Annotated in this window: 205 protein-coding genes, 2 tRNA genes and 3 pseudogenes (2 of these 210 running past the window's edge); 96 read left to right on the forward strand and 114 right to left on the reverse strand. The window is 60.6% G+C overall.

Going from position 1 to position 230686, the window contains the following annotated elements; translation table 11 throughout:
* From gntT to BS626_RS07780, 4 genes are all read right to left on the reverse strand, one after another.
* Nucleotides 1-357, reverse strand: partial view of a gluconate transporter gene (gene gntT / locus BS626_RS07765; protein ID WP_075181805.1) — the 5' end (the start) only. Its footprint begins 960 nt before the window's first position; only the first 357 of its 1317 coding nucleotides appear in the window; it begins with the start codon at nucleotides 355-357; its stop codon lies off the left edge, out of view.
* A 234-nt stretch (nucleotides 358-591) separates the two neighbouring features.
* Nucleotides 592-1587 (reverse strand): gluconate operon transcriptional repressor GntR, encoded by a 996-nt coding sequence (gene gntR, locus BS626_RS07770; RefSeq protein WP_075181806.1) that lies wholly within the window; start codon nucleotides 1585-1587, stop codon nucleotides 592-594.
* A gap of 57 nt (nucleotides 1588-1644) precedes the next feature.
* On the reverse strand, nucleotides 1645-2181 hold the full coding sequence (gene gntK, locus BS626_RS07775; protein WP_075181807.1) for a gluconokinase: 537 nt from the start codon (nucleotides 2179-2181) through the stop codon (nucleotides 1645-1647).
* Nucleotides 2182-2336: 155 nt separating this feature from the next.
* Nucleotides 2337-4445, reverse strand: a complete 2109-nt coding sequence (locus BS626_RS07780) for a TonB-dependent receptor (protein WP_075181808.1) — start codon at nucleotides 4443-4445, stop codon at nucleotides 2337-2339.
* Nucleotides 4446-4675: 230 nt separating this feature from the next.
* On the opposite strand from BS626_RS07780, the gene BS626_RS07785 reads away from it, so the two are divergent.
* Genes BS626_RS07785 through BS626_RS07795 form a run of 3 tightly spaced genes read left to right on the forward strand, consistent with a single transcriptional unit; the run spans nucleotide 4676 to nucleotide 11015 of the window.
* Nucleotides 4676-5863, forward strand: coding sequence for an SrfA family protein (locus BS626_RS07785; protein ID WP_075181809.1), 1188 nt, complete (start codon nucleotides 4676-4678; stop codon nucleotides 5861-5863).
* Nucleotides 5863-8763, forward strand: a complete 2901-nt coding sequence (locus BS626_RS07790; protein ID WP_075181810.1) for a virulence factor SrfB — start codon at nucleotides 5863-5865, stop codon at nucleotides 8761-8763. The genes BS626_RS07785 and BS626_RS07790 overlap by 1 nt, the downstream gene beginning before the upstream one ends.
* Nucleotides 8760-11015 (forward strand): virulence factor SrfC family protein, encoded by a 2256-nt coding sequence (locus tag BS626_RS07795; protein ID WP_075181811.1) that lies wholly within the window; start codon nucleotides 8760-8762, stop codon nucleotides 11013-11015. Before BS626_RS07790 ends, BS626_RS07795 begins: the two co-directional genes overlap by 4 nt.
* Here BS626_RS07795 and BS626_RS07800 read toward each other — a convergent pair.
* Together BS626_RS07800 and BS626_RS07805 are read right to left on the reverse strand one after the other, a co-directional pair.
* Entirely contained in the window at nucleotides 11012-11284 is a 273-nt protein-coding gene (locus BS626_RS07800; RefSeq protein ID WP_075181812.1) for a barstar family protein, read from the reverse strand. The two genes, BS626_RS07795 and BS626_RS07800, sit on opposite strands and share 4 nt — an antisense overlap.
* Nucleotides 11285-11287: 3 nt before the next feature.
* On the reverse strand, nucleotides 11288-11737 hold the full coding sequence (locus tag BS626_RS07805) for a ribonuclease domain-containing protein (protein ID WP_075181813.1): 450 nt from the start codon (nucleotides 11735-11737) through the stop codon (nucleotides 11288-11290).
* A 135-nt stretch (nucleotides 11738-11872) separates the two neighbouring features.
* Between BS626_RS07805 and BS626_RS07810 the strand changes: the two genes are divergently transcribed.
* Nucleotides 11873-13057 (forward strand): sugar transporter, encoded by a 1185-nt coding sequence (locus BS626_RS07810; protein ID WP_075181814.1) that lies wholly within the window; start codon nucleotides 11873-11875, stop codon nucleotides 13055-13057.
* Here the strand turns inward: BS626_RS07810 and BS626_RS18115 are convergent.
* The 3 genes from BS626_RS18115 to BS626_RS07820 form a co-directional block, all read right to left on the reverse strand.
* Nucleotides 12939-14243: an MFS transporter gene (locus BS626_RS18115; RefSeq protein ID WP_240494283.1), complete on the reverse strand. Its 1305-nt coding sequence runs from the start codon at nucleotides 14241-14243 to the stop codon at nucleotides 12939-12941. The two genes, BS626_RS07810 and BS626_RS18115, sit on opposite strands and share 119 nt — an antisense overlap.
* A 1081-nt stretch (nucleotides 14244-15324) precedes the next feature.
* Complete coding sequence (locus BS626_RS07815) at nucleotides 15325-15582, reverse strand: hypothetical protein (protein WP_075181815.1); 258 nt, start codon at nucleotides 15580-15582, stop codon at nucleotides 15325-15327.
* 22 nt (nucleotides 15583-15604) lie between these two features.
* Entirely contained in the window at nucleotides 15605-15865 is a 261-nt protein-coding gene (locus tag BS626_RS07820) for a YdgH/BhsA/McbA-like domain containing protein (RefSeq protein ID WP_075181816.1), read from the reverse strand.
* 280 nt (nucleotides 15866-16145) lie between these two features.
* On the opposite strand from BS626_RS07820, the gene BS626_RS07825 reads away from it, so the two are divergent.
* Complete coding sequence (locus BS626_RS07825; protein ID WP_075181817.1) at nucleotides 16146-16778, forward strand: TetR/AcrR family transcriptional regulator; 633 nt, start codon at nucleotides 16146-16148, stop codon at nucleotides 16776-16778.
* Here the strand turns inward: BS626_RS07825 and BS626_RS07830 are convergent.
* Together BS626_RS07830 and BS626_RS07840 are read right to left on the reverse strand one after the other, a co-directional pair.
* On the reverse strand, nucleotides 16769-17338 hold the full coding sequence (locus BS626_RS07830; protein ID WP_075182094.1) for a GNAT family N-acetyltransferase: 570 nt from the start codon (nucleotides 17336-17338) through the stop codon (nucleotides 16769-16771). The two genes, BS626_RS07825 and BS626_RS07830, sit on opposite strands and share 10 nt — an antisense overlap.
* Before the next feature lie 452 nt (nucleotides 17339-17790).
* Nucleotides 17791-19386 (reverse strand): ABC transporter substrate-binding protein, encoded by a 1596-nt coding sequence (locus BS626_RS07840; RefSeq protein WP_075181819.1) that lies wholly within the window; start codon nucleotides 19384-19386, stop codon nucleotides 17791-17793.
* Between the two features lie 125 nt (nucleotides 19387-19511).
* Here BS626_RS07840 and pepT point away from each other — a divergent pair, with 125 nt between their 5' ends.
* Nucleotides 19512-20750 (forward strand): peptidase T, encoded by a 1239-nt coding sequence (gene pepT, locus BS626_RS07845; RefSeq protein ID WP_075181820.1) that lies wholly within the window; start codon nucleotides 19512-19514, stop codon nucleotides 20748-20750.
* A gap of 22 nt (nucleotides 20751-20772) precedes the next feature.
* Here pepT and BS626_RS07850 read toward each other — a convergent pair whose 3' ends face one another.
* Nucleotides 20773-21552, reverse strand: coding sequence for a transporter substrate-binding domain-containing protein (locus BS626_RS07850; protein WP_075181821.1), 780 nt, complete (start codon nucleotides 21550-21552; stop codon nucleotides 20773-20775).
* Between the two features lie 14 nt (nucleotides 21553-21566).
* The gene (locus BS626_RS07855; protein ID WP_075181822.1) at nucleotides 21567-22742 is read right to left on the reverse strand and encodes a methionine aminotransferase; all 1176 of its coding nucleotides are present in this window, start codon (nucleotides 22740-22742) and stop codon (nucleotides 21567-21569) included.
* An 89-nt stretch (nucleotides 22743-22831) separates the two neighbouring features.
* On the opposite strand from BS626_RS07855, the gene BS626_RS07860 reads away from it, so the two are divergent.
* Nucleotides 22832-23698 carry a LysR substrate-binding domain-containing protein gene (locus BS626_RS07860; RefSeq protein WP_240494284.1) on the forward strand — a complete coding sequence of 289 codons (867 nt, stop codon included), beginning with the start codon at nucleotides 22832-22834 and terminating at the stop codon, nucleotides 23696-23698.
* Here BS626_RS07860 and BS626_RS07865 read toward each other — a convergent pair.
* The 4 genes from BS626_RS07865 to BS626_RS07880 form a co-directional block, all read right to left on the reverse strand.
* Complete coding sequence (locus BS626_RS07865; RefSeq protein ID WP_075181824.1) at nucleotides 23695-25320, reverse strand: methyl-accepting chemotaxis protein; 1626 nt, start codon at nucleotides 25318-25320, stop codon at nucleotides 23695-23697. The genes BS626_RS07860 and BS626_RS07865 overlap by 4 nt on opposite strands.
* A 69-nt stretch (nucleotides 25321-25389) precedes the next feature.
* Nucleotides 25390-26919: a carboxylesterase/lipase family protein gene (locus tag BS626_RS07870; RefSeq protein ID WP_075181825.1), complete on the reverse strand. Its 1530-nt coding sequence runs from the start codon at nucleotides 26917-26919 to the stop codon at nucleotides 25390-25392.
* Between the two features lie 85 nt (nucleotides 26920-27004).
* Nucleotides 27005-28354 (reverse strand): VOC family protein, encoded by a 1350-nt coding sequence (locus tag BS626_RS07875; RefSeq protein WP_075181826.1) that lies wholly within the window; start codon nucleotides 28352-28354, stop codon nucleotides 27005-27007.
* A 123-nt stretch (nucleotides 28355-28477) separates the two neighbouring features.
* Entirely contained in the window at nucleotides 28478-29797 is a 1320-nt protein-coding gene (locus BS626_RS07880) for an aromatic acid/H+ symport family MFS transporter (RefSeq protein WP_075181827.1), read from the reverse strand.
* 273 nt (nucleotides 29798-30070) lie between these two features.
* Here BS626_RS07880 and BS626_RS07885 point away from each other — a divergent pair, with 273 nt between their 5' ends.
* Nucleotides 30071-30994 carry a LysR substrate-binding domain-containing protein gene (locus tag BS626_RS07885; RefSeq protein WP_075181828.1) on the forward strand — a complete coding sequence of 308 codons (924 nt, stop codon included), beginning with the start codon at nucleotides 30071-30073 and terminating at the stop codon, nucleotides 30992-30994.
* On the opposite strand, the gene smrA is transcribed toward BS626_RS07885, so the two are convergent.
* On the reverse strand, nucleotides 30991-31554 hold the full coding sequence (smrA, locus tag BS626_RS07890; protein WP_075182095.1) for a DNA endonuclease SmrA: 564 nt from the start codon (nucleotides 31552-31554) through the stop codon (nucleotides 30991-30993). The two genes, BS626_RS07885 and smrA, sit on opposite strands and share 4 nt — an antisense overlap.
* 269 nt (nucleotides 31555-31823) lie before the next feature.
* Here smrA and BS626_RS07895 point away from each other — a divergent pair, with 269 nt between their 5' ends.
* The 3 genes from BS626_RS07895 (at nucleotide 31824) to BS626_RS07905 (ending at nucleotide 34662) form a co-directional block, all read left to right on the forward strand.
* Nucleotides 31824-32576, forward strand: coding sequence for an FNR family transcription factor (locus BS626_RS07895; protein ID WP_083615918.1), 753 nt, complete (start codon nucleotides 31824-31826; stop codon nucleotides 32574-32576).
* Between the two features lie 111 nt (nucleotides 32577-32687).
* On the forward strand, nucleotides 32688-33638 hold the full coding sequence (uspE, locus tag BS626_RS07900; protein WP_075181830.1) for a universal stress protein UspE: 951 nt from the start codon (nucleotides 32688-32690) through the stop codon (nucleotides 33636-33638).
* 13 nt (nucleotides 33639-33651) lie between these two features.
* The gene (locus BS626_RS07905) at nucleotides 33652-34662 is read left to right on the forward strand and encodes an NAD(P)H-quinone oxidoreductase (protein ID WP_075181831.1); all 1011 of its coding nucleotides are present in this window, start codon (nucleotides 33652-33654) and stop codon (nucleotides 34660-34662) included.
* 37 nt (nucleotides 34663-34699) lie between these two features.
* On the opposite strand, the gene pntB is transcribed toward BS626_RS07905, so the two are convergent.
* Both pntB and pntA read right to left on the reverse strand, forming a co-directional pair.
* Nucleotides 34700-36094 (reverse strand): Re/Si-specific NAD(P)(+) transhydrogenase subunit beta, encoded by a 1395-nt coding sequence (pntB, locus tag BS626_RS07910; RefSeq protein ID WP_075181832.1) that lies wholly within the window; start codon nucleotides 36092-36094, stop codon nucleotides 34700-34702.
* 10 nt (nucleotides 36095-36104) lie between these two features.
* Entirely contained in the window at nucleotides 36105-37637 is a 1533-nt protein-coding gene (pntA, locus tag BS626_RS07915) for a Re/Si-specific NAD(P)(+) transhydrogenase subunit alpha (protein WP_075181833.1), read from the reverse strand.
* Nucleotides 37638-38124: 487 nt separating this feature from the next.
* Between pntA and ydgH the strand changes: the two genes are divergently transcribed.
* The 6 genes from ydgH to BS626_RS07945 all read left to right on the forward strand — a co-directional run bounded on the left by ydgH (nucleotide 38125) and on the right by BS626_RS07945 (nucleotide 47660).
* Entirely contained in the window at nucleotides 38125-39081 is a 957-nt protein-coding gene (ydgH, locus tag BS626_RS07920) for a DUF1471 family protein YdgH (protein ID WP_075181834.1), read from the forward strand.
* Between the two features lie 196 nt (nucleotides 39082-39277).
* Nucleotides 39278-40672, forward strand: coding sequence for an amino acid permease (locus BS626_RS07925; protein WP_075181835.1), 1395 nt, complete (start codon nucleotides 39278-39280; stop codon nucleotides 40670-40672).
* A gap of 1159 nt (nucleotides 40673-41831) precedes the next feature.
* Nucleotides 41832-43178: a histidine-histamine antiporter gene (hdcC, locus tag BS626_RS07930; RefSeq protein ID WP_075181836.1), complete on the forward strand. Its 1347-nt coding sequence runs from the start codon at nucleotides 41832-41834 to the stop codon at nucleotides 43176-43178.
* A 37-nt stretch (nucleotides 43179-43215) separates the two neighbouring features.
* Nucleotides 43216-44352 (forward strand): histidine decarboxylase, encoded by a 1137-nt coding sequence (locus tag BS626_RS07935; RefSeq protein WP_075181837.1) that lies wholly within the window; start codon nucleotides 43216-43218, stop codon nucleotides 44350-44352.
* 135 nt (nucleotides 44353-44487) lie between these two features.
* Nucleotides 44488-45756, forward strand: a complete 1269-nt coding sequence (gene hisS, locus BS626_RS07940; RefSeq protein ID WP_075181838.1) for a histidine--tRNA ligase — start codon at nucleotides 44488-44490, stop codon at nucleotides 45754-45756.
* An 83-nt stretch (nucleotides 45757-45839) separates the two neighbouring features.
* On the forward strand, nucleotides 45840-47660 hold the full coding sequence (locus tag BS626_RS07945; RefSeq protein ID WP_075181839.1) for an ATP phosphoribosyltransferase regulatory subunit: 1821 nt from the start codon (nucleotides 45840-45842) through the stop codon (nucleotides 47658-47660).
* A 28-nt stretch (nucleotides 47661-47688) separates the two neighbouring features.
* Here BS626_RS07945 and BS626_RS07950 read toward each other — a convergent pair whose 3' ends face one another.
* Nucleotides 47689-48036, reverse strand: a complete 348-nt coding sequence (locus BS626_RS07950) for a hypothetical protein (RefSeq protein ID WP_139308802.1) — start codon at nucleotides 48034-48036, stop codon at nucleotides 47689-47691.
* 214 nt (nucleotides 48037-48250) lie between these two features.
* Between BS626_RS07950 and rstA the strand changes: the two genes are divergently transcribed.
* The 5 genes from rstA to BS626_RS07975 all read left to right on the forward strand — a co-directional run bounded on the left by rstA (nucleotide 48251) and on the right by BS626_RS07975 (nucleotide 53529).
* Nucleotides 48251-48982 (forward strand): two-component system response regulator RstA, encoded by a 732-nt coding sequence (rstA, locus tag BS626_RS07955; protein ID WP_075181841.1) that lies wholly within the window; start codon nucleotides 48251-48253, stop codon nucleotides 48980-48982.
* Nucleotides 48979-50277: a two-component system sensor histidine kinase RstB gene (gene rstB, locus BS626_RS07960; RefSeq protein ID WP_075181842.1), complete on the forward strand. Its 1299-nt coding sequence runs from the start codon at nucleotides 48979-48981 to the stop codon at nucleotides 50275-50277. The genes rstA and rstB overlap by 4 nt, the downstream gene beginning before the upstream one ends.
* A 22-nt stretch (nucleotides 50278-50299) precedes the next feature.
* On the forward strand, nucleotides 50300-51784 hold the full coding sequence (locus BS626_RS07965; RefSeq protein WP_075181843.1) for a carboxypeptidase M32: 1485 nt from the start codon (nucleotides 50300-50302) through the stop codon (nucleotides 51782-51784).
* A 160-nt stretch (nucleotides 51785-51944) separates the two neighbouring features.
* The gene (asr, locus tag BS626_RS07970) at nucleotides 51945-52457 is read left to right on the forward strand and encodes an acid resistance repetitive basic protein Asr (RefSeq protein ID WP_075181844.1); all 513 of its coding nucleotides are present in this window, start codon (nucleotides 51945-51947) and stop codon (nucleotides 52455-52457) included.
* A 268-nt stretch (nucleotides 52458-52725) separates the two neighbouring features.
* On the forward strand, nucleotides 52726-53529 hold the full coding sequence (locus tag BS626_RS07975) for a serine protease (protein WP_075181845.1): 804 nt from the start codon (nucleotides 52726-52728) through the stop codon (nucleotides 53527-53529).
* A gap of 51 nt (nucleotides 53530-53580) precedes the next feature.
* On the opposite strand, the gene hrpA is transcribed toward BS626_RS07975, so the two are convergent.
* Nucleotides 53581-57474 carry an ATP-dependent RNA helicase HrpA gene (hrpA, locus tag BS626_RS07980; RefSeq protein WP_075181846.1) on the reverse strand — a complete coding sequence of 1298 codons (3894 nt, stop codon included), beginning with the start codon at nucleotides 57472-57474 and terminating at the stop codon, nucleotides 53581-53583.
* A 222-nt stretch (nucleotides 57475-57696) separates the two neighbouring features.
* Here hrpA and BS626_RS07985 point away from each other — a divergent pair, with 222 nt between their 5' ends.
* Nucleotides 57697-58296 carry an FMN-dependent NADH-azoreductase gene (locus BS626_RS07985; RefSeq protein ID WP_075181847.1) on the forward strand — a complete coding sequence of 200 codons (600 nt, stop codon included), beginning with the start codon at nucleotides 57697-57699 and terminating at the stop codon, nucleotides 58294-58296.
* 15 nt (nucleotides 58297-58311) lie between these two features.
* On the opposite strand, the gene BS626_RS07990 is transcribed toward BS626_RS07985, so the two are convergent.
* The 3 genes from BS626_RS07990 to BS626_RS08000 are packed head-to-tail and all read right to left on the reverse strand — an operon-like array spanning nucleotide 58312 to nucleotide 61482.
* On the reverse strand, nucleotides 58312-58671 hold the full coding sequence (locus BS626_RS07990; protein ID WP_075181848.1) for a YdbL family protein: 360 nt from the start codon (nucleotides 58669-58671) through the stop codon (nucleotides 58312-58314).
* Nucleotides 58671-58868: a YnbE family lipoprotein gene (locus BS626_RS07995; protein WP_075181849.1), complete on the reverse strand. Its 198-nt coding sequence runs from the start codon at nucleotides 58866-58868 to the stop codon at nucleotides 58671-58673. The genes BS626_RS07990 and BS626_RS07995 overlap by 1 nt, the downstream gene beginning before the upstream one ends.
* Nucleotides 58852-61482 carry a YdbH family protein gene (locus BS626_RS08000; RefSeq protein ID WP_075181850.1) on the reverse strand — a complete coding sequence of 877 codons (2631 nt, stop codon included), beginning with the start codon at nucleotides 61480-61482 and terminating at the stop codon, nucleotides 58852-58854. The genes BS626_RS07995 and BS626_RS08000 overlap by 17 nt, the downstream gene beginning before the upstream one ends.
* A gap of 165 nt (nucleotides 61483-61647) precedes the next feature.
* Here BS626_RS08000 and BS626_RS08005 point away from each other — a divergent pair, with 165 nt between their 5' ends.
* Complete coding sequence (locus BS626_RS08005; RefSeq protein ID WP_075181851.1) at nucleotides 61648-62640, forward strand: 2-hydroxyacid dehydrogenase; 993 nt, start codon at nucleotides 61648-61650, stop codon at nucleotides 62638-62640.
* Between the two features lie 20 nt (nucleotides 62641-62660).
* Here BS626_RS08005 and BS626_RS08010 read toward each other — a convergent pair whose 3' ends face one another.
* Nucleotides 62661-62921: a DUF333 domain-containing protein gene (locus tag BS626_RS08010; RefSeq protein WP_075181852.1), complete on the reverse strand. Its 261-nt coding sequence runs from the start codon at nucleotides 62919-62921 to the stop codon at nucleotides 62661-62663.
* A 225-nt stretch (nucleotides 62922-63146) separates the two neighbouring features.
* On the opposite strand from BS626_RS08010, the gene BS626_RS08015 reads away from it, so the two are divergent.
* On the forward strand, nucleotides 63147-63434 hold the full coding sequence (locus BS626_RS08015; RefSeq protein WP_075181853.1) for a putative quinol monooxygenase: 288 nt from the start codon (nucleotides 63147-63149) through the stop codon (nucleotides 63432-63434).
* Here BS626_RS08015 and dbpA read toward each other — a convergent pair.
* A complete protein-coding gene (gene dbpA / locus BS626_RS08020) occupies nucleotides 63431-64813 on the reverse strand; it encodes an ATP-dependent RNA helicase DbpA (RefSeq protein ID WP_075181854.1) in 1383 nt (460 codons plus the stop codon). The two genes, BS626_RS08015 and dbpA, sit on opposite strands and share 4 nt — an antisense overlap.
* A gap of 288 nt (nucleotides 64814-65101) precedes the next feature.
* Nucleotides 65102-65452, reverse strand: a complete 351-nt coding sequence (locus BS626_RS18340; protein WP_139308791.1) for a hypothetical protein — start codon at nucleotides 65450-65452, stop codon at nucleotides 65102-65104.
* Nucleotides 65453-65535: 83 nt separating this feature from the next.
* Between BS626_RS18340 and ttcA the strand changes: the two genes are divergently transcribed.
* A complete protein-coding gene (gene ttcA / locus BS626_RS08030; protein WP_075181855.1) occupies nucleotides 65536-66465 on the forward strand; it encodes a tRNA 2-thiocytidine(32) synthetase TtcA in 930 nt (309 codons plus the stop codon).
* On the opposite strand, the gene BS626_RS18595 is transcribed toward ttcA, so the two are convergent.
* From BS626_RS18595 to BS626_RS08040, 3 genes are all read right to left on the reverse strand, one after another.
* Nucleotides 66462-66602, reverse strand: a complete 141-nt coding sequence (locus BS626_RS18595; RefSeq protein WP_170870445.1) for a hypothetical protein — start codon at nucleotides 66600-66602, stop codon at nucleotides 66462-66464. The two genes, ttcA and BS626_RS18595, sit on opposite strands and share 4 nt — an antisense overlap.
* Before the next feature lie 253 nt (nucleotides 66603-66855).
* Entirely contained in the window at nucleotides 66856-67839 is a 984-nt protein-coding gene (gene zntB / locus BS626_RS08035; protein WP_075181856.1) for a zinc transporter ZntB, read from the reverse strand.
* 157 nt (nucleotides 67840-67996) lie between these two features.
* Complete coding sequence (locus BS626_RS08040) at nucleotides 67997-69610, reverse strand: ABC transporter substrate-binding protein (RefSeq protein ID WP_371328493.1); 1614 nt, start codon at nucleotides 69608-69610, stop codon at nucleotides 67997-67999.
* A gap of 262 nt (nucleotides 69611-69872) precedes the next feature.
* Here BS626_RS08040 and mpaA point away from each other — a divergent pair, with 262 nt between their 5' ends.
* Nucleotides 69873-70574 (forward strand): murein tripeptide amidase MpaA, encoded by a 702-nt coding sequence (mpaA, locus tag BS626_RS08045; RefSeq protein WP_075181858.1) that lies wholly within the window; start codon nucleotides 69873-69875, stop codon nucleotides 70572-70574.
* Here mpaA and ycjG read toward each other — a convergent pair.
* A complete protein-coding gene (gene ycjG, locus BS626_RS08050) occupies nucleotides 70552-71535 on the reverse strand; it encodes an L-Ala-D/L-Glu epimerase (RefSeq protein WP_075181859.1) in 984 nt (327 codons plus the stop codon). The two genes, mpaA and ycjG, sit on opposite strands and share 23 nt — an antisense overlap.
* A 177-nt stretch (nucleotides 71536-71712) precedes the next feature.
* On the opposite strand from ycjG, the gene tpx reads away from it, so the two are divergent.
* Nucleotides 71713-72216, forward strand: a complete 504-nt coding sequence (gene tpx / locus BS626_RS08055) for a thiol peroxidase (RefSeq protein ID WP_075181860.1) — start codon at nucleotides 71713-71715, stop codon at nucleotides 72214-72216.
* 69 nt (nucleotides 72217-72285) lie between these two features.
* Here tpx and tyrR read toward each other — a convergent pair whose 3' ends face one another.
* The 7 genes from tyrR to pspA all read right to left on the reverse strand — a co-directional run bounded on the left by tyrR (nucleotide 72286) and on the right by pspA (nucleotide 78193).
* The gene (tyrR, locus tag BS626_RS08060; protein WP_075181861.1) at nucleotides 72286-73872 is read right to left on the reverse strand and encodes a transcriptional regulator TyrR; all 1587 of its coding nucleotides are present in this window, start codon (nucleotides 73870-73872) and stop codon (nucleotides 72286-72288) included.
* Between the two features lie 230 nt (nucleotides 73873-74102).
* Nucleotides 74103-75161 carry a YcjF family protein gene (locus BS626_RS08065; protein ID WP_075181862.1) on the reverse strand — a complete coding sequence of 353 codons (1059 nt, stop codon included), beginning with the start codon at nucleotides 75159-75161 and terminating at the stop codon, nucleotides 74103-74105.
* Nucleotides 75158-76561, reverse strand: coding sequence for a YcjX family protein (locus BS626_RS08070; protein ID WP_075181863.1), 1404 nt, complete (start codon nucleotides 76559-76561; stop codon nucleotides 75158-75160). The genes BS626_RS08065 and BS626_RS08070 overlap by 4 nt, the downstream gene beginning before the upstream one ends.
* Before the next feature lie 90 nt (nucleotides 76562-76651).
* Complete coding sequence (pspD, locus tag BS626_RS08075) at nucleotides 76652-76876, reverse strand: phage shock protein PspD (RefSeq protein WP_075181864.1); 225 nt, start codon at nucleotides 76874-76876, stop codon at nucleotides 76652-76654.
* A 20-nt stretch (nucleotides 76877-76896) separates the two neighbouring features.
* The gene (pspC, locus tag BS626_RS08080) at nucleotides 76897-77241 is read right to left on the reverse strand and encodes an envelope stress response membrane protein PspC (protein WP_075181865.1); all 345 of its coding nucleotides are present in this window, start codon (nucleotides 77239-77241) and stop codon (nucleotides 76897-76899) included.
* Nucleotides 77238-77462 carry an envelope stress response membrane protein PspB gene (gene pspB, locus BS626_RS08085; RefSeq protein WP_075181866.1) on the reverse strand — a complete coding sequence of 75 codons (225 nt, stop codon included), beginning with the start codon at nucleotides 77460-77462 and terminating at the stop codon, nucleotides 77238-77240. Before pspB ends, pspC begins: the two co-directional genes overlap by 4 nt.
* Nucleotides 77463-77521: 59 nt before the next feature.
* Nucleotides 77522-78193 carry a phage shock protein PspA gene (gene pspA / locus BS626_RS08090; protein WP_075181867.1) on the reverse strand — a complete coding sequence of 224 codons (672 nt, stop codon included), beginning with the start codon at nucleotides 78191-78193 and terminating at the stop codon, nucleotides 77522-77524.
* A gap of 172 nt (nucleotides 78194-78365) precedes the next feature.
* Here pspA and pspF point away from each other — a divergent pair, with 172 nt between their 5' ends.
* From pspF to BS626_RS08130, 8 genes are all read left to right on the forward strand, one after another.
* A complete protein-coding gene (gene pspF, locus BS626_RS08095; RefSeq protein WP_075181868.1) occupies nucleotides 78366-79373 on the forward strand; it encodes a phage shock protein operon transcriptional activator in 1008 nt (335 codons plus the stop codon).
* Between the two features lie 77 nt (nucleotides 79374-79450).
* Nucleotides 79451-81079: an ABC transporter substrate-binding protein SapA gene (gene sapA, locus BS626_RS08100; protein WP_075181869.1), complete on the forward strand. Its 1629-nt coding sequence runs from the start codon at nucleotides 79451-79453 to the stop codon at nucleotides 81077-81079.
* Nucleotides 81076-82041: a putrescine export ABC transporter permease SapB gene (gene sapB, locus BS626_RS08105; protein ID WP_075181870.1), complete on the forward strand. Its 966-nt coding sequence runs from the start codon at nucleotides 81076-81078 to the stop codon at nucleotides 82039-82041. Before sapA ends, sapB begins: the two co-directional genes overlap by 4 nt.
* Entirely contained in the window at nucleotides 82028-82918 is an 891-nt protein-coding gene (gene sapC / locus BS626_RS08110) for a putrescine export ABC transporter permease SapC (RefSeq protein WP_075181871.1), read from the forward strand. The genes sapB and sapC overlap by 14 nt, the downstream gene beginning before the upstream one ends.
* Complete coding sequence (gene sapD, locus BS626_RS08115) at nucleotides 82918-83910, forward strand: putrescine export ABC transporter ATP-binding protein SapD (protein ID WP_075181872.1); 993 nt, start codon at nucleotides 82918-82920, stop codon at nucleotides 83908-83910. The genes sapC and sapD overlap by 1 nt, the downstream gene beginning before the upstream one ends.
* On the forward strand, nucleotides 83910-84719 hold the full coding sequence (sapF, locus tag BS626_RS08120; RefSeq protein WP_075182096.1) for a putrescine export ABC transporter ATP-binding protein SapF: 810 nt from the start codon (nucleotides 83910-83912) through the stop codon (nucleotides 84717-84719). Before sapD ends, sapF begins: the two co-directional genes overlap by 1 nt.
* Before the next feature lie 128 nt (nucleotides 84720-84847).
* Nucleotides 84848-85636 (forward strand): enoyl-ACP reductase FabI, encoded by a 789-nt coding sequence (gene fabI, locus BS626_RS08125; protein ID WP_075181873.1) that lies wholly within the window; start codon nucleotides 84848-84850, stop codon nucleotides 85634-85636.
* Nucleotides 85637-85802: 166 nt separating this feature from the next.
* Nucleotides 85803-86915 carry a hypothetical protein gene (locus BS626_RS08130; RefSeq protein WP_075181874.1) on the forward strand — a complete coding sequence of 371 codons (1113 nt, stop codon included), beginning with the start codon at nucleotides 85803-85805 and terminating at the stop codon, nucleotides 86913-86915.
* On the opposite strand, the gene BS626_RS08135 is transcribed toward BS626_RS08130, so the two are convergent.
* Nucleotides 86912-87808, reverse strand: coding sequence for a LysR family transcriptional regulator (locus tag BS626_RS08135; RefSeq protein WP_075181875.1), 897 nt, complete (start codon nucleotides 87806-87808; stop codon nucleotides 86912-86914). The two genes, BS626_RS08130 and BS626_RS08135, sit on opposite strands and share 4 nt — an antisense overlap.
* 159 nt (nucleotides 87809-87967) lie before the next feature.
* Between BS626_RS08135 and BS626_RS08140 the strand changes: the two genes are divergently transcribed.
* The 5 genes from BS626_RS08140 to pdeR all read left to right on the forward strand — a co-directional run bounded on the left by BS626_RS08140 (nucleotide 87968) and on the right by pdeR (nucleotide 97084).
* Nucleotides 87968-90280 carry an FdhF/YdeP family oxidoreductase gene (locus BS626_RS08140; RefSeq protein WP_075181876.1) on the forward strand — a complete coding sequence of 771 codons (2313 nt, stop codon included), beginning with the start codon at nucleotides 87968-87970 and terminating at the stop codon, nucleotides 90278-90280.
* Between the two features lie 125 nt (nucleotides 90281-90405).
* Nucleotides 90406-92340 (forward strand): exoribonuclease II, encoded by a 1935-nt coding sequence (locus tag BS626_RS08145; protein ID WP_075181877.1) that lies wholly within the window; start codon nucleotides 90406-90408, stop codon nucleotides 92338-92340.
* A 270-nt stretch (nucleotides 92341-92610) separates the two neighbouring features.
* A complete protein-coding gene (locus BS626_RS08150; protein WP_075181878.1) occupies nucleotides 92611-94677 on the forward strand; it encodes a carbon starvation CstA family protein in 2067 nt (688 codons plus the stop codon).
* Entirely contained in the window at nucleotides 94670-94954 is a 285-nt protein-coding gene (locus tag BS626_RS08155; protein ID WP_075181879.1) for a YbdD/YjiX family protein, read from the forward strand. Before BS626_RS08150 ends, BS626_RS08155 begins: the two co-directional genes overlap by 8 nt.
* 147 nt (nucleotides 94955-95101) lie before the next feature.
* Nucleotides 95102-97084, forward strand: a complete 1983-nt coding sequence (gene pdeR / locus BS626_RS08160) for a cyclic di-GMP phosphodiesterase (protein ID WP_075181880.1) — start codon at nucleotides 95102-95104, stop codon at nucleotides 97082-97084.
* Here pdeR and BS626_RS08165 read toward each other — a convergent pair whose 3' ends face one another.
* Nucleotides 97085-97954 carry a crotonase/enoyl-CoA hydratase family protein gene (locus BS626_RS08165; protein ID WP_075181881.1) on the reverse strand — a complete coding sequence of 290 codons (870 nt, stop codon included), beginning with the start codon at nucleotides 97952-97954 and terminating at the stop codon, nucleotides 97085-97087.
* Nucleotides 97955-98411: 457 nt separating this feature from the next.
* Between BS626_RS08165 and osmB the strand changes: the two genes are divergently transcribed.
* A complete protein-coding gene (osmB, locus tag BS626_RS08170; RefSeq protein ID WP_075181882.1) occupies nucleotides 98412-98630 on the forward strand; it encodes an osmotically-inducible lipoprotein OsmB in 219 nt (72 codons plus the stop codon).
* Between the two features lie 102 nt (nucleotides 98631-98732).
* Here osmB and yciH read toward each other — a convergent pair whose 3' ends face one another.
* The 5 genes from yciH to pgpB form a co-directional block, all read right to left on the reverse strand.
* The gene (yciH, locus tag BS626_RS08175; protein WP_075181883.1) at nucleotides 98733-99056 is read right to left on the reverse strand and encodes a stress response translation initiation inhibitor YciH; all 324 of its coding nucleotides are present in this window, start codon (nucleotides 99054-99056) and stop codon (nucleotides 98733-98735) included.
* The gene (pyrF, locus tag BS626_RS08180) at nucleotides 99056-99775 is read right to left on the reverse strand and encodes an orotidine-5'-phosphate decarboxylase (protein ID WP_083615927.1); all 720 of its coding nucleotides are present in this window, start codon (nucleotides 99773-99775) and stop codon (nucleotides 99056-99058) included. Before pyrF ends, yciH begins: the two co-directional genes overlap by 1 nt.
* A gap of 208 nt (nucleotides 99776-99983) precedes the next feature.
* Nucleotides 99984-101153, reverse strand: a complete 1170-nt coding sequence (gene lapB, locus BS626_RS08185) for a lipopolysaccharide assembly protein LapB (RefSeq protein WP_075181884.1) — start codon at nucleotides 101151-101153, stop codon at nucleotides 99984-99986.
* 6 nt (nucleotides 101154-101159) lie between these two features.
* On the reverse strand, nucleotides 101160-101468 hold the full coding sequence (locus BS626_RS08190; protein WP_075181885.1) for a LapA family protein: 309 nt from the start codon (nucleotides 101466-101468) through the stop codon (nucleotides 101160-101162).
* Nucleotides 101469-101608: 140 nt separating this feature from the next.
* Nucleotides 101609-102370 carry a phosphatidylglycerophosphatase B gene (gene pgpB, locus BS626_RS08195; protein ID WP_075181886.1) on the reverse strand — a complete coding sequence of 254 codons (762 nt, stop codon included), beginning with the start codon at nucleotides 102368-102370 and terminating at the stop codon, nucleotides 101609-101611.
* Nucleotides 102371-102568: 198 nt separating this feature from the next.
* On the opposite strand from pgpB, the gene ribA reads away from it, so the two are divergent.
* On the forward strand, nucleotides 102569-103159 hold the full coding sequence (ribA, locus tag BS626_RS08200) for a GTP cyclohydrolase II (RefSeq protein ID WP_075181887.1): 591 nt from the start codon (nucleotides 102569-102571) through the stop codon (nucleotides 103157-103159).
* A gap of 56 nt (nucleotides 103160-103215) precedes the next feature.
* Here ribA and acnA read toward each other — a convergent pair whose 3' ends face one another.
* The 6 genes from acnA to sohB form a co-directional block, all read right to left on the reverse strand.
* The gene (gene acnA, locus BS626_RS08205) at nucleotides 103216-105894 is read right to left on the reverse strand and encodes an aconitate hydratase AcnA (RefSeq protein WP_075181888.1); all 2679 of its coding nucleotides are present in this window, start codon (nucleotides 105892-105894) and stop codon (nucleotides 103216-103218) included.
* 430 nt (nucleotides 105895-106324) lie between these two features.
* The gene (locus tag BS626_RS18600) at nucleotides 106325-106492 is read right to left on the reverse strand and encodes a hypothetical protein (RefSeq protein WP_170870446.1); all 168 of its coding nucleotides are present in this window, start codon (nucleotides 106490-106492) and stop codon (nucleotides 106325-106327) included.
* 2 nt (nucleotides 106493-106494) lie between these two features.
* Nucleotides 106495-106653, reverse strand: coding sequence for a YmiA family putative membrane protein (locus BS626_RS08210; protein ID WP_075181889.1), 159 nt, complete (start codon nucleotides 106651-106653; stop codon nucleotides 106495-106497).
* 488 nt (nucleotides 106654-107141) lie between these two features.
* Nucleotides 107142-108116, reverse strand: coding sequence for an HTH-type transcriptional regulator CysB (cysB, locus tag BS626_RS08215; RefSeq protein ID WP_075181890.1), 975 nt, complete (start codon nucleotides 108114-108116; stop codon nucleotides 107142-107144).
* A 176-nt stretch (nucleotides 108117-108292) separates the two neighbouring features.
* Nucleotides 108293-110890 (reverse strand): type I DNA topoisomerase, encoded by a 2598-nt coding sequence (topA, locus tag BS626_RS08220; protein ID WP_075181891.1) that lies wholly within the window; start codon nucleotides 110888-110890, stop codon nucleotides 108293-108295.
* 436 nt (nucleotides 110891-111326) lie between these two features.
* Nucleotides 111327-112373 (reverse strand): protease SohB, encoded by a 1047-nt coding sequence (gene sohB / locus BS626_RS08225; protein ID WP_075181892.1) that lies wholly within the window; start codon nucleotides 112371-112373, stop codon nucleotides 111327-111329.
* A gap of 198 nt (nucleotides 112374-112571) precedes the next feature.
* On the opposite strand from sohB, the gene BS626_RS08230 reads away from it, so the two are divergent.
* Together BS626_RS08230 and cobO are read left to right on the forward strand one after the other, a co-directional pair.
* Nucleotides 112572-113333: a YciK family oxidoreductase gene (locus BS626_RS08230; RefSeq protein ID WP_075181893.1), complete on the forward strand. Its 762-nt coding sequence runs from the start codon at nucleotides 112572-112574 to the stop codon at nucleotides 113331-113333.
* Nucleotides 113333-113926 carry a cob(I)yrinic acid a,c-diamide adenosyltransferase gene (gene cobO, locus BS626_RS08235; RefSeq protein ID WP_075181894.1) on the forward strand — a complete coding sequence of 198 codons (594 nt, stop codon included), beginning with the start codon at nucleotides 113333-113335 and terminating at the stop codon, nucleotides 113924-113926. Before BS626_RS08230 ends, cobO begins: the two co-directional genes overlap by 1 nt.
* A gap of 31 nt (nucleotides 113927-113957) precedes the next feature.
* Here cobO and rluB read toward each other — a convergent pair whose 3' ends face one another.
* Together rluB and BS626_RS08245 are read right to left on the reverse strand one after the other, a co-directional pair.
* Nucleotides 113958-114827, reverse strand: coding sequence for a 23S rRNA pseudouridine(2605) synthase RluB (gene rluB, locus BS626_RS08240; protein WP_075181895.1), 870 nt, complete (start codon nucleotides 114825-114827; stop codon nucleotides 113958-113960).
* A 231-nt stretch (nucleotides 114828-115058) separates the two neighbouring features.
* Nucleotides 115059-116681: an ABC transporter substrate-binding protein gene (locus tag BS626_RS08245; protein WP_371328487.1), complete on the reverse strand. Its 1623-nt coding sequence runs from the start codon at nucleotides 116679-116681 to the stop codon at nucleotides 115059-115061.
* A gap of 596 nt (nucleotides 116682-117277) precedes the next feature.
* On the opposite strand from BS626_RS08245, the gene BS626_RS08250 reads away from it, so the two are divergent.
* A complete protein-coding gene (locus tag BS626_RS08250; protein WP_075181897.1) occupies nucleotides 117278-117904 on the forward strand; it encodes a trypsin-like peptidase domain-containing protein in 627 nt (208 codons plus the stop codon).
* A gap of 8 nt (nucleotides 117905-117912) precedes the next feature.
* Here the strand turns inward: BS626_RS08250 and BS626_RS08255 are convergent, their stop codons facing one another.
* Nucleotides 117913-118533 carry an L-threonylcarbamoyladenylate synthase gene (locus BS626_RS08255; protein WP_075181898.1) on the reverse strand — a complete coding sequence of 207 codons (621 nt, stop codon included), beginning with the start codon at nucleotides 118531-118533 and terminating at the stop codon, nucleotides 117913-117915.
* On the reverse strand, nucleotides 118530-119438 hold the full coding sequence (locus tag BS626_RS08260; protein ID WP_075181899.1) for a PHP domain-containing protein: 909 nt from the start codon (nucleotides 119436-119438) through the stop codon (nucleotides 118530-118532). The genes BS626_RS08255 and BS626_RS08260 overlap by 4 nt, the downstream gene beginning before the upstream one ends.
* 270 nt (nucleotides 119439-119708) lie before the next feature.
* On the opposite strand from BS626_RS08260, the gene BS626_RS08265 reads away from it, so the two are divergent.
* The 6 genes and pseudogenes from BS626_RS08265 to BS626_RS08295 all read left to right on the forward strand — a co-directional run bounded on the left by BS626_RS08265 (nucleotide 119709) and on the right by BS626_RS08295 (nucleotide 126722).
* Complete coding sequence (locus BS626_RS08265; RefSeq protein WP_075181900.1) at nucleotides 119709-121271, forward strand: anthranilate synthase component 1; 1563 nt, start codon at nucleotides 119709-119711, stop codon at nucleotides 121269-121271.
* Nucleotides 121271-122865 (forward strand): annotated as a pseudogene (trpD, locus tag BS626_RS18800) (bifunctional anthranilate synthase glutamate amidotransferase component TrpG/anthranilate phosphoribosyltransferase TrpD). The gene BS626_RS08265 and the pseudogene trpD overlap by 1 nt, the downstream one beginning before the upstream one ends.
* 2 nt (nucleotides 122866-122867) lie before the next feature.
* On the forward strand, nucleotides 122868-124232 hold the full coding sequence (gene trpCF, locus BS626_RS08280; RefSeq protein WP_075181903.1) for a bifunctional indole-3-glycerol-phosphate synthase TrpC/phosphoribosylanthranilate isomerase TrpF: 1365 nt from the start codon (nucleotides 122868-122870) through the stop codon (nucleotides 124230-124232).
* A gap of 53 nt (nucleotides 124233-124285) precedes the next feature.
* Nucleotides 124286-125476 carry a tryptophan synthase subunit beta gene (gene trpB / locus BS626_RS08285; protein WP_371328488.1) on the forward strand — a complete coding sequence of 397 codons (1191 nt, stop codon included), beginning with the start codon at nucleotides 124286-124288 and terminating at the stop codon, nucleotides 125474-125476.
* Nucleotides 125476-126285, forward strand: a complete 810-nt coding sequence (trpA, locus tag BS626_RS08290) for a tryptophan synthase subunit alpha (protein ID WP_075181905.1) — start codon at nucleotides 125476-125478, stop codon at nucleotides 126283-126285. The genes trpB and trpA overlap by 1 nt, the downstream gene beginning before the upstream one ends.
* A 122-nt stretch (nucleotides 126286-126407) precedes the next feature.
* Nucleotides 126408-126722: a BON domain-containing protein gene (locus tag BS626_RS08295; protein WP_075181906.1), complete on the forward strand. Its 315-nt coding sequence runs from the start codon at nucleotides 126408-126410 to the stop codon at nucleotides 126720-126722.
* Nucleotides 126723-126774: 52 nt separating this feature from the next.
* On the opposite strand, the gene ompW is transcribed toward BS626_RS08295, so the two are convergent.
* Nucleotides 126775-127401 carry an outer membrane protein OmpW gene (gene ompW / locus BS626_RS08300; RefSeq protein ID WP_075181907.1) on the reverse strand — a complete coding sequence of 209 codons (627 nt, stop codon included), beginning with the start codon at nucleotides 127399-127401 and terminating at the stop codon, nucleotides 126775-126777.
* A 264-nt stretch (nucleotides 127402-127665) separates the two neighbouring features.
* Here ompW and BS626_RS08310 point away from each other — a divergent pair, with 264 nt between their 5' ends.
* The 4 genes from BS626_RS08310 (at nucleotide 127666) to yciA (ending at nucleotide 129931) form a co-directional block, all read left to right on the forward strand.
* Nucleotides 127666-128085, forward strand: a complete 420-nt coding sequence (locus BS626_RS08310; RefSeq protein ID WP_075182098.1) for a YkgJ family cysteine cluster protein — start codon at nucleotides 127666-127668, stop codon at nucleotides 128083-128085.
* Nucleotides 128086-128110: 25 nt separating this feature from the next.
* Nucleotides 128111-128854 carry a YciC family protein gene (locus BS626_RS08315; RefSeq protein WP_075181909.1) on the forward strand — a complete coding sequence of 248 codons (744 nt, stop codon included), beginning with the start codon at nucleotides 128111-128113 and terminating at the stop codon, nucleotides 128852-128854.
* Nucleotides 128855-128911: 57 nt separating this feature from the next.
* Nucleotides 128912-129448: a septation protein A gene (locus BS626_RS08320; RefSeq protein WP_075181910.1), complete on the forward strand. Its 537-nt coding sequence runs from the start codon at nucleotides 128912-128914 to the stop codon at nucleotides 129446-129448.
* Nucleotides 129449-129511: 63 nt separating this feature from the next.
* Nucleotides 129512-129931, forward strand: coding sequence for an acyl-CoA thioester hydrolase YciA (gene yciA / locus BS626_RS08325; RefSeq protein WP_075182099.1), 420 nt, complete (start codon nucleotides 129512-129514; stop codon nucleotides 129929-129931).
* A 57-nt stretch (nucleotides 129932-129988) separates the two neighbouring features.
* Here yciA and BS626_RS08330 read toward each other — a convergent pair whose 3' ends face one another.
* On the reverse strand, nucleotides 129989-130747 hold the full coding sequence (locus BS626_RS08330; protein WP_075181911.1) for a TonB family protein: 759 nt from the start codon (nucleotides 130745-130747) through the stop codon (nucleotides 129989-129991).
* 155 nt (nucleotides 130748-130902) lie between these two features.
* Between BS626_RS08330 and BS626_RS08335 the strand changes: the two genes are divergently transcribed.
* Complete coding sequence (locus BS626_RS08335; RefSeq protein ID WP_075181912.1) at nucleotides 130903-131199, forward strand: YciI family protein; 297 nt, start codon at nucleotides 130903-130905, stop codon at nucleotides 131197-131199.
* Nucleotides 131200-131238: 39 nt separating this feature from the next.
* On the opposite strand, the gene BS626_RS18345 is transcribed toward BS626_RS08335, so the two are convergent.
* Nucleotides 131239-131406, reverse strand: a complete 168-nt coding sequence (locus tag BS626_RS18345) for a YciY family protein (RefSeq protein ID WP_139308792.1) — start codon at nucleotides 131404-131406, stop codon at nucleotides 131239-131241.
* A gap of 123 nt (nucleotides 131407-131529) precedes the next feature.
* Between BS626_RS18345 and cls the strand changes: the two genes are divergently transcribed.
* Together cls and BS626_RS08345 are read left to right on the forward strand one after the other, a co-directional pair.
* A complete protein-coding gene (cls, locus tag BS626_RS08340; protein ID WP_075181913.1) occupies nucleotides 131530-132990 on the forward strand; it encodes a cardiolipin synthase in 1461 nt (486 codons plus the stop codon).
* 47 nt (nucleotides 132991-133037) lie between these two features.
* Nucleotides 133038-133361: an HI1450 family dsDNA-mimic protein gene (locus BS626_RS08345; RefSeq protein WP_075181914.1), complete on the forward strand. Its 324-nt coding sequence runs from the start codon at nucleotides 133038-133040 to the stop codon at nucleotides 133359-133361.
* A gap of 37 nt (nucleotides 133362-133398) precedes the next feature.
* On the opposite strand, the gene oppF is transcribed toward BS626_RS08345, so the two are convergent.
* The 7 genes from oppF to BS626_RS08375 all read right to left on the reverse strand — a co-directional run bounded on the left by oppF (nucleotide 133399) and on the right by BS626_RS08375 (nucleotide 140314).
* Nucleotides 133399-134400 (reverse strand): murein tripeptide/oligopeptide ABC transporter ATP binding protein OppF, encoded by a 1002-nt coding sequence (gene oppF, locus BS626_RS08350; RefSeq protein ID WP_075181915.1) that lies wholly within the window; start codon nucleotides 134398-134400, stop codon nucleotides 133399-133401.
* On the reverse strand, nucleotides 134397-135446 hold the full coding sequence (locus BS626_RS08355) for an ABC transporter ATP-binding protein (protein WP_371328489.1): 1050 nt from the start codon (nucleotides 135444-135446) through the stop codon (nucleotides 134397-134399). The genes oppF and BS626_RS08355 overlap by 4 nt, the downstream gene beginning before the upstream one ends.
* On the reverse strand, nucleotides 135409-136317 hold the full coding sequence (gene oppC / locus BS626_RS08360; protein ID WP_075181917.1) for an oligopeptide ABC transporter permease OppC: 909 nt from the start codon (nucleotides 136315-136317) through the stop codon (nucleotides 135409-135411). Before oppC ends, BS626_RS08355 begins: the two co-directional genes overlap by 38 nt.
* Before the next feature lie 12 nt (nucleotides 136318-136329).
* Nucleotides 136330-137250 (reverse strand): oligopeptide ABC transporter permease OppB, encoded by a 921-nt coding sequence (gene oppB / locus BS626_RS08365; RefSeq protein WP_075181918.1) that lies wholly within the window; start codon nucleotides 137248-137250, stop codon nucleotides 136330-136332.
* A gap of 81 nt (nucleotides 137251-137331) precedes the next feature.
* Entirely contained in the window at nucleotides 137332-138969 is a 1638-nt protein-coding gene (oppA, locus tag BS626_RS08370; protein WP_075181919.1) for an oligopeptide ABC transporter substrate-binding protein OppA, read from the reverse strand.
* A gap of 98 nt (nucleotides 138970-139067) precedes the next feature.
* The gene (locus BS626_RS18350; RefSeq protein ID WP_139308793.1) at nucleotides 139068-139298 is read right to left on the reverse strand and encodes a hypothetical protein; all 231 of its coding nucleotides are present in this window, start codon (nucleotides 139296-139298) and stop codon (nucleotides 139068-139070) included.
* A gap of 368 nt (nucleotides 139299-139666) precedes the next feature.
* On the reverse strand, nucleotides 139667-140314 hold the full coding sequence (locus BS626_RS08375) for a YchE family NAAT transporter (RefSeq protein WP_075181920.1): 648 nt from the start codon (nucleotides 140312-140314) through the stop codon (nucleotides 139667-139669).
* Between the two features lie 410 nt (nucleotides 140315-140724).
* On the opposite strand from BS626_RS08375, the gene adhE reads away from it, so the two are divergent.
* Nucleotides 140725-143394, forward strand: coding sequence for a bifunctional acetaldehyde-CoA/alcohol dehydrogenase (gene adhE / locus BS626_RS08380; protein ID WP_075181921.1), 2670 nt, complete (start codon nucleotides 140725-140727; stop codon nucleotides 143392-143394).
* 44 nt (nucleotides 143395-143438) lie between these two features.
* Here adhE and tdk read toward each other — a convergent pair whose 3' ends face one another.
* A complete protein-coding gene (gene tdk, locus BS626_RS08385) occupies nucleotides 143439-144056 on the reverse strand; it encodes a thymidine kinase (RefSeq protein WP_075181922.1) in 618 nt (205 codons plus the stop codon).
* Between the two features lie 475 nt (nucleotides 144057-144531).
* On the opposite strand from tdk, the gene hns reads away from it, so the two are divergent.
* A complete protein-coding gene (hns, locus tag BS626_RS08390) occupies nucleotides 144532-144939 on the forward strand; it encodes a histone-like nucleoid-structuring protein H-NS (RefSeq protein WP_075181923.1) in 408 nt (135 codons plus the stop codon).
* A gap of 125 nt (nucleotides 144940-145064) precedes the next feature.
* Here hns and BS626_RS08395 read toward each other — a convergent pair whose 3' ends face one another.
* The 5 genes from BS626_RS08395 to rssA all read right to left on the reverse strand — a co-directional run bounded on the left by BS626_RS08395 (nucleotide 145065) and on the right by rssA (nucleotide 150561).
* Nucleotides 145065-146075, reverse strand: coding sequence for an NAD-dependent epimerase (locus BS626_RS08395; RefSeq protein ID WP_075181924.1), 1011 nt, complete (start codon nucleotides 146073-146075; stop codon nucleotides 145065-145067).
* 14 nt (nucleotides 146076-146089) lie between these two features.
* Nucleotides 146090-147430 (reverse strand): UDP-glucose/GDP-mannose dehydrogenase family protein, encoded by a 1341-nt coding sequence (locus BS626_RS08400; protein WP_075181925.1) that lies wholly within the window; start codon nucleotides 147428-147430, stop codon nucleotides 146090-146092.
* 22 nt (nucleotides 147431-147452) lie between these two features.
* A complete protein-coding gene (galU, locus tag BS626_RS08405) occupies nucleotides 147453-148361 on the reverse strand; it encodes a UTP--glucose-1-phosphate uridylyltransferase GalU (protein WP_075181926.1) in 909 nt (302 codons plus the stop codon).
* 193 nt (nucleotides 148362-148554) lie between these two features.
* On the reverse strand, nucleotides 148555-149568 hold the full coding sequence (rssB, locus tag BS626_RS08410; RefSeq protein WP_075181927.1) for a two-component system response regulator RssB: 1014 nt from the start codon (nucleotides 149566-149568) through the stop codon (nucleotides 148555-148557).
* Between the two features lie 96 nt (nucleotides 149569-149664).
* On the reverse strand, nucleotides 149665-150561 hold the full coding sequence (rssA, locus tag BS626_RS08415; protein ID WP_075181928.1) for a patatin-like phospholipase RssA: 897 nt from the start codon (nucleotides 150559-150561) through the stop codon (nucleotides 149665-149667).
* A 95-nt stretch (nucleotides 150562-150656) separates the two neighbouring features.
* Between rssA and BS626_RS08420 the strand changes: the two genes are divergently transcribed.
* The 6 genes from BS626_RS08420 (at nucleotide 150657) to BS626_RS08445 (ending at nucleotide 154114) form a co-directional block, all read left to right on the forward strand.
* On the forward strand, nucleotides 150657-151115 hold the full coding sequence (locus BS626_RS08420; RefSeq protein ID WP_075181929.1) for a YchJ family protein: 459 nt from the start codon (nucleotides 150657-150659) through the stop codon (nucleotides 151113-151115).
* 52 nt (nucleotides 151116-151167) lie between these two features.
* A complete protein-coding gene (gene purU, locus BS626_RS08425; RefSeq protein WP_075181930.1) occupies nucleotides 151168-152016 on the forward strand; it encodes a formyltetrahydrofolate deformylase in 849 nt (282 codons plus the stop codon).
* A gap of 133 nt (nucleotides 152017-152149) precedes the next feature.
* Nucleotides 152150-152234, forward strand: a tRNA-Tyr gene (locus BS626_RS08430).
* Between the two features lie 92 nt (nucleotides 152235-152326).
* Nucleotides 152327-152411: transfer RNA gene (locus tag BS626_RS08435), tRNA-Tyr, on the forward strand.
* 495 nt (nucleotides 152412-152906) lie between these two features.
* Entirely contained in the window at nucleotides 152907-153716 is an 810-nt protein-coding gene (xthA, locus tag BS626_RS08440) for an exodeoxyribonuclease III (RefSeq protein ID WP_075181931.1), read from the forward strand.
* Complete coding sequence (locus tag BS626_RS08445) at nucleotides 153713-154114, forward strand: pyrimidine (deoxy)nucleoside triphosphate diphosphatase (protein WP_075181932.1); 402 nt, start codon at nucleotides 153713-153715, stop codon at nucleotides 154112-154114. The genes xthA and BS626_RS08445 overlap by 4 nt, the downstream gene beginning before the upstream one ends.
* Here BS626_RS08445 and BS626_RS08450 read toward each other — a convergent pair.
* The 4 genes from BS626_RS08450 to BS626_RS08465 all read right to left on the reverse strand — a co-directional run bounded on the left by BS626_RS08450 (nucleotide 154092) and on the right by BS626_RS08465 (nucleotide 158044).
* The gene (locus BS626_RS08450; protein WP_083615919.1) at nucleotides 154092-154382 is read right to left on the reverse strand and encodes a DUF1496 domain-containing protein; all 291 of its coding nucleotides are present in this window, start codon (nucleotides 154380-154382) and stop codon (nucleotides 154092-154094) included. The genes BS626_RS08445 and BS626_RS08450 overlap by 23 nt on opposite strands.
* Entirely contained in the window at nucleotides 154379-156307 is a 1929-nt protein-coding gene (locus BS626_RS08455) for a DNA topoisomerase III (protein WP_075181933.1), read from the reverse strand. Before BS626_RS08455 ends, BS626_RS08450 begins: the two co-directional genes overlap by 4 nt.
* Nucleotides 156308-156327: 20 nt before the next feature.
* Nucleotides 156328-157368: a selenide, water dikinase SelD gene (gene selD, locus BS626_RS08460; RefSeq protein ID WP_075181934.1), complete on the reverse strand. Its 1041-nt coding sequence runs from the start codon at nucleotides 157366-157368 to the stop codon at nucleotides 156328-156330.
* Between the two features lie 121 nt (nucleotides 157369-157489).
* A complete protein-coding gene (locus BS626_RS08465; protein WP_075181935.1) occupies nucleotides 157490-158044 on the reverse strand; it encodes an NAD(P)H nitroreductase in 555 nt (184 codons plus the stop codon).
* A 166-nt stretch (nucleotides 158045-158210) separates the two neighbouring features.
* Between BS626_RS08465 and sppA the strand changes: the two genes are divergently transcribed.
* The 3 genes from sppA (at nucleotide 158211) to pncA (ending at nucleotide 161826) form a co-directional block, all read left to right on the forward strand.
* Entirely contained in the window at nucleotides 158211-160079 is a 1869-nt protein-coding gene (sppA, locus tag BS626_RS08470) for a signal peptide peptidase SppA (protein ID WP_075181936.1), read from the forward strand.
* Nucleotides 160080-160171: 92 nt separating this feature from the next.
* Nucleotides 160172-161200 (forward strand): asparaginase, encoded by a 1029-nt coding sequence (gene ansA, locus BS626_RS08475; protein ID WP_075181937.1) that lies wholly within the window; start codon nucleotides 160172-160174, stop codon nucleotides 161198-161200.
* A gap of 11 nt (nucleotides 161201-161211) precedes the next feature.
* Nucleotides 161212-161826: a bifunctional nicotinamidase/pyrazinamidase gene (pncA, locus tag BS626_RS08480; protein ID WP_075181938.1), complete on the forward strand. Its 615-nt coding sequence runs from the start codon at nucleotides 161212-161214 to the stop codon at nucleotides 161824-161826.
* A 31-nt stretch (nucleotides 161827-161857) separates the two neighbouring features.
* Here the strand turns inward: pncA and BS626_RS08485 are convergent, their stop codons facing one another.
* Both BS626_RS08485 and msrB read right to left on the reverse strand, forming a co-directional pair.
* Complete coding sequence (locus BS626_RS08485; RefSeq protein WP_075181939.1) at nucleotides 161858-162133, reverse strand: YeaC family protein; 276 nt, start codon at nucleotides 162131-162133, stop codon at nucleotides 161858-161860.
* A 3-nt stretch (nucleotides 162134-162136) separates the two neighbouring features.
* Nucleotides 162137-162547, reverse strand: coding sequence for a peptide-methionine (R)-S-oxide reductase MsrB (gene msrB / locus BS626_RS08490; RefSeq protein WP_075181940.1), 411 nt, complete (start codon nucleotides 162545-162547; stop codon nucleotides 162137-162139).
* A gap of 339 nt (nucleotides 162548-162886) precedes the next feature.
* Between msrB and gapA the strand changes: the two genes are divergently transcribed.
* The gene (gene gapA / locus BS626_RS08500; RefSeq protein WP_075181941.1) at nucleotides 162887-163882 is read left to right on the forward strand and encodes a glyceraldehyde-3-phosphate dehydrogenase; all 996 of its coding nucleotides are present in this window, start codon (nucleotides 162887-162889) and stop codon (nucleotides 163880-163882) included.
* A 71-nt stretch (nucleotides 163883-163953) separates the two neighbouring features.
* Nucleotides 163954-164838 (forward strand): D-hexose-6-phosphate mutarotase, encoded by an 885-nt coding sequence (locus BS626_RS08505; protein ID WP_075181942.1) that lies wholly within the window; start codon nucleotides 163954-163956, stop codon nucleotides 164836-164838.
* A 523-nt stretch (nucleotides 164839-165361) separates the two neighbouring features.
* Here the strand turns inward: BS626_RS08505 and BS626_RS08515 are convergent.
* Nucleotides 165362-166108 carry a MipA/OmpV family protein gene (locus BS626_RS08515; RefSeq protein WP_083615920.1) on the reverse strand — a complete coding sequence of 249 codons (747 nt, stop codon included), beginning with the start codon at nucleotides 166106-166108 and terminating at the stop codon, nucleotides 165362-165364.
* Between the two features lie 425 nt (nucleotides 166109-166533).
* On the opposite strand from BS626_RS08515, the gene yeaG reads away from it, so the two are divergent.
* From yeaG to BS626_RS08540, 5 genes are all read left to right on the forward strand, one after another.
* Entirely contained in the window at nucleotides 166534-168468 is a 1935-nt protein-coding gene (gene yeaG / locus BS626_RS08520; protein WP_075181943.1) for a protein kinase YeaG, read from the forward strand.
* 69 nt (nucleotides 168469-168537) lie between these two features.
* Complete coding sequence (locus tag BS626_RS08525; RefSeq protein WP_075181944.1) at nucleotides 168538-169818, forward strand: YeaH/YhbH family protein; 1281 nt, start codon at nucleotides 168538-168540, stop codon at nucleotides 169816-169818.
* 199 nt (nucleotides 169819-170017) lie between these two features.
* The gene (locus BS626_RS08530; RefSeq protein WP_075181945.1) at nucleotides 170018-171745 is read left to right on the forward strand and encodes a potassium/proton antiporter; all 1728 of its coding nucleotides are present in this window, start codon (nucleotides 170018-170020) and stop codon (nucleotides 171743-171745) included.
* Between the two features lie 83 nt (nucleotides 171746-171828).
* Nucleotides 171829-172053 (forward strand): DUF1480 family protein, encoded by a 225-nt coding sequence (locus tag BS626_RS08535; RefSeq protein WP_075181946.1) that lies wholly within the window; start codon nucleotides 171829-171831, stop codon nucleotides 172051-172053.
* A 131-nt stretch (nucleotides 172054-172184) separates the two neighbouring features.
* Nucleotides 172185-173387, forward strand: a complete 1203-nt coding sequence (locus tag BS626_RS08540; protein WP_075181947.1) for a multidrug effflux MFS transporter — start codon at nucleotides 172185-172187, stop codon at nucleotides 173385-173387.
* A 35-nt stretch (nucleotides 173388-173422) separates the two neighbouring features.
* Here BS626_RS08540 and dadX read toward each other — a convergent pair whose 3' ends face one another.
* Together dadX and BS626_RS08550 are read right to left on the reverse strand one after the other, a co-directional pair.
* Entirely contained in the window at nucleotides 173423-174493 is a 1071-nt protein-coding gene (dadX, locus tag BS626_RS08545) for a catabolic alanine racemase DadX (RefSeq protein WP_075181948.1), read from the reverse strand.
* A 12-nt stretch (nucleotides 174494-174505) separates the two neighbouring features.
* A complete protein-coding gene (locus BS626_RS08550) occupies nucleotides 174506-175810 on the reverse strand; it encodes a D-amino acid dehydrogenase (RefSeq protein WP_075181949.1) in 1305 nt (434 codons plus the stop codon).
* 502 nt (nucleotides 175811-176312) lie between these two features.
* Here BS626_RS08550 and BS626_RS08555 point away from each other — a divergent pair.
* A complete protein-coding gene (locus BS626_RS08555; RefSeq protein ID WP_075181950.1) occupies nucleotides 176313-177848 on the forward strand; it encodes a SpoVR family protein in 1536 nt (511 codons plus the stop codon).
* A gap of 50 nt (nucleotides 177849-177898) precedes the next feature.
* Here the strand turns inward: BS626_RS08555 and fadR are convergent, their stop codons facing one another.
* Complete coding sequence (gene fadR / locus BS626_RS08560) at nucleotides 177899-178615, reverse strand: fatty acid metabolism transcriptional regulator FadR (RefSeq protein ID WP_075181951.1); 717 nt, start codon at nucleotides 178613-178615, stop codon at nucleotides 177899-177901.
* Nucleotides 178616-178835: 220 nt separating this feature from the next.
* On the opposite strand from fadR, the gene nhaB reads away from it, so the two are divergent.
* Both nhaB and dsbB read left to right on the forward strand, forming a co-directional pair.
* Nucleotides 178836-180389 carry a sodium/proton antiporter NhaB gene (gene nhaB, locus BS626_RS08565; protein ID WP_075181952.1) on the forward strand — a complete coding sequence of 518 codons (1554 nt, stop codon included), beginning with the start codon at nucleotides 178836-178838 and terminating at the stop codon, nucleotides 180387-180389.
* An 86-nt stretch (nucleotides 180390-180475) separates the two neighbouring features.
* A complete protein-coding gene (gene dsbB, locus BS626_RS08570; RefSeq protein ID WP_075181953.1) occupies nucleotides 180476-181009 on the forward strand; it encodes a disulfide bond formation protein DsbB in 534 nt (177 codons plus the stop codon).
* A 33-nt stretch (nucleotides 181010-181042) separates the two neighbouring features.
* Here the strand turns inward: dsbB and BS626_RS08575 are convergent, their stop codons facing one another.
* The 3 genes from BS626_RS08575 to BS626_RS08585 form a co-directional block, all read right to left on the reverse strand.
* Nucleotides 181043-181495 carry a YcgN family cysteine cluster protein gene (locus tag BS626_RS08575; RefSeq protein ID WP_075181954.1) on the reverse strand — a complete coding sequence of 151 codons (453 nt, stop codon included), beginning with the start codon at nucleotides 181493-181495 and terminating at the stop codon, nucleotides 181043-181045.
* 75 nt (nucleotides 181496-181570) lie between these two features.
* Nucleotides 181571-182230 carry a fumarylacetoacetate hydrolase family protein gene (locus BS626_RS08580; RefSeq protein ID WP_075181955.1) on the reverse strand — a complete coding sequence of 220 codons (660 nt, stop codon included), beginning with the start codon at nucleotides 182228-182230 and terminating at the stop codon, nucleotides 181571-181573.
* A gap of 188 nt (nucleotides 182231-182418) precedes the next feature.
* A complete protein-coding gene (locus tag BS626_RS08585) occupies nucleotides 182419-182694 on the reverse strand; it encodes a YcgL domain-containing protein (RefSeq protein ID WP_075181956.1) in 276 nt (91 codons plus the stop codon).
* Nucleotides 182695-182848: 154 nt separating this feature from the next.
* Here BS626_RS08585 and minC point away from each other — a divergent pair, with 154 nt between their 5' ends.
* From minC to minE, 3 genes are read left to right on the forward strand one after another with little or no spacing between them, the layout of a single operon-like run.
* On the forward strand, nucleotides 182849-183541 hold the full coding sequence (gene minC, locus BS626_RS08590) for a septum site-determining protein MinC (protein ID WP_075181957.1): 693 nt from the start codon (nucleotides 182849-182851) through the stop codon (nucleotides 183539-183541).
* A gap of 26 nt (nucleotides 183542-183567) precedes the next feature.
* On the forward strand, nucleotides 183568-184380 hold the full coding sequence (gene minD, locus BS626_RS08595) for a septum site-determining protein MinD (RefSeq protein WP_075181958.1): 813 nt from the start codon (nucleotides 183568-183570) through the stop codon (nucleotides 184378-184380).
* 3 nt (nucleotides 184381-184383) lie between these two features.
* Nucleotides 184384-184653 carry a cell division topological specificity factor MinE gene (gene minE, locus BS626_RS08600; protein WP_075181959.1) on the forward strand — a complete coding sequence of 90 codons (270 nt, stop codon included), beginning with the start codon at nucleotides 184384-184386 and terminating at the stop codon, nucleotides 184651-184653.
* Between the two features lie 47 nt (nucleotides 184654-184700).
* Here the strand turns inward: minE and rnd are convergent, their stop codons facing one another.
* From rnd to BS626_RS08625, 5 genes are all read right to left on the reverse strand, one after another.
* Nucleotides 184701-185831, reverse strand: coding sequence for a ribonuclease D (gene rnd / locus BS626_RS08605; protein ID WP_075181960.1), 1131 nt, complete (start codon nucleotides 185829-185831; stop codon nucleotides 184701-184703).
* Between the two features lie 86 nt (nucleotides 185832-185917).
* Nucleotides 185918-187609, reverse strand: coding sequence for a long-chain-fatty-acid--CoA ligase FadD (gene fadD, locus BS626_RS08610; protein ID WP_139308794.1), 1692 nt, complete (start codon nucleotides 187607-187609; stop codon nucleotides 185918-185920).
* A gap of 228 nt (nucleotides 187610-187837) precedes the next feature.
* Nucleotides 187838-188431, reverse strand: coding sequence for a Slp family lipoprotein (locus BS626_RS08615; protein WP_075181962.1), 594 nt, complete (start codon nucleotides 188429-188431; stop codon nucleotides 187838-187840).
* Between the two features lie 76 nt (nucleotides 188432-188507).
* Nucleotides 188508-189209, reverse strand: a complete 702-nt coding sequence (gene tsaB / locus BS626_RS08620; protein ID WP_075181963.1) for a tRNA (adenosine(37)-N6)-threonylcarbamoyltransferase complex dimerization subunit type 1 TsaB — start codon at nucleotides 189207-189209, stop codon at nucleotides 188508-188510.
* Nucleotides 189210-189273: 64 nt separating this feature from the next.
* Nucleotides 189274-191175 carry an ATP-dependent DNA helicase gene (locus BS626_RS08625; protein WP_075181964.1) on the reverse strand — a complete coding sequence of 634 codons (1902 nt, stop codon included), beginning with the start codon at nucleotides 191173-191175 and terminating at the stop codon, nucleotides 189274-189276.
* 123 nt (nucleotides 191176-191298) lie between these two features.
* On the opposite strand from BS626_RS08625, the gene BS626_RS08630 reads away from it, so the two are divergent.
* Nucleotides 191299-191643, forward strand: a complete 345-nt coding sequence (locus BS626_RS08630) for a RidA family protein (protein WP_075181965.1) — start codon at nucleotides 191299-191301, stop codon at nucleotides 191641-191643.
* A gap of 10 nt (nucleotides 191644-191653) precedes the next feature.
* On the opposite strand, the gene BS626_RS08635 is transcribed toward BS626_RS08630, so the two are convergent.
* Nucleotides 191654-191842, reverse strand: coding sequence for a YoaH family protein (locus BS626_RS08635; protein WP_075181966.1), 189 nt, complete (start codon nucleotides 191840-191842; stop codon nucleotides 191654-191656).
* Between the two features lie 103 nt (nucleotides 191843-191945).
* Between BS626_RS08635 and pabB the strand changes: the two genes are divergently transcribed.
* From pabB to BS626_RS08655, 4 genes are all read left to right on the forward strand, one after another.
* Complete coding sequence (gene pabB, locus BS626_RS08640; protein WP_075181967.1) at nucleotides 191946-193313, forward strand: aminodeoxychorismate synthase component 1; 1368 nt, start codon at nucleotides 191946-191948, stop codon at nucleotides 193311-193313.
* Nucleotides 193306-193914 carry a CoA pyrophosphatase gene (locus BS626_RS08645; RefSeq protein WP_075181968.1) on the forward strand — a complete coding sequence of 203 codons (609 nt, stop codon included), beginning with the start codon at nucleotides 193306-193308 and terminating at the stop codon, nucleotides 193912-193914. Before pabB ends, BS626_RS08645 begins: the two co-directional genes overlap by 8 nt.
* A gap of 126 nt (nucleotides 193915-194040) precedes the next feature.
* Nucleotides 194041-195402 (forward strand): L-serine ammonia-lyase, encoded by a 1362-nt coding sequence (locus BS626_RS08650; RefSeq protein WP_075181969.1) that lies wholly within the window; start codon nucleotides 194041-194043, stop codon nucleotides 195400-195402.
* 205 nt (nucleotides 195403-195607) lie between these two features.
* Nucleotides 195608-197194: an EAL domain-containing protein gene (locus BS626_RS08655; protein WP_075181970.1), complete on the forward strand. Its 1587-nt coding sequence runs from the start codon at nucleotides 195608-195610 to the stop codon at nucleotides 197192-197194.
* Nucleotides 197195-197250: 56 nt separating this feature from the next.
* Here the strand turns inward: BS626_RS08655 and BS626_RS08660 are convergent, their stop codons facing one another.
* The 7 genes and pseudogenes from BS626_RS08660 to BS626_RS08685 all read right to left on the reverse strand — a co-directional run bounded on the left by BS626_RS08660 (nucleotide 197251) and on the right by BS626_RS08685 (nucleotide 204042).
* Nucleotides 197251-198825 carry a TerC family protein gene (locus tag BS626_RS08660; protein ID WP_075181971.1) on the reverse strand — a complete coding sequence of 525 codons (1575 nt, stop codon included), beginning with the start codon at nucleotides 198823-198825 and terminating at the stop codon, nucleotides 197251-197253.
* A 275-nt stretch (nucleotides 198826-199100) separates the two neighbouring features.
* The gene (gene rlmA, locus BS626_RS08665; RefSeq protein ID WP_075181972.1) at nucleotides 199101-199916 is read right to left on the reverse strand and encodes a 23S rRNA (guanine(745)-N(1))-methyltransferase; all 816 of its coding nucleotides are present in this window, start codon (nucleotides 199914-199916) and stop codon (nucleotides 199101-199103) included.
* A 63-nt stretch (nucleotides 199917-199979) separates the two neighbouring features.
* Nucleotides 199980-201701 carry a peptidoglycan glycosyltransferase FtsI gene (gene ftsI, locus BS626_RS08670; protein ID WP_075181973.1) on the reverse strand — a complete coding sequence of 574 codons (1722 nt, stop codon included), beginning with the start codon at nucleotides 201699-201701 and terminating at the stop codon, nucleotides 199980-199982.
* 219 nt (nucleotides 201702-201920) lie between these two features.
* Nucleotides 201921-202130, reverse strand: coding sequence for a transcription antiterminator/RNA stability regulator CspE (gene cspE, locus BS626_RS08675; protein ID WP_001062678.1), 210 nt, complete (start codon nucleotides 202128-202130; stop codon nucleotides 201921-201923).
* Nucleotides 202131-202154: 24 nt separating this feature from the next.
* Nucleotides 202155-202253 (reverse strand): annotated as a pseudogene (locus BS626_RS18980) (DUF2627 domain-containing protein); the annotation flags it as partial.
* Between the two features lie 516 nt (nucleotides 202254-202769).
* A complete protein-coding gene (locus BS626_RS08680; RefSeq protein WP_075181974.1) occupies nucleotides 202770-203756 on the reverse strand; it encodes an MBL fold metallo-hydrolase in 987 nt (328 codons plus the stop codon).
* 10 nt (nucleotides 203757-203766) lie between these two features.
* Complete coding sequence (locus BS626_RS08685) at nucleotides 203767-204042, reverse strand: YebO family protein (RefSeq protein WP_075181975.1); 276 nt, start codon at nucleotides 204040-204042, stop codon at nucleotides 203767-203769.
* 218 nt (nucleotides 204043-204260) lie between these two features.
* On the opposite strand from BS626_RS08685, the gene BS626_RS08690 reads away from it, so the two are divergent.
* Both BS626_RS08690 and BS626_RS08695 read left to right on the forward strand, forming a co-directional pair.
* Entirely contained in the window at nucleotides 204261-204503 is a 243-nt protein-coding gene (locus BS626_RS08690; protein WP_075181976.1) for a YobH family protein, read from the forward strand.
* 106 nt (nucleotides 204504-204609) lie between these two features.
* Nucleotides 204610-205993, forward strand: a pseudogene (locus BS626_RS08695) (MFS transporter).
* A 44-nt stretch (nucleotides 205994-206037) separates the two neighbouring features.
* On the opposite strand, the gene htpX reads toward BS626_RS08695, so the two are convergent.
* From htpX to BS626_RS08715, 4 genes are all read right to left on the reverse strand, one after another.
* Nucleotides 206038-206919 (reverse strand): protease HtpX, encoded by an 882-nt coding sequence (htpX, locus tag BS626_RS08700; RefSeq protein ID WP_075181977.1) that lies wholly within the window; start codon nucleotides 206917-206919, stop codon nucleotides 206038-206040.
* Nucleotides 206920-207135: 216 nt separating this feature from the next.
* Nucleotides 207136-209178 (reverse strand): carboxy terminal-processing peptidase, encoded by a 2043-nt coding sequence (prc, locus tag BS626_RS08705; protein WP_075181978.1) that lies wholly within the window; start codon nucleotides 209176-209178, stop codon nucleotides 207136-207138.
* 19 nt (nucleotides 209179-209197) lie between these two features.
* Nucleotides 209198-209884, reverse strand: coding sequence for an RNA chaperone ProQ (gene proQ, locus BS626_RS08710; RefSeq protein ID WP_075181979.1), 687 nt, complete (start codon nucleotides 209882-209884; stop codon nucleotides 209198-209200).
* Between the two features lie 95 nt (nucleotides 209885-209979).
* Nucleotides 209980-210480 carry a GAF domain-containing protein gene (locus BS626_RS08715; RefSeq protein ID WP_075181980.1) on the reverse strand — a complete coding sequence of 167 codons (501 nt, stop codon included), beginning with the start codon at nucleotides 210478-210480 and terminating at the stop codon, nucleotides 209980-209982.
* A gap of 292 nt (nucleotides 210481-210772) precedes the next feature.
* On the opposite strand from BS626_RS08715, the gene yebS reads away from it, so the two are divergent.
* The 3 genes from yebS to rsmF all read left to right on the forward strand — a co-directional run bounded on the left by yebS (nucleotide 210773) and on the right by rsmF (nucleotide 216123).
* Nucleotides 210773-212014 (forward strand): membrane integrity lipid transport subunit YebS, encoded by a 1242-nt coding sequence (yebS, locus tag BS626_RS08720; RefSeq protein WP_075181981.1) that lies wholly within the window; start codon nucleotides 210773-210775, stop codon nucleotides 212012-212014.
* Nucleotides 211980-214616, forward strand: coding sequence for a PqiB family protein (locus tag BS626_RS08725; protein ID WP_139308795.1), 2637 nt, complete (start codon nucleotides 211980-211982; stop codon nucleotides 214614-214616). The genes yebS and BS626_RS08725 overlap by 35 nt, the downstream gene beginning before the upstream one ends.
* 67 nt (nucleotides 214617-214683) lie before the next feature.
* Nucleotides 214684-216123 carry a 16S rRNA (cytosine(1407)-C(5))-methyltransferase RsmF gene (gene rsmF, locus BS626_RS08730; RefSeq protein ID WP_256374842.1) on the forward strand — a complete coding sequence of 480 codons (1440 nt, stop codon included), beginning with the start codon at nucleotides 214684-214686 and terminating at the stop codon, nucleotides 216121-216123.
* A 155-nt stretch (nucleotides 216124-216278) separates the two neighbouring features.
* Here rsmF and BS626_RS08735 read toward each other — a convergent pair whose 3' ends face one another.
* The 5 genes from BS626_RS08735 to BS626_RS08755 all read right to left on the reverse strand — a co-directional run bounded on the left by BS626_RS08735 (nucleotide 216279) and on the right by BS626_RS08755 (nucleotide 221204).
* Entirely contained in the window at nucleotides 216279-217652 is a 1374-nt protein-coding gene (locus BS626_RS08735; protein ID WP_075181983.1) for an MFS transporter, read from the reverse strand.
* Nucleotides 217653-217906: 254 nt separating this feature from the next.
* On the reverse strand, nucleotides 217907-218575 hold the full coding sequence (locus BS626_RS08740; protein ID WP_075181984.1) for a methionine ABC transporter permease: 669 nt from the start codon (nucleotides 218573-218575) through the stop codon (nucleotides 217907-217909).
* Nucleotides 218563-219348, reverse strand: a complete 786-nt coding sequence (locus BS626_RS08745) for a methionine ABC transporter ATP-binding protein (RefSeq protein WP_075181985.1) — start codon at nucleotides 219346-219348, stop codon at nucleotides 218563-218565. Before BS626_RS08745 ends, BS626_RS08740 begins: the two co-directional genes overlap by 13 nt.
* Entirely contained in the window at nucleotides 219341-220153 is an 813-nt protein-coding gene (locus tag BS626_RS08750) for a MetQ/NlpA family ABC transporter substrate-binding protein (RefSeq protein ID WP_371328490.1), read from the reverse strand. Before BS626_RS08750 ends, BS626_RS08745 begins: the two co-directional genes overlap by 8 nt.
* Before the next feature lie 13 nt (nucleotides 220154-220166).
* Nucleotides 220167-221204: an isopenicillin N synthase family oxygenase gene (locus BS626_RS08755; protein ID WP_075181986.1), complete on the reverse strand. Its 1038-nt coding sequence runs from the start codon at nucleotides 221202-221204 to the stop codon at nucleotides 220167-220169.
* Between the two features lie 269 nt (nucleotides 221205-221473).
* On the opposite strand from BS626_RS08755, the gene BS626_RS08760 reads away from it, so the two are divergent.
* Entirely contained in the window at nucleotides 221474-222592 is a 1119-nt protein-coding gene (locus BS626_RS08760) for an AI-2E family transporter (protein ID WP_075181987.1), read from the forward strand.
* Between the two features lie 28 nt (nucleotides 222593-222620).
* Here BS626_RS08760 and BS626_RS08765 read toward each other — a convergent pair whose 3' ends face one another.
* The 6 genes from BS626_RS08765 to yobA form a co-directional block, all read right to left on the reverse strand.
* Nucleotides 222621-222959 carry a hypothetical protein gene (locus tag BS626_RS08765; protein WP_075181988.1) on the reverse strand — a complete coding sequence of 113 codons (339 nt, stop codon included), beginning with the start codon at nucleotides 222957-222959 and terminating at the stop codon, nucleotides 222621-222623.
* A gap of 187 nt (nucleotides 222960-223146) precedes the next feature.
* Entirely contained in the window at nucleotides 223147-224187 is a 1041-nt protein-coding gene (locus BS626_RS08770; RefSeq protein ID WP_075181989.1) for a CAP-Gly protein, read from the reverse strand.
* 922 nt (nucleotides 224188-225109) lie between these two features.
* A complete protein-coding gene (locus BS626_RS08775) occupies nucleotides 225110-225334 on the reverse strand; it encodes a hypothetical protein (protein WP_075181990.1) in 225 nt (74 codons plus the stop codon).
* A gap of 764 nt (nucleotides 225335-226098) precedes the next feature.
* On the reverse strand, nucleotides 226099-226437 hold the full coding sequence (locus BS626_RS08780) for a YebY family protein (RefSeq protein ID WP_075181991.1): 339 nt from the start codon (nucleotides 226435-226437) through the stop codon (nucleotides 226099-226101).
* Between the two features lie 42 nt (nucleotides 226438-226479).
* Complete coding sequence (gene copD, locus BS626_RS08785; protein ID WP_075181992.1) at nucleotides 226480-227352, reverse strand: copper homeostasis membrane protein CopD; 873 nt, start codon at nucleotides 227350-227352, stop codon at nucleotides 226480-226482.
* Nucleotide 227353: 1 nt separating this feature from the next.
* Nucleotides 227354-227725, reverse strand: a complete 372-nt coding sequence (gene yobA / locus BS626_RS08790; protein WP_075181993.1) for a CopC domain-containing protein YobA — start codon at nucleotides 227723-227725, stop codon at nucleotides 227354-227356.
* Between the two features lie 162 nt (nucleotides 227726-227887).
* Here yobA and BS626_RS08795 point away from each other — a divergent pair, with 162 nt between their 5' ends.
* Both BS626_RS08795 and exoX read left to right on the forward strand, forming a co-directional pair.
* The gene (locus tag BS626_RS08795; RefSeq protein ID WP_075181994.1) at nucleotides 227888-228118 is read left to right on the forward strand and encodes a DNA polymerase III subunit theta; all 231 of its coding nucleotides are present in this window, start codon (nucleotides 227888-227890) and stop codon (nucleotides 228116-228118) included.
* Between the two features lie 4 nt (nucleotides 228119-228122).
* On the forward strand, nucleotides 228123-228845 hold the full coding sequence (gene exoX, locus BS626_RS08800; RefSeq protein ID WP_075181995.1) for an exodeoxyribonuclease X: 723 nt from the start codon (nucleotides 228123-228125) through the stop codon (nucleotides 228843-228845).
* Between the two features lie 5 nt (nucleotides 228846-228850).
* On the opposite strand, the gene BS626_RS08805 is transcribed toward exoX, so the two are convergent.
* Nucleotides 228851-230686 carry the 3' portion of a S9 family peptidase gene (locus BS626_RS08805; RefSeq protein ID WP_075182104.1) on the reverse strand. The gene runs 225 nt beyond the window's last position, so the window shows 1836 of its 2061 coding nt (coding positions 226-2061); the start codon falls outside the window, past its right edge — the gene reads right to left on this strand; its stop codon occupies nucleotides 228851-228853.

A 230686-nucleotide genomic window follows, 5' to 3' on the forward strand; every position in this document is an offset into this window, starting at 1 on the left:
CACAAACCCGACCTCATAGAAGAGCGCAAAGCCGACGGTGAAACCGGTCAGCACCACCGCCCACTGAATGTGCTTCACGCCAAATTTATCGATAAGCGTTGTGGCGATGCGCTGGGCACCGCCGCAGTCGCTAAGCAGCTTGCCGAGCATCGCGCCAAAGCCCATGATCAGCGCCAGGCTACCGAGGGTTGAGCCTACCCCTTTTTTGATGGCGGCGATCACCTCATCCACCGGCATTCCCTGCATAATTCCCACGGCCAGCGCCACCAGAATCAGCGCAATAAAGCCGTTCAGCTTCAGGCGAACCATCAGCAGCAGAAGCAGCAAAACGCCGACGGCAACAATAACTAATGGCATCTCTTTTCTCCCCGATCGGCTCACGCATGCGCGCAGCGACCCGTTGTTATCTTTGTCTGTGGCGGGGGGCGTCTGCGGCGATGTCAGCGTCAGAGGTGCAGACGCGGGTTCCCCAGCCGCGCAGTGTTACCGGTATCATGATACGGGTAACATTCACCGCAGGGGAATGGTGACAGCGGGGGAATTTCGGTTTTTGCGATGACGATCACGCGTAACGCGGCTGCAGGCTCGCGGTTATACGCTGGCGCCCGGCAGCAGCGTAAAACCGAGATCGATGGCGGATGAAGTGACAGCGTCACCCTTCAGGCGGGCCAGCAGCAGTTCGGCGGCGACGCGCCCCATCGCTTCGCGCGGCGTGAGCACGCTGGCGAGCTGCGGATCCATCGCCTGGCCGGGATCGAGGCCGTGAAAGCCGGCCACCGCGATATCCTGTGGTACCCGCAGGCCGCGACGCTGACAGGCATAAATGGCGCCGATCGCCAGGTCATCATTGGTGCAAAATATTGCATCGGTATCGGGATACGCCTGCAGGGTTTGCGCCAGTAGTTCCGCGCCCAGCGAATAGGAGGAGGCGCGTTCGGTCAGGGTACTGCGCGGGGTGAGTCCCGCTTCAGTCATCGCCTCGGCGTAGCCCTGCTGTTTCAGGCGCGTGCGCTCGTCCAGCCGCGCACCGTGATACACCACGCACCGTCGCCCTTTGGCCAGCAAATAACGCGTCATTTGGCGTGCGGCCTCCACGTTGTTAAAGCCAACCGCCATATCCAGCGCCGGCGAGGCGCTGTCCATCACCTCCACCACCGGGATCCCGGCTACGTCAATCATCTTCAGGGTGCGCGCCGTATGCTGCCGCTCGGCAAGGATCAGGCCGTCGATGTTCCACGACAGTAGCGAGGTCAGACGCTCCTCCTCACGCTCCGGGCTGTAGCCATAGTGCGCCAGCATGGTTTGATAGCCGTGGGAGTCCGTGACTCCCTCGACGCCGCGCAGCAGTTCAGCGAATACCTGGTTGGTGAGGGAGGGCAACAGCACGCCAATGCAGCGGCTGGTGGCGTTAGAGAGAATATCCGGCGCCCGATTGGGAATATACCCCAGCGTCTCCAGCGCCGCGGCGATGTTGTCGCGCAGCGCGGCGGACACCAGGTTTGGGTCGCGCAAATAGCGACTGACGGTCATTTTAGTGACCCCTACCAGGTCGGCCACATCCTGTAACACCGGTCTTTTTTTCTTCATCGGGGTTCACGCTTCAGTTACATGCCGCGAGTGTAGCACACTGGCACGCGGCGGCGATCAGTCAGCGCAGGTACCGGTAACGCGCGCGATGGCCGCCTGCGCCTGGGCAATCACTTCCTCCACCGGCACCGAGATATCCAGGGCGATGACGTCAGGCTCATCGGCGCCCGGCGCTTCCAGCGTGGCGAACTGCGTTTGCAACATTTGCGGTTTAAAAAAGTGGTTTTTACGCGCCTTCATGCGCGATTCGATCACCGCGTAATCCCCTTTCAGCCAGAGGAACGTCAGGTTGCGGCTATCCTGACGCAGGCGATCGCGGTACTGACGCTTCAGCGCCGAGCAGACCACCAGCGACACCGGCTGGGTGCGCTGCATGGCGTAAATCGCGTCGTTGATTTTTGCCAGCCAGGGAGCACGGTCGTCGTCATTCAGCGGTTCCCCGCGCGCCATCTTATCGATATTCGCTCGCGGATGCAGAAAATCGCCGTCGAGAAACGCGGCGGAGAGGCGGCGGGCCAGCTCGCTGGCGATCACGGTTTTACCGCTGCCGGAAACGCCCATCAGTACAAAGGCGTGGTGAGAGGATGCAGACATGGGGAACTCCTGTCAAAACCACAACCCGACCATCAGGTTGTTACCGGTAACATTATCGGATTTCCCGCGGTCAGCAAGCACGATACGCCGCCGTCGCTTCATTTTGTGATGAACTTCAAAAAAAGGGCGCCCGCCCGGGCGCCCATCAGCCGAGCTTATTCGAACCGCCAGGCCACGTTCAACCCGACGCCCCAACTGCGGCCGGGCGAGGGTTCAAAATAGCGACCGTTACTTTCGTTAACGATAACCGAACCAATAAACTGCCGATCAAACAGGTTATCCACCCGAGAGTAGAGATCGACCTCCAGCTGCTTCACCAGCCAGCGGTAGCCCGCGCTGGCGCCGGCAACGGTATAAGAGGGCGTTTTGACGCTGTTGGCATCGTTGGCCGCGATGCTGCTCATATAGCGCGCGTCAATACCGGCGTGGAATCCGGCGGCCGGCGCATAGCCCAGCGTGGCATAGCCCATATTGCGCGCGACCCCGGGGATGCGGTTGCCAACCGGCACCTCTCCTTCGCGGTAGGTCGCATCCAGCCAGGTCCAGGCCGCCTGCAGGCGCCAGTCGGCGGGCAGCGGCTGATCCAGCGACAGCTCCAACCCGCGCCGACGGGTTTCACCGGCGTTTTTGTAACTGGTGCGGCCATTATCACTGCCGTCGACGACAATTTCGTTACGGGTATCGGTCTGGAACAGCGCGGCCGTATACAGGCCGCCGGCGAGGCGGGCTTTACTGCCCACTTCCAGCGTATCGCTGCTCGCCGGCTGCAGGCCGCTGTTCAAGCCGGTGCGATCATCGCTGCGGTAGGAGAGCTCGTTAATGGTCGGCGTTTCAAAGCCGCGGCCGGCAGACACGTACGCATTCCAGTCCGGCGTCAGCGCGTACTTCAGCGCCGCCACCGGCAGCCAGCGATGGTAACTGGCCTCGCCGCTGTCGTCGCCGTTATTCGCGGTGATATAGCGATCGTTGGAATCAAACCTGACCGTGCTGTAGCGCAGCCCCAGGTCGAGGGACAGCGCGGAGGTCAGCGCCCAGTGCGTTTGCAGATAGGGATCGAGGTTCCACATCCGGTTACGCTCATCGCGACGCAGATTGCCCTGCTGTCCCAGCTGCTGCTGACCGTTGACGGTGACAAAGTTCTCGTAGCCCTTACGCTGTTCGGTCATCGTTTCAAAATCCAGACCGCTGGTGACGCTGACCGGGATGCTCAACAGCGTATCGCGGTGGGTCCAGCGAGTGTCGACCCCCTGATAGTGGCGCGTTAAATCAATCACACCGCCCGCATGGCCGGGCCTTTGCTGCACCACCGCCGGAATCGACTGAAACTGGGTGGTTTCGCGCTCCCCGGCCCAGCCCATCACGCTCACCTCGTCCTGCTCGCTGAGTTGCCGCTGCCAGCGCAGGCCGGCCTGGGTTTGGGTCAGCTTTTTGCGCGCGTTATACAGGGTGACGTTGCTGGCGACCTGGCGCGGATCGTCACGCCACTGCGCTTCGGTCAGGCCGCCGGGATCGTTGGCGTTAATATCGACGCGGTTAAACAGCAGGGTCAGGCTACTGACGTCATCAATTTGCACCCCGAGTTTAGCGTTGCTGAGGTTTTTGCGCGCCCCGCTGTGGTCGCGCCAGCCGTGGGTCGTCATGCGGGTAGACGAAACCAGATAGTGCATATCGCCGGGACGATCGCCCTCACCCAGCGCGCCGCTCGCTTTTGCGCCGTAGCGCCAGGTTCCGCTACTGCCGCCGTAACCGCCAACCGACAGCGTTGCCGGCGCGCGGCCGGTTTCGCTCTCCACGTCGATCACCCCGCCGGAAGCGTTGCCGTACAGCGCTGAAAACGGCCCGCGCAAGACCGTTATCCTGTCCGCAGACTGAAGATCGATATTGGAAGTCTGCCCCTGCCCGTCCGGCATGGTTGCCGGGATACCGTCCACGTAGATGCGCACGCCGCGCACGCCAAAGGTGGAGCGCGATCCAAAGCCGCGCACCGACAGTTGCAGATCCTGGGCAAAGTTTTGCCGGTTCATCACCTGCAGCCCTGGCACTACGCCCAGCGTTTCAGAAAGGTTAATTTGCGGCTGAGACGTGCGCAGGGTTTCGCCGTACACCACGCTGACCGCGGCCGGGGTGTTCAGTTCAGACAGGCCGCTGGCGGCGGGACTGGCGCTGACCACCAGCGTATCGTCGGCCGCCGCGTGAGCGTATGCCAGCGGCGCCAGCAGGGGCAACAGCAGCAGTGGAGTGCAAGAGTCAGGTTTTTTCACGATGTGTCATTCTGTGTTAATCAAGGTGCGAATAGTAATGATGTTAGTGTCTTTTGCAATGCTTTCCAGCGAATAATGAACCAAACGGTTCGCCTGACGCCACGGGCGATCGCGCGACCAGTCGGAGAATAGTTACTCATTTCAGCCCTTATTCCACCGTTTGCCCGGTCGCAGGCTGCCCTACAGTAGTCACATTTGGCTTAAGTCTCACGTTGAACGGAAAAGGCAGGCTTGTGGCAACAACATTCTTACGCAGCGGGCCGCTGGCCCCGCTCCAGGCCCTGGGCGAAAAGGGTCGTCCGGTGTGGCACTACGCGCTGCAAATCCGTGAAGCATTGCGGCTGCGTCATGCCGAAGCGTTAGCCAACGTGCTGGCCATCCCGCAGTCGCACGACGCCGGCGATCGGCTGGACTGGTACGCACCGGTGGCCGGCAGCGCCATAAGCTGGCAGGCCGCCAGCGCCGCCGAGCGACAGCAAATGCTCCGCCAGCTGGAGGCCTTTCAGGAGGGCGTGGCGCAGATAATTAGCCGCGCCCGCCAGGCCGACAATCCCACGCTGTGCCTGTTTGCCGCCCTGTTGCAGAAAGCCCGCCACTTTCCCGATCCGCAACATGTCTGGCTGGTGAATGGCCAGGCGGTGATCACCTGTTGGGGATTCCTGCGCCAGCAGGCCAAACCGCACGGCGATCCGCTGGCCTGTTTACGCCTGGCTCCGCCGGCGGCGTGTTCGCATTCCGCAGGGGCGATTCCGCTGTCGGTACTCGATGAACCGCTGCCGCCACCGGCGTCTGCGGCCACCGCGTTCCCCGCGGCGCGGCGCCGCCGCGCCGCGATACTGGCCGGCGTGGCCGCCGCGGCGCTGCTGTCCGGCAGCGCCGGCTGGTGGCTGACGCGTCCTGCGCCTGCACCTGTACCGCCAGCCTTCGCCATCGCCCCCTTTAGCTTGCCGCCGCTGACGCTCATCCTGCCGCTCGGTACGGCGACCGTGGTCGCTCCGGCAGCGGCGATACAGCCCGCGCCGCCGCGCACGCTGCCGGCGCACGCCCTGCTGATGCCCGAAGCGTCGGTTCGCGCCGGCTCCGTCAGTTTTCTTAATGGGCAGTGGCGCGTGAGGGTAGAAATGACTCCGACGCAGATCGGTCGTCAGCCGGTGCTGCGCTATGCCTTTACCCGCGGCACCGGCACCGCACGCATCACCCTCGCCGATGGCGTCAGCTGTCGCGGCGCGGTGCAGAGCGGGCTGATGCCCTCCGGTGCGCTGGCGATCAATACCCGCGCCCCGGCCCGCTGCAGCGATGGCAGCCGCTACCGCCTGCCCACCATCAGCTGTAAGGCCGGCGCGGGCGACGTTGCCGACTGCAGCGGTGATTTTGGCCAGCAAACCGTACTGCCGTTAACCATTACCCGAGAGACGCGCTAATGCTATCCCCGCTTTCCCCCCCGCCGGCGTCGCTGACGCTGATTGCCGACAGCGGCATCCAGTTTGTCGATTTCACCCTGATGCTGCCGGCGGATGATGAGCGCCAGTTTGTCCGTCAGAGTGCCAACGGTCCGCTGCTGCGGCTGCAGCGCGAGGGCGAGCCGCCGCGCTGGGTGCTGTCATCAACACCCCAGGCGCCAGCGGAGGTGGTCAGGCCCGAGCTGGGCCTGTCGCTGCGGCAGTCGTTGGAACGCTATCAGGGCTGCTGGCTGCCGCTGCCGCTGCTGCGCGTTGATCCATCGCGCGCGCTGAGCGGCGGTCCGGATAACTGGGCGCGCGTGCAGGTGACCGCGCAGGACGCGACGGCATCCGGCGGTGCCACCCACCGCGTCTGTATCGCCCTGGATACCGCGCTGCTCAGCAGCGAGCACCATGGCCCCTGCGCCGACGACGTCACCAACGGCACGCTGTTTTCTCTGGCCTGGCGTAACGAGGAGCTGACCCAGTTTCTTGACCACACCTGGGTGGACGGCTGGCTGCGCGAGGCGTTCAGCGCCGGCGACAATGGGCTGCGCAGCGAAGCGCAGCTGACCCGTGCGCTGAAGCTGTTTGAATATCAGGGCCACTATCTCAATCTGCTGCAGTTACTGGCCGAACAGCTGCCGCTGCCGTCGGTGCGCCTGACCGCCCGCAGCGAACTTGCCCCCAGCATCGCCGTGGATCTGGTGCTTGACGTCGGCAATTCGCATACCTGCGGCATTCTGGTAGAGGAGCACGCCGGCGACAGCGACGGGCTGCGCCACGTCAGCGAACTGCAGCTGCGCGATCTCAGCGCGCCCCATCAGCACTGGAGTGGACTGTTTGATAGCCGAACCGAGTTTGCCGAGGCGCGCTTCGGTAAGGCGCATTTCTCGCGCGAGAGCGGCCGCGAATCGGCGTTTGTCTGGCCCTCGCTGGTAAGAACCGGGCACGAAGCCAGCCGGCTGGCGCGCCAGCGTGAAGGCCGCGCCGGCGCTACCGGGCTCTCCAGCCCGCGCCGCTACCTGTGGGATGACGCGCACTTTACGCCCGGCTGGCGCTTTAACCAGCGCGGCGAGGAGCCGGAGGCCATCGCCGCGCCGCTGATGATGCTTATCAACGATCAAGGCACGCCGCTCGACGCGCTGCCGCCGGAAGCGCGCCTGCCGGTATTCTCCGCTCACTACAGCCGCAGTTCGGTGATGACCCTGATGCTCAATGAGCTGCTGTGTCAGGCGCTGATGCAAATTAACAGCGTCGGCCACCGGCTGCGGATGCGGCAGAGCGAACAGCCCCGCCGCCTGCGTCACATTATTCTTACCCTGCCTTCGGCGATGCCGAAACCGGAACGCGAATGTTTCCGGCGCCGCATGCAGCAGGCGATTGCGCTGCACTGGCAGTGCATGGGCTGGTCCGCGGATCGCATCCCCTGTCCCGAGGTGCAGATGGAGTGGGATGAGGCGACCTGCGGACAGATGGTCTGGTTATACAATGAAATTCAGGTCAACTTTGCCGGCCGCACCAACGCTTTCTTTCACCATCAGGCGCGCCCGGATAAGCCGCCAGAGGAGGCTGGCAGCCTGACCGTTGCCTCGATTGATATTGGTGGCGGCACCACCGATCTGGCGATCACGCACTACCAGCTGGCGGAGGGTGACGGTCAGACCCGGCGCGTCCACCCGCGGCTGCTGTTTCGCGAGGGGTTTAAACACGCCGGCGACGATATTCTGCTGGACGTGATTCGCCTGTGCGTACTGCCGGCGCTGGAGAGCCATCTGCAGCAGTGCGGCGCGGCGGATGCGGCCGGTCTGCTGCGCCGCCTGTTCGGCGATGGGCAGCAGGCGAACGGCCTGGCGGCAATGCGCCAGCAGCTGACGCTGCAGCTGTTCATCCCGCTGGGGCAGCAGCTGCTCAGCGCCTACGAGCGCTGGGATCCGCTGGATGCGCTGGCGGAGGTAGAGGCCACGTTTGGCGCGCTGCTGCCGCAGCCGATCGCCGCGGCGCTAAATCAACAGATTAATGCAGAGATAGCCCGCAATCTGCCCGCCGGCGACGCCCCCTTTGCGCTGCTGTCCACCCCGCTGGTGGTGCGGTTAGCTGACCTGCACGCCCTGTTTCTGTCGCCGGAGCTGCGCATTACCCAGAGCCTGCGCGCGCTCTGCGAGGTGGTGGCGCTGTATACCTGCGACGTGCTGTTGCTGACCGGTCGTCCGGCCTGCTTTCCCGGCATTCAGGCCCTGTTTCGCCTGATGCAGCCGCTGCCGGTGAACCGCATTCTGTCGCTGGAGGGCTACCACACCAGCAGCTGGTATCCGTTTCAACACCGGGGGCGGATCGCCAATCCGAAATCGACCGCGGCGGTGGGTGCGATGCTGTGTCTGCTGGCGCAGGATCTGCGGCTCGGCCATTTCTGGTTCAACGCCGGTGATTTTCAACCCTATTCCACGCTGCGCTACCTCGGTCCGCTCGGCGCCGACGGCTTGCTCAGCGATGAAGCGATTGGTCTGGCAGAAATCGACCTGGACAGCACCGACTACCGTACCGACAATCAGCGGGAAATCGTGATGCACGGCAACCTGTGCCTCGGCTTTCGTCAGCTGGATAATGCCCGCTGGCCGGCCACGCCGCTCTATCAGTTAACCCTTGCCGATCCGCGCCTCGCGCGGCGGGTCGCCAGCGACAGTGCGCTCTATGTGCGCCTGCAGTCCGACTGCCCCGCCGGCGAGCGCACACCGGAGGGGTTCCGCCTCGCCAGCGCGCGGTTTGGCGATGGCACGCCGGTGGCGACCAGCCAGCTGCGCTTGACGATGAACACCCTGGCGGGCAGCCTGCAGGGTGAAAACCACTACTGGATCGACAGCGGGAGCCTCTACGCGTCATGAAACTGACCGTCTATCAACGCCAGGCGCAGGCCGTGGCACACTGCCTTGATCGGGCGCAGCAGTGGCTGACCACGCCTGAGGTACAGCCGGTGCTGGCGCAGGACGCCGCGTTTCTTGCCACGCAGCTGCAGCTGGCGAGTGGCCGCGCTGCCGCCCTGCAGGAGGCGGCAGCATCGCCCTGCACCCTCGGCATCGTGGGCCAGAGCGCGCGCGGGAAAGCGGCACTGCAGCAACAGCTGGTGAACGTTGAGGCCCACTGCCAGCCCGCCCTGCAGCCGCTGTCGCGCAGCCGCGCGGCGTCGGTGCGCATCGGTGGTCGCGACCAGCAGCGGGATGACGAAGTGGCGCTGACGCTGCTCTCCGCCGCCGAACTGTTCGCGACCCTGGCCGCGCTGGCAACGCCAGGCCCGCTCGGCGAGCAGGTGGCGGCCTGCGAAGCGCGCCTTGAGCGCGCGCGGGCGCGCGCGCAGCCGCAGCGGGTTGACGGCATGACTGCCGCTGACGTGGCGCATCTGTGGCAGCTGCTGCGGCTGATGGGCCTCAGCGCCCCACAGCTCGATACCGTTTTCTGGCCGGAGGCGCTGCGGCTGGCGCCGCGGCTCCCTCCGGACGATCGGCTGCGGCTGTTTGCTCCGCTGTGGCGCGAGGAGGGTGAATGCCAGCGGCTGGCGCGGCTGGGCCTGGCGGCGCTCGATTTACTGAGCCAGGCGCCGCGCGTATGGCTGCCGCTGTCGCTGTTCGCCGACGGGGACCCGCTCGCCCTGCCGTCGCGTCAGGATGACGCGACGATCGTCCTGACGCCGGTGATCCGCGACCAGCGGGCGCAGGCGCAAACCCTCAGTCGCGAGGAGCTTAGCCTGCTGGCGGCGGAGCTGCAGCTACCGCCGGCCACCCCCCATCCCGCCTGGCACGACGATCCGGTCGATGTGCTGCTGTTTCCCGCGCTGGGCGCCCCCTTTGACCTGCCCGGCGAGGCGGGGCTGCCCACCCGGCTGGCGCAGGCAAAAAGCCGGATGCTGCTGGCCCGCGCCACCGCGCTGCAGCAGTGCGATCTGCTGCTGATCGCCACCGCCGCCAGCCAGCGGGAGCAGGCGATGATCGCCGCGCAGGCGCTGTGGCAGTGGCTGGAAGAAACCTGGCCTGCGGCCGCGCCGGCGGCGGGTAAACCGGCGCTGCTGTGGTGTTTGAGCCGCTGGGATCAGCGCGCGATCGACCGGGTCAACTTTGATGGTGCAGTACAGCGGGCCGCCGGACAGCCGGGCGAGAGCTGGGGCACGATGCTGACCAGCTCGGCGCGCGACCGGGAGCGAATGCTCAGCTGGCTGCAGAGCCTGCTCTGCCCGGCGCTGCGTCTGACGCGACTGGCCACCCGGCTGGATGCACTGCGCGACGACGTGCGCGAGCGGCTGCTGCGGCCCTGGCTGGATGATGAGACCGCCCTGTCGCTGCCGCACAAGCAGCAGCTGGCGCGCGCGCTGGTGAGCGGTCTGCAACGTCAAGCCAGCCAGCACGGCGCCCTGCTTGAGAGTCTGCAGCCCGGGCGGGACACCCTGCGTCAGTGGTGGCTGCAGCGTCTGACCCGCCATTCCTACGGCGATCAGACGGCCACTTCGGCGCGCGACTGGGGGCTGGATCTCGATCTGTTTGCCGCTTCGCCGGCGGCGGAAACGCCGCGGCAGGCGATCGCCTGTCCGCAGGAGGCCGCGCCGGCGCTGGTGCAGCTGTGGACCCACCACCTGCGCCTGCTGCCGGATAATCGTCCGCTGCTGCTGCAGCTGGGATTAAGCCGTCGTGAGATGGCGCAGCTGACTCAGGAGTGCCTGACGGCGATTCAGCGCCTTGACCTCAGCGGCCAGCTGGCTCAGGCGCTGGCGCCCATTCCGTCACGGCAGGATAAACAGCACCTGGCCGAGCAATCCGCGCAGAGTGCGGCGGCGGTGATGGGCGACTTTGTCGCCTGGCTGGGTTTCCAGCAGCGGCCGGGTTACGCGCGGCCGACCAGCCGGGTGAATACCGGGCAGCCCATTTTTAGTCGGCCACCGGCGCAGGCGCAGCGATGGCAGCCCGGCAAGCGCCTGACGCGGCTGGATGCGCGTCCGGTGAACACCACTGCACACTATATTTATGACTGGCTGGTGGCGCTCAACGCGCTGATTGAAGAGAATGCGGGCTTCCGCGCCGCGCCGCTCAGTCCGGAGGCGCGCCAGCCCCTTTGCCAGCTGATAGCCGCGCTGGAACCGCCGCGAACTTAACTGACCATCACCGTCAGCTCGCCGGGCAGCGCCAGCTCCGCGTCAAACCACAGCGCCACCAGATCATCGAACGTGCCATCATCGGCGCGTTCGTGGAGGTGGCACAACCGCACTTCGGCCGGAAGCGGCAGCATGCCGCTGGTTACGGCATCCCACAGCGCGTCCAGGTTGTCGCCAAACGTGTCCGGCAGCGACCAGTCGCGGCGACACTGCTGGTAAACGTCGGCCATCGTGTCCAGATGGCGAAAATCGAAGGTGTATGTTTGCATCGGTTACTTTACCGCCTCCACGTGTCGATAGTGATCGCGGGTGAGATAGATCAGTCCGTCGGTCGAGTACAGCAGCCGCTCAGCACCGCGACGACCACAGCGGTAGTTAATGTCCGCTTCAAACCACTGCCGGCCCGCCTTCATCGGCAGCTGCTGCTCGCGGTTACCAAAGCGATCGCCGCCGATAGCTTTGCCCGGTAGCACTTCGCACAGATTACCGGCGCGCGCATCCCAGCCGGCGGCGCGCGCTTCGCGCTTGGTGACATAATAGTCCGGCAGACGCCGGTGCTGACGAAGGTAATTCACCACCTGTACTTCAGCCGTTAATGCATCCGCCAGCTGGGCGCCGCGGGCGTTCTCAGTCGCCGGAGGGAGCGGATCCTGGCGCAGCCAGATGCCTGCCAGAATGGCCGCCACTACGGCCAGCGCGATGATCAGTTTACTGTGTTTCATGCCTTTCCTCATTCAGCACGGAAATACCGCGTTTTTTTTCCGCAAGGGTTTTCATCCCTGCGCATATCACCGACAATAGTGTGACTTAGCGCACGATTATATCGTGGCACGACATTCAACCAGAAGCGCCTGCCGATGTTATCAAATACTGTCTCCCGAAAAACCGCCTGGCTGCGGGTTGTGATGCTGGCGCTGGCCGCCTTCATCTTTAATACCACCGAGTTTGTTCCGGTTGGTCTGCTGTCGGATATCGCCGCCAGCTTTTCGATGCGGACCGCCGATGTGGGTATTATGCTCACCATTTACGCCTGGATCGTCGCGCTGATGTCGCTGCCGCTGATGCTGCTGACACGCCATATCGAGCGGCGGCGGCTGCTGATTGGCCTGTTTATCCTGTTTATCCTCAGCCATATGCTGTCGGTGGTGGCGTGGAACTTCTGGGTGCTGGTAACGGCGCGCGCCGGGATCGCATTTGCCCACGCGGTCTTCTGGTCAATCACCGCTTCTCTGGCAATTCGCGTTGCGCCGGCGGGGAAAAAGACCCAGGCGCTGAGTATGCTGGCCACCGGGACCGCGCTGGCGATGGTGCTTGGCGTACCGATTGGCCGGGTGATTGGCCAACTGCTGGACTGGCGGACCACGTTCGGCGTAATTGGTTTCGTGGCGCTGCTGACCCTGCTGGCGCTGGCGCGGCTGCTGCCCACGCTACCGAGTGAACACACCGGCTCACTGCGCAGCGTACCGCAGCTGTTTTCCCGCCCGCCGCTGGTTGGCATGTATCTGCTGACCGCGCTGGTGGTTACCGCACACTATACCGCCTACAGCTACATCGAACCCTTTATGCAAGGCGTGGCCGGCATGAGTCACAACTTCACCACCCTGCTGCTGCTGATTTTTGGTTCAGCGGGGATCCTTGGCAGCCTGCTGTTCAGCGCGCTCGGCCAGCGGCGCCCGGTGGCGCTGCTGCTGGGCGCCATTGCTACCGTTGCGGCCTGTATGCTGCTGCTGTACGCGGCTGCCCCCCGGATGCCCGCGATCGTCACCCTGTGCGTGCTGTGGGGCATGGCAATGATGACTATTGGCCTGACTCTGCAGGTGCGGGTTCTGGGACTGGCCTCGGATGCTACCGACGTGGCGATGTCGCTGTTTTCCGGGATCTATAATATCGGTATTGGCGCCGGCGCGCTGCTCGGCAACCAGGTCAGTCTTCATCTGCAGATGGCGCAGGTCGGCTACGTTGGCGGGGTGCTGGGGCTGGTGGCGCTGCTGTGGTGCGCCTGGCTATGCCAGCGCTATCCGGTGCTGCGTCACATCCAGTAGGGCATTCGTCGGCGCGCGGCCGCCGCGCCAGATAGCGCTGGAGCCTCCATACCAGTAGCAAATTCACAACGCTCAGTACAGTAAGCAGCACCAGCAGCAGGCTGGCGCTGCCGTACGTCAGCAGCGCGCCCACCGCCAGCGGCGTTAGCGCTTGCCCCAGCAGCGCCGGGCGCGCAATCCGCCCCATTACCCGCGCATACTGCGGCTGGCTGACCAACGCCAGCGGCAGCGTGCCGCGCACGATCGCCCGCAGGCCGTTACCGGCCCCGTACAGCAGCATACTCAGCGCCGCAGCGCCCGGAAACAGCGCCAGCACGGCTAAACCACTCGCCACCAGACCAACGGAAAACCCGGTGGCCCACAGCGGGTGATGCTGGTGAAACAGCCTGTCCAGCACCCGCGCCGCAACCTGACAGGGACCGGGTATGGCCGCCAGCGCCAGCGCAGCACTGAGGCCATAGCCGCCCGCCTGCAGCAGTGCGATCAGCTGCAGCGAGACGGCGGTCATCACCACGGAAGCGAGGGTAAAAATGGCGCTCAGCAGCCAGAACAACGCCGGGGCAATATCCGCGGGCGGCGGCGCGCGCAGCGGCGGGACACGCTGACGCGGCGCAGCGGGCGGCAGCGCCCAGAGGGTGGCCGGCAGTACGCACAGCAGCAGGATCGCCGCCCAGATCAGGCACCCGCCCCGCCAGCCGCCCCAGTGTAAAAAGAGCGCGGTGGCCGGCCACACCAGCGAAGTACAGAAGCCGGAAATCAGCGTAATCCCGCTGATGGCCCGCCGCGCCGCCGCGCCGTACAGCGTGCCCATAGTGGCGAACAGCGGATCGTAGAGGCCCATCGCCATGCCGATCCCCAGCAAACACCAGGCCAGCAAATAGAGCGGCAGCGCGTGGCTGAGCGCCAGCAGCAGCAGCCCGCAGGCCATCAGAGGGCCACTGGCGGCCAGCACGCGACGGCCGTGGCCGGCGGCAATGGCCAGGCCGATCCGCGGAGACAGCAGCCCGGAGAGGGCAATCGCCAGCGACAGGCCGCCGTATACCCACTGCGCCGACCAGCCGGTATCGGTCACGATTGGCGTCGCCAGCACGCTTAGCAGGTAAAACGATCCGCCCCAGCTCAGGATCTGTATCAGGCCGAGCACGGCTGTGTGGCGCGCTGCGGGAAGGTGAACGGATGCGGTCATGGTAACAACGTGAAAAGGTGTGTGCTGGCGAGCATAGCAACTGTCAACGAAAATGTCAGGCGGACGGCGCCGCGCAGGCCGCCAACCCGAGCGACAGGTGACCACGATGCCAAGGCGAGATAGACGCTGAAAAGCGTAACCACACGCAAGGCGTGCATGTTGCTGCCCCTTCCATACGGACAGCGCGTCTCACTGATAACATGGCGCATACGGGGAGCATAGCCGTTAGCCTTGATGCTACCGATATCTACCCGGTTAGGGTTGAGAAAGCGGGCCAGCTTTACGCCGATTGGGGTCAGCCCCATCGGTCTTCGTCCCCGCGTCGAACCGCCGGATAAGGCTGCTGCCCGGCACCTTCACCGGCACAGAGCCGCTCCTCTGCGTCTGCCGCCCGATGCTGCTGACGCAGGCTTTCACCTGCGCCTCTGTCTCACTGTCGTTGAGTGGATAGCCCGGCTAATAAAGGTCAAACGGCCGGGAAAGATGAGTGTGACCACCCTGCCGGCGGGCGTTGTCCGGCCAGGCGCACTTTTCATCCTTCCTTTGCGCACGCTGTTGCCAGTGCCTCGCCGACCAGGCCGGCGCAGCGGGCCGGCGCCAGCCGCAGACAGTCTGTGTTCGCCCGCCAGTACCCCGTGTTATCAAAGAGCTGCCCCACCGCCAGCGATATCTCCCCGATCGGCACCGGAGGATTTTTTGCGCGGCGGTGAATGCCGGCCTGGTGAGTGCGTCGCCGATAATGTCATCGCGGTCGTAGCCGGTGTCGTCCGGCATACCATTTCATCGTCAGCCATGAAAAATCCCTTAAATATGCACGATAAGATTTGCGCATTACCCATCCTCCGTGATGTTTAAACCTGCTCGCAGGAAAAGCATCCTGACGATACAGCTGTATCCGGACAGGAAGCCTGCACGTTCGTTGGCACGGGCGTCGTCGACAAATACGCATACCTACGGCGCAGAGAGCCGTAGCCGCCGCGTTTGTCTGCCAATGGAGGCGGCCAGCGGCACAAAAAAGCCGCCGCGCATGGGTAAGTGCGCGGCGGCGAGCAGAGGGTCGATCTTTATCATTATCAGATCGCTACATTAGATTACTACGCGATTGCGCGTCTGCCGATCGCGGAGGCTGTCCAACGGGCACGGTACGTTGACGCACCGTGTCGGTCAGCGATGCCGGAATCGCCGTCAAAAATTGCCCGGCCGGTAACAGGGGAGCGCTGCCGGAGACCATCGGCGCGGCGGGCTCAGGATCACGGATGCTGGCGATATCCTGCTGCGCGACGGCCTGCGCGGCGACGAACAGCCATAATCCTGTCGCCGCCAGCCATGACGAAGTCATTTTGCCTCCCGGTCGACCGCGATCAGTTATACAGCTCAGCGGTGCCGTAGAGGCTGTTGTCACCGACCGCGGAAGTGATACGGTAAGCTTTAGCACCCGCCGCATCGGCTTTTGCCGCCAGTTTTGCTTCCAGCGCGGTCAGATTGGCGCTGTTAATTTTAGCACTCACCACGCCGACAGGCTGCTGATCGGACGGCGCTGCGTTTAGCTGGTCAGCGGCGAAAGCGCTCGCGGACAAACCGGACAGAACCAGTGCAGCCAGAGTCATTTTCAGGGTATTCATCGTCTCTTCCTTATCATTCAATTAGCAGGGTATGGGCGTCGCCAACCATTAAGTTAACGATCGATAGGTAAAGGTTACGCCTCAGCGTGATCTGGATCAACTTTATTTTCCTAACAGTCGTTATATAAAAGAGCAGAAATTAACCCTATCAATAAGTTAACGGATTGACTTGCGCACGAATTGCTTAGCCTGCTACGTCATTGCCCCCTTTCTGGCCAGGACGGTTGCATTTTATTTAATGATCGGTAAGTTAACAGAACCCAATGATTAAGGAGGCGATGTGAGCGATCAACCACCCTGCCTGAAAAAGAATCGCGGTCGGCCCAAGACTTTCGATCGTGATGCCGCGCTGGATAAAGCGCTGGCCCTGTTTTGGCAACACGGCTATGAGGCGACGTCGCTTGCGGATCTGGTCGCCGCAACCGGCGCCAAAGCCCCCACGCTGTATGCAGAATTCGTCAATAAGGAAGGGCTGTTCCGCGCCGTGCTTGAGCGCTACATGGAGCAGTTCGCCGCGCAGCGCGATGCGGCGCTCGACTGCCCGGAGCAAAACGTCGCCGACGCCATTGAGGCGTTTTTCCGCACCACCGCCGCGTGTTTTAGCGACGGTAAGACGCCGAACGGCTGCTTTATTATCTGTACCTCCACCGCGCTGGCGGCAAATTCTGCGGAGGTGGCCGAACTGCTGAAATCCCGCCATCGCGCGCAGGAAGAGGCGCTACTGCGCTTTCTTACTCAGCGTCAGCAGCGGGGAGAGCTGCCCGCCAAACTGGCGCTGGCGCCGCTGGCCGAGTATCTTGCCTGCCTGCTACAGGGGATGTCGGTGCGCGCGCGCGAGGGGGCCAGCACCGAGGCGCTGAACCGCATCATCGATCTGTTTATGCGCCAGTGGCCGCTGTTGACTCAGCCCTGATCCTGCCAGTGCTCCCGGGTTAACCGGTACCAGACGTGTTCGCGCAGCGGGTGCAACTCCGGCACCCGGGGGTGCTCGAACTCCCCCTGTTGGCTCATACCGCACTTTTCCATCACCCGCCGCGACGGGTGATTGATTTTCGCTGTAAAGGCGACCACTGCCGGCAGCGCGAAGTGGGTAAAAGCCTCGGTCAGTACCCGTCCTGCCCCCTCGGGCGCCAGCCCCTGCCCCCACGCCTGCGGCAGCAGGCGCCAGCCAATTTCAACCGCGGGCGAAAAGGGCAACCGTTCCGGCGCCGGATTCAGGCCAATAAAACCGATAAAGTCGCCGCTGTCGCGCCGCTCTACCGCCCACAGCCCCCAGCCATATTCCACGAAGCGCTGGCGGATCACCGCCAGCATCTCTTCGCTTTGCGCCGGCGTCATCACGTCGGGAAAAAAGCGCATAACGTCGGGATCGGCGTTCATCGCGCTGAAAATCGGCAGATCGTCCTCACGCCAGCCGCGCAGCAGCAGGCGAGGCGTGGTGAGTTCGCGAGGGGGCTCACAGAGCGGCAACATGAGGTCGCGGCCGCTCACTCTCCCGGCTCCCCGATGGCTAAAATCAGCCCAATTTTCTGCCTCGCAGCCAGGTCGCGAATCCGCGCCCGGCACGCGCGGCATTGCTGAGGTGACTCGGTTATCTGAGGGTCATCCGCGCCGAAAATAACATACGCTGGACCGGTGTTCGCCACCGGCCGCCGAAGGGGGCTCCCGTTCCCGCGGTGGTGTTGCATCAACGCCCCCCCTCTCAGACGCGGAGGCTTGGGGAAAGCGTCTTCACGGGCCGGCATGGCCCCACCGGTGGCGGCATGCGGCCGAAAGCGGCACCGCCCGTTCTGGCCGCTGAACATCTCATACTTGCCGCTCATCTTACCTCCCTTGTGAGCAGATGGATAACCTGACGCTTAAGTGTTAAAGCCAATGTGCACCGCGTCAAATGGCGTCCGCCGCTGCGAAACAGCGGACGGTTTCTAACGCAGATCCACCGGCCAGAACAGATGTTTTCCGAAGGGGTCTACCTCGTAGCCGACGACGTTATTGCGCACCGGCTCAAACAGCGTGGCGTGGGCAATCATCACCGCCGGGGCCTGGTCCTGCATCCTTTGCTGCGCCTGATGATAGAGCTGCCCCCGGACGGCGCGATCCGGCTCCGCCCGCGCCCGGTTAATCAGCGTATCGAAGGCGTGATCACACCACTGCGACGAGTTAGAGCCGCCCTGCGCGGAAGTGCAGCTAAACAGCGGCCCAAAGAAATTATCCGGATCGCCGGTGGCGGTGGTCCAGCCCATCAGCTCGGCCTGATGCTCCCCCGCTCTGACCCGTTTGAGGTATTCTCCCCACTCATAGCTCACAATTTTCGCGCGAATCCCGACTCTGGCCCAGTCCGCCTGGATCATTTCGGCCATCCGCCGGGCGTTGGGGTTATAGGGCCGCTGCACCGGCATCGCCCACAGCGTAATTTCACTGCCCTCGGCTATCCCGGCCTGCCGCAGCAGTGTCGCCGCGCGGGCGGGATCGTAAGGGGTATCAGGCAGGTCATTCGCCGCGCCCCACACCGTGGGCGGCAGCAGGTTCTTCGCCACGCGAGCGCTGCCCTGAAAGATGGCTGCAATAATGGCCGGCTTGTCGATTGCCATACTCAACGCCTGACGCACCTCAACGCGATCCAGCGGCGGTTTTTGCGTATTAAACGCCAGGAAGCCGATGTTCAGCCCCGGTTTTTCCAGCACGTTGAGCGCCGGATCGGCCCGCATCCGCTCCAGGTCGGCCGGATTGGGGAACGGCATCACCTGACATTCGTTTTTACGGAGTCTGGCGTAGCGTACCGAGGCATCGGGGGTAATTGAGAACACCAGCCGGTCGAGCTTCGCCTTGCCCTGCCAGTAAGCAGGGAACGCCTTATACACCAGCCTGGAGTCAGGCTGATACTGCACCAGCTGGAACGGACCGGTGCCAAGCGGATCGTTATCCACCCGCTCGGGGGTCCCGGCTTTCATCATCGCCTCGGCGTACTCGGCGGAGAGAATGGAGGCGAAATACCACGCCAGATCGGCGAGGAACGGTGCTTCCGGATGGCTGAGCGTGAAGCGAACCCGGCGATCGTCGAGCTTTTCAATGGACTGAATCAGGCTGCCAAATTCGAGGCTGTTGAAATTGGCATAGGTGCCATGCGATACGTGGTGATACGGATGCTGCGGATCTTTTTGCCGCATAAAAGAGAAAATCACGTCATCGGCGTTAAAGTCGCGGGTGGGGGTAAAGTACTTATTCCCCTGAAACTTCACCCCCTGACGCAGGGTAAAAGTATAGACCCGTCCCCCCTCGCCAATCTCCCACCGTTCGGCCAGGCTCGGTACCAGCTCAGTGGTTCCCGGAATAAAATCCACCAGCCGGTTATAAATGGGGACCGCGCTGGCATCGACGCTGGTGCCAGAAGTATAAAGCTGTGGATTGAAATTTTCCGGTGAGCCTTCTGAGCAGTAGACCAGCGTTTTCGCCCCAGCCGGTGCGCTGAGGGCGATCGCCAGCGTCCCGGCCAGCCAGGTTATTGCGGTTTGCTTACGCATATGCATCCTCTTTTTTCAGTTGACTTTTACCTGTCCGTTTGCGTAATACTGCTTGCTATCCTCTTCATGATTAACAGTATTTTTCGCTGGAATACAGCGTTCTCGCCAAAAAATAAGGATCTGCGATGGCCCCCACGCTTCAGCAGCAGCTGTGCCAACGTTTTTTTCGCTACCTCGCCGTCAGTAGCCAGAGCGATGCCCGTTCCAACGCGCTACCCAGCTCGCCTGGCCAGCATCAGATGGCGGCTCTGCTGGCTAATGAGCTGCGGGAGTCAGGGCTGGACGAGGTGGTGGTTGACGCGACGGCCACCGTGACGGCAGTGAAGCGCGGCAGCGTACCGGGTGCCCCGCGCATCGGTTTTATTACCCATATTGATACCGTCGATGTCGGCCTGTCGCCCCATATCCACCCGCAAATTCTGCGCTTTGACGGCGAGGATCTCTGCCTGAACCGCGAGCAGGATATCTGGCTGCGGGTGGCCGATCATCCGGAGATCCTGCCGTGGCGCGGCGCCGATATCGCGTTCAGCGACGGCACCAGCGTGCTTGGCGCGGATAACAAAGCGGCGGTGGCGGTGGTGATGACGCTGATGGCACGTCTGCGCGAGCCGCACGGCGATATCGTGGTGGCGTTCGTCCCGGATGAGGAGATCGGCCTGCGCGGTGCAAAGGCGCTGGATCTGCATGCGCGCTTCAATGTCGATTTCGCCTGGACCATCGACTGCTGCGCGCAGGGAGAGATGGTCTATGAAAACTTCAATGCCGCCTCGGCGGAAATTCGCTTTACCGGGGTAACCGCCCATCCGATGTCGGCGAAAGGCGTGCTGGTAAATCCGCTGCTGATGGCCCATGACTTTATCAGCCAGTTTGACCGCCGGCAGACCCCGGAGTGCACCGCCGGACGCGAGGGATATATCTGGTTTAACGACTTGCAGGCTAATGCCAGCGAGGCGGTATTAACCGCGGCGATCCGCGACTTCGATCTGAGGGGCTTTGCCGAACGCAAAGCGGCGTTGCAGACCGCGGTGCGGGAGATTGCCGGGCGCTATCCCACCGGCAAGGTGACGATGACGGTGACGGATGTGTACAGCAACATCAGCAACGCCATCGACGACGATCGCCGCGCTATCGATTTGATGTACGCCGCCTTTGCCGCCGCCGGCGTGACCCCGACGGTGATTCCGATGCGCGGCGGCACCGACGGCGCCGCGCTGTCGGCCAGGGGCGTACTGACGCCGAACTTTTTTACCGGTGCGCACAATTTCCACTCGCGGTTTGAGTTTTTGCCGCTGCCGGCGTTTGAAAAGTCGTATCAGGTGGCGGAACAGCTCTGCCTGCTGGCCGCCCGCCCCGCCCTGCGCTGATCGATAGCGCCCGGGCGCGCCATCAGGGTTTCACGCTAACGTCGATGCCGGGGAAGTAGCGCTCCGCCAGTTTTGTCACTTCCCCGGACTGCTGTAGCCCGGCGATGGCCGCATCCAGCTTCGCCTTCAGCGCGGCGTCCCCTTTACGCAGACCAAAACCGATGCCGCTCCCGAGAATAGCATCATCTTCGACCGGCTCACCGATGAAGCCAAAACCGTTACCCTGCGGCTTACTGAGGAAGCCTGACTGCCCGGCCGCCGACATCACCAGCGTGCCATCCAGCCGCCCGGCGACCATATCGTTGTAGATCTGATTCTGATCCTGATAGGCGACGATACTGACGCCTTTCGGTTCCCAGTGCCGTTTTGCATAGGTTTCCTGAATGCTGCCCTGCAGCACGCCGATCTGTTTCCCCTGCAGGCCCGCCGCCGTCGGCTGCATTCCCGCCCCCTGACGCCCCACCAGCTGGCTGGGAATGCGGTAAATCGGGCGGGTAAAGGCAATGCTCTTCATGCGCTGCGCGGTGATGTTCATCGCCGAATTAATCGCATCAAATTTTTTGGCCGCCAGTCCGGGAATCAGCGCATCAAAACTGCTCTCTACCCAGCGGCACTGCAGCTGAGCGGCCTGACAGATGGCATTACCCAGATCAATATCAAAGCCTTCCAGATCGCCCCGGGTATTGCGGCTTTCAAACGGCGGGTACTGCGACTCCACGCCGTAGCGCAGCGTGTCTGCCGCCAGCGTTGAAAAGGAGGTGGTCAGCGTCAGCGCCAGTAAGGCCTGGTGTATTTTTTTCATTCTGCGTTACCCCTTCATACATGTTGCGATGATACGCGGCACAGCGCCTCGGCGCCGGCGTGCAGCGTGGCATCATCTTTGGCAAAAGAGAGACGGATAATACGGTTATCGGTGCCATCGGTATAAAATGCCGACAGCGGCAGCGTCGCCACACCATACTCAATAATCAGCTGCCTGACCATTTCATGATCGGGCCGATCGCTGAAGTGCCCGTAGCGGGCCAGCATAAAAAATGAGCCCGCCGAGGGCAGCAGCTCAAAAGGCGAGTCCGCCAGCAGGCGGCTGAGCAGATCGCGCTTCTGCTGATAGAACGGGCCCAGCTGCTGCCAGTGCGCCGGCTCCTGCATCCACGCCGCCAGGGCGTGCTGCATCGGCGTATCGGCCGCAAACATCATAAACTGATGAACTTTACACACTTCCGCCATCAGCGCCGCCGGCGCCAGGCAGTACCCCACCCGCCAACCGGTAACGTGAAACGTTTTGCCAAATGACGCGACAATCACGCTGCGCGTGGCCAGCTCGGGGTGCCGGGCCATGCTCTGGTGCTGCGCACCATCAAACACCACGTGCTCATATACTTCGTCCGACAGCAACACAATGTCGGTGTGGCGCACCAGCGCCGCCAGCCGGGTCAACTCGTCAGGCTGCAGTACCTGCCCGCTGGGATTGTGCGGCGTATTCAGCACGATCATTCGCGTTCGCGGCGTAATCTGTGCACGCAGCGCGTCCCAGTCGATGCGAAACGTTGGACAGCTCAGCTTCAGACCGATCGGCGTGGCACCCTGCAGACGGACAATGGGTGCGTAGCTGTCGAACGCCGGCTCAAAAAAAATCACCTCGTCGCCAGCGTGCACCAGGCCGGCAATGGCCGCATAGATCCCCTGACTGGCGCTGGCGGTGATCAGTACCTCGCTGCCCGGATCGTACTCCCGGTGATAGAGGGTGGCGACCTTCCCGGCCACCGCCTCTTTTAGCGCCGTGAGCCCGGTCATTGGCGCATACTGGTTATGTCCGCGGAGCATGGCGCGATGCGCCTGTTCAACCAAACGCGCATCGCAGGGAAAGTTGGGGGCCCCCTGCGATAAATTAATCGCGCCATGCGCCGCAGAGAGCTGACCAATGACGGTAAAAATGGTGGTGCCGACATCCGGCAGTTTGGCACGCGGGGTAACGCCGCTGGATAAAGTCATGAATCGCTCCCGAGCTTGATGAATAGCCTATTCAACGCGGTGCGGGTTGAGGCAACAAGCGCAAGTTTGGCATAATAGCCATGAAATAAATGCATAACTCACAGGCTGCTATGACTCGTCCCGCGCTACCGCTTAATGCGTTCCACACTTTTGTCATCACCGCGCGCCATCTGAATCTGACCCGCGCGGCCAGCGAGCTGTGTCTGACGCAAAGCGCGGTCAGCCGCAAAATCGCCGCGCTGGAAGCCTGGCTGGGATTCAGCGTGTTTGAGCGGCACGCCCGCGGGCTGCGCCTCACTGAGCGCGGCGCCCAGCTGCTGCCCGAGGTCACTCGCGGTATCGAGCAGATCCTGCGAGCGGCCGAGCAGGCCGGCCGCACGGAAGGTGCCATCCGCCTGCGCGCGCCCACCTGCGTGCTGCGCTGGCTGCTGCCCCGGCTGCTGCAGCTGGAGCTGGAGCAGCCGGACGTGCATATCTCGCTGACCACCACCCGTGAACATTGCCAGCAGCGCGAAGCGTTTGATGCCGCTATCATTTACGGCCCGCCGTGCGACGACGGGGTGATGCTGTTTGCCGAGCGGCTCATCCCGGTGGTATCGCCCGAGCTGCTCAGCGGCCAGCTGACGCCGGATGCACTGTCCCGCCTCACCTTTCTGCACCCGGCGCGGGACCGGCGCGACTGGCAACGCTGGCTCAGCGCCAGCGGCCTGCAGCCGGATATCGCGCGCCATCAGCATTTTGACACCATGGATTTGGCGATTGGCGCCGCGCTGCAGGGCTTTGGCATTACCGTTGCCGATCCGCACCTGGTGGCCGAGGACCTGGCGGCGGGGCGGCTGGTGGCCCCCTTTAACCAGCAGGTGGAAACCGGGGCGGTCTATACCCTGCTGCGGCGGCCGGACGGCCGCGGCCTGACGCCGCTCACCGCCCTGACCCGTCGCCTGACCGACGTTTAAAAGGCGACCCACTCTCCTTCCGCCTGCCGAACGGGCGCGGGGGCGGCCGGCGTGGCTGCGGCGCCGATCGGCATGGCCGGACGGGCATCGCCGAGGCGAAAACGCGCCACCGCGCGAGTCAGCGCCTCGGTTTGCCGTTCCAGGGAGGCCGCCGCCGCCGACACTTCCTCTACCAGCGCGGCATTCTGCTGCGTGACGCTGTCCATCGCCGCCACCGCGTCGCCGACCTGCGTAATACCGGTGCTCTGCTCCGCCGAAGCGCCGGCAATCTGCTGCATCAGGCTGGAGACGTCGGCCACCACCTGCTGCACCTGCTCCATGGCGATCCCGGTATCGGCCACCAGCTGCGACCCCCTGTCGACCCGGGTAACGGAATCACCAATCAAGGTCTCTATCTCTTTCGCCGCACTGGCGCTACGCTGCGCCAGCGCGCGCACCTCGCTGGCGACCACCGCAAATCCGCGCCCCTGCTCGCCGGCGCGCGCGGCTTCCACCGCCGCGTTCAGCGCCAGAATATTGGTTTGAAAAGCAATACTGTTTATCACGCCGGTAATGTCAGCGATTTTGTGCGCGCTGTCGGCAATGCCGTGCATCGTCGTGACCACGCTGCCCACCAACTGGCCGCCGCGCTGCGCCGTCTGCGTGGCTTTGCCGGCCAGCAAGCTGGCATCGCGCGCGGTGTCGGCATTTTGCCGCACGGTAGCGGTTAACTGCTCCATGCTGGCGGCAGTTTGCTCCAGCGCGGAGGCCTGCTCTTCAGTACGCGCCGCGAGATCGTTATTGCCCCGTGAAATCTCCGCCGCGCCGCGGTGAATGTTATCGCTGCCGGTGCGAATTGTCGTCACGGCCTCACTCAGGCTGTGCTGCATCTCGCGCATCAGCGGCACCAGCCGGCCAACGCAGTTGCGGCCCGGCTCTTCCAGCGGCTGACTGAGGTCGCCGGCGGCGATGGTGCGAAAATGCTCGCGGATGCGCGCCAGCGGCCGCACCAGCAGCTGCACCAGGTAGCGATCGGTAAACAGTAAAATCACCATTCCGGCGATCACCGCTGCAATCATCAGCGTTCGGGTGTGCCGGGTCAGGCCATCAATTGTCTGCCGGGTGGCATCCAGCTTGCGGCTGGCGGCATGATTGAAGCTGTCCAGCTGCTGACCAAAGGCCCGGCTCAAGGGCGGTGTGACCGTGGTGGCATGTTGACGCCAGGCAGCGGCATCGCCCTGACGCGCCAGGGCCATCTGCGGCACGGCGCCGGTCTGATACAGCGCCTGCCAGCGGCCGATCACCCCTTGCGCCATGGCGGCATCCAGCGGGCCGGGCGCCTGGGCTTTAAAAGACGCCAGCTGCTGCTGCAGGCCGTCCAGCGCCCGCTGCGCGCTGTCAAAATCGGCGGCTTTACCTGACTCCATGGCCCGCGAAAGGCGGGTGACAAAGCGGAAGTACTGATCGTTACCCTTGCTCAGGGTGGTCATTTGGCTCACCAACAGCCGATCGGTTTTCGTCGCCTCACTGAGCCGATCCAGCGACCAGGCGCTGTACAGCCCGGTCGTGGACCACATCAGGCAGAACAGACCGAGGATCGACAGCATGACGCTGCGAATAGTGAAATGGCGTAACAGGTTCATGTATGCTCCGGGTGGATGGGGGCGTATTTGCCTCAGTCCCCCCCTTATCGGCAGCACTGCCCGCGGACTTTACAAATGAACCACCCGGCGCATCAAATGACGAAACAGCCACAGCCGCCACCGCATCCAGCGCGGACGCAAGGCGATGGTAGCCTGCCCCTGTTCGCCAAAGCATAACGTGCGATCGTCGCGGCGGGACCACACCGGCCAGGCCGGATCGCCCGCGCGGCCCGGCAGGGCATGACCGGCCCCGCTGGCCCCGCGGGCAAACTGCAGCCAGTACTCGCCGGTACGTTGCGCAAACTGGCGATCGACGGCGGTGAAGGCCCGCGCGGGGTCAGTCACGGCAACATCGTCGAGCGTAGCAAAGACGTAGCCTATCTCATTGCCGTGCCAGGTGCCGTGTGGATAGAGATCGCGCGCGTTTTCCGCTACATAATCAAAGTAATACCGCCACACCGGACGGCCACTGCGGGCGTGATCGTCCGCCAGCCGATACGCCAGCGCGGTGAACACGATATCGCGCGCCAGCTGTCGACCCAGCAGAGCGTCGTCGCCCGTGCCAGCATACAGCCAGCGCATCAGTCGCATTACCGTCGGATGCTGCCGGCGCAGCTGCTGAACGCGGCCGGCAAGCGGCACGCCAAAGAAGGCCAGTACGCTGGCTTCGTCACTGTTACTGCCAATCAGCAGCGGGCAGGCGCGCTGGCGTCCCTGGTCAAAGATCTCCAGCATGGGCTCGGGGAGTACGGCATCGCCGCTGATCGCTACCGGTGGCACCTTCAGTTCCCCCTCCAGCGGCCAGAATGCCTCCGCCGGCAGGCGGCGCAGATCGTCCGCCGTCGCCTCCGGCGGCAGCCCCAGCGCGCGGGCCACCGCGCAGCCGCGCTGCAGCGCCCGCTCGCGGCTGACGTCCGGCAGGCCGTAGGCGCTCTGCACAATCCCTTTATGAAACAGCCCCGCGCTGAGCGGTGAGGCGTACAGCGACAGTACGCTGCGGGCGCCGGAGGATTCGCCAAACAGCGTGACGTTATGGCGATCGCCGCCAAATTCTGCAATGTTACGCTGCACCCACTGCAGCGCCGCAATCTGATCGAGCAGCGCAAAGTTGCACAGCGGCGCGTCGGACTGCTCAGCCGCCAGCGCCGGATGCGCAAAAAAACCGAGGTGGCCCAGCCGGTAGTTAAGGGTAACGATCACTGCCCCGCGGCGGGCCAGCGCGGCGCCGCGGTAGGGTTGCAGGCCGCCAGATCCAACGTTATAGCCGCCGCCGTGGATCCAGACCATCACCGGCAGTGGCGCCTGCGGCGCCAGGTCGGGCGTCCAGATATTCAGATAGAGGCAATCTTCAGCGAGGGGGCCGGGATCCCCGCCGCCGGTAGCCAGACAGTGCTCGCGATTTTGCCAGCTGGCGGCGGCAAACTGGTCGGCGTCGCGCACGCCCTGCCAGCACGCTGGCGGCTGCGGTGCGCGCCAGCGGCGCTCGCCGGTCGGCGGCGCGGCGTAAGGCAGGCCTTTAAAGGCGAAGGTTTCCTGGTCCCGGTGTCCCCTCACCTCTCCCTCGGCGATGCGCACGCGCACTAACTCATCCTTTCTCATGTTCCATTCCGTGAAGAAGCTTAACCCCGATTATTTGCAGGCCGACGCGGAATGTCTACCCCTGAGCGAACGGGCAGTGCGTAATTTAGCGCAGCAGCCCACACGCCCGCAGGCTGTCGGCCTCCGCAGCGGCATAGAGGGCAATTTCATCGTTCACCGTTGCCCCCAGCGCCGCCTCAAACTGCGCGCGGCTGCTGCGGCCTGCCGCGCGGGCGCCACTCTCGCTGCCGAGGTTGGACTGGAAAATCCCCGCGGCGCTGACCGGCAAAAAGTCTTCATAGACGATGGGCCAGGCGTCCAGCAGCCCCTCAGCGATCAGCGCCTCGCGATCGGCGAACGGATGAAAGCGCTGCGGCGCGGCGCGCCCGGCGTCGGTCAGCCGGTATTGATAAAATGCCAGCCCCTGCTGACGCAGCGCGGCGTGATCGTCAGGAAAAGCGCGGAATACGTCGCGCAAATGCGCCTGGTGCGCCGCATTGCTCTCCAGCGATCCTGCGTCGGCCAGCAGCCGATCGTAGAGCGCCCGCCCCGCCGCGGTTAACGCACCGCCGCGCTGCTCGATTTCGCCGAAGCGCGCGGTATGGGTACCCGCCGCATGATCGGTAAAGTGCACCGGCTCATCCAGCGCTTTAAAGCTGGTTTGCCGCAGCAGAATCGGACAGGCGCGGCGCGGCGGTCCCTCGATGATGGCTTTTGGCGTGATGCCAAAAGCGGGCATCTGCGCCTGCACGCTGTCGATGTCCAGTGTGCGCGGCGTCAGGTGATTGATATGGCAGCCGGGAAAGCAGACCACATCGGCAATCAGGCGATGCTGCTGATGAAGCGCCAGGTAGGTGGATCGATCGACGGTCGTGTGCTGGTGCCAGCGAAAGGTCTCCAGCACGGCGCTGACCAATGCGTCGGCCTGCGCGGCATCCAGCCCGCCCTGTGCTTCACCCTGCGCCACCAGCTCGCGGCAGCGCGGCGTAAAGATATCGCGCCTGGCGAGGAGGTCTGCCGCGCGCTGGCGCAGCGCCGGATCGTCAATCAGCTCCAGGCGCAGCAGTGAGGTGAACAGTCGAAACGGGTTACGCTGCAGACGCTCAGCCGCAATGGGGCGAAATGCGGTGGCGTGAACCGGCACGGACGCGACCGCGAGATCGTAATACCCCACCGGGTACATGCCCATCAGGGCGAAGATACGGCGTAAAAACGCCAGCTCGTCGGCGGTACCGACGCGGATCGCACCGTGCCGCTCGACGCCCAGACGCGCCAGCTCGTCGCGATCGCGCAGCGCCTCACGCAGCCCGGGATCGGCGTTCAGGCAGTGCTGATTCACCTCCGCCACCAGCTGCAGCAGAGTGCCGTATTGCGGCACCTCACGCTGGTACATTGTCGACATGGCCTGTGAAAAGGCGGTGCGAATGGAATCACTGCTTACCCATGGTTCGGACATATTGCTGCTCCTCAGCGCCTGTATGCTGCCAATGTAGAGGATGCCGCCGGATTGAGAAGCAAAGAATAACGGAACTGTGATCGTTAGCAGACGGCGGCGGCATGCTGCCACCGCCATCGCGCCTTACAGCAGGGGATCGCGCTGACGGCGATAGCCAAGGTAGCTTTTCGCCAACAGCATCAGGCAGGTCAGGGTGGCCGGGATGGCCAGAGTCAAAAATATCTGGGTCAGCGACCAGCCCCAGCTGAGCATTTGCGCACCGGCGAAGGCGCTCAGGATCGCCCCCACCCGGCCGATTCCATGCATCCAGCTTGAGCCGGTGGCGCGGGCATGGGTTGGGTAATAGCCCGCCGACAGCGCGTTCATTCCCGTATTGGCGCCGTTCAGACAAAAACCGGCGCAAAAGGCAACCAGGCAGAGCAGCAGCACGTGCGCCGGTGCCAATCCCATGGCGGTGGTAAACACGGCGCCGGCGAGATAGATCGCCGCCAGCGCGAGGTTGGCTTCCACCCGATCCATCAGCCAGCCGGCAAACAGCGACCCCAGCGTACCGCCCGCCTGGTAGAGCGCGGTGATGATCGCCGCTTCCGCCACGCTCATGCCGGCATCGCGCACCAGCGTCGGCAGCCAGCTGCCTATCAGATAGACCAGAAACAGCCCCATAAAGTAGCTGCCCCACAGCATCAGGCTGCCGAACAGATAGGGGCGCGAGGTGACCAAACGCACCGCCCCACTGTTGGTCGGCGCGCGCGGCATATGGAAGCGGGTATCGAGATCGGTTGAGCCCGGCGCCAGTTTTTCGACAATCGCGCGAATGCGCGAGCTGGCCGCGCGGGCAGTGATCAGAAAGCGCACCGACTCCGGCAACATGGTCAGTAAAAACGGTAACAACAACAGCGGCAGGACGCCGCCCAAGATCAGCACCGAGTGCCAGCCCAGCAGCGGAATCATCCACGAGGCAGCAAAACCGCCCATCGCCGCGCCAAAGGTAAAGCCGCAAAACACCACGGTGATAATGAAGGAGCGCCGTTTTTCCGGCGAGAATTCCGCCACCAGCGTACTGACGTTCGGCATCGCCGCGCCGAGCCCGAGCCCGGTTAAAAAGCGAAACAGCATCAGCTGGCCAATATCAGCGGCAAAAGCGCACACCAGCGTCCAGAAACCAAAAAAGAATACGCTACCGAGGATAATGACCCGGCGACCAAAGCGGTCTGCCATCGGTCCGGCGAACATCGCCCCCAGCGCCAGGCCAATCAGCGCGGCGCTGATCACCATCCCGAGCTGCTGATGGTCCACGCCCCAGGCCACTTTCAGCGCCGGTGCGATAAATCCCATCAGGGCAATGTCGAGACCGTCCAGTGCGACGATGATAAAACAGAGGGCAATGATTCTTTTTTGATAGCGACTGAGGGGGCGACTGTTAATCAGCGCCCTGACGTCCATCGCATGACTGCTCACGGTGATACTCCCTGGCGTGCGAAACTGACTTAGATGACGACATGCGACAGCAAATGACAGCATTCATAACAAAATGGTATGACGCCATGATAACGGATATTTCGCCTTTGCACCTGATTATCTGCACTTTTTTTGCACGAGAACGCGTAAGCACGGAGGCTTAACGCAATGGAAAATGTTAATTAATATTTGCAACATGGTTAACACATTCATTTGCTGACGCTTGCACAAACGCTTCAACGCTCATTACCTTAGCGCATGGACAAAAATTATCTTTTTAATCAGCGCATTCGATTGCGTCATCTGCATACCTTCGTGGCCGTCGCGCAGCAGGGCACGCTCGGTCGCGCCGCAGAAACCCTGAATCTGAGTCAGCCCGCGCTGTCAAAAACGCTCAACGAACTCGAGACGCTGGCCGGCGCGCGGCTGTTTGAACGCGGCCGGCTTGGCGCGCAGTTAACGACCCTTGGAGAGCAGTTCCTGACCCACGCGGTAAAGGTGCTGGATGCACTGAACCACGCCGGACAATCGTTCAGCGCCAGCCAGTCCCCCACCCCGGAAATCTTGCGCCTGGGCGTGCTGCCGACCGTGGCGCTGGGCATGCTGCCGTCGATCCTCGACCGTTTTCACCAGCAGCAGCCTCACGTTACCGTGCAGGTCGCGACCCTCCATAACAACGTGCTGATCGCCGGCATGAAAGCGGGCGAGTTTGATGTGGGCATTGGCCGGATGGCCGACAGTGAAATGATGCGCGGATTAAGCTATGAGCTGCTGTTTCTGGAGTCGCTGTGCCTCGTGGTGCGTCCCGACCACCCGCTTATGAGTGACAACGTCACGCTTTCCCGGGCGCTGAGCTGGCCGGTGGTCATTCAGCCCGAGGGCACCGCACCGCGCCGCATCGCCGAAGCCATGCTGCAGGAGCATGGCTGTACGCTGCCCGATACGCTGATCGAAACCTCATCGACCACGCTGGCCCGCCAGCTGGCGATGCGCTATGACTACGTCTGGTTCGTCCCCTCCGGGGCTATCAAGGAAGATTTGCTGCACCACGCGCTGGTAGCGCTGCCGCTGCGCGCCAGCCATCCCGGCGAACCGGTGGGGATCATGACCCGCAGCGGCGCGCCGCTGACAATGTGCAGCGAAGTGCTGCTGGCCACTGTGCGTAAAAGCCACGCCGGTTAACGTCCGCGTCGGGCGTGGCGCTCCCAGTTCTCCAGCCGCGCCCCGGCGTTTTTGCTGAGGGCCACGTAGCAGGCGCCGCTGCCGCCGTGCTGACGCTGGGCCTCGCAGCAGGCCTGAACCACCGCCAGCTCACGCATCCACCGCGCCACGTAGCTACGCACCACGTTCGCGTGTGAGGTATCCTCCCGGCCTTTGCCGTGGATAATCAGCAGATTGCGCTGATTATGCTGATGCGCGTTCAGAATAAAACGATACAGCGCTTCGCGGCAGGCCGCCACCGGTTGACGGGTCAGATTCAGGCTGGCATCCAGCCGGTACTTCCCCTGACGCAGCTTATCCAGTACTCCCTGCTGTATACCGTCAGCTTTGTATTCCAGCGGCTCGCCGAGCGCGACAATATCGAGAAAACCGAGGCTGAGCGGGTTTTCCGCCGCCGCCTCCGCCGGCACGGCGTGGATTTTTCCCTGACGCGCCGGCTGCCAGTGTACGCTGTCGCGCTTCTTTAACGGGGTGACGTCACCCATCGCGTCACGAAACATCTCGTCGTCATCCAGGCTCATCTTGCTGACCTCGCGGGGATTGAACTGATTACCCGGCCAGTGTAGCAGAAAGTGCAGCCGGTTCATTCTCTCGCAGCCATCTTGCTGAATGGAGATTAGCGCCATATTTAAACCCTATTCCACTCACATTCACTACAGTACGCCGAATACGCGGCTGGAAAACGTCACCCTCCCGGATTTGGCAGGGGTAAAACTCCTCTGATCAGTTTCATTAACGCTAAAAGCTGTTAAAATTGACCACAGTCAATTCTTACCGGAGAGCACCCCTTATGATCACGGACAAACGCATCATCCGGCGCACGCAGTCCAGCGGCTGTTCCATTCATTGTCAGGATTGCAGCATCAGTCAGCTGTGTATTCCTTTCACGCTCAATTCGCATGAGCTCGACCAGCTCGACAATATTATCGAGCGCAAAAAACCGATTCAGCGCGGTCAGACGCTGTTTCAAGCCGGTGACGAGCTGAAATCGCTGTACGCTATCCGCGCGGGCAGCATCAAGAGCTATACCATCACCGAACAGGGTGACGAGCAGATTACCGGCTTTCATCTTGCCGGCGACCTGGTGGGCTTTGATGCGATCGGTACCCTGCGCCACCCAAGCTTTGCTCAGGCGCTGGAGACGGCGATGGTATGCGAAATCCCGTTTGAGACGCTCGATGACCTCTCAGGCAAAATGCCGGCGCTGCGTCAGCAAATCATGCGCCTGATGAGCGGCGAGATCAAAGGGGACCAGGAGATGATTCTGCTGCTCTCGAAAAAGAATGCTGAGGAGAGAATGGCGGCGTTTGTCTGGAATCTGGCACAGCGTTTTGGCCAGCGCGGCTTCTCCCCGCGCGAATTCCGCCTGACCATGACCCGCGGCGATATTGGTAACTATCTCGGCCTGACGGTCGAAACCATTAGCCGCCTGCTGGGACGCTTTCAGAAAAACGGCATTCTGGCCGTGAAGGGCAAATATATCAGTATTGAAAATGCCGACGCGCTGGCTAACCTGGCCGGACAGTGCCGCTCGGTAGCCTGATGTACCGTCGCAGCGGGCAAATTTGTTGATTGCGCACAAGCTTTTCCCTTCTTTCTCCTTCACCCGTGGGCTATCTTTAAGCAGACACACTCGGGTGCAAGGAGAATCTGTATGGCAACCTATCAACATATTCTGGTAGTGATTGATCCCCTGCAGGATGACCAGCCGGCCCTCCGCCGCGCGGTCTATTTGCAGCAGCGCCTCGGCGGCCGCATCAAAGCCTTTTTACCTGTTTATGATTTCTCCTATGAGATGACAACCCTGCTGTCACCGGATGAGCGCAGCGCGATGCGGCAAGGCGTCGTGAGCCAGCGTACCGCGTGGATCCGCGAGCAGGCCAGTGACTATCTGGACGCCGGTGTACCGATTGAGATCAAAGTGGTCTGGCACAACCGCGCCTTTGAGGCCATTATTCAGGAGGTATTGAGCGATAATCACGATCTGCTGCTGAAAATGGCGCATCAGCACGACCGCCTACAGTCGGTGGTGTTTACGCCAACCGACTGGCATCTGCTGCGTAAATGCCCCTGCCCGGTATGGATGGTGAAAGATAAGCCCTGGCCAGAGAACGGCAAGGCGCTGGTGGCGGTCAATCTCGGCAGCGAAGAGCCGCACCACGACCTCCTTAACCAAAAGCTGGTGCGCGAGACCCGCGATTTGGCCCGGCTGGTTGATCACACCGATGTGCATCTGGTGAGTGCCTATCCAGTGACGCCGGTGAACATCGCCATTGAATTACCTGACTTTGACCCCAGTGTGTATAACAATGCCATACGCGGCCAGCATTTAATTGCCATGAAAGCGCTGCGACAGCACTATGCCATCGATGAATCACTGACTCACGTTGTGAAAGGGTTGCCGGAAGAGGTCATTCCGGACCTTGCCGATCACCTCAACGTGGGGGTCGTGGTCCTCGGTACTGTCGGGCGCACTGGCCTTTCCGCCGCGTTTCTCGGTAATACGGCTGAACAGGTGATCGACCACCTGCGCTGCGATCTGCTGGCCATCAAGCCAGACGGCTTTGCCTGTCCGGTACAGCCCGACGACGACGAAGACGATTAATTAAGGAGTCACTATGTCCTCTGCGGACGCGCTGCCCGAAACCATGAAGGTCATGGCCATCACCGCCCCCGGAGCCCCGGAGGTACTGACCCTCGAGGAACGCCCTGTGCCACAGCCCGGTGCGGGGGAACTGCTGGTGCGCATTGCTGCCGCCGGCGTAAACCGTCCCGACGTGATGCAGCGTCAGGGCAGCTATCCCCCTCCGCCGGGGGCGTCAGACCTTCCCGGGCTGGAGTTTGCCGGCGAGGTCGTTGCAATCGGCGCGGAGGTTAAACACTACCGCCCTGGCGACAGCGTATGCGCGCTGGTCGCCGGTGGAGCCTACGCCGAGTATGCCGTGGTGCACGAAAGTAACGCATTGCCGGTGCCGGCGGGCTTATCGCTGGTGGAAGCGGCGGCGCTGCCGGAAAATTTCTTCACCGTCTGGGTGAACCTGTTTCAGCGCGCTAAGCTGGCGGCCGGCGAAACCGTGCTGATTCACGGTGGCACGTCGGGCATCGGCAGCGTCAGTACCATGCTGGCCAGAGCGTTTGGTGCCCGCCCGCTGGTGACCGTCGGCTCGGCGGATAAATGCCGCGCGGCGCTGCGCTTTGGCGCCGACGCGGCGATTAACTACCGCGAGCAGGATTTTGTTGCCGAGGTCAAACGGCTGACTGACGATCGCGGTGCGGATGTTATCGTTGATCTGATCGCCGGAGACTACGCAGCGCGCAACATGCAGGCCGCGGCGGTTGAAGGACGCATTGTGCAAATTGGCGTTCAGGGCGGGGTGATTAACCAGCTGAACATCATGCCGTTGATGATGAAGCGGCTGACCTGGAGCGGGACCACGCTGCGCGCGCGCAGCGTGGCGGACAAAGCCGCCATCGCCCGCGATCTGCTGGCGCAGGTCTGGCCGCTGCTGAGCAGCGGCCAGATCAAACCGCACATTTTCAACACCTTCCCGCTGGCGGAGGCCGCCAGGGCACACCGGTTAATGGAAAGCAGTGAGCATATTGGCAAAATCATGCTGGTGAATAGCTAAAAAAAAGAGCGGCGTCACCGCCGCTCTTCCCTGCGCCCTACCCCTGCAGAGCCTGCAGGATCCCGTCCACGCTGCCTTTTGCATCGCCAAACAGCATTTGGGTATTCTCCCTGAAGAACAGCGGATTCTGTACCCCGGCATAACCGGTGTTCATCGAACGCTTGAGCACCACAACCTGCTGCGCTTTCCATACTTCCAGCACCGGCATTCCGGCAATCGGACTGCCGGGATCCTCTTGCGCCGCCGGATTCACCGTGTCGTTGGCCCCGATCACCAGCACCACGTCGGTGTCGGCGAAGTCGTCGTTAATCTCATCCATTTCCAGCACGATATCGTAAGGCACCTTCGCCTCCGCCAGCAGCACGTTCATGTGTCCGGGCAGACGCCCCGCGACCGGATGGATACCGAAGCGCACCTTAACACCGCGCTCGCGCAGCTTCTGGGTGATCGCGGCAACGGGATACTGCGCCTGCGCCACCGCCATGCCGTAACCCGGCGTGATGATCACCGACTGAGCGTTTTTCAGCAGTTCGGCCGTCTCTTCCACGCTGATTTCCCGATGCTCACCGACGTCTGCGCCCTCACCGCCAGGCTGGCTATCGGTGCCGAAACCGCCGGCAATCACGCTGATAAACGAACGGTTCATCGCTTTACACATGATCCAGGAGAGAATGGCACCGGATGATCCCACCAGTGCACCGGTGACGATCAGCAAATCATTGCTGAGCATAAAGCCCGCCGCCGCCGCCGCCCAGCCCGAATAGGAGTTGAGCATCGAGACCACCACCGGCATATCGGCGCCCCCGATCGACGCCACCAGATGCCAGCCAAAAGCCAGGGCAATAGCGATCATCACCACCAGCATCAGCGCCTGCATTCCCCCGCTGTTACTGTTGACAAACCCCGTCAGCAGTAGAAAGGATACCGCCAGCGCCAGCAGGTTCAGCTTGTGACGATGCGGCAGCATCAGCGGGCGGGAGGAGAGCCTGCCGCACAGCTTCCCATACGCGACCAGCGAGCCCGTGAAGGTCACCGCGCCGATAAACACGCCGAGGAACACTTCGGTCAGGTGGATATTCACCATCACCGGTGAGAGGGTGATGTCATGCACGATAAAGCTGTTTATGCCGACCAGCACCGCGGCCAGCCCCACAAAACTGTGCAGTATCGCTACCAGCTCGGGCATCCCGGTCATTTCAACCCGCTGCGCGCGGCGCACGCCAATGGCGCCACCAATGACCATTGCCAGCAGGATCAGCGCGATATCGCCCGATGCCGGACCAAACAGCGTGGCGAGCAGCGCCAGCGCCATCCCGACGATGCCAAACAGATTTCCCCGCTGCGAGGTCTCGTGTTTTGATAATCCAGCCAGACTGAAAATAAACAGAATGGCGGCAACGATCCAGGCTGCAGTAACCATGCCTTCAGACATTTTTGACCCCTTACTGTTTACGGAACATTTTCAGCATGCGCTGAGTGACGGTAAATCCGCCAAAGATGTTGATGCTGGCCACCAGCACCGCGATAAAGGCGAAAAAGCTGACCCAGCCGCCCTCGCCCATTTGCAATACCGCACCGACCACGATGATGCCGGAGATGGCGTTGGTCACCGACATCAGCGGCGTATGCAGCGCGTGGCTGACGTTCCACACCACGTAGTACCCAACTACGCAGGCCAGAGCGAACACGGTGAAGTGCGACAAAAAGGCCGGCGGCGCAACGCTGGCCAGCCAGCCAAACAGGAGGATGGCCAGCGCCAGCAGCGCATACTTACGCCACGGCGAAGCGGGGGCCGGAGGGGACGTAACCGCCGCTGACGTTTTGGCCGGCTTCGCCGCCGGCGCGGCCGACACGGCAATGGGCGGTGCCGGCCAGGTGATTTCACCGTCGCGCACCACCGTCACGCCGCGCACCACCACGTCGTCAAAATCCACGTGAATCACGCCGTCTTTCTCTTTGCAGAGCAGCTTCAGCAGGTTGACCAGATTGGTACCGTACAGCTGGGACGACTGCGTAGGCAGCCGACTCGGCAGATCGGTATAGCCGATAATTTTGACGCCGTTGTCGGTGACGACAATCTGATTAGCGACGGTCAACGCGCAGTTGCCGCCGTTTTGTGCCGCCAGATCGACGATCACGCTGCCCGGTTTCATTAGCGCGACCATCTCTTCGGTGATCAGGGTCGGCGCCGGCTTGCCCGGGATAAGCGCGGTCGTGACGATGATATCGACTTCCCGGGCCTGAGCGCTGAACAGCGCCATCTCGGCGGCGATAAACGCCGGGGACATCACTTTGGCATAGCCATCGCCGCTGCCCGCCTCCTCCTCTACGTGCAGTTCGAGGAAGTCGGCCCCCATGCTCTGCACCTGCTCTTTCACTTCCGGTCGGGTATCAAAGGCGCGCACGATAGCGCCAAGACTGCCCGCCGCGCCAATCGCCGCCAGGCCGGCCACGCCGGCGCCGATAACCAGCACTTTTGCCGGTGGGACCTTACCGGCGGCGGTGATTTGCCCGGTAAAGAAGCGGCCGAATTCGTGTGCCGCCTCGACGATAGCGCGGTAGCCGGCGATATTGGCCATCGAGCTGAGGGCATCCAGCGACTGCGCGCGTGAAATGCGTGGAACGGCGTCCATCGCCATCACCGTCACTCGACGCGCGGCCAGCGCGGCCAGCAGCGCCGGTTGCTGTGCAGGCCAGATGAAACTGATAAGCGTCGCCCCTTCGCGCAGCAGCGGGATCTCGGCGTCATCGGGGGCGTTAACTTTCAGTACAATGTCCGCCTGCCATGCCGCATCGCGCGGCACGATCTGCGCGCCGGCAGCGACGTAAGCGGCGTCATCAAAACTGGCCAGCGCGCCGGCCTGCGGCTCAACCACCACCTGAAAGCCCAGCTTAATCAGCTGCTGCACGGTCGCCGGCGTGGCGGCTACGCGCGCCTCGCCCGTCAACCGCTCTTTAGGGATTCCAATTTGCATATGTGTCCTCTTTGGCTGAGGGAAAACACCGCGGCGCGCGCCGCGATGGAGAAGAAACTCGGTGTGAATAACCTACTGAAAACCGGCGCCCCTGACCATAAGCAAACGCAATAACCCGACATATTTGCGCAATTATTCAGTAATGTGTGACAAATACCTGATAATGCCCCTAAGAAGCCGGTGAAAACAGCAGTTTTCTGCTAGTAAATACGCCTGTGTTAATTATCTTGTGATAGTAAAAAGTAATTATTAACAATGATTTAACTTAATAAGCCCGGCTAATCAGGGTTCATGCCAATAAAGAGAATGCGATAGCGCGGTTTTTACGTTTTATCCTGATCTCTCATCCGTCGCGCGTAAGAAAGCGTGATCGCCAGACCGAAAATGGCTGAGACAGCAGCCGGGTTACATGCAATAATCGACGCCTAATCAACGGTCCAGCACGTTTTCGTACACTCAATTTGCGCAAGGCGAAGGATTATTTTTTATGAAGCTTAAGTACTGCCTCCTGGCATCTGCCCTGTTCTCCCTGACTTCCCTTTCCGTGCAGGCTGCCCAGGAACTGACGCCACAACAAGCAGCCAGCCTGAAACCTTTTGAACGGATTGCTTTCACCGGCCGCTTCAATGCTATTGGCGATGCCGTCAGTGAAGCCTCACGCCGCGCGGATGAGAAAGGCGCCGCCTCTTTCTACGTGCTGAGCAGCAGTGACACCAACGGTAACGGCGGCAACTGGCGCGTCGTGGCCGATCTGTATCGCGCCGACGCGGCACCGGCCGATACCGCTACTCACTACCGTACCTTTGAAGGCGTGCGCGAACTGCCGAAAAAAGAGGCTATTCAGCTGGAGCCGTATGACACCGTATCGGTGAGCGGTTTTTATCGCAGCCAGCCCGACGTGAACACCGCAATTGCAAAAGCGGCGAAAGATAAAGGCGCCGCGGCGTTTTATATCGTGCGTCAGGTGGACGCCAACAACGGGGGCAATCAGTACATTACCGCCTACGTTTACAAGGCCGATGCGCCGAAGCGGGTCATTCAGAAAGAAGATGCGGTGATCCCAGCCGACTCCGAAGCCGGTAAAGCCGCTCTGGCTGCCGGCGGTGCCGCCGCGGCGCGCGTAGAGATCCCGGGCGTCGCCTCTTCCAGCTCACCGAGCCGCGAGGTCGGACGCTTCTTTGAAACCCAGTCCTCAACCGGAAAACGTTACACCGTCACCACGATGGACGGCAGCAAGGTTCAGGAGTTGAACAACACCGCCGCCGCCCTGATGCAGCCGTTTGACAGCGTGACATTTACCGGTCACTTTGGCTCACCGACGGAAGTTTCCGAGCAGGTCGCCAAGCGCGCTGCGGCAAAAGGCGCTAAGTTCTACCACATCACCCGCCAGTGGCAGAACCAGAGCGGCGGTAACCTCACCGTCAGCGCCGATCTGTTTAAATAATCCCTGCCGGGGCGCCCCGCGCCCCGTTTTGCATCATTCCAGCCGCTTTTTGCATAGTTACGCATTGCAACCGCGGTTTACTCTCCGTAAAATCGCCTGCCTCATTGGCAGACGCCCTGCGCTTTGCCTCTTTTTTCGACATTTACGCCAGACCTGGCGTTATCAACAGCAGTAAACTCTGTAAACGGTGGAAAGATTGGATAAAAAGTTAGGTCTCGCTGCTCTGACGGCGCTGGTACTCAGCTCAATGTTAGGCGCGGGCGTGTTCAGCCTGCCGCAGAACATGGCCGCCGTGGCCAGTCCGGCTGCGCTGCTGACAGGCTGGGCAATCACCGGCGTGGGGATCCTGTTCCTGGCGCTGGCGATGCTGCTGCTTACCCGGCTGAAACCCGACCTCGATGGCGGGATCTTTACCTACGCCCGCGAGGGTTTCGGCGAGTTAACCGGCTTTTGTTCCGCGTGGGGCTACTGGCTGTGCGCGGTGATCGCGAACGTCTCCTATTTAGTGATTGTCTTTTCGGCCCTCAGCCTGTTCACTGACTCGCCGGATCGGGTCATTTTTGGCGATGGCAACACCTGGCAGGCAATGGTTGGCGCCTCGGTGCTGCTGTGGCTGGTGCATTTTATGGTGCTGCGCGGCGTACAAACCGCCGCGGCGATTAACCTGGTGGCCACGCTGGGTAAACTCCTGCCGCTGGCGCTGTTTGTGGTGCTGGCGGCGCTGGCGTTTAACCTCGATCGCTTTCGCCTGGACTTCAGCGGCGTGGCGCTCGGCGTACCGGTGTGGGAGCAGGTGAAAAATACCATGCTGATCACCCTGTGGGTGTTTATTGGCGTTGAGGGGGCCGTGGTGGTCTCCTCCCGCGCGCGCCACAAGCGCGATGTTGGCCGGGCTACCGTGCTGGCGGTCGTGGCGGCGCTGACGGTCTACCTGCTGGTTACCCTGCTGTCGCTGGGCGTGGTGGCCCGTCCGGAGCTGGCGGAGATGCGCAATCCGTCGATGGCCGGCGTGATGGACCGGCTGATTGCCCACGGCGGCAAAGCAATCATTGCCATCGGGCTGGTCGTGTCAGTCTGCGGGGCCTACCTGAGCTGGACGATCATGGCGGCGGAAGTGCCATGGATGGCCGCACAGCAGGCGGCGTTTCCGCGCAGCCTGGCGCGGCAAAATCGCCATGGTGCCCCCTCGGCATCGCTGTGGTTAACCAACGGCAGCGTCCAGGCCTGTCTGATTCTGATTGGCATCAGCGGTGCGGATTACAGCACCCTGCTGACAATTGCCTCCGAGATGATCCTGGTCCCGTATCTGCTGGTTGGGGCCTATCTGCTGAAGCTGGTATGGGGTAAACAGCAGCCGCTCATGAGCCTGATTGGACTCGGGGCCAGCGCCTACGGTCTGTGGCTGCTCTATGCCTCCGGTCCCCTGCACCTGCTGCTGTCGGTGGTACTGTACGCGCCCGGCCTGCTGCTGTTTCTTTTTGCCCGCCGCGGCGGTCGCTCAGCTACGACGCTGCGGCGCTGGGAGAAAGGCGTGGTGGTGCTGATGATGGCGGGTAGCCTTCCGGCGCTGCAGGTGTTGCTCAACGGGTGATCCCGCCGCACAGAAAGGAGGCGGTGCAGGCAGATTGTGTCACCGCCGCCCGTGAGTGGTGAGGATTGCCTTCGGCGCAGCTCGGCAACCCGTCCGCGCCACTCCTCAGGTAACAGGCAGTGGCCCGCTCGCTATCCGCAGGCCGGCCCACTCCGGTTCCGATCGCCGCCTGCCCGGGCAGCGGACAGCCCCCTTCTCGTGACGATGTGCCCTTAGCCGCCGCGCATTAGCCGCGGCGGAGCCTGGCGTGGGCTGCCCCCTCCTTTACGCCACCGCGCCGGCCGCGGGCGAGCGGTATGCCGATCTTTGCTACGCTGCCCGGCCTGCCCGGGCGGCTCCCCCCAATAAGACCGGCGCGGCTCCGCCCCGTCGGCGGGGAGCACCCGCCGCGGCATTGACGATGCGGGCGCAGGGTGCCTTCCCCCACGGTTCACACGCGAACGCGCCCCCGCAGCGTAAAGGAGCGGCGTCGCGGCCCGGTTGGTCGCCCGAAGGCGACACTCCTCGTCAGCCACGGCCAAAACCCCTGATATCACCGGCGACGGCCATCCAGTAATCCTGCCGATCGCCACTGCGGCGCGTCCAACCGCCAGGCTCCGCGCACTGTCCGCACGCGAGATGCCTGCAGCAGGTGACAGCTTAACCGAATCGGCCCATTAAAAAAGCGGGTGGATTCCGTCCCGGAGGCCGGTCAGCAATAAGATAAGATGCGGTTTACATGCTCGGTAATCAGACGCACTCAATCATGCAGGGGCGACAGACATCTCCAGCGTGGTGGAACAGGCCATGTGCCGCAGACGCACATGCCCATGCGGCGGCTGGCCAATATGCGCCTGTATCGCCGGTTTAGCAACCGCGCCGCGCCGGCGAGCCTCAGGATACCGGCGTTCATCGCGACGCGTCCCACCGCTGCCCGCGCAAAAGCTCTGCGGCACGCCATAAACGATCCGGCCGTATCAGCATAGCCCCGGTCTTTTCGAAAAAAGGGGGACAGAGTGCATTACCGGGTGAGTGTTTAAAAAACGACTCGATTCCCGATCGGTTTTTATCTTCACACGTCGAAAAATGATATTGATCATTATTCGCCATCGCCATCCTGAAACAATCGTCTCAGCGCAAGTCACACGTGGCATTAAATCATGACGAAAGGATGAGACAAATGGGAAAAGTAAGCGCAGGAAACGCGCACAAAATGGGGTTGGCAGCCCTGACGCTGGTGACCGCTTCAAATATGATGGGTTCCGGCGTATTTATGCTACCGACTAACCTGGCCGGCGTCGGCTATATCTCTTTATGGGGATGGCTATTTACCATCATTGGCGTGATCGCGCTGGCACTGGTTTTTGCCAAAACCAGTCTCATCACTCCGCGCGCCGGGGGGATCGTCGCCTATGCCAGCGATGCCTTCGGCCCCTTTATTGGTTTCCAAACCACGGTCTGCTACTGGATCAGCGCCTGGATCGGCAACGTGGCCCTGCTGGTTGCCGGAGTGGGTTACCTCAGCTACTTTTTTCCCCAGCTGCATAACCCGGTATACGGCTGTATCACCGCCATTGTTATCCTCTGGGCCTTTATCCTGTTAGGCAGTTTTGGAGCAAAAACCGCCGGGCGGGCGCAGTCATTTACCGCCAGCTGCATGCTGGTGGTGGTGCTGGGCGTTGGCGTTGTCGGCTGGTTTTGGTTCGATCCCCACCTGTTTACCGAAGTGTATAACGGCACCGGACGCAGCGACGGCGCGGCCATCGTCTCCGCCGCCTCGATTGCGCTGTGGGGGTTTCTGGGCGTCGAATCCGCCGTCGTTTCCACAGGCCAGGTGGAACAGCCGGAGCGCACCGTGCCGCGCGCAACGGTGTATGGTTTGCTGATCGCCTCAGTCTGCTACGTCGGCAGCTGTACCGTCATCATGGGGCTGGTACCGCACGGCGAGCTGGTCAACTCGGCGGCCCCCTTTGCGGATGCGGCACGCTATATGTTTGGCGATCTGGCCGGCAATATCGCCTCGGCGCTGAGCATCATCGCCTGTTTTGGCTCGATTTCCGGCTGGCTGATTTTGCAGGCCGAGGGGCCGCGCGCCGGCGCCAAACAGGGCCTGTTTCCGCATATTTTTGCCAAAACCAACCGCAACGATGTGCCCATGAAAGGGCTGATTATCTCCGGCGTTCTGATGAGTCTGGTGCTGATGCTGACCGCGTCGCCCAACCTGGCGAAGCAGTTTGAAGTGGTGATTTTAATGTCGGTATTTGCATCGCTGCTGCCTTATATGTACGCGATCATCGCGCTACCGATCATTATGGTCTCCAGGCGCCTCAACCGCGGCCGCAGCTTCATGTTTTATTGCGTCTTAACCCTGATTGGCATGATTTACTGCATCTTTGCCCTGCTGGGTTCCGGAACCGATTCTATTTTCTGGGGCACGGTGATGATGATGGTTACTATTCCCCTCTTCTCCTTTGTCGCCGCCGGACGGAATAAAAAGGGTGAGGAGATCCTGTACCTGGAAAAATAATTCCACCTTTCTTCACGACATTAATAGGGAGTTTAGTATGTCTTTATCGATAGCTGACCAAAACAAACTGGATGCTTTTTGGTCATACTGCGTTAAAAATCGCTATTTTAATATTGGTTACCCCGAGTCAGCCGATTTCGATTACACCATGCTCGAGCGCTTTCTGCGCTTCTCAATTAATAATTGCGGTGACTGGGGTGAGTACTGTAATTATTTACTTAATTCGTTTGAATTCGAAAAAGAGGTGATGGCGTGGTTTTCTGGCATCTTTAAAATACCGGTCGACGAGAGCTGGGGATACGTGACCAACGGCGGCACCGAGAGCAATATGTTCGGTTGCTATCTTGGACGAGAACTGTTTCCGGACGGCACCCTTTACTACTCGCAGGATACCCACTATTCGGTGGCAAAAATCGTTAAGCTGCTGCGGATTAAATCACAACTGGTGGCTTCACAGCCTGGCGGCGAGATCGATTACGACGATCTGGAGCACCACATTCGCGCTTCTGGCGAACGCCACCCGATCATTTTTGCCAATATCGGCACCACGGTGCGCGGCGCGGTGGATGATATTGCGGAAATTCAGCGGCGTATCGCCGCGCTGGGTATCCCGCGCGAAGCGTATTATCTGCACGCCGACGCGGCGCTCAGCGGCATGATTTTGCCGTTTGTTGATGATCCACAGCCGTTCACCTTTGCCGACGGCATTGACTCCATCGGCGTGTCCGGCCACAAAATGATTGGATCGCCGATCCCCTGCGGCATCGTGGTGGCCAAAAAGCGCAATGTGGATCGTATCAGCGTCGAGATTGACTACATTTCGGCACACGATAAAACCATCTCCGGTTCGCGCAACGGCCATACGCCGCTGATGATGTGGGCAGCGGTGCGCAGCCACACCGATGCGGAGTGGCGTCGACGCATCAGCCACAGCCTGACCATGGCGCAGTATGCCGTCGATCGCTTTACCGCGGCCGGTATCCGTTCGCTGCGCCATAAGAACTCCATCACCGTGGTATTCCCGATCCCGTCGGAGTGGGTGTGGAAAAAACATTGTCTCGCCACCTCCGGCGACGTGGCGCATCTGATTACCACCGCCCATCACCTGGATAGCGCGCAGATCGATGCGCTGATTGATGACGTGATTGCCGATCTCAACCAGCGCGCGGCCTGATAGTCCATCCGGCTTCTCCCGGCGGGCGGTTTCCCCTGCCCGCCAGATTAGGCCACGTTGCACCCGCAGCGCTGGCTACCGCGCACCGCTGGCCAACCGCACCGGTCAGGATGCGCCAGACAGGAGGGATTCTGTATGAGTAATCGATTTAAAGCGATACGCGGCATGGCGGACGTGCTACCGGAACAAACGCCCATGTGGCAGTGGCTTGAAGGACATTTTCGACGCCTGACTTTTCGCTATGGCTATCAGGAAATGCGTCTGCCGCTGCTGGAACCGGTGGCGCTGTTTCAGCGCGCCGTCGGTGAGGCGACGGATATCGTCGCCAAAGAGATGTATGATTTTCGCGACAAGAGCGGCGAGCACATCACGCTGCGGCCGGAGGGCACCAGCGGCTGCCTGCGCGCGGTACTGGAAAATAATCTGTGCTACAACACCACCCAGCGCCTCTGGTACCAGGGGCCGATGTTCCGCTATGAGCGGCCGCAAAAGGGACGGCTGCGCCAGTTTACTCAGTTTGGCGTAGAGGCCTTTGGCATGGCCGGACCGGACGTTGATGCCGAGATGATCTTCATGATAAGCGACTTATTTAAGCAGCTCGGGCTGAGCGATCACGTCCGGCTGGAGATCAACTCCCTCGGCACCCCGGATGAGCGCCGGGACCACCGTGAGGCGCTGGTGGCCTGGTTTACCGCCCACCGCGACGTACTGGATGAGGACAGCCTGAAACGGCTGGAAAACAATCCGCTGCGCATTCTCGACAGCAAAAATCCGGAGATGCAGCCGATGTTAGAGCAGGCTCCCCGGCTAATTGACCATCTGCAACCGGCGTCACGCGACCACTTCGCGACGGTGTGTGCGCTGCTCGACCGGGCGGGGATCCCCTGGACGCTCAACGCCCGGCTGGTGCGCGGGCTCGATTACTACACGCGTACCGTTTTTGAATGGGTGACCGATGCGCTGGGCGCACAGGGAACGGTGTGCGGCGGCGGTCGCTACGATGGCCTGGCCGAGCTGTTCAATCCAAAACCGCTGCCGGCCTGCGGCTTTGCTATCGGCATTGAGCGGCTGCTGCTGCTGATTCAGACCGTCAGCACGCAGGATAATCCGCTGTGGCACTTCCATCCTGATGTGGTGATCACCCGCGAGCGCGAAGATGAAGGCCTGCAGGCACAGCTGCTGGCGGAGCTGCTGCGTCAGCGGATTGCTGGCCTGAGCGTGCTGGTCGACTGCAGCGGTGGCAAACTTAAGCGCCAGCACCAGACGGCGCGCCAGCACCAGTGTAAAGCGATCGTTACTATCAATAACGATGGCGCCCTGCGGCTCTGGGATTTAGTCGCTTCGCAGCAGCAGCAGGTCAGCGAGCAGGATCTCATCGGCTGGCTGCAGCGCTATGCGCGCTGACGCGATGGGCAACGGCGCCGCCGCGCGTCGCTGCTGCCGGACCATGACGGTCTCAGATAAGCGGTGATAAGAGAAGCATCAGCATGGCGAGGAAAAATCGATTATTTATCCCGGGTATGCCCCACCTGGCCAGGCTCAGCGGCCATAACGGCGAGGCGCTGTTTCGCCAGCGTGAGGATTATCCGGTATTCCAGCGCTTTCTGGTGCAGGCGGCGCAGCGTTACGGCTTATCCCTGCACAGCTGGTCGCTGGCGCCGCCGCGCATCCTGCTGCTGGTCAGCGCACCCGATAAGCAGGCGCTCAGCCGGTTTATCCAGCACCTTGGTCGACGCTACGTGCCCTACTACAATCAGCGCTACTGCCGGCACGGCGCGCTGTGGGGCAGCCGCTATCAGTGTAGCCCGCTGGAGCCGGAGGCCTATTTCCTGGCGGTAAAACGCTTTATCGAGTGCGGAGAGGATGGCGTGCAGGGATGCCATAGCGATGGCGACAGGCCTGACGATCAGATCGTCGCGCACCCGGCCTGGCTCAGGCTGGGGAACTCTACCGCGCAGCGTGAAGCGCGGTTTCACGACTTTTGCCACTTGCCGATCAGTCCGGCGCTGGTGGCACAGATCCGCCGCGCGCTGCAGCAAAACTGCCTGCTGGCGACCCCCGATCTGAGCCGCAAGCTGGAGGAACGTCTCGCGCGGCTGCTACATACCCGCCACAGTGGCCGTCCGCGCAAAGTGGAATCGCGCCCCGTCGAACAGTGGTCCTGGCTGGAGCGGCAGGTCGAACGCAGCTTACGTCAGTGCGGCTATCAGCAGATCCGCCTGGCACTGCTGGCGCGCGCGCCGCGGTTTGCTCCCGGCGGTGCGGCGGTGCGCGGCGGCGTGGCGCTGCGCGGCGATGGCACCAGCGGTTCCCTGCGCCTGCTGGCCGATAATCCGCGGTCGCCAACGCTGAGCCGGATATGGTACGCCGGTGCGATGTTTCGCCAGCCGGCCGGTGAGGTACCGATGCAGCAAGACCACCAGATCGGCGTCGAAGCCTTTGGCATGGCCGGTATCGATATTGAACTGGAACAGCTGATCATGCAGTGGGCCTTTTTTCAGCGGCTGGGGCTGAAGGGGCAGGTCGTGCTACACCTGAATATGCTCGGCGACACCGCGACGCTGTCCACCTTTCGCCAGGCGCTGCGCGACTACTACCGACCGCTGGCCCATTTACTGGCGCCCGAGCAGCGCCACTGGCTGGCGCGCCACCCGGAGTGGCTCATTCATCATAATGACATCTTGCTGCAGCGGCTGGCGGCCAGAGCGCCGCGTCTCGACGATGCGCTTTCGTCGGCGTCGCGTCAGCGCTACTGCACCCTGCAGCAGGCGCTCGACCGGGCGGGCCTGCGGTGGCAACACGACGGGACGCTGTTTCCCCGCAATGAGTATTGCCAGCTGGTGTTTGAGTGGCGTAGCGCGCTGCCGGGCGCCGGGCAGGTGCTCAGCCGCGGCGGACGCTATGATGCCTGGGCCAGCCGGGTCCTGCGGCAGCCGGTCACGGCCTGCGGCTTTGCGCTGCTACTGGAACCGGTCATGGCGCTGGTCAGTCAGCAGCCGTCGCCCGGCCGGATGCCGTCGCAGGTGGACGTAGTGGTCATGCCCGGCCAGCCGCGAGGGGCGGAGGACGCGCTGCTGCTGGGGCGGCGCCTGCGTCAGCAGTTTTCGCAGCTCAGCATCATGAACGATTGCTCCCGATTGCCGGCGGTGACACGTCTCAAAAATGCCCGGCGGCGGGGCGCGCGCTTTATTCTGGTGATAGAGGACGATGAGGGCAGCGTCACCCTGCATGATACCCACACTCAGCAGTGCCAGACGGTCAGCATGGCGGCGGTCGGCGAACGATTAGGGCAAGCGATGGCGTCGTAAAGTCCGCGCGCGGCGACGGGACATCCGCTTAGTGCGCGGGCAGTTCAACCTGCAGACGCTCCTCATGCAGCGTCAGGGTCACCGGGCGGGCATACTCCTGGCGAAGCGCATGCAGCTGCTCATCGGAGAGGGGGTAAGGCAGTAAAATATCAAAACGGGTAATGTGCTGCGCGGCGGCCAGCGCAATCAGGCGGGCCAGGTTAATGGCATCACTCACCTGAGGAGAGAGAATCTGCATTGCCTGCTCTTTCAGCTGTTCCGGACCGCACCGGCGGCGCGAGGAGCCCTTCGTCACCATACCGAAGATTGGCATCACGCCGTAAATCGCATCAACAAAACTCCAACGTTTGTTACAGGTTGCCGCCAGAAAATCCATGTAGTTCAGGCAAACCACTGTTGATTGCTCCGTCGTCGACCGTTCGTTATGCGCCACGTCAATCTGCTCCTTTCACTTCAGCCCGGACCCGGCAAGTATACCCACACACTCTGCCTGCTTGATACTCCTTGCGACAATTAATTTGCAGGATAAGTTTAGTATTCCCGCTGTCCCGCGCTATGCTGCAGGCACGCACCATCCGTTCACAGACGTTATGAATACACTGGTTTTTGTTGAAGACGATCCCGATGTCGGCGCGCTGATTGCCGCCTACCTGCGTCGGCATGATATTGACGTCATTGTAGAGTCACGCGGCGACCGCGCCGAAGAGACCATTGCCCGGGTAAATCCCGATCTGGTCATGCTGGACATCATGCTGCCCGGAAAGGACGGTATGACCCTTTGCCGCGATTTGCGCCAGAGCTGGCAAGGTCCGGTGATCCTGCTCACCTCGCTCGACAGCGACATGAATCACATTCTGGCGCTGGAGATGGGCGCGCGGGATTACATTTTAAAAACTACGCCGCCCGCGGTGCTGCTGGCGCGCCTGCGCCTGCATTTACGTCAATCGGCACGGCCGCTGGTCCCCGCAGGGCCCGGCGCTGAGATATCGCTGACCGCACATAACCCCCTCACCTTTGGCGCGCTGACCATCGACCCGGTCAACCGCCGGGTCGTGCTGGCGGATGAGGTCATCGCGCTGTCGACGGCGGATTTTGATTTGCTGTGGGAGCTGGCCACCCACGCCGGGCAGATCCTTCACCGCGATGTGCTGCTGCAGACCCTGCGCGGGGTCAGCTACGACGGACTGGATCGCAGTATTGACGTCGCCATTTCCCGGCTACGTAAAAAGCTGCATGACAACGCCGCCGAGCCCTGGCGAATCAAAACTATCCGCAATAAAGGCTATCTGTTTGCTCCTCACGCCTGGGAAACCGGCCGATGAGAAAGCTGTTTATCCAGTTTTATCTGCTGCTGTTTGTCTGCTTTCTGGTGATGGCGATGCTGGTCGGGCTGGTCTATAAGTTTACCGCCGAGCGCGCCGGCCGTCAGTCGATGGACGATTTGATGAAGAGTTCGCTGTATCTGATCCGCAGCGAACTGCGAGAAATCCCTCCGCGCGACTGGAACAAAACCATCAACAACCTCGATTTGAATCTGTCGTTTAAGATGCATATCGAACCGATGAGCAAAATCCAACTCGATCCGGAGCAAATGCGCCGCCTGCGCGCCGGTGAAATTGTTGCTCAGGACGCGCAATACAGCTTCCTGCAGCATATTCCCCGCAGCCACTACGTGCTGGTGGTCGGTCCAATTCCCTATCTGTTTTTTCTGCATGAGATGCGGCTGTGGGACATTGCGATTGTGGCGTTTATCGGCCTGTCGCTGGCGCTGCCGGTCTTTATCTGGATGCGCCCCCACTGGCAGGACATGCTGCGGCTGGAGCACGCCGCACAGCGCTTTGGCCAGGGTCATCTCGACGAGCGTATCCACTTTGATAATGGATCGAGCCTGCAGCGGCTGGGGATCGCCTTTAACCACATGGCCGACAACATTCACACGCTGGTCGCCAGTAAAAAGCAGCTGATCGATGGCATTGCGCATGAGCTGCGCACGCCGCTGGTGCGGCTGCGCTACCGGCTGGAGATGAGCGAGCACCTCAGCGCGGCGGAAGCCGCGGCGCTGAACCGCGACATCGGCCAGCTGGAGGGACTGATCGAGGAGCTGCTCACCTACGCGCGGCTGGACCGTCCGCAGGTCAGCCTGCATCAGGAGCGGCTGGATATGGCCCGCTGGCTGAATGAGAAGCTGGACAATATTCAGTCAGTCAATCCGCGCTGCCAAATCGAACGCGATATGCCGCCCGGCCAGACGTTCGGCGAGGTGGATACCCGCCTGATGGAGCGGGTGCTGGACAATCTGGTGAATAACGCTCTACGCTACGCCAGCGCGCGGCTGCGGGTCAGCCTGTGGCTGGACGGGCCCCGCGCCTGTTTGCAGGTTGAGGATGACGGCCCCGGTATTCCGGCGACGTCGCGGGAACAGATATTTGAACCTTTTGTCCGCCTCGACCCCAGCCGCGATCGCGCCACCGGCGGCTGTGGGCTGGGGTTGGCCATTGTACAGTCGATAGCGCAGGCGATGGGTGGACAGGCTACAGCCGATGCCAGCCCGCTGGGGGGCGCGGCACTGCGCTTTAGCTGGCCAGTGGCGGGCGATCCCCCGGCGCAGCCACACTGATTTTTTCGCTCAAGGAGATGCTATGTCGACGGCTTATCAACAACTCACGGCGCTGTTCCAGCGCCTGTCTCGCTTCAGCCACCTGTCCGCCATTGCCGGCTGGGATATGCAAACCATGATGCCGCAGGGCGGCAGCACCGCGCGCGGCGAAGCGCTGGCGGAGCTGAGCGTTCTGCAGCATGAGATGCTGACCGCCCCGCAAACTGCGGCGCTGTTCGCGCAGGCGAGCGAGGCCGATCTCAACGACGTCGAACGGGCAAACCTGACGGAAATGCAGCGCAGCTGGCAGCAGGCGGCGCTGCTGCCGTCGTCGCTGGTGGAAGCCAAGGCGCTGGCCGGTGCGCGCTGCGAGCACGCCTGGCGCACCCAGCGTCCGGCCAATGACTGGCAGGGTTTCGCCCACCATTTGCAAGACGTGGTGCGCCTCAGCCGCGAGGAGGCAGCGCTGCGCGCGGCGGCAGCGGGCTGCTCGCGCTACGACGCGCTGCTGGATCGCTATGAGCCCGGCATGACCAGCGCCCAGCTGGACGCCACCTTTGGCGAGCTGAAACAGTGGCTACCGGATTTACTGCAGCGCGTGGTGGCGAAGCAGGCGGACGAACCGGTGGTGGTACCGGCAGGCCCCTTCCCCGTCGAAGCCCAGCGCGAACTGGGGCTGGCGGTGATGAAAATCCTCGGCTTTGACTTTAACGCCGGGCGCCTCGACGTCAGTGCCCATCCCTTCTGCGGCGGCGTCCCGCAGGATGTGCGTATTACCACGCGCTATGATGAGCACAATTTTATCAGCGCGCTGATGGGGGTGATTCATGAGACTGGCCACGCTCGCTATGAACAGAATCTGCCGCAGCAGTGGGCCGGGCAGCCGGTCGCGCTGGCGCGTTCAACCGCTATCCACGAATCGCAAAGCCTGTTTTTTGAGATGCAGCTGGGGCGCAGTCAACCGTTTCTTGAGCTCATTCTGCCGCTGGTGAAGCGCCATCTGGGCGATCGTCCCGGTCTTGAACGCGACAACTTTGTGCGGCTCAATCAGCGCGTGCAGCCGGGCCTGATCCGCGTGGATGCCGATGAAGTCAGCTATCCGGCGCACGTGATCCTGCGCTATGAAATTGAGCGCGCGCTGATTGAGGGAGAGTGCGAGGTAGCCGATATTCCGGCACTGTGGCAGGAAAAAATGCAGGCTTACCTCGGGCTGGATACGCGCGGTGATTACCGTAACGGCTGTATGCAGGACATTCACTGGACCGACGGCGCCTTTGGGTACTTTCCGACCTATACCCTCGGCGCGATGTATGCGGCACAGCTGTTCCAGGCCATGTCGCGCGCGCTGCCGCAGCTCCCGGCGCTGCTGGCCGCCGGGGATGTGCAGCCGCTGTTTGACTGGCTGTACCAGACTATCTGGCAGCACGGCAGCCGCTTCTCTACCGCGGAGTTGATCGCGCGCGCCAGCGGCGAACCCCTCAATCCGCAGGCGTTCCGCACCCATCTCGAACAACGCTACCTCGGCTAATCCGCCACCGGTGGGGCCATCCGCGCCCCACCGCGCCCTTGTACATTCGGTTACACGCCGATACCAATGACTCACTGAAGTGGCTGAAGCCGCAGAGTAAAGTGACGTTCACCGGCCCCGCAGTGGGCTGCATAACAGACACTCACTTGAGGATTGATCAATGAAAAAAGTACTTACTCTGGTAGTTGCCGCTGCAATGGGCCTCTCTTCCGTGGCGTTCGCGGCGGAAACCACCGCGGCACCGGCCACCAGCACCACCGCGACCGCTCCGGCGAAAACCGGCGGCCACAAAACGGTGCACCATAAGAAGCACCCGACCGTAGCGCAAAAAGCGCAGGCGGCCAAAAAGCACCATAAAAAGGCCAGCAAGCCAGTAGCACAGCAAGCGCAGGCGGCCAAAAAGCAGCATAAAGCCAGCGCGAAACCGGCGGCGCAAAAAGCGCAGGCCGCAAAGAAAGTGCATCATAAAGCAGCGGCGAAGCCGGTCGCCCAGAAAGCGCAGGCCGCGAAGAAAGTGCATCACAAAGCAGCGGCGAAACCGGTCGCGCAGAAAGCCCAGGCCGCGAAGAAAGTGCATCACAAAGCAGCGGCGAAACCAGTCGCGCAGAAAGCCCAGGCCGCGAAAAAAATGCATAAAAAAGTGAGCAAGAAAGCCGCCCAGCCGGCAGCATAAACGCCCACGGAATCACATCTGCTTCGTTCCCGACACCCGGTTAGCGCCGGGTGTTTTTGTCAGGAGCCGCCATCATGCTGCGACGCTACCGTTTTGAGATTCTGCTGGCCGTGATGATCCTGTGCGCCCTGGTGACGGCCAGTTTCTATCTGTAGCGCGTTAGCTCGCTGATTTTGCGTCGTAATCTCCCTTTTCTTCCTGACTCCGGCTATAGTTAAGAGCCATGCTAATTACGTGATCATCTTCCACCTGGCCCGCTGAGAGAGTTATGCGCATACCGGCTGTTCTGTTTTTGGGTTGTTTATCACTATCTTTTTGCCTCCATGCCGATGACGACGGCCCCTCTCCAACAGAAATACGCACCCTGTTTTTTGGCCACGACGATCGCCAGCCGATTACCGATACCGCCAGCTGGCCGTGGGAGGCTATCGGGCAGCTGGAAACCGAAAGCGGCAACCTGTGCAGCGCCACGCTGATCTCTCAGCATCTGGCGCTCACCGCGGGACACTGCCTGCTGACGCCCCCGGGAAAGATAGATCCACCGGTTGCGCTGCGCTTTATCTCCGGGCCGCACGGCTGGCGCTACGAGATCCACGATATTCAGGGGCGCGTGGATCCGGCGCTGGGGAAAAAACTGAAGCCGGACGGCGACGGATGGATTGTTCCCGCGGCGGCGGCGCCCTGGGATTTTGGTCTGATCGTGCTGAATAATCCGCCCTCAGGCATTACGCCGATTCCGCTGTTTAGCGGCACGCGGGGCGAGCTTACCGCCGCGCTGAAGGCCGCCGGCCGCCGGGTGACGCAGGCCGGCTACCCGGAAGATCACCTGGATACCCTCTTCAGCCACAGCAACTGTCTGATTACCGGCTGGGCGCAAAAAACCGTGCTGTCGCACCAGTGCGACACCCTGCCGGGAGACAGCGGATCGCCACTCTTGCTACGCACTCCCGATGGCTGGCAGCTGGTGGCGGTGCAAAGCTCGGCGCCGGCGGCCAAAGACCGCGATCGGGCCGATAACCGCGCGGTGGCGGTGACCGCCTTCCGCGAGGCGCTGCTGCAGCTGGCGCAGTAGCGCCTGATGCTTTAACGGGTGCGGGCCGGTTACCCCACCCGATGCTTCGCCTCAGGAGAGCTGTTCGAGGGTCTGTAGAATCCGCTTATCCGAGACCGGATAGGGCGTACCCAGCTGCTGGGCAAAATAGCTGACCCTCAGCTCCTCAATCATCCAGCGAACCGCCTGCACATCCGCATCATCCCGTCGCGCCGGCGGCAGCTTGTTCAGCCAGCTCTGCCAGGCCTGCTGTACCTGTTCGACTTTTAGCATTCGCGCCCGATCGCTGTGCGGATCCACCGGTAGCTTCTCCAGCCGGCGATCAATCGCCTGCAGATAGCGCAGGGTATCGCCCAACCGGGCATAGCCATTACCGGTGACAAACCCGCGATAAATCAATCCGGCGAGCTGCGCTTTTATATCTGAGAGCGCCAGCGCCATACTCATGTCCACCCGCCCCTTCAGCCGCTTGTTAATGGCAAACGCCTGCGTCAGGATTTGCTCAACCTGGCGGGCAATGTCGACCACCGTATCGTTCAGTTCGGCGCGCACCGTCTCCTGCAGCCGGGCAAATCCCTGCGCATCCCACACCGGACCGCCGTGTACGGCCATCAGCTTATCCATGCCGCACATAATGCAGTCATCGATCAGGTCCATTACCTTGCCGTAGGGGTTGAAATAGAGACCCAGCTTGGCTTTGTTGGGCAGCTTTTCGTGCAAATACTTGATTGGCGAGGGGACATTAAGCAGCAGCAGGCGACGTTCGCCGCGCCACATCGCTTTTTGCTGCTCATGTTCGGACTCAAACAGCTGAATAGCTACGCTATCCTGCTCATCGACCAGCGCCGGCCACGCCTTCACGCTGTAGTGACCGCGCCGCTGTTCAATCTGCTGCGGCAGCGCGCCGAAGCTCCACAGATGGAGTCCGCGCTGCGTCAGGCCGTCATCGGCGGCGGTTGAGAGCGTCTCCTGAACTTTGCCTTTCAGCGCCTCGCGCAGGGCGCTGAGGTGTTTGCCCTCGCGCAGCGGCCGGTTATGCTCATCCAGCACGCGGAAGGTGATTTTAAGATGATCGGGTACCTGATCCCACTGCCAGGCCTCCCGGTCAATCGTCACGCCGGTCATCCGGCGGAACTCGCGCTCCAGCGCCTCCAGCAGCGGCCGCTCCAGCGGTGTCACCCGCGCCAAAAACGCCTCGGCGTAGTTAGGCGCCGGGACCAGGTTACGACGCAGCGGTTTTGGCAGGGATTTGATCAGCGCGATCACCAGTTCGCGGCGCAGGCCGGGAATTTGCCACTCAAAGCCGGCGTCGCTCAGCTGATTGAGCAGCGGCAGCGGAACGTGCACCGTCACGCCATCGGCATCGGCACCGGGCTCAAACTGATAGCTCAGTTTCAGCTTCAGGTTACCCTGATGCCAGACGTTGGGGAAATCGAGCTTGCTGACCGCGTCGGCGCCCTCTTTCACCAGCATCGCTTTTTCAAAGTTCAGCAGATCCGGCGTCTGCTGCGCCGCCGTTTTCCACCAGCTATCAAAGTGGCGTGACGACACCACCCCGGCGCCGATACGCGCGTCGTAGAAGGCAAACAGCGTCTCATCATCAACCAGAATATCGCGGCGACGCGATTTGTGCTCCAGCTCCTCAACCTCGGCGCGCAGCTTCTGATTGGCGCGAAAAAAAGCGTGGCGGCTCTGCCACTCGCCTTCGACCAGCGCGTGACGAATAAACAGTTCGCGGGAGAGTATCGGATCGATCGCGCCGTAGTTGACCTTCCGCGCCGCGACGATCGGCAGACCGTACAGAGTGACCTTTTCACTGGCCATTACCGCGCCCTGGCTTTTTTCCCAGTGGGGTTCGCTGTAGCTGCGTTTGATCAGGTGCTGCGCCAGCGGCTCTATCCATTCCGGCTCAATGCGCCCTGCTACCCGGCCCCACAGGCGGCTGGTTTCTACCAGCTCGGCTACCATCGTCCACTTCGGCGGCTTCTTAAACAGACCGGAGCCCGGGAAAATCATAAAGCGGGCATTGCGCGCGCCGCTGTAGTCGTTTTTATCGGTATCTTTCTGGCCAATATGTGACAACAGGCCGGTCAGCAGCGCACTGTGGATACCGCGAAAATCTCCGGGCACGCTATTGATAGCGATCCCGAGCTCTTTGACGACCTGGCGCAGCTGAGTGTAGATATCCTGCCACTCGCGTACCCGCAGGTAGTTGAGAAACTCCTGTTTACACAGGCGGCGAAAGTGGCTGGCGGAGAGCGCTTTCTGCTGCGCCTGCAGGTAGTCCCACATCGAGACGAACGCCATAAAATCGGAGTCTTTGTCGGCAAAGCGACGATGTTTTTCATCCGCGGCCTGCTGCTTCTCCGCCGGACGCTCGCGCGGGTCCTGAATAGACAGCGCGGCAACAATGATCATTACCTCGCGCACGCTGGCGGTGTGTTGTGCCGCCAGGACCATCCGCGCCAGACGCGGATCCACCGGCAGCTGCGCCAGCTGACGCCCGCTGGCGGTGAGCTGATAGCGGCCGTTCTCCTGGAGGGTCAGCGCCCCTAATTCCTCCAGCAGGCGAACGCCATCCTGAATGTTGCGCTTATCCGGCGCCTCGACAAACGGAAACGCCGCGATATCGCCCAGCCCGAGAGCGGTCATCTGCAAAATGACCGAGGCGAGGTTGGTGCGCAGAATTTCCGGATCGGTAAACGCCGGACGGCTGAGAAAATCCTCCTCAGCGTAAAGCCGGATGCAGATCCCTTCAGAGACGCGACCGCACCGCCCTTTTCGCTGGTTAGCCGACGCCTGCGAAATTGGCTCAATGGGCAGGCGCTGCACTTTAGTACGGTAGCTATAGCGGCTAATGCGCGCGGTGCCGGGATCAATGACGTATTTGATTCCCGGCACGGTCAGTGACGTTTCTGCCACGTTGGTCGCCAGTACAATCCGTCGTCCCGCGTGCGACTGGAATACCCGATTCTGCTCGGCGTTAGAAAGGCGGGCATACAGCGGTAAAATTTCGGTGTGCGGCAGATCGCGGCGCGTCAGGGCATCGGCGGTATCGCGAATCTCCCGCTCGCCGCTCATAAAGATCAGAATATCCCCGCGCCCCTCCTGACTCAGCTCGTCAACCGCGTCAAAGATTGCCTGCAGCTGATCGCGATCGCCATCGTCGGCCTCCTCGACGATCGGCCGGTAGCGCACCTCCACCGGATAGGTTCGCCCGGAGACTTCAATCACCGGGGCATGATGAAAGTGGCGGGAGAATCGCTGCGGATCGATGGTGGCCGAGGTGATTATCACTTTCAGATCGGGGCGCTTTGGCAGCAGCTCGCGCAGATAGCCGAGTAAAAAGTCGATATTCAGGCTGCGCTCATGCGCCTCATCGATGATCAGCGTATCGTACTGCATCAGCAGCCGATCCTGCTGAATTTCCGCCAGCAGAATGCCGTCGGTCATCAGCTTAATCTGGCTGGTTTCACCGACCTGATCGTTAAAGCGCACCTTGTAGCCAACGCAGCCGCCAGTCGGGGTATCCAGCTCCTCCGCAATGCGGTTAGCCACGGTGCGGGCCGCCAGCCGACGCGGCTGGGTATGGCCAATCATACCGCGCACGCCGCGGCCCAGCGCCAGGCAGATTTTCGGGAGCTGGGTGGTTTTACCGGAGCCGGTCTCCCCGGCGACAATCACCACCTGGTTATCGCGGATCGCCTCGGCGATCGCCTGCTGCTTCTGGCTGACCGGCAGCGCTTCGGGGAAGGTGATGCGCGGCGTGGCGGCGCGGCGCGCGGCCAGCCGCTGCTGCGCCAGAGCAATCTCCCGGGTCAATTCCGCAGCGATGGCCTGCTGCGCCTCGGGATGTTTCGCTTTCCTCGCGCCGTGCAGACGGCGTTTCAGGCGCTGCCTGTCCTGCAGCATAACCTCATCAAGTTGAGCAGACAGGGCGTGTAGCGTCGCGGCGATATCGGACATGGTGACTCTTCCAGTTGTGCGCGTCAGAACGGAGGGTTCTGGGATTAATGATCGGGTAAACCGGTGAAGTGTATCACAATTCGCGGTGGCCACGCGGTCGGGAATATCGTTCAAATAATTTGAAGAGCGGCCTCGAAATATTAAGCTTTCTATTCAGTAGTCTGAATAATAGAGTGTCCAACATTGAGCCACGGCTCCCGTTAAACATCAAAGGACCCTATTATGCGCAACGTACTCGTGCTGAAATCCAGTATCCTCGCCGACTATTCGCAGTCCAACCAGCTGGCCGATTTCTACATCGCTCAGGCGCAGCAGAACGGCGACAACGTCACCGTACGCGACCTGGCGGCCGATCCGATTCCGGTGCTGGATGGCGAGCTGGTCGGCGCCCTGCGTCCTTCCGAGGTGGCCCTTACGCCCCGTCAGCAGCAGGCGCTGGCGCTGTCAGATACGCTGATTGCCGAATTGAACGCCCATGACGTGGTGGTGATTGCCGCGCCGATGTACAACTTCAACATTCCGACGCAGCTGAAAAACTATTTTGACCTGGTGGCTCGCGCCGGCGTGACTTTCCGCTACACCGAGCAGGGCCCGGAAGGCCTGGTCACCGGCAAACGCGTTATCGTGCTCTCCAGCCGCGGTGGAATACACAAAGATACCCAGAGCGATCTGCTGACCCCCTACCTGAAGCTGTTCCTCGGCTTCCTCGGCATGACCGACGTGGAGTTTGTCTTCGCGGAAGGCATCGCCTACGGCCCTGACGTGGCCAGCAAAGCGCAGCAGGAGGCCAAAAGCGCGATTGCGCAGCTGGCGCTAGCGTAAGGTTACCGACCGCAACTACGGGGCCGCACCGTCGGCCCCGCTCTGCGCGGCCCGCTTCTGCCGCCAGAGGCCGTTAATACCCTGCACATATTCCCCTGCCGGCGCCCGCGCGACCAGCTTTTGTCCAGCGATTCGCGCAACCGCTTCGCGGGTCAGGTGGTTGTCCGCCGCAATGCGCTCATATTCGGCATGCCGGCCGGCGTTAATCTCCGCCACCAACCGCTCGACCGCCATCCCCGGCACCCGCACGGCCAGCCAGCCGCCAAGCGTTTCGCCCGCCAACCCCTGCCGGCGCGCCTCATCGAGGGTTAACGCCTGTGCCAGGCCGCTGACCAGCAGCAGGGCCAGCGCGCCGGCCCGCCATCGCGTCCGCATCAGAACAGATCGCTCTGATTTTTCAGCAGCGCCTCCACGTCTTTGTCCACTTTGATGAGAATCTCATGCTCAATTTTCACATTCATATTGATGGTAATAGGCTCTTTCGGCGCCGCGACTTCAATTCGCGGAATACAGCCAGCCAGCAGTAGGGCCGCACTCAGCGGCAGCCAGGTCAGCTTAGGGTTGATGCGCATTGCGAGGGTCCTTGTGGTCAGGCAAGGTGGCATGCTCTTCCACCCAGCTTTGTAAATTGTCGCCAAAGCGCAGGCTGCGCCACAGCTGGAACAGGTTTTCCTGCTGGTGATAGTGCAGCGAAACCCGCTGATTTTTATCGCTGAAGTGGCTGCTGCCCTCCACATCCGAGCGCAGCGTCATCTGGCCCACGGTGTCGAGATTCAGCGTTGCCCAGGCGCGGGTGATGACCATATCCCGCAGCCAGTCCAGCGCCGCGCCAGCGGCAAGGTTATTAGCGGCGATCGCATCGGCCACCTGCTTATCCATCCGCAGGGTCAGCGGACCGTCGTTGGCCAGCCAGCCGTTCTGTACCAGCCATTCCGGATGGTTTAGCCACAGCGGCAGCGCGCCGTTGACCCGCCCGGTCAGGCTGAACTGCGTGACCTTAATCGCCGCCAGCAGCTTGTCCAGCGCCAGTCCCCGCAGACGCACCATCGCCGGTGCCCGCTGGGGCATCTCCAGACGGTCCAGCCGCAGCTGACCGCCAAGCAGATCGACGCTGACGTTACTGAGGGTCAGCGGCTGCTGCGCTCGCCACGGATAGTGCCCCTGCAAATCCGCGGTCATATTATGCAGAGCAAACTGATTGTCGATCGCCGCGATGCGCAGCTGCACCGGGCCGTGAGTCCCCAACTGCCACTCGCTATCCTGCAGGCGAAACGGCAGGGAAAAGTCCACGCCGCTGATTTGGTTGTCCGGCATACGCATCGCCCCCTGCTTCACCACCCAGTGCCCGCCGGCGGCAAAGCCCTGACCGCTGGCGGCGGAGAACGCCATCTGCGCGCGCAGGCTGCCCGCCTGCAGGCTCATCTTCAGCGACGGGCTGATCAGCGGCTGAAATACCCGCAGCGACTGCTCCGGCCACCACGCCTGGCCGCGCAGGCGCACGCCATCCCAGCGCCCCTGCACCCGTACCGGGCCAATCGCCTGCGCCTGCAGCGCCCCGCGCCAGAGAAAATCCGCCGGACTGCGTCCGTTCAGCTCCGCGCGCAGCACCGACGGCGGCAGATGGCCACCGCGGGTAAACCGGGTTTCGCGGGCGTTCAGCACCACGCCGCCGTCAAACAGCGGCCGTTCCGCATCGCGCTGCCAGCGCAACGGCCGGCTGAGCGTCAGGCGCGGCGTGGCCATATCGGCGAGGCCATAGCGCAAACGATCAAATCCGGTTGACAGCGTCGACAGCTCAATGAGCGTCTCCTGCCAGCGGCCGCGTCCGGCAATGTCCCAGCGCGCCGACAGCGGCTGCAAATACCCCTTACCCCAGTAGCGCCAACTCCAGCGGCCGCGATCGGGCCAAAAATCCTCGGCCCGGCCATCGAGGTGCAGGACAAAGCGTCCGCTGTCAGGATGATGTGCTCTCAGGATCGCCTGCAGGCGACCCGATACCCCGCGGGGAGAGAGCGTGACGCCGGCCAGTGGCCAGCGCGCTTCATCCACCTCCAGCGTAGAGAGCAGCCGCCCGCGCATGCGCAGCAGCGCTCCCGGCGCCATCCGTAGACGGGGATCGAGCAGCGGCCCCTCCAGCGTTCCCGGCAGGCTGGCAAAAAACAGCAGCTGTGCCAGCTTACTGCTGCCGGTCAGCCGGAACGGCAGCGCGCTGTGCTGCCAGTCCAGCTTGCCCGGCCCCAGCGTCAGCACAACGTTCCCTTTGCCACCGCGCCCCGCGGTCAGCACGTTCAGGCGTCCCTGAAACACCGCCGCGCTCAGCCCGTCGCGATAGTCATCGACGGTCAGCGCCAGCCCGCCGGACAGGGGCTGCGCGGCCCAGGGCCAGCGCCACTCGCCGTCATGCAGGGTGAGCCGCCGCGGCGTCAGTTGCCAGGGCAGGATCAGCAGCGGCGCCGGCTGGCCGGCCCCCGCCACGCGCAGTTCGCCGCGCTGCTGCTGCCAGCGCAAGTGCAGGGTTAGCGGTGCCGGCACCTGGGCCACCGACAGATGGCCCTCCAGCGCCCCGCTTTCCGGGATCCCATCAGGAAAGTGCGGCAGCGTCAGCGTGCCGCTGAGGGTTACCGGCTGACTGAGGGCATCGTTTTCAAAGCGCAGCTCACGCAGCATCAGCTGCTGACCGCGCAGATCGGCGCTCGCGCGAAGCGTCTCTCCCTGCCATGTCAGCCGCTGCGCCACCGGAGAGAGCGTCAACGATAGCGCGCCGGACCAGGCCTGCCAGGGGGAGATCGTAAGCCGATCGATATGCACCGTCGAGCGCGGCAGGCGCCGCTGCCACTCCGCCAGTGCGGTGGGAGCCGCCGGATTGTCAGCGCCGGGCAGTGCGCTAAAGCAGCCGCTGTCGATATCCAGGGCGGCGGCGCGGAGCTGCCAGCGACCATCGCGGTAAGCGAGACGGGCGTCGCGCACCGTCGCCAGCGTACAGTCGCCGGCGAGGTAGCGTAAATCAGGAAACAGCAGCGCACCGTGGTGCCAGCGGGGGTTGGCCGCCAGGGCAATGGTGGTCTTGTCCGGCAGCCATATCCCCGCCACCCGCGGCAGCCACTGGGTGACGGTCAGCGCCAGCCCCAGCAACAGCAGAATGAGCGCCAGCAGCGCGGCGATACAGATTTTCACTCCCTGGCTCATGCTTTTCACAACACAATGATTCCTTGATGGTATGGCGTAATGATGGCAGAAGAGCCGCCCGGGGTGAAGAATTTCCCTTTCCGGCAACGGCCATGCGGTTTAGCCGCTGACAGGAGCGCGACCATGCTATGCTGTAGCGCACATGGAAACATCAGGAGAGTGGTCATGAACATTGCCGTTTACAGTACCCGCCAGTATGACCGGACCTGGCTGGACAAGGTGAATGCCCAATACGGTTTTGCACTGCGTTATTTTGATTTTTTGCTGGATGCCCATACCGCTAAAACCGCTGAAGGTGCCGATGCGGTCTGTATTTTCGTCAACGATGATGGCAGCCGTCCGGTACTGGAAGCGCTGGCGAAAGCCGGCGTGAAATATATCGCCCTGCGCTGCGCCGGCTTTAACAACGTCGATTTGAACGCCGCTGAAGCGCTGGGGCTGCAGGTGGTGCGCGTGCCCGCCTATTCGCCGGAAGCCGTGGCAGAACATACCGTCGGCCTGATGATGACCCTGAATCGTCGCATTCACCGTGCGTATCAGCGCACCCGCGACGCCAACTTTTCGCTGGAGGGCCTGACCGGCTTTAACATGCACGGCCGCACTGCCGGAGTGATTGGTACCGGTAAAATTGGCGTGGCCACGCTGCGTATTTTACGCGGTTTTGGTATGCGCCTGCTGGCATACGATCCCTGGCAGAGCGAGGCGGCGCTGGCGCTGGGCGCAGAGTATGTCGATTTGCCGACGCTCTACCGCGAGTCGGATGTGATTACTCTGCACTGCCCGCTGACCGCGGAGAACCATCATCTGCTGAACGCGGCGGCCTTTGCGCAGATGAAAGATGGCGTGATGGTGATCAATACCAGCCGCGGCGGGTTAATTGACTCGCAGGCGGCGATTGACGCGCTTAAGCAGCAGAAAATCGGCTCGCTGGGGATGGACGTGTATGAAAACGAGCGCGAACTGTTTTTTGCTGACAAATCCAACGATGTGATTCAGGACGACGTATTCCGCCGCCTGTCAGCCTGCCATAACGTGCTGTTTACTGGCCATCAGGCGTTCCTGACCTCGGATGCGCTAACCAGTATCGCCGAAGTGACCCTGAATAACCTGCAGCAGCTGGCCGATGGCCAGCCCTGTCCCAACCAGCTGCATCCCTGAACCTGCGCGCGGCGTCCGCGTTAGCGGGCGCAGCCGCCGGACATCAGCGCCGACTCGGAGCAGCGGCGACCGTTCGCCAACTGACACATGCCGGCCGCGCTGCCGTCGAGCTGTCGCGACAGCGCAAGGGTGCCGCCCGCGCCGCTACAGGCCTCGGTGGCAAATGCAGACATGGACACGTGCATCGGAACGTGCGCCGCCGTGGCCTGCTGGGGCGGTTCATTGCTGCTGCTGCACGCGCTCAGCAGGGCAGCGAACAGAAAAATGGTCGCAACTCTCATTGACTGGCTCCGGGAAATATGATGGCAATGGCGTTGTCAGCATAATGGACCCGACGGGAAAGGTCGAGTGCCGTAAGGATTTTTTACCCAATCGCCTGCGTGCCCTGTCATTCTCCCTTCTCGCCGCGCCGCAAAACCTCACCTGCGGTTAAACGACGGCGGCAAATCCGTGCCACACTCTCTTCTTGCTCAATGTTGAGCAATCTGCACAGAAGGAGAGCGTTAATGAGCGAGACAACCCTGCTAGTGGTGGCCAAAATGGTGGCAAAACCGGGCCAGGCCGAGGCGCTGAAGCGCGTGCTGAGCCAGTGCATTGAACCCAGCCGTCGCGAAGCGGGCAACATTCACTACGATCTGTATCGCAGCGTGGAAGATCAGGAAACCTTTTTGTTCCACGAGCGCTGGCAGAACGGGGCGGCGATTGATGAACATGAGCGCAGCGCCCATTTCCAGACGCTGCTTGAACAGGCCGGCCCGCTGCTGGCGCAGGCACCGGAGATCACCAAAATTTAGTGCTGTAGCCAGCACACGCGGCAGGATTTACCTTTAATTTTCCCCTGCTGCAGCTGCTTCAGCGCCTGACGCACCGCCCCCTGTTTCACCGCCACGTAGGCGTGGGTAGGCGTCAGGCTGATTTTACCCACGTCGTCCCCATGCAGTCCCCCTTCCGCCGTGAGCGCGCCGAGAATATCCCCCGGCCGAATCTTCGCCTTACGCCCGCCGTCAATGCACAGGGTGGCCATCTCCGCGCTCAGCGGCTTGACCGGCTGCGTGAGCAGCGGCGGCGCGTCGCGCCAGGCCAGCGTCGCCCCGAAGAAATGCTCCAGCGCGTGGGCGCGTGGCATCTCTGCCGGCGCCACAAAGCTAACCGCAATTCCCTGCTGACCGGCGCGGGCGGTGCGACCAATGCGGTGCACGTGCACCTCCGGATCCCAGGCCAGCGCCAGGTTCACCACCAGCGGCAGCCCCTTGATATCCAGACCGCGGGCGGCGACATCGGTCGCTACCAGTACCCGGCAGCTCCCCTGAGCAAAGCGAATCATGACCCGATCGCGATCGCGCTGTTCGTGATCGCCATGCAGCGACAGCGCGCTGATCCCGGCGTCGCTAAGCGCGGCGGTCACCTCATCACATTCGCGGCGGGTATTGCAGAACACCACGCAGGCCTGCGGCTGCTGGCGGCTCAGTAAACCGGCCAGCGCGCGCATTTTCTGCCCGGCATCCACCTCATAAAAATGCTGATCGATAGCCGGCAGGCTGCTGACATCGCCCATCTCCACCGCCAGCGGCTCGCGCTGATAGCGCTGGCTGAGCGACACGATGGCTTCTGGCCAGGTGGCAGAGAACAGCAGGGTTTGCCGGCGCGCCGGCAGCGCGGCGACCAGCGTATCTATGTCATCGCGAAAGCCCATTTCCAGCATGCGATCGGCTTCATCCAGTACCAGCGTGCGCAGCGCCGACAGCGTCAGCGTCTGCCGTTTCAGGTGATCCAAAATGCGTCCCGGTGTGCCCACCACCACGTGCGGCGCATGGGCCAGCGAATCGCGCTGTGCGGCCATCGGTTGCCCGCCGCACAGGGTCAGAATTTTGACGTTGGCGATGGCGCGCGCCAGCTTACGCAGCTCCTGCGCAACCTGGTCCGCCAGCTCGCGAGTCGGGCAGAGGACCAGCGCCTGGGTTTCATAGCGGCTGGCGTCCAGCCGCTCGACCACCCCTAAGCCAAAGGCGGCGGTTTTGCCGCTACCGGTCTGCGCCTGAGCGCGCACGTCCTGCCCGGCAAGAATGGCCGGCAGCGAGGCCGCCTGCACCGGCGTCATGGCGTGATAGCCCATCGCGTCGAGGTTAGACAGCTGGGCGGCGGATAAAGCGTTAAGGGAAGAAAATGCGCTCACGGGGGTCTCTGTACGATCAAAAAGTCAATGAAGCGGCGAGTGTATCAGAAAGCCCGCCTGAATTCGCCGCGCCTGAGTGATTCCAATACGTCGTTGATGATGGCCGTTACCACGGCGGTACTTAGCGCGATCGGCACCAGCCTATCCCCATCATCTGCCACTCGCCGCCGGGATGGTGTGGCAGGCGCCGCAGCGCATCCGGCACCGCGCGTTTAGCGATGCCGGGCGGAAAGGGTATACCCCGGGCAAGCTTTTTGACGATCCCCGGCGGCAGCAAACGGTATCCCGTCAGACCGTCTTCGCGCACCGCCGATTCGGCGAGTAATGCCGGAGCGTTCCGCGCTGCGCTTTCATCACGGTTGCCGCCTGGCTTACCCCGCCCCACGCCGTGCGCTGCCCTTTACCCTGTACCGGCGGGTGTCCCTGACCGTGGCCACGGCTATTGCCGTCGTCCGGATTCGCCAGCATCATGCCGCTGGCCGCCGCCAGTAGCCGTGCCAGCAGCCAGCTCACAGCAGATGGTCTGCGATACTGCACCAGTATCTTCTCCAGCGCCCCGTCCTGATAAGTGTCGCACTTAACCGCCCCGCTGCCGCCGACTCGCTGCGCGCCGGGGGGGTTAAGCGCTGATAAAGCCATTGGCATTCGTCACGCTAATCCGTACCATACACGCCATATTACGACTGCCCCGCCAGTTGCCTGACCTGATGAGACGTTGATCAATGAGCACCGAAAACAGCACCCCAAAAGACCAGTATAATTTCAATAAATTACAGAAGCGTCTGCGCCGTAACGTCGGCGAGGCGATTGCCGATTTCAATATGATCGAAGAAGGCGATCGCATCATGGTCTGTTTATCCGGTGGCAAAGACAGCTATACGATGCTGGAGATGTTGCGCAGCCTGCAGCAGAGCGCACCCATTACCTTCTCGCTGGTGGCGGTTAACCTCGATCAAAAACAGCCGGGCTTTCCGGCGCACGTGCTGCCTGAGTGGCTGGATGCGCAGGGCGTCGAGTATCAGATTGTCAACGAAGACACCTACAGCATTGTCAAAGAGAAGATCCCCGAGGGCAAAACCACCTGCTCGCTTTGTTCGCGCCTGCGCCGCGGTATTCTTTATCGCACCGCGCGCGAGCTGGGCTGCACCAAAGTGGCGCTTGGGCATCACCGCGACGACATATTACAGACCCTGTTCCTGAATATGTTTTACGGCGGCAAGATGAAAGGCATGCCGCCGAAACTGATGAGCGATGATGGCCAGCACATAGTGATTCGCCCACTGGCCTACTGCCGCGAGAAAGACATTGAAAAATTTGCCCAGGCAAAAGGCTTTCCGATTATTCCCTGTAATCTGTGCGGTTCGCAGCCTAACCTGCAGCGCCAGGTCATCGGCGATATGCTGCGCGACTGGGACAAACGCTACCCCGGCCGTCTGGAGACCATGTTTACCGCGATGCAGAACGTTGTGCCTTCTCATCTGGCCGACGGTGCGCTGTTTGACTTTGCCGGCATTCAGCACGGCGGCGAAGTCATCGACGGGGGCGATATCGCCTTTGACCGCGAATCGCTGCCCAGTCAGCCAATCGGCTGGCAGCCGGATGAGGACGATGCGTTTACTGCGCATCGCCTCGACGTGCTGGAAATTCGCTAACCGCCGGCCGCGCGTGGCGGCGAGTCGACAACCGGCTCCTCTACCGGCGGCGGATCCGGGGGCAGCGGCGGCTGCGGGGTAGGAATCGGAACCGGATCGACGGGGATCGGTTCATCAACGGTCAGATGCGGCTTCATACGGCCTCCGAGACGGGCGCACGGCGTGCGCCCCCGCTATCAAAGGTAGCCACTGCCGCCGCAGCGCGCAAAAAAAAAGCCGGCTCAAGGCCGGCTACAGTGACGTGCGTTTAACGTCGACAAGTAAGGAAGTAAGACAATTTGGAGCACAACGCCCATCGCTTGACGTTGTATTCACCTGCGGGACTGATCATGCCCGACGCGCGGGGTCAGCATATTGATTTCGATCAGCTTTCGGTTGATTAGCCGTCCGCTACAGCCAGCGCCGCCGCCGCAGCCACCACGCCACGCCCAGCACCAGTAACACCAGCAGCAGACAAAACAGGCTGAAGCCGTAGCGGTATTCACCGCCAGGGATCCCGCCCAGGTTGACACCAAACAGCCCGGTGAGAAACGTCGTGGGCAGAAAAATCATCGCCATAAGCGACATGGTGTAAGTGCGGCGGTTCATGGCGTCGGCCATGACGCTGGTGATCTCATCGGCCAGCACCGCGGTGCGGGCCACGCAGGCGTCGAGATCGTCCAGCCCACGCCCCAGCCGGTCGGCCACGTCCTGCATCCGTCGGCGGTCATCGTCGCTCATCCACGGGAATCGCTCGCTGGCCAGTCGCGCATACACGTCGCGCTGCGGGGCCATATAACGCCGCATCACGATTAACTGTTTACGGATCAGCGCCAGCTGGCCGCGCGGTGGCACCTGCAGCTCAACCAGACCATCTTCCAGCTCGATAATTTTATCGTGCAGCTCTTCAATAAACTCCCCGGCGTGATCGGTAAGGACATCGCAGACGTCCACCAGCCAGCTGCCGCAATCGGTGGGACCATTACCGTGCTGCAGATCGCTCAGCACTTCGTCAATGGCGAACACCTTGCGCCGGCGGGTAGAGACGATCAGATGCTGATTGATAAACACCCGAATGGCCACCAGCTGATCCGGTCGGGACTCGGTGTTGAAATTGATGCTGCGCAGGGTGATCAGCGTACCGTCGCCCAGCCGGCTGACCCGCGGACGCATGCTGTCGCCGGCCAGCGCATCGCGCACCGCATCGGGCAGCACCGGCGTGGAGGCCAGCCAGGCGGCGCTGGCCTGGTGGGTATAGTTCAGGTGCAGCCAGCGGGTCTCACCGTGCTGCTCCGCCTCGACGTCGGCCAGCGGGCGCATCCCCCCCTTGCCATCCAACTGACACGCAATAATGGCGTCAGACACCTTTAGCGCTTCGCGTTCAATGCCGTTCACAACAACCTCATCGTTTATCTGCGCGGCGCCCGCGGCGCCGTCGTGCGGCGGTCTGCAGGTTGACCGCCGGCGTCAGCGTGATTCTACACATCTTTTCGCTTTTCTGGCGGGCGGCACCGCGCGGCGGTGCGCCTGCAGGATAGCGGCGAACCGCCCGTCAGTGTTTGAGCAGATACAGTTCGCGGCTGTAGGCAACATCCTCCGGGTTCGCGATCGGATAGCCTTTCACCCAGGGTTTGATCAACCGCCCGTTAGTGTACTGATAGATGGGAGCGATAGGCGCCTGATCAGCAATAATACGCTCCGCCTGGTTGTAATCATCATTGCGCTTTCGGGCATCGGTTTCACTGCTCGCCTGGGCAAGCAGCGCATCATAGGCGGGGCTGGCAAAGCGCGCGATGTTGCCGCTGTGGCTGTCGGTTAGCAGCGAGAGAAAGGTGGAAGGCTCGTTGTAGTCTCCCACCCAGGAGGCACGAATCACATCAAAGTTGCCGCTGTTGCGGCTGTCGATGTAGGTTTTCCACTCCTGATTTTGCAGCGTGACGTTGACGCCGAGGTTCTTCTTCCACATTGAAGCCACCGCGATAGCAATTTTCTGGTGATTTTCTGAGGTGTTGTACAGCAGCGTCAGCTGCAGCGGTCGGCTCGGACCATAGCCGGCCGCCGCCAGCAGCGCCCGCGCCTGGCCGTTGAGTTCCGCCTGGCTGTGCTGCTGCAGCACGCTCTCCTGCGGAGTAAAGCCCGCGGTCACGTCCGGCGTAAAATGCCACGCCGGCTTCTCACCGGTTCCCAGCACCTTTTCTGCAATGACCCGGCGATCGATGCTCCAGGCGAGCGCCTTACGAACCCGCACATCGGCGGTCGGCCCTTTTTGCGTATTAAAAGCGTAGTAGTAGGTGCCCAGCTGATCCGGCGTAAATACTTGCCCCGGCAGCATTTTCTTCAGCATGGCATACTGATTTTTAGGGAAGGACTCGGTGATATCGATGTCCCCGGCGCGGTAACGCTTGGTCGCGGCAGACTCCTCATTGATGGGCACGAAGGTCACCCGGTTAAGCACCGTATGGGCGTTATCCCAGTAGTGCGGATTGCGGACCAGCACGATATTTTCGTTGACCACCCGCGAGGCCAGCTGATAAGCGCCGTTGCCAACCAGTTTCCCCGGCTGCGTCCAGCGGCCGCCCTCGGCTGCAATGACCTTCTGCGGTACCGGATAGAGACTAAAGTTGGCGGTCAGGCTGGGGAACCACGGCAGTGGGCGGTTCAATACCACGCGCAGGTGGGTATCATCCACGGCGCTGACGCCGAGTCTGTCGACCGGCAGCGTGCCTTTCGCGATCGCCTCGGCGTTTTCAATGCCCGCAAGGCCAGCAAACCAGGCAAAGGGCGAGTGGTTAGCCGGGTCGACCAGCCGCCGCCAGCCCCAGACAAAATCCTGCGCCCGCACCGGATCGCCATTCGACCATTTAGCGTTGCTGCGCAGGGTGAAGGTCCAGACCTTGTTGTCATGACTCTGCCAGCTTTCGGCGACGCCCGGAACAATATTGCCCTGCGCATCCTGATTGGTCAGGCCCTCAAACAGATCGCGAATCACCTGTATTTCGGGCAGCCCCACCGCGTTAACCGGATCCAGTGACGCCGGTTCATCTTTAATGTGGCGGACGATTTCCTGTTTATCCGCCAGCACGGCGCCGGCGGGGACGGTGGCGGCGTAGGCCCACGGACTCAGGCTGACCAGCAGCACGGCGGCGGCGCTGAGGCGAAATGACATCATAAGCTCTCCTTAACGGATCGGGTGGCCGGAGGGTGACGACCCGCCGGTGCGGCGGCAAGCCAGCTCTGCGGCAAACTGTAGCGCAAATCGTTGATCGTAAACCAGAGGATTTCCTTCTCACCTGTCGACGGCGGGCGCTGCCGCACAGTTTGCGCGCGCCGACATTTTTCGCTTTCGGCGCAGGTATCGCTTGAACCGCCTCGGCGCCATCAAGTAACTTGTCCAGCTACTCATCTGCGTCGTGAAAGGATCCCCGGACATGAAAACGCTTCACCCGCGCCCGCTGCGCGGCACGCTGGAGGCCGAACGCCGTCAGTATGGCCAGTCGGTGCTTGGCGCCCCCCTGCTCTGGTTTCCGGCACCGGCGGCCGATGCCGACAGCGGTCTGATTTTGGCCGGTACCCACGGCGATGAAAATGCCGCGATGGTTACGCTCTCCTGCGCCATGCGCACCCTGACAGATAGCCATCGCCGCCATCACGTGATTCTGGCGATGAACCCCGACGGCTGCCAACTGGGACTGCGGGCCAATCTGAACGGGGTGGACCTTAACCGCAATTTCCCGGCGGCCAACTGGCAAGCCGGTGAGACGGTCTACCGCTGGAATAGTCAGGCTGAAGATCGCGACGTGCGGCTCTCCACCGGCAGCCATCCGGCTTCCGAGCCGGAAACCCAGGCGCTGTGCACGCTGATTCATCAGCTGCGCCCAGCCTGGGTAGTGTCAATGCATGACCCGCTGGGCTGCGTGGAAGATCCGCTGCAGAGCGCTCTCGGTCGCCGGCTGGCCGACGCCATGGCCCTGCCGTGGGTAACCAGCGTGGGCTACGCGACGCCCGGCTCTTTCGGCAGCTGGTGCGCCGATCTGAACCTGCCGTGCATTACCCTCGAACTGCCGCCGATTTCCGCCGACGAGGCCACCGAACGCTATCTCGACGCGTTTATTGCTCTGCTGCATGACTGAGGGCTATCCGTCCCGGAGAGAAGCGCAGCGCCGGCTCCACATCACCGGCCAGCCAGGTGGGGCCGTCAAAATCAACAAACCGCGCCCCGCTGACCAGCGGCAGCGCGGCGCGGATTGCCCGTGAGGTGCAAATCATGCAGCCGAGCATCACCGCCAGTCCGCGCCCGGTCGCCTCTTCCGCCAGCGCCAGCGCCTCGGTCAGCCCGCCGGTCTTATCCAGTTTAATGTTGATCATGTCATATCGCCCCTGCAAGCGCGGTAAATCGGCGCGGGTGTGGCAGCTCTCATCGGCGCAGATCGGCAGCGGATGAATGAAGTTGGCCAGCGCCGCATCGTCCGCCGCCGGCAGCGGCTGCTCGAGCATTGCCACGCCGAGATCGGCCAGCAGCTGACAGCGCGCCGCCAGCCCCTCACTGTGCCAGGACTCGTTGGCATCCACAATCAGCGTGGCCTCCGGAACCGCAGTGCGGATCGCCACCAGCCGCTCAGTAATCAGGTGCGCATCCAGCTTCACCTTCAGCAGACGCACGCCCTTCTCCCACCAGGCCAGCGCGCTGGCGGCCATGCTTTCCGGCGCGCCGATACTCAGGGTTTGCGCCATCTCTACCTCGGCGGGTGCCTGACGTGCCAGTAGCTGCCAGCGATCCTGTTGCTGCAGACGGCACTCCAGCTCCCACAGCGCGCTGTCTACAGCATTACGCGCGGCACCGGCCGGCAGCAGCTGCTGCAGGACATCGCGACCGATCCCCTCTCGCAACGCCGGCTCAACGGCAGCAATCTGGGCCATCACGCTCTGCGCGCTTTCACCGTAGCGGGCGTAGGGGGTCGCTTCGCCGCTGCCGGTTTCCCCCTGCTGCGTCAGGGTCACCACCACCACCTGCGCTTCGCTGCGGCTGCCGCGCGCAATCACAAACGGGGTGTGGAGCGGCCAACGCTCTGTTCGCACCTGTACTGTTCGCACTCTGTCGTCTCCTGATTAACCCATCAGCTTGTTACCACGGTGTGTCAGTGCGCACGTTCCGCGGACCTGGTTAAGTTATATCGCTAAGTAATAATTTTGCCTTACTTTTTTCTGTTTAATCGCGCAGGCATCGCCTACACTGGAGGCCACGTTTCATCCTATCAATGAGGAAAAACCATGTCTCAGACCGTACATTTTCAGGGTAATCCGGTGAGCGTTGCGGGTGAGTTTGCCAAAGCCGGCGAGACGGCTAAGCCCTTTACTCTGGTGGCAAAAGATCTGTCTGAAAAAACCCTCAGTGACTTTGCCGGCAAGCGCAAGGTACTGAATATTTTCCCCAGCATTGATACCGGCGTCTGCGCCGCGTCGGTGCGTAAATTTAATCAGCTGGCGGGCGACATGGATAACGCCGTGGTGCTGTGTATTTCAGCCGACCTGCCCTTTGCCCAGTCGCGCTTTTGCGGCGCTGACGGCCTCGGGAATGTGATAACCCTGTCCTGCTTTCGCAACCCGGAGTTTAAGCAGCAGTATGGGGTGCAGCTGGATGCCGGCGCGCTGAAGGGATTGACCGCGCGCGCGGTGGTGGTTCTGGATGAGCAGGACCGCGTGATTTATAGCCAGCTGGTCAATGAAATCACCACCGAGCCGGATTATGACGCCGCGCTGGCGGTGCTGGGCTAACGCCGCCCCGCCGGGTGGCACTGCGCCGCCCGGCGGCATCAGCGCCGGCCCGCGGAGCCGGCCGGTAAATTATGGCTCTTCGCTGTCGGTTTTTTTCTGATTCAGGCCGTACTCCCGCAGCTTATTTGCAATGGCGGTGTGCGATACGCCGAGCCGGCGCGCCAGCTTTCGCGTACTGGGATAGGAGAGATACAGGCGGTTTAATACCGTGCGTTCAAAGCGGCCGGTGATCTCATCCAGCGTGCCTTCCATCGCCTCTTCCCCTAGCGACATCTCCATCGCCTGCTCCGGCAGTACGATATCCTGTGGCCGCAGTTCATGCCCTTCCAGCTGGGTTAACGCCCGATAGAGCGCGTTGCGCAACTGACGTACGTTACCCGGCCAAGGATAGCGGCTGAGGAACCCGTGCAGCTGCGGCGAAAAGCGCGGCCGCACCACGCCCTGCTCGTCGGCAAAGCGCGAGACGAACAGCTCGGTTAGCGGCAGGATATCCTGTGGCCGATCGCGCAGCGGCGGCAGATTCAGCGTCAGCACGTTAAGCCGGTAGAACAGGTCTTCGCGAAACGCACCGCGCTGCACCAGCTCGGTAAGGTTTTTCTGCGTGGCGCAAATCACCCGCACATCAACATGCACCTCATGCTCCTCGCCAACCCGACGGAAGGTGCCGTCATTGAGAAAACGCAGGAGTTTGGTCTGCATGCGCGGACTCATTTCGCCAATTTCATCCAGCAGTACCGATCCGCCGTTGGCCTGCTCAAAAAAGCCCTTTTTCCCCTCCAGCGCATTGGGATAGGCGCCCGCCGCGTGGCCAAACAGCTCGCTCTCCGCGACGTCGTCGGGCAGCGACGCGCAGTTCAGCGCCAGAAACGGCTGGTTGCCGCGCGGGCTGCGCAGGTGGCAGGCGCGGGCGAGGATGTCTTTACCGGTACCGGTTTCGCCGACGATCAACAGCGGCGCATCCAGCATTGCCAGCTTACGCGCCTGATCGATGACGTAGCGCATTTTGGGACTCACAGCGATGATGTGTTCGAACTCGCTGTCGTCATGCACCGCCAGATTTTGCAGCTGGTGTCCCATCCGCGCGGTGGACTTGAGCAGCACTACCGCGCCGACCGGCGGCGGCGGCTCGGCGCGTGCTTCACCCTCTTCGGCATAAATCGGCGTGGCTTCCAGGAGAAAATCGCGCCCCTGGATCACCACGTGCTCGGTTTTTGCCTCAACCCGCCCGCTCTCCAGCCAGCGCAGAAAATTAACCCCGGGGATCAGAGTCCCGGCGCTGTGACTGCGCAGCTTCGCCTCGTTCAGATCAAACAGGATCTGCGCCGCCGGGTTAGCCAGTTCAATTTTACTTTTCAGGTCAATGGAGAAAACTGGCTCAGGCATCGCGGTTAACAGCGCGCTGAGCGCCCGGTGCTCCCGCTCGGACGGCATCCACGAGACGGTACGCACGTCGGTGACCCCGGCAATGCGGCGAATGTCGGCCATCAGGGCGCTGTACTGGTCAAAGCCGAGGGTCGCGAAGTTGAGATAAATACGTCCCTGATTGCCCAGGGGATCAATTTCTATTCCGCGTAAATCAATGCTGCGGGCAACCAGCAAATCAAGCAACTCCCGCGTCAGACCCAGGCGGTCGTGGCAAAAAACTTCCAGGCGCATTTGGCTCCACCTTACCGGTTAACATCATGGATTATATGCTAAGAGTACGCCAGCCGGCCGCCGGCCAACAGCAGATTGTCAACTTTTGCTGCCACTCAGGCGCGTTAGCCAAATCATAGCGCATCTGCAAAACATAATCACAATGAGAGAGAGAAAAGCAGAGATATATAGCATAACATTGCACTACAGCAGGCAAAACGGCGAAAAAATCGCCGCCATGCCGCGGGAGGTTACTTGCCGCTGCCGTTCTGCAGGCGGGTTTTCAGCTGCTGGCTCAGTTCACGGCGAAAATCGCCAAGGCGCGGCTTGTCGTCCAGCCACGGTAGCGGCCGACAGAGGGCCATCGCTTTGATCCCCAGCCGGGCGGTGAGCAGCCCCGCGCCCACCCCCTGGGCGGCGCGCGCCGACAGTCTGGCCGCGATGTCCTGCGACACCCAGTCCAGCCCCACCTCGCTGACCAGTTCACTGGCGCCGGCAAAGGCCATATTGAACAGCACCAGCCGCAGCAGACGAATGCGGCTGAAATAACCCAGCTCCATGCCGTACAGCCGGGCAATCTGATTCACCAGCCGAACGTTTCGCCAGGCAATAAAAGCCATATCGACCAGCGCCAGCGGACTGACGGCCACCATCAGCGCCGATTCGGCCGCCGAACGGCTAATGGCCCGTCGCGCCTGGGCGTCGAGCACCGGCTGCACCAGCTGGCCGTAAAGCGTAACCACCTCGCGATCGTTTTGCGAATCGTGCAGCGCCGCGCGCCAGCGCTGCATAGCCGGATGGCCGTTGTCCAGTCCGGCCTGCCGCGCCAGCTGTTCGCAGAACGCCTGCCCCTGCCCCAGCCCGTGGCTGCTCAGCAGCTCGCGGGCGGCATCGCGACTGTCTGCCCGCTGACGCAGCCGTCGCAGCCGGCGCCACTCTCCGGCCAGCGCCCCGACGCCGGCGCTGACCACCAGCGCGCCGGCCGCACCGCCGCCCAGCGCAATCCAGTCCCGCGCAAGCCAGGCCTGATGCAGCCACTGCGCTCCCTGCGCCACCACGCTGACGCCAAACAGCGTCACGCCGGCCAACGCCAGACGCTGCCAGACGCTGCGCCGCGGACGCAGTGCGGCCTCCACCGCCCGCTCACCGGCGTCCTCCTCCTCCGGCGCGTCAGCCTCATCGGGCAGCGCGACAAAGCTGTCGCCGCTGGCCGATTCGGCAAACTGGCGAGCAGGCTTCAGGTGCGGCTCTTCGGTCGTCTCCAGCGGACGGGCAAAATCAATGCGTGGTTTTAGCGGTGTAGCGCTCATCGCAATTTATCTCCCAGTAAAAATTCCAGCGCCGCATCCATGCGGATGTGCGGCAGCGGTTGATCGCTCTCGAGCGGCGGCGGACGAAACTGTTCAAAAGCAAAACCCTGTCGCTGCCAAAACGCCGGTCCCGGCAGGCGTCCGGGGACGTCGCCCGGATAGACAGTGATGGCCTCACCGTCGCTAAGCCGGTTGCCGCGCAGCGCGGAGAGCGTTTCGCCCTGATGGGCAATTTGACCACGGGTCGTTGCCTGCACCGCCGCCAGCCCGAGACAGTCCAGCTCGATGCCCTCAAACGCCGCATTTTGCCACGCTTCCTGCACCAGCTGCTGCAGCAGCGACACCAGGCTGACGTGCTGATCGGGGGTGATGTGATCGGCCTTGGTCGCGGCGAACAGCAGTTTATCAATGACCGGTGAAAACAGGCGGCGAAACAGGGTGCGCTGACCGTAGGAGAAGCTCTGCATCAGCTGCGTCAGCGCCAGTCGCATATCGCTGAAGGCCTGCGGCCCGCTGTTAAGCGACTGCAGGCAGTCCACCAGCACAATCTGGCGATCGAAGCGCAGAAAATGGTCGCGGTAAAAGCCTTTCACCACCTGCTGGCAGTAGTAGTCATAGCGCGCCTGCAGCATGCCAAAATAGCTGCCGCGATCGGCCTGCGCCAGCCGCGCGGCGCCGGCGTCATCCACCTCCGGCCAGGGAAAAAACTGCAGCACCGGCGCACCGGCCAGCTCGCCCGGCAGCACGAAGCGTCCAGGCTGAATAAAGTGCTGCCCCGCCTCTTTGCCGCGCTGCAAATAGCGGGTCCACTCTGCAGCAATCGCGGCGAGGCGATTTTCATCGGCCGGGGCCAACGGATCCAGCCCGGCGCAGCTTTGACGCCACGCCTGCGCCCACGCCTGACGCGGTCCCGCGATCAATCCGTTCATCTGCCGCGACCAGCTCAGGTAGTCCTGCGCCAGCATCGGTAAATCCAGCAGCCACTCTCCGGGGTAATCGACAATCTCCAGGTAGAGCGTGTGTGCGTCGCTAAAATGCCGCATCAGCGACGACTGTGAGCGAAAGCGCAGTGCGAGGCAGATCTCGCTGACTCCCCGGGTCGGCGTCGGCCACGCTGGCGGCACACCATACAGCTGGGCGATCCCCTGATCATAACTGAAGCGTGGTACGCCCAAATCGCGCTGCGGCACGCGCTTAACCCCCAACAGGCGCCCTTCCCGCGCGGCGGTGAACAGCGGCAGGCGCGCGCCGGACTGCACGTTTAGCAGCTGATTGACCAGTGAGGTTATGAAGGCGGTTTTACCGCTGCGGCTAAGGCCGGTGACCGCCAGCCGCAGGTGGCGATCCGTCCCGCGATGCATCAGGGCAGTGAGCTCGTGTTGTAAGCGCTTTACCGGCATGTACTCTCCATGACAGCCTGTGAACAGAAGCGAACAGTATACGTAATGCCGGCCGAAACGCCTAAAGGGCTCGCCGCCCCCGGCCGGGCCTTAGCGGGTGAAGCGCGCGCTGGCGCGTCGCAGCAGGCGGGAGAGCAGCGGCTCAAGCACAAAGCCCAGCGCCAGCCGCAGTGGCCGGTGAGCCACCGATTTAACCGCCCAGCCGGCAACGCCCGCCGGTGCGGCGTGAACGGCGGTTAGCAGGACAAATTTCCCCGCTGACTTGAGCAGCGGGACGGCGCGCTGACGCGCGCCCTGCAGTCGAGAAACGCTCATATTCCCTCCCTTACGGGGTATTAAAGGTCGCGAAAACGGCTCCGGACGCTGTAGGCTTCCGAGGTGACGTAGCGCTCGAGGTGCCGCACTGCTGTCTCCTCGCGCTGTAAATCCGCGTCCAGCTGGCTTAGCTGTTCGCCAACCGACAGCGGCACATTCTGCTCCGCGCCCGCCGGCTGCGGCTCCAGCACCCAGGCGAGGATAAAGTAGGCCGCCACGGTGAACAGAAACAGGCCAAAAAACAGCGACAAAACGACCATAATGCGGACCAGCAGCACCGGCACGCCCAGATAGTTGGCCAGCCCGGCGCAGACGCCTTTGAATTTTCCATGCTGCGGATCGAGATACAAACGGTGCTTTATCATGGCTGCCTCCAGCCCGGATGCTCGGCATCGAGGATGGCTTCCAGCGCGCGCACGCGCTCGCGCAGACGATCGGCATCCTGGCGCAGCCGCGACAGCTGCTGAACATCTCCGCTGGAAAAATCGCCGCGCCGCTGTCGATTGCTGTAATGCAGCCACAGCCAGACCGGCGCCACAAACAGCATGAAGATGGTCAGCGGGATGGCAAGAAATAATGTGCTCATTCACTCTCCTTGGTTAGTCACGCACCTGCCGGGACAGGTGCCGGGCGGGGCCGACGGGCTTATTCACCGCTGCCGCGCTGCATTTTGGCCTTTAGCGCCGCCAGCTGCTCGCTGATGGCATCATCGGCCTTCAGGTCGGCAAATTGCTGGTCCAGCGTTTTGCTCTTACCGAAGCGCTGGCTTTCCGCCTCCGCTTCCATGTGGTCAATGCGGCGCTCAAAGGATTCAAAGCGCGCCATCGCCTGATCAATTTTACCGCTGTCCAGCTGGCGGCGCACATCGCGGGATGAGGCGGCCGCCTGGTGACGCAGGGCCAGCGCCTGCTGGCGCGCGCGGGTTTCGCTCAGCTTGCTTTCCAGCTCGCCAATTTCGCCCTTCATTCGTTCGAGGCTCTCTTCGACCTGGCTGACTTCCTGACGCAGCGTCGCCGCAAGATCGGTCAGCTTCTGCTTCTCAATCAGCGCCGCACGGGCCAGATCCTCTTTGTCCTTACGCAGAGCCAGTTCGGCTTTATCCTGCCACTCGACCTGCTGCAGATCGGCCTGCTCAACGCGGCGCAGCAGCTGTTTCTTTTCGGCCAGCGCGCGGGCCGAAGTTGAGCGGACTTCAACCAGCGTGTCTTCCATTTCCTGAATCATCAGGCGCACCATTTTTTGCGGATCTTCCGCTTTTTCCAGCAGGCTGCTGATGTTGGCATTCACGATGTCGGCAAAACGAGAAAAAATACCCATTACTCTGTTCCTCTTTTTCTGTTGGAGACGCGCCTGACTGCGCGCCACGCCAGTATCTATACAACATCCGTGCCAACTTTTAACTAACTGATTTCAAGCTTAATTTGCTCCGGCACCGGACAGCGCCTATAGTTAACCTGGTCTTCTTAACTACCTTTTGGTGATTTTCATCATGTCTGATCAGCCCGTCGACAGCCTGTTAGGTGAGTCAAATCTGTTTTTAGAAGTGCTGGAGCAGGTCTCCCGCCTTGCGCCGCTGAGCAAACCGGTGCTGGTGATTGGCGAGCGCGGCACCGGGAAAGAGCTGATTGCGCGGCGCCTGCACTACCTTTCCACCCGCTGGCAGGGGCCCTTCATTTCGCTAAACTGCGCGGCACTGAATGACAACCTGCTGGACTCGGAGTTGTTTGGCCATGAGGCGGGCGCGTTTACCGGCGCCCAGCGGCGTCATCAGGGGCGCTTTGAGCGCGCGGATGGCGGCACGCTGTTTCTTGACGAGCTGGCGACCGCGCCAATGCTGGTACAGGAAAAGCTGCTGCGGGTGATTGAATATGGCGCGCTGGAGCGCGTGGGGGGAAGCCAGCCCCTGCAGGTCAGCGTGCGACTGGTGTGCGCCACCCACGCTGACCTCCCCGCCCTGGCGGCGGCCGGGCGCTTCCGCGCCGATTTGCTCGATCGGCTGGCGTTTGACGTGGTGAATTTGCCGCCGCTGCGCGCGCGCCAGCAAGACATTATGTTACTGGCCGAGCAGTTTGCCATCCAGATGTGCCGTGAACTGGGCCTGCCGCTGTTTCCCGGGTTCACCGAACGCGCGCGCCGAACGCTGCTGGGCTATGGCTGGCCGGGCAATATCCGCGAACTGAAAAACGTCGTGGAGCGCTCGGTCTATCGCCACGGCGACGTCAACCACCCGCTGGATACCATTATTCTTGACCCCTTTGCCCACCCGCACGCCGCCTCCACCGCCGGGCCGCCCCCCGAAAAGGAGGCGACTCTGCCGCTGGATCTGCGCCGCTGGCAGTATCAGCAAGAGCGTGAGTGGCTGGATAACGCCCTGCGCCAGGCGCGGTATAATCAGCGCCGCGCCGCTGAACTGCTCGGACTGACCTATCACCAGCTGCGGGCGATGATTAAAAAACACGGCGTTCTGCTGCAGGATAGCGACGGCGTGGGTACCTAACCCGCCAACGCATTTTTTTGGGTCGCCGCAGAGAGTGCGGTACACTGTCGCCATCACAGATAAAGACTGACTTATCCATGCGCAAATTATTGACCTGCCTCATGTTGGGGTGCGGTTTTTTTACTGCCGCCAGCCCGGCCGCCGGCCCCGACGCCTCGATCCGTCAGAGCGGCTTTGTTTATTGCGTTAACGGCGTGGTAAATACCTTTAACCCGCAGCAGGCGAGCAGCGGTCTGGTGGTCGATACGCTGGCGGCACAGCTGTATGACCGCCTGATCGATGTGGATCCTTACACCTACCGGCTGGTGCCCGAACTGGCTAAGCGTTGGGAGGTGCTGGATAACGGTGCTACCTACCGCTTTCATTTACGTGAAGACGTTGCCTTTCAGACCACCGCCTGGTTTACCCCCGGGCGCAAACTGAATGCTGACGACGTGGTCTTCAGCTTTCAGCGCATATTTGATCGTCACTCACCGTGGCACGGCGTCAACGGCGGCAGCTATCCCTACTTCGACAGCCTGCAGTTTGCCGATTCGGTGCAGAGCGTTCGCAAGCTGGATAGCCATACCGTGGAGATTCGCCTTAACGGCCCGGATGCCTCTTTTTTATGGCACCTCGCCACGCACTACGCGCCGGTGCTGTCCGCCGAATACGCCAGCCGCCTCAGTCAACAGGATCGCCGCGAGCAGTTGGACCGCCTGCCGGTCGGCACCGGACCGTTCCTACTGAATGAGTATCGCAGCGGTCAGTTTGTCCGCCTGGCGCGCAACCCGGTCTACTGGAAAGGCGTACCGCGCATGCCGCAGGTGGTTATCGATATGGGAGCCGGAGGCACCGGCCGCCTGTCGCGCCTGCTGACGGGTGAATGCGATGTCCTGGCCTACCCCGCCGCCAGCCAGCTGGGTGTGCTGCGCGACGATCCGCGTCTGCGCCTGACCCTGCGTCCGGGCATGAATATTGCCTATCTGGCCTTTAATACCCGCAAGGCCCCGCTGGATAAACCGGCAGTGCGTCGGGCGCTGGCCCTGGCTATCAATAATGAGCGCCTGATGGAGTCCATTTATTACGGCACCGCCGAGACCGCCGCGTCGGTGTTGCCGCGCGCCTCCTGGGCGTATGATAACGACGCCAAAGTGACCCCCTACGATCCTGACGCGGCGCGCCAGCTGCTGCACGCCGCCGGGGAGGAGAATCTGCACCTGAAACTGTGGGTTCCGGCCGCCTCGCAGTCATGGAACCCCAGCCCGCTAAAAACCGCCGAGCTGATTCAGGCCGATCTCGCGCAGGTCGGGGTAAAGGTCACCATCGTGCCGGTGGAGGGCCGCTTTCAGGAAGCCCGGCTGATGGAGCTGAATCACGATCTTACGCTGACCGGCTGGTCGACTGACAGTAACGATCCGGACAGCTTCTTCCGACCGCTGCTAAGCTGTGCGGCGATCAATTCGCAGACCAACTATGCTCACTGGTGCGACCCGGCATTTGATGAGCTGCTGCAGAAGGCTCTGCTGACTCCGCAGCTGGCCACCCGTATTGAGCACTATGACCGCGCCCAGCAGATTCTGGCTGACGCCCTTCCGGTGCTGCCGCTGGCATCGTCTCTGCGCATGCAGGCCTACCGCTACGATATTAAAGGACTGGTGCTCAGCCCGTTTGGTAATGCTTCCTTTGCCGGGGTTTACCGTGAGAGCAGTGAGGAGAAGCGATGATCATCTATACGCTGCGCCGGCTGGTTCTGTGGCTGATTACGCTATTTTTCCTTTCGCTGGTCGGCTTTAGCCTCAGCTACTATACGCCGCACGCCCCGCTGCAGGGCGCGTCGCTGTGGGACGCCTGGTGGTTCTGGATGGAGGGGGCGCTGCACGCCGATTTTGGCGTTTCCAGTATTAACGGTCAGCCGATCAGCCTGCAGCTGCGCGAGGTGTTCCCGGCCACACTGGAGCTGTGTCTGCTGGCCTTTACCCTCGCGCTGCTGGTGGGTATCCCGCTGGGGATAGCCGCCGGGGTCATGCGCAATAAGTGGCAGGATAAACTGATTAGCGCGCTGGCGCTGCTCGGCTTTTCGATGCCGGTATTCTGGCTGGCGCTGCTACTGACGCTGTTTTTCTCCCTGACGCTGGGCTGGCTGCCGGTATCCGGCCGCTTTGATCTGCTGTATCAGGTGAAAACCGTTACCGGTTTTGCGCTGATTGACGCCTGGCTGGACAAATCGCCGTGGCGCGATGAGATGCTGCGCAGCGCGCTGGTGCACATGGTACTGCCGGTGACCGCGCTGGCGGTGGCGCCCACCACTGAAGTGGTTCGCCTGCTGCGCATCAGCACCAGCGAAGTCATTGATAAAAACTATATTAAGGCGGCCGCCACCCGCGGGCTGTCGCCCTTTACGGTGATCCGCCGCCACGTGCTGCACAATGCGGTACCGCCGGTGATTCCGCGCCTCGGACTGCAATTTTCCACCATGTTGACCCTGGCGATGATCACCGAAGTGGTGTTTAACTGGCCCGGACTGGGGCGCTGGCTGATCGCCGCAATCCGTCAGCAGGATTACGCCGCCATTTCCGCCGGCGTGATGGTGATTGGCGGCCTGGTGATTACCGTCAATGTGGTTGCCGATATCGTAGGCGCGATGCTGAACCCGCTGAAACATAAGGAGTGGTATGCCTTACGATAATATCTACGCCGAAAAGCGCCTGCCGAGCACGCTGCGACGTACGTGGCAGCTGTTTTATCGCGACATCAGCGCAATGGTCGGATTTTACGGCTTTATCGCCCTGCTGCTGCTGTGCCTGTTTGGGGCGCTGATCGCCCCGTACGGTCTGGATCAGCAGTTTCTCGGTTATCAGCTGCTGCCGCCCTCCTGGTCACGCTATGGCGACGTCTCCTTTTTTCTTGGCACCGACGATCTCGGTCGCGATGTGCTAAGCCGGCTGCTGCGCGGCGCCACGCCAACCGTGGGCGGCGCGCTGGTGGTCACGCTTGCGGCGCTGTTGGTGGCGGTGGTGATTGGCGTGGTGGCCGGCATGACCCGCGGCCTGCGCTCGGCGGTGCTCAACCACGTACTGGATACCCTGCTGTCGATCCCGTCGCTGCTGATGGCGATCATCGTGGTCGCCTTTCTCGGGCCGCGGCTGGAGCACGCCATGCTGGCCGTGTTTTTAGCCATTTTACCGCGTCTGGTGCGGGCGATTTACAGCGCGGTACATGATGAGCTGGAAAAAGATTACGTGGTGGCCGCCCGGCTCGACGGCGCCAGCAACCTGAATATCCTTACCTATGCGATTGTGCCCAACGTACTGCCGCAGATGATAAGCGAAATTACCCGCGCCCTGTCCATGGCGATTCTGGACATCGCCGCGCTCGGTTTTCTCGATCTCGGTGCCCAGCTCCCCTCTCCGGAGTGGGGCGCGATGCTGGGTGACGCGCTGGAGCTTATCTACGTGGCTCCGTGGATGGTGATGCTGCCCGGGGCCGCGATCATGCTGAGCGTGCTGATGGTTAATCTGCTCGGTGACGGGCTGCGCCGCGCCGTCGTGGCGGGAGTGGAATAATGCCGTTACTGGATATCCGAAATTTGACCATTGAGTTTATGACCAGCGACGGCCCGGTTAAGGCGGTGGATCGCGTTAGCATGACCCTGAATGAGGGCGAGGTGCGCGGTCTGGTCGGCGAGTCCGGGTCAGGTAAAAGCCTGATTGCTAAAGCGATTTGCGGCGTAACCAAAGACAACTGGCGGGTCAGCGCCGACCGCATGCGCTTTGGAGATGTCGACCTGCTGCGCCTGTCGCCGCGCCAGCGTCGGAAGATTATCGGCCACAATGTGTCGATGATCTTTCAGGAGCCGCAATCCTGTCTGGACCCCTCTGAGAGCGTGGGGCGACAAATCATGCAGGCGATTCCGCGCTGGACGTGGAAAGGCCGCTGGTATCAGCGTTTTCGCTGGCGCCACCGCCGGGCCATTGAGCTGCTGCACCGGGTCGGCATCAAAGATCACAAAGACATCATGCGCAGCTTTCCCTACGAGCTGACCGAAGGCGAATGCCAGAAGGTGATGATCGCCATCGCGCTGGCCAACCAGCCGCGCCTGCTGATCGCCGATGAGCCCACGAATGCGATGGAGCCAACTACGCAGGCGCAAATTTTCCGCCTGCTGTCGCGGCTGAACCAGAACAATAACACCACCATTTTGCTGATCAGTCATGATCTGCACACCATGAGCCACTGGGCGGATCGCATTAATGTGATGTACTGTGGCCAAACGGTCGAAACGGCCCACAGTCAGGATCTGATTAGCACCCCGCATCATCCCTATACGCAGGCGCTGATCCGCGCGATGCCCGATTTTGGCCGCGCGCTGCCGCACAAAAGCCGGTTGAACGCCCTGCCCGGCGCGATCCCTTCGCTGGAGAGCCTGCCGGTCGGCTGCCGACTGGGCCCGCGCTGCCCCTACGCGCAGAAAAAGTGCATTGAGGCGCCGCGCCTGACCGGCACCAAAACGCACCTGTTTGCCTGCCATTTCCCGTTGAATCTGGAGCATTCATGATGAGCGATACGCTGCTGGAAGTGCGCGATCTCAGTAAAACGTATCGCTACCGTACCGGCCTGTTTCGACGCCAGCACGTTGAGGCGGTGAAATCGGTCAGTTTCTCCCTGCGTCCGCGGCAAACGCTGGCCATTATTGGCGAGAACGGCTCGGGTAAATCGACGCTGGCCAAAATGCTTAGCGGCATGGTCGAGCCCAGCGCGGGCACCATCGTGATTGATGATCATCCGCTGGCTTACGGCGACTACGGCTACCGTAGCCAGCGTATCCGCATGATTTTTCAGGATCCGACCAACTCACTGAACCCGCGCCAGCGCATCAGTCAGATCCTCGACTTTCCGCTGCGCCTGAATACCGACCTCGACGCCGCTGCCCGTGAGACGCGTATCATCGCCACCCTGCGCCAGGTCGGGCTGCTGCGCGATCACGCCGGCTACTACCCGCATATGCTGGCGCCAGGACAGATTCAGCGCGTGGCGCTGGCCCGCGCGCTGATTTTGCAGCCGAAAGTGATCATCGCTGACGAAGCGATGGCCTCGCTGGATATGTCGATGCGCTCGCAGCTGGTGAATCTGATGCTGGAGCTGCAGGAGAAACACGGCATTACCTACATCTATGTCACACAGCACCTCGGCATGATGAAACACATCAGCGATCGGGTGTTGGTGATGCATCAGGGAGAGGTGGTTGAGCGCGGCGACACCGCCGAAGTACTGATGTCGCCCAGGCACGAGCTGACCCAGCGGTTGATTAACAGCCATTTTGGCGAGGCCTTGACCGCCGAGGCCTGGCGCCCCGCGTCGCCCTGAGCGGCGGGCAACAGGTCGGATTAACGATCGGGTTTCAGTCGTGGTAGAATCCCCCGGACGATTCACGTCGGCGGCGCCGCGCAAGCCGTTTTGCCACCGACAACAACAATGACTATAAGGATTAAGCTATGGGTTTTCTTACCGGTAAGCGCATTCTGATCACTGGCGTTGCCAGCAAGCTCTCCATTGCCTACGGTATCGCTCAGGCGATGCACAAACAGGGCGCAGAACTGGCCTTCACCTATCAGAACGAGAAGCTGAAAGCGCGCGTTGAAGAGTTTGCCAAAGACCTGGGTTCCGACATCGTGCTGCCGTGTGACGTGGCCGAAGATGAGAGCATCACGGCGCTGTTCACCGAGCTGGCAAAAACCTGGCCGAAATTTGACGGTTTCGTTCACTCCATCGGCTTTGCGCCGGGCGATCAGCTGGATGGCGATTACGTTAACGCGGTAACCCGTGAAGGCTTCAAAATTGCCCACGATATCAGCGCTTACAGCTTCGTGGCGATGGCGAAGGCGTGCCGCGACATGCTGAATCCGCAGTCTGCGCTGCTGACGCTCTCTTACCTCGGTGCCGAGCGCGCGATCCCGAACTACAACGTCATGGGCCTGGCGAAAGCCTCGCTGGAAGCCAACGTGCGCTATATGGCTAACGCCATGGGCCCGGAAGGCGTGCGCGTCAACGCCGTCTCTGCCGGTCCGATCCGTACGCTCGCGGCGTCCGGTATCAAAGATTTCCGTAAGATGCTGTCCCACTGCGAAGCGGTCACCCCGATCCGTCGCACGGTCACCATCGAAGACGTCGGCAACTCCGCAGCGTTCCTCTGTTCTGACCTGGCCGGCGGCATCACCGGCGAAGTGGTACACGTCGATGGCGGCTTCAGCATTGCCGCGATGAACGAGCTGGAACTGAAATAAGCGTCACGGGATAAGCCTTCCGGCTTATCCCGATTTTCCCCCGCCGATATAGCCACCCGCTATTTGTTAGTACCGATTGGTCTTTGGTCCTTCGCACGCATTGCGTCAGGATAGCTCCTGCCCGTTTTCCTGCTGCCCGTCAGCGGGCGCTACGCAAGGAACAACCATGGAACAACGTCGTTTTCACGGCCACCATTACGGATACTTTGAGTCACAGGTGAGTCATCCACCGGTGCCCCCCCATCGCGCGCTGCCGGAGAACCCGGATCCGTTTTTACTGGATCTGCACGCCGCCTGTCAGCCGCACTGCGGGCCGCTGGCTCCGCTGCTGGCTGCCTCCAGCGCGGCGGTACGCACGCTGCTGCCCGAACGCCTGCCATCCAGTCCGCTGACGACCCTGACGCGCTATGACCGGCTGAGCACCGCGCTGACCGTCGCGCAGGTCACCGGCATTTCTCGCCTGTGCCGCCACTATGCGGCGCAGCTGGCTCCCCTGTCCGGACCTGACTCCTCGCGGGAGAGTAACGTGCGGCTGGCGCAAATTACCCAATATGCGCGCCAGCTCGCCAGCCAGCCCGCGCAGCTGACGCCGCGTGCGCTGAGCCAGCTGATCGACGTTGGGCTGACGCCAGCAGACTGCGTCACTTTTCATCAGCTGATCGGTCTGGTCGGCTATCAGGGGCGGACGATAGCCGTGCTGCAAGCGCTGCTGGCCATGCCGCTGCCCTGGCTACCGGGGCAGTCGCCGCTGGCTGATGCCGATGGCCCGCTGCCGGAGGTGAACCGCGCCTGGCAACCCAGGCTGCCGCCGCTGGAGTTGCGCTATGCCACCGCCGGGCAGCTGGCGGCCCTCACCGACTGTCAGCCGGTCATCGACGGCGCGCTGGCCTGGCTGCTGGCGCTGGATGCCGGCGCGCTCAGCGCGCTGAGTCAGGTACGGGCGGCGCTGCATGACTGGCATCGCCAGCCGCACGCGGTGCTGGCCCGGGCAGTCACCTGCCGGATCCACGGCAGCCGCCACGGTCTGGCGGCGGAGCGCCATCCGCGCCGCGCCGCGCTGCGCCGCAGCGTGGCCGATGCCACGCTGGAGGCCACGCCGTCAGAGCGGGCAGTGATTGAGGCCAGCGCGCTGCTTACCCGCTCCCCCGAGCGCTTTGCCGCCCTGCACGTTGGCGCCCTGCGTGAGGCCGGTCTGGATGATCGCACCCTGTTGGCGGTACTGTGCAGCAGTGCGCTGGCCGGTTGGGAACAGCGCCTGCAGCAGCCGCTCGGCGATTAAGCCTGCAGTTGAGTCTGAAGCGTATCGAAAAAGCGCTGGGCCAGCGGCGAAGCGCGCTGCGACGCCGGCAACACCATCGCCGCCTGCCGGCGCATGGGGGCCAGCGCCAGCGGGCGACGGCGCAGCCCGCCGGTGATGCCGGGACTGAGGTGGCCTACCGGCGCAATCAGGCAGCCAAGGCCCGCTTCCGCCCCCTGTAGTAGCTGCAGAATGGCGTTGCTTTCCAGAATGATGCGCGGTGTCAGTCCGGCCGCGTCAAACTGGGTATCCAGATAGCGGCGAAAATAGCGCGTCGGCTCGGCAAGGCAGAGCGGCAGCTCCCGCAGCCCGGCGATCGGCAGCGGATCTTCGCCGCACAGCGCGGGGAAGGCCTCCGGCTGAAACAGCACCTCAACGCCGCTATCGGGCAGCAGGGCTATCTGAAAGTGCAGTTCGCGTAGCACCGGCAGTTCAAAAAATCCGATTCCGACGTCTACCGTATGGCGATTGAGCGCGTCCGACAGCTGATCGGCGCTCAGCACCGCCACCCGGTAATCAAGCTGGGGAAAGCGCTGCTGGCTGATTTTCAGCAGCGCGGCCAGCGAAATGCTGCACTGTGGCACCACGCCGATGCGCAGCAGGCCGCTGGTGCCCTGCCGCAGCGACTCAACTTCCAGCTTCAGGCCCTGATACACCGACACGATTTCCCGCGCCCAGCTCAGCACCCGCTCGCCCTCTGGGGTAAAACCGCTGAAGCTGTTGTTGCGGTAAATCAGCGCGACGCCCAGCTCCTGCTCCAGATTTTTCAGCCGCATTGACAGCGTCGGCTGACTGACGAAGCTGGCGTCGGCGGCGCGGCCAAAATGCCGGGTTTTTTCCAAATTACATAGGTAGATCAGTTGTTTAATATCCATGCCCGCCTCCGGTATTCTACCAGCGTTCAGTGTAGCATCCGCGATAGAGCGGCTCTATCGCTCTATTAACTCATTCGATTAGACGGCCCACGCCGTTCGCAGCAAAATCCTTACCTATCGCTAATACTTTCATAACAACGTCACGACCCGCCCATCGCCATGAAATTTAAAGCACAAATTAAGCCCTATCGCGCCGCCGCTGGCGGCATGGGTGCCCTGACCGCCACTACCCGCTTTGTGTTTGAAAGCAAGCAGGTGTTAAAAAACATGCGTAACCTGCTGCGTGTCAATCAGGCCCGCGGCTTTGACTGTCCCGGCTGCGCCTGGGGCGACGATAATACCAGTACGTTCAGCTTCTGCGAAAACGGCGCTAAAGCGGTCACCTGGGAGGCAACCCGCCGCCGGGTGGACGCCGCCTTTTTTGCCCGCTGGTCGGTGCAGCAGCTGGCGCAGCAAAGTGATTATTTCCTCGAGCATCAGGGGCGACTGGTCGAGCCGCTGCGCTATAACCCGGACACCGATCACTACGAGCCTGTCAGCTGGGATACCGCCATAGCGCTGATCGGTCAGCGCATCCGCGCGCTGCCGCACCCCGATCGGATGGCGCTGTATACCTCAGGGCGCGCCAGCAATGAAGCCTCCTGGCTGTACCAGCTGTTTGGACGCATGGTTGGCACCAATAACTTTCCCGACTGCTCCAACATGTGTCATGAGGCCAGCGGCACCGGCCTGAAGCGCAGCATCGGCGTAGGCAAAGGTACGGTTCGCCTGGATGACTTTGAACACGCCGACGCCATTTTTGTATTTGGCCAGAATCCCGGTACTAACCATCCGCGGATGCTGCACAGCCTGCGGCACGCCGCCGATCGCGGCGCCAGCATTGTCAGCTTTAATACCCTGCGCGAACGCGGCCTGGAGCGCTTTGCCGATCCGCAGAATCCGCTGGAGTTACTGACGCCCAAAGCCGGCACGATCAGTTCTGCTTATTATCAACCGAAGCTCGGCGGCGATATGGCCGCGGTGCGTGGCATGACCAAGATTCTGCTGGAGCGCCATCGCCAACGGCTGGCGGCGGGCGCCTCCGGGCTGTTTGACAAGGCATTTATTGCCCACCACACCCACGGCGTGGAGGCATGGCTGGCCGCGGTTGACGCCACAACCTGGGCACAGATTGAAACGCAGTCCGGCCTCAGTGCCGCGCAGCTGGGCGAAGCCGCCACCCTTTATCAGCAAGCCAGCCGGGTAATTTGTACCTGGGCCATGGGAATTACCCAGCATAAGCACTCGGTGGACACGGTTCGCGAGATCGCCAATTTACAGCTGCTGTTCGGTCATATCGGCAAGCCCGGCGCCGGCCTCTGCCCGGTACGCGGGCACAGTAATGTGCAGGGCAACCGTACCATGGGTATTGATGAGAAACCGCCGGCGGCTTTTCTGGACGCGCTGGCCCGTCACTTTGACTTCTCCCCGCCGCGCGGCCCCGGCTACAACACCGTCGAGGCCATCGAGGCGATGGGCGCCGGCCGCCTGCAGCTGCTGATTACGCTCGGGGGCAACCTCGCCGCCGCCGCGCCGGACAGTCCGCGCACCGCCGCTGCGCTGCAGCGCTGCGACACGCTGGTTCACATCAGTACCAAGCTCAATCGCAGCCATCTGCTGCCCGGCCAGCGCGATACGCTGATCCTGCCAACGCTGGGGCGCACCGAGCGCGATGAGCAGGCCAGCGGCCCGCAGTTCATTACCGTGGAGGACTCCTTTTCGATGGTGCATGCGTCAGAAGGGATAAACCCGCCGCTGGCGCCGACGCAACGCGCCGAAACCGCCATCGTCGCGGCGATCGCCCACGCTGCGCTGGGCAGTGAGAAGGTGGACTGGCTGGGTCTTGCTGCCGACTATAACCGCATTCGCGATCACATTGCCGCTACCCTGCCCGGCTTTGCCGACTTTAACGCTCGCTGCGCCGAACCGGGCGGGTTCTACCTCGGCAACGCGGCGGCGTCGCTGCATTTTGCCACCCCGAGCGGCAAAGCGGAATTCAGCGCGGCCCCCCTGCCGGAGCGCCTGTTTCCGCAGCTACCCGCCGCGGAGACGGTGCCGTTTACGCTGCAAACTCTGCGCTCGCACGATCAATACAACACCACCATCTACGGTCTGGACGATCGCTATCGTGGCGTCTATGGCCAGCGGGACGTGCTGTTTATTCATCCGGAAGATTTGGCCGAGCTGGGGATGACGGCCGGCGATCGGGTCGACATTGAAACCCTGTGGCACGACGGCGTCACCCGACGCCTGTCGCACATTAAGCTGGTTCCCTACGCCATTCCGCGCGGTAATCTGGCCGCCTACTACCCCGAAACCAATCCGCTGATCCCGCTCGACAGCGTAGGCGATGACAGTGGAACGCCCACCTCAAAGTCGGTGCCGGTTCGCCTGCTGCGATCGGCGCCAGCCGCGCCGTCGCGTATCATCTGAGTCGCTTCTCCACCCGCGACGCTTTCCTTTCCCTGCCGGCGCGGCGGGGAAAGATTACCCTTGCCGCACGGCGGGGATTCGCGTAAAACTGTCAGCCGCTCTTAGGCCACGAAAAAAGTGTATGTATGTTCCAGGACAACCCGCTGCTCGCGCAGCTTAAAGAGAAGCTTCACTCTCAGACGCCACGCGTAGAAGGTGTCGTTAAAGGTACTGACAAAGGTTTCGGCTTCTTAGAAGTTGATGCGCAGAAAAGCTACTTTATTCCGCCACCTTGTATGAAAAAGGTGATGCATGGTGACCGCGTGGTGGCCGTGCTACAGACGGAAAAAGAGCGCGAAACGGCCGATCCGGAAAAACTGATCGAACCCTTTCTGACCCGTTTTGTCGGTCGCGTGCAAAAAAAAGACGATCGCCTGTCGATCGTGCCCGATCATCCGCTGCTGAAAGATGCCATTCCCTGCCGCCCTGAACGCGGGCTGCAGCATGACTTCCAGGCCGGCGACTGGGCAGTGGCCGAGATGCGTCGGCACCCACTGAAAGGCGACCGTAGCTTTTATGCTGAGCTGACCGAATTTATTACCGCGGCGGACGATCATCTCGCGCCGTGGTGGGTGACACTGTCACGCCACAATCTGGAGCGTGAAGCCCCTGACGCGGTTGCCAGTGAGATGCACGATGAGCAGCTGCCGCGCGAGGATCTGACCGCGCTGGATTTTGTCACCATCGACAGCGCCAGCACCGAAGATATGGATGATGCGCTGTACGTCGAGGAGACCGCCAGCGGCGATCTGCGCCTCACCGTGGCCATCGCCGATCCGACCGCCTTTGTCGAGGCCGGCAGCGCGCTGGATAAACTGGCTGCCGACCGCGCCTTCACCAACTACCTGCCCGGCTTTAACATCCCGATGCTGCCGCGTCAGCTGTCGGATGATATCTGCTCACTGCGTCCACATGAGCGCCGCCCGGCGCTGGTTTGCCGCTTTACCGTCGCAGCTGACGGTGCCATCGGTGATGACGTACAGTTCTCCGCCGCGTGGATCGAATCAAAAGCGAAACTGGCCTACGATAATGTCTCCGACTGGCTGGAAAATCGCGGCAGCTGGCAGCCGCCGGGTGAAGCCATCGCTCAACAAATCACGCGGCTGCATCGCCTGTGCCTGGCGCGAGCCAACTGGCGTCAGCAGCACGCGCTGGTGTTTAAAGATCGCCCCGACTACCGCTTTGTGCTGGGTGAGAAAGGCGAAGTGCTGGACATCGTTGCCGAACCGCGCCGCATCGCTAACCGCATCGTGGAAGAGTGCATGATTGCCGCCAACCTTTGCGCCGGCAAAACCCTGCGTGAAACCTTGGGTTTTGGCATCTACAACGTCCACCAGGGCTTCGAGCCGGCCAATGCCGAACTGGCTGCCGCCGCGCTGGCCAATCACGGTCTGACCGTTGATCCGACGGCAATCGTTACGCTGGAAGGCTTCCGTCAGCTGCGCCGCCAGCTGGATGCGCAACCCACGGCGTACCTCGACAGCCGCATTCGTCGTTTTCAGGCGTTTGCTGATGTCAGCACCGAGCCGGGTCCGCACTTTGGCCTCGGCCTTGACGCCTACGCCACCTGGACGTCGCCGATCCGTAAGTTTGGCGACATGGTCAATCACCGCCTGCTGAAGGCAATCATTAAAGGTGAAGCGGCCGCCCGCCCTGATGACGCCATCACCCTGCGCATGGCGGAACGCCGCCGCCAGAACCGCATGGCCGAGCGTGACGTGGGCGACTGGCTGTATGCCCGCTTCCTTGCCGCCGCGGCCGGCACCGACCGCCGCTTCCCGGCGGAGATCATTGATGTGTCGCGCGGCGGGATGCGCGTGCGCCTGCTGGACAACGGCGCGGTAGCCTTCATACCGGCCCCGTTCCTGCATGCCGTGCGGGACGAGCTGGTGTGCAGTCAGGAAAACGGCACCGTGCAAATCAAAGGTGACGTGGTCTGGCGCGTGACCGATGTGATTGAGGTGACCCTCGCCGAAGTGCGGATGGAAACCCGCAGCATCGTCGCCCGCCCGGCAGTCTGATGCGCGACGGCGCGGGGGAGATCCCTCTTCCGCGCCGGTTTCCCCCCCTGCTGCCGCGACGGTCAACCACCGGTTCTCACCTTACCTTACGTTACTTAGTCGCCTAAAAATGCCCTCTTCGCCATCCCTGTTTTACTGCCTCCAGCTGCACCCTGACGAAAAAACCGCGTGTCCTCACACTTCTGCCTGCCCTGACTTTCCCTCACTTTTTTTTACATTACTTTAATACTGTTTTCCCCTTCTGCCGTCGTTGTGACAAGGAGTAATGTAATGAAAATAAAAAGCGCCCTGCTGTGGCTTGCCGTCGCACTGGTAGGTGCATGGGCCTTTGCCATGCTGGCCCTGAGTCGCGGAGAGCACGTAAATGCCTTGTGGCTGGTCGTCGCGGCCGTCGCCTGTTACAGCATTGCTTACCGGTTTTACGGTGTGTTTATTGCGAAACGGGTATTTGAGCTGGATGACCGCCGGCGCACTCCCGCCGAGCGGCTGAATGACGGCCTTGACTATGTGCCGACGAACAAGTGGGTGCTGTTTGGCCACCATTTCGCCGCCATTGCGGGTGCCGGACCGCTGGTGGGTCCGATCCTTGCGGCGCAGATGGGCTTTTTACCCGGCACCCTCTGGATCCTGATCGGGGTGATGCTGGCCGGTGCGGTACAGGACTTTCTGATCCTGTTTATCTCCACCCGCCGCGACGGACGCTCGCTGGGCGAAATGGCCCGTCAGGAGCTGGGAGCGTTTGCCGGCGTGATAACCATGCTCGGCGCGCTGGGGGTGATGATCATTATCCTGTCTGCGCTGGCGCTGGTCGTGGTTAAAGCGCTGGCCAACAGTCCGTGGGGCCTGTTTACCATTGCCGCAACGATTCCGATAGCGCTGTTTATGGGCATCTACATGCGCTTTCTGCGTCCGGGAAAAATCGCCGAAGTGTCGCTGATTGGCTTTGTGCTGATGATGGCCGCCATTATCTATGGCGGCGATATCGCACAGCATCCCTACTGGGGACCGTTTTTCACGCTGAAAGGGACCTCGCTGACCTGGGTACTGGTCATTTATGGCTTTGTCGCCTCGGTGCTGCCGGTGTGGCTGCTGCTGGCACCGCGTGACTACTTATCGACCTTTCTGAAAATCGGGGTCATTGTCGGCCTCGCCGTGGGGATTGTGTTTGCCATGCCGGCGCTGAAGATGCCGGCGGTAACCCGCTTTATCGACGGCAGCGGCCCGGTATTTGCCGGCTCACTGTTTCCCTTCCTGTTTATCACTATTGCCTGCGGCGCCATTTCCGGCTTCCACGCGCTGGTCTCCAGCGGCACTACGCCGAAGCTGGTTGAACGCGAAAGCCATATTTTCTTTATTGGCTATGGCGCAATGCTGATGGAGTCGTTCGTGGCCATCATGGCGCTGATCTGCGCCTCGGTGCTGGATCCGGGTGTGTACTTCGCGATGAACTCGCCGGCGGCGCTGATCGGCACCACGGTAGAGAGCGCCGCCCAGGCGATCAACGGCTGGGGATTTGTGATTACGCCAGAGATGCTGACCACCCTGGCCCGCGACGTCGGGGAGGGCTCGATTCTCTCCCGCGCCGGCGGTGCGCCGACCTTCGCCGTCGGCATGGCCCATATTATCACCGAGGTGGTTAACAGTCGGGCGATGATGGCTTTCTGGTACCACTTTGCCATTCTGTTTGAAGCGCTATTCATTCTGACCGCCGTGGATGCCGGCACGCGCGCCTGTCGCTTTATGGTACAGGACCTGGTCGGCACCGTGGTGCCCGCGCTGGCGAATAACCGTTCGTGGATCGGCAATCTCGCCGGCACCGCACTGGCGGTCTCCGGCTGGGGCTTTTTCGTCTATCAGGGCGTCGTGGATCCGCTCGGCGGGATCAATACCCTGTGGCCACTGTTCGGGATTGGCAATCAGATGCTGGCCTCGATGGCCCTGATTCTTGGTACCGTGGTGCTGTTTAAAATGAAAAAACAGCGCTATGCGTGGGTGACTATCCTGCCAACCCTCTGGCTGTTTATCACCTCGATGACCGCGGGCTTCCAGAAAATTTTCCATGAAAAACCGAGCATTGGCTTTCTCGCCCAGGCGAAGAAATTTGCGACCGGCATTGAGGAAGGCGTGATTATCGCACCGGCTAAAAGCGTGCAGGACATGCAGACTATTGTGTTCAGTAACCAGGTCAATGCGGCGCTGTGCGGCTTTTTTATGCTGGTGGCGGTGACCATGCTGATTGCCGCCGGCTTCGCGATCCGCCGGGCGCTGCGCAGCGACAAGCCGACCGTTCATGAAGCCGCTATCTCCTTACGTTCCGAGGGACCAGGCCATGTCTAAACTGATTTATGCTGAACCACGGCGACAGCCGACGCCGATCGTGCGCTGCGTCCCCCTTGCGCCGCCGGCGCCCCGCGCCTCGCTCAGGCTGTGGTGGTCGCGCCTGGCGCAAAGTTTTCGCCTGATGGTCGGCGTGCGCGATTATCAAACCTATCTGCAGCACATGCGCCGGCAGCATCCATCGGTGACGCCGATGAGCGAACGGGCTTTTCACCGCTACTGCCTGGAGGCGCGCTTTCCCAGCGAGCCCGGCAAAGTGGGGAAATGCCCCTGCTAAACGACCTGTCCCACCCCGGTCTGCCGGGGTGCTTTTTTCGGTCCAGATAATATTTTATCCCGCGCGCACTTGTCTCCGCGTGCGTCGCCGCATACTGTGGCTAAAATTAGGAAACATTCTGACATGCAACCCGTCTGAGGCGGCACGATGACCGATGAACAGGGCGACTCTCTGCTCTATACCTGGTTTGGCACCACCAGCCCTTACTGGCGACTCAGTATTGACAGTAACGCCCTGCACCTGGCGGAAGAGGAGGGATCGGTCACCCATCTTGCCGTGCCCCTGACACCGGCGCAGGCGGATTTGATCCGCGCGATGACGGTCATCACCTCCAGCGTTGCGCTGACCCTGCACATCCAGGATGCTGAGATACCGCTGCATCTGGTGGGGCGGCGAGTTAATCAGTCGCAGTGGGCCGGTACCGCCTCGGGCTGGGCAGATACGCGCTCAGTGGCTCGCGATCTGGTCTCCGGTCTCTCCTTCGCCGAGCAGGTCGTGTCCGAAGCCAATTCGGTGATTGTGATCGTCGACCATCTCGGCAATATCCAGCGTTTTAACCGGCTGAGCGAAGAGTATACCGGCCTGAAAGAGCAGGAAGTGATTGGCCGCAATGTGTTTCAGCTGTTCATGACCCGCAAAGAGGCCGCCGCCTCCCGCCGAAATATCACCGACTTTTTTCGCGAAGGCAGCGCGTACGAAGTTGAGCGCTGGATCAAGACCCGTAAAGGGCAGCGTCTGTTTTTGTTTCGCAATAAGTTCGTGCACAGCGGCAGCGGGAAAAACGAGATCTATCTGATCTGCTCCGGCACCGATATTACCGAGGAGCGCCGGGCCCAGGAGCGCCTGCGCCTCTTGGCTAATACCGATACGGTGACCGGTCTGCCCAATCGTCATGCGATTCATCAGGCGATCGCGGACGCGTTGGGCGATGGATCCTGTCAGCTGGGCATTGTCTATCTCGACCTCGATAACTTTAAAAAGGTGAATGACGCCTACGGTCATATGTTTGGCGATCAGCTGCTGCAGGCGGTGGCGCTGGCTATTCTGAGCTGCCTTGAGGAGCAGCAGATGCTGGCTCGCCTTGGCGGCGATGAGTTTGTGGTGCTGGCGTCGGACACCAGCCAGGCGATGCTGGAGGCCATGGCGTCGCGCATTCTTGAGCGGCTGCGACAGCCGTTTCGCATCGGGCTGATTGAAATTTACTCCGGCTGCTCAATCGGTATCGCCCTCGCCCCTCAGCACGGCACCGATCGCGAGAGCCTGATTCGCAATGCCGATACCGCGATGTATACCGCCAAAGAGCACGGAAAAGGTAAGTTTTGCGTCTTCTCTGCTGACATGAATCAGCGGGTATTTGAATACCTCTGGCTGGACACCAACCTGCGCAGGGCGCTGGAGCATGAGCAGTTGGTGATTCACTACCAGCCAAAGATTGATGCCGATAATGGGGTGACCAGCGCTGAAGCGCTGGTGCGCTGGCGATCCCCCGAGCGGGGCATGGTGCCACCGGGTAATTTTATTGCCTATGCCGAAGAGTCCGGACTGATCGTGCCGCTGGGACGTTGGGTCATGCTTACCGTGTTAAAACAGATAGTAGCGTGGCAGCGGCGCGGCATTCAGCTGCGAATAGCGGTCAACGTCTCAGCGCGGCAGCTGATTGATCAGAGTATCCTTACCGATCTGCGCCAGGCGATGCTCGCATCCGGCCTGAGCCGCAGTCCGATCGACATCGAATTAACTGAAAGCTGTCTGATTGAGAATGAGGAGAAGACGCATCAGCTGATGCACGATCTGCGCGCGCTCGGTGCCGAAGTGCATCTGGATGATTTTGGTACCGGCTATTCATCACTGTCACAGCTGACTCGCGTGCCGATTAACGCCATCAAGCTGGACCGTAGCTTTGTACGCAATGTCAATCAGCAGACCGTATCGCAGTCGCTGGTGAAAGCGATTGTGGCGGTGGCCAAGGCGCTGGAGTTGCGGGTTATCGCCGAAGGGATAGAAACGCCGGAAGAAGAGGCGTTTGTCCTGGCGAACGGCGTCGATGTGCGGCAGGGATTTCTGTATGCAAAGCCAATGCCCGCCGACGAACTCGAGCACTGGCTTACGCGGCATCCTGCCAGGGACTAATTAACCCACTTTACGCAGCGCCTGCGCCTGATGGCGGTTTTGCAGCGCGACGAGACGAGCCATGTAAGCCAGATCCTTCTTTTCCAGGGTAAATGCAAAGTCAACCCAGTCTTCGGTGATGTCCATCAGTTCCGAGCGGCTCAGCTGCAACACCCGCTGACGCGCTTTCAGCATGGCGCGCACGCCGTTGAGCTTTGGCCGCAGCGTGTCAATCAGCGTGCGCGTCGCCAGCCAGGCATCACCAGGCTCAAACAGATAGTCGACCAGCCCGCGCTCTTTGTACCACTCCGCGGTGTGTGACTCGCCGGAACAGATCAGATTCTCAGCCAGCATCATGCCGCTGCGCCGCGCAACCAGCGAGTATCCCCCCATGCCCGGAAACAGATTGAAAGCAATCTCCGGGAAGCCCAGCCGCGCGCTGTTTTGCGCCAGAATGAAGTGGTGCGCCAGTACGGCCTCAAACCCGCCGCCCAGCGCGCTGCCCTCCACCATCGCCAGCGTTACGGCGCCGGTATCAAAACCGCGGGCGGCCGCATGGATACAGTCGACGCAGGCGCGGGCATAGGCCCGCAACGCTTCCCGTTTCCCCTGCTGAATAGCCTCCAGAAAAAAACGCAGATCGCCACCGGCGTTGAACATCCCCGGAACCATGGAGCCGGTGACCCAAAAATCAATCGGCAAACCGGATTGCTGCACCGCATAGCGGAGAGTCATGATCTCTTCGATCAGCACGTGACTGAAGCACGGCCGCGGCTCGGCGCGTAGCAGCATCCATAAGGTACGCCTTTCCTCCTCATAATACGCCGTCAGCTGCTGAGTTTGGCCCGCTTCGGTTAACAGGCGGCAAGTGGCTTGATTAATAACGCTCATTATCATGTCCTCTAAAAGTGAAGTGCGGAAACCGCAGCATCAGCGTAATGCAGCCAGGGAACTTGCGGAATGCGTGAGCGAGGTTTGAGAACGAGGGGAGCAGAATTATCTCAGTACGGGAAGCCGGGGGGCGGTTTGGGGACGTGCCGGTTGACGATATAGCAATCAGGAGTAAGAAAGCATTGATTCACCGTCAGTTAGCGTAAATTTCCTGCGGTAATACCCACCCGCGGTATGATAACGCGGGCAATTAAGATTATTTACCTGTCCAGACAATCCTTCTTTACTAATAATTGTTGGTAGCAAAAGCTCACATTTTCCCGCGGCGCAGGCCGTGCGGCTCGAGCTTTAGCCCGGACGACAGAAAGGAAGATTTTATCATCAGGAACGTTCGGATTCGGAGGCGGCAGCTATACTCAACAGTGAGCTCCGTGAGCGCAATAAGAAGGAGTAAATAATGAAAACTGTAACTGTTAAACGTATCAGCACTGCCGTGCTGGCAGTCACGCTGGTGATGTCGCTGAGCGCCTGCTCTAATATGTCCCGTCGCGACCGCAATACCGCGATCGGTGCCGGCGTCGGCGCCATCGGTGGTTCGGTGCTGACCGATGGTGGAACGTTAGGAACGCTGGGTGGCGCGGCCGTCGGCGGTATCATCGGTCACCAGGTCGACTAACAGCACATAATAATAAAATCGTTTCAGGCTACCGCAATATAGCATCTGCATCATCCTCAGGCCGCGCTACCGCGGCCTGAGGCCTTATACTTCGTTACTCTTTTAGCCCCCGGCCAGCTTGACCCGCAATCCTTTCTCCTCCAGCAGCGTTTTCAACAGCTCGCGCTTATCGCCCTGAATTTCAATGATGCCGTCCTTCACCGCGCCGCCGCAGCCACACTTTTTTTTCAGTTCGGCCGCCAGCTTTGCCAGCGCGGCATCGTCAAGATCAATCCCGGTGACCAGGCAAACGCCTTTGCCCTTACGGCCGCTGGTTTGACGCTGAATACGTACAATGCCGTCCCCTTTCGGACGCGCGGCTGCTGCGGGTTCCGGTGCGATACGCCCGCTTTCCGTGGAATACACCAACCGATTCTCCCGACTCATCACGCCTCCTCCAGCGCATGGAGAATATCAGCCAGCGCCGCCGCCGGATCGGCGGACTGGGTGATCGGGCGGCCAATCACCATAAAATCGACGCCCGCCTGCCGGGCCTGCTGCGGGGTCATTATCCGCCGCTGATCGCCGGCCTCGCTGCCGGCCGGGCGAATCCCCGGAGTGACCAGTTTAAACGCTGCCCCCCGCGTACGCTTCATCTGCAGCGCTTCCTGCGCGGAGCACACCACGCCGTCCAGGCCGCAGCGCTGCGCCAGCGCGGCCAGCCGCGCGGCATGCTCCGCGGGCGTAGCGGTAATGCCGATATCTTGCAGGTCGCTGGCTTCCATGCTGGTGAGCACGGTGACGGCGATCAGCAGCGGCGCATCCTGGCCAAACGGCTCCAGGGCCTCGCGCGCGGCGTTCATCATCCGGGCACCACCGCTGGCGTGAACGTTCACCATCCACACGCCCAGCTCCGCAGCGGCGGCCACCGCGTGGGCGGCGGTGTTGGGAATATCGTGAAATTTCAGGTCGAGGAATACCTCAAAACCGCGCTGATGCAGGGTCTTGATCAGCGAGGGGCCAAACAGGGTAAACATCTCTTTGCCCACTTTTAGCCGACAGCGGCTGGGATCGATGCGATCAACCAGCGCGAGAGCCTGATTGAGGTCGGCATAGTCCAGCGCAACCAGCACCGGCGAGTGGGAAGCAGAGTGGCGAGAAGTCATGAAGAAGCCCTTATGCGTTAGCCGAATGGCGCAGAAAAAAACAAACGGCAGCATTCTACCTGTCGCGGCGATAAAAGCCCACTGGCACGTACCGGCCCTTTCCCTGCCGTGCGGTTTTCGCAGCGGCCTGTCAATGTGCATCCGGCTATAATGCCAATAGTATGTTGTAACTAAAGTGGCGTTTTTTTTTAAAGCTGGATGGCCGGCATTACTGGCCATCCAGCCCGCGAATCGGTTTTACCGTTGACCAGGCGCGGCAGGAGGGACAGTGCCAGTAAAGCGCATGGGCAGTAAACCCGCACTTCTGGCAGCGATAGCGCGGCTTGGTGCGGATCTGCTCGCCGACCATATCGCGCAGAACCATCAGGCTCTCCTTCGCGCGCCCGTCCTCCGCTTCACTGAGGTGAAAGTCCATCAGGCGGTGGAACATGCGCATGGTCGGATGGCGCTGCAGCTGGCGGTTGATGTAGTTTTGCGCCATCTCTCCGCCTTCCTGCCGCTCAATGATGTCCGCCAGGTAGAGTTCGGCAACCGCCCCGCTGTTCTCCTCCACGCAGCGGCGCACAAAATCAGCCCACGCCTCGGGCTGATTGAGCTGCTGATAGCAGGTTTCCAACATGGGCAAGGCTTCGCACACCAGATCTTTGTCCTGCTCCAGCACGCGCTGCAGATGACCGATTGCTTTGGCATCATCTCCCTTCGCCATCCAGATGCGCCCCATCATAATGGACACCCGGGCGCTTTGACGATCGACCGCTTCGCCGCGTTTTAAGAGCGTCATCGCCCGGTCCAGATCGTCGCTGCCCATCGCCTGCAGCGCCAGCTCGCAGTAAAAATGGGCGATCTTCATGTGCTGACCGGCTTTCCCCAGCTTGGTCAGCCGCTCGGCGGTATCAATCGCTTTCTGCCAGTCGCTGGTCGCCTGATGGATCAGCAGCAGCTGCTCCAGCGCGCCAAGGCGAAAGTCCGTTTCGTCCACCAGCTGGCCGAACATATCCTCGGCCCGATCGTAGAGGCCGGCGGCCATATAGTCCCGCCCCAGCTGCTGGATGGCCAGCAGCCGCTGTTCGTAGCTGAGAGAAGCGCTCTCCATCAGCGACTGATGGATACGTATCGCGCGATCAACCTCGCCGCGCGAGCGAAACAGGTTGCCGAGCGTCAGGTGGGCTTCTACCGCCCCACTGTCCTCTTTCAACATGTCGAGGAACAGGTCCACCGCTTTGTCCTGCTGATTGGCCAGCAGAAAATTGACCCCGGCGACGTAATCGCGGGAGAGACGGTTCGCTTCCTGTTGTTTATCCTGCTGCGCACTTCTGCGCCCCATGTACCAGCCATAGGCGGCGGCAACAGGCAGTAACAGAAACAGCAGCTCCAGCATCGGGAATTATTCCTTGACGGCCGGCACGGCGGAGGTGCCGATCGCCTCTTCTGCCTGGCCCAGCTGCTGCTGCAGACGCTTCAGCTTACGCTGACTGTTGGCCAGCGCCACCCGGGTGCGCAGCCAGAACAGGCCGCAGATGGCCCAGCCAAGCACAAACCCCAGTCCAAACAGCGTCGACAGCAGCGTCGAAATACGATACTCCCCTTTTGCCAGCAGGTAATTGAAGGTCACGACCTGATCGTTATGTGCCCCCAGGGTAACCGAGATGACAAAAATGACTAATACCAGTATTGAAAGCAGTAAATATTTCACAATGCGTCCTGTTCAGCGGGATAAGCGAATGAATTATGCCAAAAAAAATCTGAAATTGCTGCACCGTATGCAGGTTAGCCGGATCGCCAGGCCGCTTCCCCGGTTATGGGGATGCAGGCCGCGCTTTACAATCCTGCCGCTCACTCTTCTTCCCGCTGGCGGATCTCCTGCCGCTCGGATGGCGGAATGGTCAGCGGCCCACAGAACCGCTGCACCAGCCAGGTTGCGAGCGTCACGAACACCCAGCTAAGCAGGGTCGCAGCAACCAAATCGCGCGGCCAGTGCATCCCCAGTACCAGCCGGCTTGCCATCACCCCGCTGGCCCACAGCAGCAGGGCAACGACCGTTTTAGTGTGGCGACGCGGCCAGAGTAGCCCAACGCCGAGCAGCGCCCAGGTGGCGGCAAAAAACGTATGCCCGGATGGAAACGCGTAGCCGGTTTCAAACGCCCAGTGTTTCTTCAGCCAGCCGGGTAGCGTGGTATCACTGGCCAGCAACGTGCTGACCAAATCGCCGCGTGCGGGGCGTTTCAGCTGATAAAACTCCGCTTCATTCACCTGATGAGCCCGCTCCAGCCACAGCACATAAGGGCGAGGCTCCTGCACGCGATCTTTGATGAAGGATTTGGTGTACTGGCCGGCCAGCACCGCCGTAACGATGATTATCAGCAATACCGCCGCCGGACGGGGACGGAAACGCAAACACCACAGAAACCAGCCGCACAGCAGCGCGCTGGTTACGATCCCCCATGGGCGGGTCACGGTTTCGGTGACCCAGAACAGCCCTTTTAACCACAGGTTGCCCTGCCCAGGCTGCCACTGCCAGCCGCTCAGCCAGACGGCCAGCGGCATCAGTAATAAGAGTAGCGCACCCAGCGCGGTACGTTTAGCAATGTCAAGCATTCAGCGTCCTTTTCAACATGAGGGTGACCCACGGGCGGCGGCAGTAAGCCTGGTCAGCGGCCAACGGTTTGGCTGATATCAGCAATAGCATTTCACATTTCCCCCGCCCTCGTGGAATGTGGCAAAATATACCACGGATTGAATCACATCACCCGGTGACGGTCAGCAACGCGGCCGGTCCGGGATCTGGAGAACATAATGAAGCTAAAACGGGTGGCTGAAGCCCAACTTCCTACGCCATGGGGTGACTTCCTGATGGTGGGCTTTGAAGAGATCGCCACCGGACAGGATCACGTTGCGCTGGTGTTCGGCGACGTATCCGGCAGCGAGCCTGTGCTGGCGCGCGTTCATTCCGAATGTCTGACTGGGGACGCCCTGTTCAGCCTGCGCTGCGACTGCGGCTTTCAGCTGGAAGCTGCGCTGACGCAGATAGCTGAGCAGGGGCGCGGCATCCTGCTGTATCACCGCCAGGAGGGGCGGAATATCGGGCTACTGAATAAGATCCGCGCCTACGCGCTGCAGGATAAGGGGTTTGATACCGTTGAGGCCAACCATCAGCTTGGCTTCGCCGCCGACGAGCGCGACTTTACGCTGTGCGCCGACATGTTCAGCCTGCTGGGCGTGGATGAAGTGCGCCTGCTGACCAACAACCCGCGCAAGGTTGAGATCCTCAGTGAAGCCGGGATCAATATTCGCGAGCGGGTGCCGCTGATCGTTGGGCGCAATCCCAGTAACGCCCACTACCTTGATACAAAAGCCGCCAAACTGGGCCACCTGCTGAACCACTGAGACTCCGCGTACGCAACAGGCCGACATTACGTCGGCCTGTTTTTTTATGCCGGCACTCAGGCCCGCAGCATATTACGGATCACGTAGTGCAGAATGCCATCGTGCTGATAATAGGTCAGCTCGTTGCCGGTATCGATACGACAGCGGGTCGCCAGCGTCTCCTGCTGCCCATCAGCGCGGGTCAGCGTCACATTGACCGTTCCGCCCGGGGTCAGATTCTGCAGACCGCTGATGTCCACGATCTCCTCGCCGGTCAGCCCCAGCGTTTTGCGGCTGACGCCCTGCGGAAACTCCAGTGGTAGAATGCCCATGCCGATCAGATTGGAACGATGGATACGCTCAAACGATTCGGCGATCACCACCCGCACGCCCAGCAGGCGTGGTCCCTTGGCCGCCCAGTCCCGGCTGGAACCGGAGCCGTACTCTTTCCCGGCGAACACCGCCAGCGGGGTCCCACTCTGCTGATAGCGCATCGCGGCATCATAGATAGACAGGGTGTCACCCTCCGGCAAATAGCGGGTCATGCCCCCTTCCACGCCGGGAACCATTTCGTTACGAATACGGATGTTGGCGAAGGTGCCACGCATCATCACTTCATGGTTACCGCGCCGCGATCCGTAGGAGTTAAACTCCTCGCGGGCAACCCCGTGCTCCGTCAGGTAGCGTCCAGCCGGACTGTCGGTCTTAATGCTGCCTGCCGGCGAAATATGGTCGGTAGTCACTGAGTCGCCCAGGAGCGCCAGGATCCGCGCGCCGCGAATATCCTCGACCGGTTCCGGCGTGTGCCCCATCTCATCGAAGAACGGTGACAGGCGGATATAGGTCGACTGGGGATCCCAGTCGTAGGTTGCCGCTTCGCTCACCTCGATCGCCTGCCATTCCGGCGTGCCGGCGAAGACCTCGGCGTACTCTTGCGCAAACATTTGCGTCGAGACCTGCTGTACGGCGGTGGCGATCTCGTCCGGTGATGGCCAGATATCTTTCAGCATCACCGGCTTACCGTCGCGGTCTTCGCCCAGCGGTTCGCTGTGCAGGTCAATCGTCATGTTGCCCGCCAGCGCGTAGGCCACCACCAGCGGGGGTGAAGCCAGCCAGTTGGTTTTGATCAGCGGATGGATCCGCCCCTCAAAGTTACGGTTACCGGACAGCACCGCCGCGACGGTCAGATCGCCACGCCTGATCGCCTCTTCGATTGCCTCCGGCAGCGGGCCGGAGTTACCGATACAGGTGGTACAGCCGTAGCCGACCAGATTAAAGCCCAGCGCGTCGAGCGAAGGCGTCAGCCCGGCCATGGTCAGATAGTCAGATACCACCTTCGAACCGGGCGCCAGCGAGGCTTTGACCCACGGCTTGCACTGCAGCCCGATGTCTACCGCTTTTTTAGCCAGCAGACCGGCCGCCATCATTACGCTGGGGTTCGAGGTGTTGGTGCAGGAGGTGATGGCGGCAATCACCACCGCACCGGGATCAAGGCGGTGTTCACCCGCATCATCTTGCCAGGTCACGCCCTTCTGCGGCGCGCTCTGCTGGTTAACCGTCAGCGCCAGGCTGTCGGCGAAGGCCTTTGGCACATCGGGAAGCGAAACGCGATCCTGCGGCCGCTTTGGCCCGGCAAGGCTGGCCTCCACGTCGCCCATATCCAGCGACAGCGTGCTGGTGAACACCGGTTCATCTCCGGCTTCCCGCCACAGCCCCTGCGCTTTGCTGTAGGCTTCTACCAGCGCGATCTGTTCGGCGCTGCGCCCGCTGAGGGTCATGTAGTCAAGGGTGATGGCATCGACCGGGAAGAAGCCGCAGGTGGCGCCGTATTCCGGAGCCATGTTAGCGATGGTGGCGCGATCGGCCAGTGGCAGATCGTCCAGCCCGTCACCGTAGAACTCCACAAATTTGCCCACCACGCCGTGCTGACGCAGCATCTGGGTGACGGTCAGCACTAAATCCGTGGCGGTGATACCCGGTTTGAGCTTGCCGCTGAGCTTGAAGCCCACCACGTCCGGGATAAGCATTGAGACCGGCTGGCCTAACATTGCCGCTTCGGCTTCAATGCCGCCTACGCCCCAGCCCAGCACGCCCAGGCCATTGATCATCGTAGTATGGGAATCCGTGCCAACCAGCGTATCCGGGAAGGCTATCCGGCGATCGCCCTCCGTTTCATGCCACACCGTTTTCCCGAGATATTCGAGGTTAACCTGGTGACAAATGCCGGTTCCCGGCGGCACGACGCGAAACTGGCTGAACGCTTTTTGTCCCCAGCGAAGGAATACATAACGCTCATGGTTACGGCGCATCTCCAGCGCCACGTTGTCGTCAAAGGCGTCGTCATCACCGAAGCGATCAACGGTGACTGAATGGTCGATCACCAGATCGACCGGCGAGTGCGGATTCACCCGATTGACGTCCCCTCCCAGCCGCTTCACCGCCTCGCGCATTGCCGCAAGATCCACCACGGCCGGGACGCCGGTAAAGTCTTGCATCAGCACCCGCGCCGGACGGTAGGCGATTTCCCGTTCGGCGTGACCATGTTCTACCCAGCGGGCCAGCGCCTGGATATCCTGCCCGGTCACCGACTCGCCATCCTGCCAGCGCAGCAGATTTTCCATCAGGACCTTCAGGGATTTGGGCAGGCGGTGCAGATCGCCAAGTACGCCGGCCGCTTGCGGCAGGCTAAAGTAATGGTAAACGGTGCCTTTTACATCCAGTGTGGCCTGACTGGTTTCACGCAACGAGGTGGTCATTGCCGTCTCCTTTTGTCGTTATCGATAACCCGATCGTTGTCAGGGTTAGAGGCAAAAGTATAGACCGCACAGCAGGATAACTAAAAAAACAACCACACAAATCAACAAATTTGCCACATAAATGCAAAATCCCGCGCGCACGCAGGGCTGACTAAAGGGGCATGCAAATTTACAGCATGGACATTAAGTAAGGCGGGTTCACAGGAGAGAAAACAGCAGGCCCACGGGGCGCCAAAGGCGGACACTTTATTCATCACTGCCGCCTGACGCCATTCCGGCGTGGGAGGAACCGGGTTAGCCGGCAATCTGCGAGGGTCAGTCGGTTAAGGGATTCAACTCCGCACTCACTGCCGCCGCCGTCCGGGTTTATCAAACCCAGCCCGCGTGATGAGTGCGTTTACTCACTGGCAGCTAAAAAATCAGCCGGCGGTTATTTAAGATTTTCATCCATCAGTGATTCAATAAAACGTTTTTGCGCTTCGTTCAGGTCCCAGCTGCGCGGGATCTCCACGCTGTTGGTTTCCTGACGCCGGGCGCAGCGGTGCGTGGTCACTTTGGCAGCCGCCGTGGTTTTCCGTTCCGCAGTGCGATGGCACATCGCTACCCCCAAAAGCGCCAGATAACAAGCGCTACCAGCACCCAGAACAGTGCTGAAGCAGCGAATACAGCCAACCAGGCTTTGCGTTTCAGATCGCTTTTACGCTTAACACTGGTGGATTTCTCCTGAAAATCGGAGTTCACAGATAACCTTGTCGCCATAGTTTTAGATAATCACTCACTGTAAAACGATTGTTAACACCAATCAAGATTTAGGAGGAATCCTAAGCACTTTTTACGCGGAGATCCAGCTATTTTTATTATAGCGGACGATTAACACGACTAATCATACCGCCGGTCCACGCCTGGCTAACGCTTATCTGCCGGCGCTCCGGATAATGAATACCTCATGCCAAACAACGCTAAATAATGGTCAGCATCGCCCCCGCATAAATCGATAGGTTCCGCTGACAGGCCAGCAAACATAGGCTTTGTTACGCGTCGTTAACAAGAGTATGGGATTAATCCTGGGCTATCGCAAAGCGTCAGCATGAATTTTGTGAACTGTTTGGCGTTTAATGAGTAATAACGCTCAACGCGGTGACCGTGGCGTTATTTGCGTCGCGACATTAACGCGCCCTTACCTATTTCAGCAACAGACGGAAACGAACAAGGCCGCTTTCGCGGCCTTGTTGAAGAAAGGTTAATGTTTACTTTGCCGGCAGTTTGATGTCTTTGAACATTGCTTCAATGTCTTCATTGGATCGCAAACTGACGGCCGCGTCCACTACGTCGCGGGTGAGGTGCGGCGCAAACCGCTGAATAAAATCGTACATGTAGCTACGCAGGAACGTGCTGCGGCGAAAGCCAATTTTAGTGGTGCTGTGAGAGAAGATACCGGTCGCTTCAATCCGTACCAGGTCCGGATCGGCCAGCGGATCCACCGCCATACTGGCGATGACGCCCACGCCGAGCCCCAACCGCACGTAGGTTTTGATCACATCGGCATCGGTTGCGGTAAACACGATTTGCGGCGTCAGCCCGGCGCGATTGAACGCAGTATCCAGCTCAGAACGGCCGGTAAAGCCAAAGGTATAAGTTACCAGCGGATAGGCCGCCAGCTCTTCAATACTGACCTGCTTGTGGCCGGCCAGCGGATGGTCAGGCGTCACCACAATGGCGCGATTCCAGTGATAGCACGGCAGCATGATCAAATCGTCGTACAGATGCAGGGCCTCGGTGGCGATAGCAAAATCAGCGTTGCCCTTTGAAACGGCCTCGGCAATTTGCGTGGGCGATCCCTGATGCATGTGCAGCGAGACGCGCGGATAGCGCTCGATGAAACCTTTTATTACCCCGGGAAGCGCGTAGCGTGCCTGAGTATGGGTGGTTGCCACGTACAGCGATCCCTTATCCGGCCAGGTGTGCTCTCCGGCGACGGACTTGATGGCGTCCACTTTTGACAGCACTTCACGGGCAATGCGGATAATCTCCTGCCCCGCCGGCGTGACCTGAGTCAGGTGCTTGCCGCTGCGGGCAAAAATCTGAATACCCAGCTCATCTTCCAGCATCCGGACCTGCTTGCTGATGCCCGGCTGTGAGGTATACAGGCCCTCTGCGGTGGAGGAGACATTGAGATTGTGATTGACGACTTCCACGATGTAGCGAAGCTGCTGCAGTTTCATTCAGTGAGATCCCACGAGGTAACCGGCGCACCACGGTCTGAGCCGGGAGGGCGGAGTAATGCAAATTTTTAATAAGAAAACGCGTTTCTATAACAACTATATCATCTGTCGCGCGGATGTATAGCTGGCCAGGCAGGAAAAACAGCGGGCTGACCTCCGGTCAGCCCGCTGCTGGATCACTTCTTGGCTTCCGTCCATTTACCGTCAATAAAGAAGGCGGACCAGCCGGTCGCTTTCCCCTCTTTTTCGGCGCTGACGTACTGCTGTTTCGTTTTTCGACTGAAGCGCACGACGGTCTTGTTACCGTCCGGATCGGCAACCGGCGCATCGGCCAGATACTGCAGCTTCTCCGGCAGGCGGTCGCGAAAACGCTGCAGTTCTTCTACCAGCGGCGCCCGGGTCTCGCGGGATTTCGGGAAGGTATTGGCCGCGAGGAAGACGCCCGCGGCGCCGTCACGCAGCACAAAATAGGCATCGGACTTCTCACAGGGCAGCTCCGGCAGCGGAACCGGATCCTCTTTGGGGGGCGCCACTTCGCCATTGCGCAAGATTTTACGGGTGTTTTTACACGCCTCGTTGGTACAGCCCATGTACTTACCAAAACGCCCCATTTTCAGGTGCATTTCGGCGCCGCATTTGTCGCACTCGACCACCGGACCGTCATAGCCCTTGATGCGGAATTCACCCTGCTCGATTTCGTAGCCATCGCACTGCGGGTTGTTACCACACACGTGCAGCTTACGCTGATTATCGATCAGGTAGCTGTCCATCGCTGTGCCACATTTTTTACAGCGGTGGCGCTTGCGCAGGGCGTTGGTTTCAGCATCATCCCCTTCGAGAACGTTCAGCACCTCGTTTTCCGGGATCAGGTTGATGGTCTGCTTGCAGCGCTCTTTCGGCGGCAGCGCGTACCCGGAACAGCCGAGGAACACCCCGGTACTGGCGGTGCGAATTCCCATCTTGCGCCCGCAGGTCGGGCAATCAATGGAAGTCAGCACCATCTGGTTCGGCGCCATGCCGCCCTCTTCCGGATCTTTACTTGCCTGATCCAGCTGCTGGCTAAAGTCGCTAAAGAAGTGGTCCAGCACCGCGCGCCACTCGGCGTCGTTGTTTGCCACTTTATCCAGATCGTCTTCCATGCGGGCGGTGAAGTCATAGTTCATCAGGTCGCGGAAGTTCTCTTCCAGACGATCGGTAACGATTTCCCCCATTTTTTCCGCGTAAAAGCGGCGGCTCTCGACCCGGACATAGCCGCGATCCTGAATGGTCGAAATGATGGAGGCATAGGTCGACGGACGACCGATACCGCGCTTTTCCAGCTCGCGCACCAGCGACGCTTCGCTGAAGCGGGCCGGAGGTTTAGTAAAGTGCTGAGCGGGCGTCAGCTGCTGCAGATCCAGCGTGTCGCCCACCGCAATCGCCGGCAGGATGCGATCTTCGTCGCCCTTACGCAGCGCCGGCATGACCCGGGTCCAGCCGTCAAAACGCAAGATACGCCCGCGGGCCTTCAGCTTAAACTCACCGGCGGCCACCGTCAGGGTGGTCGAATCGTACTGCGCCGGCACCATTTGGCAAGCGACAAACTGACGCCAAATCAGCTGATACAGTTTTTGCGCGTCGGCTTCCATGTCCTTCAGCTGCTCGGCAAGCACATTCACGTCTGACGGACGGATGGCCTCGTGCGCTTCCTGCGAATTGTCTTTGCTGGCGTACTGGTTGGCCGCTTTCGGCAGATACTTTTCACCGAACTCACCGCCGATGTAGTCACGCGCCATACTGACCGCATCCTGACTGAGATTGGTGGAGTCAGTACGCATATAGGTAATGTGGCCCGCTTCGTACAGCCGCTGCGCCATCATCATGGTTTTCTTCACGCCGAAGCCGAGTCGGGTGCTGGCCGCCTGCTGCAGCGTGGACGTAATAAAGGGCGCGCCAGGCTTACTGCTGGTTGGTTTATCATCACGATCCAACACCGTGTAGCGCGCTTTTTCCAGCAGCGCGACCGCCGCCTGGGTCTGCTCACTGTTGACCGGACGGAACGGCTTATCGCGCTCGTGGGTCACCTGCATCGCCAGAGAGTCCGCCTTCGGGGTGTGCAGATCGGCGGCGATTTCCCAGTACTCTTCCGGTACAAAGGCTTTGATCTCACGCTCGCGCTCAACCACCAGCCGCACAGCCACTGACTGCACGCGGCCGGCGGAGAGACCGCGGGCAATTTTTTTCCACAGCAGCGGTGAGACCATGTAGCCCACCACGCGATCCATAAAGCGACGCGCCTGCTGAGCGTTAACCCGATCGATATTCAGTTCACCCGGCTTGTCAAACGCCTGGCGGATGGCATTTTTCGTGATTTCATTAAACACCACCCGGCTGTAACGGGTCTCGTCCCCTCCGATCACTTCCCGCAGGTGCCAGGCAATGGCTTCCCCTTCGCGGTCAAGGTCGGTTGCGAGATAGATATGGTCAGCATTTTGCGCGAGCGCTTTCAGCTCAGAGACCACTTTTTCTTTGCCGGGCAGGATCTGATAATCCGCCTGCCAGGCGTGCCAGGGATCCACGCCCATGCGATGGACCAGCGCGGTGCGCTCATCTTTTTTGACTTTTTTCCCGGTCTTACTGGTTGCAGAGTCAGTGCTCTTTTTAACCGTTGAGCCACTGGTCGGCAAATCCCGGATATGCCCCACGCTGGACTTCACCACGTAGTCATTACCCAGATATTTATTGATTGTTTTGGCCTTTGCCGGGGACTCAACTATTACGAGAGCTTTGCCCATATTTACCTTTACCTGATTGATACATCCGAGAGTGTGTCGTGGCGTTGCTTCGCCGGGGACGATAAAGAGAACCCGCCCGCCTGACGGCAAATCAACCCGCCAGAATCCCTCTGCCGGGGGCCCCAGGCTTCATGATTAACAGCATGATAACATAGGGTTTATCTTGTCCATTTACCGCTTCCCTGCAGTCAGGGGTTCCACGATTTAACCCCGAAACCTGAATCGCCCACACTGTACCTGATAAAATTCGATACGCAACTTAATTAGCATCTGACGCATTTTTGCGCCAGTTTTCTCTGCAATTGCGCGCGGATGGCATTAAATCTGTGCAGAAATGGCGATCGGCTGACGCTGATGAATATAGAAGAAGAATCTTAAAAGCGTAAATGCGGCAAAAAAAAACGGTTAACGGGTGGCGGTGTCCACCCGTCAAAGTTTACAGCAGGGGTTTCTCACCGCGCTGCCACCAGCGCAGCAGCAGCCGATCGAGACTGTTCGCCGCGCTATGCGTGACGCGGTCCACCATTTTTTTACGTCGGACATAGCGCACCGCCGTCACGTCAAAGCGCGCCATCTCGGCAATCAGCAGATCGTCACTGGTGCTCAGGCTGTCAACCAACCCTTTTTCCAGCGCCTGTCGGCCAAACCAGTGTTCGCCGGTGGCCACCGCCTCGACGTCCAGTGTCGGACGCATCTCCTGTACAAACTGTTTGAACAGATGATGGGTCTCATCCAAATCGGCGCGGAACTTAGCGCGCCCCTGCTCGGTATTTTCACCAAACAGGGTAAGCGTTCGCTTAAAGTCTCCGGCGGTATGCAGCTCAATATCGATGTCATTGCGCTTGAGCAGACGATGGAAGTTAGGAATTTGGGCGACCACGCCGATCGAGCCGAGGATCGCAAACGGCGCCGAGACAATGCGATCGGCCACGCAGGCCATCATATAACCGCCGCTGGCCGCCACTTTATCCACCGCCACGGTGAGGCGCACGCCGCGATCCCGCAGCCGCTGTAGCTGAGACGCCGCCAGGCCATAGCCGTGCACCACGCCACCGGGGCTCTCCAGACGCAGCAGCACCTCATCTTCCTGACTGGCGACCGACAGTACCGCGGTCACCTCTTCGCGCAGCGAACTCACCTCTTCCGCGCCGATGCTACCCTTAAAATCCAGCACGTAGAGGGTCGGACGGCGCGCCTCCAGGTGGCCATGTTTTGCCTGCAGTCGCGCCGCCTTTTCCTGCTGCTTACGGCGTTTTTTTTGCGTTTTCACATAGGCTTTGCGCGCCGGCGGTGACAGCTTCTCCAGCGTCATTGTCTGCTTCATGTCGTCGTAATCGCTGCCAAGCGGGGTCAGTTTTAACTGCCCCACCGCGCCGCGTTTCCGCTGTGCGGTCTGGCTCACTACCAGCACAACGGCAATCACCGCTGCCACCAGAGTAAGTATTTTTGCTAAAAATAAGCCATATAAAGAGAGTAGTTCCACACTTGTCACCTTACTGTTGCGCGAAATGTCCGGGAAGACAGTGTAACCGACCCGGCGGAAGGCGTCGCCTTTTCCGCGGCGAGCGCGCCGGAGTATGATTGTAATGTTGTGCTATTTCAGGCATAAAGCAGCCAACCCGAACGGCATCATCGTCCGGTCTGCCGCCGGCGGTAGACCGCGTCCATTAAGGAGCTATCCGTGAATGATCATTTTCCCCCTGATGCGCTGAAAGCGCGCACGCTGCTGGTTACCGGCGCCACCGAGGGTATTGGCCGGGAGGCGGCGCTGACCTACGCCCGCCTCGGCGCCCGCCTGCTGCTGCTCGGCCGCAACGCCGAAAAGCTGCAGCAGGTTGCCAGCGAGATTGCCGCCGCCCGCGGCGCGCCGGCGCACTGTTTTATTCTGGACATGGACAGCGCTACGCCCGAACGCTGTCAGCGGCTGGCGCAGGAAATCGCCGCCGTTGCGCCGCAGCTTGATGGCGTGCTGCACAACGCCGGGGTGTTGGGCGAGGTGGTGCCGATGCGGGAGCAAACCCCGGCGGTCTGGCAGCAGGTGATGCGCGTCAACGTGGACAGCACGTTCTTCCTTACCCAGGCGCTGCTGCCGCTGCTGCTGGCGGCGCCGCAGGCGTCGCTGGTATTCACCAGCTCCAGCGTCGGCCGCCAGGGGCGCGCCGGCTGGGGGGCCTATGCGGTTTCCAAATTTGCCACCGAAGGCATGATGCAGGTGCTGGCCGAGGAGTACCGCGGCAGCGGACTGCGCGTCAACTGCATTAATCCCGGTGGTACCCGCACCGCCATGCGCGCCAGCGCCTTCCCCGACGAAAATCGCGATCGGCTGAAGACCCCGGCGGAGATCATGGCGCCTTACGTCTGGCTGATGAGCGCAGCCAGCCGCGACGTCCACGGTCAGAGTATTGATGCCCAACCGGGCCGCAAAGCGGGGCCGGCGGAATAATGGCTAACGACGATCGTCATCAGCAGCGCCAGCAGCGCTTAAAAGAGCAGGTGGATGCGCGCATTGCCACCGCCACCGACGCCCGTGGGATCCTGATGGTGTTCACCGGCAACGGTAAAGGGAAAACCACCGCCGCCTTTGGCACCGTGACCCGCGCCGTCGGGCACGGTCTGCGCGCCGGCGTGATTCAGTTTATCAAGGGGGAGTGGCCAAACGGCGAGCGTAATCTGCTGGAAAAAGCCGGGGTTGAATTTCAGGTCATGGCCACCGGCTTTACCTGGGAGACGCAGAGCCGCGCCACCGACAGCGCCGCCTGTCAGGCCGTCTGGCAGCACGCCGTGCGCATGCTGCAAGATCCCAGCCTTGACCTGGTGGTGCTGGATGAGCTGACTTACATGGTGAGCTTTGACTATTTGCCGCTGGAGACGGTGCTGACCGCTCTCCGCCAGCGCCCCGCGCAGCAAACGGTGATCGTCACCGGCCGCGGCTGCCACCGGGAGATCGCGGCGCTGGCCGATACGGTCAGCGAGATGCGCCCGGTGAAACACGCCTTCGACGCCGGTATTCAGGCCCGGCAGGGTATCGACTGGTAAAAAAACGGGCATCTTACGATGCCCGTGTTACTTAACGCTTCTGCGTGCTGCCGCGGCGCGATCCGCTCACCTGCGTGTGGCGTTTGACCGCGCGGCGAATCTGGTTAGCCTTGGTGCGGCGGCGGTCTTTCTCCACCGGCACTTTACTGACCGTTTCCGGTGCCAGCCCCACCAGCTCGCGCAGGTAGTTGGTCGGCTCCAGCGTCAGCTCGGTCCAGCCGCCGCGCGGCAGTCCCTTCGGCAGCTGAATATCGCCGTAGCGCACGCGGATCAGGCGACTAACCTGCACGCCAACCGCTTCCCACAGGCGACGCACTTCGCGGTTTCGCCCTTCGGTCAGCGTGACGTTGTACCACTGGTTAATGCCTTCGCCGCCGGTGAATTTGATGGTTTTAAACGCCGCCGGGCCATCCTCGAGCTGGACGCCCTTCGCCAGCTGACGCATTTTATCCTCATCCACCTGACCAAAAACGCGCACCGCGTATTCGCGCTCCACTTCCCGGCTCGGGTGCATCAGGCGATTCGCCAGCTCACCGTCGGTGGTGAACAGCAGCAGGCCGCAGGTATTGACGTCCAGTCGTCCCACCGCTATCCAGCGCGCACCGCGCAGTTTGGGTAAGCGATCGAATACCGTCGGGCGCCCTTCCGGATCGTTGCGGGTGCAGAGCTCGCCTTCGGGCTTGTAGTAGGCCAGCACGCGGCACACTTCGGTAATGGACTCCGTCACCGAGACGAGGTGACCATCAATGCGGATCTTCAGGGTTTTGTTCGATTCGATGCGATCGCCCAGCGTCGCCAGTTTGCCATCGACGCTGACCCGTCCGGCCGCGATCATGGTCTCGATTTCACGACGCGAGCCGTGGCCGGCTCGGGCTAACACTTTTTGTAACTTTTCGCTCATGGCGCTTCCTCTTGTCGCCTTCCCAGGCGTCTGTGTGTACTGCAAAAACAGCAGGCGCAAAAAGATTCATGCAGCCTGCTGTTTTATATAACCTTTTATTGCAGTAAGTACGGCAGGCGCCGCGATGCTGGCGCCCGCTGTATACCGGCTGCGTATGGTACACGAATTTTAAACAAATTCATCGTACTCAATGCACCGCGGCGCAACAATCCTTGTGCGGTCCGCCGGAGATCAGCGGGCTTTCACGTACAGGTCGCGGGTAAAATAGAGCCCCATCGGCGATGACCAGAAACCGCCAATGTCGCTGCGCACCAGCTGGTTGCGCATTGAATAGACGATCGGTATGACCGGCATATCGTTGCCGATGATATCGCTGGCTTTCTGATACCACGCCTGCGCCCCGGCCGGCGTGGCTGCTTTACCCGCCTCGGCGACCGCCTCGTCAAATGCCTGACTGCGGTAGCGGGACAGATTCTGTGAGTCACCGGTGCGAAAGGTATTTAAGAACGAGGAGGGTTCGTCATAGTCCGCACCCCAGGTATAGCGCACCACGTCAAATTGCCCGCTGTGCATCACATCAACCATGGTTTTCCACTCCTGGTTTTGCAGTTTAACCTGCGCACCCAGCGTCTTCTTCCACATCGAGGCCACGGCAATCGCGATACGCTGGTTGTCACCGGCAATGTTATAGAGCAGCGTAAAGCGCAGTGGGTGAGCGGCAGTGAAACCCGCCTCGGCCAGCAGGGCTTTCGCGCGCGCCGTGCGCGCGTCCTGCGACTCGGCCGCCCACGCCGGTGGACGAAGGTGGATCTCCCCCATGGTCAGCGGCAAGACCGCATCCGCCGGCAGCTGCCCTTTCGCCGTCACTTTTTGCGCGATGATGTTTTTGTCGATGGCAAGATTCAGCGCCTGGCGCACCCGCACGTCGTTAAACGGCGCCTTTTCGGTATTAAACTGGTAGTAGAACACTGCCTGAACGGGCGAATTGACCACCTCGTCCGGATGCTGCTGCTGCATCTGCGCATATTGCTCGGCCGGGATCACCGAGGTAATGCCAATTTCTCCGCTGCGAAAGCGGTTCACCTCGGCTGCCGCGTCGGCGATAGGCAGGAAAGAGACGCGCTCGATGACCGTTTTGTCGTTGTTCCAGTAGCGCGGATTCCGCGTTAGGACGATTTTCTCGTTCACCACCCAGTCGTCCAGGCTGTATGCGCCGCTGCTGACCATTTTGCCGGGGCGGGTCCAGCTGTCGCCATACTGCCGGACATGCTTTTCACTCACCGGAAACAGCGAAGTATGAGCTACAAACTGCAGGAAATAGCCCACCGGCTGGCTAAGGGTCACCTGCACTGTACTATCGTCCAGCGCGGTTACGCCCAGTTTCTCCACGGGCAGCTGACCGTCGATCACGGCCTGCGCATGCTCAAGATGGGCATAATTAACGAACGACGCATAGGGCGAACCGGTTTTAGGATCGGCCAGCCGCCGCCAGCTGAACACCACGTCGTGCGCGGTGAGCGGTGTACCGTCAGACCACTGCAGATTGGGACGCAAATGGAACGTCCAGACGCGATTGTCGCGATTGTCCCATGACGCCGCCAGTCCCGGCTGCGGTTTACCCGCACGATCGAGCTGCACCAGACCATCAAACAGATCAACAATGATATTGGACGCGTCGTTGGTTTCCACCTTCTGTGGGTCCAGCGTCGACGGCTCTGCACCATTACCGCGCACGATCTCCTGCTGGGCAGCCAGCCGGGTGCCAGGCGGGACCTCGGCGGCAAACAGCGTGGGGGAGAGAGACAATAACAGCGTGGCGAGCGCCATCCGCGGAGACGTTAATTTCGAGTCCATCACCATCCTTTCATGCTCCTGTCAGTAAACGCGTTAGCGCGAAGCCCTTACATTAGCAAAATTCATACCGGATGATGTGCGTTGGCTCGCAACCCGTCAACGGCGCGGCGGACGTCCCCTGCGGCTGCGTAAGGCCGCTCACCTCGCCGCGCCAGCCCTTTCGCTGCAGCGCGGAGCGAAACGCCCCCCTCCGGACGCAGTACAAGCGTCACCCTGCTGTCTGCCGGACCGGGCCCTCGGCAGCCGGTTATGCTACCTTAGCGGCAATGCGGCCACGGGGCTGGCGATCCATGACAATGGATTCGGGAAGTTCAGCGCTGATTGGATTTAAGTTATTACAACACCCGGTTTAACCCCTGCGGTTACCCTGATTAATGGCGAACTTCCTCGATGTTTGTATAATAGGTACCTGACAAACTAATATCCAAACAACTTAATAACAATTATCAATATAATTCCAAAAAAAATTACCTTTCCTTATCACTTTACCGGTAAGGGCCGCCTGCGCGTTTTTTCTGCCGGCGCAGTCGATTAATTTTTACACGTCACGCTGTCCTCACCAGGGAATATGCCGACGTGTCCATGAGAATCAACACATGTATACGAAACACTTCGCGCTGGCGCTGGCGCTGCTATGCCTGACGGGCTGCTCCGTGGGCGAGTATCGCTATAGCCAGCAAGCCATGCACCGCGTGGATATGAATTTCACCGGTATTCCCACCCTGTTAGGGATAGGCACTCTCGGCAGCAGTATTCCTGTTACGCCGGAATACAGCCTGACCGCCGCCCACGTGGCTAAATATTCCCTGCAGCGGGTTAAAGCCTGGCACCCTGATTGCGATCTGGCGATTATCTGGCACAAAAATGATGCCCGCACGCTGGCAACATTCCGCAATGGCAGCATCGGCGATCCCATTACAATGTACGGCTACAGTTTTATTAGCGCAATGCCGGTTGAATCTCGCGGCGTAAACCTGGCCAAAACCCGGATTAATAATCGTTGGAATTCACGCGACTGCCTCGCCTTTGCCACCAACGCCGGCGCGGTGCAGGGCATGTCCGGCGGAGCGGTGTATAACGCCGATGAGACCATCGGCGGAGTGATCGTTGGGTTTAGCGATGAGATTAAAAACTCGCGCAGCGGCAAGGTGATACTGAAGGATGTCTCCCTGTATATCCCCTACGCCAGCTTTGAGGCGTGGCTAAGGCAGGCCACCTCCTGACCGCGGCATCAGTCGAAAGGGCGGCGATCCCCGGCCCCTTCGCGGACGACAACCGGGCTCTCTTCGGTTAGATCGATAACCGTTGTCGGCTGCTGGCCCAGCGTACCACCGTGGATAATCAAATCCACCTGGCGCCCCAGCGTTTCCTGGATGGCCTCCGGGTCGGATTCGGTGAAGTCGTTACCCGGCAGCATGAGCGAAGTGGACATCAGCGGCGCATTGATCTCGGCCAGCAGCGCCAGCGCAATCGGATTCGACGGCACGCGCAGCCCGATGGTTTTTCGTTTGTCATTCATCAGGCGGCGCGGGACTTCTTTGGTGGCCTTCAGAATAAAAGTGTAGCTGCCCGGCGTGTTGTTTTTAATCAGGCGAAACGCGCGGTTATCAACGTGCGAGTAGGTTGACAGCTCGGAGAGATCGCGACACATCAGGGTAAAATGGTGCGTGTCGTCCAGCTGGCGGATACGGCAAATGCGTGCGAGGGCATTTTTGTCCTCCAGCTGACAGCCCAGCGCATAGCCGGAATCGGTTGGGTAGACAATCACCGCCCCTTTTGTGAGCAGCTCGGCGGCCTGCTTAATCAGGCGCGGCTGCGGATTATCGGGATGGATATAAAAAAACTGGCTCATAAATCACCTCGTTGGCCGTGCGCGTCCGGCGCGGCGCACTGCAGTGCCGGGTAGCGAGACCAGATGGCCTCAACGCCCTTGGGCAGCCACAGCTTGCGTCCCAACTCGATCCACGGACACGGCATATGAAAGTCGGACCCCTGCGATGCGGCCAGGTCAAAAGTGTGCGCCAGCGCCGCCAGCTGAGTGCGTTCGTTAGGCGGCTGCTGACACTGGGCCACCTCCAGCGCCTCACCGCCGGCGTCGCTAAAGCAGGTCAGCAAACGCTTCAGCCATTTTCCGGAAAGCCCATAGCGACCCGGGTGCGCGAGCACCGCGCGCCCACCGGAATGATGAATCGCATCAATAGCTTGTTCTATTGTACACCACTGCGGCGGCGCGTAGCCGGTTTTCCCGCGCGCCAAATACTGCTTAAACACCTGCGCCATCGTCTCCGCTTTGCCTTCGGCAATCAGCCAGCGGGCAAAATGTCCGCGGGTGATGGCGCCGTCCCCCGCCAGCGCCTGCGCGCCGGCCAGCGCGCCCGGCAAACGGGCCTTCTCCAGCCGCCCGGCGATCGCAACGGCCCGCGCCTGACGCCGCTGCCGCTGTTCAGCCAGCAGCGCACTCATCGCCGGATGCTGCGGATCAAAGCCCAGCCCGACAATATGAATTTCGTGATGTTCCCACAGGGTTGAAATCTCCACGCCGGTCATAAGCTGCAGCGGCAACTGCGCGCGTTGAATCGCCGCGCGCGCCGGCGCAATGCCCGCCACGCTGTCATGATCGGTAATCGCCAGCACGCCAACCCGCATCGCTACCGCGCGCGTCACCAGTTCGGCCGGAGTGAGCAGGCCATCTGAGGCGGTAGTGTGACTGTGCAGGTCGTACAGAGAGAAGGCGCTGGTTGGCAGGGTGTCGGGCACAAAGACTCCGGCTGATCAGTAGAAATAAAGGCCTATGATAACGAGAATTGGCCACCGACGAAAAAGAGTGTTGACTTTTTTTTCGTGAACCAGTTAACTAGTACACAAGTTCACTCACGAGGTATTTGCATCATGACGATGATTTCTCAGCATAATACAGGTTGGCGCGCTTCTCCCTGACGGGCGAAGTGGTGGTGCACATCCAGTCGTGCAGATACCCTGGCCCGCCTCTCGCGGGCTTTTTTTTGACGAAATTTTGAGAAGAACATCATGCTTAACGCCAAACCTACACTGAAAGTGATTACCGGCTCGGCGCCGTATCGCGAAGATCCTGCGGCCGTCTTCCACCAGCTGTGCGGCGCCCGGCCTGCAACGCTGCTGCTGGAATCGGCGGATATCGACAGCAAGCGCAATCTGCAAAGTTTGCTGATTGTTGACAGTGCGCTACGCATTACCGCTATGGGTGACACCGTCACCATTCAATCCCTGTCGGAAAACGGCCGCGCCCTGCTACCGCTGCTCGACGCGGCGCTGCCGGCGACGGTGAGTAATCGCCCGCGTCCGGACGGCCGGGAACTGCTCTTCCCCGCGCCGGCCGGGGAACAGGATGAAGACAGTCGCCTGTGCGCGCTGTCGGTATTTGATGCTTTGCGCCTGATCCCGCAGCTGGTCAACAGTCCGGCGGAAGAGCGGGAGGCGATGCTGCTGGGCGGGCTGTTTGCCTACGACCTGGTGGCGGGATTCGAATCGCTGCCGCCCCTGCGTGAGGACCAGGCCTGTCCCGATTACTGCTTTTACCTGGCGGAAACGCTGCTGGTCATCGATCACCAGCAGCGCAGCGCCCGCCTGCAGGCCAGCCTGTTCACGCCCTCCACGCAGGAGTTTCAGCGGCTGCAAAGCCGCATTGCCCAGCTGCATGAACAGATGCTCCAGCCGGCGCTGCCGCTGCCGGTGCGCACGGTGCCGGAAATGAGCCTCAGCGCTAACCAGAGCGATGAGGCTTACTGCGAGGTCGTACGTCAGATGCAGAGGGCGATTCGTCAGGGTGATATTTTCCAGGTGGTGCCTTCGCGCCGTTTTTCTTTGCCCTGCCCGTCACCGCTGGCCGCTTACGAACAGCTGAAGCGTAGCAATCCAAGTCCCTACATGTTTTTCATGCAGGATCAGGCCTTTGCGCTGTTTGGCGCCTCCCCGGAAAGCGCGCTGAAATATGACGCCCGCAGCCGCCAGATTGAAATCTACCCAATTGCCGGCACGCGCCCGCGCGGACGCCGCCCGGACGGCACGCTGGATGCCGATCTTGACAGCCGCATCGAGCTCGAAATGCGTACCGACCATAAAGAGCTGGCCGAACACCTGATGTTGGTCGACCTGGCACGCAACGATTTGGCACGCATTTGCGCGCCGGGCAGCCGCTACGTCGCGGACCTGACCAAAGTGGATCGCTACTCCTTTGTGATGCACCTGGTCTCTCGCGTAGTGGGTACCCTGCGCCACGATTTGGACGTGCTGCACGCCTATCGCGCCTGCATGAACATGGGCACCCTCAGCGGCGCGCCAAAAGTGCGCGCGATGCAGCTGATTGCTGCCGCCGAGGGCAGCCGCCGCGGCAGCTACGGCGGCGCCGTCGGCTACTTTACCGCCAGCGGCGATCTTGATACCTGTATCGTTATCCGTTCCGCCTGGGTCGAGGACGGCATCGCCACCGTTCAGGCGGGGGCCGGCGTGGTGCTCGATTCCGATCCGCAGGCGGAAGCGGATGAAAGCCGCAATAAAGCGCGCGCGGTCCTGCGCGCCATCGCCACCGCGCACCACTGCAAGGAGATTTTTTGATGGCCGATATTCTGCTACTTGATAACGTCGACTCCTTTACTTACAACCTGGTCGACCAGCTGCGCGCCTTTGGCCACCGCGTGCTGATCTACCGCAATACCGTGCCGGCCGACCGCCTGATTGCGCAACTGAAAACGCTGGAGAATCCGGTGCTGATGCTCTCACCGGGTCCGGGCGCACCGGCCGATGCCGGCTGCATGCCCGAGCTACTGGCGCGCCTGCGCGGCACGCTGCCCATCATTGGCATTTGCCTCGGACATCAGGCGATCATTGAAGCCTGGGGCGGCCACGTCGGACAGGCTGGCGAGATCCTGCACGGCAAAGCGTCAGCGATTCGCCACGACGGTGAGGCGATGTTCGCCGGCCTGCCAAATCCGCTGCCGGTGGCACGCTACCACTCGCTGGTAGGCAGCCAGATCCCGCCTGAACTGACGGTGAACGCCTCCGTCAACGGCATGGTAATGGCGGTACGCAGCGACGCCGAGCGCGTCTGCGGCCTGCAGTTTCACCCCGAATCGATTTTAACCACCCAGGGTGCCCGTTTACTGGAGCAGACGCTGGCCTGGGCGCTGGCGTCACGGAAAGGAGAAGCCTAATGCACGCCATACTCGAAAAGTTGTATCAGGCAGAGATCCTGACCCGCGCAGAGAGCGAAAGCCTGTTCGCGGCGATTATTACCGGTCAGCTGGAGCCGACCCAGCTGGCGGGCGCGCTGATTGCCATGAAGGTGCGCGGCGAACGGCCGGAAGAGATTGCCGGCGCTGCCAGCGCGCTGCTGGCCGACGCCACCCCTTTTCCACGTCCCGATTACCCGTTTGCCGATATCGTCGGCACCGGCGGGGACGGAAGTAATAGCATCAATATCTCCACCGCCAGCGCTTTTGTTGCCGCCACCTGCGGCCTGAAAGTGGCCAAACACGGCAACCGCAGCGTCTCCAGCAAGTCCGGCTCCTCCGATTTACTGGCCGCTTTTGGCATCCGTCTTGACCTGCCAGCAGCGCAGGCGCGTCAGGCGCTGGACGATCTGAACGTCTGCTTCCTGTTTGCTCCGCAGTATCACAGCGGGTTTCGCCATGCCATGCCGGTCCGCCAGCAGTTGAAAACCCGCACGCTGTTTAACGTACTGGGCCCGCTTATCAATCCGGCACGCCCGCCGCTGGCGGTGATTGGCGTTTACAGTCCGGAGCTGGTGAAACCGGTGGCCGAAACCCTGCGCGTGCTCGGCTATCAGCGCGCCGCGGTGGTGCACGGTGGTGGGATGGATGAAGTGGCGATCCACGCCCCGACGCAGGTGGCTGAGCTGCGCGACGGCGAGGTCACCTGCTATACCCTGACCCCGGAAGACTTTGGCTTCGGGTATCACCCGCAGTCGGCGCTGGCAGGCGGAACGCCGGAAGAAAACCGTGACATTCTGACCCGTTTACTTCAGGGTAATGGCGAGCAGGCGCACGAAGAAGCCGTGGCGGTCAACGTTGCGCTGCTGCTGAAAATTTTTGGTCAGGAAGATTTGCGTGACAACGCGCAGCGGGCCATGGCCGCGATTCGCAGCGGCCAGGCTTTCGAGCGCGTCATTGCGCTGGCAGCAAGAGGGTAATCATGCAGCAGGAAACCGTACTGAACAAGATTGTGCAGGATAAAGTGCTCTGGGTGGAGGCGCGTAAGGCGCAGCAGCCGCTGGCGCGCTTTCAGAACGCACTGACTCCGGCAACGCGTAGCTTTTATCATGCGCTTAGCGGCACCCGCACCGTGTTTATTCTCGAGTGCAAAAAGGCCTCACCTTCAAAGGGCGTCATTCGCGACGCGTTCGATCCCGCCGCGCTGGCCGGCGTTTACCGCCATTATGCGTCGGCTGTCTCCGTGCTGACCGACGAAAAATATTTCCAGGGCAGCTTCGACTACCTGCCACTGGTGAGCGCCGCGGTTAGCCAGCCGGTACTGTGCAAAGATTTTATTATCGATCCCTATCAAATCTATCTGGCCCGCCATTACCAGGCGGATGCGGTGCTGCTGATGCTCTCCGTGCTGGATGATGAACAGTACAGCCAGCTGCGCGAGGTGGCGCACAGCCTGAACATGGGCGTACTGACCGAGGTCAGCAATGAAGACGAGCTGACGCGCGCCATCGCGCTGGACGCCCGGGTGGTGGGTATCAACAACCGCGATCTGCGCGATCTGTCGATTGACCTCAACCGGACCCGCCAGCTGGCTCCGCGCCTTGGTCCGGGCGTCACGGTGATCAGCGAGTCCGGCATTAACGACTACGGCCAGATCCGTGCGCTGAGCAAATTTGCCAACGGCTTTTTGATTGGCTCGGCGCTGATGGCGGAGGCGGATCTCGACGCGGCGGTGCGCCGCGTGCTGCTCGGCGACAACAAAGTTTGCGGCCTGACGCGACCGCAGGACGCCGCGGTCGCTCACGCGGCCGGCGCGCTGTACGGCGGGCTTATCTTTGCGTCCGGTTCGCCGCGCGAGATTGATGCCGCCACCGCGCAGTGCATCATCGCCGCCGCGCCGCTGAAGTATGTCGGCGTTTTTCGCAATAACGATCGCGCCGACGTCGTGGCGAAAGCCCACGCGCTGCAGCTGGCCGCCGTGCAGCTGCACGGCCATGAAGATCAGGCCTTCGTCGATGCACTGCGCGATGCGCTGCCGCCCACCACGCAAATCTGGAAAGCATTCAGCATTGGCGACAGCCTGCCGGCGCGAGACTGGCGCCACGTCGATCGCTATCTGTTTGATCACGGCAGCGGCGGCAGCGGTCAGCGTTTCGACTGGTCGCTGCTGCAGGGACAAACGCTGGACAACGTGATGCTGGCCGGCGGCCTGAGCGCCGACAACTGCGTAGAAGCCGCGCAGCTGGGCTGCGCCGGGCTGGATTTTAACTCCGGTGTGGAAAGCGCCCCCGGCATTAAAGATGCCGATAAAGTCGCCGCCGTGCTGCGCACGCTGCGCGCTTACTGAGCCCCTCAGGCGGCGGAGCCCGCTCCGCCGCCGTCTGACGAGAAGAGATGACGATGACCTTACTCAACCCCTACTTTGGTGAATTTGGCGGCATGTACGTGCCGCAAATCCTGATGCCGGCGCTGCGTCAGCTGGAAGAGGCGTTTGTTAGCGCCCAGCGCGATCCCGACTTCCAGGCGCAGTTTACCGACCTGCTGAAAAACTATGCCGGTCGCCCCACCGCCCTGACCCGCTGTGAAAACCTCACTCGCGGTACGCAGACCCGACTCTATCTGAAGCGGGAAGATCTGCTGCACGGTGGCGCGCACAAAACCAACCAGGTGCTGGGCCAGGCGCTGCTGGCCAAACGCATGGGCAAAACCGAAATCATCGCGGAAACCGGTGCCGGTCAGCACGGCGTCGCCTCCGCGCTGGCCTGTGCGCTGCTGGGGCTAAAGTGCCGCATCTATATGGGCGCGAAAGATATTGAACGCCAGTCACCCAACGTCTTCCGTATGCGACTGATGGGTGCCGAGGTTATCCCGGTTCACAGCGGCTCCGCGACGCTAAAAGATGCCTGCAACGAGGCGCTGCGCGACTGGTCTGGCAGCTACGAGACCGCCCACTACATGCTGGGTACCGCCGCCGGCCCGCATCCGTTCCCCACCATCGTCCGCGAATTTCAGCGGATGATCGGCGAAGAGACGCGCGAACAGATTCTGGCCCGCGAAGGGCGCCTGCCGGACGCGGTCATTGCCTGCGTCGGCGGCGGCTCCAATGCCATCGGCATGTTTGCCGACTTTATCGACGAACCCGCCGTGGGCCTGATCGGCGTCGAACCCGCCGGTCACGGCATTGAGAGCGGCGAGCACGGCGCGCCGCTGAAGCACGGTCGGGTGGGGATCTACTTTGGCATGAAAGCGCCGATGATGCAGACCGCCGATGGCCAAATTGAGGAGTCCTATTCGATTTCCGCCGGGCTGGACTTCCCTTCTGTCGGACCGCAGCACGCGCACCTGAACAGCAGCGGCCGCGCAGAGTATGTCTCGGTTACCGATGATGAAGCGCTGGAGGCATTTCAGACGCTCTGCCGCAGCGAGGGCATCATTCCGGCCCTGGAGTCCTCCCACGCGCTGGCGCACGCGCTGCGCATGATGCGTGAACATCCGGACAAACCGCAGCTGCTGGTGGTGAATCTCTCCGGGCGCGGAGATAAAGACATCTTTACCGTGCACGACATTTTGACCGCCAAAGGGGATATCTGATGGAACGCTACGAAAAATTGTTTGCCGCGCTGCGGGCGAAAAATGAGGGGGCGTTCGTCCCGTTTGTAACCCTGGGCGATCCCAATCCGGCACTGTCACTGCAGATCGTCGATGCGCTGGTGGCCGGCGGAGCCGACGCGCTGGAGCTGGGGATCCCGTTCTCCGATCCGCTGGCCGACGGGCCAACGATCCAGAACGCCACCCTGCGCGCCTTTGCCGCCGGCGTGACGCCGTCACAGTGTTTCGAGATGCTGGCGACAATCCGCCAGCGCTATCCCGATTTGCCCATCGGCCTGCTGATGTATGCCAATCTGGTCTTTTCTAACGGCATCGATGCCTTTTACGCACGCTGCGCCGACGTCGGCGTGGATTCCGTGTTGGTGGCCGACGTGCCCGTTGAGGAGTCAGCGCCGTTTCGTCAGGCGGCAATGCGTCATCAGATCGCCCCTATTTTTATCTGTCCACCCAACGCTGACGACGATCTGCTGCGCCAGATTGCCTCGTACGGTCGCGGCTATACCTACCTGCTATCGCGCGCCGGCGTGACCGGGGCGGAAACCCGTGCGCAGTTACCGCTGGGTCATCTGATTACCAGGCTGGCTGAATACCACGCCGCCCCGCCGCTGCAGGGCTTTGGTATTTCCGACGCCGGTCAGGTGCGTGAGGCGCTCAGGGCCGGTGCCGCCGGGGCCATTTCCGGCTCGGCAATCGTCAAACTGATTGAGCAGCACCAGCAGCAACCGGCAACCCTGCTGCGCGAACTGCAGGCTTTTGCCGCGACGCTGAAGGCCGGTACGCGTGCGGCGTAAACGCGGTTAACACGCTCTTTCGGCGGGTTTTTTTATCCCGCCGGTTTGCTATTCCGCCGCGCCTCGCCCACACTCTTGGTGTGCCGCTTTCTGGCACTGGTTTAATGACAGGGAGATAACCCATGAAGTTGTTCAAACTCGTATCTGGTGTCATCACTGCCGCCGTGGTGGCGTTGACTCTGGCCGCTTGCGCGCCCACGCCAACGCAGGAAGGCACCGGTGGCTATATTGACGACACCGTTGTGACTACTAAAGTCAAAACCAAACTGTTAGGTGACGAAGCATTAAAATCGCGAGAAATTAATGTGGAAACCTTTAAAGGAAAAGTGCAGCTGAGCGGGTTTGTCTCTTCACCGCAAATGGCCAGCCGCGCGGTAGAACTGACCCGTACGGTCCCGGGCGTGAAGTCAGTGATTAACAATATGCAGGTGAAATAAGCTTCATCCGCATTAAAAAAGGCGCCTGCGGCGCCTTTTTTTTGGTGTTGACTCAGAACGTATAACCGACCCCAAAGAAGAAGACCCAGGGATTAATGTCGGTTTTGACCGTGTGTGACTCACCGGCGGCCTTAAACTTGACGTCGGTCGACATATCCATGTACCACACCGAGGCGTTAATCAGCCACTGGGGATCGATCTGGTAGTCCAGCCCGACGACGCCCGCCACGCCCCAGGAGTCCTTCAGGTGCAGGTCACTCAGCCCGGCGTCGCGGCCAGTTTGATTAAAACGCTCCTGAAAAAACGTGGTGTAGTTGACGCCGGCGCCCAGGTAGGGACTGAATTTACCCAGGTCGAAATACCACTCCGCCACCAGCGTCGGCGGCAGATGTTTTACCGTCGCCAGGGTGCCGGTTGGGCCGGTGCCCACCCGGTGGCGAAACGGCGTGGCGCCAAGCAGTTCAATACCGACATTATCCGTGGCCATCCAGGTAAACGTTAGCCCCAGCTGGGTGTTATTGGAGATATTAAATTCACCCAGTCCCAGCACATCCTGTGAACTTTCGGCCGGACGTGCCGTTGCGCTACCGGCACGCACGAAAAAGTCCCCTGCCTGATGCGCTGCTGCCACGCAGGGAGATAACGCTACCGCCAGCATTGCCGCCTGATGCCACTTCATAACCCTCTCCTTTTCCAAGAAAATGTCGGTACCCACACGGTTATTATGTCTTTACTTTTGCTGACACTCTTTTACACCTTTACGCAGGCAAAATCATGCCGTTATGTGGATTTAAAACAGTTAAAAAACAGTGTGTTGATTTGGATCAATTTTATCTTTACCCGCCGCGGGAAAAATCCCGTTGCCGGCGTCTGTAAAGCCGGCTATTTTGCTGTTCTTCCACGGTGATTTTGATTCGAAGCCTCAGGAGGGGTGGGCGATCAGATGAGCAATAACGTTAATCCTTGTGTCTCCTGCGGCGCCTGCTGCGCCGCTTATCGCGTCTCTTTTTACTGGGCGGAAGCCAGCGATGGCGGCGGCGGGGTGCCGGTGACGCTGACCGAACCGCTGGGCTTGATGATGCGCAACATGCGCGGCACCAATGACCGCGCGCCGCGCTGCGTTGCGCTGGCCGGGGAAATTGGGCAGTGCGTGTCCTGTAAAATCTATGCCGATCGCCCCTCACCGTGCCGGGAGTTTTCCCTGTCGGGTGACAACGGCGTGGTTAACGATCGCTGCGATCGCGCCCGCGCCCGTCACGGCCTGCCGCCTCTGGACGCGTGGCGCTTTTCCACACCAGATGAAAGTTATGTAAGTCAGGGTGCCAGTCCGGTGCCAGACCATGTACAATCGGCGGGCCTATAAATCTGCACGCTCAGGGAGTCAGTACATGTCTATCACGGCGAGTTCGCTTTACCGTGACACGGGGAATTTCTTTCGCCATCAGTTTGTTACCATCTTGCTGATGGCGCTGTTAACCGCTTTCATTTCCGTCATTATTGGCCATGCGCTCACGCCCTCCGCCGAGCAGCTCGCGGTACTCGCCATGCCGGGCGATGCCGGATCGGGGCGCACCAGCCTGATAGCCCTTCTGCAAAGCCTGACGCCGGAGCAGCAGCAGGTGCTGCTGAAGGCTTCAGCGGCCGGTACGTTTGCCTCGCTGGTCGGTAATACGCTGCTGCTGGGCGGAATGCTGATGCTGATTCCACAGGTGTCAGCGGGTCAGCGGGTCAGCGCGCTGCGCGCCATTGGCGCCTCGGCGCCGGTGCTGCCCAAAATGCTGCTGCTGGTGTTTCTGATCACGCTGCTGGTGCAGCTGGGTACCATGGTGATGGTGATTCCGGGAATTTTTCTCGCGGTCTTGCTGGCGCTGGCCCCGATGCTGATGCAGGCCGATAACCTCGGCGTGGTCGCCGCCCTGCGCGCCAGTTGGCGTTTGGCGTGGCGCAATCTGCGCCTGGTGGCGCCGGCGGTATTGCTGTGGATCATTGCCAAGCTGGTACTGATCGTGGTGGCCAGCGGCGCGCTGGCGCTCCCGCCCACCGTCGCAGCAGTACTGCTTACGGCGCTCGGCAATCTGATTTCCGCGGTGCTGATCATCTATCTGTCACGCCTGACGATGCTGCTACGCTAAGCGCATTACCCTGTTTTTCCCGGCTGGCTTCAGGCCAGCCCCTGACCGGACAACGCTATGAAGCAACTGCTCGATTTTCTCCCGCTGGTGGTCTTTTTCGTCTTCTACAAGCTTTACGATATTTACGTCGCCTCCGGCGCGCTGGTAGTGGCGACCGGACTGGCGCTGGTGATCAGCTGGTTCCTGTTCCGCAAGCTGGAAAAAATGACCCTGTTTACCTTCGCGCTGGTGGCGGTATTCGGTACGCTCACGCTGGTTTTCCATAATGACGAATTCATTAAATGGAAAGTGACCATTATTTATGCGCTGTTTGCCATCGCCCTGCTGGTCAGCCAGTTCCTGATGGGCAAACCGCTGATTCAGACGATGCTGGGCAAAGAGCTCCAGCTGCCGCCCCACGCGTGGCGGCGCCTGAACCTGGCCTGGGCGCTGTTTTTTCTCGTTTGTGGCCTGGCGAATATCTATGTCGCCTTCTGGCTGCCGCAGGCGACGTGGGTGAACTTTAAGGTGTTTGGCCTCACCGGCCTGACGCTGTTGTTTACTCTGCTTAGCGGCGTCTATATTTATCGCCTGATGCCGCAGGAACAGAAGTAGCGCCACCGCCGCACAGCGGTCGGTTTTCCGGGCCTGACGGCCCACCCAACAAGAAGCATAATGATGAACGACAACATAAAGCAGCCGCAGGGTGACGTTGTGCTGCGCACGCTGGCGATGCCGGCCGATACCAATGCTAATGGCGATATCTTCGGCGGCTGGCTGATGTCCCAGATGGACATCGGCGGCGCGATCCTCGCCAAGGAGCTGGCCGGCGGCCGCGTAGTGACCGTGCGGGTAGACGGTATGACCTTTTTAAAACCGGTCGCGGTCGGCGACGTGGTGTGCTGCTATGCCCGCTGTATTCGCACCGGCAACAGCTCGATGACCATCAAAGTGGAAGTCTGGATTAAGAAAGTGGCGTCGGAGCCAATCGGCCAACGCTACCTGACGACCGAGGCGGAGTTCGTTTACGTCGCCGTGGACGCCGAGGGACGCCCCCGCGCCCTCCCCGCCGGCTGCGGTAACCAGCAGTTCGACTAACCGGCGCAGGCGTGATCGCCACGCTTTAACCGTCGCCGCCCGCGGGCGGCGACGGTGTTATTCGATACTGCTGCCGCCGTCGATGCGGAACTTGATGGTCACGGTCACATTCGTGGCCGGCTTGTCCGGCGCATAGCGCCACTTCCGCATAGCCTGCTTTACTTCCCGTTCGAACCAGTTCGCCGGCTCAGCCGACAGGATCCGACTGTTCACGACCCGGCCGCTGCTGTCGACATCAAACGCCACCCGTACTTGCCCCTCTTTTCGCAGCGCCATCGCCCGCGGTGGATAGCCCGGCTTTGCCATACTGAGCAGCTGCGGGCCGCTTGAGACCGCACGATGCTCGGTCGGCGCCGCGGCGGCCTTCGGTGCGGTGGGGCGCGAGGTCTGAGGCTCCGCGCTCTGCGCGAAGGGATTCCGCTCGGCTTGCGGTGTTGTCCGGGTCTGCGGCTTTGCATCCACCGGCTTCGGCGAGGTTTTGTGCGGCTGCTCGACCTTTTTTACCGGCTTTGGCTTGGGCCTGGGCGTCGGTATCGCCACCGGTGCCGGCTTTGGCGGTTCGGGGACAGGCGCTGGCTCCGGCTCCGGCTCTGGCTCTGGCTCTGGCTCCGGCTCCGGCGCGGGCTGCGCTATCGCTGCCGGCGCCGGCGCGGGGGCCACCAGCGCCACGGCAATCGGCGCAGACGCTGTGGGCAGCTCAACCTTCTGATGAAAAGAGGCGTAGAGCAAACCGGCGATCACGCTGCCGTGCAGGGCCAGTGAGAGCAGCATGGGCAGTGAGAAGCGTCGGGTTATCGTCAGGGTTAGCGTCGTCATAGTTCTGGCACAAAGAGAGTGAGGGGTCGATTTTAAATGCAAATAGCAATCAGTTTCAATAACATCTCCTGCTCAGGGCGGTAAATTCCGTGATTGCACTTGTCAGGCCAATCGCTTACCGTGACGGCATGCCGTTATCAACAGGAGCGAATGCCTTGCTGTATCTACTCTATGCCGAAGACCACGCCGACTCGCTGGAAAAACGCACCGCCGTACGACCGGCACACCTGGCGCGACTGCAGGTGCTGCAGGACGAAGGGCGCCTGATTCTCGCCGGTCCCCTCCCCGCCGTTGACAGCAGCGATCCCGGCTCCGCCGGATTTACCGGTTCCGCTATCGTCGCCGATTTCGCTTCGCTGGAAGAGGCGCAGGCGTGGGCCAATGCGGATCCCTACGTGGCGGCCGGCGTCTATCGCCAGGTGACGATCAAACCCTTCAGGCGGGTATTCTGATCGCCGCCGCGGGCGTTAGCCGCCGGCGAGATCCGACGGCTAACGCGGGGTAATAAACAGAATCGCTCGCCGGTGCTGCTGGTTATGCAGATAGCGAAAACTGTGTATGCGCCCGTAGCGGCGCGTTTGCCCTTCCAGCCAGCGGCTACGCCGCCGGTGTACCTGCCGCAGCATGCGCCAGCGGCTCACTTCCCGGGTTCGTTTCATGACAGCGTCTCTGAACAGATGGCGCGCCAATTATAGGGAAGTGAACGATGACAGAAAAGGTTTCGTGTCCGGCCAGATGCACGTAAACTGCCAGTATCTGAGCGCGAACGGGATGTCCTCTTCATGACCACTTTTTATACGTTGATCAGTTGGCTGTTACTGTTTGGTTACTGGCTACTGATCGCGGGCGTCACGCTGCGCATTTTGATGAAGCGCCGGGCGGTGCCTTCGGCGATGGCCTGGCTGCTGGTCATCTACATCCTGCCGCTGGTCGGCATCATTGCTTACCTCTCGTTTGGCGAATTGCACCTTGGCAAGCGTCGCGCCGAGCGCGCCCGCACCATGTGGCCCTCCACGGCGCGCTGGCTAAGCGACCTCAAACAGTGTTCGTCAATTTTTGCCAGCCAAAACAGCGATGTGGCCCGCTCCCTGTTTCAGCTCTGTGAAAACCGCCAGGGCATTGCTGGCGTGCGCGGTAACCAGCTGCAGCTGCTCACCACCTCCGACGACACCATGAAGGCGCTGATCCGCGATATCGAACTGGCGCGCTACCACATTGAAATGGTGTTCTACATCTGGCAGCCGGGCGGCATGGCCGATGAGGTGGCCCAGTCGCTGATGGCTGCGGCGCGGCGCGGCGTGCACTGCCGCCTGCTGCTCGACTCCGCCGGCAGCGTCGCCTTCTTTCGCAGCGCCTGGCCTGGGATGATGCGCAATGCCGGCATTGACGTAGTTGAAGCGCTGAAAGTTAGCCTGCTGCGCGTTTTTCTACGCCGCATGGATCTGCGTCAGCACCGCAAAGTGGTGCTGATCGATAACTTTATTGCCTATACCGGCAGCATGAACCTGGTGGATCCGCGCTACTTTAAGCAGGAGGCCGGCGTGGGGCAGTGGGTCGATTTGATGGCACGCATGGAGGGCCCGGTGGCCACCACGCTGGGGATCGTCTACTCCTGCGACTGGGAAATTGAGACCGGTAAGCGGATTCTGCCGCCGCCGCCGGCCGGCAATATCATGCCGTTTGAGCAGGAGAGTGGTCACACTATCCAGGTGATAGCCTCCGGCCCCGGCTTTCCGGAAGACATGATTCATCAGGCGCTGCTCACCGCGGTCTACGCCGCCCGCCAGCAGCTGATTATGACCACCCCTTACTTTGTTCCCAGCGATGACCTGCTGCATGCGATCTGCACTGCGGCACAGCGTGGGGTGGATGTGACCATTATTGTCCCGCGGCGCAACGATTCGATGATGGTCGGCTGGGCCAGCCGCGCCTTCTTCAGCGAGCTGCTGGAGGCGGGAGTAAAAATCTACCAGTTTGAGGGCGGGCTGCTGCACACCAAAAGCGTTCTGGTCGATGGTCAGCTGAGCCTGGTCGGGACGGTTAACCTGGACATGCGCAGCCTGTGGCTCAATTTTGAGATAACGCTGGTGATTGATGATGACGGTTTTGGCACCGATCTGGCCTGCGTTCAGGATGATTATCTTGCCCGTTCGCGACGGCTGGATGCGCAGCAGTGGGCGAAGCGCCCCTACTGGCAGCGCCTGGTGGAACGACTGTTTTACTTCTTCAGCCCTTTACTGTAAAACGTGCGCCATGACGTACGAAAGTCACAGCCCAGACAGGAACCATTATGGATCTGAACAACCGCCTGACCGAAGATGAAACCCTCGAGCAGGCTTACGATATTTTCCTTGAACTCGCGGGCGACAATCTCGATCCGGCCGATATTATTCTGTTTAATTTACAGTTTGAAGAGCGCGGCGGCGCCGAACTCTTTGATCCCTCCGAAGACTGGCAGGCGCACGTCGATGATGACCTGAATCCGGATTTCTTTGCCGAGGTGGTAATTGGATTGGGAGAGCGCGACGGCGCGCCGATAACCGACGTGTTTGCCCGCGTGCTGCTGTGTCGGGAAAAAGACCATAAGCTCTGCCACATTTTGTGGCGGGAATAAAAAAAGCGGCGCCAGCGCCGCTTTTTTTTGGCTTCGCTTATAGCGGATCTATCTTCAGGCAGGACACCGCATGACGGAAACTGCCTTCCAGCAGCGGGCGCGTTTTCGCACATTCCGGTCCGGCTATCGGACAGCGGGTGCGAAACACACAGCCTGAGGGCGGGTTGATCGGCGACGGTAGCTCCCCCTCCAGTAGCTGAATCTGCTTATCCCGCTCCAAGTCCGGATCGGGAATCGGCACCGCCGACATCAGCGCGCGCGTGTAGGGATGCTGCGGATCGTTATATACCGCATCGTAGGTGCCCAGCTCAACCGCATGGCCCAGATACATCACCAGCACGCGATCGGAGATGTGCTTCACCACCGCCAGATCATGGGCAATAAAGATCAGCGACAGGCCCATCTCGCGCTGCAGCTGCTGTAGCAGGTTGACCACCTGCGCCTGGATGGATACGTCCAGCGCCGATACGGGTTCATCACAAATAATCAGTTTGGGTTCGAGGATCAGCGCGCGGGCGATACCGATGCGCTGGCACTGACCGCCGGAAAACTCATGAGGATAGCGGTTAATCAGGTTAGGCAGCAGCCCAACCTTCAGCATCATCGCTTTCACCCGATCTTTGATCTCCTGCCGCGTCATCTGCGGATGGTAGGTCCGCAGCGGCTCGGCGATGATTTCGCCGATGGTCATACGCGGGTTTAGCGAGGCCAGCGGATCCTGGAAGATCATCTGAATGTCACTGCGCGCCGCGCGCCACTCCGCTTCGCTCTGCCCCAGCAGGTCGCGGCCAAGCCAGGCGACTCGCCCTTCCGTAGCCTTGACCAGCCCAATGATCGCCCGTGCCAGGGTTGACTTACCGCAGCCGGATTCGCCAACCACCCCCAGCGTTTCGCCTTCATACAGTCGCAGACTTACGCCGTCAACCGCCTTCAGGGTTTTTGGCGGCTGCCAGAACCACTGGCGCCCGTCTTTAATATCAAAATGCACCTTCAGATCGGCGATTTCGAGTAACACGCGTTTTTCTTCGCTGCGGTTCATACCACCTCCTCCACGGGCTTAAAGCAGGCGCGCAGGCGCCCTTCCCCGAACGCCTCAAGCGGCGGCGCGCTGGCGCATATCTCCATCGCCCAGGGGCAGCGCGGCTGGAAAGGACAGCCAGTTGGCAGGCGCAGCAGGTTGGGTGGATTTCCCGGAATGGTCAGAAGCGACTCCCCTTCGGCGTCCAGTCGCGGCACCGCGTTGATCAACCCCACCGAGTACGGATGCGACGGAGAGTAAAAAACGTCGCGCGCCTGACCGTATTCCATGGTGCGCCCGGCATACATCACCAGCACTTTGTCACAGATGCCGGCGACGACGCCAAGATCGTGGGTAATCATAATGATGGCGGTGTTAAACTCCCGCTTCAGTTCGTTCAGCAGGGTCATGATTTGCGCCTGCACCGTCACGTCGAGCGCGGTGGTCGGCTCATCAGCAATCAGCAGCTTTGGCCGGCACAGCAGCGCCATAGCAATCATCACCCGCTGCCGCATGCCGCCGGAGAACTCATGCGGAAACATCTTCATGCGCTTACGCGCTTCCGGCATTTTCACCGCGTCCAGCATGCGCACCGACTCTTCAAATGCCTGCGCTTTGCTCATGCCTTTATGCAGCTGCAGTACTTCCATTAGCTGTTCCCCCACCCGCATGTAGGGATTCAGCGACGTCATGGGATCCTGGAAGATCATCGCTATTTGTTCGGCGCGCAGCCGGTTTAGCGCAGCCTCCGGCAGATTCAGGATCGGCTTACCGTTGAACAGCGCCGAACCGTCAATGCGGCCGTTGCTGGCCAGCAGGCCCATCAGTGCGAAAGCGGTTTGCGATTTGCCCGAGCCGGATTCGCCCACAATACCCAGCGTCTCTCCGGCGCGCAGGCTGAAGTTGAGATCGTTAACCGCCGTCACGTCGCCGTCCGGGGTACTGAAGGTGACGCGCAGATCGCGCACGTCGAGCAGCGGCGGGTTTTCCGCCGCGCGGGGGATATCAGTCTCGCTCACAGAGCACTCCTTAACGGTCTTTCGGGTCGAGGGCGTCACGCAGGCCATCGCCAATAAAGTTGAAACAGAACAGCGTTACCACCAGAAACCCGGCCGGGAACAGCAGCAGCCACGGGGATACCTCCATGGAGTTGGCCCCGTCGCTTAACAACGCGCCCCAGCTGCTGAGCGGCTCCTGCGTGCCCAGTCCGAGGAAACTGAGGAAGGACTCAAACAGAATCATGCTGGGCACCAGCAGTGACGCGTAGACCACCACCACGCCCAGCACGTTAGGCACAATGTGTCGCAGGACAATTTTCGCGGTAGAAACGCCGCCAACCTGCGCCGCCTCAATAAACTCTTTGCGTTTCAGACTCAGCGTCTGCCCGCGCACGATTCGCGCCATATCCAGCCAGGAGACCATGCCGATGGCGACAAATATCAGCAGGATATTTTGTCCAAAAAAGGTTACCAGCAGGATGACGAAAAACATGAATGGAAAGGAGTTAAGGATCTCCAGCAGGCGCATCATCACCGAGTCGGTCTTGCCGCCAAGGTAGCCCGACAGCGAGCCGTACAGGGTGCCGAGGATCACCGCCACCAGCGCCGCCGCAATGCCCACCATCAGCGAGATACGCCCACCAATCGCCACGCGGACCAGCAAATCGCGCCCCGAGGAGTCGGTACCAAACCAGTGCCCGGAAGCCACGTCCGGCGCGCTGGACATCATCTCCCAGTCGGTATCATCGTAGGTAAATCCCGATAGCATCGGGGCCAGAATCACAAACAGCGCAATCAGCATCAGCACCAGCAGGCTGGCGACCGCCGCGCGGTTATGCACAAAGCGGCGTCGCGCGTCTTGCCACAGGCTGCGCCCCTCCACTTCCAGCTTTTCACTGAACTGCTCCAGAGTCTCGCTGTTCTTTTTACTCAACATCATCACGAACTCCGGTTAGTAACGAATTTTAGGATCGATAACGGCGTACAGCACGTCGACGATGGCGTTAAACAGAATTGTCAGCGCCCCAACCAGTATGGTCAGGCTCAGTACCAGCGAATAATCGCGGTTCAGCGCACCATTGACAAACAGCTGACCAATCCCCGGCAGGCCGTAAATGGTTTCTATCACCATCGAACCGGTAATGATGCCGACAAACGCCGGGCCGAGATAGGAAAGCACCGGCAGCATCGCCGGCTTCAGCGCATGGCGAAAAATAATGCGCCGCATCGGCAGGCCTTTTGCCCGCGCGGTGCGAATGAAATTCGAGTGCAAAACTTCAATCATCGAGCCGCGGGTGATACGCGCGATGCTGGCAATATAGGCTAACGACAGCGCAACCATCGGTAGCAGCATATATTTCAGCGCTCCACCGTTCCAACCGCCCCCCGGCAGCCATTTCAGGGTGATGGCGAAGACCAGCACCAGCAGTGGCGCCACCACAAAGCTGGGGATCACCACGCCGGTCATGGCAATGCCCATCACCGTATAATCCCATTTGGTATTTTGCTTGAGTGCGGCGATCACGCCGGCACCGACGCCAAAAATCAGCGCCATCAAAAACGCCGCGGCGCCCAGTTTCGCCGATACCGGAAAGGATCCGGCGAGCAGATCGTTAACCGAATAATCTTTATATTTAAACGAAGGACCGAAATCGCCGTGACCCAGCTGAATCAGATAGTTCACATACTGTTTCCACATCGGGTCATTGAGATGGTATTTCGCTTCAATATTGGCCATCACTTCCGGCGTAAGCGCGCGCTCGCCGGTGAACGGACTGCCGGGTGCCAGTCGCATCATAAAAAAGGAGATGGTTATCAAGATAAACAGCGTGGGGATAGCTTCAAGAAAGCGACGCAGAATAAATTTTAACATTGCCCATACCTGCTGGCGGGATCGTCACCGCAGTAACGATCCGGTTGCTTCAAAACGGGCAGCCTTCACTGCCCGATACGCTTAGTGTTTGATGATATACAGATCTTTATCATGGCTGTTATCCAGCGGATCTTTTCCGGTATATCCCCCCACGTACGGCTTCACCAGGCGCAGGTTCTTATAGTAATAGACCGGCACAATGGCGGAGTCGTTATCGAGAACCTTCTCTGCTTCAGCATACACTTTGGCCCGTTCGGACTCATCTGGCGTCTTCAGCGCTTTCTCCAGCAGCTGATCAAACGCGGCGCTCTTATAGTGCGAAGTATTGTTACTGCTGTCCGACAGCATGGTATTCAGGAAACTGGTCGGTTCGTTGTAATCCGCACACCAGCCGGCGCGCGCCACGTCGAAATTACCCTGGTGGCGGGTATCGAGGAAGGTTTTCCACTCCTGGTTTTCCAGCTTGACGTTGACTCCGAGGTTTTTCTTCCAGATCGACGCGGTCGCGATGGCCAGCTTCTTATGCAGATCCGAGGTGTTGTACAGCAGATCCAGCGTCAGCGGCTTTTCGGCGGTAAACCCGGCTTCCGCCAGCAATTTTTTCGCTTCGGCGTTGCGTTTTTCCTGTGACCAGCTAATCCACTCCGGCGGCGTCAAATCGATGCCATCGGTAAACGGCGGCGTATAGCTCCAGGCAGGGTCTTCATCCTGCGCTTTCACCTTTTTAACAATAATGTCGCGATCCAGTCCCAGCTTCAGCGCAGCGCGCACGCGCGGGTCGTTAAACGGCGGCTTCTGATTATTGATTTCATAGTAATAGGTGCAGAGATAGGGGTCCGCGTGAATTTCCTGCGGGATATCTTTTTTCAGCTTTTGGTACAGCTCAATCGGTAAGTAGTTATAGGTAATGTCGCTGCCGCCGCTGCGATAGCGGTTGACATCGGTCACTTCCGAAGTGATCGGCAGGAAGGTCACTTTATTCAGGATGGTATTCGCGTTGTCCCAGTATTGCGGGTTACGTTCAACAACAATACGCTCATTGACCACCCACTCTTTCAGCTTAAACGCGCCATTGCCAACGAAATTCTCCGGCTGCGTCCACTTCTCGCCAAACTTCTCTACCGCCGGTTTATAGACCGGTGACATGGAGGGATGGATCAGCAGCTTGTAGAAATAGGGAACCGACTCGCTGAGGGTCACTTCCAGCGTATGATCGTCAACGGCTTTGACGCCAAGCGTGTCCGGTGATTTTTTACCGGCAATAATGTCATCCACATTCAGCAGGTGACCGTACTGCAAATAACTGGCGTAGGGCGATGCGGTTTTGGGATCGGCCAGTCGGCGCCAGCTGTAGACAAAATCTTCGGCGGTAACCGGTTCACCGTTAGACCATTTCGCCCCTTTACGCAGGTGGAACGTCCACACTTTCCCGTCTTTGTTTTCCCACTTTTCCGCTACGCCCGGCAGCAGTTTGCCATCGGCGTCGTTGATGATTAAGCCTTCCAGCACATCGCGGTTAACGTTAGATTCCGGGACGCCTTCGATTTTATGTGGGTCAAGCGATTGCAATTCTGCTCCGTTGCCCCTTACCAGCTCCTGCTTTTCAGCCAGCTGTACGCCAGCCGGCACCTTCGCCGCCAGCGCCTGCTGCATGCTCAGTGCCGCAATCGCCGTTGCTACCGCGAGCGCCAGATGCTTTTTCATCGTGATGTTGGTCATGTTTACTCCCACTTTTTATTATTACGACTGTCACTGGGACCGTCGCCCTCCCCTTGACGGGGTAAGCATTGCCCCGCCGGAACGCAACGGATGCTTGCTTATTTGTCTGCCACCTTGCCAGCGGTAGCCCGCGCCAACCACGCTGCCGCCCCTGTGTAAGGCAAAAAGCGTGCCTTTTTTAAGATCTGTTTCGCCATGCTGTCTGGCACGTTATCAAAGAGCGTTTCAAGGCGCCAAAACTTCATGACAAAAATGTTAACTGATTCTCTTTTATCACGCTCCGCGGTGTAAGGAAAGGTAAACTTTCGACATAAAAAATAAGATAACATGATGATTTATTATAATTATTTCTACTATTTTTCTGGCGTTAACGTTTCAGGGATGGTTGAACGGGTTCATTTTACGCCGTCGGGAAAAATGGCAGGAATGCCGCAGCTAATCATGCAATCAAAGAAAAAGGTAGGGAAAAAACATCTGTGATGGGATGATGGCCGGAAAATATTTTGTGATAAATTTCACAAAATCAGGTGCCGCAGGCCGCGGCAGCAATCCTGAGTAGTCAAATTACTGTGCTGGCCAACATTATTAGCAACATCACTGACTGCACCACAATGAAGCAGGCGCACAGCCGCGGCGCCCCAACGCGGGGCGCCCAACGGTTTAAGCGCAATATAACATCGGAATGGCGGTCAACAGACTACCCCACCAGTCCTGGAAACAGGGCCTTAACGCCGGTGACGACAAATTCGATCCCCAACGCCATCAGCAGCAGGCCCATAATACGCGTCACGACGTTAATACCGGTCTGCCCGAGAATACGCACCATCAGCGGGGCCGCGCGAAACAGCAGCCAGCAGCAGAAAGCAAACAACGCAATCGCCACGCTGAAGCCCAGCAGGTTTTGCCAACTGTGGTAGCGCGTACTCCAGACGATCGTCGAACTGATGGCACCCGGTCCCGCCATGAGCGGCAGCGCCAGCGGTACGACGGCAATGCTTTCGCGAATGGCAGTTTCCGTTTTTTCCTGTTTGTTCTGCTTATCTTCCCCCAATTTACCGCTGATCATTGACATAGCAATGGTCACGACCAGAATGCCGCCGGCAATCCGGAACGAATCAATGGAGATGCCGAACAGGCGCAAGATAGCGTCGCCGAGAAACAGCGAGCTCCACAATATGACCGCCACTGCCGTATTGGCCGTCAGATTGGTGCGGTGGCGTTCGGCCGCCGCCTGGTAGCTGGTCATGCTGATAAACACCGGAATAATCCCGATGGGATTGACCAGCGCGAACAGACCAACAAAGAATTTAATGTAGCCGGAGAAATCTAAAATGGCCGGGTTCACGTCATGTCCTGATGGGGGGGATTTCTGGCGGCTAATGTAATCAAAAAAGGCCGGCGACACCAGTAGCAAGCAGTCAGATTACGCCGCCCCGACGCTTTTTTTTCGCACGCTACGCTACTCCTGCCGCATTCTGTAGCGTAAGCCCCTGCCTGCCTGCGTCAGACGGCAATATTCTCCGCCACGGCCAGAGCTGAATGGTGTCAGCTTTCTGCTTGTTTGATCCAGATCAGCATCCCCCGGGATGGCCAGGCGTACGCTGCAATCAGCTACCGGAAGCGCCGCCTCAGGCGGTGAAACGCTTTCAGTAAGCTGCGCCGAACGGCCGGGCGAGCCTTCCGCCCTTCCTGTGTTTGGCCGGTGTCCAGCGGGCACGCTTACTTAAAGAGTTTAACTTCCATCAGGAGCGTATTATGGCCGTGACTACCGTTGCTGAACTTGACGCGATGATTGAACGCGTGAAGCAAGCCCAACGCCTCTTCGCTAACTACAGCCAACAGCAGGTTGACGCGATTTTTCGCGCCGCGGCGCTGGCGGCTGCCGACGCCCGCATTCCGCTGGCGCGTATGGCCGTCGCGGAGACCGGCATGGGGATCATGGAGGACAAAGTGATTAAAAATCACTTTGCTTCGGAATATATTTACAACGCCTATAAGGATGAAAAAACCTGCGGTGAGCTGGCCCGCGATGAGACCTTCGGCACGCTGACGATCGCTGAGCCGGTCGGCCTGATCTGCGGCATCGTCCCCACGACTAACCCCACCTCCACCGCTATCTTCAAAGCGTTAATCAGTTTGAAGACCCGTAATGGCATTATTTTCTCCCCCCACCCCCGTGCGAAAGATGCCACCAACCGTGCAGCTGAGATTGTGCTGCAGGCGGCCGTTGCCGCCGGTGCTCCGGAGGGCATTATCGGCTGGATTGACGCCCCCAGCGTGGCGTTATCGACCCATCTGATGCACCACCCCGATATCAACCTGATCCTCGCCACCGGCGGTCCCGGTATGGTAAAAGCCGCCTACAGCTCCGGTAAACCGGCGATCGGCGTAGGCGCTGGCAATACGCCGGTGGTGATTGACGAGACCGCTGACATCAAGCGGGCGGTAGCCTCGATTCTGATGTCGAAAACCTTTGATAACGGTGTAATTTGCGCCTCCGAGCAGTCGGTTGTGGTGGTGGATGCCGTTTATGAGCAGGTCCGGGAGCGGTTTGCCAGCCACGGCGGCTATTTACTGAAAGGTAAAGCCCTGCGCGCGGTTCAGGATCTGATCCTCAAAGACGGCGCGTTGAATGCGGACATCGTCGGGCAGTCGGCGGTGAGCATTGCTGAGCGGGCCGGCATTACCGTGCCATCCGGCACCAAAATTCTGATCGGTGAAGTCAGCGCGATCGATCCCTCAGAACCGTTTGCACATGAGAAGCTGTCGCCGACGCTGGCTATGTATCGCGCCGTAGATTTTGAGGACGCGCTGGCGAAAGCGGAACAGCTGGTAGCCATGGGCGGCATTGGCCATACCTCCTGCCTGTATACCGATCAGGATAATCAGCCAGCGCGCATCGCCCGCTTTGGCGAAAAGATGAAAACCGCGCGCATCTTGATCAACACACCGGCCTCTCAGGGCGGCATTGGCGATCTTTACAACTTTAAGCTGGCACCGTCGCTGACGCTGGGCTGCGGTTCGTGGGGCGGCAACTCGATTTCCGAAAACGTCGGACCCAAGCACCTGATCAATACCAAAACCGTGGCTAAGCGAGCTGAGAATATGCTGTGGCACAAATTACCCAAGTCAATTTATTTCCGCCGGGGTTCACTGCCCGTGGCGCTGGAGGAGGTGGCAACCGACGGCGCCACCCGCGCGTTTATCGTAACTGACCGCTATCTGTTTAATCACGGTTACGTCGATCAAGTGATCAGCGTGCTTTCCGCGCACGGGGTGGAGACCGATGTCTTTTATGACGTCGAGGCCGATCCTACCCTCAGCATGGTGCGCAAAGGCGCGGCGCAAATGCAGACCTTTAAACCGGATGTGATTATTGCCCTCGGCGGAGGATCACCGATGGACGCGGCCAAAATTATGTGGGTTATGTACGAGCACCCCGATACCCATTTTGAAGAGCTGGCGCTGCGCTTCATGGATATCCGCAAGCGCATTCATCGGTTTCCCAAAATGGGGGTAAAAGCGCGGCTGGTGGCGATCACGACCACCTCCGGTACCGGCTCTGAGGTCACGCCGTTTGCGGTGGTGACCGACGATGCCACCGGGCAGAAATATCCGCTGGCCGATTACGCGTTGACGCCCGACATGGCCATCGTAGACGCCAATCTGGTGATGGACATGCCTAAATCCCTCTGCGCCTTTGGCGGTCTGGATGCCGTGACTCACGCGCTGGAAGCCTACGTCTCGGTGCTGGCCAATGAGTTTTCTGACGGTCAGGCGCTGCAGGCGCTGAAACTGCTGAAAGCCTGGCTGCCGGCCAGCTACCATGAGGGCGCGCGCAATCCCCTGGCAAGGGAGCGGGTGCACAGTGCCGCCACCCTGGCCGGTATCGCTTTTGCTAACGCCTTCCTCGGCGTCTGCCACTCTATGGCGCACAAGCTGGGCTCGGAGTTTCATATCCCTCACGGACTGGCTAACGCCCTGCTGATTTGCAACGTGATTCGCTACAATGCCACCGACAATCCCACCAAGCAGACGGCCTTTAGCCAGTATGACCGTCCGCAGGCGCGGCGGCGCTACGCGGAAATTGCCGATCACCTGCAGTTAACCACCGCGGGGGATCGCACCGGCGATAAAATTGCCCGCTTGCTGGCCTGGCTGGACGAATTGAAACAGTCACTGGGCATCCCGGCCTCGCTGCGGGAAGCCGGCGTGCAGGAAGCGGACTTCCTCGCGCGGGTTGACCGCCTGGCAGAAGACGCTTTTGACGATCAGTGCACCGGCGCCAACCCGCGCTATCCGCTGATAGCCGAACTCAGGCAGATTTTGCTGGATACCTTTTATGGCCGCGCCTATCGCGAAATCAGCGAGGAGGCAGACGCGCAGGCGGTTGTTTCGCTCCCCACCAAACAGCGCCAGCGTTAAGCGTGGCGTGAATGCACCACCCGCCCCGGGGCGGGTGGTCGCGCTCAGGACGGCATTGACCGGCCAAATATCGCCTCTGGCCGCCCGGTTGACAGCGCCTCTTTATAATGTTTGCGACACACGGAAACGTAACGCTCATTCCCGCCAATCACCACCTGCTCCCCCTCCTTAAAGGGTTCCCCCCGCTCATCAAGGCGCAATACCATCCCGGCTTTGCGTCCGCAGTGGCAGATGGTTTTTAATTCCACCAGTTTATCGGCCCAGGCCAGGAGATATTGACTGCCGGCGAACAGTTCGCCGCGAAAATCGCTGCGCAGTCCGTAACACAACACCGGAATATCCAGCTTATCTACCACATCTGATAACGCCATCACCTGTTCACGCGTAAGGAACTGGCACTCATCGACCAGCACGCAGTGTACGCTCTCCGCCTCATGCTGACGGGCGATTTCAGTAAACAAGGGGGTATCCCTGTTGAAGCACTGTGCCGGCGCTGACAGCCCGATACGAGAGGTCACTGTACCCACGCCAAAGCGATTATCAATTTCCGCCGTCCAAATTAGCGTCCGCAGGCCCCTCTCCTGGTAATTGTAAGAGGATTGTAACAGCGTGGTAGATTTCCCTGCGTTCATTACGGAATAATAAAAATAAAGCTGTGCCATCGGATGAAACTCCCGCCATTCTCAAATATCAGTGCGCACGCAGTCTACCACAGCACCCGTCACCTGCCCGCATTTATACCGCGCGGCTTAAGCGCGGCCAGAGAACATGCCGCCCGCGGCAGCGTCAGTTGCCATACCCAAAGGCGATAAACAGCTGATCATCTTCCGCATTAAAAACAGACTCCCTCACGTTTTTACTTCCGATCGGGCTATTCTTACGCACATGTTGTCACCATACCGCTGAGCAAATGGCGTTTTTATCGCGTATTTACCCACCGGGCCATGTTATTGCAGAACCTCTACAGGAGTTAAATTAGGCTATTAGGTCACTCAGAGAAGGCTAAGGCGTTATGCGGATCGCATTTTAATTGGTTATTTTAGGTTTATTACACTTTTTACTATTGCAGTCGGGACAGTGCACATCTATTATTAGCTCGTAAACCTTTATCCACCCAATATATTAGAGACCAGGACAATGAGCGAAGCACTTAAAATTCTGAACAACATTCGTACTCTGCGTGCCCAGGCGCGTGAGCTGCCGCTGGAAACACTGGAAGAGATGTTAGAGAAACTGGAAGTGGTGGTAAACGAGCGTCGCGAAGAGGAAAGCCAGGCCGCGGCCGAAATCGAAGAGCGTACGCGTAAACTGCAGCAGTATCGCGAAATGCTGATCGCTGACGGCATCGACCCTAACGAATTACTGTCAACGCTGAACGCGGCCAAAAGCACCGGTAAAACCAAGCGCGCTGCCCGCCCGGCTAAATACAAATACGTTGATGAAAACGGTGAAACCAAAACCTGGACCGGCCAGGGCCGCACCCCAGCCGTTATCAAAAAAGCCATCGATGAAGAAGGTAAACAGCTGGACGATTTCCTGCTGTAAGGTGCTTCTTTAACCCCTGTTCAACTGGGGTTACTCGTTTATGTCCTGCATAAACTTTTCACACCAGATATCCTAAAAAAGGAAGCCAGTGGCTTCCTTTTTTATTGTCTGTCAGCGCGCATCCGTCAGGCGGAGTGATAGAAGCCTTTGTACCATGCAACAAAGCGGGCCACGCCCTGCTCAACGCTGGTTTGTGGCGCAAAACCGATTGCCTCATAGAGCGGGCGCGTATCGGCGCTGGTATCCAGTACGTCTCCGGGCTGTACCGGCAGCAGCGTTTTACGCGCGGTTTTACCCAGCGCTTTTTCCAGCGCGGAAATGTAATCCATCAGCATAACCGGTTGGCTGTTGCCGATGTTATATATTCGGTAAGGTGCCGAACTGGCCGCCGCACTCCCGCTCTCCACCGTCCAGCTGGGATCCGCTACGGGAATCACCGCCTGCAGGCGCATAATTGACTCCACGATATCGTCGATATAGGTAAAATCACGACGCATTTGTCCGTGGTTATAGACGTCGATCGGTTGGTCCGCCAGCATGGCGCGGGTAAATTTGAACAGCGCCATATCCGGGCGCCCCCACGGACCATAGACGGTGAAAAAGCGCAGACCGGTGGTGGGAATACCATAGAGGTGTGAATACGTATGCGACATCAGCTCATTGGCTTTTTTGGTCGCCGCATACAGTGATACCGGATGGTCTACCGCATCCTCAGTGGAAAACGGTAATTTGCGGTTCAGGCCGTATACCGAACTGGAAGAGGCATACAGCAAATGCTGAATGCCGTGATGCCGGCAGCCTTCTAAAATATTCAGGTGACCGATCAGATTAGCATCGGCGTACGCGTGGGGATTGTCCAGCGAATAGCGCACGCCGGCCTGCCCGGCCAGGTGGATCACTCGTTCAAACTGGCTTTCGGCAAAAAGCGCAGCGATGGCCGCACGATCGGCGAGATCGCCTTTCACAAAACGAAACTGCGGATGCGGGGTCAGACGGTCGAGGCGCGCCTGTTTCAGACGCACATCGTAATAATCATTCAGGTTATCGAGACCGATAACCTGGTGACCGGCTGCCAGCAGGCGTTCGGTAAGATGAAAACCAATAAATCCTGCTGCGCCGGTAACCAGATACTTCATACTTTCCCCGTTAATTATGCAATGTTGACTGAGGCTCCGCGGCCGATTGCATAATAGACAAAGCCGCGTTTGCTGATTCTTTCCGGATCATACAGGTTACGTCCGTCAAAAATCACGGCTTCTTTCAGGGATTTTTTAATCACCTCAAAGTCCGGCGCGCGGAAGTTCTGCCACTCGGTACAGATCACCAGCGCATCCGCGCCCTGCAGTGCGGCCTCTTTTGTGCCCATCAGCTTCAGGTCGCTACGGTGGCCGTAAATGCGCTGCGCTTCATCCATGGCTTCCGGGTCAAAGGCCTGTACGCTGGCACCCGCGGCCCACAGCGTTTCCATCAGTACGCGGGCAGACGCCTCGCGCATGTCGTCAGTATTGGGTTTAAACGACAGCCCCCACAGCGCAAAGGTTTTGCCCTGCAAATTGTCACCAAAATGACGTTTGATGTAGCCCGGTAGCTTGTTTTTCTGATCGTTGTTGATGTCTTCAACCGCCTGCAGCAAGCGTGGCGTATAGCCAATACTCTGTGAAGTCCGGATCAGCGCCTGCACGTCTTTCGGGAAACAGGAACCGCCGTAGCCGCAGCCAGGATAGATGAAGTGATAGCCGATGCGCGGATCGGAACCGATGCCCTGACGCACTTTCTCAATATCGGCACCGAGGCGCTCCGCCAGGTTGGCGATTTCATTCATGAAGCTGATTTTCGTCGCCAGCATGCAGTTTGCCGCATACTTGGTCAGCTCCGCGCTGCGGATATCCATGACGATCATGCGATCGTGATTGCGGTTAAACGGCTCATACAGCTCGCGCAGCAGGTCCACCACATCGTCATTGTCGGTACCGAGTACGATACGCTCCGGACGCATGCAGTCGTTTACCGCGGCGCCCTCTTTCAGGAACTCCGGGTTGGAAACCACGTCAAAGCTGATGTCAACACCACGGGATTTCAACGTTTCGGTCATCACGCTGCGCACGCGGTCGGCAGTGCCGACCGGAACAGTGGACTTATCGAGCACCACTTTGTGATCGTGCATGTGCGTCGCGATGGTTTTGGCCACGGCGGTGACATATTTCAGATCGGCGGAACCGTCTTCATCCGGCGGCGTGCCAACGGCGATAAACTGCATCAGACCGTGGTTGACGCCGTCTTCAGCGTTGGTGCTGAACTTCAGACGGCCAGCTTCATAGTTTTGCATCACCAGCGGCGTCAGGCCGGGTTCAAAAATAGGGATAATGCCCTTTTTTAAGTTCTCGACTTTCTTTTCGTCGACATCGATGCACAGAACGTCATGTCCGACTTCGGCCAAAACGGCAGCCTGAACCAGACCCACATAGCCGATACCAAATACAGTGACTTTCATTGAATTATCCCGTGTTAAAAAATTACTTTTTGTTGCCGATCGCGCCATTTAGCCAGTCGCGGAAATCTGCACCCAGTGAGTCGTGACGCAGACCGTACTCCACAAATGCCTGCATATAGCCGAGTTTGTTGCCGCAGTCGTGGCTTTTGCCCTTCAGGTGGTAAGCCTCAACGGTCTCTTTGTTCATCAGCATCGCGATTGAATCGGTCAGCTGGATCTCACCGCCGGCACCCGGAGGGGTTTTCGCCAGCAGCGGCCAGATGTCAGCCGGCAGGACATAGCGGCCCACCACGGCCAGATTCGACGGGGCTTCCGACGCTGTCGGTTTTTCTACCACGCCCACCATCGGTGCGCTGTCGCCCGGCGCCAGCTCGGCGCCCTGGCAATCCACGACGCCGTACGCGGTCACGTCGGCCACCGGCTCCACCATGATTTGACCGCGACCGGTCTCATCAAAGCGCGCCAGCATCTCAGCCAGGTTATCTTTCTGCGGATTGGATTCGTACTCATCAATGATAACGTCCGGCAGAATCACCGCCACCGGCTCGTCACCCACCAGCGGATGCGCGCACATCACCGCGTGTCCGAGACCTTTTGCAATCCCCTGACGCACCTGCATGATGGTTACGTGCTCCGGACAGATGGACTGAATCTCTTCCAGCAGTTGACGCTTTACGCGTTTTTCCAGCATGGCTTCGAGCTCAAAACTGGTATCGAAGTGGTTCTCGATGGAGTTTTTCGACGAATGCGTGACCAGAACAATTTCATTGATGCCAGCAGCGATACATTCATTAACCACATACTGGATTAACGGTTTATCAACCAGCGGCAGCATCTCTTTCGGAATAGCTTTTGTCGCCGGCAGCATCCGCGTACCCAAACCGGCCACCGGAATCACCGCTTTTTTAACTTTAGATTTATAGGCTGACATTTAGTTACCTCTCTTCAGGCTGTCCAAGTCAATGCTTGAACGGTCGATTTAAAAACGAAATGAGTATATCAGTTACCCCCAGGAGGATTTATCCTGGAAGAACCGTTTCCGAACAAATTAAGACTTTTACCCAAGCGTATTTACTACCTGTTCCGCAGTATGCACCAGATTTTTTTAAAGGCAATACGGGCACTTAGTTATCCGATAACATCAGGCGCAGTCGGCCGCCCGCGCCCCAGATCTGACACTGAAACGCCTCACAGCGCTGCGTAATTTGGTTAAGATGCGTACTCTCCAGGGTCCCCAATGGCACACCGTTACTTAATGCGATTTGCTGACTATTTACGTTAAGCGTGGCATTCAGTCCGGCCGATACCAGGATCAGATTTTTCAAGGTGTGATGGTAATAACCCACAATGAGTGGAAATTGACCAGTCAGATTCGCCTGGCGCAATAAAAGATTAACCTGACGCAATAAAGCGTTTAATTCGGGCAGCTTTTGTGCCTGGCCGGATAATTGCTCCTGCAGCAGGCTATTAAACAGCGCGCGCAGCAGCAGCGCTGCCAGCACGCCGTTGTCGCCGGCCCGCGTCACGTCCAGACAGTAGAAGGCGAGGTCATCCTCTGACAGCGCGGCAATATCCAGCACCAGCCCGGGATGGTCGGCGGCGGTCAGCTGACGGTAATTGACTTTGCAGCGGGCGATGGTCTGCTGGACCGGCGGCTGCAGCTGCTTTAGCAGCGCCGCGGCGGCCCGGGGATCGCTGACCAGCGCTTCCCAGTCCTGAAACAGCTGCTCGTCTTCTTCAACCCGGGAGGTGAACAGGGCCGGATACAGGCATTCGTAGACTGCCTCGCGCAGGCGATCCATATTCCTGATCGGTTTGAGCATCACGTCCTGCACGCCAAGGCGCAGCAGGTGCGCAATCTCTGACATATTGTCCGTTGCCGAAATCACCAGAATGGGCACCTGACAGCCGTGCTGCCGCAGGTGCTCGACCAGCGCGATGCCGTTCATTCGCGGCATTGCCACATCACAGATAATTAAATCCGGTATCAGCGCGTGCATCATGTCCAGCGCTTCAAGGCCATCACCGGCCAGATAGACGCTGGCGCCCAACGTGGTGAGATAGTGCTGCAGCAGGGAACGAAAGACGGCCTCATCTTCAACGATAAGGATATGTTTTCCGTCTAACGGCTTTTCCATCACTGTCCCCCTGCCCTTCTCTTTTTGTACAATACTGGCTCATAAACACGGCTTTAGCGCTACAGATTACCCTGAATTATCGCGCGGCCGGGAAATCTATTGTCGAATTAGCGCCAGCAGCTCATCCATTTTCTTCTCCACCGCCAGCTCCCCTGCTGCTATCGCCTCCCCGGCGCGGTGGAAATCCAGCGTGGCAATCTGCGGACAGAGCGGCTGGAGCAGAACATCTGGCGGATCGCCCGCCATACGGTGGCGCTTCAGACGATTTTCCAGCATCTGAATCGACGTCGACATAATTTGCATCGCGCCGGGCGGCGTCACGGCGCGCCGGGTATTCAACTGAGTAAAACGCTGACGTAACCTGCTGCGCCAGTCGCTGCTGGCGGGCTCATCGGCGGTCTCCTGCGGGGTGACCGACAGGGTCTCTTCGGCAATCAGGTGCGCATCATGCTGGAGATCCACGGCGATAACAATATCGGCCCCCAGCGCGCGGGTCAGCGATACCGGCACCGGATTCACGACCGCCCCATCCACTAACCAGTATCCGTTGAGATTAACCGCCGGTAACAGTCCCGGCATGCTGCACGAGGCGCGCATAGCGACATGCAGATCGCCCTTCGTGAGCCACAGCTCGCGACCCGTGCTCAGGTTGGTCGCCACCGCACCAAAGCGATGGCGGCAGCGGCGGATGTCCGTTTCTGACACAATTTGCCGAACGTGGCTGAAGACCCGATCGCCGCGCAGCAGCCCACCCCGTCGCCAGGAAAAATCCATCAGCCGGATCACATCCCAATAGCGAAAAGCACGTACCCAACTCTCCAGCGCCGGCAGACGATCGCTGGCCCAGGCGCCGCCGACCAGTGCGCCGACCGAGCTCCCTGCCACCACCTCTGCCTGAATCCCGGCCCGCTGCAGCGCGTTGATGACGCCGATATGCGCCCATCCTTTGGCCGCGCCGGCGCCCAGCGCAAGTCCTATGCGAGTCTGTCTCATTACCGCCCCTGATTAATTGGCGACATCATTGTGACGCCGGGTCCCACACTCAGGTAACATAGCGCCTGATTTATTTTATGATATCCGGAGTCAACGTGAACGAACCGTGCCCCTGCTGTAGCGGTTTGCAGTATAGCCTATGTTGCCAGCCCTGGCTGGCTGGCCTTGCCCATCCTGCGACCCCGGAGCAGCTGATGCGTTCGCGCTACAGCGCGTGGGTCAACCAGGATGCCAGCTACCTGATCGCAACCTGGCATCCCTCCTGCCAGCCCGAGACGTACCGCCCGTCGATAACCGCCAGCTTTTCTCAAACTGTCTGGCAGGATCTCACTGTAATCAGTCAGGAAGCGGGACGCCATGAAAATGAAGGTTTTGTCACTTTTTTTGCGCGCTTTAGCGAAAACCAGCGGCGCGGGGTGATTCACGAGCGGTCGCGCTTCCTTCGCGAGGAGGAACGCTGGTACTATATTGACGGGACAGTGCCTGCGCTGGGACGCAACGATGCGTGCCCGTGCGGTTCCGGTAAAAAGTACAAAAAATGCTGCGCCACCTGAATCCGCGCCACTGCCCTTATCTGAAAATTGTAAGACAGGATCCCAACAGCTCATGCAAGCGCATACACTGCAACGTAAAGTTTTAAGAACCATCTGTCCGGATGCAAAAGGCCTGATCGCCAACATTACCAACATTTGCTACAAGCACGAACTGAACATCGTGCAGAACAATGAATTTGTTGATCACCGCACCGGGCGTTTTTTCATGCGCACAGAACTGGAAGGGATTTTCAATGACGCGCCCCTGCTGGCCGATCTCGACGCTGCCCTGCCCGCCGGTTCGTTTCGCGAGCTGCAGGCTGCTGGCCGCCGTCGGGTGGTGATTCTGGTCACCAAAGAGGCGCACTGCCTCGGTGATCTGCTGATGAAAAGCGCCTACGGTGGACTGGACGTCGAAATCGCGGCGGTGATCGGCAACCACGAGACGCTGCGTACGCTGGTGGAGCGCTTTGATATCCCCTTTGTACTGGTCAGCCATGAGGGGCTAACGCGCGAAGAGCACGATACGCAGATGGCCAACGAGATTGACCGCTATCAGCCGGATTATGTGGTGCTGGCCAAGTACATGCGCGTACTGACGCCCGCGTTCGTTTCGCGCTATCCGAACCAGATAATCAATATTCACCACTCCTTCTTACCGGCATTTATCGGCGCACGCCCTTATCACCAGGCCTATGAGCGCGGAGTGAAAATCATTGGTGCCACGGCGCATTACGTCAATGATAACCTTGATGAGGGTCCGATCATTATGCAGGACGTTATCCATGTTGATCACACCTACAGCGCGGACGATATGATGCGCGCCGGGCGCGATGTGGAGAAAAACGTGCTCAGCCGCGCGCTTTACCACGTGCTGGCACAGCGGGTGTTTGTCTACGGGAACCGTACGATCATTCTGTAATAACCCACCGGGCCTGCGCAATCGCGCGGCAGGATGCTGCAAAAAACAGCAAACGGCCGCCGCGCGGGCAATCGGAGCTTTACAGGGGCGGATCATTTGATATGATGCGCCCCGCTTAATCAGTCAGGCCAGTGGTGGGATTCCCGAGCGGCCAAAGGGAGCAGACTGTAAATCTGCCGTCACAGACTTCGAAGGTTCGAATCCTTCTCCCACCACCATTTATTCAGAGAGCGGGATATGTTCTCGTCCCCTGCAGCCCGGTAACCGGCTGTGAGGGAGAAGGTAAAAGCCTTCTGCAACATCACAATCAGGTGGGATTCCCGAGCGGCCAAAGGGAGCAGACTGTAAATCTGCCGTCACAGACTTCGAAGGTTCGAATCCTTCTCCCACCACCATTTATTTAGCGAACAGAGTATGCCATCGCCCCCAGCAGCGAGACCACGCTGCCCGCCGGCAGCGGCGCGAAGGGCGCAGCGAATCATTCTTCTCTTATCCTCCTCTTCGTCCAGATTCTGTCACTGCCCGTTTCACAGTCGGACTCCCCGTCTGCGTGATGGGAAGCAGGACGATAGCTGTCGATACGGTTCGCATCTGACGGCCGCCTGATGACGCTGCCCGCCGGCAGCAGCGCGAAGGGTGAGGTGCGGCGAATCATTCTTCTCCCACGTCCATTTTCCCATCGCAGCAGGCTTACTGGCGCGTTTCCGATTGCCCTTCGGCATCGCCGGAATAGCAATCTGCCGCGTTGCCTGCCGGCAACGGCGCGAAGCGTACTTGTGACCGGCTCTCAGCGCAGACGCCTGCAGCGCGCGGGCGATGCGGCACATACCCACGACGTGCGGTTTATGATACCCTTCCCTGCTCTATTTCTCCGTAAACTGGCAGCGTCTATGAAATTTGTTTCTTTTAATATCAATGGACTGCGCGCGCGTCCCCATCAGCTGGCGGCGCTGGTCGAGCAGCATCAGCCCGATGTGATCGGCCTGCAGGAAACCAAAGTCCACGATGATATGTTTCCCCTCGAATCGGTCGCCGCACTGGGCTATCACGTCTTTTACCACGGTCAGAAAGGGCATTACGGCGTGGCGCTGCTGAGCAAAGTGGAACCGATCAGCGTGCAGCGCGGCTTCCCCGGCGATGACGATGAGGCCCAGCGCCGCATCATCATGGCTGAGATCCCCAGCCCGCTGGGAAATATCAGCGTCGTTAACGGCTACTTTCCGCAGGGAGAGAGTCGCGATCACCCGACCAAGTTCCCGGCTAAGGCGAAGTTTTACCAGGACCTGCAGGCGTGGCTGGAGACCCACCGTGACCCGGCGTCGCCGGTGTTGATTATGGGGGATATGAACATCAGCTGCCAGGATAGCGATATCGGTATTGGTGAAGAGAACCGCAAGCGCTGGCTGCGCACCGGCAAGTGTTCGTTTCTGCCGGAAGAGCGCGAATGGATGGATCGCCTGCTGGCGTGGGGGCTGGTCGATACGTGGCGCGCACAGCATCCGGAGGTGAGCGATCGTTTTTCATGGTTCGATTACCGTTCAAAAGGCTTTGATGATAACCGCGGACTGCGAATCGATTTATTACTGGCCAGCCGGGTACTGGCGGAACGCTGCCGTGCCAGCGGTATTGACTATGCGATTCGCAGCATGGAGAAACCTTCTGACCACGCCCCGGTGTGGGCCGAGTTCGACTTCGCATGACGGCGCAGGTCCTCGACGTGGTCGCGGGCATCATTACGCGGGATGGCCGCTTGCTGCTGGCGCAGCGCCCCAGCGGCGGCGATCAACCCGGCCTGTGGGAGTTTCCCGGCGGTAAAGTGGAGGCCGGAGAGAGCCAGCAGGACGCCTTGCGCCGCGAACTGACTGAGGAGCTGGGGATCGACGCCCGGCCGCTCCGCTTTGTTGCCAGTCACCGCCAGCGGATCGACGAGCGGGAGATCGTGCTCCACGCCTGGCATGTGGCCGACTTTGAGGGCGTACCGCAGCGGCGCTGCCATCAGGCGCTTCGCTGGGTGACCCCGGCAGAGGCCAGCCAGGTCAATCTGGCACCGGCCGATGTGCCGCTGCTGCTGGCGTTTATGGCACTGGCGCCGCGCTGATCCGTTGCCAGATCAGCGTGTTGGTGCCCAGCGTCTGCGTATCGCGTACACACTGAAGCAGCACCCCCGCCGACGTCACCACGGCGCCCTCGCTGAATAGCCGGTTATCAAACAGGCAGCAGCGCAGACAGGTTGGGGGCGCGGCCGTCTCTGCGCCGCGGGCGTCCGACGGCAGCGCCACAATCACGCCGGGCGGAGTATTGCTCAACGGCGCGGCCAGCGCCGTCATCGGTGCCAGCAGCAGCAGGATAGCACGCTGTCGTATCATACGGACTTCTCCTTGCGTTTGGCGGAGGCCTTGCGGCGTCGCGTCGCGGCTTTGTCGCCGGGTGGCCCCGCCAGCCCGCGAAATGTGCTGAGAACGGGTTGTTGACGAGCCTCATCGATTAACCCGCGCAGGGTGTCGACCAGCGGATGCATAAAGTCCTGGTAGCGACAGGCTTTCTCACTGATGCGGGTCAGGGTAGACTCCCAGTGCGCGGTCATATCCGGGTGCGCCGCCATCGCTGGCAGGGCGTGAATCAGCGCCCGCCCGGTAGACGTTGCGTGAATATAGCGCCCTCTTTTCTCGAGGAACGTGCGCTTAAACAGCAGTTCGATAATACCGGCCCGCGTGGCTTCGGTGCCCAGCCCGTCAGTAGCGCGCAACACCTTCTTCAATGCCTTATCCTGAACAAAACGGGCAATGCCGGTCATCGCCGACAGCAGGGTAGCATCGGTAAAGTGCCGCGGTGGCTGCGTCTGCTTCTCCAGCAACTCTCCCCGCTCGCACAGCAGCGTATCCCCTTTTGCCACCACGGGCAACGGCATGCCGTCGTTCTCCTCATCGCGCTCCTTACTGCCCAGCAGGGCACGCCAGCCGGCCTCGGCGAGAAAACGCGCTTTGGCAAGAAATGTGCCGCCGGCGATATCAAGCGCAATCACGCATTTGCGATACACCGCGTCGGGGCAGAACTGCATCAGATACTGACGGGCGATCAGCCCGTAAATTTGCGCTTCTTCCTGCGTCAGTGTGACCGCGCCAGCGCGCGCGGTCGGAATGATTGCATGGTGAGCATCAACTTTTTTATCATCCCAGCAGCGGTTACGTCGGTCAGCATCAAAATCCGCCGGCGGGGTCAGCGCCGGCTGATGCACCGCGATGGCATTCAGGACCGCATGACGGCCGGCAAAATGCTCATCGGGCAGATACCGGCTATCAGAGCGGGGATAGGTAATCAGCTTGTGGGTTTCATACAGACGCTGGCAGAGATCCAGCACTTTTTGCGCCGATAAACCGAAGCGCTTGGCCGCCTCAATTTGCAGCGTCGACAGCGAAAACGGCAGCGGGGCAATCTCGTTTTCCCGCTTATCCTGATAATCGGTGACCCCGGCGGGCTGACCGCCTATACGCTGCAGAACGTGCTCTGCCAGCGGCCGGTGTAGCAGTCGCCCCTCCTCATCCTGCCACGGCTCGCAGGCTTCACGGGGCTGCCATAGCGCCACAAAGCGCTGCTCATCCGGGGTCACAATGTGGGCTTTGACTTCGAAGAACGCCTTCGGCACGAAATTTTCAATCTCCTCATCGCGGCGCACGACCAGCCCGAGCACCGGGGTCTGTACCCGCCCTACCGACAGGACGCCCTGATAGCCAGCGCGCTGGCCCAGCAGGGTAAAGGCGCGGGTCATATTGATTCCGTAAAGCCAGTCGGCGCGCGCGCGCGCCAGCGCCGACACGCAAAGCGGAATAAACTCCCGGTTTTCCCGCAGCCGCCCGACGGCCCGCTCCACCGCCTGCGGATTGAGATCGTTAATCAAACAGCGCAGCACCGACTGCCGCTTTTCCGGCGCCAGCGCCAGATAATCCAGCACTTCATCGACCAGTAACTGCCCTTCCCGATCCGGGTCACCCGCATGCACCACCACGTCGGCCTTCGCCAACAGGCCCTTGACGACGTTGAGCTGTTTTGCCACCGAGGGGCGCGGCTGGAGCTGCCATTTTTCCGGCACAATCGGCAGATCGGCCAGGTTCCAGCGGGCATAGCGAGCATCATAGCGCTCGGGCCCCGCCTGCTCCAGCAGGTGGCCGACGCACCAGGTCACGACCTGATCCTCGCCGCAGGCAATATACCCCTCTCCGCGGCGGTGTGGTTTGGGGAGCACATCGGCAATCGCCCGAGCCAGACTGGGCTTTTCAGCAATAAATAGACGCATCAAAAATACACAACCTGGCGTTAAACGACGTGGATCAGCGGCTGGCCGTCCCGGGCGTCAGCCAGGGTACCAATGGCGCTGAGCGTGACACCGTGGCGGGCAGCAAGGGCGCGCAGGGCCGGTTCTGCGTCGGCGTCCGCGGCCACCAACAGGCCGCCGGAAGTCTGTGGATCGCACAGCAGCTGGCGCTGCACGTCGCTCAGGGGGCCGATGTCATCGCCGTAGCTGGCAGCGTTGCGCGCCGTCCCGCCCGGCACCGCGCCGGCGGCAAGATATTCACTGACGCCGGGCAGCAGCGGCACATCGGCAAAGCGTACCGTCGCCTGCAGCCCCGATCCGCGGCAAATCTCACCGAGGTGCCCCAGCAGGCCAAAACCGGTCACGTCCGTCATGGCACTGACGCCCGCTACCTCCGCCAGCGCGCTGCCAATGCGGTTAAGCTGGCACATGGTCTGCGTGGCCACGCCCTGGTGCTCCGCGCGCAGGATGCCTTTTTTTTCTGCGGTCGTCAGAATGCCAATCCCCAGCGGTTTGGTCAGCCACAGCGTACTGCCGGCGCGCGCCGCGCTGTTCTTCTTGACCCGCTCGACCGGCACCACGCCGGTCACCGCCAAGCCAAAAATGGGCTCGGGCGCGTCGATCGAATGCCCGCCGGCCAGCGCAATACCCGCCTGCTGGCAGGCGCTGCGTCCGCCCTCCACAACCTGACGCGCCACCTCCGGCGGCAGGGTATTCACCGGCCAGCCGAGTATGGCCACCGCCATCACCGGCTGACCGCCCATCGCATAGATATCGCTGATGGCATTCGTGGCGGCGATGCGGCCAAAATCAAAGGGATCGTCAACGATGGGCATAAAGAAATCGGTGGTGCTGATCACCGCGGTACCGTTGCCCAGATCGTACACCGCGGCGTCATCCCGCGTCTCGTTGCCCACCAGCAGGCGGGGATCGTGAAAGGGGGCGAGGTCAGAGTGCAGTATGGTATCGAGGACCTGGGGGGATATTTTACACCCGCAGCCGGCGCCGTGACTGTACTGGGTCAGGCGGATAGTGTGATTCATGGCCAACTCCTGTCGTGGAACCTGGCCGCTATGTTACCTGCTTCCACCGGCAGTGATAAGTGCGATTGTCAGGGGACGGTGCGGGCTACCCGAGCGGCACTGCTCCGCCAGCCCGCGCGCATTAAAAGCGGCTGACAAATGGCGCCGTATCCACCGGTTGTACGCTGGTAGCGGCCTTCAGCTGCGGCGTGCCCAGATAGAGAAAGCCGACAATCCGGTCTTCAGCGTTGCGGCAGCCAAAGGCCTCACGTACCGCAGCGTCTTCTGTCCAGGCACCGGTACGCCAGATGCCGTTAAAGCCCTGCGCCTGCGCGGCCATTTGCATTGCCATTACCGCACAGCCGGCGGAGACCACCTGTTCCCAGTGGGGCACCTTGGCGCTCGGCTGCGCGTGGGCCACCACGGTAATGATCATCGGGGCACGAAATGGCGCGTTGCGGGCCTTATCTATCGCCTTGTCATCCAGCCCATCCGCCGCGGCGCGGGTGGCGAGCAGATCGCTCAGCCGCTGACGGCCGGCGCCCTCCACGACGATAAACCGCCAGGGCTGCAGGCCACCGTGGTCCGGTGCACGCAGGCCGGCACGAAAGATCGATTCCAGCGCCTCACCGTGTGGGGCGGGGTCGGCCAGGCGGGAGGCAGAACGGCGATTGAGCAACAGCGCGAGTGCGTCCATCGAAAAAACTCCTGATAATGATTTGCATTGCGTTTACGCTAACACAGGTTATCCCTTTGTTATACCCCGCGACGTTTTTCCTGCTGACTTTCCCCGCCCTCAGCTTTAGGATGTCTTGACCCCGCCCGCTCCGGGCATTGGCAATCCTCTGCGAGATGGAGAAAACATGCGCATTTTGTGGCGTATCATCGCTGGCTTTTTCCGCTGGACATGGCGACTACTGAATTTTGTTCGCGAACTGGTAATGAATTTATTCTTCCTTTTTCTGCTGCTGGTCGGCGCAGGGATCTGGTTTCAACTTAACAGCGACACCCCGGCCGCGGCGCCCACTCAGGGCGCCCTGCGCATTGACCTGACCGGCGTCATCGTCGACAAGCCGAGCATGAATGACAAGCTCAGTAAGCTGGGACGCGAATTACTGGGTGCCGGCAGCGACAAGCTGCGGGAAAACTCACTGTTTGAGCTGGTGGATGCCATTCGTCAGGCGAAAGGCGATGGTAACATCACCGGTATTGTGCTCGATTTACGCAATTTTGCCGGTGGCGATCAGCCCTCGCTGGCATGGATTGGCAAGGCGCTGCGCGAGTTTCGCGACGCGGGTAAACCCATTTACGCCTTTGGCGATGTCTACAGCCAGCCGCAATATTACCTCGCCAGCTTTGCCAATAAAATTTATCTGGCCCCGCAGGGCGGCGTAGATCTGCACGGGTTTGCCACCAACGGTCTCTATTTTAAATCGCTGCTGGATAAGCTGGACGTCACTTCGCACGTGTTTCGCGTCGGCACCTACAAGTCCGCGGTCGAACCCTTCCTGCGTGACGATATGTCTCCGGCCGCCCGCGAGGCGGATAGCCGCTGGATTGGCGAGCTGTGGCAGAACTACCTCAACACCGTGGCCGGCAATCGCCAGATAACGCCGCAGCAGCTGTTCCCCGGCGCGGAAGGGATTATCGCCGGACTGCAGCAGAACGGCGGCGACAGCGCCCGCTATGCGCTGCACAATAAGCTGGTGGATGAGCTGAGTTCCGCCGCTGCCTTTGACGCCGCCATGATCAAAGTTTTTGGCTACGATGCGCAGCGTAAAGATTTCAACAGCATCCGTATCTACGACTACCCGCTGCGCGCCGGAGCCGGTGCCGGCGCCGCCGACAGCGGCAACATTGCGGTGATCGCGGTCAATGGCGCCATCATGGATGGTGAAGAGACCAACGGCGCGGTGGGTGGCGATACCACCGCCCAGCAAATCCGCGATGCGCGGCTTAACAAGGCGGTGAAAGCGATCATTTTGCGGGTGAACAGCCCCGGCGGCAGCGTGACCGCTTCAGAAACCATTCGCGCGGAACTGGCCGCTGCTAAAGCGGCCGGGAAACCGATCGTGGTCTCGATGGGCGGTATGGCGGCCTCCGGCGGTTACTGGGTCTCCACGCCGGCGGATTTCATTATCGCCAGCCCCAGCACGCTGACCGGTTCCATCGGCATTTTTGGGGTGATTAATACCGTGGAAAACAGCCTCAGCCGCATCGGCGTTCACAGCGACGGCGTGGCCACCTCTCCGCTGGCCGATGTTGCCGCCACCCGCGCGCTGCCACCGCAGGTGCAGCAAATGATGCAAATCACCATCGAGCACGGCTATAAAAACTTCGTCGACCTGGTCGCCGCCTCGCGTAAACAGACGCCGGAAGCCATCAACCGCATTGCGCAGGGCCACGTCTGGACCGGCAGCGACGCCAAACAGAACGGTCTGGTAGACGCACTGGGCGATTTTGACGATGCGGTCAGCCAGGCCGCCACGCTGGCTAAAGTCCGCGCTCCGACGCTGGTCTGGTATCAATCCGAACCGGGCTGGTTTGACCGCGTACTCAACCGATTTGACAGCAGCGCGCGCGCCTTGCTGCCCGCGGCGGTCAGCGCGTGGTTACCGCCGCCGGCGGCCAGCGCATTGAATGACTTCCGCCAGGCGTCAGACATGTTCAGCTACATGAATGATCCGCAACACCGCTACGCCTTCTGTCTCACCTGCGGCGACGTTCGCTAGTCCTGCTCTCAGCCCGACCGCTGGTCGGGCTGCTTTTCCCGCTGAATCCCCGTATACTTCGGCTCCTCTGTTCTCCCCCGGATGATTAAATAATGACGAAAAAATCCATCTACGTGGCCTATACCGGCGGCACGATCGGCATGCAACGCTCGGCGCAGGGGTATGTGCCCGCTTCCGGTCACCTGCAGCGCCAGCTGGCCCAAATGCCGGAATTCCATCGCCCCGAAATGCCCGCCTTTACCATTCATGAATACCACCCGCTGATGGACTCTTCCGACATGACGCCGGAAGACTGGCAAGCGATCGCCAACGATATCCGCGACCATTACCACGACTACGACGGTTTTGTTATCCTGCACGGCACGGACACCATGGCGTTTACCGCCTCAGCCCTCTCCTTTATGCTGGGCAATCTGGGTAAGCCGGTGATCGTGACAGGGTCACAAATCCCCCTGGCGGAACTGCGCTCCGACGGCCAGCAAAACCTGTTGAATGCGCTGTTTGTCGCCGCTAACTATCCTATTAATGAAGTGACGCTGTTTTTTAATAACACCCTTTATCGCGGTAATCGGACCACTAAAGCCCACGCTGACGGGTTTAACGCGTTTGATTCGCCGAATTTGCCACCGCTGCTGGAGGCCGGCATCCATATCCGCCGCCTGAATACCCCGCCGGCACCGGCCGGTCACGGTGATCTGCAGGTGCATCCGATCACCCCTCAGCCGATTGGCGTGGTCACCCTGTACCCGGGAATTTCCGCCGACGTGGTGCGCAATTTCTTGCGCCAACCGGTAAAAGCGCTGATCCTGCGCTCTTACGGCGTGGGCAACGCGCCGCAAAATGCCGAATTTCTGCAGGAGCTGCGAGACGCCTCCGCGCGCGGGATTGTGGTGGTCAACCTGACGCAGTGTATGTCCGGCAAGGTGAACATGGGGGGCTATGCCACCGGTAATGCGCTGGCCGATGCCGGAGTCATCAGCGGCGCCGATATGACCGTGGAGGCCACGCTGACCAAGCTACACTATTTGCTGAGCCAGCCGCTGGACAGCGCCGACGTGCGCCGGCGTATGCAGCAAAATCTGCGTGGTGAACTGACCCCGGACCCCATCGCAACGGCCTAACGGAGAGGAAAATGGAAAGCAAGCACGCCCTGGTGCTGATTGATTTACAAAATGACTTTTGTCCGGGCGGCGCCCTGGCCGTTAACCGTGGCGATGAGGTGATCGCCGTTGCCAATCGACTGGCGGAGGATTTCCGCCAGCGCGGTCAGTTGGTGGTGGCGTCGCAGGACTGGCATCCGCCCAATCATGGCAGCTTTGCTTCGGTGGCGGGCGAGCCGGTCTGGCAGCAGGGGGTATTGCATGGCCTGAGTCAGGTATGGTGGCCGGAACACTGTATCCAGCATCATCCCGGTGCGGCCTTTCACCCGCAGCTTAATCTCGCCCTGATCGATCAGGTTTTTACCAAAGGGGAAGACCCTACGGTGGACAGCTACAGCGCCTTTTTCGACAATGACCACCGCCGCGCAACCGGTCTCGACGGCTGGCTACGCAGCCAAAACGTGACCCGCCTGACGGTAATGGGTCTGGCAACGGATTATTGCGTGAAGTACAGCGTACTGGATGCGCTGGCGCTGGGCTTTGGCGTCGAAGTGATTCAGGCCGGCTGCCGCGGCGTGGATCTGACGCCCGGTGACAGCCAGCGGGCGCTGGCGGAGATGCAAAGTAAGGGCGCACAGCTGCTGTAACGAGACGGGTGCCGCGGCGCCCGTCGGGCAGTTACAGATCGAAGCGGGTAATCAGCGGATCGCTGATGCCGAACTCCTCTTTAAGCTGCCGTTTGGATTTGGTGACGATCGTGCCGTCCTGTCCAATGCTCATGTGCTGCGGCTCGGCGTTGTGTCGCGCCTGATATAGCATCACCACCTGCAGCGAATGCGCCTTTTGTTCGGCGGTCAACGCCACGCCGTCCGGCCATTTTCCGCACTCTACTGCGGTCAGCAGGCGCTGATACACTTCCGGTGTGACAGTAGCAATCAGTTGCTGCAGATCCATGGCTTAGCCCTCCGTTTCCAGTCCGTCGCGGTCGCTAAAGCGCAGCGCAGCGGAATTCACGCAGTAGCGCTCACCGGTTGGCTGCGGACCGTCGGGAAAGACGTGACCGAGATGGGCATCGCACTGACCGCAGCGAATTTCTGTGCGCTGCATACCGTGGCTGTTATCGTCGAGATAGTGAATCGCGTCATCGCTGACCGGCTGATAAAAGCTCGGCCAACCGCAGCCGGAATCGTATTTACTGTCGGAGTAAAACAGCGGTGCACGGCACACCAGGCAGTGATAAATCCCCTCCTCTTTGTTGTGCAGCAGCTTGCCGCTGTAGGGCGGCTCGGTGCCGCGCTGCTGGGTGACATAGCGCTGCATATCGTTCAGGACAACATCGTGGGGCTGACGAGGGGTATCTTTAGACATAAATGCGTTCTCAGGGAGAGTCGACGATGAAATTTTCGCGGGTATTCTAACAAAAAGCTAACATTCCCGGCTGAATATTTCGTGCAGTGCGACTATAGTCGCCAGTTGACGCCTTAAAACGTGACCAGGATCACCCTTTGCTGTACTCCCTCCTGTATCTTGCGCCCGGATGTTTCAGAATAGGGCGAAAGGCAGCGTCAGGCGCGGGTTTTCCCGTTCAACATGACGATCGCGGTATTGATTTGTCGCAATGATTGACACGATTCCGCTTGACGCCTGGAAGGGTTTTTGTAATTTTACAGCCAACCTTTTATTCACTAACCATAGCTGGTGGAATATATGACTATCAAAGTAGGTATCAACGGATTTGGTCGCATCGGACGTATCGTTTTCCGCGCTGCGCAGCAGCGTTCTGATGTAGAGATCGTGGCGATCAACGACCTGCTCGACGCAGATTACATGGCGTACATGCTCAAGTATGACTCCACTCACGGTCGCTTTGACGGCACCGTCGAAGTGAAAGACGGTCATCTGGTCGTGAACGGCAAAACTATCCGTGTTACCTCTGAGCGCGATCCGGCTAACCTGAAGTGGAACGACGTCGGTGTTGACGTGGTAGCTGAAGCCACCGGCATCTTCCTGACCAAAGAGACCGCGCAGAAGCACATTGATGCCGGCGCGAAAAAAGTGGTCATGACCGGTCCGTCCAAAGATGATACTCCGATGTTCGTTCGCGGTGCTAACTTTGAAAAGTACAACGGCGAAACCATCGTCTCTAATGCTTCCTGCACCACCAACTGCCTCGCGCCGCTGGCCAAAGTGATCAACGACAACTTCGGTATCATCGAAGGTCTGATGACCACGGTTCACGCCACCACCGCCACGCAGAAAACCGTTGATGGCCCGTCTCATAAAGACTGGCGCGGCGGCCGCGGTGCAGCGCAAAACATCATTCCGTCCTCGACCGGCGCGGCAAAAGCCGTAGGTAAAGTTCTGCCAGAACTGAACGGCAAACTGACCGGCATGGCGTTCCGCGTTCCGACCCCGAACGTCTCCGTGGTTGACCTGACCGTTCGCCTCGAAAAAGCAGCCAGCTACGAAGAGATCAAAAAAGCGATCAAAGCCGCCTCTGAAGGCCCGCTGAAAGGCGTGCTGGGCTATACCGAAGATGAAGTGGTTTCCACTGACTTCAACGGTGAAGTGCTGACTTCCGTGTTTGATGCCAAAGCCGGTATCGCGCTGAACGACAACTTTGTCAAACTGGTCTCCTGGTACGATAACGAAACCGGTTATTCCAACAAGGTTCTCGACCTGATCGCCCACATCTCTAAATAAGAGCGGCGCGCATCAGCGATACTCAGGGCGACTTCGGTCGCCCTTTTTTATGTCTCTTCACGAGGTGAATGATGCACGATGACCTGTTTTCGCTGCCGGTAGACGAGCAGCTCACCCCCTACATCACGCGACGCCGGGCCGGCGAGCTGCCGATACTGGTGATCGCGCATCCGCGGGTCCGCGCTGCGGTGGCGCTACAGGGAGCGCATTTACTGGCCTGGCAGCCCGGCGGTGCCCGTCCGGTTATCTGGGTGAGTGACAAAACCCAGCTGATCTCCGGCAAGGCCATTCGCGGCGGCGTACCGATCTGCTGGCCGTGGTTTGGCCCGGCGGGCGAGCCCGCGCACGGTTTTGCCCGCACGCAGCCGTGGGCCCTGTCGGCGCATGATGAGAATGACGATTGCGTGGTGCTGACGCTGAGCCTGAGTCAGAATGAGCAGACGCTGAAAATCTGGCCCCACCCTTTCACCCTGTTTGCCCGCTTTCGCTTCAGCGCCGATCGCTGTGAACTGGAGCTGGAAGCCCACGGTGATTTTCTCTCCAGCGGCGCGCTGCACAGCTATTTCGCCGTGGAGGACATCGCCGGGGTCACGGTTTCCGGCCTCGGCCAGCCCTACCTGGATAAAGTGCTTGACGGCGCGCCGGGCACCAGCCCGGACGGCACCCAGCGCTATACGCAGCGCGTCGATCGGATTTACACCGCACCGGACGCCTGCAGCGTCATACGGGATGAGGCCGGCAAGCGCACGCTGGAGATCTATCACCACTATCACTCTGACGTCGTCACCTGGAACCCGGGCGCGGCGCTGTCATGCAGCATGGCGGATATGCGCAATGACGGGTATCGGCAGTTTGTCTGCGTTGAAACCGCGCGGATCCACCAGCCGCTTAAGAGCGCGGCGGAGTGTCCGGCCCGACTGGCCGTGACCCTGCGCATTCGCCCCGACGCCGGCTAAGGCGCCGCTCCTGGATTCAGGGAGTCGGTAGCGCCATATGCAGTAAGGGAAAGGGCTTGCCCACGCCATCCAGCGGCGAGCGCGCGGGCTGGATAAACGCATTGTGCAGGGTGAACCCCACGGCCAGGGAGGTTGTTCGTTTACATCGACGGTGAGGGTGTCGTGGCGGGCGCGGGCGTGGTCCAGCAACTGGCGGCCGATGCCCTGGCCACGACGGTCGGAGTCAATAAACAGCATTTCTCATTGTGCCCGCCGGTGCCGACAACACCAGCGATACCCAGTGGGTCTTCATACACCCACACATCCAGGGCAGGCATCGGCAGGTAAGCGTCGCGCACCAAGGGGAGCAGGCGTTAAATGTCCCCCTCGGGGAGAACGTCATGGCTGGCGCGTACCGAGCGCTCCCGGCGCGGGGTCGTCAGCGATCGCGCGAGGTCGAATAGTCATTGCATTTATCCTTCTTATGGGGCCCCCTACGATCGCAAAAGGGCGCAAAGCGCCCTTTTTTCGTGCATTATCCGCCTCAGAAACTGTAGCTAACGCCGGTCCATAGCAGCATCTGGGCGCTTTTATCCACCATCGGGCTGTCTTTGATTTCATCACCCAGTCGGTTATAGCGCCCGGACACAAAACCGCGCCACTGGCTGCTGAACTGATAATCCGCAGTCAGCTCAACGTAAGGCGTCCAGCTGTCATCCGGGCGGTAGCTGTCAATCCCGGTACGGGCCGACTCGTGGCTGGAAACGCCATAGTAGTAGCGATTCTGATTGCCGCTGTTCCACAGCGCGCCAATGCCGGGCGTCAGGCCGAGGTTGCCCATCTGAATGCGGTACAGATAGGTCAAATCCCAGATAATCCCGTTACTGTTATTCAGTACATCCCCCACCAGCGTGGTGCGTACCGTACCCCACTCGGCTTCGTGCCGATAGTTAACACCGCCCATCAGGGTCATCCGGCGCTTATCGAGGGATTTCATGTCACCGAAATCGTTGTCTTTCGGCCGATACTCCTGCGGAGAACCAAGAATGGTCAGTGACAGCTTGTCCTGCGGTGTTTTCCACAGATAGTAGCCGCCCTGCAGGCTACGGAACCAGAAATCCTCACCCTCATAATTGATCACCGGCACCGGCAGGTAGCGATCCTGACCGCCGCGATAGGGGCTTTCACTGTAGATAACCGACGCGCCGACGGACCACGGCGTCGAGGGGGCCGCCAGCGCGGTGCCGCTGAGAAAAAATAGCCCCAGTGCGGTAAATTTGAATGGGTTCACAATATATTCAATCCATTAATAGAACAATCAGAAGCATGATTTTAACTGATATCAGTAAACAGGAATAATATTTACATTGTCGGTGGCACAAATCCTCCATTTGCCTCTCAGGCCGCAGCCGACGGGCCTTGCAACATGCGAATGCCCTTCGCTCGCGGTGACGACAATGCCGTTTTGTGACTTTGTTATTGAAAATTCTTTAAAAAAGAGTGCGGATGCGGAAAATTTTGCCAATGCCAACTACGATTAATCTGTGAAGTCGATTGACTGCGCCGTGTTAACCCTACCGCGTATGATTTCTGGTCAGTTGACAGCAAGTTGGCATAAGGGTTGCTGTATTCCTGTTTAGACGCGTTTCCGGGAGCCGACAGAAAGATTATTACGCTCCTTTTACCTGTGCTAAAAACAAAAGGACGGGCATCATTATGAATATATTCGATCACTATCGTCAGCGTTATGAAGCTGCCAAGGACGAAGAGTTCACTCTGCAGGAGTATCTTGCGGTATGTAAGCAAGATCGCAGTGCCTATGCCAATGCGGCGGAGCGTCTGCTGACCGCCATCGGCGAGCCAGTGATGGTCGACACCGCGCAGGAGCCACGTCTTTCCCGCCTGTTTTCTAACCGCGTCATCGCGCGCTATCCGGCATTTGAAGAGTTTTACGGGATGGAAGAAGCGATTGAGCAGATCGTCGCCTACCTGAAACATGCCGCGCAGGGTCTGGAAGAGAAGAAACAGATCCTCTACCTGCTCGGCCCGGTCGGCGGCGGTAAATCTTCACTGGCAGAGCGCCTGAAGTCCCTGATGCAGCGAGTGCCGATTTATGTGCTGAGCGCCGACGGCGAACGCAGCCCGGTCAATGACTCCCCGCTCTGCCTGTTTAATCCGCAGGAAGATGCCACCATTCTGGAGAAAGAGTACGCCATTCCCCGCCGCTACCTTGGCACGATCATGTCACCGTGGGCAGCCAAGCGCCTGCAGGAGTACGGCGGCGACATTACCCGCTTTAAAGTGGTAAAAGTTTGGCCATCGATCCTGCAGCAGGTAGCGATTGCCAAGACCGAGCCCGGGGATGAGAACAATCAGGATATCTCCGCGCTGGTGGGTAAAGTGGACATCCGCAAGCTGGAAAACCACGCTCAAAACGATCCTGATGCCTATGGCTATTCTGGCGCGCTGTGCCGCGCCAACCAGGGGATCATGGAGTTTGTAGAGATGTTTAAAGCGCCGATCAAGGTGCTTCACCCGCTGCTGACCGCCACTCAGGAGGGGAACTACAACGGGACAGAAGGCATTTCGGCGCTGCCGTTTAACGGGATCATTCTTGCGCACTCCAACGAATCGGAGTGGGTGCAGTTCCGTAACAATAAAAATAACGAGGCATTCCTCGACCGCGTCTACATCGTGAAGGTGCCCTACTGCCTGCGCGTATCGGAAGAGATGAAAATTTACGACAAGCTGCTCAATCATAGCGAGCTGATCCACGCGCCCTGCGCCCCGGGCACGCTGGAAACCCTGGCGCGCTTCTCGATCCTGTCGCGCCTGAAAGAGCCGGAGAACTCCAGCATTTACTCGAAGATGCGGGTCTATGATGGCGAAAGCCTGAAGGACACCGACCCGAAAGCCAAATCGTATCAGGAGTATCGCGACTACGCCGGCGTGGATGAAGGGATGAATGGCCTGTCCACACGCTTTGCGTTTAAAATCCTGTCGCGAGTCTTTAACTTTGATCATGCTGAAGTCGCCGCCAACCCGGTGCATCTGTTCTACGTTCTGGAACAGCAAATTGAACGTGAGCAGTTCCCGCAGGAGCAGGCGGAAAAATACCTCGAGCACCTGAAGGGCTATCTGATCCCGAAATATGCGGAATTTATTGGCAAGGAGATCCAGACGGCCTATCTCGAATCCTATTCGGAATATGGTCAAAATATTTTCGATCGCTATGTAACCTACGCCGATTTCTGGATCCAGGATCAGGAATACCGCGATCCGGATACCGGCCAGCTCTTTGATCGCGAATCGCTTAACGCTGAACTGGAAAAAATTGAAAAGCCGGCCGGGATCAGCAATCCAAAAGATTTTCGCAACGAGATTGTTAACTTTGTGCTGCGTGCCCGAGCGCACAACAGCGGCCGGAATCCGAACTGGACCAGCTACGAGAAGCTGCGTACGGTGATAGAGAAGAAAATGTTCTCTAACACCGAGGAGCTGCTGCCGGTGATTTCGTTTAACGCGAAAACCTCCACGGACGAACAGAAAAAGCATGATGATTTTGTCGATCGCATGATGGAAAAAGGCTACACCCGCAAGCAGGTTCGCCTGCTGTGTGAATGGTATCTGCGCGTGCGTAAATCGTCATAAGCGGGTTACCCGCCTGCTCTTCCAGGCCGGGCCTGCCCCGGCCTGGACCGCCACAATTCAGGGGGAGCTATGGCCTATTTCATCGACAGGCGCCTTAACGGTAAAAACAAAAGCGCGGTTAACCGCCAGCGCTTTCTGCGTCGCTACAAAACGCAGATTAAACAGTCGATCGCCGAGGCTATCAATAAGCGCTCGGTGACCGACATTGACAGCGGCGAGTCCGTCTCTATTCCGATTGATGATATCAACGAGCCTATCTTCCACCAGGGGCGCGGCGGTGAGCGTCACCGCGTGCATCCGGGCAATGATCACTTTGTGCAGAACGACCGCGTAGAGCGTCCGCAGGGCGGCGGCGGCGGAAGCGGGAGCGGTCAGGGCAACGCCAGTCAGGATGGCGAGGGCAAAGATGAATTCAGCTTTCAGATCTCTAAAGAGGAATATCTGGACCTGCTGTTTGAAGATTTAGCCCTGCCCAATTTGCGTAAAAATCAGCAGCGCCAGCTGAACGAGTATAAAACCCACCGCGCGGGCTATACCGCTAACGGCGTGCCGGCGAATATCAGCGTGGTGCGTTCGCTGCAAAACTCACTCGCCAGGCGTACGGCAATGAACGCCGGTAAGCGCCGCGAACTGCAGGCGCTGGAGGAGGAGCTGGCGCGGGTTGAGCAGACGGAACCGGCCCGGCTGTTGGAGGAGGAGCGACTGCGCAACGCGATCGCCGACCTGCGGCAGCGTATTGCCCGGGTGCCCTTTATTGACACGTTTGACCTGCGCTTCAAGAACTTCGAGAAGCGTCCCGAGCCCTCCAGCCAGGCGGTGATGTTCTGCCTGATGGACGTTTCCGGATCGATGGACCAGGCCACCAAGGATATGGCCAAGCGCTTCTATATCCTGCTCTATCTGTTCCTTAGCCGCACCTATAAGAACGTCGAGGTGGTCTATATTCGCCACCACACTCAGGCGAAAGAGGTCGACGAACAGGAGTTTTTCTATTCGCAGGAGACCGGCGGCACCATCGTCTCCAGCGCCCTGAAGCTTATGTCTGAAGTGGTCACTGCGCGCTACGATCCGACGCAGTGGAACATCTATGCGGCTCAGGCGTCCGATGGTGATAACTGGGCGGACGACTCGCCGCTATGCCATGAGATTCTGGCCGGGCAGATTTTACCCATCGCCCGCTACTACACGTATATCGAAATCACCCGCCGGGCGCACCAGACTCTGTGGCGCGAATATGAACACCTGCAGGCGCGCTTTGATAACTTCGCCATTCAGCATATCCGTGAGCCGGAGGATATTTACCCGGTGTTTCGTGAGCTGTTTCGTCAGCAAACTGAAGAGCAATACTGATCTCCCAACGTCGGCCAGCCCCCCGCTGGTCGACGCAGTTTCGATCTGCGTGCTTTTTTTCCCCTCTTCATTAAAAAAACTCCCTTAATGCCACATAATTCACGCCATTCTGTGCTTTAATGCCGGGAAAGGCTGAGGCTTTCACGGCTACTTAACCAGTCTTGACTGTGTATCATCACCAGCAGAGGAGAGCCCGGGTTTGGACACCAACACGGTTTATAGCTTATTCATCATTGGTTCGGTGTTGGTGGCGGCGAGCATTTTGCTCAGTTCCTTCTCCTCACGACTTGGCATCCCGATTTTAGTCATTTTCCTCGCGCTGGGCATGTTGGCCGGCGTCGACGGCGTCGGCGGCATCGCCTTCGATAATTATCCCATCGCATATTTGGTGAGCAATCTGGCGCTGGCGGTGATCCTGTTGGACGGCGGGATGCGCACCCAGGCCAGTTCGTTTCGCGTGGCCCTCGGCCCGGCCCTGTCGCTGGCGACGGTCGGCGTGCTGATCACCTCGGGGCTGACCGGTGCCATGGCCGCATGGCTGTTTCATCTGGACCTGATGGAGGGGTTCCTGGTCGGGGCGATTGTCGGATCAACCGATGCCGCCGCGGTGTTCTCCCTGCTCGGCGGTAAAGGGCTCAACGAGCGCGTTAACGCCACGCTGGAGATCGAATCTGGCAGTAATGACCCGATGGCGGTATTTCTGACCATTACCCTGATTGAGATGATTCAGCAGGGGCAAACCGGCATCAACACCATGTTCCTCGTTCACCTGATTCAGCAGTTCGGCCTCGGTATCGCGCTGGGTCTCGGCGGCGGCTGGGCGCTTAAGCAGCTGATTAACCGGATCTCTCTGGCCCACGGCCTCTATCCCCTGCTGGCGCTTAGCGGGGGGATTCTGGTGTTTGCCCTGACCACGGTGCTGGAGGGTAGCGGCATTCTGGCGGTGTATCTGTGCGGATTCCTGCTCGGGAACCAGCCGATTCGTAACCGCCATGGCATCCTGCAAACCTTCGACGGCATGGCCTGGCTGAGCCAGATTGGCATGTTTCTGGTGCTCGGGCTGCTGGTCAACCCGCGCGACCTGTGGTTGATAGCCGTGCCGGCGCTGATCCTGTCGGCGTGGATGATCCTGTTCGCCCGCCCGCTGTCGGTGTTTATCGGCCTGCTGCCGTTTCGCGGTTTCAACCTGCGGGAGCGCTGCTTTATCAGCTGGGTCGGCCTGCGCGGCGCGGTACCGATTATCCTCGCGGTGTTTCCGATGATGGCCGGACTGGAAAACGCTTCACTCTATTTCAATATCGCCTTCTTTATCGTGCTGGTCTCGCTGATGGTTCAGGGCACGTCTCTAACCGCCGCCGCGCGGCGCGCGCGGGTGATTGTCCCGCCGACGGCCTCCCCGATTAACCGCGTCGGTCTTGACATCCACCCGGAAAACCCGTGGGAACAGTTTGTCTATCAGCTCAGCGCGGATAAGTGGTGCGTTGGCGCCGCGCTGCGCGACCTGCAGATGCCGCGCGAGACGCGCATCGCCGCACTGTTTCGCGATAATCAGCTGCTGCACCCGGCGGGTAACACCCGCCTGCGCGAGGGGGACGTGCTGTGCGTGATTGGCCGCGAGCGCGATCTGCCGGCGCTGGGCAAACTGTTCAGCCAGTCGCCGCCGGTCTCGCTCGATCAGCGCTTCTTCGGTGACTTTATTCTCGAAGCCTCGGCCCGGCTGAGCGACATTGCCGAAGTCTACGGCCTCGAGCTGGATGAGGAGACCGACGGCGACCAGACCATTGGTCGGCTGGTGATGGGACTGATTGGCGGCGCGCCGGTAGTGGGCGACCAGGTCGAGTGGCAGGACATGCTGTGGACGGTGGCGGAAAAAGAGGATAACCAGGTGGTGAAAATCGGTATCCGTTCGGTCGAAGATCGGGAATAATCGCGTCGGGGGGCCCTGGCCCCTTGCTTTCTGTTTAAAATGTGCGCACTCTGACATTTCCTCATGTTGACCGGGAGTGACCGATGGCACAGGTAATTAAAATTGCGCGCTACGACGTGGTGGACGCCGAGTTCGAGGGCGACCACATTCGTATTCCGGAAAAAACCAACCCCACGCTCAGCTATCAGCTGGACGGCTGGGATCGCGATACCGCCGTTCATGCCTCAATCGACGGCCAGCGGCTGGATTTACAGCTGGACCACTACGACGACAGCAAGGCCAGCTGGGTACTGAAAAAACCGGCCTGAGCCGGTGCCGCCTGCGGGCGGCGCCCTTTTGGCACCTATCGTTAACTCTCCTCGCCTTTTTACTTTCTTTTCTGCTCCGTTCGCTCTACCCTGTGCGGCTTGTTTTTTTTGCCTGATCCGAGGGAGTGCGAATGCAACGTTTTACTCTGCTGTTGTTAAGCCTGGTGCTGCTGGCGCCACTGGGTATTGATCTCTACCTGCCTACCCTGCCGGACATTGCCGACGGGCTTAACACCCCGGTCAGTACGCTGCAGACCACCATCCCGCTGTTCCTGCTGATCATGGGACTGGGCCAGCTGATCGCCGGTCCGCTGGTTGATAACGTTGGCCGCAAGCCAATCGCGCTGATTGGACTGGCGCTGTATCTCGTCGGCAGCGTGGTCGGTGCAACCGCCACCGGCTGGTATCCGTTCCTGCTGGCGCGCATCATTCAGGGCACCGCGGTTTGCTGTACGGCGGTGGTGGCCTTTAGCGGCGTTCGCGATCGCCTAAGCGGTGATGATGCCGCCCGCGCCTATGGCTTCCTTAACGGGGCCCTGAATATCGTACCGGCACTGGCGCCGATGCTGGGGGGATTCCTTGCAGAGGCCTGGAACTGGCGCGCACCGTTCTGGTTCCTTGCCGGCTACGCGCTGTTTATCGGCGTGCTGATTACGCTGTTTTTACCGGAAACGCGCCCGGCGGAAACGCAAAGGGTGCGCGGCCTGCCCCTGCGCCAGTACGGTGCGATCTTGCGTCAGCCTCGCTTTCTGATCTTTGCCCTCGCCAACGCCGGCGCGCTGGGAATGGTGCTGACCTATGTCTCGCTGGCGCCGGAAGTGTTGATGAATCAGGGGGGACTGAACGCGCTGCAGTTTTCTATCGCCTTTGGCGCTAACGGCTTTTGGATCATGCTGGTCAGCATGGTGGTGAATAAAATCATTCGTAAGGCCGGCCGCCCATTCTGTCTTGCAACCGGCGGCGTGGCGATGCTGCTGGGCCTGCTGATGCTGTGGGCCGGCGTGACGCTGTTCCCCGCGGCGCTGCAGCATCACTGGGCGCTGTATATGTTTCCGGTGGCCGTGGCGGTCGCCGGCCTGGCCTTCATTGTCGGTCCGGCCACCAGCTACGCGCTGGAGCCCTATCAGCAGCAGGCGGGGGTTGCCTCTGCGCTGGCCGGCTTTATTCAAATGGCGGGGGGATCGTCGGCCGGACTGGCCATGATGGCCTTACCGCTGGCGGAGAAGAGCGCGCTGGGGATCATGATGCTGGTGGGCGCGGCGTTGGCATTCCTGGCCGCCTACTGGACGCGAAAACTGCACGGCACCCTGCAGCAGGTCAACTGTCGGGCCTGATACTCAGATGGGCCGGGAACGCCGGCCCATCCTGCTTAGCGCAGCACCATCGGTACCCGCGGTGTCACGGCGCACATCAGTTCATAGCCTACCGTGCCGGCAGCGCCGGCCACGTCGTCAATCTTCACGTTGTCGCCCCAGAGCTCCACGTGGCTGCCAATTCCCGCCTGCGGACAGGGCGTTAAATCCACCATCAGCATATCCATTGACACCGTACCCAGCGTGCGGGTCAGGACGCCGTCGACGCGCACCGGCGTACCGGTCGGCGCATGGCGCGGGTAGCCGTCAGCATAGCCGCAGGCCACCACGCCGATCCGCTGACCGGCGTCGGCGCGGTAGCGCTGACCGTAGCCTACCCCCTCACCGGCCGCCAGCGTTTGCACTGCGATCAGCTCACTCTCCAGCGACATCACCGGCTTCAGCCCGCTGCTGGCAATATCCTGCCACGCTCCGCTCGGTGATGCGCCATACAGGATAATGCCCGGTCGCACCCAGTCATGATGGGCCTGCGGATGCCACAGCGTCGCCGCCGAGTTTGCATAGCTCCGCGGGACCTGCAGACCTTCGCTCGCCTGCGCCATCCGCGCCAGCGGCGTGACGATCCCCTCCTCCTGCTCGGCCTGGGCAAAGTGGGTCATCAGCGTCATTTCGCCCACGTTGTCGAGCGCCCGCAGCTTCTGCCAGACATTAGGCAACTGCGCCGGCGCAAAGCCGAGGCGATTCATGCCGCTGTTGACCTTCACATACACATCCAGCGGCGCGCGAGGCTCCGCCTCCGCCAGGGCTTTAACCTGCCAGTTGCTATGCACGCTGGTGGTCAGGCGATAGCGATCGAGCAGCGGCAGTTCATCGGGATGGAAAAACCCCTCCAGCAGCAGAATCGGTTTTTTCCACCCCTGCTCGCGCAGCAGGATCGCCTCTTCCAGATTCAACAGGGCAAACCCGTCAGTCTGCGCCAGTGCTGGCCAGCTGCGCGCAATGCCATGCCCGTAGGCATTGGCTTTTACCACCGACCAGATGCGCGATTGCGGCGCCGCCTGGCGGACGATACTCAGATTATGTCGCAATGCGTCGCCATTCACGGTGGCCACTATCGGACGTGACATGCTTTACTCCAGTCAAATTATCGGGTTACGTTGGCGCAGCGGCGCACAACCGGTGGCGTCAAATCCCGGTAAATAGCGAAACACTGACAGATCGTCGGCGGCAATCGCCGGGGTATGTCCGGAAATAAGATCGCTTAACAGCTGACCCGATCCGCAGGCCATCGTCCATCCTAATGTACCATGTCCGGTATTTAAATAGAGATTTTTCAACGGGGTACGGCCAACTATGGGCGTACCGTCAGGCGTCATCGGCCGCAGTCCCGTCCAGAAACTGGCCTCGGCCACGCTGCCGCCGTGAGGAAACAGATCCCCCACCACCCTCTCCAGCGTGTGCCGCCGCGCGGCCGGTAAGGTGTGGCTGTAGCCGACGATTTCGGCCATGCCGCCGACGCGGATGCGATTGTCAAAGCGGGTGATCGCCACCTTATAGGTCTCATCCAGTACCGTCGAGACCGGCGCCGCCTCCGGGCGGACAATAGGCAGGGTCAGCGAATAGCCTTTCAGCGGATAGACCGGCACCGCCAGAATCTCTTTCAGCAGGCCGGTCGACCATGAGCCCATGGCCATAACGTACGCCTCTGCCGTCACCGTTTCACTGCCGCAGCGCACGCCACTGATGCGGTTGCCGTCGCGCAGCAGCGCGTCGACGCGGGTGTTATAGCGAAAACGCACGCCGGCCTGCTCAGCCATGTGCGCCAGCTGGCGGGTAAACAGCTGACAATCGCCGGTTTCATCATTGGGCAGCCGCAATCCGCCGGTCAGCTTGTGACTGACCGCCGCCAGCGCCGGCTCGGCGCGCGCCAGCGCCTGCGCCGGCAGCAGTTCATACGGTACGCCGGCCTCTTTCAGCACCGCGATGTCCTTGCTGGCGCTCTCATACTGCTGCGCGGTACGAAACAGCTGTAGCGTGCCGCCCTGACGTCCTTCGTAGGCAATGCCGGTACTGTCGCGCAGCGCGCGAATACAGTCGCGACTGTACTCCGCCAGCCGAACCATGCGGCTTTTGTTCTGCTGATAGTGATGCATATCGCAATGACGCAGCATCTGCCACATCCAGCGCAGCTGAAAAGCGCTGCCATCCAGACGGATAGCCAGCGGCGCGTGGCGCTGGAACATCCACTTCACCGCCTTCAGTGGCACACCGGGAGCGGCCCAGGGCGCGGCATAGCCGGGCGAAATCTGGCCCGCATTGGCGGCACTGGTTTCCAGCGCCGGGCCAGGCTGACGATCGATAACCGTCACCTCATGCCCGGCCTGAGCCAGATACCAGGCGCTGGCTACGCCCACGACACCGCTGCCTAAAATCACTACACGCATAACGACCCCACCACCATTAACAAGAAGAATATACTGAGTATGCCGCTGATCAACCGATGAAAAGACTAGCAAGCTTTTCCATTTAAATCGGCGAACTATTTCACATCTTTTTCACTTAAAGGTTAACTAAAACCATTTACCCGCACAAAATTCAGCATATCCTGCGGTTGACAGGGAGGTGTTAGCACTATTAGCTACATAAAACAGGGTTTTATTTTATTCGGCAGAACAAAGCGGCGCAGTAATACATAAGACTTATAAACAGCGTTTTATGCTTATTTTTTATCTAAAACAGGCATAATCAATAAATAGACGGGTAAGCGCCTAACTACGCTCTATTTTCTGCCAAAATTACGTTGTAATCCGCGCGAGGATGGGGGAGAGTGGACTATCATTGTTCTGTACATCAGTCATCACTCCTTACGTCAGGAATCCGGTGAGAGGGAACTCACTTTCGAATCCCGTCGCGCTACAGCGACGCTTGCAGGCAACGAGGTGCGCTATGAGTACACTCTTTGACGAAACCGTCACCGGCAGTAAACGCTTACATGATGGTCCAGACTGGACCTTTGCGCTGCTGGACAGCTATCTGGCCGAGATCGATCGCGTCGCCAAACTTTACCGGCTGGATACCTACCCTCACCAGATTGAAGTCATTACCTCAGAGCAGATGATGGATGCCTACTCCAGCGTCGGCATGCCCATTAACTATGCGCACTGGTCATTTGGCAAGAAGTTCATCGAAACCGAGCAGCGCTACAAGCACGGTCAGCAGGGGTTGGCCTATGAAATTGTCATCAATTCGAATCCCTGTATAGCTTATCTGATGGAAGAGAACACCATGACCATGCAGGCGCTGGTGATGGCGCACGCCTGCTATGGCCACAACTCCTTTTTCAAAAATAACTATCTGTTCCGTAGCTGGACCGACGCCGGCTCGATTGTCGACTATCTGCTGTTTGCGCGGAACTACATCAGCCAGTGCGAAGAGCGCTACGGGGTCGAGGAGGTTGAAAAGCTGCTTGACTCCTGCCATGCGCTGATGAATTACGGCGTTGATCGCTACAAGCGGCCGCAGAAGATTTCGCTGCTGGAGGAGAAGGCGCGGCAAAAGAGCCGGGAAGAGTATCTGCAGAGCCAGGTCAATACGCTGTGGCGCACCCTGCCACGCCGGGAGAAAGAGGCCACCCAGCGCCAGGCGGCGCGCTACCCGGCCGAGCCGCAGGAAAACCTGCTCTATTTTATGGAGAAAAACGCCCCGCTGTTGGAACCCTGGCAGCGGGAGGTCCTGCGTATCGTGCGCAAGGTCAGCCAGTATTTTTACCCGCAAAAGCAAACGCAGGTGATGAATGAGGGCTGGGCGACCTTCTGGCACTACACGATCCTCAATCACCTTTACGATGAGGGCAAACTGACCGAGCGCAGTATGCTGGAGTTTCTGCACAGCCACACTAACGTCGTCTATCAGCCGCCTTACAACAGCCCGTGGTACAACGGCATCAACCCTTACGCGTTGGGGTTTGCGATGTTCCAGGATATCAAGCGCATCTGCCAGCACCCAACGGAAGAGGATCGCTACTGGTTCCCGGAAATTGCCGGCAGCGACTGGCTCGACACCCTGCACTTCGCCATGCGCGAATTTAAGGACGAGAGTTTTATCAGCCAGTTCCTGTCGCCTAAGGTGATGCGCGATTTCCGCCTGTTTACCGTACTGGACGATGACCGCAACAACTATCTGGAAATCGATGCGATCCACAACGAGGCCGGCTATCGCGCGATCCGTCAGCAGCTGTCAGCGCAGTACAACCTGAGCAATCTGGAACCTAACATTCAGGTCTATGACGTGGATCTGCGCGGCGACCGCTCTCTGACGCTGCGCTACGTGCCGCATAATCGCGTGCCGCTGGATAAAAGCCGCCGCGAAGTGCTCAAGCACGTCCATCGCCTGTGGGGCTTCGAGGTGCATCTGGAGCAGCAAAATGATGATGGCAGCGTTGAGCTGTTAGATCGCTGCCCACCGCGCCCGAACGGACTGTAACCATGGCGGGGCCGTGATGCTGGCGGCCCCGCTGCGTGCTTCCCTGGCGCTTAACGCCGCGAGGCTAAGTCTTCCGGCATGCTTTTCTGCATGCTGTGCCAGATCTCACCGCTGCGGCGGCCATAGGCGCGTACCGCGTCGACCACCTCATCCGGTTTACCGCTGTCGCACAGCGCTCCAAGCTGCTGGTAAAACTCACGTGCGCACTGACGCGCCTGCGAACTGGAGAAATAGTGCCGCCCAACCCGCGTATACAGTCCCTTGAGTCCGTTGAGGATCAGCCCGTAAATCGGATTGCCGGAAGCGAAGGCCAGCCCGCGGAAGATGTTGTAATCCAGCTCGGCACAGGCATCGGCGCTATCCTCTGCCAGCGGAGCGGTGTCCAGCACCGCCTTCGCCTTATCCGGATAGTGGCCAATGGCGCGACGAATAAAAATGGAAGCGATATTGGTACGCACCGACAGCAGATTATCAATCAGCTGGGGCACGCTGTCGTGATCCAGTCGCGCCAGCGTTTCCAGAATATTCAGCCCGGAGGTTTCCCAAAAATTGTTTACCCGCGTCGGCTTACCGTGCTGTATGGTCAACCAGCCGTCGCGCGCCAGACGCTGCAGTACTTCGCGCAGCGTCGTCCGGGTCACGCCAATCAGCTCGGAGAGTTCACGTTCGGCAGGCAGAATCGACCCGGGAGGAAAGCGGCTGTTCCAGATGCTTTCAATAATATACTCTTCTGCGAAGCCCGCAGGGCTTTGCGCCTTAATGACCATAGCTCACTCTTTCCGTTGCATTTTTAACCAGCGTTACTTCAGCTCATCATACCAGATGGCCTCACGGCGAAATAGCGTATCGTGACGGGAAAAAGGCCACTTAACGCAAAATTCAGTGAAATACCTTCTGCTACGCCGCGCGATTTTCCATTGCCTGCATTCACTATGGCGATTACCCTTTCAGACTACCTAAAAAAAATCATCATGGGATACGTTACTGATGGAAATGACCGGGCCTCGCGCCCTTGCCGCCAACTTTCTGGGACAGTCGCCCCGCTGGTACAAACTGACTCTGCTCGCCTTTTTGGTGATCAATCCGCTGCTGTTCTGGCTGGTCAGTCCGTTTCTGGCCGGTTGGGTGCTGGTGGCGGAATTTATCTTTACCCTGGGGATGGCGCTGAAGTGCTATCCGCTGCTGCCGGGCGGCCTGCTGGCCCTGGAGGCGGTACTGATTGGCATGACCCATCCGGATCAGGTAAAGCACGAGCTGGCAAATAATCTCGAAGTGCTGCTGCTGCTGATGTTTATGGTGGCCGGCATTTACTTTATGAAGCAGCTCCTGCTGTTTATCTTTACCCGGTTGCTGCTGTCGGTACGGTCGAAGATCGTACTGTCGCTGGCCTTCTGCTTTGCCGCCGCGTTTCTCTCCGCCTTCCTGGATGCACTGACGGTGGTGGCCGTGGTGATTAGCGTGGCGGTCGGGTTTTACAGCATCTATCACCAGGCGGTCTCCCAGCAGGGCGACGATCACGCGCTGCATGACGACTCGCCGCTGCGCGCCGAGCAGCGTAAAACGCTGGAGCAGTTTCGCGCCTTTCTGCGCAGCCTGATGATGCACGCCGGCGTGGGTACCGCACTGGGCGGTGTACTGACCATGGTGGGTGAACCGCAAAACCTGATCATCGCAAAAGCCGCGGGCTGGAATTTCAGCGAGTTCTTTCTGCGCATGGCGCCGGTGACGCTACCGGTGCTGGTGTGTGGCCTGCTGACCTGCGTGCTGGTTGAACGCTTCAGGCTGTTTGGCTACGGCGCCACGCTGCCAGACAGCGTGCGTGCGCAGCTGGAAGCCCACGATAAACATCAGCGGGAAAACAGCACCCGTCAGCAGCGGCAAAAATTGCTGATTCAGGCGCTCATCGGCCTGTGGCTAATTATTGCGCTGGCGTTTCATCTGGCCGAAGTGGGCCTGATTGGCCTGTCGGTGATCATTCTGGCCACCAGCCTGTGCGGCGTCACCGACGAGCACGCGATCGGTAAAGCCTTTACCGAAGCGCTGCCGTTTACCGCCCTGCTGACGGTATTTTTCGCCATCGTGGCGGTGATTATCGATCAGCAGCTGTTTAGCCCGCTGATCGCCTGGGTCATGCAGGCCGACGCGCACGATCAGCTGTCGCTGTTCTACATTTTCAACGGGCTGCTCTCGTCGATCTCCGATAATGTCTTCGTGGGCTCAGTGTACATCAATGAAGCACGTCACGCGCTGGATCAGGGCACCCTGCCGCTGTCGCAGTTTGAGCTGCTGGCCGTTGCTATCAATACCGGGACCAACCTGCCGTCGGTGGCGACGCCAAACGGTCAGGCCGCTTTCCTGTTCCTGTTAACCTCGGCGCTGGCGCCGCTGATTCGCCTGTCTTACGGGCGGATGGTGTGGATGGCGCTGCCGTACACGCTGGTACTGAGCCTGGTGGGCTACGCCGGTATCATCTGGCTGCTGGAACCGATGTCCGCCTGGCTGAGCGCTGAAGGCTGGATTCAGAGTGCGGTGGCGCCCTGAGCCTTAGCCCACATTGACGCCGGCGGGCTGTCGCCGCCGGCATTTTGGTTTACACTGCCGCGTCAACGATTGTGAAAGGACGAACTATGTTGCGATACCTGAATAGCTGCTCACGCGGCCGAACGGCCTGGCTGCTGCTGGCGGCGATCGCCCTGCTGCTGAATCTGGTGGCGTTATGGTTTCAACACGTCATGCTGCTGAAACCCTGCGTGATGTGCATTTACGAACGCTGCGCCCTGTTTGGCGTGATGGCGGCCGGACTGGTCGGGGCTCTGGCGCCAGCCACGCCGCTGCGCTGGCTGGCGCTGGCGGGCTGGATAGGTAGCGCCTGGCAGGGACTGCGTCTCGCCTGGGAGCATACCCAAATCCAGCTGCACCCTAACCCGTTTGTTACCTGCGATTTTGCCGCGCGTTTTCCCAGCTGGCTGCCGCTGGATCGCTGGCTGCCGCAGGTGTTTGTCGCCAGCGGCGACTGCGCGCAGCTCGACTGGACGTTCCTGTCGCTGAGTATGCCGCAGTGGCTGATCGCTATTTTTGCCGCGCTGCTGCTGGTGGCCGTGCTGGTCGCCCTCGCTCAGGCCTGCAAGCCGCGGCGCCGCGAACTGTTTTCCCGGCGCTAAGGCAAAAAAACGGACCCGCGGGTCCGTTTTTACTTATCCGCGCCGCGTCTGGCCGGGAGGATTGAGAATATGATCTTCCCAGTCCTGCACCTCGCTTTCGCGTACCGCAATATGCCGTACCGAAATCCTCGCCGCGTGCATGGCCGCTTTCGAGCCGCTGCGCAGCGGATGCCACAGCGGCAGGTCCTGCCCGTCGGCAATCAGGCGGTAGGCGCAGGTCGGCGGCAGCCACGAGAAGGTCGGTAAATTCTCCCGCGTCAGCTTCAGGCAATCAGCCTCCAGCTCAAAACGTCGCGCATAGTTACGGCACTGGCAGGTTTTGATATTCAGCTGGTTACAGGCGACGTTGGTAAAGTAGATAGCATCAGTATCTTCATCCTGCAGCTTATTCAGGCAGCACTGGCCACAGCCATCACAGAGGGACTCCCACTCGGCGTCGCTCATTTGCTCCAGCGTTTTTTGCTGCCAAAAGGGGATATCGGTCATCATTGTTTTCCACTTGCGTCACAGGTGCGGCCTAAAGGCGCACCTTTATAATGGCTTTGGCTCAGGCTTGCAAGCTTAGCGTACCCGAGTGGTAACCGTATAATCGTTCAGCGACACGCTCAGGGTATCACCGGTGCGCATCGGCCCCACGCCCTCCGGAGTGCCGGTCAGCACCACATCGCCGGGCCGCAGCGTGAAGAAACGGCTCATGTAGGCAATCAGTGGAATAATTTTATGGATCATCTCCGCGGTATTGCCCTGTTGACGCACCTCACCGTTCACCACCAGCGTCAGCTGACTGGCCTGCGGATCGTGCCCAAAAGCCGACGCCGGAATAAAACCCGAGAGCGGACAGGCATGATCAAAGCCTTTGGCTTTTTCCCACGGCTGGCCCGCTTTCTTACAGCCGGCCTGGACGTCGCGCAGCGTTAAATCCAGCGCGACGCCATAACCCGCAATGGCCTGCGCCACCGTCGATTCACTGGCCGCCTGCAGCGTGCTGCCGATCAGCACCGCCAGTTCCACTTCGTGGTGCACGGCACCCAGCCCCTGCGGCACGGAGAGCGGCTGACTCAGGTCGCACAGCGCGGTGGCGGGCTTAATAAACAGCACCGGTTCATCCGGGACCGCGCTGCCCATCTCCTGAATATGCCGGGCGTAATTACTGCCCACGCACACCGCTTTGCTCACCGGATAATCGAGCAGCGCCCCTTGCCAGTCGTGATGCTGATACATGTTATGCTCCTGTTAATGTTGTGCTGTCGTTCCTGAGTATGCCCGTTCAGGCGCGCGGCTGTCAGGAAAAAAAGCGCAGCAGGGATAAAATGAGCGGAAACATGCGGGATCAATCGGCAGGGTAACGGGTGGAGATAATTTACGCTAATTAGCTACTCACCCCGCGACAGCAAACAGAGGATTCCTAATTAATCGTTATTATCATTTCCAAGATGCATCTTAAGTAAACTTTCCGCCGGTGGCGGCACTTGTAAATAATACCCCTGCTCCTTCAGCGCCGCTTTAACCTTGGTAAGATCAGCATTCGCCAGCTTTTTCGAGCCATCCAGCGGGATCATCAGGGCATATTGCGGCCGGCCGAAACGCTTCATCAACGCCTCCGGCACGCGCGAAAAATCGTCTTTTTTTTCGACGTACAGGTAGGTCTGGTCGCGGTAGGTGCTTCTGTAGATCACACAAAACATATTTTTTACTCTGTTTAACCTGGTCAGTGACTTGCCTCTATATTGTTGTGACTATAACATGCTTACAGAACATCGGAATAATGCCATTCCGGATAAATAGCCAGAATTGCGGGCACATTTACCGGACGAGCGCTAACAGGACTGAGCCGGACAGATGTCGCAACCGCCCATTGAGTTAAAAGGCAGCAGTTTTACGCTGTCAGTGATTCATTTACACCACGACCGGCCGGACGTGGTCCGCGAGGCTATTCAGGACAAAATTTCCGAGGCGCCGGCTTTTTTAAAACACGCGCCGGTGGTGGTCAACGTGGCCAATCTGCCCGCCGATGTGAACTGGAACGCCATGCAGCGCGCGGTGACCGACAGCGGGTTACGCATTGTCGGCGTCAGCGGCTGCCGGCACGAGCAGCTCAAGCGTAGCCTGAACCGTGCGGGCATCCCGCTACTCTCCGAGGGGAAAGCGCCGGCGCGCAAGCCACAGGATGCGCCGCCGGTCGCTGAGGCCCCGCCGCCGCCGATCCGCACGCGAGTGATCAGTACGCCCGTCCGCTCCGGCCAGCAGATTTATGCCAAACAGTGCGACCTGATCGTCACCAGCAGCGTCAGCGCCGGCGCAGAGCTGATTGCCGACGGTAACATCCACATTTACGGCATGATGCGCGGCCGCGCCCTCGCCGGGGCCAGCGGCGACAGCACCAGCCAGATTTTTTGTACTCACCTGTCAGCCGAACTGGTTTCTATCGCCGGGCAGTACTGGATTATGGATCAGATCCCGGCAGCGTTTTTTGGAAAAGCTGCGCGTCTGTGTTTACAAGACGGCGCCTTAACGATTCAAACATTGTTCTAGACCCCTTTGTGAAGGAAATCATCTTTATGGCACGCATTATTGTTGTTACATCGGGTAAAGGGGGCGTTGGTAAAACCACGTCAAGCGCGGCCATCGCGACAGGGTTAGCGCAAAAAGGCAAAAAGACCGTGGTGATCGATTTCGATATCGGTCTGCGTAATCTTGACCTGATCATGGGCTGCGAACGCCGCGTCGTCTACGATTTTGTCAACGTCATTCAGGGAGACGCCACCCTGAATCAGGCGCTGATTAAGGACAAACGCACCGACAACCTGTTTATTTTACCGGCGTCGCAAACCCGCGATAAAGATGCGCTGACCCACGAAGGCGTGGAGAAAGTGCTCAGCGAACTCGGTAAGATGGGCTTCGATTTCATCGTTTGCGACTCGCCGGCCGGGATTGAAACCGGGGCGCTGATGGCGCTGTACTTCGCCGATGAAGCGATCATTACCACCAACCCGGAAGTGTCGTCCGTGCGCGACTCAGACCGGATCCTCGGTATCCTCTCTTCCAAATCGCGCCGGGCCGAAAACGGCGAAGACCCGATCAAGGAGCACCTGCTGTTAACCCGCTATAACCCGGGCCGCGTCAGTCGGGGAGATATGCTGAGCATGGAAGACGTGCTGGAAATTTTGCGCATTCCGCTGGTGGGGGTGATCCCGGAAGACCAGTCGGTGCTGCGCGCCTCGAACCAGGGTGAGCCGGTCATTCTGGATACCGAAGCCGATGCCGGAAAAGCCTACGCCGATACCGTCGATCGTCTTCTTGGAGAAGAACGCCCTTTCCGCTTCATTGAAGAAGAGAAGAAGGGTTTCCTGAAACGCCTGTTTGGGGGATAAGTTATGGCCTTACTCGATTTCTTTTTATCCCGTAAAAAGAGCACAGCCAACATAGCCAAGGAACGGCTGCAAATTATCGTGGCGGAACGGAGAAGGGGCGACAGTGAGCCCCACTACCTTCCGCAGCTGAAGCGCGATATCCTGGAAGTTATCTGCAAATACGTGAAAATTGACCCGGAGATGGTCAATGTGCAGCTGGAACAACGCGAGGACGACATTTCAATTCTGGAGCTCAATGTGACGCTGCCTGAAATGGAAGAAATGCAGAAATGATGGCACCCTGCTCATAATTATCCCCTGCCTGGCAGGGGATAACGTTTTCAGCCGTCAACCCGCTCCAGTACCGCAGCAAACGGCTTCGCCAACAGGCGACCGCGCCAGCCCGTCAGCAGTTCCGCCTCACCGTCCCGCTCGCGCAGCCCCCAGTGGACGTTCAACAGCTGGTTGATCTGCCGCCGCGAGGCCAGCAGCTCCTGGCTCAGTCCGCTCGCTTCGCTCACCGCCGCCACCGCCGCTTTTAGCGCTTTAAACGTCTGCTTATAGTGCGGATGGTCGATCAGGTTTTGCAGCGGCGCCGGCAGCGCCTCGTCGTCCAGCGCGAGCGCTTCGCTGACCTGCGCCAGCAGCGTTTTACCGTGAAAGCGGATCTCGTGGCCGGTCAGTCCCAGATGATCCAGCTCGCCCAGCGAACCGGGCAGATAGCGCGCCACGCGCCACAGATGCTCCTCTTTCACCACAAAATTGACCGCCATATCTTTCTCACGGGCGGTACGCAGCCGCCACTCCGCCAGGCGCTGCAGCGCGGCCAGCTGGCGCGGACGCAGCTGCCATGCGTTCGTGATATCCCGCCAGGCCTGCGCCGGATCCGCCACCTGCTGGCGTCGCAGACAGAGCTGCCGGCACTCATCAAGCGCCTCTTCCAGCCGCCCGGCTGCGCGGGTTTCCGCCTCCTGCTTCTCCGCCATCGGCAGCAGCCAGCCGACGTCAGCGGCGGCATAGGTCAGCTGGCGCTCCGTCAGCGGGCGGGCCAGCCAGTCAGTACGCGATTCGCTCTTATCCAGCGTCACCCCGCACCAGTGTTCGACCAGCGCCGCAAAGCCGCAGGAGAGGGGTTTGCCGCTGAAGGCGGCGAGAATTTGCGTATCGATCATCGGCGTTGGCACCCGACCAAATTCGTGCAGAAACACGTCCAGATCTTCGCTGCCGGCGTGCAAAATTTTCACCACCGCGGTGTCATCCAACAGGGCGATCAGCGGTGACCAGTCGGTCACCGGCAGCGGGTCGATCAGCGAGAGATGCTCTCCGTCAAACAGCTGCAGCAGCCCCAGCTGCGGATAATAGGTTCGGGTACGGACAAATTCGGTATCGATCGCCACGCGTGCCTGCTGGCGCGCCAGCTGGCACACCTCAGCCAGCCCGGCATCGGTGGTGATCAGGGTATAGTTAAACATAATCTCTCTTCAGCCAGCCGGTCCGGGCCTGGCGCTGAACAAAAAAAACGCCGGTCAGTGCCGGCGTGACGTATCAGGAACGGTGCTTAGCTCGCCGGCGCCGCGCGCTGTGCTTTCGCCGCCTCATCGCGCAGTTCGCGGCGCAGAATTTTGCCGACGTTGGTTTTCGGCAACTCGTCGCGGAACTCGACGATGCGCGGCACTTTGTAACCGGTCAGCTGGCGACGGCAGTGCGCGATCAGCTCTTCTTCACTGAGCGACGGATCTTTCTTCACCACGCACACCTTCACCGCTTCGCCAGATGCGCCGGAGGGAACGCCAATTGCCGCCGCTTCGCGCACCTTCGGGTGCAGCATCAGCACATCTTCTATCTCATTGGGATAGACGTTAAAGCCGGAGACCAGAATCATGTCTTTTTTCCGGTCAACGATGCGCAGAAAGCCCTGCTCATCCAGGGTAACAATATCGCCGGTGCGAAGCCAGCCCTCTTTCAATACTTCCTCGGTGGCGTCGGGGCGTTGCCAGTAGCCCTGCATCACCTGCGGGCCTTTAACGCACAGTTCACCCGGTTCGCCCGGGGCCACCTCGTCGCCGGCGTCATCAACCAGCTTGATGTCCGTCGACGGTACAGGCAGACCAATACTACCATTATGATGGCGGATGTCGTAAGGGTTGACCGATACCAGCGGAGAGCATTCGGTTAAACCGTAGCCCTCCAGCAGGTAGCGTCCGGTGAGCTTTTCCCAGCGCTCGGCCACCGCTTTCTGCACCGCCATACCGCCCCCTGCCGCCAGCCGCAGCTGGGAGAAATCAAGCCGGGAAAATTCGTCATTATTCAGCAGCGCGTTAAACAACGTGTTCACTCCGGTCATGGCGGTAATCGGATAGCTGGCGATCTCTTTCACCAGCCCGGGAATATCGCGGGGATTAGTGATCAGCAGATTGCGACCGCCAAGCTCGGTGAACAACAAGCAGTTCACCGTCAGGGCAAAAATATGGTATAGCGGCAGCGCCGTCACCACCGTCTCGTTGCCCGGCTGCAGCAGGGAGCCGTAGGTCGCTTTGGTCTGCTCGAGGTTAGCCTGCATATTACGGTGGGTCAGCATCGCGCCCTTCGCCACGCCGGTGGTGCCACCGGTATATTGTAAAAAAGCCAGGTCCTCGTTGAGGATTGTCGGCCGGGTGTAAGACAGGCGCTGACCCTGATGCAGGGCGCTGCGGAAAGAAACGGCATTCGGCAGGTGGTACTTTGGCACCAGGCGCTTAACATACTTCACCACAAAGTTAACCAGCGTCGCCTTCACCGGCGCCAGCTGATCGCCCATTCGGGTCAGAATCACCTGCTTCACCGGCGTGTTCGCGACGATCTTTTCCAGCGTATGGGCAAAATTGGACACAATCACGATCGCACTGGCGCCGCTGTCTTTCAGCTGATGCTCCAGCTCGCGCGGAGTATAAAGCGGGTTAACATTCACCACCACCATCCCGGCGCGCAGCACCCCGTACAGCGCAATCGGATACTGCAGCAGATTCGGCATCATCAGCGCCACCCGATCGCCCTTCTTCAAGCCGAGCCCGTTTTGCAGCCAGGCGGCAAATGCGCGGCTGCGCGCTTCCAGCTGGCGATAGGTGATCGCCTGGCCCATGTTCACAAACGCCGGCCGATCGGCGTACTGCTGACAGGCCTGTTCAAACATCTCGACCAACGACGCGTAGCGATCGGCGTCAATCTCTGCCGGCACATCGGCCGGGTAGCGCTGTAGCCACACCTTGTTCAAGGAATCACCTCGGAAATCATTATTTGTTGTCATCAGCCTGTATCCGATCTGCTTTTTAACAATACTTTAACTGAGCGTACCAGTTTGCTGCGCACTCTGTGATAAGGTTGAGAAGCACATCACTAAAATCTGCATCTTGCCCCCCTCATTCGGCAGCGCCGGCGAAAAACAGATAAAAAAAAGGCATACCCGCGCCGGGCGGATATGCCGCAATGCACACTCACGACACTACTGCGTCAGAATAGTTTGTACCTGAGCAGGCCCGGTATTGTAGTAACCAAAGCCCGGTGCGGGCCCCCAATAGCCCCCTCGTCCGTGACGTCCCGGACCGTACCAGATCCAGGGATCGATCGGCTGCGGCGGCATCACCACCTGCTGGGTCATTCGCCAGCGCTGATAACCGGTCGCTTTCACCACGACAAAGGTGTAGCGGGCGTCGCCGATGCGCCCCTGCTCCGTGCCGACAATCGGCCCGACGACCGTGACCATCTGCTGGTTAAAATCCGTGGGGTCGAGAAAACCGTTTACATCCGCATACAAGCGCCCAATGGACGCGGCGCCGAGGATCGGCCGGGCGCTCTCATCGAGCGGCATGGCCGCAATTTCCAGCCGGGTCATGCCGTTACGGTTATCAACTTTTACCACTTTACCGCCGAAGCGCGACTCCTGACCCACGTAAATCTGCGGCGCCGTCAGCACCCGCGCCAAATCCTGCTGCGGCGTAGGAGAGGTGCCCTTCACGGAGTCGGGGACCGAAACACAGCCGCTCAGGCTCAGCGCCATCACCACCGCGGCCGCGACCGTCATTACACGTCTACGCATATCATCTGCACCTTACATTGTTAACTACCGGGTTAACCTGAATAATTAGACTGGTCGCCGAACAATAAGTTGCGCGTTATTCGCGGCCGGGCAATTTTTTCCACGCCACTTCGTTGCGCAGGTAGGTCGGCTCGGCCTGTTCAACCGGCAGGATCGCCCGGCGCTGCCACGCCTGGCGGGCCAGCGGCAGCATATCCTGCGCCGTCGGCAGGGTAACGTCGGTGGCGGTCAGGGCTAGCGCGCTCTCCGCCGCCAGCTGCGGCCACGCCGCCCAGCCGGTCCCTACCGTCGCCCAGCCCCCCTCCAGCGCGGCCATCCGCGCGAGGGCGGCCTCCGGCTTCAGAACGGCTTCGGTGGTCTCACCCTGCCATTCGCCGGCGGCATCGCGCTGATATTCAGCCCAGTAAACTTCCCCCATCCGCGCATCGATCGCCGCCAGCACCCGGGTGGCACCGTGCAACCGCCACGCGCTTTCCGCCATGGTCATCAGCGTCGACACCCCCGCCATCGGCAGGTTAGCCCCCAGCGCCAGCCCCTGCGCAATGCCGATGCCGATACGCACGCCGGTAAAGCTGCCCGGCCCCCGACCATAAGCCAGCAAATCCAGCTGCGACAGCGTCACGCCGTGCCGCATCAGCAGCGCGTCGATCATCGGCAGAATGCGTTGGGTATGCTCGCGCTGACAGGGTTCAAATTGCGCATCCATGACATTGTCACAGGCCAGCGCAACGGAGCAGGCTTCGGTGGCGGTATCAAGGGCTAAAATACGCGGAGACATGGCAACCTCGGGGGTAAGTCGGAAAAAAGTCGGCGCGTAGCATAGCACAGCGCCGGGAAAAACATTAATGCGGTTTGAGGAAGTGTACTGCCTGCTGCAGGTCGCGGGTGCGCGGCGTTGGCGGCAGGCTGTTGAGAAACACTTCGCCATAGGGGCGCATCACCAGCCGGTTATCACAGATAACCAGCACGCCGCGGTCGCTGACATCGCGAATCAGTCGACCCACGCCCTGCTTCAGGGTAATCACCGCGTCGGGCAGCTGGATATCATTGAAGGGGTCGCCGCCGCGCAGCCGACAATCCTCCATGCGCGCCTTGAGCAGCGGGTCGTCCGGCGAGGTAAAGGGCAGCTTGTCGATGATAACCAGCGACAGCGCATCGCCGCGCACGTCCACACCTTCCCAGAAGCTGCTGGTGGCGACCAGCAGCGCATTGCCGCTGGCAATAAACTGTTTCAGCAGCTGGCCTTTGCTGGTCTCCCCCTGCAGCAGCACCGGCAGGGTTAGCCGCTCGCGGAACACCGCCGCGAGATCGCGCATCATGGCGTGGGAGGTACATAAAAAGAAGCAGCGCCCGTTATTGGCTTCAATCAGCGGCTGCAGCATCTCCGCCAGCCGGCGCGCCCCGCCGCGCTCATTGCTCTGCGGCAGATTGCGCGGCACGCAAAGCAGCGCCTGGCGGGCGTAATCAAACGGGCTGTCGAGGATCAGGGTCTGCGCCCGATCGACACCAAGCCTATCGACAAAATGTCCCATTTGCTCATTCACCGCCAGCGTCGCCGAAGTAAAAATCCAGCTGGCCGGCCGTGCCGCCATCACTTCACGAAAGCGTTCCGCCACCGACAGCGGGGTGAGCGCCAGCACAAAGTGGCGGGAAGCGCACTCATACCAGTAGCTAAAGCCCGGCTGGTCAACCGCGCGCACTTTTTTCAACCGCCCACGATAGAGCGCCGCGCGCTCAAAGGCAGCATCCAGCAGCGCCGAGCGGCCGAGTGACAGTTTGGCTACGTCGTAGCAGAGCTCCAGCGCATCGTCCAGCAGGATCAGCGCGCGCACAATCGCCGCATCATTGAGAAGCTCGCGCAGGTTGCCGCGATAGCCCGGATCGCCGAGCGCCAGGCGAAAATCCTGCGTTGCCTGGCTCAGACGATCCGCCGATTTCTGCAGCTGCTGGGCATCGCGCACTTCGGTACGGTAGGCCATGGTCATGTCCCGCGCCAAATCGAGCAGCTGGCGGCTGGAGAGGTGCTGGCCGAAATACTGACTGGCAATATCCGGAACCTGATGGGCTTCATCAAAGATCATCACGTCTGCATCGGGGATCAGCTCGGCAAAACCGCTCTCTTTCACGACCATGTCTGCCAGGAACAGATGGTGGTTAACCACGACCACATCGGCATCCATCGCCCGCCGCCGCGCCTTCACCACAAAGCACTCCTGATAAAGCGGACAATCGCTGCCGAGGCAGTTATCGTTGGTGCTGGTCACCAGCGGCCAGATGGGGCTGTCTTCCGCTACTGCGCCGCAGGTGCTGATATCACCCTCCACGGTCTGGCTCGACCAGCCGCGCAGGTGCACCAGATCGCTCAGCGCCTGCACCGCCAGCTCGCCGCCCGCCAGCGACTGCTGTTCCAGCCGCTCGAGACAGAGATAGTTAGCCCGCCCCTTCAGCAGGGCCACTTTACCGGTAAACGCCAGCGCCTCGGTTACCGTCGGCAGATCGCGACTGTAAAGCTGATCCTGCAGGGCTTTGGATCCGGTGGAGATAATCACTTTTTTTCCGGCACGCAGGGCGGGTACCAGATACGCATAGGTTTTTCCGGTACCGGTGCCGGCTTCGACCACCAGTGATTGCTGCGCGTCGATTGCCTGCGTCACCGCCTGCGCCATCTCGCGCTGCGCCTCGCGCGGTTTGAATCCCGGAATGGCACGCGCCAGCGTCCCTTCCGCTGCAAAATCGTCTGTCACCGCGTCTCACCTGTCGTTCAAAGAGCGCCGATTATGTCAGGAATTCCAGCCATCAGCCAGCCGGCGGATGACAATCCGCCTCGGGTTGTGTCAGGCTATAGCGCTGACTGAAGGGAGGTAATAATGACCATTGAACGTATTGATGTAGGCCCGCGCATGTCCGAAGCGGTGATTCATAACGGACTGGTGTACTACACCAGCGTGCCGGAGAACCTGGAGGCCGATGCGGAGGCGCAGACCGCCAACGCGCTGGCGGTGATCGACGCGCTGCTGACCCGCGTCGGTTCGGATAAAAGTAAGATCCTTGACGCCACGCTGTTTCTGCCGAACCTGGCCGATCTGGACGCCATGAACCGCGCGTGGGACGCCTGGGTGGCCCCGGGCCAGGCGCCGGTGCGCTGTACGGTTCATGCCGGACTGGTCAACCCGGATTACAAGATTGAAATCAAGGTGATCGCCGCGCTGTAGCGGCGCCGGCTTACGCCTTATCGTCGTCCTCATCCTCGAAGCGAACGGCAATGTGCCCGCCCTGGTGCGTTTCACGAATCTCACTGGCCACCAGGGCGATGGCCTCACCGCTGCTCATGCCGTCAGCCATCAGCTGGTGAATGCGCTCCACCGCGGCCTGCTGCTGCTCGTGGGTTAATGCCGGTAATCCGGTGATCATGCTGACTCCTTACGAAGGGTGGCCTTCTTTGACTGCACACAAAGGGGTGTCAGCGTGACAAAAATATGCCAGGCTAACGCTTTTCTCCCCAATTCAAAACATCATGCCGCCAGTCTATCACGCTTTAGAGTACCGCACCGATGCGATCGAGGCGCTGTTTGCGCCCATCGCCCAGCAGCCGTGGGCCATGCTTCTGCACTCCGGGCAGGCCACCCATCAGGACAATCGCTTTGATATTATGGTGGCCGACCCGCGCGTCACCCTGACCACCCGCGGGAGCGAAACGGTGATCGACCGCGGTGGCGATCGCCGCCGCGACGCCGGCGATCCCCTTGCGCTACTGCAGGCGGAGCTGGAAGCGCTGGGGCTGCAGGCAACGCCGCACGAGGACCTGCCGTTCCAGGGCGGCGCGCTGGGGCTGTTTGGTTACGATCTGGGGCGGCGGTTTGAACAACTGCCCGCGCTGGCGGAGGCGGATCTGCACACGCCGGATCTGGCGGTGGGGCTGTATGACTGGGCGATCGTTGCCGACCACCGGCGGCAGCGCCTGACGCTGATTTGTCACGGTGACCCCGCCGCGCGTCTGGCCTGGCTGCGGTCCCAGCCGGCGCCGGCGCGTGCGCCGTTTCGGCTCACTGCCCCCTGGCAGTCGAATATGGACCGCGACGCGTATAATGAAAAATTTGCCCGTATTCAGACATGGCTGCGCGCCGGTGACTGCTACCAGGTCAATCTCGCGCAGCGCTTTAGCGCCCCGTTTGTCGGCGATAGCTGGCTGGCCTTCTGCCGGCTCAATACGCAAAATCGCGCGCCCTTCTCTGCCTGGCTGCGTCTGCCGGACAGCGCCATCCTCAGTTTGTCGCCGGAACGTTTTCTGTCGCTAAAACAGGGGAAAATCCAGACGCGACCAATTAAAGGCACCCTACCTCGGCTGGCGGATCCCCGCGCCGACCGCGAACAGGCCGGGCGCCTCGCGCGATCGCCAAAAGACCGCGCCGAGAACCTGATGATTGTCGATCTGCTGCGTAACGACATCGGTCGCGTCGCCACACCCGGCAGCGTACGGGTACCGGAGCTGTTTGCCGTTGAGCCGTTTCCGGCAGTGCACCATCTGGTGAGCACTATCACCGCCGAGCTGTCACCCGCGCTGCGCGCGACCGACCTGCTGCGCGCCTGCTTCCCGGGCGGCTCGATAACCGGGGCGCCCAAAGTGCGGGCGATGGAGATTATCGAAGCACTGGAGCCGCATCGCCGCAACGCCTGGTGCGGTAGCATTGGCTACCTTAGCCTGTGCGGCGGCATGGATACCAGCATCACCATCCGCACGCTGATCGCGGAAGATAACCGGCTGCACTGCGCCGCCGGCGGCGGCATCGTTGCCGACAGCGAAGCGGCAGCAGAATATCAGGAGACCTTTGATAAGCTGCAGCGCATCCTGCCCTGCCTGCAGGGAGAGATAACGGATGTCTGAGCTGTCGCTGGATCAGTTTTTGACTCGCTTTCTGTTGCAGACTCCTCCCCCGGCCGCGCCGGTGAGCGCTCGCCGCCGGGCGGCGGTGCTGATTCCGGTCGTGCGCCGGCGGCGGCCGGGAGTGATTCTGACCCGCCGCGCCGCAACGCTGCGCCAGCACGCCGGTCAGGTCGCTTTTCCCGGTGGCGTGCAGGATAGCGACGATGCTTCGCTGATGGCCACCGCGCTGCGGGAAGCGCAGGAGGAAATAGCCCTGTGTCCGCAGCAGGTGACGGTGGTGGGCACGCTGCCGCCGGTCACCAGCAGCACAGGCTTTCAGGTGACGCCGATCGTCGGGCTGATCCCGCCCGACCTGCCCTTTGCGCCGAACCCTGATGAAGTGGCGACGCTGTTTGAGATGCCGCTGGCGGAGGCGCTGCGCCTGTCACGCTACGCGCCGCTGGATATCTGGCGACACGGCCAGTCACATCGCGTCTGGCTTTCCTGGTACCAGCAGCACCTTGTCTGGGGAATGACCGCCGGGATCCTGCACCGGCTCGGACAGCAGGTTACCGGCGAGGTTTTTACCGCTGAGACGGCCTTCAGACGCGCTGAAGCATGATAATGCTCTAAGTTTTCCCGTTTCGCCGCGCCATATCACTGACAGCGGCGACAAATTCCTCTATATTCGCCGCATCGCCAGTTGGCAGTCCACTTTTTGTTTTGACTGATTTTCAAGGAGCACCGCGTGATTAGCGTTTTCGACATGTTCAAACCCGGTATTGGCCCGTCCAGTTCCCATACGGTGGGTCCAATGAAAGCCGGTAAACTGTTCGTCGATGAGCTGCGTGACAAGCAGCTGCTCGGCTCAGTGACCCGCGTGGCGGTGGACGTGTACGGTTCGCTGTCGCTCACGGGCAAAGGCCACCATACCGATATTGCCATTATCATGGGGCTGACCGGCGCCAAGCCGGACACGGTAGACATTGATGCCATTCCCGGCGTGATCCGCGACGTGGAGCAGCGGCAGCGGCTGCTGCTGGGCGGCGAGCAGGAGGTCGACTTCCCGCGCGAAGGCGGGATGATATTCCGCAGCGAGAATTTACCCCTGCATGAAAATGGCCTGACCCTGCACGCCTTCGCCGGCGATAAGCCGCTGTACAGCAATACCTGGTACTCCGTCGGCGGCGGATTTATCGTTGATGAGGCGCACTTTGGCCAGCCGGTACTGGATGAAGTCACCGTCCCGTGGCCCTTCCACAGCGCCAAAGCGCTGTTGGCCCACTGCCATGAAACCGGCCTCTCGCTCTCCGGTCTGGTGATGAAAAATGAGCTGGCATTACACAGCCGCGAGGAGATAGGCAACTATTTCGCCAACGTCTGGCAAACCATGCGCGACTGCATCGATCGCGGGCTGAATACCGAGGGCGTGTTGCCCGGTCCGCTGCGGGTTCCGCGCCGCGCCGCCGCCCTGCGCCGCATGCTGGTCGCCTCCGATAAGCTCTCCAGCGACCCGATGAACGTCATTGACTGGGTCAATATGTTTGCGCTGGCGGTCAATGAAGAGAACGCCGCCGGCGGCCGGGTGGTTACCGCTCCGACCAACGGCGCCTGCGGGATCGTTCCGGCAGTGCTGGCCTACTACGATCATTTTATCGAATCGGTTAGCCCGGAAATCTACACCCGCTATTTTCTCGCCGCCGGCGCGATTGGCATTCTGTATAAAATGAATGCCTCCATTTCCGGCGCGGAAGTGGGCTGTCAGGGAGAGGTGGGCGTGGCCTGCTCAATGGCCGCGGCCGGCCTCGCCGAGCTGCTGGGCGCCAGCCCGGAGCAGGTGTGCGTGGCGGCGGAGATCGGCATGGAGCACAACCTGGGTCTGACCTGCGACCCGGTGGCCGGTCAGGTACAGGTTCCGTGCATTGAACGTAACGCCATTGCGTCCGTGAAGGCGATCAACGCGGCGCGAATGGCGATGCGTCGCACCAGCGAACCGCGCGTCTCGCTGGATAAGGTGATCGAAACCATGTATGAAACCGGCAAAGACATGAATGCCAAATACCGTGAAACCTCGCGCGGTGGGCTGGCTATCAAGGTCCAGTGCGACTGACCGCTCGCGCGGCGACACACCGTCCCGGTGGCGGGGTGTCGCCACCGTATGCCCAACGCCAGCACCTCACGTCCTCTGCCTCGCTTCCTTCCGAATCCGATTTCGCCCCCTCAATTTTCCACCTCTGCACTAAACTTCAGGCGCCGCGCGCCGATAACCCGGTTCGGTCTCTTAGCGTGCGTGTTTCTTAAGAAGGTGGTTGCTGATGCACATGTCCCAGCAAATGGTTGGACAGTTTCGCCGCCGGCGACTCGTTGTCGCCGCAATCGTGGCGGGGATCGTGCTAATACTGACCCTGACGGTGGGCGTTATCCGGGAAGAGAACCACATTGAGCAGCAGGCACAGGCCTTTGCCCGTAGCGCCGTCACCCGCTTTGACAAACTCTTCTCGCCGCTGGACATTTCCGCCAGCAACGCGCTGGGGCTGGTTGGGCTGAGCTGCGACGCGGTGCGCCAACCGCTGATCGAAAAGCTGGCGATACTGCAAACGGTGCGCGCGATCCTGCTGGTCAGCGAGAATACGCTGTATTGCTCCAGCATTTTTGGCGCGCGCGCGCAGAGTTTTAGCCAGCGCTATCCGGAGCTGGCGGTCAATAATCAGCACATGCTGCTCACCACCGACACGCTGCTGCTAAAAGGCTCGCCGATCCTGCTGCTGTGGACGCCGCAATCGACCGATAACCGCGCGGGCATACTGCAGGCAATCAACATTGAGATGATCGCCAGCTACTTGCTGGAGCCCTCTCAGCCTTGGGTGGAGCGGGCAGTATTCAGCGTCGGTGGCAAAAGTCTGGAGTACGGCAATCCGCTGATTGAGCCGACGCAGGCGGCAGACGGTGAGGTCACCTACGTCGAAAGCTCACTGCGCTATCCCTACACCATCACCCTGTACGGTCCCTCACCCACCGCGCTGGCGCTGTCGCGCCTGCCTTCTCAGCTGCCGCTGGCCCTGCTGCTGTCCCTGCTGACCGCCTACATTATCTGGCTGGCCACCGCCACTCGCATGAGCTTCTCCTGGCAGATTGGCTATGGTATCAGCGCGCGGGAATTCCACGTCTGGTGCCAGCCGCTGATCAACGCCCGCAGCGGCGATTGTTACGGTATTGAACTCCTGCTGCGCTGGCGTACTGAGCGGCAAGGCTGGATCCCGCCGGACGTGTTTATCCCGATTGCCGAACGACAAAACCTGATCGCACCGCTGACCCGCTACGTACTCAGCGACGTGGTCGCCCACCTGCCACTGCTGCCGCGCCAGCCTAATTTTGTGATAGCCATTAACGTCGCGGCCAGCCATTTTCATCAGCAGGCGATCCTTGACGATTTGGATGCGCTGTGGTGGCCGGCCCATCCGGTGCCACAGCTGGTGGTCGAACTGACCGAGCGCGACGCGCTACCGGCGGTCGATCAACAGGCGGTGACCTGCCTGCAACGACGCGGTGTCAAAGTGGCAATTGATGATTTTGGAACCGGGCACAGCTCGCTTGCCTATCTGAAAACGCTGAATCCGGACGTGTTAAAAATCGATAAGGTGTTTACCGCCGCGATCGGGACCGACGCCATCAACGCCACCGTCACCGATATGGTGATCGCGCTGGCCCAGCGGCTGGATATTCGCCTGGTGGCGGAGGGGGTGGAAACGGCGGAACAGGCAGATTATCTGCGCGACAGAGGGGTAGATGTGTTCCAGGGATACTATTTTGCACGCCCGATGCCGCTGGAGGCATTCGCTGGCTGGCTACAACACCATCGGCAGACAGTCGCTGAGCAGACGGTGGCTGAACAGGCGGCCTGACGCCGCGGTCGGCCGCCAGATGCCGGCAGCCTGACGGCTGCCGGGAGGGCGACACGCTACTCCTCTTCGTCGCTGTCAACGTGCAGTTTGGTGATTCGCACCAGGTCGATACGGTAGTCCGTCGCCTCTACGATCTGGAAGGTCAGCGGCGGCAGCGTGATCACGTCACCAGCGCGCGGAAACTGATCGTTTTGCGCAATCAGCAGCCCGGCCAGCGAGGCAAAATCCTCGTCCGGATTCACCAGTCCCTGGGTGTCCAGCAGCTGCTGCAGCGCGTGCAGATCGGTGCCGCCTTTCACCAGCCAGCCATCGCCGTCGGCAATCACATCCGGGGTCTCATCCTCGTCCGGGAACTCGCCGGCAATTGCCTCCAGCACGTCGAGCGGAGTAATCAACCCCTGTACCACGCCAAACTCGTTGGTGACCATCACGAAACTGCCTTTCGCCCGGCGCAACACCGCCAACAGATTGATCGGATCCAGCGTCTCCGGCACCATGATCGGCGGCGAGGCGCTGGCAAACGCTTCAATATTGATGCCGTGATCCAGCGCAACCAGCAGCTCCTTCGCCCGCACCACGCCGACCACCTCATCGAGTTCGCCACGACAGACCGGGAAAAGGCTGTGTGGTGTATCCAGCAGCTGCACGCGCACGTCGTCGACGGGCCGGGTAGCATCCACCCACGAGATTTCGCCGCGCGGCGTCATGATGCTGCGAATGGAGCGCGAGGCCAGCGTCAGCACCCCGGTTATCATATAGCGCTCTTCGTCAGCAAAAGCTTCTTTCGGCAGATTGACCGGGCTTTCCACGTGGTTTTCCACCTGCGGCTCGGCGCTGGCGGCGCGCGCTTCGCGGCGCCCGCCCATCAGGCGCAGAATCGCCTCGGCGGTCCGTTCGCGCATCGGCCGGTGTGACTGATGGCGGATAAAATTGCGCCGTGCTATCTGATTAAACAGCTCAATCAGGATCGAGAAGCCGATGGCCGCATACAGATAGCCTTTCGGAATGTGGAAACCGAACCCTTCCGCCACCAGGCTCAAACCAATCATCAGCAGGAAGCTGAGGCACAGCACCACCACCGTGGGGTGCGCGTTAACAAAATTGGTCAGCGGACGGGAAGCCAGCAGCATCACGCCCATGGCAATCACCACGGCGGTCATCATGATCGGCAGATCATTCACCATACCCACGGCGGTAATCACCGCATCGAGGGAAAACACCGCATCAAGCACCACAATCTGCGCCACCACCGCCCAGAAGCTGGCGTAGCCCTTGCTATTGTCTCCACTGTGATCGCGATTTTCCAGCCGCTCGTGCAGCTCCATCGTGGCCTTAAACAGCAGAAACAGGCCTCCGCACAGCAAGATCAAATCGCGTCCGGAAAAGCTGAACATGCTGATGCTAAACAGCGGGCGCGTCAGGGTCACCAGCCAGGAGATCAGCGACAGCAGGCCAAGTCGCATCAGTAGCGCCAGCGACAGGCCGATCAAACGCGCCTTATCACGCTGTTTGGGCGGCAGCTTGTCAGCCAGGATGGCAATAAACACCAGGTTATCAATCCCCAGTACGATTTCCAGCACGATGAGCGTCAGTAACCCGGCCCAGATTGAGGGGTCTAAAAAGATGTCCATTACAGATAAAGACTCCGGAAAAAGGAACAGAAAAGCGCCCGAATCGACGTGGCGAATCCAGGGTGAAAAGGCAAAGAGGCGGTGCGAATAGCGTCCCCGAACGGGACAAATGCGTAGGCCAACAGGCCCGGAGGTTCAGTTAAGCGACGTCGGTGACAGTCCATAGGGAGGGCTGAGGCCCGTTACTCCTGTATTGAAAAGGACCTCTACTTTATCAGGACGCAACGGCGCGTCAAATTTTTTCTTCGCGCCGTCGACCCGGCCGCTGCATCAGCTCAATTTGCCCCCTCCCGCGGCTTTTGCCACAGGGTCAGCAGAAAGTCGGCCTCGCAGGAAAAGGTCTCGCTGTCGGCCAGCGCCTGCCACAGCGCGGGCGAGGCGCGCCAGGCCAGCGGCGTCATTTGCAACAGCGCCACCGCCTCATCACCGCGCAGCGTCAGGGAGGTGTTGAGCGACTGCTGGCTCAGTCGGGTCAGCCCCGGCAGCTGCTCATCGGCCACGTCATGCAACTTCACGTCATCATAAATGCGGGCTTTAAACTCGATCAGATGACGCGGCCCCGGGGTGACGGTCAACACGACCCCACCCGGCTTCAGCACCCGCGCGATTTCAACGGGATGGCACGGCGCATAAATGCGCAGCAGCGCATCCAGGCTGGCGTCGGCTACCGGCAGTCGCTGGCTGGAGGCGACGATAAACTGGCACGCCGGATAGCGGCGCGCCGCGGCGCGTACCGCCTCTTTCGATATGTCCAGGCCGGTAACTTCGGCCCGCAGCCCCGCCCTGACGGCGTCGGTGTAATAGCCTTCGCCGCAGCCAATGTCCAGCAGTACTCCGCCAGCCGGAACCCACTGCGCCAACAGGGCCACCGCCCGCTGCTGCAGCGGCTGGTAATGGCCGGCCTGCAAAAAAGCGCGCCGCGCCTGCAGCATCTCCCGGCTGTCGCCCGGCGCCTTTGAACGCTTATGCTGGACCGGCAGCAAGTTAACATACCCTTCCCGCGCCCGGTCAAAAGTGTGACCTCGCTCACAGCGCAGCGGCCCGCCGCTGTCGGCGAGAGGAAGGTGGCAGAGTGGGCAAATCAGGTGCATAGCGGAGTCCTTTTACAATCAGGCGACCAGTGTACCCTGAAGCGCCGCTCATGCCGAGCCTGCTCAGGAGTGGGAAGACGCGTCCGCCCGGTTTATCACCAGCACGTTATTCTGTCCCGGCGGTAAACCGTCCGGCCGCACGTTCTCAAGACGTAGCACGTCACCCATAATTTGGCTGAATACCGGCGCGGAGACCGCCCCACCATAGTATTTGCCGTTATCCGGCTCGTTAATCACCACCACCAGCGCAAAACGCGGGTGGCTGGCCGGGGCCACGCCGGCCGTGTAGGCAACGTATTTATCGATATAGTGCCCCTGGGGACCAATTTTTTTGGCCGTGCCGGTTTTCACCGCCACGCGGTAACCGCGCACCGCGGCCTTGATCCCGCCACCGCCGGGTAGCGCGACGCTCTCCATCATATGTTCAACCTGATGCACCAGCGCTTCCGGCATCACGCGCGTGCCCAGCACCGGCGGATCAACCCGGGTGATGGAGAGTGGGCGATAAATACCGTAGCTGCCTATGGTGGCGTAGACCCGCGCCAGCTGCAGCGGAGTGACCATCAGGCCATAACCGAAGGCAAAGGTCGCGCGATCAAGATCGCCCCAGCGGCGGCGCTGCGGCAGCAGGCCACGGCTCTCGCCGGTGAGTCCCAGTTCGGTCGGCTGACCGAGGCCGAACAAACGGTAGGTCTGCTCCAGCACCGCGACCGGCATCGCCAGTGACAGGCGCGACACGCCGGTGTCACTCGATTTTTGTAGAATACCGGTCAGGGAGAGCGACGGATAATAGCCCACATCGCGAATGGTGTGACCGGACAGCGTAAACGGGTGAGTGTCGATCACGCTGTCCGGCCGGACGATGCCCTGCTTCAGCGCGGTCATCACCACCATGGGTTTAACCGTTGAGCCGGGTTCAAACGTGTCGCTGATGGCACGATTGCGAAAATCATCGGTGGTGGCCCCGGCGCGGTTATTGGGATTGAAGGTCGGGACGCTGGCCATCGCGAGAATTTCACCGGTTTTCACGTCCAGCAGTACCGAGGCGCCGGAAGCGGCTTTATTCAGCGCCACCGCGTTGGCCAGCGCCTCCTCGGTGACCGTTTGTAACCGCTCGTCAATGCTCAGTATCACGTTGTGCGCCGGCTTACCGGCGCGGGTAGCAATGTCTTCGATCACCTGGCCATGACGATCTTTTCGCACCACCCGCTGGCCGGCCTGCCCGGTCAGCGCCCGGTTAAAACTCTTTTCAACGCCCTCAATCCCCTGGTCATCGATATTGGTGAAGCCCAGCAGGTTAGCGGCGGTATGGCCGGCCGGATAGAAGCGGCGCGACTCCTGTTGCTCATACACCCCGGGCAGCTTGAGTTTGGCGATATACTCCGCATCAGCCGGTTCAATCTGTCGCGCCAGATAGAGAAAGCGGCTGTGCGGCGCATGCGCAATGCGGTGGGCCAGGGCATCCAGCGGCGTATCCAACATCCGGGCCAGCGCCTGCCACCGCGCATCACTGCCCACGCCGCCCCCCGCGAGCAGGGTTTTAGGATCGGCCCAAATGGCCTTGACCGGCACGCTCACCGCCAGCGGATTGCCGTGGCGATCGAGGATCATGCCGCGGTGCTCATTCAGCGCTTCCACCCGCAGCGAACGCATGTTCTCCTGTTCCACCAGCGGGTCCGGCGCGATAATCTGCAGCCACGCCGCCCGGCCGAGCAGCAGCAGTAACGATCCCAAAATACCGGCGCAGATCAGGCCGAAGCGCCACTGAATAAAACTGGCCGTCATGTGTTTAAGTTTGCGCACTGCCTCTCACCGTGTGGGTCTAAATGATTGAAATATTTAACCCGATCGGCGCCAGTCCAGACCAGAAAACAATCCTGCCAGGCCGTGTCTTTTTGCAACAAAGCGCAACGACCGGTGACAAGACAAAAAAAAGCCCCGCGCGATGCGCGGGGCTGGAAAGGTGGCTGTCATCGTGAGCATAAGGCCCACGAGGCGCACGGCTTAGATAGCGGTGACGTTAACAGCGGCAGGACCTTTCTGGCCGTCCTGAATTTCGAACTCAACGTTCTGGCCTTCAGCCAGGGTTTTGAAGCCGTTACCCTGGATGGCGGAGAAGTGTACGAACACATCTTTGCTGCCGTCAGCCGGAGTGATGAAGCCGAAGCCTTTAGACTCGTTGAACCACTTAACCTGACCTTTAATCTTTGCCATTTTGCAAATTCCTTAGAGTGTTATTTAGCCCGAAGGCCGTCTTACAGAGAAACCAGAGACATTACTGCATGAGGCACAAATAAAAGTCCGGCAAGAAAAGTGGTATTCAACGAAAACGTCTTTACTCGATACTTCTTAACGGAGATGCCATACATAAACAGAACTGTACCTCGTTTTACCCAAAAGGTTTATCACATACTCTTTAATTGATCGCAAGCCATTTTTATTGCCTGAATCATGGAGTGCGCACTGCCTTCCGGGGATGGTGATATAATGCACAACTATGCACACCTGATGCAAGTCGTCCAGCCACTAATTTTGGTTTCCGCGTGCGCCGCATAGACCCATATCTCACCTGCGGTTCGGATCGCCGCACGCTGCGGTTAAGCTAATGCATAATCCGGGCATACTTATAACCCTGACATAGATATAAAACGGGAAACGTTAGCGCGTTACGCGTGCGCCGCGATAGTCTGACACATGCCCGGCCGCCGGGGGCTGCACCAGATTAATACGTTATCCATGCTGCTTGCACCGGAATAAAGCAGACTGGCGATAATATTCCATTACCGCCGCAGCAAATGTTAAATAATGAAACTGTAATGATAATACTCACAAATAAGCTCATACCGCGCGCTATTAGCGATCGCGCCGTTCGCCAATTTTCCACGGTAGAAACGTGTCGCGCGCGTCAGGCCAGGCGGCGACGGCGGCGGCCAGCGCCGCCGGCGCCGCATCCAGTGATTCATCGGCTAACTCAAACACGCCCCAGTGGATGGGGAGTGTCAGCGGCATCCCGCAGGCGCGCCATAGCGCTACCGCCTGCGCCGGATTCATGTGCTGCCCCTGCATAAACCACTCCGGCTGCCAGGCGCCGGTCGGGAGCGCCAGCAAATTAAAGGGTCCCAGCCGCTGCGGGATCGCCAGCAGCCGATCGCTGGCACCGCTGTCGCCGCTGAACCAGAAGCGCAGTCCAGGGGCCTGCAGCACAAAGCCACACCACAGCGAGCGATTACGATCGAACGGGGTGCGCATGCTCCAGTGACGCGCCGGCACCGCGTGCACCACCCAGCCGTCGCGGGCGTGCGATTGCCACCAGTCCAGCTCCACGACTCGCCGCGCACCCAGCCGGCTAAACCAGCGTTTGAGCCCCAGCGGCACCACCACCTCCACATCGGGAAACCGGCGCAGCAGCTGCCGGACGGTTCGCCGATCGAGGTGATCGTAGTGATTATGGGAGATCAGCAGCCAGTCCAGCCCGGGCAGATCGTCAACGACCAGCGGCGGCGGCGTTTTACGCGCCGGTCCGGCAAACGGCAGCGGCGAAGCGCGAGCCGATAGCACCGGATCGATCAGTACGTAGCGCTGCTGCAGCCGCAGCAGCAGTGACGCATGCCCCAGCCACCAGACGGCATCGCCGCTGCCGCTGAGATCAGCGGCCTGCCACCAGCGGCGACAGAAGCCAGCATAACCCTCCGCCGGCGGCCGCGGCAGCCCCGCCGCCTTACGCTCGCGCCGCCAGCGCCGAAAATCCCCGGGCCGCCGCGGATCCGGTTCGGGATTGTGGAACCCCTCCGGCGCGTGGTGCGGCAGTAGGGGGTCGTACCAGGGATTTTTCCATGCCATGACGGGAACCTCAGCGTTCGGCTACCAGGTGGATCAGATCGGACGTCTGTTCATCATCGTCGGGGGCCGTCTGGCGCGGGCTGTCTGCGCCCCGCTCGGCCAGGCGACGCAGCAGCTGATTTTGCCGCTTCTGCTCTTCCAGCAGCGCCTCCAGCAGGCGGATCTGTTCGCTGGCGCGCACGCTGGCGCGATTAACAAAAAACCATGCCAGCAGCGCCATCAGCGCGCTCAGAGCGATGGCGGCCAGCGAGACGAGGCTTTCACCCCCGGATACTAATTCATTCATAACGGCCTCAGGGTCGTGTGACAGAAGCCTGATGCATTCAGGCTGACGGCAGATTGTAACGGCTGCAGCCGCACAGCCGCAATTCGCCATTGTTGTCATCCTGTAACCCACCGACATTTTCAGTCCCCTCTGAGTGAATCGCCGTAAAAGCGCGCTATGATTAGCCTGTTGCAGCGCGAGACGCCGCGTTGCTCATGCCTCTAAAATAAGGAGAAATAATGAGAATACTGGTGCGCCTGATCCTGCTGGTGGCGGTGGTCTGGCTGGGATTATTATTCAGCGGCTACGGCGTGCTGATCGACAGCAACAAAAATATTGCCGGGGTAGGCCTGCAGTGCGAATACCTGACCGCCCGTGGGACGGTCACCGCTCAGTACCTGCATACCGACAGCGGGATCATTGGCGTAACCGACTGTCCGCTGCTCAAGAAAAGCACCGACGTGGTCGACAGCAGTCAGTAATCCGCTCGCGGGCGGCTCCGCCGCCCGCACAGGTTCCAGCGCCGGGACGTACATTCCCCGCCAAAAATCTTTAACATAGCGACATTCACCCTGCGCGCACTTTTCTATGTCATCATCACTCCCGCACGACGGCCTGCCGCTCCCGGCACGCAATGGCGCCATTCTGGCGATTATCACTGGACTGAACCCTGGCGGTGCTGGACGGCGCGATTGCCAACGTGGCGCTGCCGACCATCGCCGCGGATCTCCGCACCAGTCCGGCAGAATCAGTATGGATCGTTAACGCCTATCAGCTGGCGATCATTGTCTGCCTGCTGCCCTTCTCGTTTCTCGGTGAGATGGTTGGCTATCGCCGCGTTTATCAGGCCGGGCTGCTGCTGTTTAGCTGCACCTCGCTGCTGTACGCTCTCGCCGACTCTCTGACGCCGCTCACGTTGGCGCGGGTGCTACAGGGGATCGGCGGTGCAGCGCTGATGAGCGTCAATACCGCCCTGATTCGGATTATCTGGCCGCGCCGCTGTCTGGGGCGCGGCCTAAGTATCAATTCCCTGGTCGTGGCCGTCGCGTCTGCGGCCGGCCCGACGGTGGCTGCCGGGATCCTGGCCGTCGGTCACTGGCCGTGGCTGTTTTTGATCAACCTGCCACTGGGGGCGCTGGCGCTGGCGCTGGGCTGGCGCTTCCTGCCGCCCAATCCGCTGCCGGCCAGCACCCGGCGTTTTGATCTGCCCAGTGCGGTGATGAACGCGCTGTTTTTTGGCCTGCTGGTGGCGCTACTCAGCGGCGTGGCGCAGGGACAGTCACGCGGCGTCCTTCTCGGTGAACTGCTGCTCCTGCTGCTGGTCACGCCGCTGTTTATCCGCCGGCAGTGCGGGCTCGCGGTGCCGCTACTGCCGGTAGATTTGCTGCGCATTCCGCTATTTTCTCTCTCCATCGCCGCCTCGGTGTGCGCTTTCTGCGCGCAGATGCTGGCGATGGTGTCGCTGCCGTTCTGGCTGCAGAGCGGACTGGGACGCAGTGAGGTGACCAGTGGGCTGTTGCTGACCCCGTGGCCGCTGGCCACCATGGTGCTGGCGCCGATCGCCGGACGATTAATTGAGCGCTTTCATGCCGGTCTGCTGGGGGCGGTGGGACTCGGCCTGTTTGCCTGTGGGCTGCTGCTGTTGGCCCTGCTACCGACGGCACCGACGGATGCGGATATCATCTGGCGCATGGCGCTGTGCGGCGCCGGATTTGGCCTGTTCCAGTCGCCTAATAATCATACCCTGATCACCGCCGCCCCGCCCGTGCGCAGCGGCGGAGCCAGCGGCATGCTCGATACCGCGCGCTTGCTGGGACAAACCAGCGGCGCCGCGCTGGTGGCGCTGATGTTCAATCTGTTCGCCGCCAGCGGCACCCATGCCAGCCTGCTGCTGGCCGCCGGCTTCGCCGCAGCGGCGACGCTGGTCAGCGCCCTGCGCCTGTCGCAGCCCGACGCCGTGCGCCCACAATAAATCAGGCCGCCCGGAGGCGGCCTGATGGACAAAGAAACCCGGGATTACTTCAGATATTCACCGCTGCGCAACGCGTCAATGCGCTTATCCAGCGGCGGGTGCGACATAAACAGTTCGCTGAGGGATTTCGATTTGCCGTTAATGCAAAACGCCATCATGCTGCTGGCTTCCTGCGGCTCATAGCTGGTTTTCAGCCGCTGCAGGGCGGCAATCATCTTCTCGCGCCCCACCAGGCGAGCTGAACCGGCATCGGCGTGAAACTCACGGTGGCGAGAGAACCACATCGTGATGATGCTGGCGAGAATACCGAACACCAGTTCCAGCACCGTAGCCACCGCAAAATAGACCAGCGGGTTGCCGTTACTGCTCTCTTCCCCGTCGCGGTTGCCGGACAGGAAGCCGGAAGCCACCTGAGCGATGATACGTGAAATAAAGATAACAAAGGTGTTCACCACTCCCTGAATCAGGGTCATGGTCACCATATCACCATTAGCAATGTGGCTGATTTCGTGCGCCAGCACCGCCTCAGCTTCGTCACGGCTCATGTTTTGCAACAGGCCGGTTGAAACGGCAACCAGTGACGCATCGCGACGCGCGCCGGTGGCAAAGGCGTTAATATCCGGCGCGTGGTAAACCGCCACCTGCGGCATGGCGATTCCCGCCTGGCGCGCCTGCTGCGCCACGGTCTCCATCAGCCAGCGCTCAGTGTCGTTACGCGGCTGTTCAATCACTTCACCGCCAACGGAACGCAGCGCCATCCACTTGGACATCAGCAGTGAAACAAACGCACCGCCAAAGCCAAACAGGCCTGCCATGATCATCAGGCCCTGCACGCTGCTTGACTGGATCCCCGTCAGGCTGAGGATCAGCCCGAATACCAACATGACGCCCAGGTTGGTGAGCAGGAAAAGAGCAATACGCATCATAAAATATATTCAACCTCGATGGTGTGATGTAAAAATCCGCCGGCGCCTTGCCGGGTGTCTCTATCGTAGGGTCAGCGCCGTGCTTTTCAAGTGACCTTAACCTTTAACCGCCTAAAAACAGAAAACTTTACATTTTGTCGCAGGTTGTCGCGTGCAGGACGGCGGGCATAAAAAAGGCAGACCGAAGTCTGCCCTGCTGACCATGACCTGCGCGGCCTATTTTGCCGCCGCGGGGTCCGCCGCCGGAGAGTCCAGATGCGCGAGATCCAGCGCAATCTTCACCGTTTCATCCAGATAGGGGTCCGGCTCTTTGTAATCTTTCGGCAACGCCTCCAGATTTGCCAGCGGTTTTTTCCCCTCTTTCTTCAGCCGCTCGTTGATCCGCGACAGACGCAGTGCGTCATCCTCGTGGTTCTCCTTTTCGCGCTGCTGCAGATTCAGCGACACGCGGTTGCGCTTTTCTTTCATCGCGTTAAAGCGGGCAATGTCCTTAATGATGTACTGGAACTCGGCGTCCTGGGCAATCCGCTGGTCGTGCGCCTGTTTGATGCGCGCCTCCAGCGGCGTCAGATCGCCGGTTTTCACCCAGGTGGCCGCATTAATGCTGTCCCACGGTAGCGCGTTGTCCTCAAACTTCTCGCCGGTTTCAATCGCTTCGTTACCGGTCGGCATCAGCACGTCCGGCGTTACGCCTTTGCGCTGGGTGCTGCCGCCGTTGATGCGGTAGAATTTCTGGATGGTGTACTGCACCGAGCCCAGCGCCGGCCACTCCGGACGCAGCATCTGATCGTAGATGCGGTTCAGCGAGCGGTACTGCTGGACAGTGCCTTTACCGAAGGTCGGTTCACCGACAATCAGCGCGCGGCCATAGTCCTGCATTGCCGCAGCAAAAATTTCCGATGCCGACGCGCTGAAGCGATCAACCAGCACCACCAGCGGCCCTTTATAATACACGATGCCGTCGTTATCGCTGTCTTCGCGGACCTTACCGTTGTTATCGCGCACCTGCACTACCGGACCACTGGGGATAAACAGCCCGGAGAGCGAGACCGCTTCAGTCAGCGCCCCGCCGCCGTTGCTGCGCAGATCAATCACCACGCTGCTGACGTGCTGTTTTTCCAGCTTTTGCAGTTGCACTTTCACATCGTCCGTCAGCCCGACGTAAAAGCCCGGAATATCCAGCACGCCAACTTTCTCTTTGCCGATGGTTTTGACCGACATTTTCACCGCGCGGTCTTCCAGGCGAATTTTTTCACGCGTCAGCGTCACGATGCGGGTTTTGGTGCCTTTTCCGGCCGGCAGGATTTCCAGGCGTACTTTGCTGCCTTTCGGGCCTTTGATTTTGGAGACCACATCGTCCAGCCGCCAGCCAATCACATCTTCCATTGGCTTACCGGGCTGGCCGACCGCCACCACACGGTCACCGACGCTGATGGCTTTGCTCTTGGCTGCCGGACCGCCGGCGACCATGGAGTTGATCACCGTGTAATCATCATCCATCTGCAGCACCGCGCCGATCCCCTCCAGGGAGAGGCTCATCTCGGTATTGAACTGCTCGGTATTGCGCGGTGACAGGTAGTTAGTATGCGGATCGATCTCGTGCGCGAAAGCGTTCATCGCCAGCTGGAACACATCCTCGCTGTTGCTCTGCGCCAGCCGGCGGATGGCAAAGTTATAGCGCTTGGTCAGAATATCGCGGATCGCTTTCTCATCTTTACCGGTGAGTTTGAGGCTCAGCTCATCGTATTTGACCTTGGCATCCCAGAGCGCGTTCAGCTCGGCCTCATTTTGCGGCCAGGGCGCTTTGCCACGGTCGAGATCGATGGTGTCGTTGCCGCTGAAGTTCATCGGCTTATTGAGCAGGGTCAGGGCGTACTGATAGCGTTCAAACCGACGCTTCTGCGCCAGGTTGTAGAGATCGTAAAACAGCCCAAGCTGCCCGGTTTTCAGTTCGTCGGCCAGCTCGCCCTTGCGGGGCGCGAAGCGGGCAACATCGGAGGCCAACAGCACGTTATGACTGTAGTCCAGCATATTCAGGTAGCGATCGAAGATTTTGGCGGAAAACGCCGGATCGAGATCGAACTGCCGATAGTGCGAGCGGGTAAAACGCGAGGTGACGCGCTCGCTGACCGTCGCGTGCTGCGGTTCCTGATGAAGCTGCGGGATTTGATCGGCGCGGGTAATGTTATCCGCGCTGGCCAACGCCTGGCCTGCAAGCAGCAGGCCGGCGAGAGCCGTCATTTTAAAAAAGGTGTTCATGCCGTGGTCGGCCTCCGTTTCAGAACTGCAAGTGTTCTGCGCGTACAATCAATGCCATGCCGGAAGCCAGCTGGACACGAACGCCATCTTTGCTGATTTCGAGAATGGTGGCGTCCATTGCACTTTTGCCCGCCTTGACTTTAATGGCCTGGCCCACCTGCAATTCGGAGGTATCGGTCACCGGTTTCGCCGCGGCCTGAGGCGCAGCCTGCGCGGCAGTTTTTTCCTGACGCTGGGGCTTCTCACGCGCGGGTTGGCGCGATGCGGCGGCGCCTTCGGTTTTACGCGGCTGCGGTTTACGCGGACGGCGCGGCGCGGTGGCGTCGGTTTCACCGGCTTCGCGCTTCTTCGCCTGCTGCTGTTGGCGCTGCGCCTGAACCCGCGCTTTCGCCTCTTCCAGCTGCTTGCGCGCGTGCTCTACGTGCTGCTCGTCGAGCTCGCCGCAGGGATTGCCGTCGAGATCCACACGGGTCGCACCGGCTTTAATACCGTGCAGGTAGCGCCAGCTCGACGTGTAGAGGCGCAGCGCGGAGCGCAGCTGCGTTTTACTCAGCATATTTTCGCCCTGCACTCTTTCGACCAGGTCCTGAAAGATACCGATCTTCAGCGGGCGCGCTTCACCCTCAGCGGCGAAGCACTGAGGGAAACGGGCCGCCAGCCAGGCGATAACTTCTTTACTACTGTTCAACTTAGGTTGATTTTCCATGAAATTTCCTGATTACAACGGATTTGCCGACCAGCGCAGGCATGAACAGGCGACATTATAATGACCCCATCGACAATTGCCATGCTTCCAGCACGTTAGCTGCCGTTCAGATGCAGAATTTTTTCTACATTGCTGGCCGCCAGCAGCTGGCAAAGCCCGTCGGTCAGGGTCCGCAGGCCGGCTTCATCGTCGGCATCAAAGCGCTGGTGTTGCGTGCTATCAATGTCCAGCACGCCGATCAGCCGGCCATTTACCCGCAGCGGCAGGACAATTTCGGCATTGCTGGCGGCATCGCAGGCGATGTGTCCGGGGAAGGCGTGCACGTCATCTACGCGTTGTACCTCACCGCTGGCCATGGCTGCGCCACACACGCCTTTGCCTACCGGGATGCGTACGCAGGCAATCTTGCCCTGGAACGGCCCGAGAACCAGCGTGTTTTCTTCGGTCAACAGATAGAAACCCGCCCAGTTAACGCCGTCCAGGCGTTCAAACAGCAGTGCGCTGCAATTACCCATTATCGCCAGAAAACTGGTTTCATCCGCCAGCAGCGCGGCCATATCGCGGTTTAAATCCGCGTAAAATTGTTGTTTAGTCATTCAATTACCACTGTACCATCGTTGGTTGTCGCAGGGCACTCCCGGCGCGACCTAAAATAAACACGAAAAGACAAGGCAGACAAGGTGAATGATGCCCTGACTTCAGCTACCCTTAGCCGCCTGACATGACGCTGCCCGCCGGCACGTAGCAAAGATATTGGGCTACCGTCATCCGGGTTCAACGGGTGACCGGGAAAAAGACGCTGTCCCGTTTCCTGCGGGCCGCGTTTTGCAGAGTATACTGTCGTTAATACGCCGGGCATTCAACGCGTCGCCAACGCTTATCGGGATTATGAAAATATACGCCATCAGCCACGTGCTGCCTGAGGAACGTTATCAGCGTTGTCCGCAATGCGATACCCTTTTTTCCTTACCGAATGTGAAATCCACCCAGAGCGCTTTCTGCCCGCGTTGCGATGCGCGCATCCTGCAGGGGCGCGACTGGTCGGTAACCCGCTTAACGGCCATGGCGCTGACCATGCTGCTCCTGATGCCGCTGGCGTTTGCCGAGCCGCTGCTGGAGATCCGCCTGCTGGGCACCCGCATTACCGCCTCGCTGCTGGAGGGGATTGTGCAGATGACGCGCGCCGGCCACGTGCTGACCGCCGCCATGGTCACCTTCTGCAGCATCGGCGCTCCCCTTACCCTGGCGCTTTCCCTGCTGTACCTCAATCTTGGCCGACGATTGGGAATGAATCTGCGCCCGGTGTTGCTGATGCTTGATCGGCTAAAAGAGTGGGTGATGCTCGACATCTATCTGGTCGGCGTGGCGGTGGCCTCGATCAAGGTGAAAGAGTTCGCCGATATCAGCGTCGGTGCCGGACTGGTGGCATTTCTGCTCCTGACCATGCTCAGCCTGCTGACGCTGATTCATCTGAATATGGAGCAGCTGTGGCAGCGTTTCTATCCGCAGGCCGAGGCCCACGCTCCGGCGAACGCGCTGCAGGTCTGCCTGAACTGCCACTATACCGGCCTGCCCGACGATCGCGGACGCTGTCCCCGCTGCCACACGCCGCTGCACCACCGTCGTCGCCACAGCCTGCAAAAAGCCTGGGCGGCGCTTATCGCCTCAATAGTGTTGCTGATCCCGGCCAACCTGCTGCCGATTTCAATCATTTACGTTAACGGCAGCCGTCAGGAGGACACCATCCTCTCGGGGGTCATGTCGCTGGCCTCGGGTAACGTGCCGGTGGCGCTGGTGGTGTTCGTAGCCAGTATCCTTGTCCCCTTCACCAAGGTGCTGGTGCTGATGGGACTGCTGCTCAGCATCCACTTCGACTGCGCGCAGGGGCTGCGCACCCGGATCCGCCTGCTGCGGGCGATCCGCTGGATTGGCCGATGGTCGATGCTCGACCTGTTTGTTATTGCGTTAACGTTGTCGCTGGTAAATCGCGATCAGCTGCTGGCGTTCACGATGGGGCCGGCGGCTTTCTATTTTGGTGCGGCGGTCATTTTGACAATACTTGCCGTGGAATGGCTCGACAGCCGCTTACTTTGGGATGCTCATGGATCACACGCCGACTACACCGACTAAAGCCCGGGTGCGTAATAAACGCAAAATCTCTCCATTCTGGCTGCTGCCGCTCATCGCTCTGCTGATTGCGGGCTGGCTGGTGTGGACCAATTATCAGGAGCGCGGTGCGTCCATCACCATCGATTTCGCCACCGCGGACGGCATCGTGCCGGGCCGCACGCCCATCCGCTACCAGGGCGTCGAAGTCGGCACGGTGCAGAATATTCGCCTGAGTGACGATCTGCGCGTCATTAAAATTGAAGCCTCGATCAAAAGCGATATGGCCGATGCGCTGCGGGAAAACACGCAGTTCTGGCTGGTCACGCCAAAGGCCTCGCTGGCCGGGGTATCCGGGCTGGACGCGCTGGTTGGCGGTAACTATATCGGCATGATGCCGGGGGATGGCAAAGAGCAGGATCATTTTGTGGCGCTGGATACTCAGCCGAAGTACCGGGTGAACACCGGTGAACTGCTGATCCATCTGCACACCCCGGATCTCGGCTCGTTAAATACCGGCTCGCTGGTCTATTACCGCAAAATACCGGTCGGTAAAGTGTATGACTACAGCATCAATCCCGGTAATCAGGGCGTCAGCATTGACGTGCTGATTGAGCGGCGCTTTACCAACCTGGTGAAAAAAGAGAGCCGCTTCTGGAACGTGTCCGGCATGAAAGCCGACGTCGGACTGGGCGGCGCAAAGGTGCAGCTGGAGAGCCTGTCGGCGCTGGTTAATGGTGCCATCGCCTTCGATTCACCGGCCAGCGGTGAAGCGGCGAAAGCCGATGATACCTACGTTCTCTATCCCGATCTGGCCCACAGCCAGCGCGGTTCGCAGATAAGCCTCGACCTGCCCTCCGGTGAGGGTCTCAGCGAGGGGCGCACGCCGCTGATGTATCAGGGGCTGGAAGTGGGCACTCTGACCCACATCACTCTGCAGCCGCAGGGCCGGGTTACCGGTGAGCTGACTATCGATCCGTCAATCATCGGACTGATGCGCAGCGGCACCCGCATAGAGATGAAAGCGCCGAAGCTGAGCCTGACGGATACTCGCCTCAGCGCCCTGCTGACCGGGAACACGCTGGAGCTTATCCCCGGCGACGGCGAGCCGCAAACCCATTTCAGCGTGCTGACCAGCGACGCCTCCCTGTTGCAGCGTCCTGATGTACTGACGGTACGTCTGAGCGCGCCAGAAAGCTTTGGCATTGATGCCGGCCAGCCGCTGATGCTGCACGGTATGAAAATCGGCCAGGTGGTAGAGCGTCAGCTGGAGGCTGGGGGCGTCAGCTTTGTGGTCGCCGTCGAGCCGGATTACCGCCATCTGGTGCACGCCGACAGCAAGTTTGTGGTCAACAGCCGGCTGGACGTCAAATTGGGCATTGACGGAATGAAAGTGCTGGGCGCCAGCGCCCGCGAGTGGATTGATGGCGGCATCCGCCTGATGCCGGGTGGAAAAGGCACGGTGAAGGCGCGCTATCCGCTGTACGCCGATGCGGAGAAGGCCGAAGAAGGGATCACCGGCAATATTCCCTCGACCACGGTTAAACTCACCGCCCAGAGCCTGCCGGATATCCAGCCCGGCTCGGTGGTGTTGTACCGCAAATTCCAGGTGGGTGAGATTGTTTCTGTTACGCCGCGCGCCGAGGCGTTTGACGTCGCCGTTCACATTCAGCCGGAGTACCGGCGCCTGCTGACCGCCAACAGCGTATTCTGGGCCGAAGGCGGTGCGCGAGTGCAGCTGAACGGCGCCGGTCTGACCGTTCAGGCGTCGCCGCTTAACCGGGCGCTGAAGGGCGCGATCAGCTTTGATAACGTCGCGGGTGCCGGCCGCGGTACCAGCGCAACCGCGTCGCGCACGCTGTACAGCAATGAGACCGCCGCGCGCGCGGTTGGCAGTCAGATTACGCTGCAAACCTTTGACGCCAGCAAACTGGCGGCAGGCATGCCGATCCGCTATCTTGGCATTGACGTCGGCCAGGTGGAGACGCTGGCGCTGAGCCCGGACAAAAATCAGGTGATTGCCCGCGCGGTACTCTATCCGGAATACGTCAATGATTTCGCCCGCGCCGGGAGCCGCTTCTCCGTGGTCTCCCCGGAGCTGTCAGCCGGCGGCGTGAAGCATCTCGACACGCTGCTGCAGCCCTATATCAACGTCGACCCGGGTAAGGGCCGCGCGCTACGTCGCTTTGAGCTGCAGGAGACCACCATCACCGATTCCCGCTACCTCGACGGCCTGAACATTGTGGTTGACGCGCAGGAGGCGGGCTCGCTGTCGGTTGGCACGCCGGTGCTGTTCCGCGGCATCGAGGTGGGGACGGTCACCGGCACCTCGCTTGGCGCGATGGCGGATCGGGTGCAAATTGCCCTGCGCATCAGTAAGAAGTATCAGCATCTGGTGCGCAACAACTCCGTCTTCTGGCTGGCCTCCGGCTACAACCTGCAGTTTGGCCTGATTGGCGGGGTAGTGAAAACCGGTACCTTTGAGCAGTTCATCCGCGGCGGTATCCAGTTTGCTACCCCACCGACGGTGCCGCTGGCGCCGCAGGCGGAGTCCGGCAAGCACTTTCTGCTGCAGGATGACGAGCCGAAGCATTGGCGCGAATGGGGAACGGCCCTGCCGCGCTAACCGCAGAGGGCGGCGGCCGTCGCCTTCTCCCACCAGGTCGCGCTGTGCTACACTGCGCGACCTGTTTATTCGCTCTGGTACCCCATCTGTGTCTTATCCCGCCGATTTTCTTGCGCTGATGCGCGACGCGCTGCCCGACGAGGCAGATTTCCAGCAGTTTCTGGCCATCAGCCAGCGTCCGTTGCGTAAAAGCCTGCGCGTCAACACGCTAAAAATCAGCGTGGCCGATTTCTTGGTGCAGGTGGCACCATACGGCTGGCAGCTGACGCCCATCCCGTGGTGCGACAGCGGCTTCTGGATCGCGCGCGAGGATGAAGAGCAGGCGGTGATGCTCGGCAGCGTCGCCGAACACCTCAGCGGCCTGTTCTATATTCAGGAAGCCAGCTCAATGCTGCCGGTCCGCGCGCTGTTTGCCCACGCCGATGCGCCCGAGCGGGTGATGGACATGGCCGCGGCGCCGGGCTCAAAAACCACGCAAATAGCGGCGCTGATGGCCAATCAGGGCGTCATTGTGGCCAACGAGTACGCCGCCAGCCGGGTAAAAGTGCTGCACGCTAACCTCAGCCGCTGCGGCGTCAGCAATACCGCGCTAACCCACTTTGATGGTCGGGTATTTGGCGCTGCGCTGCCGGCGACGTTTGATGCCATCTTGCTGGATGCACCCTGCTCCGGTGAAGGCGTGATCCGTAAAGACCCCGAGGCGCTACGCAACTGGTCGCTGGCAAGCACCGCCGGGATCGCCGCCACTCAGCGCGATCTGCTGGAGAGCGCCTTTCACGCGCTGAAGCCGGGTGGGACGCTGGTCTACTCCACCTGTACCCTGAACACGCTGGAGAATCAGCAGGTGCTGGCCTGGCTGCAGGCGCGCTGGCCGCAGGCGGTTGCGGTTCTGCCTCTGAACGGCCTGTTCCCGGGTGCGCAGCAGGTGGCCACGCCGGAAGGCTATCTGCACGTGTTTCCCCAGCGCTTCGACAGCGAAGGGTTCTTCGTGGCCGCGTTGCGCAAAACCGCCGCGCTGCCGCCGCTGCCGGCGCCGGGGTATCGGCTGGGCAAGCTGCCGTTTACTCCGCTACCGGCGCGCGACAGTGCCGCCATCGCGCAGGCCGCGCAGCAGGTGGGTCTGCACTGGGATGCGGCACACACGCTATGGCAGCGTGACAGCGAGCTGTGGCTGTTTCCGGCGGCCATCACCCCGCTGCTGGGCCACGTGCGCTTTGCCCGCATCGGTTTGCGGCTGGCGGAGAAGCACAATAAGGGGCTGCGCTGGCAGCACGAGGCGGTGATTGCGCTGGCGCAGGCAACGGCGGACAATAGCCTGGCGCTGACGACGGATGAAGCAGAAAGCTGGTACCGCGGCCAGGATATCTATCCGCAGGCCGCGCCGCCGCGTGATGAAGTGTTGCTCACCTGGCAGGGCCAGGTGCTCGGACTGGCGAAAAAAGTGAACTCCCGCCTGAAAAACAGCCTGCCGCGTGAACTGGTGCGCGACGGACGGTTGTTTCGCTAGGCGAGAAACCCTGCGCGCCTGCCTCACGCTATCCTCCTGAAGCCGGGGAGGCGGAAGCGTGATGTGAACAGCAGCCGTCTGTGTGTGATTATCATGACGATAATGTGTCCTGTTGCCGGAAGTGATTGCCCGGCTGCGCACTTTATTATCATCGGCTAACGCGTGGGCCCCCCCTTTGGGGGCGGCTCAGAAAACTCCAGCGAGCGATCCCGACTCAGCAGGCTGAAGCCTATCGCTCCCAGCGCCGCGCCGATCAGCAGCACAAACGCCGCCCCCCAGCCCAGATGGTCGACCACCACCCCCATCCCCAGCGTGGCCATGATCGAGCCGAGAATATAAGAAAAGGTCCCGGATAACCCGGATGCCGCACCCGCCGCCGCTTTCGGCACCAGCTCCATCGCGTAGAGGCCGATAAACATCACCGGGCCATAGACCGACAGGCCCAGCAGCACCAGCACGGCATAATTCCAGTACAGCCACGCCTGACCGGCGGGCATCCACCAGTAAATCGCCAGTAACAGAATGGTGAACAGCAGAAACGCTACGTTGGTTAACGGCTTGGAGTTGCGAAAAACCCTCACAGACAGGTATCCCGCCAGCAGCATGCCGGCAATGCCGCCGATTTCAAACACGGAAAATCCGCCCATCGATGCCAGTTTGCCCATGCCTTTACCGCCTGACTCCGCCGCATCGCTAAGGAAGCGCGGCGCCCAGGCCACAATGCCGTAGCGAAGAATGTAAACAAAAGCGCCATACAGACAGCAGCAGAGGAGTTTTCGATTACCGAAGAGGGTGGTTTTCAGAATGTCGGCCATCGGGGGCGGCACGACGGGATCGGGCGGTGGCGCGGATCCCCGCCACTCCTCCACCGGGGGTAACCCCACCGATACCGGCCGGTCGAGCTGAAGCACGCCGACCAATACGCTCATCGCCATGCAGAGCACGCCGGGCACGATAAATGCGGCCTGCGCTTTTTCCAGCGCGCTGTCGCCCACCCACCCGAAGCTGAAGCCAATGATCAGCGGCGCCAGTGCGCCCCCCACGTTGTGGGATAAATTCCACAGCGTCCCCCAGGTGATGCGCTCCCGGGCGTCATACCAGTAGACCAGCGTTTTTGCACCCGGCGGATAGCCCATCCCCTGAATCCAGCCGTTCAGTAAATACATCGTGGTGAACAGCGTTACAGAGGTCAGAATACCGGGTAGCCAGCCGATTAACACATTCACCAGCCCGGACAGAAACAGCCCGGCAGACAGAAAAAAGCGGGCATTACTGCGGTCAGACAGCAGACCAGAGACAAATTTTGAGACTCCGTATGCCAGAAAGCTGGCGCAGGAGATAATCCCAATGTCCGTCGCGGACAGGTGCAGAATACCGGACAGAACGCTGGTGGTATTTCTGACGAAATAATACCCCATGTAACCAATAAAAATACTGACAAATACGCGATAGCGCCGCCGTGGATAAACCTTGTCGATCTGCGCCGCGGGCAACCTTGCCGTCGCCGCCGGCTCCCTGAAAAAAGACATACGCCACTCCTGTTAGCCTGTCATGTTCGCCGCGAGGACACCCGTTTCCTCCGGGCAAGATCGCGTTCAGCCCAACCGCCGCTCACGGCCGGCCGCGCCATTGCCTGTCCAACCGGACCGCGCCCGATGCGCGGTGCTGAGGCCGGACGCTGGCTAAAGCGTAGGCGAAGTGGTACTGGTCTGATTTGACCTGCCGTGCGCAGCCGCCCCGTCCTGCGGCACGCCGGCGCCGGCGATAGGGATCATCCGTTCGCTCAGCGGCGGTGCGCCAGCCGGCGTACCAGGGCATCACCCAGCCGCTGCACCAGCGCCACCAATAGCAGCAGTACTGCCACCGTGGCCACCATGATCTGATCGTTAAACCGCTGATAGCCATAGCGGATCGCCAGGTCCCCCAGTCCGCCGCCGCCGATCACGCCGGCCATCGCTGAAAAACCGATCAGCATCACCACCGTCAGGGTTACACCCGCCAGCAGCGACGGCAGCGCCTCCGGCAGCAGCACCCGGGTCACCAGATGGCCACCGTGCCCGCCCATGGCGATCACCGCCTCTATGCGGCCGCGGTCTACCTCATCCAGCGCGTTCTCGACCAGGCGGGCAAAAAACGGCAGCGCTCCGAGGGTGATCGGCACAATCGCCGCCGTACTGCCCAGCGTAGTACCCACCAAGAGACGCGTCACGGGGATCAGCGCAATCAGCAGAATAACAAACGGCAGTGCGCGCCCGGCATTGACCAGCAAATTCAGCGGCGCGTGCAGCACGCGCTGCGGCCACAGTCCATCCCGACGGGTAAGAAACAGCAGGACGCCCACCGGTAATCCAAGCGCCAGTGTGAACAGGCCCGCCATTGCCACCATATACAGCGTCTCCGCGGTCGCGGTGAGCATCAGCTGCTGAAAACGTTCTCCGCTCAGGCTACGCATCGCGTGGATCCTCCCGCCGCATATCGGGCGACAAAAGCCCGATCTGTTTCCCCATCCTGCAGCAGCATCTGCCGCAGGCGCCCCGCTTTGCGCGCCATGATACTGTCCAGCGTGCCGCTCTCAACCAGCCTTCCCTGCTCCAGCAGCGCGGCACCGTCGCAAATCCGTTTCACCACCGCCATTTCATGGGTAATTAACACCACCGTCAGCTGCAGCTCACGCCGGACGGTCGCCAGCAAATCCAGGATAGCCCCGGTACTCTCGGGATCGAGCGCGCTGGTGGCCTCGTCGCACAGCAGGTAGCGCGGCGCGACTGCCAGCGCGCGCGCGATACCTACTCGCTGCTGCTGACCGCCGGAAAGCTGCGAGGGCCAGGCCTGCGACCGATCGCTTAATCCCACCAGCGCCAGCAGATCCGCCACTCTCGCGCGGCGCGCGGCGCGCGGTACGCCGGCTATCGCCAGCGGAAGCGCAACGTTATCCGCCACGTTCCGCGAGTGCAGCAGATTGACGTGCTGAAAAATCATGCCCATTTGCTGACGCTGTTGCCGCAGCTGGGGCGGCGTCAGCTGAGTAAGGTCTTGACCCTCTACCCGAATGCGGCCCGATGAGGGGCGCTCCAGCAGATTCAGACAGCGCAAGAGCGTGCTTTTTCCGGCACCGCTGCGTCCGAGGATGCCAAACATTGCGCCGCGGGGGATGCTGAGCGTCACCGACTCCAGCGCCGCCGGTCCATCACCGTAGCGACGCGTCAGGTTTTCAATCTCAATCATGGGGGCGATCCGCGACCGGAATCACCGATCCGCTGTAGTGCTGGCGGATAAAGTCCGCGACTTCCGGCGAGGTGAGATCCTTCGCCAGCCTCAGGATACGCGGATCTTTCGCCTTCTGTGGTGTCGTCACCAGCAGGTTGGCATACGGATTATGGCTCGCGGACTCCAGCCCCAGCGCGTCTTTTGCCGGCACTAATCCCGCTTCCAGCGCGTAGTTACCGTTAATCACCGCGGCGTCAACGTCATCCAGTGAGCGCGGAATCTGCGGTGATTCAATTTCGACAATCTTGACCTGTTTTGGGTTATCGCGAATATCGGCCGGCGTGACCAGCGTGCTGCCCGGCGCGCCGCTGGCACCAAGGCGAATGACCCCGTTATCCTGCAGCAGCCAAAGCGCACGGCTCAGGTTGGTCACGTTATTCGGTACCGCAATGGTCGCCCCCTGTGGCAGCGCCGCGAGGCGCTTCACGCGGTGTGAATAGATCCCCAGTGGCTCAATGTGCACGCTGGCCACGACCTCAAAACGTTTCCCCAGCGCCTGCTCCTGATCTTTCAGATAGGGCAGGTGTTGAAAATAATTGGCGTCAACATCGCCCGCCGCCAGCAGCTCGTTGGCGTTCACGCCGCTGGTCAGCTCTACGACCTGCAAATCCAGCGACGGGTCGCGCTGTTTCACAAAGGCGAGGATTTCCGCATGGGGCAGCGGGTCCGCTGCCACGCGCAGCGGCGCGGCGTACAGGCTTTGCGCAATGAACAGGGCCAGACCGGCCAAGGATAGCGTTACCGTGCGTTTTGTCATCATCATTTTCCCGTTCTCTTTATTGTGGCCGTGGCGACAGGGCGCTGAGTTGATCAGCGTAAAAACGTGCGGCGACGTCCGGATGAGAACGCAATCGCCCTTTCAGGTAGTTCCAGCCCACGTCGCGCAGCAGCGGATTCAGCGGATCGCTGGCCGGACCTTGTGCCAGTTGCGCCAGCGACGCCGGCAGCGGATAAACCGGTACCACCGCTCCCAGTTCGGCCCCGAGGAAGAAGGCCACCGACAGCCGCTCGCTGCCGGCCGGTGGCGAGACGACGCGGTGCACGGTGGCGCGCAGATAACCGTTGGTTGCCAGCTCCAGCAGCTCGCCAATATTGACCACAAAAGCGCCCGGCAGCGGCGTCGCGTCGACCCAGCGATCCGGCGTCACCTCCACCTGCAGTCCCGGCTGTGCGTCCTGCAGCAAAAAAGTGAGGAAGCCGGAATCTTTGTGCGCCCCGACGCCCTGACGCGACGCCGCTGCCGACTGTCCAGGGTAGCGAATCAGTTTCACGTGCTCATTGGGCAGGCGGCCGTAGAGCGTATCAAAGGCGTGATGCGGCAGGTGCAGCGCATCGGCAAACGCGCGCAGCAGCGCCAGCGCCATCCCGGTCATCGCCTGCTGCCAGCGGCTGAGCACCGCCCGCAGCTCCGGCAGTGCGGCCGGCCACTGGTTGGGTCCCTGCAAACGCTGCCACGCCGGGCTTTCGGGCGTCAGCGGCAAAGGATCGCGCTCGGCGCCGAGGTCAAACTGTTCACGCTGATCCGGCTGACTGCGTGTCAGCTCCGCTCCGGCGACGTTGTAGCCGCGAAAGTGCGGCGAATGGGCCATGCGGATCGCCAGCTTATCCGCCAGCGGCAGCGCAAAGAAGGCGCGGGAGACCCGCTGGACATCGGCCAGCAGTGCCGGGTCGATACCGTGATCGGTAAGATAGAAGAAACCGGTCTCACGCGCGGCCTCACTGAGGCGCGCCAGCCACCGATCGCGCTGCGGGTGTTCCGTGGTCAGCTGCGAAAAGGATAACACCGGCAAATTAAGTGACGTTGTCACGCTCATTGTGCTTGACTCCTGGTGAATGCGAACTCTGGGATAGACAATCACGGTTCATTTCTTCGCGGCGACACATTTCTCTGCCGCTTCTGCCCCGATAAGGCGATAATCTGCCAGTCGCTGCCGCGACCCTCCAGCAAGATATTCTGCTAAGTACGGATAGAATCCGGATAAGGCGTAGACAGCGGAGTGGCGGCCCGGCAGCATAGTTGCCGAACGGCAGGCCCTGTACTACGTTTAGCGCGGTAAAATTGGATACGTCACAGAGAAGCTCAATGAACGTTAAAGGCATCAGTAAAGGTTTTTTTATTGTTATTCTCGCGATCACCACCCTCGCCTTTCTCCACATCTTAGGCCCCTATTTTTCGGCCATTATGTGGGGGGCAATCCTGGCGATCATTTTCCATCCGCTTAAAACCCGTATTCGCCGCGGCATTGGCGATCGAAACGGGCTTGCCTCACTGATTACGCTGGGCATCATTTGCCTGATTGTCTTTATCCCACTGGCTATCATTGCCTCGTCGCTGGCGGTAGAGTTCAATGCGTTATATCACCGTCTGCAAACCAATCAGACGGAGCTGGCCAGCGTGATGACCAGCGTGGTCAATCATCTGCCAGAGTGGGCGCGTCACCTGCTGTCGGAAAATAACCTCGATAACGCCGGCGACATTCAGCAGAAACTGTCTGAGGCGGCCATGAAGGGCGGGCAGTTTTTTGCCGGCAGCATCATGTTTATCGGTAAAAGCACCTTCAGCTTCCTGATAGGCTTTGGCGTGATGTTGTATCTGCTGTTTTTCCTGCTAAAGGATGGCGCGTGGCTGGTCAGCCTGGCGCTGGACGCCATTCCGCTGTCGGATTACGTTAAGCATCATCTGTTTGTGAAGTTTGCCGCCGTTTCCCGCGCCACGGTAAAAGGCACGGTGGTCGTGGCGGTGGTTCAGGGGGCGCTGGGCGGGCTGGCGTTCTGGTTTGCCGGCATTCAGGGCAGCATTCTCTGGGGATCGCTGATGGCGTTTCTGTCACTGATCCCAGCGGTGGGATCGGCGCTGATCTGGCTACCGGTAGTGCTCTATTTCCTGTTTTCCGGCGCGCTGGTGAAGGGGATGATTCTGGCCTTCTTCTTTGTGGTGGTAATTGGCCTGATTGATAACATCCTGCGCCCGCTGCTGGTGGGGAAAGATACCAAGATGCCAGATTACCTGATTCTGATCTCGACCCTTGGCGGGATGGAAATTTACGGCATCAACGGTTTTGTGATTGGCCCGCTGATTGCCGCACTGTTTATTGCCAGCTGGAATCTGCTCTCCGGTCGCGATCACGCCGGCAATACCGATGAAATTGACCAGGCCTTTATTGCCGAGGGGTTGCAGCATCCCGATCAGCAACATGACTGACTCTGTCGGGCGCGTAAGCGCCCTTTTTTCAGGGCTGTATCTGTGCGTTAATCAGCTGCTTACAGCTGTCGGTATTCTGCTCTACCTGCTGTTTCTGCGCCGGGGTTAACCCCTGCCAGACGCCAACAATGTGCTTTGCCAGTCCGGCGTTAAAGTGAATTTTTTGCAGCGCATAGTCGGAGTTGCCTCCCTCAACCACGTTTTCCATCGCCGTTATCAGGCGACGCTCGTCGGCGTGGGGCACCGCGCAAAACACCGAAACATACCAGCGCTTATCCTCTTCGCTGTAGTGCGGCGTTAGCCACGCTATCAGCAACGCCGCCGCGGCCACCGCTGGCAGCACCCATTTCAACTTCGGTAAAACCATCTCACCCTGTCCTCACATCACATCCGCTAACGTCGGCCAGGCCGCGCCCGGCCGACAGATAAGGGCGGGAATTCTGCCACAATGCGTCCCGACTGAACACCATCCGCCGTGCGCGCGGCGGTCCGGCGGGTAAAAAAAAGCCCGTCGCAAAGCGACGGGCCAGTACGGCGTTTACTGCTTATACTGCTTACGCGCGCAGACGTTTCACTTCCGGATGCGTATTGACGCCCCAGAGTCCGCTGAGGGAGGTCACTATCGCGCCCAGCAGCAGGCCAAAGAATGACCACAGCGAAATTTTCGCGACCGCTTTTGCCGCGGCATCAGCCTTCTCTTTCGCTTCCTGCTTCAGCTGCGCATAGCGCTGTTTCGCCTGCTCAATGTTAGCCTGCAGTTCGTTCAGACGCTGGGTCACCACCTGCGCCGTTTTGTCCCGCGCGGCGATGATGTTCTCCACCGCCTTGTCGGCCTCTTCCGGCGTCAGGCTGGTATTCTGCGCCAGCGCCTGTTTCAGCTGCGCCTTGTCCACGCCCTGACCAATGGCCTCACTGCGGGCTTTCAGCTTCGCGACCAGCCCATCGATGATCGCATCGCTGTTTTCCGGATTTACCGCCAGATCTTTGATAGCGGTGGCAGTCTCTTTACCGGCCCCCTCCAGCTGTCCGCGCAGGTAGTCCGGCTGCAGGGTGTCAATGTTGCTTTTCCTCAATGCCTCAGCCACCTGCTGATCGAGATTTTCGTCCTGCAGATGGGTATCAATTCCCAGCTGACCAAACACCTTTTCACCGAGGTTAAACGCGCCCTTCGCCCCCTGACCGGCGGCGGAACCGACGCCGCTTACCACGCTGCCGGTGGCCGACGCCACCGAACTCACCGCGCTACCGGCCACGTTCAGCACGCCGCCCAGCGCCGCAAAACCGAGCACCGCCGCCGCAATCAGCGAGGTGGCCCAGACCAGGAAACCGTGAATGGCGCCGTCGACGCCGGCCAGTCGCCCGGTAATAAAGCCACCGCAGGCCAGTGACACCAGCAGCGCCACCAGCGTCCAGACGATCACCGCCGTGTCTGCGCCGTTAACCATGTCATCCGACTTGGGCGACAGCATCGCCATGCCCAGACTGGTCCCCAGCGTGGATAACAGCAGTGAAATCGCCATGACGGTAAAAATACCGGCGATGATGCTGCCCCAGGAGACGCGGCGGGTTAACGTTAATTCTTTTTGTAATTCCATATCATCACTCCTTCAGGATTACCTGTTTATTTCTACTCGGCTTAAATCGCCAACGAAATTATAGTCAGGATCTCCGGCGACACTTTTCGATCGGAATGATCACCGTGATTTATATGTAAAAAATATTAAACGTTACAAAAAATTATTTTGTAAATCAGTTGGATAAAAACAGACGCTGTGCGCTCACGGCGACAAAATAAATTTGCCCGGGTGCGCCGCTTGACAGGAAATCATTATGTTAGCACTCCGCCTCTGACGCACCCACCGCGGCCGACTTTAGCGGCGTCAGACGTATCATATGAGGTCGCCATACTGCGCGGTGAGGCTGTCTTGCCATCGCATCACTGCTGCCAGCGCAGACGCCGGTGTGAGAAAGGCCGGCCCGGCGGACGCGCGCCGGTGACGTTTCAGAGCAGGCTCAGCGGGTCAGGCGTGACGGCAGAGTGCGCAGCCAGCGGATCAGTACCGCTTTGGGCGCCTGGCCGCCGCATCCGGCCATCAGCCGGCCTGCCAGACCGCGGTGCCGGCCGCTTCGCCGTGCGCCAGCAGATGATCGCCCCTCTGATGATGGCATCTCACCCGGCGAGCCGTCGACAGCGGTCACTCACCGCCGTCGGTAGTCCACCGCGGCTGGCCAGCGCTGCGCGCAGGGTGGTTATCGTATTCAGTGCCGTTTAGCCGTGCGCCGCGCAGGCTGGCTTAAAAAATAGGTTCCCCGCTATCAGCAGAATTCATCAGCCGCGGCCGTTGGCCGCCGGCCGTCGGATCCAGCGCAGCGATCGCCTGCGGTATCCCGTCGTCCGCCCCCGGCTTAACACCCAACAGCATCTCCCGCGAGTGCCGTATCGTCTCTCTGCCTTCAATCATACAATCGCGAAGCGGGCAGATTCCATATAGCCTAATGTTGACGGCGGGGAAGAGGCTATGACTCTCTCAAACGGCGGCCGCTGACCCGCCACACCAGGCCAATGCCCAGCAGCGACAGCCCGGAGAGGTACAGCGGAAACCAGCGCGTCCACCACAGCGTGCTAAACAGCGGCGCCGCATCACGGTTGGCGGCGAAACATGCCGCGTACAGATTCAACCCACCGGCCACCAGCAGTCCGGCCAGGCCAATCACCATAAAAAGCGTGGCTATATTACGCATCGCAGCCCCTCAGATTTGTTCATACGTGAAGGCGCTATCATCGCCCGTTTAGCACCAAAATACAAAGGGAGCGGCGCGCGGTACTCTATCGATGTATCCGGTGATGTTGCCTTTGATCTGCCGGACGTGCCGCGTTGTCAATCACTGTACGGGAAGTGTGGGATTGGGGGATCCGCCCTGGGCGGATGCTGTGTCAGAGAGGGACATTGCCAGTATGCCCCCAAAGCAACGGCGCCGATCGTTGACAGCCCTGCCTCGCCAACGCGCGGTAAAAAGCGGAGATGTCCCCAGTCAGCGAAACCTGTGTTTTTCGATGAAGGCGACGATGACTTTTTCATGACGCTCAGCTGAGCGCAAACAGCCCATCATTTGACCGGCCGGCCGCTTAATCCGGGGCAGAGCGTCAGATTATTGCGTTCATTGCGCGAGGTGAAGATATTGCCGGTCAGAGGCTCATCCTTCGGGATGTCTCTGGCATCGCAGCCCCGGTCGACGCGGGTGATGATGTCGATTCGGACATTCTGTATTAACTTCTTGTTCTTTAATACAAATAAAAAAAGACCGAAGACGACTCCTGTCTTCGGTCCAGGGAAAGGGCTCTGCGAGAGAGCCGTGCGCTAAAAGTTGGCATTGATGCAGGCATGTTGCCTTGCTCTTTAAACGTAGTTCAGCCCGACAAAATATCCAGCATCTGCCACCCGGCGCGCGGGCACTCTGTGAAGCGAGTGGCAAAAACTGCCCGCCGCGCTGCCGTAGGGAGGGCGTCAGTCGCACAGTGCGCTGGCGCGCGCAACAAACGGTGCCAGGCTCATTTTTTTGCCCGGCTGCCGCGGATCGTCCAGCCAGATGACGTCGATGGGACGGGCATTAACCTGTTTGCTCTGCATCTGTCGGGTGGCGATGTCGTTAAGCGGATACTGCATCAGCGTGCTCGGGTTGATGGCAAACAGCGCGCCGCCTTTGCCGCAGGAGAGCATGACCTCCTCGCGGTTAAACGCCCACTTCTCTTTGCCGATGTCGTGACGGCTGACGGTGACGGGTGCCGCCGCCAGCGCGGTTTGTGTAACCCCACCGACCAGCAGCAGCCATGCCCACTTCTTCATTATTTACCTCTCCTCTCTCTCTACAGACTCTACAGATTCTTCTTACATCGGTTGCAGGGTAGCGAACCCGCTTACCAGCCCGGTGACCACCAGCGCCAGACCGGCCTCAATGCCGGTCAGACGCATAAACTGCCGCGCGGCGCCGGGGCGGGTAAAGCGCGGCACCAGCCAGTAGCGATTGACCAGCGCCAGCAGCACCATCAGCGCCACCAGCGTCGCTTTGACCAGCAGCAGCTGCGTCCACGGCCCCACGGTGGACCACGGCCAGCCGCGGATCAGTACGGCATTCACCGCTCCGCTGAGGATCACCGCCGCCACCGCCAGGTGGCCGATGCGCGACCAGCCGATTAGGCTGCGGATAGCGTCGGCGCGGGTGGTGATGCGCCGCGCATCGGCCAGCACCACCGGCAGCACCAGCAGCCCGCCGCCCCAGAAGGCGGCACTGAGCAGGTGCAGCGTCTGGTTCAGGCGCTGCACCGCCCCGAGCACGCCGTCATGCATCGCCGCATGGCCCACCCACGCCAGCCCGGCCAGCTGCCCGATAGCCAGCAGCAGCAGCAGCCGCTGGCGCTGCTCACCGCGAAGGCACAGCGCCACCGCGGCGGCGCTGGCCAGTACCAGCTGCCACAGCCACGCCTGGCCGAATGCGGTACCCAGCACCGCCAGCCAGACCGCCGGACGCGACATATCCGACGCGCCGTCGCCCATCAGCCCGGTTTGTACCGCCAGTATGGCCAGCGCCGAGAACAGCGTCAGCAGCGTGCCGGCCTGCCAGTGGCGACGGCAGCGCGCCGCCAGCCACGGACGGTAGCGGCGCGGCGCCAGCAGCACCGCGTAGCCGGTGGCACCGGCCAGCAGCATCAGCGCGGCAAAGTGGAGCCAGCGCAGCAGAATGTACAGCAGCGCCAGCGTCATATCACTTCACGCTGAAGCGGTAGTCACCTTGCGTTTTATGACCGTCGACGGACAGCACGTGCCACTCAACCCGATAATCGCCGGCGGGCAGCGGCTGACTGAGCGGCACAATCAGCTGATTGCGCATGGCCGCATCGCGCTGCGCTTTCCCGGTGGCCACCGGACGATCGTCGCTGCGGCTTACGGTGACGCCGCTGAAGGCCGGCTCAATCTCTTCGGAAAAGGTCAGGGTCAGCGCCTGGGGCGAAGCCGGCACGCTGGCGTTGGCCGCCGGGTACTGATCTTTCAGGTGCGCGTGCGCCAGTACCTGCCCGGAGCCAGACATCGCCAGCAGCAGCAGCGCGCCGCGCAGGCGGGGGAACGATCCAAACATGCTTCTCTCCTCGGGTGACGGCAGCCGTCGGCCGCGCGAATGCCGCCAGAATACGCTGTGTCCCCCGCCGCTGTCGAGGCGCAGTGCGTGGTTATCCGTGCCCTGCCCTTGCACTCTGGCGGCGGGTGCTTTATTTTTCCCCTTCAGCGTGAGGAGACGTCGATGAGTCATAACCTGGCGAGCTTGCCTAAAGAAGAGAAAGATAAAGTTAACGTTGATTTAGCGGCGGCGGGCGTGGCGTTTAAAGAGCGCTACAACATGCCGGTGATTGCCGAGATGGTCGAGCGTGAGCAGCCGGAAGCGCTCCGCGACTGGTTTCGCCAGCGATTGATGCAGCACCGGCAGACCGCGCTGGGGCTGTCGCGCCTGCCTTACGAGCCAAAGATGAAGTGATCCGATGCTGCGCGTGATCGATACAGAAACCTGCGGCCTGCAGGGCGGAATTGTGGAAGTGGCCTCGGTGGACGTGGTCGACGGTCAGATAGTCAATCCGATGAGCGACCTGGTGCGACCGGATCGCCCGATTGCCCGTCAGGCGATGGCGGTGCACCGCATTACCGAGGCGATGGTCGCCGATAAGCCGACAATTGAGGCAGTGATTTCACGCTATCATGGCAGTCCGGTATACGTGGCGCATAACGCCAGCTTTGACCGGCGGGTACTGCCGGAGATGCACGGCAGCTGGATTTGCACCCTGACGCTGGCCCGCCAGCTGTGGCCGGGGCGCAAATACAGCAACAGCGCCCTGCGCGAAAGCCTGCGGCTGGACGTGACGCCGCCCGCGCACCTGCACGCACACCGCGCACTGTATGACTGCTACGTCACCGCGGGGCTGTTACTGCGGATCATGGCCGACTCCGGCTGGGATCGCGACGAGATGCTGCGCCGCATGCAGCGTAGCGACCGTCCCCGGATGACGGCCGGCGCCGGCGCCCGTCCAAATGCTGACGACGAGGCGCGACTGCCGTTTGGCAAATACCGCGGTGAGACGGTCAGCGCGGTGGCGCGACGCGATCCGCGTTATCTGCTGTGGATGCTGCGCAACATCGCTGACCTCAGTCCGGCACTGAAGCAGGCGGTGACCGCCGCGCTGCAGCAGCGCGACGATCGCCCCGCCTGACGTTCTCAGGGCGCCAGCGGGCTGAGACTGCCGTCGGCCAGCCCAATCAAAAAGGCGTACTCCTCAGCAATCTCTTCCTGCCCGGCAAAGCGCCCCGATTTGCCACCGTGACCAACCTCCATGTCGGTGCGCAGCAGCAGCACATTGCGGTCCGTCTTTATTTCCCGCAGTCGGGCCACCCACTTTGCCGGCTCCCAGTACTGGACCTGCGAATCGTGCAGGCCGGTGGTGACCAGCATTGGCGGATAGTGCCGGGGACGCACGTTATCATAGGGGCTGTATTGCGCGATATAGTGATAGGCGTCCGGATCCTCCGGATTGCCCCATTCATCATACTCGCCGGTAGTCAGCGGGATCGACGGATCCTGCATGGTGGTTAATACGTCGACGAAGGGTACTCCGGCCAGCACCCCGCGCCACAGATCCGGACGCATGTTCAGCACGGCGCCCATCAGCAGACCGCCGGCGCTGCGCCCTTCGGCGAAGGTATTGGCCGGATCGCCATAGCCGCGCGCCAGCAGCGCTTCAGTTAAATCGATAAAATCGGTGAAGGTGTTCATTTTGTGCATCAGTCGCCCGTCATCGTACCAGGCCTGCCCCATCTCACCGCCGCCGCGCAGGTGGGTCAGCGCCCAGACAAAGCCGCGATCCAGCAGGCTCAGGCGGCTGGCACTGAAGCCGGGATCCATGCTCATGCCGTACGCGCCGTAACCGTACATCAGCAGCGGATTGCTTCCCGGCTGATAGCGATCGCGTCGCCACACCAGCGACACCGGTACTTCGACGCCGTCGCGCATTGGGATCCACAGCCGTTCGCTGACGTAGTTGTTGCGATCAAAACCGGCCACGGCGCGCTGCTTCAATACCCGCCGCTCGCCGCTGTCCAGATTCAGTTCATACACCGTGTCCGGCGTGGTCATGGAAGCGTAGCCGTAGCGCAGCAGCGCGGTGTCCGGATGCGGATTGTGTCCAAGCCAGGCGGTCCACGCCGCATCATCCATGGGCAGGGTGCGGGCCTCGCCGCTGCGGTGATGGATCTGACGCAATTCCGTCAGCCCCCGGCTGCGCTCCTCCACCACCAGCCAGTCGCGGAACAGTTGAAACGCTTCCAGCACCCGCTCGTCGTGCGGGGCAATCACGCACTGCCGGTCGCCGTCGCCGGGGGTGGACTGAGTATAAAGGCCAAAGTTTTTACCGTCGCGATTGTCACGCAGCCAGAAGCGTCCGTCGTAGTGATCGAGATCGTATTCCCGGTCGGTCTGCCGCGGCAGGAAGCAAATGGGCGCCGCTTCCGGCGCCTCGCTATCCAGCAGGCGCACTTCACTGGTGGTGCTGCTGTTCAGCGCAATGCCGACGTAGCGCTCGGAGGTGGTGGTATACAAGCCGACGTAAAACGTATCGTCCTGCTCTTCATAGACCCGCACGTCCGCCGACTGCGGCGTACCGATGCGGTGGCGCCATACCTGCCACGGCAGCAGGGTCTGCTCATCTTTGACCACATACCACAGCGTCTGGCTGTCGGCGCTCCAGGCGACGTCCGGCGAGACGTTCTCCAGGCAATCGTCACGCCATTCGCCGCTGACCAGGCAGCGGATACGGATGCTGTAGATCCGCCGGGATAGCCTATCTTCTGCCACCGCCATCAGTTGGTTATCCGGACTTACCGTCAGGCTGCCGAGCCCGTAGTAGGCGGCACCGGCCGCGCGCGCGTTGCCGTCAAGCAGCAGCTGCCATTCGCCCGCCTCCGCCGCCTCCGCCGGCTGGCGGAAGTAGCAGGGATACTCCTGCCCCTCGGCGTAGCGTGACTGATAGCGCCAGCCGCGTCGGACCACCGGCACCGA

It is taken from the genome of Pantoea sp. 1.19, assembly GCF_001922585.1.
Lineage (GTDB): Bacteria > Pseudomonadota > Gammaproteobacteria > Enterobacterales > Enterobacteriaceae > 1-19.

Coding starts and splice junctions, on each gene's coding strand:
- yciH (WP_075181883.1), bottom strand. CDS start 99,056: ATGAGTCGGGAGAATCGGTTGGTGTATTCCACGGAAAGCGGGCGTATC.
- rstB (WP_075181842.1), top strand. CDS start 48,979: ATGAGAAAGCTGTTTATCCAGTTTTATCTGCTGCTGTTTGTCTGCTTT.
- cysB (WP_075181890.1), bottom strand. CDS start 108,116: ATGAAACTGCAGCAGCTTCGCTACATCGTGGAAGTCGTCAATCACAAT.
- BS626_RS08660 (WP_075181971.1), bottom strand. CDS start 198,825: ATGGACATCTTTTTAGACCCCTCAATCTGGGCCGGGTTACTGACGCTC.
- ttcA (WP_075181855.1), top strand. CDS start 65,536: ATGAGCACCGAAAACAGCACCCCAAAAGACCAGTATAATTTCAATAAA.
- sapA (WP_075181869.1), top strand. CDS start 79,451: ATGCGCAAATTATTGACCTGCCTCATGTTGGGGTGCGGTTTTTTTACT.
- exoX (WP_075181995.1), top strand. CDS start 228,123: ATGCTGCGCGTGATCGATACAGAAACCTGCGGCCTGCAGGGCGGAATT.
- BS626_RS08690 (WP_075181976.1), top strand. CDS start 204,261: ATGAGAATACTGGTGCGCCTGATCCTGCTGGTGGCGGTGGTCTGGCTG.
- BS626_RS08450 (WP_083615919.1), bottom strand. CDS start 154,382: ATGATACGACAGCGTGCTATCCTGCTGCTGCTGGCACCGATGACGGCG.
- BS626_RS08635 (WP_075181966.1), bottom strand. CDS start 191,842: ATGATCACCGGATTACCGGCATTAACCCACGAGCAGCAGCAGGCCGCG.
- BS626_RS08165 (WP_075181881.1), bottom strand. CDS start 97,954: ATGAGCGTTATTAATCAAGCCACTTGCCGCCTGTTAACCGAAGCGGGC.
- BS626_RS18340 (WP_139308791.1), bottom strand. CDS start 65,452: ATGGCTTTATCAGCGCTTAACCCCCCCGGCGCGCAGCGAGTCGGCGGC.
- hns (WP_075181923.1), top strand. CDS start 144,532: ATGAGCGAAGCACTTAAAATTCTGAACAACATTCGTACTCTGCGTGCC.
- BS626_RS07855 (WP_075181822.1), bottom strand. CDS start 22,742: ATGACTTTATCCAGCGGCGTTACCCCGCGTGCCAAACTGCCGGATGTC.
- ydgH (WP_075181834.1), top strand. CDS start 38,125: ATGAAGCTTAAGTACTGCCTCCTGGCATCTGCCCTGTTCTCCCTGACT.
- yebS (WP_075181981.1), top strand. CDS start 210,773: ATGAAAATATACGCCATCAGCCACGTGCTGCCTGAGGAACGTTATCAG.
- BS626_RS08320 (WP_075181910.1), top strand. CDS start 128,912: ATGAAGCAACTGCTCGATTTTCTCCCGCTGGTGGTCTTTTTCGTCTTC.
- trpA (WP_075181905.1), top strand. CDS start 125,476: ATGGAACGCTACGAAAAATTGTTTGCCGCGCTGCGGGCGAAAAATGAG.
- copD (WP_075181992.1), bottom strand. CDS start 227,352: ATGACGCTGGCGCTGCTGTACATTCTGCTGCGCTGGCTCCACTTTGCC.
- BS626_RS08655 (WP_075181970.1), top strand. CDS start 195,608: ATGCACATGTCCCAGCAAATGGTTGGACAGTTTCGCCGCCGGCGACTC.
- uspE (WP_075181830.1), top strand. CDS start 32,688: ATGGCAACCTATCAACATATTCTGGTAGTGATTGATCCCCTGCAGGAT.
- proQ (WP_075181979.1), bottom strand. CDS start 209,884: ATGGAAAATCAACCTAAGTTGAACAGTAGTAAAGAAGTTATCGCCTGG.
- minE (WP_075181959.1), top strand. CDS start 184,384: ATGGCCTTACTCGATTTCTTTTTATCCCGTAAAAAGAGCACAGCCAAC.
- BS626_RS08745 (WP_075181985.1), bottom strand. CDS start 219,348: ATGATTGAGATTGAAAACCTGACGCGTCGCTACGGTGATGGACCGGCG.
- cspE (WP_001062678.1), bottom strand. CDS start 202,130: ATGGCAAAGATTAAAGGTCAGGTTAAGTGGTTCAACGAGTCTAAAGGC.
- BS626_RS08765 (WP_075181988.1), bottom strand. CDS start 222,959: ATGGTTTTACCGAAGTTGAAATGGGTGCTGCCAGCGGTGGCCGCGGCG.
- BS626_RS08150 (WP_075181878.1), top strand. CDS start 92,611: ATGAAAATAAAAAGCGCCCTGCTGTGGCTTGCCGTCGCACTGGTAGGT.
- BS626_RS08775 (WP_075181990.1), bottom strand. CDS start 225,334: ATGCGTAATATAGCCACGCTTTTTATGGTGATTGGCCTGGCCGGACTG.
- BS626_RS08485 (WP_075181939.1), bottom strand. CDS start 162,133: ATGGATCTGCAGCAACTGATTGCTACTGTCACACCGGAAGTGTATCAG.
- htpX (WP_075181977.1), bottom strand. CDS start 206,919: ATGATGCGTATTGCTCTTTTCCTGCTCACCAACCTGGGCGTCATGTTG.
- BS626_RS08315 (WP_075181909.1), top strand. CDS start 128,111: ATGTCTATCACGGCGAGTTCGCTTTACCGTGACACGGGGAATTTCTTT.
- adhE (WP_075181921.1), top strand. CDS start 140,725: ATGGCCGTGACTACCGTTGCTGAACTTGACGCGATGATTGAACGCGTG.
- ompW (WP_075181907.1), bottom strand. CDS start 127,401: ATGAAGTGGCATCAGGCGGCAATGCTGGCGGTAGCGTTATCTCCCTGC.
- pepT (WP_075181820.1), top strand. CDS start 19,512: ATGGCCCCCACGCTTCAGCAGCAGCTGTGCCAACGTTTTTTTCGCTAC.
- BS626_RS08455 (WP_075181933.1), bottom strand. CDS start 156,307: ATGCGTCTATTTATTGCTGAAAAGCCCAGTCTGGCTCGGGCGATTGCC.
- dsbB (WP_075181953.1), top strand. CDS start 180,476: ATGTTGCGATACCTGAATAGCTGCTCACGCGGCCGAACGGCCTGGCTG.
- BS626_RS07810 (WP_075181814.1), top strand. CDS start 11,873: ATGTTATCAAATACTGTCTCCCGAAAAACCGCCTGGCTGCGGGTTGTG.
- BS626_RS08535 (WP_075181946.1), top strand. CDS start 171,829: ATGGCACAGGTAATTAAAATTGCGCGCTACGACGTGGTGGACGCCGAG.
- BS626_RS07820 (WP_075181816.1), bottom strand. CDS start 15,865: ATGAATACCCTGAAAATGACTCTGGCTGCACTGGTTCTGTCCGGTTTG.
- BS626_RS08310 (WP_075182098.1), top strand. CDS start 127,666: ATGAGCAATAACGTTAATCCTTGTGTCTCCTGCGGCGCCTGCTGCGCC.
- BS626_RS08010 (WP_075181852.1), bottom strand. CDS start 62,921: ATGAGAGTTGCGACCATTTTTCTGTTCGCTGCCCTGCTGAGCGCGTGC.
- BS626_RS07800 (WP_075181812.1), bottom strand. CDS start 11,284: ATGCAAACATACACCTTCGATTTTCGCCATCTGGACACGATGGCCGAC.
- BS626_RS08395 (WP_075181924.1), bottom strand. CDS start 146,075: ATGAAGTATCTGGTTACCGGCGCAGCAGGATTTATTGGTTTTCATCTT.
- BS626_RS07965 (WP_075181843.1), top strand. CDS start 50,300: ATGTCGACGGCTTATCAACAACTCACGGCGCTGTTCCAGCGCCTGTCT.
- rluB (WP_075181895.1), bottom strand. CDS start 114,827: ATGAGCGAAAAGTTACAAAAAGTGTTAGCCCGAGCCGGCCACGGCTCG.
- BS626_RS08795 (WP_075181994.1), top strand. CDS start 227,888: ATGAGTCATAACCTGGCGAGCTTGCCTAAAGAAGAGAAAGATAAAGTT.
- ribA (WP_075181887.1), top strand. CDS start 102,569: ATGAAGCTAAAACGGGTGGCTGAAGCCCAACTTCCTACGCCATGGGGT.
- oppC (WP_075181917.1), bottom strand. CDS start 136,317: ATGATGTTGAGTAAAAAGAACAGCGAGACTCTGGAGCAGTTCAGTGAA.
- BS626_RS08585 (WP_075181956.1), bottom strand. CDS start 182,694: ATGTTTTGTGTGATCTACAGAAGCACCTACCGCGACCAGACCTACCTG.
- BS626_RS08355 (WP_371328489.1), bottom strand. CDS start 135,446: ATGGCCTGCGTGACGCCCTCGACCCGAAAGACCGTTAAGGAGTGCTCT.
- pdeR (WP_075181880.1), top strand. CDS start 95,102: ATGACCGATGAACAGGGCGACTCTCTGCTCTATACCTGGTTTGGCACC.
- BS626_RS07885 (WP_075181828.1), top strand. CDS start 30,071: ATGGACAAAAATTATCTTTTTAATCAGCGCATTCGATTGCGTCATCTG.
- oppF (WP_075181915.1), bottom strand. CDS start 134,400: ATGAACCGCAGCGAAGAAAAACGCGTGTTACTCGAAATCGCCGATCTG.
- hdcC (WP_075181836.1), top strand. CDS start 41,832: ATGGGAAAAGTAAGCGCAGGAAACGCGCACAAAATGGGGTTGGCAGCC.
- BS626_RS08245 (WP_371328487.1), bottom strand. CDS start 116,681: ATGGACTCGAAATTAACGTCTCCGCGGATGGCGCTCGCCACGCTGTTA.
- tsaB (WP_075181963.1), bottom strand. CDS start 189,209: ATGTCTCCGCGTATTTTAGCCCTTGATACCGCCACCGAAGCCTGCTCC.
- BS626_RS07945 (WP_075181839.1), top strand. CDS start 45,840: ATGGCGAGGAAAAATCGATTATTTATCCCGGGTATGCCCCACCTGGCC.
- gntR (WP_075181806.1), bottom strand. CDS start 1,587: ATGAAGAAAAAAAGACCGGTGTTACAGGATGTGGCCGACCTGGTAGGG.
- purU (WP_075181930.1), top strand. CDS start 151,168: ATGCAAGCGCATACACTGCAACGTAAAGTTTTAAGAACCATCTGTCCG.
- fadR (WP_075181951.1), bottom strand. CDS start 178,615: ATGGTCATTAAGGCGCAAAGCCCTGCGGGCTTCGCAGAAGAGTATATT.
- BS626_RS08645 (WP_075181968.1), top strand. CDS start 193,306: ATGTCTGAGCTGTCGCTGGATCAGTTTTTGACTCGCTTTCTGTTGCAG.
- rstA (WP_075181841.1), top strand. CDS start 48,251: ATGAATACACTGGTTTTTGTTGAAGACGATCCCGATGTCGGCGCGCTG.
- pabB (WP_075181967.1), top strand. CDS start 191,946: ATGCCGCCAGTCTATCACGCTTTAGAGTACCGCACCGATGCGATCGAG.
- BS626_RS08770 (WP_075181989.1), bottom strand. CDS start 224,187: ATGGAATTACAAAAAGAATTAACGTTAACCCGCCGCGTCTCCTGGGGC.
- BS626_RS18600 (WP_170870446.1), bottom strand. CDS start 106,492: ATGTGCCATCGCACTGCGGAACGGAAAACCACGGCGGCTGCCAAAGTG.
- BS626_RS08575 (WP_075181954.1), bottom strand. CDS start 181,495: ATGACCGATATCCCCTTTTGGCAGCAAAAAACGCTGGAGCAAATGAGC.
- nhaB (WP_075181952.1), top strand. CDS start 178,836: ATGGAAATGACCGGGCCTCGCGCCCTTGCCGCCAACTTTCTGGGACAG.
- oppB (WP_075181918.1), bottom strand. CDS start 137,250: ATGTTAAAATTTATTCTGCGTCGCTTTCTTGAAGCTATCCCCACGCTG.
- sppA (WP_075181936.1), top strand. CDS start 158,211: ATGCGCATTTTGTGGCGTATCATCGCTGGCTTTTTCCGCTGGACATGG.
- BS626_RS08760 (WP_075181987.1), top strand. CDS start 221,474: ATGAACGTTAAAGGCATCAGTAAAGGTTTTTTTATTGTTATTCTCGCG.
- yobA (WP_075181993.1), bottom strand. CDS start 227,725: ATGTTTGGATCGTTCCCCCGCCTGCGCGGCGCGCTGCTGCTGCTGGCG.
- msrB (WP_075181940.1), bottom strand. CDS start 162,547: ATGTCTAAAGATACCCCTCGTCAGCCCCACGATGTTGTCCTGAACGAT.
- BS626_RS08750 (WP_371328490.1), bottom strand. CDS start 220,153: ATGATGATGACAAAACGCACGGTAACGCTATCCTTGGCCGGTCTGGCC.
- BS626_RS08465 (WP_075181935.1), bottom strand. CDS start 158,044: ATGGACGCACTCGCGCTGTTGCTCAATCGCCGTTCTGCCTCCCGCCTG.
- BS626_RS08630 (WP_075181965.1), top strand. CDS start 191,299: ATGACCATTGAACGTATTGATGTAGGCCCGCGCATGTCCGAAGCGGTG.
- BS626_RS08255 (WP_075181898.1), bottom strand. CDS start 118,533: ATGAGCCAGTTTTTTTATATCCATCCCGATAATCCGCAGCCGCGCCTG.
- yciA (WP_075182099.1), top strand. CDS start 129,512: ATGAACGACAACATAAAGCAGCCGCAGGGTGACGTTGTGCTGCGCACG.
- BS626_RS08735 (WP_075181983.1), bottom strand. CDS start 217,652: ATGTCTTTTTTCAGGGAGCCGGCGGCGACGGCAAGGTTGCCCGCGGCG.
- cls (WP_075181913.1), top strand. CDS start 131,530: ATGACCACTTTTTATACGTTGATCAGTTGGCTGTTACTGTTTGGTTAC.
- oppA (WP_075181919.1), bottom strand. CDS start 138,969: ATGACCAACATCACGATGAAAAAGCATCTGGCGCTCGCGGTAGCAACG.
- BS626_RS07790 (WP_075181810.1), top strand. CDS start 5,863: ATGCTATCCCCGCTTTCCCCCCCGCCGGCGTCGCTGACGCTGATTGCC.
- BS626_RS07865 (WP_075181824.1), bottom strand. CDS start 25,320: ATGAACCTGTTACGCCATTTCACTATTCGCAGCGTCATGCTGTCGATC.
- BS626_RS07870 (WP_075181825.1), bottom strand. CDS start 26,919: ATGAGAAAGGATGAGTTAGTGCGCGTGCGCATCGCCGAGGGAGAGGTG.
- BS626_RS07850 (WP_075181821.1), bottom strand. CDS start 21,552: ATGAAAAAAATACACCAGGCCTTACTGGCGCTGACGCTGACCACCTCC.
- asr (WP_075181844.1), top strand. CDS start 51,945: ATGAAAAAAGTACTTACTCTGGTAGTTGCCGCTGCAATGGGCCTCTCT.
- pspB (WP_075181866.1), bottom strand. CDS start 77,462: ATGAGCACATTATTTCTTGCCATCCCGCTGACCATCTTCATGCTGTTT.
- rnd (WP_075181960.1), bottom strand. CDS start 185,831: ATGTTTAACTATACCCTGATCACCACCGATGCCGGGCTGGCTGAGGTG.
- BS626_RS08130 (WP_075181874.1), top strand. CDS start 85,803: ATGGAACAACGTCGTTTTCACGGCCACCATTACGGATACTTTGAGTCA.
- rssA (WP_075181928.1), bottom strand. CDS start 150,561: ATGAGACAGACTCGCATAGGACTTGCGCTGGGCGCCGGCGCGGCCAAA.
- BS626_RS08000 (WP_075181850.1), bottom strand. CDS start 61,482: ATGAGCCAGGGAGTGAAAATCTGTATCGCCGCGCTGCTGGCGCTCATT.
- smrA (WP_075182095.1), bottom strand. CDS start 31,554: ATGAGCCTGGATGACGACGAGATGTTTCGTGACGCGATGGGTGACGTC.
- BS626_RS08140 (WP_075181876.1), top strand. CDS start 87,968: ATGAAATTTAAAGCACAAATTAAGCCCTATCGCGCCGCCGCTGGCGGC.
- trpB (WP_371328488.1), top strand. CDS start 124,286: ATGACCTTACTCAACCCCTACTTTGGTGAATTTGGCGGCATGTACGTG.
- selD (WP_075181934.1), bottom strand. CDS start 157,368: ATGAATCACACTATCCGCCTGACCCAGTACAGTCACGGCGCCGGCTGC.
- tdk (WP_075181922.1), bottom strand. CDS start 144,056: ATGGCACAGCTTTATTTTTATTATTCCGTAATGAACGCAGGGAAATCT.
- BS626_RS08070 (WP_075181863.1), bottom strand. CDS start 76,561: ATGCCGGTAAAGCGCTTACAACACGAGCTCACTGCCCTGATGCATCGC.
- BS626_RS07795 (WP_075181811.1), top strand. CDS start 8,760: ATGAAACTGACCGTCTATCAACGCCAGGCGCAGGCCGTGGCACACTGC.
- cobO (WP_075181894.1), top strand. CDS start 113,333: ATGGCTAACGACGATCGTCATCAGCAGCGCCAGCAGCGCTTAAAAGAG.
- BS626_RS08725 (WP_139308795.1), top strand. CDS start 211,980: ATGCTCATGGATCACACGCCGACTACACCGACTAAAGCCCGGGTGCGT.
- BS626_RS08040 (WP_371328493.1), bottom strand. CDS start 69,610: ATGTCATTTCGCCTCAGCGCCGCCGCCGTGCTGCTGGTCAGCCTGAGT.
- pntB (WP_075181832.1), bottom strand. CDS start 36,094: ATGTCTGAAGGCATGGTTACTGCAGCCTGGATCGTTGCCGCCATTCTG.
- BS626_RS18350 (WP_139308793.1), bottom strand. CDS start 139,298: ATGTTATCTTATTTTTTATGTCGAAAGTTTACCTTTCCTTACACCGCG.
- BS626_RS08780 (WP_075181991.1), bottom strand. CDS start 226,437: ATGAAGAAGTGGGCATGGCTGCTGCTGGTCGGTGGGGTTACACAAACC.
- mpaA (WP_075181858.1), top strand. CDS start 69,873: ATGAAAACGCTTCACCCGCGCCCGCTGCGCGGCACGCTGGAGGCCGAA.
- BS626_RS07985 (WP_075181847.1), top strand. CDS start 57,697: ATGCGCAACGTACTCGTGCTGAAATCCAGTATCCTCGCCGACTATTCG.
- BS626_RS08715 (WP_075181980.1), bottom strand. CDS start 210,480: ATGACTAAACAACAATTTTACGCGGATTTAAACCGCGATATGGCCGCG.
- fabI (WP_075181873.1), top strand. CDS start 84,848: ATGGGTTTTCTTACCGGTAAGCGCATTCTGATCACTGGCGTTGCCAGC.
- BS626_RS08155 (WP_075181879.1), top strand. CDS start 94,670: ATGTCTAAACTGATTTATGCTGAACCACGGCGACAGCCGACGCCGATC.
- rlmA (WP_075181972.1), bottom strand. CDS start 199,916: ATGCACCTGATTTGCCCACTCTGCCACCTTCCTCTCGCCGACAGCGGC.
- ftsI (WP_075181973.1), bottom strand. CDS start 201,701: ATGACGGCCAGTTTTATTCAGTGGCGCTTCGGCCTGATCTGCGCCGGT.
- BS626_RS08525 (WP_075181944.1), top strand. CDS start 168,538: ATGGCCTATTTCATCGACAGGCGCCTTAACGGTAAAAACAAAAGCGCG.
- lapB (WP_075181884.1), bottom strand. CDS start 101,153: ATGCTGGAGCTGCTGTTTCTGTTACTGCCTGTTGCCGCCGCCTATGGC.
- BS626_RS08680 (WP_075181974.1), bottom strand. CDS start 203,756: ATGGCATGGAAAAATCCCTGGTACGACCCCCTACTGCCGCACCACGCG.
- BS626_RS08540 (WP_075181947.1), top strand. CDS start 172,185: ATGCAACGTTTTACTCTGCTGTTGTTAAGCCTGGTGCTGCTGGCGCCA.
- BS626_RS08445 (WP_075181932.1), top strand. CDS start 153,713: ATGACGGCGCAGGTCCTCGACGTGGTCGCGGGCATCATTACGCGGGAT.
- BS626_RS08330 (WP_075181911.1), bottom strand. CDS start 130,747: ATGACGACGCTAACCCTGACGATAACCCGACGCTTCTCACTGCCCATG.
- BS626_RS08250 (WP_075181897.1), top strand. CDS start 117,278: ATGTATACGAAACACTTCGCGCTGGCGCTGGCGCTGCTATGCCTGACG.
- pspF (WP_075181868.1), top strand. CDS start 78,366: ATGTCTGATCAGCCCGTCGACAGCCTGTTAGGTGAGTCAAATCTGTTT.
- prc (WP_075181978.1), bottom strand. CDS start 209,178: ATGAACACCTTTTTTAAAATGACGGCTCTCGCCGGCCTGCTGCTTGCA.
- pspD (WP_075181864.1), bottom strand. CDS start 76,876: ATGAGCGTTTCTCGACTGCAGGGCGCGCGTCAGCGCGCCGTCCCGCTG.
- BS626_RS08210 (WP_075181889.1), bottom strand. CDS start 106,653: ATGGCGACAAGGTTATCTGTGAACTCCGATTTTCAGGAGAAATCCACC.
- sapB (WP_075181870.1), top strand. CDS start 81,076: ATGATCATCTATACGCTGCGCCGGCTGGTTCTGTGGCTGATTACGCTA.
- BS626_RS08015 (WP_075181853.1), top strand. CDS start 63,147: ATGAGCGAGACAACCCTGCTAGTGGTGGCCAAAATGGTGGCAAAACCG.
- BS626_RS07905 (WP_075181831.1), top strand. CDS start 33,652: ATGTCCTCTGCGGACGCGCTGCCCGAAACCATGAAGGTCATGGCCATC.
- BS626_RS08005 (WP_075181851.1), top strand. CDS start 61,648: ATGAACATTGCCGTTTACAGTACCCGCCAGTATGACCGGACCTGGCTG.
- BS626_RS08135 (WP_075181875.1), bottom strand. CDS start 87,808: ATGGATATTAAACAACTGATCTACCTATGTAATTTGGAAAAAACCCGG.
- trpCF (WP_075181903.1), top strand. CDS start 122,868: ATGCAGCAGGAAACCGTACTGAACAAGATTGTGCAGGATAAAGTGCTC.
- BS626_RS07995 (WP_075181849.1), bottom strand. CDS start 58,868: ATGCGCATCAACCCTAAGCTGACCTGGCTGCCGCTGAGTGCGGCCCTA.
- BS626_RS08295 (WP_075181906.1), top strand. CDS start 126,408: ATGAAGTTGTTCAAACTCGTATCTGGTGTCATCACTGCCGCCGTGGTG.
- BS626_RS07830 (WP_075182094.1), bottom strand. CDS start 17,338: ATGTTGCCGCTCTGTGAGCCCCCTCGCGAACTCACCACGCCTCGCCTG.
- tpx (WP_075181860.1), top strand. CDS start 71,713: ATGTCTCAGACCGTACATTTTCAGGGTAATCCGGTGAGCGTTGCGGGT.
- BS626_RS08580 (WP_075181955.1), bottom strand. CDS start 182,230: ATGTATCAGCATCACGACTGGCAAGGGGCGCTGCTCGATTATCCGGTG.
- BS626_RS08555 (WP_075181950.1), top strand. CDS start 176,313: ATGAGTACACTCTTTGACGAAACCGTCACCGGCAGTAAACGCTTACAT.
- tyrR (WP_075181861.1), bottom strand. CDS start 73,872: ATGCGCCTGGAAGTTTTTTGCCACGACCGCCTGGGTCTGACGCGGGAG.
- galU (WP_075181926.1), bottom strand. CDS start 148,361: ATGTCAGCCTATAAATCTAAAGTTAAAAAAGCGGTGATTCCGGTGGCC.
- sapD (WP_075181872.1), top strand. CDS start 82,918: ATGCCGTTACTGGATATCCGAAATTTGACCATTGAGTTTATGACCAGC.
- BS626_RS08755 (WP_075181986.1), bottom strand. CDS start 221,204: ATGAGCGTGACAACGTCACTTAATTTGCCGGTGTTATCCTTTTCGCAG.
- BS626_RS07815 (WP_075181815.1), bottom strand. CDS start 15,582: ATGACTTCGTCATGGCTGGCGGCGACAGGATTATGGCTGTTCGTCGCC.
- BS626_RS08685 (WP_075181975.1), bottom strand. CDS start 204,042: ATGAATGAATTAGTATCCGGGGGTGAAAGCCTCGTCTCGCTGGCCGCC.
- BS626_RS07880 (WP_075181827.1), bottom strand. CDS start 29,797: ATGGACGTCAGGGCGCTGATTAACAGTCGCCCCCTCAGTCGCTATCAA.
- BS626_RS07950 (WP_139308802.1), bottom strand. CDS start 48,036: ATGGATTTTCTGGCGGCAACCTGTAACAAACGTTGGAGTTTTGTTGAT.
- xthA (WP_075181931.1), top strand. CDS start 152,907: ATGAAATTTGTTTCTTTTAATATCAATGGACTGCGCGCGCGTCCCCAT.
- BS626_RS18595 (WP_170870445.1), bottom strand. CDS start 66,602: ATGAAGCCGCATCTGACCGTTGATGAACCGATCCCCGTCGATCCGGTT.
- hrpA (WP_075181846.1), bottom strand. CDS start 57,474: ATGTCCGATATCGCCGCGACGCTACACGCCCTGTCTGCTCAACTTGAT.
- osmB (WP_075181882.1), top strand. CDS start 98,412: ATGAAAACTGTAACTGTTAAACGTATCAGCACTGCCGTGCTGGCAGTC.
- ansA (WP_075181937.1), top strand. CDS start 160,172: ATGACGAAAAAATCCATCTACGTGGCCTATACCGGCGGCACGATCGGC.
- gapA (WP_075181941.1), top strand. CDS start 162,887: ATGACTATCAAAGTAGGTATCAACGGATTTGGTCGCATCGGACGTATC.
- pntA (WP_075181833.1), bottom strand. CDS start 37,637: ATGCAAATTGGAATCCCTAAAGAGCGGTTGACGGGCGAGGCGCGCGTA.
- topA (WP_075181891.1), bottom strand. CDS start 110,890: ATGGGCAAAGCTCTCGTAATAGTTGAGTCCCCGGCAAAGGCCAAAACA.
- BS626_RS07860 (WP_240494284.1), top strand. CDS start 22,832: ATGCATAACTCACAGGCTGCTATGACTCGTCCCGCGCTACCGCTTAAT.
- BS626_RS08615 (WP_075181962.1), bottom strand. CDS start 188,431: ATGCGTAGACGTGTAATGACGGTCGCGGCCGCGGTGGTGATGGCGCTG.
- BS626_RS08740 (WP_075181984.1), bottom strand. CDS start 218,575: ATGCGTAGCCTGAGCGGAGAACGTTTTCAGCAGCTGATGCTCACCGCG.
- acnA (WP_075181888.1), bottom strand. CDS start 105,894: ATGACCACCTCGTTGCGTGAAACCAGTCAGGCCACACTGGATGTAAAA.
- BS626_RS08345 (WP_075181914.1), top strand. CDS start 133,038: ATGGATCTGAACAACCGCCTGACCGAAGATGAAACCCTCGAGCAGGCT.
- BS626_RS07975 (WP_075181845.1), top strand. CDS start 52,726: ATGCGCATACCGGCTGTTCTGTTTTTGGGTTGTTTATCACTATCTTTT.
- pspC (WP_075181865.1), bottom strand. CDS start 77,241: ATGATAAAGCACCGTTTGTATCTCGATCCGCAGCATGGAAAATTCAAA.
- yeaG (WP_075181943.1), top strand. CDS start 166,534: ATGAATATATTCGATCACTATCGTCAGCGTTATGAAGCTGCCAAGGAC.
- BS626_RS08065 (WP_075181862.1), bottom strand. CDS start 75,161: ATGAGCGCTACACCGCTAAAACCACGCATTGATTTTGCCCGTCCGCTG.
- pgpB (WP_075181886.1), bottom strand. CDS start 102,370: ATGCTTGACATTGCTAAACGTACCGCGCTGGGTGCGCTACTCTTATTA.
- BS626_RS08400 (WP_075181925.1), bottom strand. CDS start 147,430: ATGAAAGTCACTGTATTTGGTATCGGCTATGTGGGTCTGGTTCAGGCT.
- BS626_RS08145 (WP_075181877.1), top strand. CDS start 90,406: ATGTTCCAGGACAACCCGCTGCTCGCGCAGCTTAAAGAGAAGCTTCAC.
- pspA (WP_075181867.1), bottom strand. CDS start 78,193: ATGGGTATTTTTTCTCGTTTTGCCGACATCGTGAATGCCAACATCAGC.
- BS626_RS07935 (WP_075181837.1), top strand. CDS start 43,216: ATGTCTTTATCGATAGCTGACCAAAACAAACTGGATGCTTTTTGGTCA.
- pyrF (WP_083615927.1), bottom strand. CDS start 99,775: ATGACTTCTCGCCACTCTGCTTCCCACTCGCCGGTGCTGGTTGCGCTG.
- pncA (WP_075181938.1), top strand. CDS start 161,212: ATGGAAAGCAAGCACGCCCTGGTGCTGATTGATTTACAAAATGACTTT.
- BS626_RS07990 (WP_075181848.1), bottom strand. CDS start 58,671: ATGCGGACGCGATGGCGGGCCGGCGCGCTGGCCCTGCTGCTGGTCAGC.
- hisS (WP_075181838.1), top strand. CDS start 44,488: ATGAGTAATCGATTTAAAGCGATACGCGGCATGGCGGACGTGCTACCG.
- BS626_RS07840 (WP_075181819.1), bottom strand. CDS start 19,386: ATGCGTAAGCAAACCGCAATAACCTGGCTGGCCGGGACGCTGGCGATC.
- rssB (WP_075181927.1), bottom strand. CDS start 149,568: ATGGAAAAGCCGTTAGACGGAAAACATATCCTTATCGTTGAAGATGAG.
- BS626_RS18345 (WP_139308792.1), bottom strand. CDS start 131,406: ATGAAACGAACCCGGGAAGTGAGCCGCTGGCGCATGCTGCGGCAGGTA.
- BS626_RS07895 (WP_083615918.1), top strand. CDS start 31,824: ATGATCACGGACAAACGCATCATCCGGCGCACGCAGTCCAGCGGCTGT.
- BS626_RS08550 (WP_075181949.1), bottom strand. CDS start 175,810: ATGCGTGTAGTGATTTTAGGCAGCGGTGTCGTGGGCGTAGCCAGCGCC.
- BS626_RS07805 (WP_075181813.1), bottom strand. CDS start 11,737: ATGAAACACAGTAAACTGATCATCGCGCTGGCCGTAGTGGCGGCCATT.
- minC (WP_075181957.1), top strand. CDS start 182,849: ATGTCGCAACCGCCCATTGAGTTAAAAGGCAGCAGTTTTACGCTGTCA.
- sapF (WP_075182096.1), top strand. CDS start 83,910: ATGAGCGATACGCTGCTGGAAGTGCGCGATCTCAGTAAAACGTATCGC.
- BS626_RS07875 (WP_075181826.1), bottom strand. CDS start 28,354: ATGTCCGAACCATGGGTAAGCAGTGATTCCATTCGCACCGCCTTTTCA.
- BS626_RS18115 (WP_240494283.1), bottom strand. CDS start 14,243: ATGACCGCATCCGTTCACCTTCCCGCAGCGCGCCACACAGCCGTGCTC.
- dadX (WP_075181948.1), bottom strand. CDS start 174,493: ATGTCACGTCCGATAGTGGCCACCGTGAATGGCGACGCATTGCGACAT.
- BS626_RS08265 (WP_075181900.1), top strand. CDS start 119,709: ATGCTTAACGCCAAACCTACACTGAAAGTGATTACCGGCTCGGCGCCG.
- minD (WP_075181958.1), top strand. CDS start 183,568: ATGGCACGCATTATTGTTGTTACATCGGGTAAAGGGGGCGTTGGTAAA.
- gntK (WP_075181807.1), bottom strand. CDS start 2,181: ATGTCTGCATCCTCTCACCACGCCTTTGTACTGATGGGCGTTTCCGGC.
- sapC (WP_075181871.1), top strand. CDS start 82,028: ATGCCTTACGATAATATCTACGCCGAAAAGCGCCTGCCGAGCACGCTG.
- BS626_RS08505 (WP_075181942.1), top strand. CDS start 163,954: ATGCACGATGACCTGTTTTCGCTGCCGGTAGACGAGCAGCTCACCCCC.